Raw genomic sequence first — 230,686 nt, 5'->3', positions numbered from 1 at the left:
AGAATTATCTGGAAGCGCCCTAGAAGAACAGGAAAGACAAGCAACTTTTGCTTTTGAAGATTTTGAACAAGTGATCCAACTTGCAACAGATGTCGAACTAGAGTCTGCTTGGACTGATTTGTATTTATTCGAAGAGCGCTATTACCTAGTCGTTCACTTCTGGATGGAAAATCTCAACCAAGCGGATGTAGAGAATCAGATTGCTCGAATTTTGGAGTTTGCTGAAAAGAGCGATCGTACACCAGAAACATTGAATGAATATGGAAAATGTCTGATGGCGCGTAATGCTATCGAGCGAACGAAATTTTATTTTGTATAAATCAGCATTATAGTAAAAGACTGTGACAAAAATTGTGTCGCAGTCTTTTTTTCGTATAAATAGTGTTCAAAAGCTTGCATCTGCGGTAACAAGCCCAACCAAACGAAAAATATTGGGAACTATTTTTGTTTAGCTGTTCTTATTACTTGATGCAGAATAGCTTTTTCACGCCCTCTTTTTTCGTGTAAATAAATTCTTAGACGTAAATAAGTTCAGAGGGAGAAAAATGCTGCTTGCAATGAATGAATATAATAAGTGCTGTTTTGCTAAACATGCAGAAAAAGGAAAGAAATATTATTGTCGTGGCTGTCGAAAAAGAGTGATTTTGAAAAAGGGAAAGAAAAAATGTGCTCATTTTGCCCATCAAAAATCAGATAACTGTTCGGTCTTTAGTGAAAGAGAATCAAAAGAGCACTTACAGTTAAAGGAATGCTTCATGGATTGGCTGGGACAGTCAGTAGAACCAGTATTTTTGGAAGCCTATTTGCCGAGGTTGCGGCAAAGGCCGGATATTTTGTTGGCGAATCTAGCAATAGAAATCCAATGTTCTAGACTGTCTCACCAGAGATTTATTGAAAGAACCCAAAATTATTTGAATAACAGTTACCAAGTATGGTGGATACTTGGTAATTCTTTTCTTGGACAATCGCAATTCTCATTGATAGAAAAAAGTTGCTGCTACTATAATAGAAAAAGAGGAGTGCATTGCTGGAAAGCTGATCTCAAGAAACAAAAGCTTTATTTGTATCATCATATTACAGAGACTGTATCAGGGCATATTTCCTTTTGCAGTAGCTGCTGGACTTTTTCTAGTAGGGACCTTAAAGAAATATTCACTAGTAACGAAATTAAAATGAACCAAATGAAAAAAATAGAAAAAGTGAGTGAAGATGGGAAGAAATGGCTGACACGCCAACTTATTCACAAGCAAAAGAATACAGTATCCATACAAGAACAATGCTACTTGCGTCATAAACATCTTTTGCATCTATCATCGTGGATCTATCAAAAAAGTCGGTTTTTCTTTTATTTACAAGAACAGGTTTTTCTTTATCGAATGTTGTACGAAGAAGCCTTGGAAAACCAGAAAGTTCCTGATTTCAACTCATGGCTTTGCCAAATAAAAGAACATAAAAGGGAATGGCTTTTTCCTATGATTGATGAAGAGATGGTCTATCAGCAGTTTTTTAACGAATGCATACACTTGTCTTCTTTGAAAAAATAGTAAGTATAAAATAGGCTAGGAATCGGTTTTCTATGTAAAACAAGATTTAGTTATGCTAAAATTGATGGAAGCAGACACATGAATGAGTAGAAAAGTTAGATGCTGTGACATGTGGATGTTAGACTATGATCTATTTTGATAGATAGAGCTAAGGGAAGAAAAGGAGTGGATTTCATGGAAGTAAAGCAGTTGCCAAAACGAGAAGAATTGCCTGAAAATTTAACTTGGGACTTGACCAAGATCTTTTCAAGCGACCAAGAGTTTGATGAGAAATATTTGGAATTATCAGAAGAGTTAAAACAATCTGAAAAACACAAAGGAACACTTGATCAAGGCGCTTCTCAATTTTTAAATGCGATTGAATTCGTATTGAGGGTTTATCGCCAAACTGAAGTCATTTATGTATATGCGCACCTTAAAAACGATCAAGACACTGGAAATACAGATTACCAAGCGCTTTATGCAAGAGCAAGCAGTCTGTTTTCGAAAGTTAGTGAAGCCGTTTCCTGGTTTGAACCAGAAATATTGCAATTGTCAGATGACCAGATTTGGCAATATTTCAAAGAAGAACCAAAATTGGAAGTCTATCGCCATTATATCCAGCAAATAGTAGATAATCGAGCCCATGTCTTATCTGCTGAGCAGGAATCTCTTCTTGCTGGAGCAGGTGAAATCTTTGATGCTTCAAGTGATACATTTGCTGTTTTGAATAATGCAGATCTAGTTTTTCCAACGATTGAAGGAGAAAATAGTGAAATAGTCCAATTATCTCATGGCGTGTATGGTCAGTTGCTAGAAAGCACGGATCGAAGGGTACGCGAAGCAGCATTTAAGGGATTGTACAGTGTTTACGAACAATTTAGAAATACATTTGCTTCTACTTTAGGCACACATATAAAAGGACATAATTTTAAAGCGAAAGTCCGTAATTACAGCTCTGCCAGAGAAGCGTCTTTGAGCAATAATCATATTCCTGAAAGTGTATACGATACTTTGGTAGACGTGGTAAACAAGCATTTGCCTTTGTTACATCGATACATGGAATTACGGAAACGTTTATTAGAAGTGGAAAAACTGCACATGTATGATCTTTATACACCGGTCTTAGGGGAAGCTCCAATTACCTTTACGTACGAAGAAGCAAAAGAAAAAGCTTTAGAAGCACTGAAACCAATGGGTGAAGAATACATGGCCATCGTAGAAAAAGCATTCTCTGAACGTTGGATCGATGTTGTCGAAAATAAAGGGAAACGAAGCGGTGCTTATTCTTCGGGAAGCTATGACACAAATCCATATATTTTATTGAATTGGCATGATACGCTGGATCAGCTATTTACGCTTGTCCACGAAATGGGACATAGTGTTCATAGTTATTTCACTCGTTCGAACCAGCCTTATGTGTACGGCGACTACTCCATCTTTTTAGCAGAAATTGCTTCGACAACGAATGAAAATATCCTAACGGAGTATTTATTGGAAACAGAAAAAGACCCTCGTGTACGGGCTTATGTACTCAACCATTACTTGGATGGGTTTAAAGGAACAGTTTTCCGCCAGACACAATTCGCTGAATTCGAGCATTTCATGCATACGGAAGATGAAAAAGGTGTGCCATTGACTAGTGAATACCTAAGTGATAGTTATGGTAAATTGAATGCAAAATATTATGGTCCAGCAGTCGAAGAAGACCCAGAAATTAAATTCGAATGGTCACGGATACCGCATTTTTATTATAATTACTATGTTTTCCAATACTCGACTGGCTTTTCTGCTGCTTCAGCACTGGCGAAGAAAATACTAAACCAGGAACCAGAGGCACTAGAGAACTACTTGGCTTACCTAAAAGCAGGTAACAGCGATTATCCTGTGGAAGTAATGAAAAAAGCAGGAGTTGATATGACACAGGCTGCATATATCGAAGATGCAATGTCGATGTTTGAACAACGTCTAAATGAATTAGAAGAATTGATCGATCGTTTATAAGGCTTTCTATTTTTGATATTCTCGAATAGAAACGAAAAAAATACGTCGGCTCTCTTGTAAGGGAGTCGACGTATTTTTTTAATTAGAAAGCAAGTGTAAATGGCTAGTTCTTGAATGGAACTGAGAATCATTTGTATGTAAATGTTCACCATTAAAAACTTGATATGAGTTATCTGTTGTTTTACACAGCTCTGTGATTCTCCAAAGGCTACTTGTACCTTTTACTTCTACTAAAACACCAAAATCACGGTCGCAGGCATAATTGTAAACGACTGCAGAAGGGTGTTTTGTGATGCCCATTTCCCGAGCAATTTTTTGATCAGAAAAGAATACTTCTTTAACGAAGTCAGACTGCCGATCTTCTTTAAACATATTCAAATCGCCGCCGATTTCTTCAAATATGGATTCAGCAAGTTCTTGAGAATATGGTATGTCATTACAGCCGACTGCTTCTTGCAATTTGATCAAAAAACGGCGGCCTTTTTTCTTTCCTTGAAACTGCGCCGCTTTGCAGTCTAATGCTGCAGAATAAGTCATTGAGAATAAGTGATTACGTTCCTCAAGATTGTTCTGAGAAATTCCTTTTTGTTGCATGACATCCCCAATTGTCTGCAAATTGACCAAAGGAAGAAAGCGAAATTGCATCTTTTCTTTTGATGGTGTCCCGTACTCTTCTTCGATAAATTGTAATAACTGTTGTTCCATTTCGAAACAGTATTCCCCTAAAGGATTAACAAATAAATAGATTTCGATCATATGAATCTCCCCCAAAATAGATTCTATACAACTAGTGACTAGATTCTTTCACATCCTATAACTTAACAGAAAAAAGTAAAAAAATGAACTCAAGTGCCTTGTGAAAATGAAAGGTTTCTAATTTTTAGCTTCAAGCATACGTTGGATCTTGTTCTTAGCAGGACGATAAGGTAAAGAAAAACGTTTTAAAAAATTTATAAAAGCAATTTTTCCCACAGATGCATCCCCTACCTCTAGTTCCAGTTCAAAATCGTGTAGATTGTCTCCCCAGCTTTCATCAATAGCTAAAAGTCCTTCTTCAATAGGGAATTCAGCCCGTTTTGTTGTAAGCTTTCCGGTTTGGATTAATGAAGCAGGATCGATATTCAAATCAGAAAGTTTTTGAAAAACTGCGCCTGAACGAGGCAGACGTTTTTCGAAGATAAATGCTTCTGCTTCTTCTGTTATAAAGGTATCCGTTGTTTCGAGACGCCCTTTTTCAGCAGGGGTTTTTAATGTATATTCAGCTTGATGACCAACGAAACGGATCCGTAGGCCACAATTTTGTTTTTTCAGCTGTTCATCAACGGTATCGAAATAAATATTAGTCTGTACACGGAAATCTTTATCTGTTAATTGATAGTGAGCGATGAATATCTCGTACTCTTGCTTTGTCAGCATAGATTTATATTCGATTTCAAGCATTTGTGTCATTTGATCGACTCCTTTTTGTCTATTTTGCCTAATTTTCTTTTTTTGGTCAATGCATAAATCAAGAGTACGAAAAAACTTTGCATATATGGTAGAATAAACAATGAATGTTAATGAAGTAGAGGTATCAGCTATGGAACGAGATTGGGAAGCATTTTTAGCACCATATGAACAAACTGTATCAGAATTGAAAGTGAAACTGCGGGGGATCCGCAAACAGTTCCGTGAACAAAATCGACATGTCCCGATTGAATTTGTCACTGGGAGAGTCAAGCCAGTCGATAGTATTGTAACAAAATCACAATTACGGCATATTCCAATGGGACGTTTAGAAGAAGAAATGTCTGATATTGCCGGGTTAAGGATCATGTGTCAGTTTGTAGAAGATATCCATCAAGTTGTTGAGATCATCCGTAAAAGAAAAGACATGAAAGTTCTCCAAGAACGAGATTACATCACAAATAAAAAAGCAAGTGGCTACCGTTCTTATCATCTGGTGATCGAGTATCCTGTACAGCTGATCAGCGGTGAGAAGAAAATTTTGGCGGAAATCCAGATTCGGACTCTTGCGATGAATTTCTGGGCAACGATTGAGCATTCGCTGAATTATAAATATCAAGGCGTTTTTCCAGAAGAAATGAGTGAACGACTTCAGCGTGCGGCAGAAGCTGCCTATCAGTTGGATGAAGAGATGTCCAGTATCCGTGAAGAAATCCAAGAAGCACAGCGGTTATTCTCCCATGGAAGAGGAAAATCAGATGATGTCTACTATCGAACGCTTTTGAAGAAAGAAAGCGAAAGAGAGGAGGCAGGGGATGAAAGTAGCGATCGTTAATAATAAAGAAGCAAAGACTATAGAAGTGACAGAACGTTTGAACGCACTTTTAGAACAAGCAGGGATTCAACGAGATGATCATGATCCAGAATTGGTCATCTCAGTCGGCGGAGACGGCACATTATTGTCGGCGTTCCATCACTACAGTCATTGTCTGAATGATGTGCGTTTCTTGGGCGTGCATACAGGTCATTTAGGGTTTTACACGGATTGGCGGGATTACGAGCTGGAAGAACTAGTAGACAGCTTACGAACGAACCGGGAACAAAGTGTTAGTTATCCCTTGCTGGATGTTCGGATCAGTTATTTGGATGAAACACCGGACCAGCATTTTTTAGCACTGAATGAATCAACGATTAAACGGGCCAATCGTACGATGGTAGCCGATGTATACATCAAAAACGAGCTGTTTGAAAGTTTTAGAGGAGATGGATTGACGATTTCTACGCCTACTGGTTCGACAGCATATAATAAAAGTGTCGGCGGTGCTGTGATCCATCCTAGTATCAATGCCTTTCAGTTGGCAGAGATTGCTTCACTGAATAATCGAGTGTTTCGTACTTTGGGTTCTCCGATCGTGATTGCCCATGATGAATGGCTAGAAATAAAATTGGAAAATACAGAAGATTATCTTGTAACGGTTGATCAATTGAATGTCGCAAAAGCAAATATCCGCTCAATTTATTATCGAATAGCAGAAGAACGGATCCATTTTGCTTCTTATCGACATATGCATTTTTGGCATCGTGTGAAAGATGCCTTTATTAGTGAGGATTGATATGCAGTTTACATGGGATTATGAGAAAGATCATTCTCAGCAAGTAAAATATTTTTTAAAAGAAAAAGGGATCTCAAAGGGTCTGTTAGCGAAAATAAAATTTCAAGGCGGTCAAATCAAAGTTAATGATCAAGTAGAAAATGTCTTGTTTTCTCTAGCTAAGGATGATAAGGTAACCATTGTGATTCCTGCTGAAGGAGAACATGAAACCGTACTTTTGGATGAAACATCGATCGATATCGTGTATGAAGATGAACACGTTCTGGTAGTAAATAAACCAGCAGGCGTTTCGTCTATTCCTGCCCAATACCATCCAAATGGGACAATGGCTAATCGTGTAAAGGCTTATTATAAAAAAAAAGGTTACGAAAACCAAGTAATCCATGTGGTGACGCGACTAGATCGGGATACATCTGGCTTGATGCTTTTTGCAAAGCATGGATTTGCGCACGCAAAATTAGATATGCAACTTCGTGAAAAGAAGTTTGTGAAAAAATATCAGGCCTTAGTCAGTGGAAGGCTTTCAGATTTATCGGCACATGGACATATCGATTTGCCGATCGCCCGAGATTATTCTTCGCTATTGAAGCGAATGGTCTCTGATGAAGGACGTTCGGCACAGACTGAGTACTGGATAGAGAAGCGACTAACAGAAATCGCGTTAGTTGATATCCAGCTGCATACAGGAAGGACACATCAAATAAGAGTTCATTTTTCCGCAATTGGCTGTGCCCTGCTCGGTGATGATATGTATGGCGGGCGAATGGATCTGGGAATAAAAAGACAAGCCCTTCATTGTTATGATCTGCGTTTTTACCATCCATTTACAGAAGAGTTGCTGGAGTTCAAGCAGCCTTTAGCCGCAGACATGGAGGCAGTTGTGAGACGGTTTGAAGAATAAGGCGAGGTGAGATTGGTTTGGATGAAAATCAAGAATTAGAGGAAAGATTTGCCCAGTTGACTCAAGATTTAAGGGAAAATAATATTCAGGCATTCAGAAACAGTTTTTTAGAGATGCATATCTATGAGCAGGGGCAATTCTACCAATCTCTTACAGAAGAGAACAGGCAGCTGATCTATTCCTATCTGTCGCCTAAAGAATTAGCGGATATGTTCGATGTGATTGAAGAAGACAACGAACATATGAAAGAATACCTAGATGAAATGCGTCCTAGCTATGCAGCTGATATGCTTTCTGAGATGTATACAGATAATGCTGTTGACTTGCTTAATACGCTGGATAAAAAGCAAATTGCTAAATATTTAAGTTTGATGTCGGCAGACGATGCCAGTGAAATCAAGGAACTTCTCCATTACGAGGATGAAACAGCTGGCGCGATCATGACAACTGAATTTGTTTCGATCGTAGCCAATCAAACTGTTCGCTCTGCGATGTACGTGCTGAAGAACGAAGCAGATGTAGCTGAAACAATCTATTACATCTATGTCGTTAATCAAGAAGGTCAGCTAGTAGGGGTTATTTCTCTGCGCGACCTAATCGTGAATGATGACGACGCAATGATTTCTGATCTGATGAGCGAACGAGTGCTTTCAGTTCATGTAGGCGACGACCAAGAAGATGTGGCACAAACATTTAGGGATTATGACTTCTTAGCTCTTCCTGTTACCGATTATGATGATCATTTGTTAGGAATCGTCACAGTCGATGATATCATCGACGTTATTGATGATGAAGCTGCTAGCGATTATTCAGGACTTGCCGGGGTCAATGTGGAAGAAATTAATGAAAATCCAGTAAAGGCAGCGTCTCGACGTTTGCCTTGGCTGATCACTCTGTTGTTTTTAGGTATGTCGACCGCTTCTTTAATCAGTCACTATGAAGACTTGGTAAGTGAAGCGAGTATTTTAGCAGTCTTCATTTCGCTGATTACAGGAACTGCCGGTAATGCTGGAACCCAGTCGCTAGCTGTGGCTGTTCGTCGACTTGCGATTTCTGATGAGAAAGATCATGGATTTGTTCGACTTGTTTTGGCTGAAGTCTTGACCGGCGTTGTCACAGGAGCTGTTACGGGGATCACGATTTTTCTAATCGTAGGTTTTTGGAAACATAATTTTATCTTGGGGTTTGTCATAGGGATGGCTATGCTATTTGCAATCACAGTGGCGAATCTTGCAGGTAGTTTAATCCCGATGCTAATGGATCGTCTAGGATTTGATCCAGCAGTAGCAAGCGGCCCCTTTATCACGACTTTGAGCGATTTGACGAGTGTACTGATTTATTTCAATATTGCTTCTTTATTTATGGGCTATTTTATGTAAAAAAACAAAAACATTTGCAATAAGCATTATGCCTGTTGCAAATGTTTTTTTGTTTATAAGATTATAACTGAAGATCCACGATTTTGGTTCCGTGTACTTCGCTTACGTTCAATTCTTTAGCTACATGTGCTGCATTCTCTGCAGTGACACCACCACCAGGCAAAATGATTAAGCGGCCATCTGTATAGGCAATCAATTCTTTAAGCCGTGGGAAATTTTCTACAATAGTTTTGTCAGCAGGACCGCCATGAGTCAAGATACGGTCAACACCATGTTCTACCAGCCAATCGATTGCTTCGAATTGCCGATCTTCAGGAATACTGTCAAAAGCCATATGGAAGGTGATCTGCAACCCTTCTGCTGTTTCGATCAATAGTTCCAAGGCCTCTTCGTCTAGCCAGCCTGAAGGAGTAAGACAACCAAATACTACGCCATCCGTCCCTAATTTCTTTGCTTCAATCAAATCAGTATGCATGATTTTCAATTCGATATCGTTATAGACGAAGTCGCCCCCTCTAGGACGAATAATCGTCATTACGGGGATATCTTTTTCCCCAGCATAACTTAACGTTTCTTCGATCACACCAGTACTCGGGGTTGTGCCACCGACCGCTAAGTTGTCACACAATTCGATCCGATCGGCTCCTCTAGAAATTGCTAGAGGAATAGATGTGTAGTTTTCAGCGCAAAATTCTTTGATCATCTAATCTTCTCCTTTATCTTTCACTTTCTTCTAGGCATTGTATCATATTTTTAGCAGTTGCCAAAGTGAGCATCTAACGGTAAGATAAAACAGAAATGAGGGGGAACTATGTTAAAAAAAATTGACCGAGGACGCCAGTTTTTGGCAGAAAATCATCAGCTGTTCCGCTGTCCGGTTTGCCAAGAAGAAGTAAAAAAGTCTGATAATGGCTTGATATGCAAAAATAATCACCGTTTTGACCTTTCCAAAAAAGGAACACTTTATTTTTTATCCCATGCGGTTAAAACAGAATACGATCAAGGAATGTTCGTTCCAAGGCGTAGAATGATCCAATCTGGCATGTATCAGCCCGTTATTGAGACTATTGCGCAGCATTTACCTGAAGAAGTCTCGCTATTAGATGTTGGCTGCGGAGAAGGTAGCTTCTTGAATGAACTTTCAAAATTGAAAAAGATTCAAAATGCTGTTGGATTTGATATTTCAAAAGAAGGAGTCTACGCAGCTACAGAACAATCTGCCGAAGCATTTTGGTGTGTAGCTGATTTGACCAATTTGCCGTTTGCTGATCAAACATTCAACGCGGTTTTAAATATCTTTTCGCCTTCTCATTACCAAGAATTCCAACGTGTACTCTCAGAAGATGGAGAAGTGTTGAAGGTGGTGCCACAAGAAAATTATTTAAAGGAACTACGTCAGGCTTTTTATCCGAATCAACCTGAAAAACAGAGTTATTCCAATGAACGTGTAGTAGCCAAGTTTGCTGAAGCAATGAAATTAACTGAACGTCAGCGTGTAACCTATGAATTTGAGATACCAGAGGAAAATCAAAAAGATCTTTTGGCCATGTCACCTTTAGAGTGGCAGGTAGAAGAGCGAATCAAAGCAGACTTATATAAGAATCCTTTGAAGAAGATTACAATTGACATAGAATTATTAAAAGGAACTAAGAGAAAACGTTTTTCTAGCAGTTTTTAATGAGTAGAGGTTGCAAAAAAAAGTTGAGGGTGTTATATTAGCAACAAGTTGTTTTTTCATTGGTTTTTATCAGGTTCCTGTTCTGATAAAAGTTAGTGAGAAGAGCTTCACTAACGTAACGACTCGCAGTGACTGACACCGAGTTGATACGTTTTTTTTTATGCAAAAATCAAATTGTCAGAAAATAGAAACGAACATAAATATGAGAGGAATGATCCTGATGAATCATATCGTTTTATTTGAACCATTAATCCCTGCAAACACTGGAAATATTGCCCGTACGTGTGCAGCCACGAATACTCCGCTTCATTTAATCGAGCCACTAGGTTTTTCAACTGATGACAAACATCTAAAACGGGCAGGGTTGGATTATTGGAATGATGTAAATATTACTTACCACAGTAATTTAGAAGCTTTTTTAACATTTTTAGGTAATCGTAAACTACATTTGATCTCAAAATTTGCCCATAAAGTATATAGTGACGAAAATTTTGCTGATGGAGAAGAGCACTTCTTTTTATTTGGAAAAGAAACAACCGGTTTGCCAGAAACATTTATGCGTGAAAACGAAGAAAAGTGTTTACGCATCCCTATGAATGATGAGCATGTCCGCTCATTGAATTTATCGAATACAGCTGCAATGATAGTGTATGAAGCACTTCGCCAGCAAGGATTCCCTAATTTAGAATTGACGCATCACTATGAAAATGACAAGCTGGATTAGACAGTTTATTATAGAGTAAAATAAAAGAAAGACAGGAGTTTGCTGCGTATGGAACTATATTTTACCCGACATGGGAAGACACAATGGAATCAGGAAAGACGTTTTCAAGGGAGCAATGGCGATTCTCCGCTTTTGCCACAAAGTTACGAAGAAATCAAAGCATTTGGGAAAAAGGTAAAATATGTTCCTTTTAAAGCAATTTATTCCAGTACAGCAAAGCGAGCACGTGATACAGCAGAAGGTATCAACAAAGAGCTTGCTCGTCCGGTAGAGATTTTTTATACAGATAAGCTAAGAGAACTAGGGCTGGGTACTTTAGAAGGTCAGTCGATCGATGAAATGTACCAGAAATATCCGGATAATCTGCCGAATTTGCGTAATCATTTAGATCTGTATGATCCTTCTCCTTTTCACGGAGAAACGATTGAATCGGCAATCACACGTATCGAAACTGTTGTAGCAGATGCGGTTGCCCAACATAAAGATGGCCCACTTTTATTCGTAGGACATGGAGCTTCTTTAACTGCAGCCATTCAATGGATGACAGGAAAAGAGCTAAGTGAGTTGCGTGAAATGGGTGGATTGTTCAATAGTAGTTTGACGATTTTAGAGACTGAAGAGCCTTGCAGATTATTGCCATATGAACTGAAAGTATGGAACCAAACAGATTTTTTAGGAACTGAAACAGCACCAGAACCTTTACTATAGAAGAAGGAGGCGGCTTCCGATGCAGCCAGAAGAAATGCCTTATTTCGTTGGTACAGTTGCCGCGATTTTTTTTCAAAATCCTAGTAATTTTTACAAAGTGCTTTTGGTACACATCAGTGAAACCACAGCTGATTACCGTGAAAAAGAGATTGTAGTCACCGGAAGTTTCGGCGATATTCAAGAAAATGAGACTTATCGTTTTTATGGAGAATTAGTGGATCATCCTAAATACGGAAGGCAGCTTAAACTCGAAAGATATGAGCAAGAAAAGCCAACAACTGCAAATGGGATCGTAGCGTATCTTTCCAGCGAAAAATTCCCAGGAATCGGGAAGAAAACAGCAGAAAAAATTGTAGAATTGCTGGGAGAAGATGCTATCGAAAAAATCATTGCTGATCCTTCGGTATTAAAACAAATCTCCGGTTTGACGAAGCCAAAAAGAGAAATGCTTGCTGAGACGATTCGGCTAAACCACGGGATGGATCAAGTGATCATGGGACTGAATCGTTACGGGTTCGGTAGTCAGTTAGCTTTCAGTATCTACCAGGCCTATAAGAACGAGTCTTTGGATATCATCGAAGAAAATCCGTACCAGCTAGTCGAAGACATAGAAGGAATCGGGTTCAAACGTGCAGATAATCTAGCCGAACAAATCGGTATTGCAGCAGATTCACCGAGAAGAATTCGAGCAGCTATCTTGCATCAGATTTTTCAGCATGCAGTTCAAACAGGAGATACATACGTACCGGCGGAGACATTGCTTCAGCAAACGATCCGTATTTTAGAAACAAGTCGCCCAATTGAAATCCAGCCTGATCAGGTTGCTACTGTAATTATCCAACTTGTTGAAGAAGGAAAGATACAACAAGAAGAGACTAATCTTTACGAAAACAGTTTGTACTTTTCTGAATGGGGGATCGGTAATTCGATCCAGCGCCTTCTCAGTCGTAAAAAAGAAATCCATTATCCTGAAAAAGAAGTGCAGAAGAATATTCGGCGTATCGAAAAAATATTCGGCATACAGTATGGACCTTCGCAAGAACAAGCTATCGCTGAAGCAATCCGTTCCCCTCTATTTATTTTAACAGGAGGACCAGGTACGGGGAAAACTACTGTGATCAACGGAATCGTCAATCTTTTTGCAGAGTTGAACGGACTGGAATTGGATCCTTCAAAATATACCCAAGAAATTTTTCCTATTCTACTTGCAGCACCAACTGGCCGAGCAGCTAAACGAATGAACGAAACGACAGGTCTGCCTGCCAGTACGATCCATCGTCTTCTGGGGCTGAATGGACGGGAAAAAACACCTTCAGTCAGTACGAAAGAATTAGAAGGCGGACTTTTGATTGTTGATGAGATGTCTATGGTCGATACATGGCTGGCTAACACATTATTCAAAGCGATTCCGACGAATATGCAAGTTATCTTAGTAGGAGACAAAGATCAGCTTCCCTCTGTCGGTCCTGGTCAAGTACTCCATGATCTTTTGGAAATCGAACAAATTCCCAAAATGGAACTCAATCAGATTTATCGGCAAGGTGATGGTTCTAGTATTATTCCTCTTGCCCATGAGATCAAAGAAGGACGTCTGCCAAAAGATTTCACAAAGAATCAAAAAGATCGTTCCTATTTCCGAAGTGATGCTTATCAAATTGAACCCTTGATCTCTAAAATTGTGGAAAAAGCGAAAAATAAGGGATTCCGTGCACAAGATATCCAAGTATTAGCACCAATGTATCGGGGACCTGCAGGGATCGATGCGTTAAATAAAATGATGCAGGAGATATTCAATCCAGGGAAACCTGGAAAAAAGGAAGTACATTGGAACGACACCGTTTATCGGATAGGAGACAAAGTCCTCCAATTAGTCAATACTCCCGAATTGAATGTATTCAATGGAGATATGGGAGAAATCACGGGTATCATCTTGGCAAAAGATTCTGAAGATAAAGTGGATGAATTAGTTATCCAGTTTGATGCAAATGAGGTCACTTATAAAAGAAACGAATGGAATAAAATCACTCTTTCTTATTGTTGCTCAATCCATAAATCACAAGGCAGTGAATTCAAGATGGTTATTTTGCCCATGGTCCATCAATATCAGCGAATGCTTCAGCGTAATTTGCTCTACACGGCAGTGACCCGCAGTAAGGAACTGTTGATTTTGTTAGGGGAAGAGCAAGCCTATGTCACTTGTGTAGCGAATGAATCAGCAAGCCGGATGACTACGTTGAAATCAAGGATCATAGATAATGATAAAATGAATATCACTCTCCGGACCAAACTAGCAGCTTATGAAGATTCTTTGGTCGGAAATGATCCATTTGAAGATGGGAACTATACAAAAGAGCCACGGGTTGTAAAAGAAAAGCTACCTGTAGAAGATGACAGTGGGACGAATGAAACGAAAAACCAAGTAATGGAAACAGTGGAACCAGATCTGTTCTCTTCATCGGTTGTAGAGGAAAAGAAAGAAGAGGTAGAACCTGCTGTTTCTAAAGATTTCGTTCTTACAGCAGAAGTGATCGATAACCAGTTAGTAGATCCGATGATTGGTATGGAGAACAGTTCTCCCTACGATTTTATACCGGCAAAAAATGCTTGATTTTAAAGATGAGAAATAGCTAAAAATGATCGTTGGTTAGCGTTTTCTTTTGTTTTTTCAGTGTGATATGCTAAGCTGAAATCAAAAGGGGGGCGTTACTTTATGGCTAAAGAAACCGAAGATAAATTAGCGAAATTAGCAAAAGAATCTGGCAATGACTTTAAAAAGTTAGATGAGATGGAAAAAGAATTCAAATTGAATGAAAGTCCTGATGTAGAACGAGACGATCGTGAAGAATCAAAACTAGAAAAAACGTTAGACAAGGCGCCTATTTTTCCGCCTAACACGCCGAACAATCCAACGAATCCTGGCAGCCCTGCGAATCCTTGATTCTTTCAATCGTGAGGAAATGGTTTGCGGGACAATTGAATAGAAGATGTGAAAAAAACCTGAATGATGCGAAGGAGCATCATTCAGGTTTTTTTGTGTTAGATAAGACTTATTGCAAATGCTGATAAAAATAGATAGCCAATTGCGTGCGATCCCGTAAATCTAGCTTTTCTAGTAATTGGCTGATGTAATTGCGAACAGTGCCGTCACTCAAGTACAAGGCATCTGCAATTTCTTTATTGTTTTTCCCGGCAGCTACTTCTTTGATGATTGCAAGCTCACGTTCACTAAAAGAAGCATAAGCATGACTATCAATCGTCGGTTTATTCTTCATCATTTGAGTGAAAGTCTCGATGATTTCATTACCAAATACGGCCTGTCCATTATAAGCGGATTTGACAGAAGGAATAATCGCTTGCAAGTTCTGTTTGATTAAATACCCTTTGACGCCGATGGAAAATGCTTCGCGGATGTATTCTTCATCTTTGAATGTCGTCAAAAGCAAAAGGATGGCTTTGGGAAATTTAGCCAAAATTTCTTTGGCAGCATCGATGCCCGTTTGTTTAGGCATGCGGATGTCCGTCAGCAAAACATCGGGACGATGGGTTTCGTATAAGACTAGCGCATCCTTGGCACAATGACCAATGCCTAACACACGGATCTCTTTCGTGCTTTCTAAAATGGTTTGTAACGATTTCGTCACAAATGGATCATCATCAATAATGACTACTGTTATCATTGGTGTCCCTCCCTTGGTAAAATGATCGTTAACTGAAATTGCTGGTTTTCTTGGAAAATATGGACTTGTCCCTTTTGTTCTTGAACACGTTGACGCATCGTTTTCAAACCAATACCGGGAGCAGAATTTTTTTGTGGGCTGGTGCCATCATTCGTGATTTGCAAGCGATAAAAGGCCGGCAACGTTCGAAAATGTAAAACAACGGTTTTGGCATGACTATGTTTGATACTGTTGGTTAAGGCTTCTTTGATGACCATTAAGAAGCAGTTTTGCTGCGTTTCATTCAATCCTTCAAACAAGTTTCCTTCAATCGTAACAGAAGAAGGAAAATCAGCGATCAGAAACTCTAAGGAGTGTTGAAAAGAGATCGATGTCTCATGGAGGTCATGGACACTTTGACGAATCCGATCCATCCCAGTGTGAACGGTGGCACTTAAATTTTCTAATGGTTCTTTTAGTTTTGGTTCTTGATTGATCATTTCAAGCGCACCAATTTGTAAAATCGCACTTGACAGCAGATGACCGACATTGTCATGGATGTCTCGGGCAATTCGGTTCCGTTCTTCCACAATTTGCAAGGCTAATTGTGTTTCTTGTGACAGGGCCAATTCTTTATTTTGTTCCGATAACTCTTGTTGTTTTTCCCAATGAGTATCTTTGGAGACAATGTACTTTTTCTCAAGATCGGTCGTTCGTTGATCTTTTTTTCGTAAGTAAAAGGAAAAAAACAGCAAAATTACGACAAAGGCGACCTTGATGGGGGGATGATTACCAACCGTCGAAATCAACAAAAAACCTAACAAAAACAAGTAATCAAGGTGGCTTTCTTCAGGGGCGATCACTCGCATCGTCGCTGGCAGAAACAGGACAAGATCAGGTAAAAAGGCACATAAAAGAAATAGAATAACTTGGAAAATCCAATTTGGCTTTGTAGGCAGTAAATAACTGACACCAGTGAATAAAACGGCGATCAATAAATAGATAACTTGCATAGCAACGAATCCTTGACTTACCAGCAAAAGCAATGAGATAACCAGTAGAAAGCTAGTTTCGTTGAGTAGCCGAGATTTATGCATAGCAGACTCCTTCATTGTGACAAATGTCATGTGTGGTTTAGCCAATCGTCACTAGTTTCTTTTCTTGCACTTTATTATAGTCAGATCAACAAGAAATTTGGAAGGAGTTTTTCATGATGATTATCGAAATTGATAAATTAGTCAAACGCTATGGAGATTTTGTAGCATTGAATCATTTTGATCTGCAAGTACAAGAAGGAGAAGTCTTAGGTCTGTTAGGACCAAACGGCAGTGGGAAATCGACTGCCATCAACTGTATGCTTTCTTTGTTAAATTATGACAAAGGAACCATTAAATTGTTCGGGACAACAATGACTCCTGAAAATTATGCTGTCAAGGCAATGATTGGGGTCGTTCCTCAAGACGTTGCGGTCCTTGACGAACTAAGTGTGCAAGAAAATATCGATTATTTTTGCGGTTTATATGTTTCCGAAAAAGAGAAAAGGAAAGCCTTGATTGAAGAGGTGATTCAATTAGTGGGATTAGAAAAATATGTGTCGTTTCGTCCAGGAGAACTTAGTGGTGGCTTGAAACGTCGGTTGAACATCGCATGTGGGATTGCCCACAAGCCGCGGTTAATTTTTTTAGATGAGCCGACAGTAGCTGTAGACCCCCAAAGTCGGAATAAAATTTTAGAAAGTATCAAGGAGCTGAATCGACAAGGAGCAACCATTGTCTATACAACACATTACATGGAAGAAGTAGAAATTCTTTGCGACCAGATCGTGATCATGGATCAAGGACAGGTGATTGCTAAAGGAACCAAAGAATCTCTAAAAGATATGGTACGGACGGCGGATCGTTTGACGATCGACATCCCATTACTCCCAGAAAACGTGTTGTCAGCGATTCAGCGAACAATAGCTTCTGATGGAATCGCTTATAAAAAAGGTCAGCTCCAAGTAACAACTACTGAACTAAATACAGTATTGTTGCCGATTCTTACAATCTTACAAGAAGAAAAGATCAGTTACGGAAAAATAGCAACCAAAGAAGCGTCCTTGAATGATGTCTTTTTAGAGATTACTGGCAAGGATTTGAGAGACTAGAGGAGGGGAAATAATGTTTTGGCATTTTTATAAATATCGCACAAAAATACTGCTGCGAAATAAATCCATGTTGTTTTGGACATTGGCCTTTCCAATTCTTTTAGGATTGATGTTTATGGCGGCCTTTGGCGAGATTGATCAAGGTGGCAATCTCGAAACGATTAATACTGGAATTGTAATCAAAGCGGATCAAACAGCGCTTTCGGAAAATTTTACCACAGTCTTAGAACAAGTCGAAGTCAATGATAAACCATTATTTGAAGTACAGGAACTATCAGAAGTAGAAGCGAATGAAAAGCTAAACGCAGATGATTTGGCTGGTTTTTATCTCATTGATGGTTCATCTGTTTCGCTCCATGTGGGTCAAGCAGGAATGAGTCAGACGTTGATGAAAAACGTCATGGATCAATTTTTACAGCGTATTGGTATAATTTCGAGTAAAGTGGCAGAAGTGGAGAACGTTGATCTCGCGCCCATCATGACTGCTTTTGAACAAGAAGTATCTTTTCAAGAAGTTCATGCAGGTCGTAATATGAGTTTCAAAAGTTTTTATTTCTTCACTCTGATTGGAATGGCGATTCTCTACGGGACGATGTGGGGGGTCCGCAATGTACAGGATCAGCAAGCAAATCAATCGTCAAATGGTATTCGCTTGTCCTTGATTCCTAGAAAGCAATCGTTAGTTTCAATCGCTAATTTGGCAGCAAGCTTTACGATTGTTTTGACAGAGATTTATATTATGTTAGCTGTCTTTCGTTTTATCTATCAAGTAGACTTTGGTGAACGTTGGCAATGGTTGATGATTGTTACCGCTCTGGGGTCGTTGTGTGCGATTTTGTTAGGTACATTGGTTGGTAATTTGATACCAAAAATGAATCTGGTGCAAAAGGATAGCATCTTGATTTCAGTGACGATTGCGATGAGCTTTTTTGCTGGTATGATGGGGTCGGAACAAGTGAAGTATTGGATTGATCTTCATATTCCGATTGTTGGTCAATTAAATCTCGTCAACTTGATCAGCGAAAGTTTGTATAAACTTTATTTCTACACTGATTTGGCTAGTTTTTATACCAATCTTCTATGGTTGATCGGATTTATTTTCCTTTTTGCGTTAGGAAATGCTTGGATGGAAAGAGGGGTGCGTTATGATGCTTTATAAAACGATTTGGACATTGCTTAAAGCAAATAAATCGAATTTACTGATAGGTGTAATTATCACTGTTGTTGCCACATTCTTTTTTGCGCAAAATATTGATGTTGAAAATACCTCTCTGCAAGATGCGAAAATCGCCTTGATTAGTGAAGAAGAGTCGCCTGTAGTCGATGGCCTTCGTAAATATTTGAATGACAAGGAAACAGTCGTTACATTGGATGGAACCTCACAAAAAGAAATCGATGATGCTCTTTATTTTAATCGTGTAAACATTATCTTACATCTGCCTGCAGACTTTACCGAACAAGTCGAAGTAGGAAAGATGCCGACGATCAAGATACAGAGTCGCCCAGATGCCTTTTCTAAAACAGTTGTTACACAGCAAGTGAACACCTTTTTGCAAACACTGATTCTGTTTCAATAAGAAGATAAAACAATCGATGCAGCTATGGAACAGACACAAATGGCACTCTCGGTTACTGGAGAAGTTGAGCTAAGTGCGGGATATAGTCAGCGGATGAAAAAGCTGTTGACGGGCACAACCTTTAATTTCTTGTCTTATGGGTTGTTTCTATCCATTTTTAGCGGTTTCAGCGTCATCAATCTAGCGTTTAATCGCAAAGAGATCAGTAAACGAAACCAGAGTGCGCCCATTACCAAACGAAACTTGAATCGCAAAGTAACCTTTAGTTTGATTAGTTACTCGCTGCTGTTGTTCAGCGGCTTCTTACTTCTAATGGTTCTGTTAGTGATCCACACCTCGTGGGATATAACGGTATGGTATCATATTTTAAATACTTTCTTGTTTTTATTGCCGGTCATTAGCTTTTCGGCTTGTATCACTTCATTGGTAAAAAACTCAGAAACCAGCGGTGGGATCAAAGATATTTTTATCACAGGCAGTTGCTTTATCGGTGGGGTGTTTGTACCAGCAGAATACTTGCCAGAAATGGTTAGCAAAATAGCGGCATTCACACCAACATATTGGTTTGTTCAAAATAATAACTTGATCAGTGAAACACTCAGTTACAATCAAACATTTGCAGAATCTTTTTGGTTCAATGGTTGTGTCTTAGTTGCTTTTGCTGCGGTGTTTTCAATGATCCAATTTATTTTGGGTAAAGAAAGAAACTATCGATGGCAACCCAATTGGGCAAAGAATTAACTGCATAGTAAAAAAAGGACTGTGACAAAAGTCGTGTCACAGTCCTTTTTTCCGAATAAACGGTGTTCCAGATGTAGCTTCTGACAAAACCTCTTTTATTAACACCAAAACAACTGTTTAGTTGTGGTTATTGTGATATCAAAAGGTCGTTTTTCCATTTCTTCTCCATCTTCTTGACCATGTTGCGGTGTTGTTGAAACGATACGTAATCTGTTTGTTGTGTAGTGATGGAAATATTTCGATTTCAATTGTTTTTTCTGTATAAGTAAAAGAATGAGCCACAAGATTTTAAAGAAATTGATTCGTTCGACCACGACAAAATCAATGACTGGTTTAGACGCATCAGCAGTTGGAACAATCGCGATTCCTCCGCCAAAAAAAGGATGCTTCGTTGCTGTACATAAAAATGCGTTTGAAAAACTTAATTGTTTTCCTCCTGCATCTACCAGAATTGGAAATCCTTTTTGAGTGAATAAAGCACGGAGAATAGAGAATAAATACGAAAATGATCCTAAGTTGTATTTGTTCAATCGCTTTTTTGTGGAAGAATGATTTGTCGCATGGACGATAGCTGCATCTAATCCTATACCGAAATTATTAACAGCTATTCCTTTTTTTTTACTTATTTTTTCTTCATAAGCCATTATGTGGACTTTTTCTGGTGATTGAGCTGCTAAAATCAGCTGAAGTCCTTTTTTGGGATTTTTTGGAAGGCCTGCCCCTCGAGCAAAATCATTTCCAGAACCTGCTGGAATATAAGCAACTGGGAATTCTACTTCCATCTGATAGAAAGTATCAAGTACCTGATGTAAGGTGCCGTCACCTCCTACGATGATCAAAAGGGGGAAAGTATCGATTGTTTTCTGTTCTTCTTCTATCCAAGGAATCAATGTTTCTTTTGCCAAAGTTTCAGCAATCTCAGCATCGTGTCCTTTGTATTCACTATAATGAAGTGTATAGTCAATATGCTTATTTTTTAATACCGGTAAAATTCTTTCTGCTACTTTATAGCCATTTCCGCTGCCTGCCGATGGATTGATCAATATATGATAATGGAATTTCATAATTTCCTCCTGCTATTCAATAAAACAAGATATTTTAATACTCCTGTTTGCTCGTTAACCAATAATTAGCAAGCTTTTTCTATTTTTTGAATGAAAGAAACTTGTTTTTTCAAAAAAATCTGTTACAAAATTAATTCTTGGTTATTATAGCAGAAGTCTAGGAAAATGAAAAAGGTCCGAAGACCGAAAAACACAAAAAAGCCTAGCAAGCGCATGATCCATTACTTACGTAAGGAGAAGTTCCAAGGTTCGGCATGTCCACTTAGATCTTCAGCTGCTTGCTAGACCGTTCTCTAGTAAGAGGTTGCTCAAATTCCCACATCCTTTTTTATTTATTTAAGTTTCACAACAATTCTGTTCTTGCAGATCCTACTTCGTCTGCTTTACTGGGAATTCTTATGACCCCTTACACTTACTTTATACCATATCCCACGATTTTTAGCAAACGTTTACATTGTTTAAGCTTTTGCTTTTTTTTAAAACAGATAAGACGGATTGAAATAAATGAAAAGTCTGTTATAATTATTGTTTGTTTCACATAACCGCGGTTCATCAACCATCCCGCGTTAAAAAAACTAGGAGAAAAGAGGAGAGAAAATGCAAAAAACGAAAAGCAGACAACGGTTATCCGTAATCGTTGTAAATGGCATCATCATGGCTCTTTATCTAGCGTTAACTATTTTAGTTGCGCCTGTATCCTCAGGGCCGATCCAGTTTCGTATTTCAGAAAGTTTGAATCATTTAGTTGTCTTTAACCGTAAATTGCTTTGGGGAGTTTTAGGCGGGGTCATCGTCTATAATGCCTTCTTTGGTTTTGGTATCATGGATGTGGTTTTTGGTGGCGGCCAAACATTGCTTTCTTTAGGCCTGACAGCTTTATTGCAAAACAAAGTGAAAAATGTAAAGATGCGTTTAGTATTGAACACGATCTTCTTTACCATCAGCATGGGACTGATTGCTTATATGTTAGTTCCAACAGGTGGCCAAGCATTTTGGACAACCTATGGCACGCTTGCATTAAGTGAGTTTATCGTCATGGCTGTTTCAGCACCATTGATGTATTATTTAGATCGCGCGCTTGATTTTGAAAAGCGTGTCTAATTATAAAAAGCGAAAAAAGAAAGCAGATTAGCTGTTTTCTTTTTTCGCTTTTTGATTATGCTTCTTGGTTTTGCAAATTTTCAATTTCTACCACTTTATAATTCTTTTTCTCTAAGTGGTTGACGATCGTTTCACATACTTTCGCTTCAGTGTTAGCCGGTAGCGTGATCAATGTACGTCGAATGTATTCGTCTTTTTCGATATCAAGAGTAATACAGCTGGCAATGCTGCTGTGTTTTGAAATGATTTTTGCAATAGCAGCCAAATCTCCTTGCTTTCCTGTGGAAGCAATTGTCAGTACATAGCTTCCTTGTTCTACGCTCCAAGATTGAGAGAGCATATTAAGCAACGTACTATGTGTCAAAATACCATAAAAATGATTTTCACTGTCAAGGACAGCAATATAAGGAAGCTCTTTGATCGTAAAGAATACTTTGAAGAAAGAAGTATCCAGGTAAATGAACTTTGTAGCGTTTTTCAAAAGATGAGTGACAGGAAGCGTCATATCACCGCCATTTGCTTTATGACGATAGATATGCATTTTGTAAATGTTTCCACGGAAAATATTACCTGAAGAATCTAAGATCGGCACACAACGGTATCCGGAAGTTTCTAAAATTTTTAATGCTTCTTCTAATGTACTAGTCTCTGTAACGGTTGTCAGATCTTTTTTCTTATATACAAGTGTTTTTAATAGCATCGCTATACCTCCAATTGTCTCATTTTAGCTTAATTTCAAATTAATCATATCATAATTTTATCCAAAACAATAGATAGTTTATTTCACAAATTGACAAGTAAAAAGTTACGTGATACTGTTATGAAGTATAAGTCTGATTCTCAGCAAGGGGGCAGAAGTAAATGGCAAAGAAAAAAGCAGCACTCGCTTGTTCCGTTTGTGGGTCTCGCAACTACACAAAATCAGTCAGTGAAGGAAAAAGCGGCGAACGTTTGGAAATCAATAAGTTTTGTAAATATTGTAATCAATATACATTACATAAAGAAACGAAATAAACAGTAGCAAGGGAGGTTGTCTCATGAAATTTCTAAAAAGCGTAAAAGATGAAATCAAACAAGTAACTTGGCCAAGCAGAAAACAACTCCGTAAAGATACGTTAGTAGTCATCGAAACTTCTATTATTTTCGGATTGATGTTTTACGTAATGGATACAGCCATCCAAAGCTTATTTGGCTGGATCTTAAAATAACTCGCTAGCCACAACGTACTTTTAGTGCTATAATGAAGCGAAAGAAAAACTTCGGGTGTACTGAGGTTTTTTTATTTTACAATGAAATGAGGAGCCTTCAATGGAATCTTTTGAAAAAAACTGGTATGTCTTGCATACATATTCAGGATATGAAAACAAAGTAAAAGCAAATATCGAATCTCGTGCGCAAAGTATGAAAATGGCCGACTTTATTTTCCGTGTCGTTGTTCCTGAAGAAAAAGAAACTGAAGTCAAAAATGGGAAAGAAAAAGAAATCGTTCATAAAACATTCCCAGGATACGTACTTGTTGAAATGATCATGACAGACGCTTCATGGTATGTTGTCCGCAACACACCTGGTGTGACAGGATTCGTTGGTTCACACGGAGCCGGAAGCAAACCAGCACCATTACTTCCAGAAGAAGTCAATCATATCTTGCGTTCTATCGGTATGAGCCTGCGACAAAATGATCTAGAAGTAGAAGTTGGCGAAGTCGTGAAAATCATCGAAGGCGCATTTGCTGGATTAGAAGGACAAGTAACAGAAGTTGACGGAGAAAAAGAAAAATTGAAAGTCAACATCGATATGTTTGGACGTGAAACCAGTACAGAACTTGATTTCGATCAAGTAGATAAAATCGATTAATAAAGAGACTTGAAATGTCGATCATATGATTGGCCTTTCAAGTCTTTCTTTTTTCTATATGGAAAGGAAGAGGTGTATGACAGAACCAATCAAAAATTTATGCAAACGTGCAACTGCAGCAGCTTTAGTCCTTATCAGTTTGTTTGCGTTAAGTGGTTGCCAGACGACGAAGATAAATACTACTGAAGTTTCTGATAAAGAAAAAACGGCAGAATCCAGTAAAGTGATAGAAAAAACCACTATTCCAACACTTTTTTTCCACGGCTACAGCGGGACAGAAAATTCCTTTAAAGGGATGTTGCGGCGTTTGGAAAAAAATCAGCAAGCAGTAAAAGAATTGGTTTTAACAGTAGGAACAGATGGACAAATACAAGCAACAGGAGATTTGTCTGGAAAAGCAGACAATCCGATGGTCCAAGTATTGTTTGAAGATAATAAAAATAACGAGTGGAATCAAGCAGAATGGATCAAAACTTGTCTTTTGTATCTGAAAGAAAACTACGGCATAGATAAAGTCAACATAGTGGGGCATTCCATGGGAGGAGTTAGTGCACTACGCTATTTAGGAACGTATGGACAGGATACGTCATTGCCACAAGTTCAGACATTAACAGCAATTGGCGCGCCTTTTAATGATTTTGTCGATGATAGTGCGCAGTCTCTGACAGATGAGTTAGCAAAGGGGCCTGCTGTTGTTTCTAACCGCTATCAAGATTACCAGCAAATGATCGGTAATATTCCTATAACCACTCGATTTTTCTTGATTGCTGGTCAACTAGATGAAACAGACTTGAGTGATGGAACAGTACCGTTAAACAGTGCATTAGCGGTCTATGCGTTGTTGAAGCAACGCGGAAATGAAATAGAGGAAAAAGTAGTGACAGGTGAAAATGCCTCTCATAGTATGCTTCATGAAAACCAAGAAGTAGATCAGCTTGTAAGTCGATTTATTTGGAAAGAATAGCGATAAAAGTATCTGAGAGTAAATGTTTGCTTACTTTTTGTAAGTTTAGTATGATTTATATGTAATCAAGAAGATGAAAGAAGGATCTACTATGACTTATCATACAAGTAATGAAGAACATCCAATCGATATTGTAAACATTGCCTCACTAGAAGGTCGTGTAAAAGAGCGCATGGAAGCAGGAGCTTTTGGCTATATTCGCGGTGGTTCTGAAGATGAGTGGACGATGAAAGAAAATACGACTTCTTTTAATTCAAAGAAAATCATGCCACGGATATTACGCGGAATCGACTCAGCCGATTTGCATACATCTGTTTTCGGAATTGAATTAGATACACCGATTATCCAAGCGCCATCAGCGGCCCAAGGATTGGCACATGAAAAAGGGGAAGCTGATACAGCTAAAGGAGTAGCTGCTGCTGGATCAATCTTTTCCATCAGCACTTATGCAAATACGACAATCAAAGACGCAGCCGATGCAGCGCCAGGCGCACCGCAGTTTTTCCAATTATATATGAGTAAAGACGACAGATTCAATGAGTTCATTTTGAACAAAGCAGTAGAAGCAGGGGCTAAATCTATCATTTTAACGGCAGATTCAACGCTCGGTGGTTACCGTGAAGAAGACGTCATCAATCAATTCCAATTTCCATTACCAATGCCTAACTTAGCTGCTTATAGCGAACAAAGTGCAAGTGGTAATGGCGAAGGAAAAGGAATCGCAGAAATTTATGCAGCTGCAAAACAAGGCTTGACACCAGATGACATCAAAACAATCAAAGAAATCACCCATCTTCCAGTTATCGTAAAAGGAATACAATCGCCAGAAGATGCAGTAATCGCTATCTCTGCAGGGGCAGATGGTATCTGGGTATCCAATCATGGTGGACGTCAATTAGATGGAGGTCCTGCTTCCTTTGAAGTATTGCCAAAAATTGCCGAAGTAGTCAACAAACGTGTACCAGTGATTTTCGACTCTGGTGTCCGTCGAGGAGAGCATGTCTTCAAAGCTCTGGCAAGTGGTGCTGACTTAGTTGCGATTGGCCGACCAGTGATTTATGGGTTGAATCTAGGTGGGGCAGAAGGAGTAACATCTGTTTTTGAACACCTGAACAAAGAATTGTCGATCACGATGCAACTTGCAGGAACAAAAACGATCGATGAAGTAAAAAATACGAAATTGATGGATTAATAAAAAACGAAGAGAAGGACAACTAGTCCTCTCTTCGTTTTTTGTTATGAAGATAACTAACCTCTTAATACTCGAAATTAAGGAGCTTTATCACGCCCTCTTATTTAAAATCTCTTCCGCAAGTCGTTTAGCAGTTGGCGTAACAGCTAAGCCACCTTCTGCTGTTTCTTTGAAAATCGACGGCATTTGACGTCCGACTTGGTACATTGCAGCAACGACTTCATCCGGCGGAATGACACTTTCGATACCCGCTAATGCCATATCAGCAGAGATAAAAGCTTGAGAAGAGCCTAAAGCATTACGTTTGACACACGGGACTTCAACTAAGCCTGCAACGGGATCGCAAATCAGTCCCATCATATTTTTCAATGTAATGGCTACTGCTTGTGCTGCTTGATGAGGAGTCCCATTTTTTGCACAAACCAAAGCTGCTGCTGCCATTGCACTTGCAGAACCAACTTCTGCTTGACATCCCCCTTCTGCACCACTGATAGAAGCGTTGTTTGCGATGACTAACCCGAAAGCGCCAGCGGTAAATAAGAATTCCAATTGCTGTTCATGTGTCAAATCAAGCCGATCTCGGACAGCCATCAGCACACCAGGAACAACACCCGCGCTTCCGGCAGTCGGTGTAGCACAAATCAACCCCATTTTTGCATTGACTTCATTAACAGCTACAGCATTGCGTACAGCTTTTAAGATTGTTTCTCCACTTAAAAAGTCTGCCTCATTTAAATAATCATCTAATTTTTTTGCATCACCACCGGTAATTCCTGTGACGGAGGTAACACCTTCTTTTCCCTCGTTGATTGATTGTTCCATTACTGAGAGGTTTTTTTCCATGATCTCGATGATGTGACTACGGGAACGGCCACTCATTTCCATTTCAACTGCAATCATCAATTCTGCTACACTTGGATAAGCTTTTGCTTGATCTACTAATTCTTCAATCGATAAAAACATTTTTTTAGCTCCTTAATCGAAATAATTTACGCTGTCGATATTTGGCAGCTGTTTGAGTCTTTTTACCGTTTCTTCTACTTGAGGATCATCTACTTCAATTATCATAATGGCATTTTCACCTTTTGATTCCCGTGTCACTGTCATAGTGCCGATATTCGTATTGGTCTCAGAAAGTATACTAGTCACTTTAGCAATCATACCTGGAACATCTTGGTGGACAACGATCAAGGTAGGAGTACCCATGCTTAAAGAAATTTTGAATCCATTCAATTCAGAAATCTGGATATTGCCACCGCCGATCGAAATGCCAGTGACTGAAAGCTTTCGTGTTCCTTTTTTTAGAAGCATCTTTACAGAGTTTGGATGTTCGGCTTTTTCACTCTTAGGAACAAACAAGACTTCCATACCGGCTTCATATGCCAATTTCAAAGAATCAGCTAAACGTTCATCATCGGGTTCCATCCCTAACAGGCCGCCAACTAATGCAATATCTGTTCCGTGCCCCCGATAGGTTTTTGCAAATGATTCATATAGATAAATATCTACAGAATCAGGTTGTTCGCCAAATATACTACGTATGATTTTCCCGATTCTAGCAGCTCCGGCAGTGTGAGAGCTACTTGGACCAATCATCACAGGTCCAATAATATCAAAGACACTTCTATACCTTAAATCTTTCATTTTCTCCACCTCATTTTGTTATGTAGGAATCTTTGTACAAGGGTCTAAAAAACCGTGTTATTGTTTGCTTTCATCTGTTGAACCATGCTAGCGCAAGTGTAACATAAAAGAAGAAATGAGAACGAAAAATTGTTGTTTTTTTAGAATAAATTTAGCGTTTATTCAAGCAAAATGTAAAAATAGCAGAAAAAAATCTTGAAAAAACAAATAAATTTGCTATACTGTACCAGTGTGCATTGTTTTGCACATTATTTGTCTGGATTTTTTCAGATCAGATAAAACGTGGGAGGAGAAATATGCATCTCCAATTAACCACATCACGGACTTAAGGAGGTATGTCTCGTGGCAAAGAAAGTAGAAAAAATCGTTAAATTGCAAATTCCTGCAGGTAAAGCAACTCCAGCTCCACCAGTAGGTCCTGCACTAGGTCAAGCGGGTATCAATATCATGGGATTCACAAAAGAATTCAACGCTCGTACAGCTGATCAAGCAGGTTTGATCATTCCGGTTGTTATTTCTGTATACGAAGACCGTTCATTCACATTCGTTACAAAAACACCGCCAGCTGCTGTTCTATTGAAAAAAGCAGCTAAAATCGAAAAAGGTTCAGGCGAACCAAACAAAAATAAAGTTGCGAAAGTTTCTAGCGATCAAGTAAGAGAAATCGCTGAATTAAAAATGGAAGACCTAAACGCAGCTAACGTTGAAGCAGCAATGCGCATGGTTGAAGGAACTGCACGAAGCATGGGGATCACTGTAGAATAATCTATACACCCTAAGACAGCAGCTTCTCAGTTGGCTCTATATTGAAAGATATAGAACACGTGGGAGGTACAACCGTTATAACCACAATCAAGGAGGAACCAAAATGGCTAAAAAGAGCAAAAAAATGCAAGATGCATTAAAAAAAGTTGATTCAAGTAAAGTTTATCCTGTTGCCGAAGCAGTAGCTTTAGCAAAAGAAACAAACATTGCAAAATTTGATGCAACAGTTGAAGTTGCATACCGTTTGAACGTAGACCCTAAAAAAGCAGACCAACAAATCCGTGGTGCTGTTGTATTACCAAACGGAACTGGTAAAACACAAACTGTTTTAGTTTTTGCTAAAGGAGACAAAGCAAAAGAAGCTGAAGCAGCTGGTGCAGATTTCGTAGGTGACGACGACATGGTTCAAAAAATCCAAAACGGATGGTTTGACTTTGATGTAGTTGTTGCAACACCTGATATGATGGCTACTGTAGGTCGTCTAGGACGAGTATTAGGACCAAAAGGCTTAATGCCAAATCCTAAAACTGGTACAGTTACAATGGACGTAACAAAAGCAGTAAACGAAGTGAAAGCTGGTAAAGTAACTTACCGTGTGGACAAAGCTGGAAATATCCATGTACCAATCGGAAAAGTTTCATTTGACGATGAAAAATTAGTTGAAAACTTTGCAGCAATCCATGATGTATTGCTAAAAGCTAAACCATCAGCAGCTAAAGGTCAATACATGAAAAATGTAACGATCACAACAACATTTGGACCTGGTATCCATGTTGACCAAGCTTCTTTCTAATTAAATATTAGAATGTTGATTGATCCAACTGAAAAATAATTCTTGACTCAACTAGTTTAGCATGCTAAGCTAGTTGAGGTTAATAATTAACTTGTACCGAAGACAGTAGGTGGCATCAAGCCTTAATTTCCTACCGAGGACGTTTATTGAATATATTCAATAGTCCCTCTATGTCTGCGGTGGCATAGAGTTTTTTATTGTGAATCACTATGAACGAAGTGAAGAGATGATGAACAATACTGGTTGAGCAAAGTAACTATAAAAGTGACTTGCCTTTTCAGTGCAAAAAACTCTTCCATCAAAATTCAGGAGGTGAAACTCAAAAATGAGTGAAGCAATTATCGCAAAAAAAGCAGCAATCGTTGATGAAGTAAGCGAAAAATTTACAGCAGCTGCATCAGTAGTAGTCGTTGACTACCGCGGATTAACAGTTGATGAAGTAACACGTTTACGTAAACAACTTCGTGATGCTAACGTAGAAATGAAAGTTATCAAAAATTCTATTCTTTCACGTGCAGCTAAAAAAGCTGGCCTTGAAGGCATGGACGAAGTATTCACTGGACCTACAGCTGTTGCATTCAGTAACGAAGATGTAGTCGCACCAGCGAAAATCATGGACGAATTTGCTAAAGAAGCAAAAGCATTAGAAATCAAAGGCGGTATCATCGAAGGTAAAGTCTCTTCATTGGAAGAAATCACAGCATTGGCAAAATTGCCAAATCGCGAAGGACTTCTATCTATGTTGCTATCTGTACTACAAGCGCCAGTCCGCAACGTGGCTTACGCTGTCAAAGCAGTGGCAGACAAAGAAGATGGAGATGCAGCTTAATTGCCGCATAAAGCATTAAATAAAAAAGAACAATTAAACGGAGGAAATTATAATGGCATTGAACATTGAAAACATCGTTGCTGAGTTAAAAGAAGCAACTATCCTAGAACTTAACGACCTAGTTAAAGCTATTGAAGAAGAATTTGGCGTATCTGCTGCTGCTCCTGTAGCTGTAGCTGCTGCTGGTGGCGCTGCTGCTGCTGAAGAACAAACAGAATTCACTGTAGAATTAACTGCAGCTGGAGACCAAAAAGTTAAAGTTATCAAAGCAGTTCGTGAAGCAACTGGTTTAGGCTTGAAAGAAGCTAAAGCTGTAGTTGATGGCGCTCCTGCACCAGTTAAAGAAGGCGTATCTAAAGAAGAAGCTGAAGAATTGAAAGCTAAACTTGAAGAAGTTGGCGCATCTGTAACTGTTAAATAATTTTTACTATTTAGAAGCACTGAGATCCTATGTTGGATTTCGGTGCTTTTTTGTTTTTATGTTAAACTATTATTTAATCCTGAATAATTCATAGCTTTAATTCTTTGGCACATTTTATTGAAATATGTATCACTAATATCCCTATCAACTGATTTTGACTAAAAAGTTACTTCAAACATTCACTGTTCAAAAATATTGAGGAATAAATTTTGGGTGTAAGGCATTTTGAGCATACTTCTCCCTGGATAACTTCCCAGTAAAAAAATCGTTAGATTGTTGGATTAGATCCATTGACTGGCTCGCCTCAGGCGAGCAAAGACCCTGTAGAATTCATTCTGATACACATGATAACTAGATAATTTGAGATAGACTCGTCTACCCGTTTGGACTAATTTCCCAGCAACTTTCAGAAACTTCAATCGAATAGAATGAATGGTCATTCCCTTTTGGACTTCTTCAAAGCCAATCGTTCTTAAGAAGTTGACTAAGTTGTAAGCTATCAAGCTGAGCATCATTCGGACATGATTCTCCAAAAAGCGAGGACTGTCTGTTTTGTCAAAGTAAAAGCCAGCTTTCGCTTCTTTAATGAAGTTCTCCATTGTGCCACGTTTGGCATAGATAGAAAAGATGGTATCAGGAGAAACATTTTCTGATAGATTCGTCACGATAAATTCATGTCGAAAGAGTAGTTCGCCCGCTTCACGTGTTGAGCGTATACACACGCGACGACTTTGTGACCAGGATTGTGCTTGATAAGTGGTCGAGAAGTACTGAACTTCTCGTTCTTCCCACTTTTGATTATCGCCATAAAGTACTGATTTCTCAGCTATTTGACCTAGTCTACGATTATTCTTCAGTCGAATAACATAATGACTCTTTTTTGATTCACACGAATCATACACACCAGGTGTAGCGAACCCGCTGTCTCCACGAACCAAGATGTCAGTGTTTGGTAGAGAGTGATTATAGTGCTCTAATAAAGGTGTGAGAAACTCCTTTACGCCTTTTGATGTATATTGATTTCCTGAACGTAGTTCAGCTTTTAAGAAGTCACCAGTCAATCCGTCAAAAGCTACCAATGGATGGTAACCATAGGTTTGGTAGTGTGTATTATAATTCGTTTGTTCTTGGTGACCAAATGTATCTGAATGGGTCGAATCTAAATCAATGATTAATTCCGTATCATTACGGATGAGGCGTGCTTTATCGATAAGTTCTTGGTTCAAAGCTTGAAGTTCATGGATATTCTCCTCAGATAGTCGATCTAAAAATCGGGAAAGTGAAGATTGAGAAGCGAGTTCTTTCCTATCTAAAACAGCTTTAAACACAGGATCTTGTCTCAGGAGATTAGCTGCAGAATCAGCTGAGTAACCAGCAATTAATTGCATAATGAACTGCTCAAGTATGGATAAGTTGTCATGAGTAAAATACGCTCGTTCGTCTTCAATGTGAATGTGTTGCTTAGCCAGTTCAGAAAAACCAAAGATGTTCATCAGCTCTTTCACTAGGACGAGACCCGAATCACTCGATAATTGACCACCTGTATGAGAAATAGTGATATTTGAATTGAATTTTACTTGGTTTTTGTGTAAGCTAGTCATGAAAAGAACTCCTTTCTTTTGGTTGGTTTAGTCACTTTAACCATAGCAGAAAGGGGTTCTTTTTTCATCACTTAACGGGTGAAGATGAAAAAGTAATTGTAAGCTGCCGTGAGGCAGTTTCACATGGTTTTAATTAAAAGTATGAATTATTCAGGTTAATGAATATAGATTTTTTTCAGGAGGAAATATGAAAAAGAAAATAATCCGATTGATGTTGATCACGTTGGGAATCATTCTGATACTGGTAGTGGGCTATCGGTTGTATTTAGAATATCAGACAGACATCCAATTATTTTTAAATCCGAGAGCGAGTAAGGCAGAGCTACTCGCACATATTCGTTCGCATGGGACTTTTGCATCGATACTCTTGATCGTATTGACAGCGGTGATGTGTGCTGTTCCAGGTATTCCTACTTCAGTAGTTGGAGTCATCGCTGGTTTGAGCTTTGGTCCGTTTATTGGGGCAGGTATCAATGTTTTAGGGAATGCTTTGGGCAATATCTCCGCTGTGTTTTTGATGCACCGATTGAAATTTTTAGATAAGAAAACCGAAACGAATCATTGGGTGCAATCTATTCGGCAAATGAAACATCCAAAAATAGGCGTAATGTTAGGTTACATGATACCGGTGATCCCATCTTCTATGGTCAATTTTGCTGCAGATGCGATGAAATTGCCTCTACAGCAAATCATATTGTCGATCGTGATTGGAGTCATCCCTTCGTCTGTGTTGTATGCGTGTGGTGGAGAAGCTCTGTTTCATGGATATAATAAAACTGCAGTTATGTTGGTTGCAAGTGTTACTGTACTAGTAGGGTTAGTTGTCTTTATTTATAAAGATCGCAAGAAAAAACAAGGAAAACAAAAGCACAAATAATAAGTGTGGCGAATAGTTGTATTTTTCTATTTCCAATCTTTTCCATAAGTTGTAAACTAAGATAGGAAATGGGGGAAATCAATGAAGAGTAATGAAAAAACACCTTTAACAACTTCGCTTATTTTACTATTATCAATCACTTGTGGCGTTGTTGTTGCCAATATGTATTATATCCAGCCGATTGGAACGAAAGTAGCAGCAAGCTTATCTGTTAGCACAAGTGCAGTCGGGATATTGACGATGTTGACCCAATTAGGCTATGCGTTAGGGTTACTGTTTTTAGTTCCTTTAGGGGACGTGGTGGATCGTCCAAAATTGATCATTCGAATGGCAGCGTTATCTGCCGTCTCTCTGTTGGCCGCTTTTTTTGCGCCTTCGTTTACGTTATTTGCATGCGCTTCTTTCTTGATTGGGTTACTTTCAATCGTACCACAGATCATCATTCCTTATGGTGCGGTATTAGCGGGACCAAAAGCAAGAGGGAAGGTCATGGGTACATTGCTTAGCGGTTTACTCGTGGGGATTTTGCTTTCTCGCACGGTATCTGGCATTGTTGCAAGTCTTTTTTCTTGGCGGATGATCTATTTATTTGCTTTATGTGCAGTCGGAATTCTTACACTTCTGCTTTACTGGAAAATGCCGCGTTCTGTCCAGCAAAGTAGTACAGCTGTTTCATACCTTGATTCACTTAAAAGTTTGCCGCATTTAGTTGCTTCTCAACGTCTATTAAGAGAAGCGGCAGTCAGTGGATTTTTCATGTTTGGAACATTTTCTATCTTTTGGTCTACGTTGATTTTTTATATCAGCAGTCCCGCCTACAATTGGGGAACATTCGAAGCAGGGATATTAGCGATTTTTGGTTTGTCTGGAGCAGTTGCTGCACCTATCGTGGGACGACTGGCAGATTCTTATTCTGAAAGAAAAATCGTGTATATGGGACTTGTTATGCAAACAATAAGCTTTATTGCTTTATTGGTTGGCGGAAGCCATTTGGCCATTTTGCTTTTAGCTATTATTTTATTAGACGTCGGGAATCAATTTGGTCAAGTCGCCAATCAAACACGAGTACAAGGGCTAGGTGAAGCAGCAAGCAACCGAAATAATACTGTATTTATGTTTATGTACTTTATTGGAGGTGCGGCTGGTTCATTGCTAGGGACGACAATGTGGCAGCAGTATGGCTGGTTAGGTGTAACGGTTAGCGGGCTTGTTTTTCAAGGATGTGCGTTCTTCTTTCAAACAGTTGTTTTTAAAGGAAAGAGAAATCTCGAAAATAAAAAATAGACGAAAAGAGGTTGTGAAAAGCTGTTCTGCATCAAGTAATAAGAATAGCCAAATAAAAATAGCTCCTCATATTTTGCCGTTTTTTGAGCTAATACCGAAGGTCAGCTAATTGGCCACCATTTATTCAGAAGAAGGAGTTGTGACAAAACTTTTGTCACAGCTCCTTTTTTTCAACTATTCAATCAAACGTTTATTTTGGTTCAATCTCAATGACTCGTTGCACAAGATCTTGATAAAATTCTTGTTCATGAGAGACGATGATTACTGTTCCTGGAAATTTCTGTATCCCGTCTTGTAAGCTTTCTTTCGTTTCTTGATCGATATGGTTCGTCGGTTCATCGAGAATCAGTAAATTACCTTGGTTCATTGTCAACTGTGCAAGTTTTACCTTAGTTTGTTCCCCACCACTTAATGTAGTGAGAGGTTCACTTGCTAATTGATTAACTAACCCTGCTTTAGCTAGTTGGCGACGTAATTCTTTGATAGTCGCTTTTGGAAATTGACTGCTTAAATATTGTAGTGGTGTTTCTAATGGATTTTCCCAGTACAGATCTTGTGAAAAGTAATTGATTTTTGTGTTATCTGGGAAGTGGAAATCGCCACTTATTTTTTCAATCTCACCGATCAGTGTTTTTAATAAAGTAGATTTTCCAATCCCGTTGAAGCCTCGAATAGCAATATTTTCACCAAAGCGGATGGTCAAATTGATGGGTGCAAGTAGCGGTCGATCATATCCGATGACTAAATCAGTTGTTTCCACTGCTAATGTCGTGACAATAGGCGAGAATGGAAAATCAAAGACAGCTTTACTTGCTGAAGCTGGAGGCGTCAGCCGTTCGATTTTATCTAATTGTTTTTGTCGGCTTTTTGCCATCGTTGATCGGGAACCGGCTTTGTATTTTCGAATATAAGCTTCGGTCTTTTCGATTTGTTTTTGTTGAGCATGATATTGGCGCAAATAGCTTTCGCGATTTTGTTCCTTTTGTTTCAATGCTTGTTTTAGATGGCCAGTATACTTAGTAATCTTTCCAAACTCGATGTCTGCGATATGGGTGGTGATCTGATCAAGAAATTCTTGGTCATGGGAAATCACGATATACGCACCGTCAAAATCCTGAAGAAACTGCGTCAGCCATTGGATATGCTGATCATCTAAGTGATTGGTTGGTTCATCTAAGATCAGAACATCTGGGTTTTCTAAAAGTAGTTTTGCTAAAATCACCTTTGAACGTTGTCCACCACTTAGATTTTTCAACAGTGAATCTAAACCTAAGACATCGATCCCCAACCCGCTGCTCATCTCAGCAACTAAGGTGTCGATTTGATAAAACACTCCTTGGTCTAATTCCGTTTGGAGTTTCCCAGCTTTTTCCAGCAAGGAATCATCGAAGGTCTCGCTATATGTTTGGTAAAGAAAAGCAATTTTTTCTTCCTTTTCGTATTCTTTTGTGTACGCAGTTTTTAGAAATTCTTCGATTGTTAATGTTTCATCGACTTCCACATATTGATCGAGGTAACCTTTGTGAATATTTTTTTGCCAATGGATCTGTCCGTCATCTGGTAAGATCTCACCAGTGATGATTTTAATCAATGTACTTTTGCCGGCTCCGTTTTGTCCAATCAGCCCAAGATGTTCGCCAGCATTTAATTGCAGATCGACACCTTCATAGAGGATTTTGTCGCCAAATTGCTGGGTAATGTTGTTTAATGTCAGTATACTCATAATAACTCCTTTTTCATAAAAAAACTGCAGACATAAAGCGTCCACAGTGAATCACTTGCTTGATTTTCATGCAACATGGATTGTTTGATTGAACCATCTTATGAAACCTAACACGGATTCCTATTTATTGTCAAGAAAATGAAAAAAATTCAATTTGGTCTATACTAATTATTGTAAAAAGAAAAAAAGAATGCTATAATTGGGCTATACCAAAATACAAAGGAGCAATCACTATGGAAATCATTCGTGTAAAAAACGCTGAAGAAGGCGGAAAAAAAGCATTTGAAATCATCAAAGAAGGTATGTACAAAGGTGCAAAAGTATTAGGATTGGCAACAGGAAGCACACCAGTTACTTTATATAAAGAAATGACTTCAAGCGATTTGGATTTCAGTGAAATGACTTCTGTAAACTTAGATGAGTACGTTGGACTAGGCGGTTCAGATGAACAAAGCTACCGTCATTTCATGGATGTCCAATTATTTGATAAAAAACCATTCAAAGAAACGTTTGTACCAGATGGAAAAGCAGAAGATCTGGAAGCAGCATGCAAAAAGTATGATCAAATCATCGATGCACATCCAATCGATATCCAAATCTTAGGAATCGGGCAAAATGGACATATCGGTTTCAATGAACCTGGTGCTTCATTTGACGGAACGACTTCAGTAGTTGACTTAACAGAATCAACAATCAATGCAAACAAACGATTCTTCGATAAAGCAGAAGATGTACCAACAAAAGCTGTTTCAATGGGAATCGGTTCAATTATGAAAAGTAAAGAAATCGTCTTGATGGCATTTGGCGAAAGCAAAGCTGATGCAATCAAAGGGATGATTGAAGGACCTGTAACGAATCATTTACCAGCAAGTGTATTGCAAAACCACGACAATGTTGTTGTGATCATCGATGAAGAAGCAGCAAGTAAGTTGTAATTTTCAATAGTAGGCTAAAGAGGTTGTGAGATCAGCGTTTTGACCTGAGTATTAGAGAAGACAAAGGAAAAATAGCTCCCCATATTTTGCCGTTTGTTGAGCTAATACCGAGGGTCAGCTGATTGAACACCGTTTATTCATAAAAAGGACTATGACAAAAATTTTGTCATAGTCCTTTTTTCGTAAAAGGTAAAAATTGCACTTTTTTTGTCTGCTCCTTTCAGACATGATATATTGGACTGGAGGGTGTTTAGATGAATGATATGGTATTGACAATTCCAGAGATTATTTTACGTTTAGGGATCGCTATGCTATTTGGCGGAGCAATCGGTTTTGAACGACAATATAAAAATCGTCCAGCAGGTATGCGTACGCATATTTTAGTTTGTATGGGTGCATGTATCATTGCATTGATCCAAGTTGAGATCGCTAGTGGTGCATTAAGAGATGCTTTAGAGTATCCACAGCTTGCTGGAACGATTCGTTCAGATGAAGCAAGGCTGATTGCTCAAGTGGTGAGTGGTGTCGGTTTCTTAGGCGCGGGAACGATCATCGTCACGAAACAATCGGTGACGGGACTTACGACTGCCGCTTCTTTATGGGCAATTGCTGGATTAGGGATCGCCATCGGCATGGGTTACTATTCCATTGCGATCATCAGTTTTATCGGGATTGCTATTGCACTCACAGTAGTGAAACGCGTGATCCATGTACCTACGACTAAAAAGTTAGAAATCCAATTTATCCATAGAAAAGAAACCAAAGATTTTCTTACCGATTATTTTGAAGAGAAAAATATCGTAATCGAAGATGTGAATTTTGACGTAAAATTCGTTGATGACTACCGAGTGTACAAAAATATCTATACGATTGATCTTCCAAAAGGGCTCACTTATGCCGATGTGATCGAGGAGTTGTCCGTACACAAAAATATCACAAAGTTGCATTTAGTCAGTATTGCGCAATAAATGATCTGAGGTTGTAAAATAGATGTCCTACATCAAGTAATAAGCCCAGCCAAATAAAAATAGTTCCTTATATTTTTCGTTTGGCTGGGCTTATTACGAAGATGCAAGCTTTTGAACACCGTTTATTTGGAAAAAGGGACTGCAGTATAATTTTTGTCACTACTCCAAACCGTGTTTTTGTTTAAGTACTCGTCTACTCATTAAAATATGTTTATTTTTTTTTGTTTTTTTTAAGCAAATGAAAATCTCAGCGCGTAACTCTTTGTTAAATGATAGAATAGAAGTATCAAAGGACCTTGGAGGAGATGTATGCAATCACGTTTTAAACAATCAAAATTATTTTTCTGGACAGTGGAGCTAGTACTCACGATCATCGGCGTGTACTTTATTTTACAAATGCCGAATATTTTTAGTCCAATATTGAAAATGCTTTCGGCTATTTTTTTACCATTGCTTGTTGCTGGTTTTATCTATTATATGTTCGATCCAATCGTTGTTTTTCTCGAAAAGCATCGGATCCCGAGAGTGTTCGGTTTTTTATTGACGTTTTTGGTCGTAATCATTTTAGTTGTTTTAACTGTCATGAATGTAGTGCCTCAGTTAATGGAACAGACAATTCAATTGACCCAGAGCTTGCCAACGTATGCAGATGAAACAAGCAAATGGTTAAATGAATTGGCGCAGCGGGAAGAGTTTAAAAATTTCAATTTGGAAGAACAATTAGCATCAGCAAATTTATCTCTTAGTAATTTGTTCAATATCATATTAGTCAGTTTATCTGCAAGTGTCTCAAAAATCATTTCATTTATGATGCAATTTTTTATTTTGTTATTTACCGTTCCATTTATTTTGCTATTTATGTTCAAGGATGGGCACAAATTTATTGATGCGTTGTCTCACTTCTTTCCGAAAGCGATTCGTAAAGAGTTACGCCAAACGGTAAAAGAATTAAACGAAACATTATCTGCCTATATCAGCAGTACGATCTTAGATGCTTTGATTATTGGTGTAATGAGCTTTTTGGCAATGAGAATATTCGATCAGCCTTATAGCTTGTTGCTTGCGGTCATTTGCGGAATCACGAATATTATCCCGTATGTCGGCCCTTTTATTGGAGCGGTACCAGCAATCATTGTCGGTTTGTTTATCTCTCCATTTCAAGCTTTGTATATGGCGTTGTCGATTTTAGTGATCCAACAATTAGATGGAAATTTGATCAAGCCGTTGTTATTTGGGAAATCAATGAATATCCATCCTTTGACGATCATCTTGGTATTGATTGGAGCAGGAAGTGTCGCAGGAATATTAGGCATGCTGATTTGCATACCTGTCTATGCAGTGATTAAGACGATAATATTAAATATCCGGAAAATCTATTTATTGAGAAGAATGGAACATGTTTCGGAAAAGTTAGACAGTCCAAAAGTGCTGGAAGAAACAAGTGAATAAGCATAAAAAAGAGTTCAGTGTACATTTAAAATATCTGTACGCTAAACTCTTTTTATTTTTCGAAAAATTTTTGAATTAAAATAAATCCTTATTCCAATCCAATCAAATAATCGTCGTCTTTCATCGCTTCTACATGACCTAACAAATAGCCGTTTCCGACTTGTGAGAAGAAGTCATGGTTGCTTGTGCCTGTTGAAATCCCGTTCATTACGATTGGGTTGACATCATTGGCAGTATCTGGAAAGAGTGGATCCATCCCTAAGTTCATCAATGCTTTGTTGGCATTATAGCGTAGGAATGTCTTGACTTCTTCTGTCCAGCCGATTGGATCGTATAATTCTTCTGTATAACGTTCTTCGTTTTCGTAAAGCTCATAAAGAAGATTGTACATCCAGTCTTTTAACGTTTCTTGTTCTGCTTCAGGTAACTCGTTGAATCCTAATTGGAATTTGTAACCGATGTAGGTTCCATGTACAGATTCATCTCGGATGATTAGTTTGATGATCTCTGCTACGTTAGCCAATTTGTTGTTTCCTAAATAATAAAGAGGAGTATAAAAACCTGAATAGAACAAGAATGTTTCTAAAAAGACGCTGGCAATTTTCTTTTCTAGCGGTGTACCGTGTTTGTAGATTTCATTGATACGCTCAGCTTTTTTTTGCAGATAAGGATTCGTATTTGTCCAGTCAAAAATTTCTTCGATTTCTTTTTTCGTATTCAGTGTACTAAAAATAGAAGAATAACTTTTGGCATGAACGGATTCCATGAATTGAATATTGTTCAAAACGGCTTCTTCATGGGGAGTGCGGACATCTTTACGCAACTGATCCATGCCACTTTCAGATTGGACAGTATCTAGCAGTGTCAAACCGCCAAATACATGTCCTACTGTATCTTTTTCCAATTGAGACAATGTACGCCAATCATCTAGGTCATTTGAAAGTGGGATACGTGTATCTAGCCAAAATTGCTCTGTCAGCTTCTCCCAAGTGGATTTATCAATGATATCTTCAATTTCATTCCAGTTTATTGCTTCATAATATGTTTCTGACATGAGAATGCTCCTTTAATTAAAATATGAATAAGCGAATCTATCTATGATATTAGATCACGCAGCTTTCACATTGATTGCTTCCGATTTCTTCTGCATCATCAGTAAAGGTACGTACGTAATAAATGGATTTGATTCCTTTGTGGAAAGCGTAATGTCTTAAAATATTCAAATCACGTGTCGTTTGCTTCGTTGTTGTCTTCCATTCATAAATGCCTTCTGGGATTTCAGAACGCATGAATAAAGTCAAACTCATGCCTTGATCGACGTGTTGTTGTGCCGTTGCATAAACATCGATTACTTTACGCATGTCCATATCATAAGCAGAAGTGTAATACGGAATCGTCTCATTGGATAGATAAGGCGCTGGGTAATAAATTTTACCGATTTTCTTCTCTTGGCGTTCTTCGATCATGCGAGTGATAGGATGAATACTTGCACTCGTATCGTTGATATATGAAATTGAGCCATTTGGTGCTACTGCCAAGCGATTTTGATGATACAGTCCATCTTTCATTACTGCTTGTTTCAAAGCATTCCAATCTTCAGCAGTTGGGATAAAAATGCCTTCAAACAATGCTTTGACTTTTTCTGATTTTGGCTGGAATTCTCCAGTTACGTATTTTTCGAAATAAGTGCCGTCAGCATAAGCTGATTTTTCAAAATTATGGAAAACTTGTTTTCTTTCACGAGCGATATTGTTGCTTTCAACAAGTGTCCAATAATTCAACAGCATGAAGTAAATATTTGTAAAGTCTAATGAATCCTCTGAGCCATATTCCATTTGTTCTTTTGCAAGATAAGTGTGTAAGCCCATGGCACCTAATCCAATCGTATGATTCAGCTTATTTCCGTTTTGGATCGGTGGTACGACATCGATATCAGATGCATCTGTAATAAATGTCAATGCACGAGTCATCGTACGCACAGATTGACCAAAGTTAGGGCTTTGCATCAAATTCACGATATTTGTCGAGCCTAAGTTACATGAGATATCTGTTCCTAATACTTCATATTCCTGTTTGCCGTTAATCACAGAAGGCGTTTGAACTTGTAAAATCTCTGAACATAAATTACTCATGATGATCTTGCCATCGATTGGATTCTCGCGGTTCGCTGTATCAATATTGATTACGTAAGGATAGCCAGATTCTTGTTGTAATTTTGAGATTTCATTTTCAAGATCACGCGCTTTGATTTTTTGTTTGCGAATGTTTGGATTTGCAACTAGATGATCATACTCAGCTGTAATATTTACATAAGAGAATGGGACACCATATTCTTTTTCGACACTATATGGACTAAATAAATACATATCTTCGTTTTTACGTGTCAATTCATAAAATTTATCAGGTACGATCACGCCAAGAGAAAGAGTTTTTACGCGAATCTTTTCATCTGCATTTTCTTTTTTTGCTGAAAGGAAAGCAATAATGTCTGGATGGAAAACGTTCAAATAAACCACGCCAGCTCCTTGACGCTGACCTAATTGATTAGAATAGCTGAAACTATCTTCGAATAATTTCATGACTGGAACGACACCACTTGCAGCACCCTCATATCCTTTGATAGGAGCGCCGGCTTCACGAAGATTTGATAAAGTAATCCCTACGCCGCCACCAATACGGGACAATTGCAAAGCAGAGTTGATTGAGCGCCCGATAGAGTTCATATCGTCAGTGACTTGAGTCAAGAAACAAGACACCAATTCGCCCCGACGTTTACGTCCAGCATTCAAGAAAGAAGGTGTAGCTGGCTGATATCGTTGATGGATCATTTCGTCTGCAAGAGCAAGTGCTAATTCTTCATCCCCGTTCGCAAAGTAAAGCGCATTGAAGGCTACTCGATCTTCATAAGTTTCCAGATAAGCGGAACCGTCGTTGGTTTTCAACGCATATTGAGAATAAAATTTGTAAGCAGCCATAAAAGATTTGAAAGAAAAATGTTGCTCGTCCAAAAATTGATATAGCTTTTCAATAAATGATGGTGAATACAATTGAATGAATTCTGCTTCTATATATTCTTGATCGATCAAGTAATTGATTTTTTCCATAATAGATGGAAAAGTCATCGTATTTGGTTTGACATTTTCCTCAAAAAAGGCAACTAAAGCTTCTTTATCCTTATTCAAAGGGATTTGACCATTGACTGGCCGATTGATTTCATTATTCAGCTTGAAATAACTGACATCTTGTAAATTTTTAAGACTCATACGTACGCCCAACCTTCATTTCGTATTTGATGATGCTTGATTGCAAATCATTGCATTGTTTTTAAGCTTTAAAAAAGGATTTGGAAGTTTGCGACAAAAACTGGTGCTGTCTCAAGCCCTTCAAATCCATGTATCACGTTTTGATTCTTTTAGTCATGTTAGCTGGCAAGTTTACGCAACTGATCAGGACGGAATCCGATAACTGTTTCTGCATCAGAAGTAATGACAGGAACACTTTGGAATCCTTGTGCTTTCAACCAGTCTACTGCTTCAGGCTGTTCATCGATATTGACTTCTTCAAAAGCAATTTGATTTTCTGTTAAAAACCGTTTGACCATCTTACATTGCATACAATTATTTTTAGAAAAGATTTTTACGTTCATGGTGAGTGCCTCCTCTAACACATTCTTATTATCTATAATAGATAGTATAAAACTCTTAGTAAAAAAGTCAAACAACAAACACTACATATTGTGTTGTGGAAACTGTGGAATACTAAGTTTTGTGTTTTTGAAAAAAGAGCTGAAAACAAGTATCGTGTGGGAAAATAGCAAATTTAATAGAGAAAAAATTGTGGAAAACTATGAAGAAATATTTTTTTCTCATTTTTATCTATCAATACTAAAGATTCGCTCATAATATCACAAGTATAATTGACATTCTCAATTACCGAGAGTATTCTATGTGAGAATGATTCTCATTTATTTGCGTAACACGTAAGAAAATTAGAACATATAATGAATGATTTTAATACATGATTTATTTCACAAGAGAGGAATCAATATGCAGACCTTAGCGCAGGCAAAGCAGAATTTCGTTTATCAAGTCGAACGAATCGAAACAGAAGAAAAAACAAAACGCCATTTGCAAAATATCGGGATCGTTGCCGGAAGTAAAATCGTCGTCGTCAATTTATCAGGCAACAATGCCATTTTACTGGTAAAAAGTCATCGAGTGGCAGTAAGTCGGGAAATACTAGGTCAAATCTTTGTCAATAAAAAGACTGCTTCCTCTGAAAGCTGGACTTCTCTTGATCAATTAAAAGCAGGAGAGACTGGGATCGTCGTAGCAATCCACGGACAAGGCGCAGTGAAGCGACGGTTAATGGATATGGGATTGACGCGAAATGTAAAAATAGTTATCCGAAAACTAGCCCCTCTGGGAGATCCAATCGAACTGACAGTGCGAGGGTATGAACTGACGTTACGAAAGTCAGAGGCCGAACTAATCTTGATACAAAGGGAGGAAAAAGAATGAATATCGCGTTAGTCGGAAATCCAAACAGCGGGAAAACTAGCTTGTTCAATCTCTTGACTGGTTCGAATCAATATGTAGGGAATTGGCCGGGCGTAACAGTAGAAAAAAAAGAAGGATCGTTGAAAAAAAATCCGAACATTCATATTCAGGACCTACCCGGCATCTATTCTTTGTCTCCTTATACACCAGAAGAAGTGATTGCAAGAGATTATTTGGTTCAGGAACAGCCTGAACTGATCATCAACATTATTGATGCTACCAATTTAGAACGAAATCTTTATTTAACTACGCAGTTATTGGATTTAGACATTCCTATGATCATTGGTCTGAATATGATGGATGTCATCAAAAAAGAAGGAAAAAAAATCAATCTAGAAAAGCTTTCCTATGGTCTTGGTGTACCAGTTTTACCAATCAGCGTATTGAAAAAGCAAGGAATCGAAAAACTAATCGAAAAGATTCAGGAGTCTGCAAAAAAGCGGCCTTCTATTCCTGTTCCCTGTACATATGATCCACGTTTAGAAGCAGCTTTACATGAAATTGAAGATGTACTAGGAGAACAAAGCGGCAAGAAACGCTGGTATGCAATGAAATATTTTGAACGAGATCAGAAGGTAAGAGAGGATTACGAGATAGCAGTTTCTCAGCAAAAAGAGATCGAGCAACTGATCCAGTTAACAGAGAAACTATTGGACGACGATAGTGAGACGATTCTGGTCAATGAACGTTATGAATTTATTACCCAACTATGTACACTCTGTGTTGTGTCAAATGATTCTTTCCAATTATCGATGAGTGACAAAATCGATCAGATTGCAACGAATCGTTGGTTAGCCTTGCCGATCTTCGCATTTGTGATGTGGCTGATCTATTATCTGGCTATTCAAACAGTAGGAACAATGGGGACAGATTGGATCAATGACACATTGTTTGGTACATGGTTACCAGAACATGTTGGCAGATTGTTAGCTGAATGGCAAGTAGCGGGATGGATGCAGGAGCTGATCTTGAACGGCATCATCGCAGGCGTGGGAGCAGTGTTAGGATTTCTACCGCAATTGATTATATTGTTTTTATGCTTGAGCTTTCTGGAAGACTGCGGATATATGGCGAGGATCGCTTTTGTCATGGATCGACTTTTCAGGAAATTCGGTCTTTCAGGAAAATCCTTCATTCCTATGCTGATTGCTACAGGATGTGGAGTGCCAGGCGTCATGGCCAGTCGCACGATTGAAAACGAGCAAGATCGTCGTTTGACGATCATGGTCACAACCTTCATGCCTTGTTCTGCAAAGTTGCCGATTATTGCCTTAGTAGCAGGGGCCTTTTTTCCTCATCAATCTTGGGTAGCTCCTTCTGCCTATTTTCTTGGTATGACTGCAATTATTTTCTCTGGAATCAGCTTGAAAAAAACACGTTTGTTTGCTGGAGATACAGCTCCTTTTATCATGGAATTGCCCGCATATCATTTTCCTCAATGGTCAGCGGTCCTAAGACAAACCTATGACCGCAGCAAGTCTTTTGTTAAAAAAGCAGGAACGATTATCTTTGTTTCTAGTATCGTGATCTGGTTCAGCTCTTCTTATAATTTTTATGCTCAACCTGTTTCTGAAGACCAAAGTATCTTAGCCTTTTTCGGGCGAATCCTGGCAGTTGTTTTTCAGCCGCTTGGTTGGGGAAACTGGCAAGGAACAGTCGCAGCGATTACAGGATTGGTCGCTAAAGAAAATATTATTGGCACATTTGGTATTTTGTTTGGTCATGCGGAAGTATCCGAAAATGGCAGAGAAATCTGGCAAGTGCTACAACACACATATACTCCCGCAGCAGCTTATTCATTGTTAGCCTTCAATTTACTTTGTGCGCCTTGTTTTGCGGCAATTGGGGCTATCCATCGGGAAATGAATGCCAAGAAATGGACTTGGATCGCCATAGGCTATCAATGCGGTTTAGCTTATTTAGTTAGTTTTGTGATTTATCAGTTGGGACACTTATTGGAGGGTGGACAGGTAGCGTTAGGGACGTATCTTGCTATTTTACTGATGATAGGACTCGTTTATGTTTTGTTCCGTCAGCCAAAATCCAAGAACCAGTTTTATACTATATTGTCATTAGAAGGAGAGGAATAGGATGGCGACATTCTTATTAAGTGTGTTAATCTTTGGAAGTGCAGGCGCAATTGTCTATACTCGTTTAAAATCCGGTAAGAATTGTGATGACTGTCAAACAGCTTGCCCAGTAAAAAAGGAACAGATCAAGCGATGATCAGTCGTTGCAAGAGGCTATTCTCCCCTTTTTTGCTTATTTTGCTAGAGCATAGTAAGATGAGGGAAAGTAAAAAAAGAAAGAGGAAAGAAAATGTCTGGAAAGAAAAAAATCGTCCGCCCGCGCTACCAGCAGATTGCTGTTGATTTAGCCGAACGTATCGTTGAAAACCGATATAAAGTGGGTGAGAAGATCCATGCCCGCTCAACACTTGCCAGTACGTACAATGCTTCTCCTGAGACTACCCGCAAGGCTATCAATGTGCTGGTAGATCTTGGAATCATGGAAGTACGGCATGGAAGTGGGGCATTTGTTGCTTCGAAGGAAAAAGCAAAAGATTTCCTATTGCAATATCAAGATGTACAATCCATCCAAGATACAAAAGCAGAAATCATGGCAAGTGTGGAGAAGCAACAAGATGAGCTGAATCATTTTTCTCAATTATTGGATCAGCTGGTCAATCAAACGAAGCGAATACATAAGATGAATCCTTTACTTCCGTTTGAATTATCTTTATCAGAAAAAGCAATGCATCTGGACCGTTCAATTAGCGAGTTGAATATCTGGCAGGCGACTGGCGCCACAGTTATCGCAATTTCTCATAATGAAGAACTGCTTGTTTCACCTGGCCCCTATGCTAAATTTACGGCAGGGGACATCGTTCATTTTATTGGAAATGAATATACACTACAGCGTATGACAAACTTTTTTTACCCGGAGCATCAGCTTGCAGAATGATTGTGTGAAATATTAAAAAAATATTAACTTGGCTAAACCTTTTATTTACAAAGATTTAGCCAAGTTTTTTTTCAGTTTGGACAAGCAAATTTCTTTCATTTTTGACAAAGTGACTACATGATGTTAACATAGTGTGGTCACTTTTTTCAGAAAGAAAAATGAATTTACATAAAAAAGGAGAATTTGTTTGGTAAAAGTAGAAGTAAAACATTTAACAAAGATATTTGGTAAAAAGACACAAGCCGCTTTAGATATGATGAATGATCACCAGCCGAAAACGGAGATTTTAAAGAAAACCGGTGCAACGGTTGGTGTGTATGACGTGAATTTTGACGTAAAAGAAGGAGAAATCTTCGTGATCATGGGGCTTTCCGGGAGTGGGAAATCCACATTGATCCGTCTATTGAATCGTCTGATTGAGCCAACTTCGGGCAGTATCTATATTGATGGAGAAGATGTATCGAAGTTAAGCAAAGAAGAATTGCGAGAAGTCCGTCGTCATAAAATCAATATGGTTTTCCAAAACTTCGGTCTGTTTCCACATCGAACGATCTTGGAAAATACAGAATACGGGTTAGAAGTCCGTGGTGTACCTAAAGAAGAACGACAAGAAAAAGCAGAAAAAGCATTAGAAAATTCTAGTTTGCTTTCATTTAAAGACCAATATCCTAGTCAGTTATCTGGTGGGATGCAACAACGGGTTGGCCTAGCCAGAGCTTTAGCAAATGATCCTGAGATCTTGCTGATGGACGAAGCGTTCTCGGCTCTTGATCCGCTGATCCGGCGAGAAATGCAAGACGAATTACTGGACCTGCAAGCCAATGTTCAAAAAACGATTATTTTCATTACCCATGATTTGAATGAAGCTTTACGAATTGGGGACAGAATCGCCTTGATGAAAGACGGCGAAATCATGCAGATCGGAACAGGTGAAGAAATATTGACCAATCCAGCAAATGATTATGTACGTGAATTTGTGGAAGAAGTCGATCGTTCCAAAGTGCTTACGGCTCAAAACATCATGGTACCTGCATTGACGACGAATATCGAATCTGATGGACCAAACGTTGCATTGACAAGGATGCGTAATGAAGAAGTCAGCATGCTGATGGCTGTTGACAGAAAGAGACACCTGAAAGGGATCATCACTGCAGATCAAGCGTTAGAAGCTAGGAAGCAAAAACGTCCATTGATCGACTTCCTAGATGAAAATGTGACGGTGATTGGGAAAGACATGGTGGTAAGTGATATTTTCAATATTATTTATGACTCACCGACTCCACTTGCAGTTGTAGAGGATGGAAAATTAAAAGGTGTCGTCATCCGAGGTAGTGTGATTGAAGCATTAGCAGAAACAAGCGAGGTGAGTGAACATGAATAATCTATTGAACTATCAATTACCAGTGGCAAACTGGGTAGAAAATATCACAGAATGGTTTACGACAACTTTTTCTGGCCTATTTTCATTTTTACAAACGATTGGACAGGCAGTGATGTCGGGGATTACAAATTTACTGTTAGTGATTCCAGCTCCTTTGTTTATCTTGTTATTGACGGTAGCAGCTTTCTTTATTTCTAAGAAACGTCCAGGACTTACGTTGTTCACATTAATCGGTCTATGGTTTATTTATAACCAAGGTCTATGGAATGATTTGATGAATACTGTCACACTTGTTCTTTTATCTAGTGTGATCTCGATCATCATTGGGGTACCATTAGGGATCTTGATGGCAAAAAGCAGTAAAGCCCAAAGTATTATCAAACCGATCCTTGACTTTATGCAGACAATGCCAGGATTCGTTTATTTGATTCCAGCAGTTGCATTTTTCGGTATCGGGATGGTTCCAGGGGTATTTGCCTCAGTCATCTTTGCTCTGCCACCAACCGTTCGTTTTACGAATTTAGGGATTCGACAAGTTCCTAAAGAATTAGTAGAAGCTTCTGATTCATTCGGGAGCACAAGTCGTCAAAAACTATTCAAACTAGAATTGCCTTTAGCTAAAAGTACGATCATGGCAGGGATCAATCAAACAACAATGCTGTCACTTTCAATGGTCGTTATTGCCTCTATGATCGGTGCACCCGGCTTAGGACGCGGCGTATTATCAGCATTGCAAAGAGCACAAGTCGGGAATGGATTTGTCAACGGGGTTGCATTAGTTATCTTAGCAATCATCATTGACCGTTTTACACAGCATTTGAACCAGCCAAACAATAAAAAAGCTGCAGGAGCAACAACACAGAAAAGTAAAAAACGTCAAGGACTGATCATTGGTGCTGTAGTAGTAGTGATCTTAGGTGCGATTGGTATAGGGAGTTTTTCATCTGCCAAAGAAACAAAACGTATCAACTTATCTTATGTTGAATGGGATACAGAAGTTGCTTCAACAAATGTAGTCGGTGAAGTATTGAAACAAATGGGCTATGATGTAACGATGACGCCATTAGATAATTCAATCATGTGGAAATCTGTTTCAAATGGCGAGTCAGATGCCATGGTTTCAGCTTGGCTACCTAAAACTCATGGTTCACAATATGCACAATATAAAGATCAAGTCGAAGACCTAGGTGCCAATTTGACAGGAGCAAAAGTTGGTTTAGCAGTGCCAGCCTACATGGATGTAAATTCGATCGATGAGTTAACCGATCAGGCAGGTAAGAAAATCATAGGAATCGAGCCAGGAGCTGGTGTAGTTACGGCTGCTGAAAACACGATCCAAAAATATGACAACTTGAAAGACTGGAAAGTAGAGACATCTTCTTCAGGAGCAATGACCGTTGCACTAGGTCAAGCGATCAAAAAACACGAACCAATTGTAGTTACAGGATGGACACCTCATTGGATGTTTGCCAAATATGATCTGAAATACTTAGAAGATCCTGAAAACGGAATGGGAAGCGAAGAGCAGATCCATACGATGGTTCGAAAAGGATTGAAAGAAGACCAGCCAGAAGCTTACAAAGTATTAGACAATTTCCATTGGTCAGAAAAAGATATGGAAAAAGTTATGTTGGAAATCAACAATGGAAAAGATCCACAGCAAGCAGCAAAAGACTGGATCAAAGAGAACCAAGAATTAGTCGAAAGCTGGAAAAAATAAAAAGACAGACACGAAATAAATGGAGCTTCCAAAATTGGATCAAATATCCAAATTTGGAAGCTCCATGTTCGTCTCTATCTTTTTTGTCTATAAAAAAAGAGAATGCGTAGCTCATCTTCGAAACGTCCAAAGACGCCGACAAACTATTATGAATTTATGGGTGCGAGTCAAAGAGATCGATCGTAGGTATGAAAGACTAATGTGATTAAAGTTTATTATGTACGAAGTGCATTCTCAAAAAATATTAAAGAATATACATAGTCCTGAATAATTCATAGCTTTAATTCTTTGGCACATTTTATTGAAATATGTATCACTAATATCCCTATCAACTGATTTTGACTAAAAAGTTACTTCAAACATTCACTGTTCAAAAATATTGAGGAATAAATTTTGGGTGTAAGGCATTTTGAGCATACTTCTCCCTGGATAACTTCCCAGTAAAAAAATCGTTAGATTGTTGGATTAGATCCATTGACTGGCTCGCCTCAGGCGAGCAAAGACCCTGTAGAATTCATTCTGATACACATGATAACTAGATAATTTGAGATAGACTCGTCTACCCGTTTGGACTAATTTCCCAGCAACTTTCAGAAACTTCAATCGAATAGAATGAATGGTCATTCCCTTTTGGACTTCTTCAAAGCCAATCGTTCTTAAGAAGTTGACTAAGTTGTAAGCTATCAAGCTGAGCATCATTCGGACATGATTCTCCAAAAAGCGAGGACTGTCTGTTTTGTCAAAGTAAAAGCCAGCTTTCGCTTCTTTAATGAAGTTCTCCATTGTGCCACGTTTGGCATAGATAGAAAAGATGGTATCAGGAGAAACATTTTCTGATAGATTCGTCACGATAAATTCATGTCGAAAGAGTAGTTCGCCCGCTTCACGTGTTGAGCGTATACACACGCGACGACTTTGTGACCAGGATTGTGCTTGATAAGTGGTCGAGAAGTACTGAACTTCTCGTTCTTCCCACTTTTGATTATCGCCATAAAGTACTGATTTCTCAGCTATTTGACCTAGTCTACGATTATTCTTCAGTCGAATAACATAATGACTCTTTTTTGATTCACACGAATCATACACACCAGGTGTAGCGAACCCGCTGTCTCCACGAACCAAGATGTCAGTGTTTGGTAGAGAGTGATTATAGTGCTCTAATAAAGGTGTGAGAAACTCCTTTACGCCTTTTGATGTATATTGATTTCCTGAACGTAGTTCAGCTTTTAAGAAGTCACCAGTCAATCCGTCAAAAGCTACCAATGGATGGTAACCATAGGTTTGGTAGTGTGTATTATAATTCGTTTGTTCTTGGTGACCAAATGTATCTGAATGGGTCGAATCTAAATCAATGATTAATTCCGTATCATTACGGATGAGGCGTGCTTTATCGATAAGTTCTTGGTTCAAAGCTTGAAGTTCATGGATATTCTCCTCAGATAGTCGATCTAAAAATCGGGAAAGTGAAGATTGAGAAGCGAGTTCTTTCCTATCTAAAACAGCTTTAAACACAGGATCTTGTCTCAGGAGATTAGCTGCAGAATCAGCTGAGTAACCAGCAATTAATTGCATAATGAACTGCTCAAGTATGGATAAGTTGTCATGAGTAAAATACGCTCGTTCGTCTTCAATGTGAATGTGTTGCTTAGCCAGTTCAGAAAAACCAAAGATGTTCATCAGCTCTTTCACTAGGACGAGACCCGAATCACTCGATAATTGACCACCTGTATGAGAAATAGTGATATTTGAATTGAATTTTACTTGGTTTTTGTGTAAGCTAGTCATGAAAAGAACTCCTTTCTTTTGGTTGGTTTAGTCACTTTAACCATAGCAGAAAGGGGTTCTTTTTTCATCACTTAACGGGTGAAGATGAAAAAGTAATTGTAAGCTGCCGTGAGGCAGTTTCACATGGTTTTAATTAAAAGTATGAATTATTCAGGATAGTTTATATACTTAAAAGTGATTAAATTCTTATTCAGGAATTATTTTGCTACGTTTCAGATAAAGTCCATATAATTGTGTAAAAGATAAAAGGCCATGTAACAGCCCTTTTACGGTACAATGTTTTTAACCACAAAAACATACCCAGGAGGACGTTACATGACCCAAGTACATTTTACACTGAACAACGAAGAGGTTCAAAGTATTATTGAACATTCGGTAAAAGATGATGTTTCTAAAAATATTTTAACCACTGTTTTCAACCAATTGATGGAAAATCAACGAACAGAATATATTCAAGCCGATGACTATGAACGTTCAGAAAGTCGTCAGAGTCAAAGAAATGGCTATTATGAGCGAGACTTTACGACTCGTGTGGGTACACTCGAATTAAAAGTGCCTAGAACACGTGATGGTGAATTTTCACCGACGGTGTTTGAGCGTTATCAGCGAAATGAAAAGGCACTGCTCGCTTCAATGCTTGAGATGTATGTTTCGGGCGTTTCGACACGTAAAGTTTCAAAGATTGTTGAAGAGCTATGTGGAAAATCTGTATCGAAATCTTTTGTTTCTAGCCTGACTGAGCAGTTAGACCCGATGGTCAACGAATGGCAGAACCGTTCACTCTCAGGTACGAATTATCCTTATCTGATGACTGATGTTCTCTACATAAAAGTCCGTGAGGACCATCGAGTGCTTTCTAAAAGCTGCCATATTGCGATCGGGATAACAGAAGGTGGCGACCGTGAAATCATTGGCTTCATGATTCAAAATGAAGAAAGTGATGACACATGGTCCATCTTCTTTGAATACTTAAAAGAACGCGGCCTAAAGGGGACAGAACTCATCATTTCTGATGCCCATAAAGGCCTAGTGTCTGCGATTCGTAAGTCATTTACCAACGCAAGTTGGCAGAGATGCCAGGTCCATTTTTTAAGAAACATCTTCAGTTCCATTCCAAAAAAGAATTCAAAACCGTTTAGAGAAGCAGTAAAAGCGATCTTTAAGTTTACGGATATTGAACTCGCTCGAACAGCTAAGAATGCCTTAGTCGGTGAATATATCGACCAGCCTAAATATACAAAAGCCTGCGAAATATTGGATAATGGCTTCGAAGATGCCTTTCAATACACGGTTATCGGAAATAGTCATAATCGGCTAAAAAGCACCAACCTTCTTGAACGACTGAACCAGGAAGTCCGCAGAAGAGAAAAGATTATTCGGATTTTTCCCAACCGAACGTCTGCCAATCGATTAATTGGAGCTGTCCTTATGGACCTTCATGACGAATGGCTCAGTTCTACAAGAAAATATATTAAGTTTGATCAATGAGAGACCGGTAAAACATTGTATAGTATTTTACACAGGATTATGGACTTGACTACGTTTCAAGAAGGAATTGTTTTTTGAAATTTAATGAATGTTAGAATAATAGTCTAAAAACATTAATTTAGGGGTGATTAGATTATGAAACATTTAAAAATTTTGTCTATTAAAGAGACACAACTTATCTATGGGGGTACCACTCATAGTGGAAAATATTATGGAAATGGAGTGTATTGCACTAAAAATAAATGTACGGTCGATTGGGCCAAGGCAACTACTTGTATTGCAGGAATGTCTATAGGTGGTTTTTTAGGTGGAGCAATTCCAGGGAAGTGCTAAAATGAAAAAAAATGCTAAGCAAATTGTTCATGAATTATATAATGATATATCTATAAGTAAAGATCCTAAATATTCTGATATTCTTGAGGTTTTACAAAAGGTATATTTAAAATTAGAAAAACAAAAATATGAATTAGATCGGTTGCGTCAAGAATTATGTGTAAATGGAAAAGCCCATTCTGTTGATCAAGTTAAAACATTGATTCTAATGTATCATGTATTTCTTTAAAACCTTTATGAACTCGGCATAGAAACTTTTGATTATAGTTGTTGAATTGAGATACTAGAAATCTCTCCAGAGATTCTTCATTAGGAAATTGCTCTTTTCTTTTGGTATATTTCTTTAATTGTTTGTTAAAACCTTCAATCAAATTAGTTGAATAAATAGTTCTTCTGATTGACGGAGGGAAATTATAAAAGGTTAATATAGCAGGATTCATGAGCAATTTAACCACTCGTGGATACTGCTTTTTCCATTTATCTATCATAAACCTTATTTGATTATTTGCTTCTTCTTTTGAACTTGCTTGATAAACTAATTTGAAATCGCTACAGATTTCTTGTCGATCACTAACACGAACCTTATGAGCGATATTTCTAGATATATGGACACAACATTGTTGAAATTGAGCATTTGGATAAACACTATGAATACTATCGTTAATGCCACTTAAACCATCAGTTACGACTAATAAAACCTCTTTTAAACCACGGTCTTTTAGGTCTTGAAGAATCTCTTTCCAAACATAAGCAGATTCAGTTGGAGCAAGACTAAACCCAAGAACCTCTTTGGTTCCATCTAATCGAATGCCAATTACAATATAAACTGCTTCTTTTGAAACAGTTTGTCTTTTTAAAGGAATGTGAGTAGCATCCATAAAAATGACAGAGTATCTGGATTCTAAGGACCTTTCTTTAAAGGCAATAATATCTTCAGAAACTATTTTAGTCATATTTGAAATGGTTTGTGGCGTATAGTGATGCCCGTACATTTTTTCAATCAATTCAGAGATTTCAGACATAGTAATTCCTTTTTGAAATAGCTGAATAATAGTGGTTTCTAAAGAGTCATTGGTTCTTTTATAAGCAGGTAAAGTTTGTTGAGAAAACTTACCATTTCTATCTCTAGGAATCACCAAATTTAATTCTCCATACTCTGTTCTGAATGAACGTGAATAATTCCCATTACGGGAATTACCTGAATTGAACCCAGCACGATCATATTTTTCATAATCAAGAAAAGCTGTTAATTCAGCCTGCAATAATGAATTAACAGCTAATTCTAAATGACATCGAAATAATTCATCTAAATCACCTTTATTGATTAGTGTTTCCATAATTTCTGTAGTAAAATTGGGCATGAGAAAGTCCTCCTATAAAATTTCGGTTGTGGTAACTTTAATTTTACAGAATGGACTTTCTTTTTTTCTACCCTAAATATCTATTTACACAAAATATTTTACGCTATCATTAGATCCCAGTCCTTTAATAAATAGATTGGTGAATTATCTATATTTTACTGCTTATACTAATAAAATAAGATTCACTGAATATCAAGAGGAATTAATAAGAAATTTGAGTGAAATTGGAAGAACTGCTGGAATAAATGGTTTATATCGAGCAGATTATGGAGATAAATCTCAATTTTAATGATACTTATAATATTAAATATGTCTCAAAATTTTTTGATTAGAAAAATAGGTATATTGAATCAGTGACATAAAAGTATTTATAGTTTGTAGGGGGAATCGTAATGGAAGAAAAAAATAGACTAAATGCTAAACAATGTTCAGATCAAGAGCTTAAAAAAATTAAAGGAGGTGCTGGAACAAAACCTCAAGGAAAACCGGCATCAAATTTAGTGGAATGTGTTTTTTCATTAACCTATTTGGAAAGGTAAGTTAGAAATAAATGTGTCTTATTGCGATTCTAAACATAATTATTTGATACAAGCTAGTGATATATTGGCAAACAGATTATGGACATCGTTCAAGATTGATAACAGAGAAATGAGAAATATACCGGAACATTCTTGTATGAGGTTGCCTTAAAAAATAAGCTAAATTTTTTTAAGCATAACTATTGCATTTAGCAGATAGTTACTTTATGATTAACTTACAGGCGAATTAATTTCGCACTGCCGACACAAGGAATACGATAATAATTATTAAGCGTAATGTAAGTACGCCGTCCCTTGTGGGCCACCTCCAAAAGGTGGTTTTTTTATTTAATTTTAATCAGTATTGTATTTGTATTTTCGTTCTGAAATTAACTCTTCTAAATGCTTAAATATAGTTCTTTACCCGTGGTGCTAGTTAATTTTAATATCCTAAAGAATATCTCAAAGTTCCTTCAAAACGTCGTTGTGCTCGACTTAATAGAACACTGTAAGCCAGTAATATGCTTTCAAATCTACTCTCTAGCCCTTTAACAGAACGTGAGTTGAAATTTTGACAACCTAATTTTTCTAAGGAAGAAAAAACAGTCTCAACTGTTTTTCTTTGTTTTCCAAGTAAGCTGTGGTCTAGTTTTTCTGATTTATCCATGTTTTTACGTGGCGGAACGGATATAGTAATGCCCTTAAGGGCAAGCTTTTCATGGATTTTATGGCTAATATATCCTTTGTCCCCTAGGATATTGGGAAGATTCGCTTCTTCCGATAAAGTCTCTAACACTTTCACGTCATGGACACCTGGATTCGTGATTGAGTAAGTAATCGGAAAGCCAGTCTTAGTAACGATCATATGAATTTTAAGACCATAAAAATAAGATTTTTTTGTTGAGTTATAGCCAACTTTGGCTATTTGATTCAATAGTTTTGCTTGTCTATTTCTAACTGGTTTACATAATGGACTAGGAAAACTATCTATAATTCCGACTAGTTCACCTTTGGTGAGCTTCTTGATGAAAAAGTATCGAATAATCTTGATAGTGTAAGCTAAGTTTGAACTTAAGCGAGTGAATCGACTCCTACTAGGAAAGTCACCATTAGGAAATAAGACGGAACAAACCGCTCTATACGTGGCTCTTTGGCTAGTATAGCCATTAATTATGCCCCATATAACACAAGCAATAATCACTGTATCGCGTTGCTTCAGTTTATCAGTATTTCTTCGGTTTTTAATCTTATCTGGTACACAATTGTGGTATATGTTAGAAACAGTTCTCATAATTTCCTTGAATGTTATAAAAGTATCTGTATAATGTTCAGTATATTTTGATGAACGCATATGTAGTCCTCATTTCTTGGGAGTTTTGAGACTACTATATGCGTTTTTTTGTTGATTTACCAACATGTTTAGACATTTTCCTCTAGGAAAAAATTAACTAGCACCACGGGTAGTTCTTTATATTAAATCGTGTTAGCCTTGTGTTACCATTACATTCGTGTTATACTAAACAAGTAATCTAATTTGAAACGTAATCTGAGCGATATATTCACACTATAAAAACTCCTTTTACAAAGTAATATTAATTGCAACAAAACACGTATTATATACGTATCAGGAGGAAATATATATGAATAACGGTACAGTAAAATGGTTTAACTCAGACAAAGGTTTTGGATTTATCACTGGAGAAGATGGAAATGACGTATTTGCACATTTCTCAGCGATCCAGGGAGAAGGCTTCAAGTCTTTAGATGAAGGCCAAGCAGTTACTTATGATATTGAAGAAGGTCAACGTGGCCCTCAAGCAGTAAATATTGTAAAATAATGTTGAACTTTAAACACCTCATTTGAGGTGTTTTTTTATTTTAAGCTAGATACCGTAATTATTGCTAGCAATTTAGAGTAGTTCGTTACTAATTAAGGAGCAAATAAAATTATTATAATATAAAAAATTAAGCAAATAATAGACTAAAAAATAACTATGTGAGATAATAAACATAGAAAAAAGCTTCAGATACTCCCTCACCCTAGAGTCTTTCCCCAAAAAGATAAGTATCTGAAGCTTTTTTCTTTTTATGACTTGGAAATAATAGCATAAAATAATATATTTTACAAAGAATAAGTACAATCTAGTTTTTTGCTATTAAATGTGTAATAATTAATGTGCCATCACAACAAAGAATGAAAACCATTATTATCTAGTCTATGTCCATTCTTTTTGTTTGCAGTAGTTGTGATGGCTTCTCGTACCTTTAGCTCAATTGGTTAGAGCAGACGGCTCATAACCGTCCGGTCGTAGGTTGAGTCCTACAGGGTACATATAGTAATTAAGTTAGTTCTGTGTTAAAATTATTTAGAAGAGTATTTATGTAAATAAAAGCTTTCTTCAGCCACCTTCGGGTGGTTATTTTTTTATACACAATCTTATGTCTATTTCCTTCATAAGTTATGATGACATCTGTTCAGAGCTACTCGAAAGAATAGTTTTTTAGTATTGATTTTTTATAGGATGAGATTATAATAATAGTCGTAATAGCTGATGAATCAATTTCCCAATCTTTTTACGCATTTAAACAGCGAAGCGTCTTCGGACGCTTCTTTTTTGTACTACAATCAATATTTATATTTGGATTACCTCCAGATAGTTTCTTTGTATAAAAAAACGACTCATAATGAGTCGTTTAATAGATCAGAGTAATAAGTCATTGATTTCTTTAAATTCTTTATCAAGTTCTTTTTCATCATATTTTTCATATTTATCAGCTTCATGAAGAACTTTTTTAATTTCATGAATAGCCTTTCGTTCAACTAACCATTTTTTTAGGTTATGTTTTTTTTCTGGATTTTCAGATAACGTATCAAGTTCGTCTAACTCTTTATCCAGTTTATTGACAACAGAAACAATTTTGTTTACAACTTTTTCTTCTTTGTTTTCTAAATTTGACATTTATCTTCACGTCCTTTTTATTTGATAATTTAAGTATAGAACTTTGATATAGTTTATACAAATAAAAACGCTTCTTTGTGTATTCTGTGCTTTTCTTTTGGAATGAGGAAAACTTTGGAGTAATATGAACGTGGACAGAACAATATTTAGGAGGAATAAACTATGTGTACGTCTATTACTTATGTAACAAGTGATCATTATTTTGGAAGGAATTTTGATTATGAAATATCTTACAATGAAGTAGTCACTATTACTCCAAGAAATTATAAGTTGAATTTTCGAAAGGTAAATGATTTGGATACTCATTATGCAATGATTGGTATTGCCGCTGGTATAGCTGACTACCCTCTTTATTACGATGCGACAAATGAAAAAGGATTGAGTATGGCTGGACTAAATTTTTCTGGGTATGCTGATTATAAAGAAATACAAGAAGGGAAAGACAATGTATCTCCTTTTGAATTTATTCCTTGGATTTTAGGACAATGCTCAACAGTAGGAGAAGCTAAAAAATTGTTAAAAAATATCAATTTAGCAAATATAAATTATAGTGACGAACTTCCTTTATCCCCTTTACATTGGCTATTAGCTGATAAAGAAAAATCAATTGTCATTGAAAGTATGAAAGATGGACTTCATATATATGATAACCCTGTGGGCGTTCTTACCAATAATCCTTCATTTGACTATCAATTATTTAATTTAAACAATTATCGTGTCTTATCGAGTGAAACTCCTAAAAATAATTTTTCAAATCAAATAAGTTTGAATGCCTATAGCCGCGGTATGGGAGGGATAGGCTTGCCTGGAGATTTATCCTCAGTATCTCGTTTTGTTAAAGCGACTTTTACGAAGCTGAATTCTGTATCTGGAGATTCAGAGTCAGAAAGTATTAGTCAATTTTTCCATATCTTAGGTTCAGTAGAACAACAAAAAGGTTTGTGTGATGTTGGTGATGGAAAATATGAATATACAATTTATTCTTCTTGTTGCAATGTTGACAAAGGAATCTATTATTATCGAACATATGAAGACAGTCAAATTACTGCAATTGATATGAATAAAGAAGACTTAGATAGTCATAAGTTAATTAGTTATCCAATTATAGAAAAACAACAAATTAAATATATAAAGAGAGCGTAAAATAGTTTGTGTAAATTAGGGTATTGAAAAAGGAAGACCTTATTCGTATGATTAAAGCGACTAAACCAAATCAAACGGAGGTCTTCCCTATGAATCAGTTTAACAAAGAAATCGCTCAAGCACTACTAGAAAATACCAATTTAACAGAAGTTTTTCGCAATCAACTTGAAAGTACAATGAATTCTCTTTTAGAAAGCGAACTTACTGCTATTTTAGGATATGATCCTTATGTGCGCTTTAATAACGGAAACTATCGCAATGGCGATTACACCAGACGACTAGACACACAGTTTGGTCAAATCAATGTCCGTGTCCCTAGGGACAGAAAAGGAGAGTTTCATCAATCGTTGATTCCTCCATACACTCATCGTATTGATAGTTTAGAAACAACCATCATTCAGCTCTATGAAAAAGGCATTACCACTAGAGAAATTGCTGATTTAATTGAAAAAATGTATGGCTCACATTATAGTCCAACTACTATTTCTAACATCACCAAAATGGTGGACGAACAAGTGACTGCTTTTCATTCTCGTCCTATTTTTCATTCGCAATATGTTTGTCTATTTCTAGACGCGACGTATATTCCGTTAAGACGTGATGCTGTTCAAAAAGAAGCAGTACACATTGCCTTAGGAATTACTTCTTCTGGTGAGAAAGAAATTTTGGACTATCTTATTGCCCCACAGGAATCAGATATTGCATGGTCAGAGTTGCTAGGTAGTCTTGTTTCTCGGGGCTTAACTGACGTCCAACTCATTGTTGCCGATGGCATGACTGCTATTCAAAATACCTGCGAAAGAAATTACCCTCAGGCAAAATTTCAACGTTGCCTAGTGCACATTAATCGAAACATTATGGGAAAAGTTCGTATTTCTGATCGTCAAGAAGTAGCCAGTGATTTCAAAAAAATTCATCACGCCAGTACTACTCAAGAAGGTAAAGAAATGATTCAAACTTTTATTGACAAGTGGCAGAAACGTTATCCCAGGATGACCCATTCTCTTCAAGAGACCGAAAATCTCTTGACCTTCACTCAATTTCCTAAAGCAATTCGAGGTACTATCTATTCCACTAATATTATTGAATCGTTCAATAAACAGTTGAAAAGAAAAACCAAAGTTAAGGAACAATTTCCTAACGAAGAAGCCCTTGACCGTTTTCTTGTTACACAAATGGTCGCATACAATAATAAAAAAGCTGGTAGAGCACACAAAGGTTTCAAACAATGCCAAGACACATTGGATTCAATGTTTTAAGCGACTAATCAAACTGAATAAGGCTTAATTAATAAATTTACACAAACTTCTTGACACACCCTATATAAATTAGTTAATGTGTTGTGATTGATTATTTAATATAGATATAATACAAAAAGGCAAAGATATTTTCAAAACATTTTTTCTTGATGTGATATCCTTGTCTTTTTTGTAATGTTTTTAACTTATTGCTTTTGCAAAATTTATTTACCTGTTTTCTGGATCAACGATAGTGTATATTATGCTATCCTTGTTTGGATTTTAGGACGTTTAAAGAGGCACTTTTTTACATAACTTAATCCATAGACCTTTTAAGCATGCTGTGAGATAATAATAAAGAAGAGTTTAAAGCGCACCCCAAACCACTTCCCCATAAGTGTATTACGCTTTAAACTCTTTTATATTTGAATTCACTAAGAAGCATACCATATTTTTGAAAAAAAGTGAGAAAAAAGGCTTATAATTAGGATTTAGAGTAATTAATTAGATGTTTATTTTATAGGACTGATACTATAGATTACAAATAGTATCGTATTTCGCAATCTTAAAATTATCTTCTTACTATGAATAAGATAATAAAATTTGTATTTGTCCTTTTTAGGTAACTTATTTTAATCTATATATCTTTCTGGATCAACGAAAGTATACTTTATATAATCATAACGCCGATGATCGCTCCGTGCGTCTGGCACGTCAGTCACGATATCAAACAAAAAGTATACATCCTTCTTCATTCTCGTTTTCGTAGCAGGGATTTTAAAGTAGTTCTTATTAGAGTAATAGAGATTGATTAATAAGCTATCTTCGATTGCTAAAAAGACTACTTCAGTATCCCAGACTTTATAAAAATCTTTGATAAATCTATTCGAAGGATCGAATTTAAACCATAATTGTGTTTCTCCTTCCATCAGCATAAAAGTTCACCTCAAAAAGAGTATACGAACAAATGTTCTTTTTGTAAACCTTAAAATAGATTTTCCTGAATACGTATTGACGATTCCTAAATGGTAAAAAATATCCCCTCAATTTTGAGGGGAGTACATACCGTGATAACCAAAAGGTTTATTGATTAGTTCGAATGTTATTAAAAAACAAAATGCTAAAATGCATACCCGAATTTCATACCCGAAAAATAAAAAATGCCATCACGTACATTCTTTTCGAAACTACCGAAGTAGCCAAGAATGTACTGATGACGTGGGTTTGGCACCCAATGGGCCGTGAGGGGCTCGAACCCGCGACCCGCTGATTAAGAGTCAGCTGCTCTACCAACTGAGCTAACGGCCCGTACAAAAAGTACTTAATAATAGTAGCACTAAGAATTTTAAAATGCAAGACTACATTTAAAGAAAATCAGAAAAATCTTTACTTCCTTATAGGAAATCATTCATAGATTATTCACATTTGCTCGCTATTATATAAGCATACCAACAAACAAAGTTCTTGCAAGAGAACAAACCCTAACACTTTTTTCATTTTTTACTCCTTTCCCGCCGTCTCCCCGGCGGGTCTCCTGTTCTTAACGATAAAAGACAAGAAGGCTTAGCCTTCTTGTTTTTTGTTTTCATGGAATCCCGCTAATAAAATCACCTAGTTAAAGCAACTAGATTGAATGTTTATCATAAGTCTGATATCATGTTTATGAAATGAAAAAAGGAGCGGTTATGATGGAAAAAATGCGTCAGCAATTAATGGAGTGGGGGAAGGAACTAGAAACATTCCGTCTGCCTCACTGGGAAGAACTCCCTGACTTAGAACTTTATATGGACCAAGTCAGAACGTTAGTTGATCGTTATCTTTCACCTGTGATACAAGGAGAAAAGCATCCATTGCTTACCTCTTCTATGGTAAACAATTACGTTAAACTAGGTTTGATACCAGCACCAGTTAAAAAAAGATATAACAAAGAACACGTAGCATTTTTACTTGCAATCACTACGTTGAAACAAGTATTGACTATTCCTGAAATCAAAGAAGGGATATTGTTCCAAGGAAAAACAGTAGGAATTCGTGAAGCCTATAATCTATTTTGCGATGAACAAGAAGCAGCTGTGTGGATGGTCAGCCAATTAGCACAAGGTAAATCTCATCCGCAAAAATTCGACCAGGCAACCCCTGTAGAATATATTGCTGTAAGAGCGGCAACTTTATCGTTTGCAATGAAACTTCTTGCGGAAAAAACGATTGTTCTAGAAACCGAATATTTAAAAGAGGAGAAAACAAATGAAAAACAATAAAATCGCAATTTTAGTAGATTCAGGTACGGATGTGCCAGAAGAATTGATAAAAAAATACGAGATGTATATGATCCCATTGAAAATTATTTATAAAGATCAGGTATATACAGATAAAATTGACATTACCCCTGAAGAGATCTATCAACGTTTGCCAGAGGAAATCCCTGGTACATCTTTGCCGGATGGTGAGTCGATCACAGAAATCTTTGAGCAAATCAAAAAAGACGGTTATGAAAAGGTACTTGCGGTAACAATTTCCAGTGGATTGAGCGGGACATATAATGTGGCTCGTTTAATTGCACAACAGCAAGAAGAATTGGAAGCATATGTACTAGATACGAAAAATATTGGTATTGGTGCAGGTTTTTCTGCGATCCAAGCAGCAAAATGGCTGGAAGAAGGAGTAGAATGGGATCAACTGATCAGTAATCTGAATGAGTTAGTCGAAAGAACAAAAGTTTTCTTTAATGTTGCGACATTGGAATATCTTCAAAAAGGTGGACGGATCGGTTTAGTTGCTTCTATTGTAGGAACCGCTTTAAAGCTTAACCCAATCATCTCATGTAATGAAGAAGGGATTTATTACACAGTAGGAAAAGCTAGGGGACGTAAAAAAAGTTTGGATAAAACGGTTGCTTACGTCAAAGAAAAAATCGGTAATGCAAAGGTCTTCAACTTAGCTGTTGCCCATGGGGATGCGAAAGAAGAAGCAATTGAAATGGAAGCGAGACTTAAAAGAGAGTTCCCACAAGCAAACCAAATCTACTTTGGCCAGATTTCTCCGGCATTAGTAGTCCACACTGGTCCGGGATTATTGGGTGTCGGTGTACAAGTTTTAGAAGGATAAATCAAAAAAAGGAAACACTGAGGTGAAAATCAGTGTTTTCCTTTTTTATTGAAGTTAGAACAAAAAATAATAAAGTATTTTGCACTTTCATTTTAATTTTCTCTTTTGTTTTATAGGCAAAGATGAAACAAAAGCAGAAATACGGTATAATGAGAAGGTATGACAATAATATATAAGAGGTGGCTCTTTATGAAAAAAGTTTTAGTTGTCGATGATGAGAAGCCGATTTCGGATATCGTCAAATTCAATTTAGCCAAAGAAGGCTATGATGTTTATACTGCATATGATGGGGAAGAAGCCTTGGAAAAAGTTGCTGAGGTAGAACCTGATTTGATTTTACTTGATTTGATGCTACCTAAAATGGACGGCTTAGAAGTTGCTCGTGAGGTACGCAAAACTTATGATATGCCGATCATTATGGTAACAGCCAAAGATTCTGAAATTGATAAAGTCCTAGGCTTAGAGTTAGGCGCCGATGATTACGTGACCAAGCCATTTTCCAACCGAGAATTAGTTGCACGTGTCAAAGCAAATCTTCGTCGCGGTGCCACGGCTGCGAAGGAACCAGAAGAGGCAGCACCTGCGGAATTGACGATTGGTGATTTGACGATCCATCCAGAAGCTTACATGGTGACGAAACGAGGAGAAACAATCGAGTTAACACATCGTGAATTCGAACTACTCTTTTACTTGGCGAAGCACCTTGGACAAGTGATGACAAGAGAACATTTATTACAAACGGTTTGGGGTTATGATTATTTTGGAGATGTACGAACAGTGGATGTAACTGTACGTCGTTTGCGTGAAAAGATCGAAGATAATCCAAGCCATCCAAATTATTTAGTGACACGTCGTGGTGTCGGTTACTATTTGCGTAACCCAGAACAGGAGTAATTGGATGAAAAGAAAAGTCCGCTTTTTTCGATCAGTCAATTTTAAGATCGCTATTACCTTTATTCTGATTTTATTGATCTCGATCGAAATTATTGGTGCCTACTTTATACGTGGTTTAGAACGTTCCACGATCAATACATTTATTAAAGATATGAATCAAACGGTGGAATCATTAGCAACAACAATCAGCCCGGAATTGAATCGAAAAGATAATGCAGATGATGAAGAGGTAAATGCGAATATCAAAAGATTTATTGAAAACAGTGCGACTAGCGATATCATCGAAATACGGGTCGTTGACGAAAAAGGGATCATCCGAGGAACAACCGATGTCAATGAACAAAGCGCTGTGGGAAAGAAAAATGATTATGTTGATATCAATGATTTCACGACTAAACGTTATGTTGCTTTAGATAACGACGATAAACGGGTGAATATCAATGTTCAACCGATCCTGTCCCCGACCGGCGATGCCGTTATCGGGGCTCTTTACGTCAAAAGTAATATCGAACAAAAATATTCGGAAATCAATAACACAGCAGTCATTTTCTTTACTGCCTCACTAATTGCGGCATTTATTTCAATGATCGTATCTGTTTTAGTTGCTCGTTCGATTACACAGCCGATCGGTGAAATGAGAGAACAAGCCATTCGAATCGCTAGAGGAGACTACAGTCGGAAAGTCAAAGTGCATGGACAAGATGAACTTGGACAGCTGGCTGATACCTTCAATCAGTTAGCTGAACGTATTGAAGAAGCTCAAGATACAATGGAAGCTGAACGCAATCGTTTGGATAGCGTGCTATCCCATATGACAGACGGCGTCATTGCGACAGATCGCAGGGGTAAAGTCATTACGATCAATGATATGGCTGTTTCCTTGCTAGATATCAAAAACGAGGAAGCAATCGGACAATCGATTTTGACACTTTTAGATATCGAAGAAGAATATACGTTGCGGAAATTATTAGAAGATCCAAACGAAATGGTACTTGACCGTTCAACCAGTACATTGGAAAGTGATCAGATGATCTTGCGAGTAGACTTTTCTATGATCCGTCGCGAATCAGGTTTTATCAGCGGATTAGTAGCTGTCTTGCATGATGTGACAGAACAAGAAAAAACAGAACGGGAACGTCGTGAATTCGTCTCTAATGTTTCCCATGAACTTCGTACACCGTTGACAAGTATGCGTAGTTATATCGAAGCATTGAGCGAAGGTGCGTGGAAAGACGAGGAAGTAGCACCAAATTTTTTGAAGGTAACGCTAGATGAAACAGACCGAATGATTCGAATGATCAATGACCTCTTAAATCTGTCTCGCATGGATACAGGTAATACCCAGCTTCAATTAGAATATGTCAATTTCAACGAGTTAGTGAATTTTGTTCTTGACCGGTTTGATATGATGGTAGGAAATCAGGAAAAAAATTATAAGATCCGTCGTGAATTCACGCAAAGAGATCTTTGGGTCGAAGTAGATACAGATAAAATCATCCAAGTAGTCGATAATATCATGAATAACGCGATCAAGTATTCACCAGATGGGGGAACGATTACTTGTCGCTTATTAGAAACGCATAATAACGTGATTTTAAGTATCACCGATCAAGGATTGGGGATTCCTAAAAAAGATCTGAACCGAGTGTTCGAGCGGTTCTATCGAGTAGATAAAGCACGTGCAAGAGCACAAGGTGGGACAGGACTTGGATTAGCTATTTCTAGAGAAGTGATTAAGGCGCATCGAGGCGCTATTTGGGCAGAGAGCAAGGAAGGAAAAGGGTCGACTTTTTATATCTCGCTGCCATATGAACCTTATGAGGAGGAATGGTGGGAATGAGAATCTCTGAAAAAGTCGTTCGTATAGGACTCATTTTGATGGTTGCGTTAAGCATATACTTCTCTTATGCAATCTGGCTGAGCCCAGCAGGAAAAAGTTCAATCAACGTAGATGAGACAAACACTCAAATGATCGAGTCTCAAAGCAATCGAAAAACTTCCGAAGTCTTTCTTCCGCTTCATGTTACATGGCACCATTCGGGAACGATCCAAGAAACCAACAGTGAAAATCTCGTGTACCGATTGCAATTGATCATCGATAAAGCAAGATTTGGAAAGCTTTCTGAAGTAGTTTCAGGAGACAAATCACAGTTTGAACAGGTGAAAAATCTGAACTCTGGTTTTGAGTTGGCCTATAATGCGCCTTTTTTGCTAAGAGAATACAAGGAAGCATTTGATTTAGATTTAGATGTGTCGAACTTGGCAAAAGAAAGCGAAAATATGTATTTTACTAGAATACAATTCGATCAAGGAAATAAAAAAATCCGATTTTTGAATTATTCGAACCATCTCGTATATGAAGCGAATATTTCGTTGAATTGGACAGATATCAATAAAGAATTAACAGCAAAAGACACAAAATGGACAGAAATGACAACAGAACCATCGACGATCGACACGCAATATGCTACGAAACATTCGATCAAACTGAAAAAGTATAGTTATATCCTGTCACAGCAACCCTATACACTTTTTAGAAATGCTTTTTTCCAGAAACCAGATAGCGTGAAGAATAATGATGAAAGCAATGAATTGATTTTTTACGGTGGGAATGAAACAATGTCTATCCATTCGGAAACGCAAGTAGTTGATTTTCGTGGAGAGCTGCCAGAGAAAAAAGAAAATGCTAGTGTATTTTCTGAAAGTTTCCCCTATATTAGCAAATTAGGCAGTTCTTTAGGGAACCTCAGATATTTTGACCGCAGTGACAATACGATCGATTATCGGATATTCGTGGAAGGCTTCCCGGTTTTTGGGACAGACAGCAGAGGACAGATTGGTGTGGAAGTTGGCGGTGAAACGAATGGTTCTGTGCAAGTGAATATCCAAACCAGTTTGAATACGATTCAAGTGCCGATACCTTCAGACGAAGAAGTAGAACTTGCAAGTACGAATGAAATCATCCAGCAGTTAAAAGCTAAGGGAGCAGATAGTAACAAGATTGGTTCAGTGATCGTTGGATATACATGGCAAAATGTCAAAGAAACGAATCGTGTCGTTGATCTCTTACCTGAATGGTATGTGAAATATAAAGATAACTGGTATTCAGCTAACGACCTTCTGGAAAAATTACCTGGATTGGAGGCGAATTAATTGGATTTCAAAAAAATCGAATGGATATTTTTCGTCGCTTTTTTAGGGTTGAATGTGTTTTTATTCAGCAGTTATCATGACGCGGTATACCAAGAAAACAATGTCATTCGCTCTAATCAGACTGAATCAATCCAACAACGTCTGGCTAGCGACGATATCACTTACACGGGGAAGATTTCGTCTGAGAACAAGCAAGGCTATTATCTTAGCGCGGAGCAGACCAATCTTAGCACTTCATTAGCGAATTATCGCAAGGCTGGTAAAAGCGGCTTGCTGGCAAGTGGTGTGTTTTTAGACGGTGATGTTTTGACGAAATCTTTATCCAGTTCAGATGCTGAAAAGAACGTGATCGATCCAGATAAAATTAGTAGTTCCTTGGAAGATTTTTTATCTAACAAAGACAATATTTTATTCGGTAATGATTATGTGTACACGAAAAACTTTTCTCATTTAGAAGAAGAACCACTAGAAATCCAAGCAAGCCAAGAGTATGAAGGCATCCCATTCAATGATGATACAGCAAAAATCGTTCTTTCTTTAGAAAAAAACGATAATGATTATAGCATCACGAAATACATGCAGACGCATTTATCTGATATCGAGCAGCTGCGCGAAAAGACGGAACTGTATACGGAAGAGGAAGCAATCAATACATTGTACATCAATAACAAAATACCAAGAGGATCAAAAATTTTATGGCGTCAACTAGCTTATTCCTGTATTCTGAAAGTCCGGGAAAAAAATGTGTATGTTCCTGTTTGGCATGTAGCGATCGAAACAAGCGATAAAGTGGTCCAAATCGAGAGCGTCAACGCTTTCAGCAATACGATCGTGACAAACAATACTGTACCAAAAGTGGAAGATCAATAAAAAAGCGAGTATAATGAAAAAAGTTTACAAAGTAAGAAGGGAAGTAGGAGTCAAATGGCTGAAGAAAAACCAGCTTTTAAAATCAGTATCCTAGCAAGTGGAAGTTCGGGTAATTCACTTTATATCGAAAGTGAAAAAAAACGGCTTTTGGTCGATGCAGGACTTAGCGGTAAAAAAATCACTTCCTTGATGGCTCAAATTGATCGGACACCGGACCAATTAGATGGAATACTTGTGACGCATGAACATCGAGATCATATACATGGCGTGGGTGTCTTGGCTCGTAAGTATCATTTGGATGTTTTTGCCAATCAGCAGACTTGGGAAGCGATGGAACCACTGATTGGTAATGTACCAGTGGAACAAAAACATCTATTTGAGATGGGGAAAGTCAGAACATTCGGCGATATCGATATTGAGAGTTTCGGCGTCTCCCATGACGCAGCGGCTCCGCAATTTTATCGTTTCCATAAAGAAAATCGGTCATTCGTCATGTTGACGGACACCGGATATTGCAGTGATTATATGCGAGGTGTCATTGAAAATGCCGATGGTTATTTGATGGAAAGTAATCATGATCTTGAGATGTTACGCATGGGACCTTATCCGTGGAATTTAAAACAGCGTATTTTAGGAGATAGAGGACATCTTTCCAACGAAGATGGTGCACTTGTCATGACTGATGTGATCGGTAATCGGACCAAACGAATCTATCTTGGCCATCTTAGCAAGGAAAACAATATGAAAGAACTTGCTCATTTAACAATGGAAAATGTTTTGAAAGAAAAAGATTTTGGCGTTGGACATGATTTTGAAATCTATGATACAGATCCAGATGAAGCAACTGAGCTATTTTCGATTTAAACAGTTCAATCAATAAAAATATAAAAAGCAGAAGATAAAATCAATCAGGGTTGGTTTTATCTTCTATTTTTATTTTTTTAGCATATTAAAAAAATAACCGTATTATCGACTGACTACACTGATGTGCTGCTTTTCATGTTTCTCATCTAGTATCTCATCTACTAATGCAATCGCGTAATCTGCCATGCTGATCGTACTGTCGCCAGCAGCGTTTCTTTGTAAATAATCATCACTTAACAAATAAGTACCTGTACGTTTGCCATGTGGATCAAATAAAGAAGCTGGACTGATATAAGTCCAATGTAGATTTTTAGATTGTTTCAATTTTAACAATCCTTCGTACATATTGAAAGCTGTTGGATAGAAGGGTGCATTTTTAGGTACTTGGTCAATCATACGAGTCGTCTTTTCTGTATCTAAGAATAACGAAGAGGCACCCCCAACGACAATTAAGCGTGTATCGGTTCCTTCAAGCATCTCAATCAAATGGGACAAAGAAGTTTGATGCATTTCTTCTTTTCCTTTGGGAGCGTTGAAAGCATCAACGACAACATCAAAAGATGCAAGATCAGTAGTTGTCAACTCAAATAAATCCTTTTGTATAAACGGAACATCTGATGGCAATTTTTCTGGATGACGCACGATTGCCGTCACGTCTAAATCTCTGGACAATGCTTCGTCTAAAATAAATGAACCTGCATGACCAGTAGCTCCAATGAGTGCAATTTTCATAAAAAACCTCCTTTTTTATTCCTGTCCATTGTAAGCAGTTGCTGAATATTCGTCAAAGAATCCGATTTTTGAAAAGCTCAGTGCGCATTCCTTTCATGGTTCGTGATCATTGGGTATAGTTAAATTAAGAAAACTGATTGATAAAAATAGAAGTTGAAGGAGATAAGAAATGAAAGAGTGGTTAGATCGTGCCTTTTTACCAATGATAACATCTGTTGTGAATCTTAGACCCTTAACTGCTTTGCGTAATGGAATGACTTACACGATCCCAATAATTATTGTTGGCTCGCTGTTTTTCTTATTTGCTCATTTTCCTGTGGATTACATCGCTCAGTGGATAGACAAAACAGGATTTTCTATGTATTTTACACAAGTATACCAGGCTACATTTGATGTGATAGCCTTTTGGATCGTTTTTGCCATTGCATATGCTTATGCAAAAGAAGAAGATATCGATCGCTTACCAGTCGGCATAACAGCCTTATCTGCTTATCTACTGCTTATTCAGCCACTAAATTCTCAGATAGATACTGTCTGGACAGGTGCTGAAGGGATACTAGGAGCAGTTACAACTGGGCTCATCATCGGATGGGGCTATGCACGTTTAGTAAGACTTGCGAAAGGGTGGAAGCAAAGAGAGAAGATACCTGAAAATGTTTGGCAGTCTTTTACTTCATTGATTCCAATCATTGTTATAGTCACTTTTACGCTTATTGGTTCAGCGGTTTTTCAACAGTTGTTCAGAATGACTGTTGTTCAAGGAGTATGGACATATGTCCAGCTTCCCATTCAATCGTTCATAGACACGTTGTTTGGTGTGCTTTTATTAGGTTTTTTTGTTCCGTTTTTATGGTTATTTGGTCTTCATGGATCTGCGATGGTCAATGGGTTGGTTAGTCCCATCTTGCAAGCGAATTCATTAGCAAATGCAGAAATCTTAGCCTCAGGACAAGAGTTGACGGTGGCAAATGGCGGACATATCGTTACTCAGCAATTTCTCGATCAGTTCATGACGGTTACGGGTGCTGGTTTGACGTTAGGGGCTGTATTTTTTATGACGGTTTTTGCGAAATCGAAGAAATACAGAGAATTAGGAAATCTTGCTCTTTTACCAGCCTTTTTCAACATCAATGAATCAATTATTTTTTCCACACCGATCGTGATGAACCCGATGATGGCTGTTCCTTTTATTTTCGCACCGGTCGTTTCAGGATTGATTACCTATTCCGCTTTATATTTTGGATTCGTTCCTTTATTTACAGCAGTCCAAGTCCCTTGGACAACACCGCCGATCCTCTCGGGTTTTTTAGTAGGCGGAGTGCCTGCAGCGATTTTACAAGGTATCGTGTTGTCAATTAGTTTTTTCATTTATTTCCCATTTTTGAAAAAAATAGATTCTGCAAACTGCAAAAAGGAAAGACAGACAAAAAATGATGGAGCAGCAGAAAAGATGAACGACTAAAAAACAAAAATACTCCTGTCGCTTTAGATTGGGAAAATCACCAATCTAGGATGACAGGAGTATTTATAGTCATGTTTATACTAGCCCTTTTTGGACAGCTAATTGAACAAGAACAACTAATGTGTTCATTCCTACGTGTGTGATCATCGATGTCCAGATCCGACCAGTTGCTTTGTACTCTAGGCTGAAGAAGAAACCTAGGAAAAAGTAGATTAGCAGATGACCATCATTATGAGCAAACGCAAACAGCAAAGAGCTGATCACTGCTCCGACCCAAAAATTTGAATATCGACTGATGATCCCCAGTATACTGCGGCGGAATACGAACTCTTCCATGATGGGTCCAGCAACAGTTGTCGCCAAAATAAAAGCGGGTGCTTCCATGATCATCTGGATGACATTTTGTGTATTCTCGGAAGGGGTTGCTTCGCCAAACAATACAGATTCTAACATGACAGCGATGCTTTGCAGAATCAATGCGACAAAGATTCCAACTAATCCATAAATAACAATCTTTGGAGCAGAAGCTTTTTTTACCGCTGATTCGATCGCTAAGGGTTCACGTTGCTTAAAATAAAAAATAGCTAGGACAATGGCGCCTAGTATATACATGACTGCAGTTGCTGTGATCAATTCAGACGTAGATTTTACAAGTCCTATCGAAGCTAGGATCAAGGGTGAGATAAAAATTAAACCATAGCAAAAAATGCTGAGGAAGCTATATTTTTTTAAAGACATGTAATTCCTCCTTTTAAGGGATAACAAGCATGCAAGGCAAGCTTATATCGATTGATTTCAATTATATCATAATTTCAATAAGCAGCTGTCAGAATAAAATTTCTTTTCTTTGATTTAAAAGCTTGCAAAAAAGAGGGAGAATGAGTATTATTAAAAATGTAGGTTAGCACTCGAAGGTTAAGAGTGCTAACAGATTAAAAAAAGAGTTATCGGAGGGATTTATCGTGTTAAAACCATTAGGTGATCGCGTCATTATCGAAGTCGCAAAAGAAGAAGAAAAAACTGTCGGAGGAATCGTTTTAGCTTCTGCTGCTAAAGAGAAACCCCAAACTGGGACAGTTGTTGCAGTCGGTGAAGGCCGTTTGTTAGAAAACGGTGAAAAAGTTCCTGCCGCTGTAAAAGCAGGCGACCAAGTTATGTTCGAAAAATACGCCGGTACAGAAGTAAAATACGAAGGAAAAGAATATCTGATCGTCGCAGGAAAAGATATCATGGCGATTGTTGAGTAAATTTTGAAGATAAAAAATAATCAAAAATAATCAATGAGGTGAATCAATCATGGCAAAAGAATTGAAATTTGCAGAAGACGCACGCGCAGCTATGTTACGCGGGGTAGATAAATTAGCAGATACAGTGAAAGTAACATTAGGACCTAAAGGCCGAAATGTCGTACTAGAAAAATCTTACGGCTCTCCATTGATCACAAATGATGGTGTGACGATCGCAAAAGAAATCGAATTAGAAGATCATTTTGAAAACATGGGTGCAAAACTTGTATCAGAAGTAGCATCAAAAACAAATGATATTGCAGGAGACGGTACAACGACAGCAACTGTTCTGACACAAGCAATCGTTCGCGAAGGTTTAAAAAACGTAACTGCAGGTGCTAATCCTCTAGGCATTCGTCGCGGGATCGAATTGGCAACAAAAGCAGCAGTCGAAGAATTGCATAATATCTCAACTGTTGTTGATTCAAAAGAAGCCATTGCACAAGTAGCAGCTGTTTCTTCGGGTTCTGATAAAGTTGGACATTTGATTGCTGATGCAATGGAAAAAGTTGGAAACGACGGCGTCATCACAATCGAAGAATCAAAAGGGATCGAAACAGAACTAGATGTTGTAGAAGGTATGCAGTTTGATCGTGGTTACTTATCACAATATATGGTAACAGATAACGACAAAATGGAAGCTGTTCTAGAAAACCCATATATCTTGATCACAGACAAAAAAATCTCTAACATCCAAGATATTCTGCCATTGTTAGAACAAATCTTGCAACAATCACGTCCATTGTTAATTATTGCTGACGATGTAGATGGTGAAGCATTGCCAACTCTTGTATTGAACAAAATCCGTGGAACATTCAACGTAGTAGCTGTAAAAGCTCCTGGTTTCGGCGATCGTCGTAAAGCAATGCTTGAAGATATCGCTATTTTGACAGGTGGTACAGTAATTACTGACGATCTAGGTTTAGAATTGAAAGATGCAACAATCGAAAACTTAGGAAATGCTTCTAAAGTTGTTGTAGATAAAGACAATACAACGATCGTAGAAGGTTCTGGAGAAAAAGAAGCAATCGAAGCTCGTGTGCAATTGATCAAAAACCAAATTGCTGAAACAACTTCTGATTTTGACCGCGAAAAATTACAAGAACGCTTAGCTAAATTAGCAGGTGGTGTAGCTGTTGTTAAAGTTGGTGCAGCTACTGAAACAGAATTGAAAGAATTAAAATTACGCATTGAAGATGCATTGAATGCTACACGTGCCGCAGTAGAAGAAGGAATGGTCTCAGGTGGTGGTACAGCTCTAGTGAACGTTATCAGCAAAGTTTCTGCTGTAGAAGCAGAAGGAGACGTGGCAACAGGTATCAAGATCGTTGTTCGTGCTTTAGAAGAACCAATTCGTCAAATCGCTGAAAACGCTGGTTATGAAGGATCAGTGATTGTTGATAAATTGAAGAACGTGGAACTAGGCACTGGTTTCAATGCTGCTACTGGAGAATGGGTAAACATGGTTGAAGCAGGTATCGTAGACCCAACTAAAGTAACACGTTCTGCCTTGCAAAATGCCGCTTCCGTTTCTGCCTTGTTATTAACGACAGAAGCAGTCGTTGCAGATAAACCAGAACCAGCAGCGCCAGCAGCTCCTGCAATGGATCCATCAATGATGGGCGGTATGATGTAAGAAAAAGCAACTTGCTTATCTACAACTGATCATTAGTGAAAGACAGATAAAAAGAGGCTGGAACAGAAGCGTTTAACTCCAAGAAATAAGAAGAAATTCACGAAAATTGCTTTTCAAATTTTTGTGAATTTCAGCTTATTTCCGAAGGAGTTGCTTCTGCTTCCGCCGTTTATACGTGTTTAGAGCGTGAGATAAAAGTGTTTTTTACTTTTGTCCCACGCTCTTTTTTGTGTGTAATTATAATGTAAATAGTTATTTTTAATAGTTATAATATTTTATAGTTATTTATTTTATCTATTAAAGAGAGTGTAAAATATTTTGTGTAAATGAAAAAATCCATACAAAAAAGGAAGTCGCTTCTGTAGAATAAAGTTAACGACAACCAATTCACAGAAAAGAGGACTTCCCTATGAATGATTTTACTACAGAAATTGTGCAAACTCTAGTCACTAAAGGCGATTTAAATGAATTATTCCGTTCGCACTTAGAAAAAGCGATAAACACACTCCTACGGACTGAATTAACGGCTTTTTTAGATTACGAAAAATATGATCGCACTGGTTTTAATTCAGGTAATTCGAGAAACGGTTCTTACTTTCGATCAATCAAAACCGAATATGGTGAATTAACATTGGAAATACCTAGAGATCGTAATGGTGAGTTTAAACAACAAACTTTACCAGCCTACAAAAGAACAAACGATACATTGGAAACCACTATTATCCATTTATTCGAAAAAGGTGTTACGATGTCTGAAATTGCTGATTTGATCGAAAAAATGTACGGTCATCACTATACTCCACAAACCATGTCCAACATGACTAAAGTTCTGACTGAAGAAGTAAATGCCTTTAAATCCAGAGCCTTAAATGATAAGTATGTCGCTATTTTTATGGACGCTACTTACATTCCACTAAAACGTCAAACCGTATCCAAAGAAGCGATTTATATTGCCATTGGTATACGAGAAGACGGCACTAAAGAAGTACTGAGTTATGCGATTGCTCCAACTGAATCAACATACGTTTGGAATGAGCTGCTACAGGATATTAACTCCAGAGGAGTTCAAGAAGTCTTGCTTTTTATTACGGACGGCTTAAAAGGCATGAAAGATACTATCCATCAAATTTATCCTAAAGCAAAATATCAGCATTGTTGTATCCATGTATCTCGTAATATCGCTCATAAAGTACGTGTCAAAGACCGAAAAGAAATCTGTGATGACTTTAAGGCTGTTTATCAAGCTAACTCAAAAGAAGAAGCGAATACCTTCTTATCCGGCATGATTGAGAAATGGAAGAAAAACTATCCTAAAGTGACGCAGTCACTCATAGAAAACCAAGACTTATTAACTTTTTATGATTTTCCACCTAGCATTCGTAGAACCATTTACTCAACCAATCTAATCGAGTCTTTCAATAAGCAAATTAAAAGATACAGCCGTAGAAAAGAGCAGTTTCAAAATGAAGAATCACTAGAACGCTTTCTAGTCAGCATTTTTGATACATACAATCAAAAATTTCTAAACAGAAGCCATAAAGGTTTTCAACAGGTAACCGATACATTAGTTTCAATGTTTACTGAGTAACTAATTATTTTGCAGGAGGACAATTTATTTACACAAAATTATTGACGCTCCCCTATTAAAACTAAATATCCATTCACTAATAATAAAGATATATTTACAGTATCATTATAATGTATTCAATTTAAAATAAGAGACTTTGGTAATAATGAAAGAGGAATAAAACTTTTCTTTGGCAAAACAAACTCCTTGCTATGAGACGCGTTTCATACACTATACTCAAAGTATCAAAAGGAGGGCTTGCAATGAATACTTATGTAGAGATAACAGATGGCACAACGAACAATTATTTTTATGCGTTTGTCGAGTTCAAGGGATCCGTATTAACGTTGTACAGTTTTCAAGGGTTGAATAGGAATATAGTAAAAGAAATACCAATGAATGAAATCGAAACTTTGACAAAAGATATATATTGGGGCGGGCAGCGGATCAGTTTTTCGCATGAAGGAAAAATGTATCAGTTTTTTGAATGCGGTCCAGCTGTGGTAGACTATTTACAAGAAAATCTTTTTGTATAGGTGGCGAAGCAGCAGTGGCAAACATTCGAGATATCGCAAAGCTCACAGGTTATTCAGTTTCTACTATTTCACGTGTAATCAATGGACATCCATATGTAGATGAGGAAAAAAGGAAAGAAATACTTGCGGTCATGAAAGAAGTCGATTATATCCCTAATGCAAATGCCAGACAGTTAAGTTATGGAAAAACGAAAAGCATTGGAGTGATTCTGCCTTATACCAATCATCCGTATTTTGATCAGTTGATCAGTGGGATCATTGAAGCAGCGTTTGATTATGATTACAAAGTGACACTTTTACCGACGGGCTATCAGAAAGAAAAAGAGCGAAGGTATCTTGAAGAATTTGCAGCTAAAGCTTTCGATGGATTGATCATTACGTCTCGTGCCAATACACTAGATGATTTATTGGCATATCAAAAATATGGACCTCTAGTTTTTTGTGAAGAAATCAAGGGAAAACAGGCAAGTTGTGTCTTTATTGATCGAGAACAATCAATTACAGAAGGCCTTACTTATTTGAAGCAGCAAGGTATAAAGCAATTGGGCATCACGTTGGGGCGAAGTGGCAGGCTAAGTTATAACTCAAAAATCACTTTGCAGCTATGTCATCAACTTTTTCCATCTTTTGATGAATCACTTGTTTTTTGGGATTGTATAGATGCAGAGAAAGGAAAACAAGCAGGCTTCTTTTTTAAAGAGCTTGGAGTTGATGGTGTCTTTACAAATTCGGATATGGTTGCAGCAGGCATCTTGCAAAGCTATCTGCAAGATAAGACACCAGTGGTGATTGGACGCGATAATTTGCTGATCAGCGAGCTTCTTGGTTTCCCAACCATCGACCACCATCTGGAAGCTTGCGGAGAAATGGCATTTCAATTGTTTCTTACAGAAAAAAAGGATAAAGTGAAAATACCTTATACGTTTATTCAACGATGAATATATTTAAAGTAGGATGAAAAAACTTGTGAAAGAATGGAGCAGACACCAAAAGTTAGCATAAAAATCTAACTTGGGTGTCTGCTGTTTTGTTATTAGGTCATTTTACGTGTACTTTTTTGTTGGATCATGTAAAAGATTACGCCTTTTTTTGGATAATTTCATTTAAAGCTTTTGCTGCACCATGACCACTTCGCTCGTCATAATATGCAGTGAACCGTTCATCGGCTTCGTACATCATTCCTAGTCCTTTATGCGCTTTTGGCTGATATTCAGGCCAGCTGTAAGATAACCACTTCTTATGAGCTTGGAAGATACGGTCTGCTAAGCTTTCATCTTCTGGTTCTTTTAAGTAAAGAGTGAGATCAAATAACATCTGCTTTTCAACAGTTTGCATTTCTTCATACGTTTCTTTATCCATATTCATCCATTTTTCATTGGATGCTGTAACCTTTTTTTTTCCGTATTTTTGTCGAATCTCTTGTCCATAGGATTCTTCATTTTCTTTCAACTTTTGTTGTTTAAACCCTTCAAATTTTTCTTTGTCACTCATTTTTCTTCCTCCTTCGTACATATCAAGTGTCTGTTGGACAGTTGTCAAGAGGGTATCGATTTGTGCCCGTTTTTCCAGCAACATTTGCTGATGCTTGATTAAAGCTTTCTGGTGGTCAAAAGATGGATTGTCTAAGACCTCTTGGATATCATCCAACTTGAATGCCATTGTTCGATAAAATAAGATGTGTTGCAGACGATCGACTTCTTTTTTGCCATAAATCCGATAACCTGAAGAATTGATCCTAGCTGGTTTTAGCAGTCCAATCTCATCATAAAAGCGCAAGGTTCTCGGACTGACTCCTGATATCTCTGACATTTTCTTTATTGTGTACTCCATTATTTTTCCTCCTGACAAATGTAAGCATAATCCTTTACGTAACGAGAAGGTCAAGAAAAAATTGTATTTTTTTCTCATGAAATTATGTTATACTATTAAGTGATAAAAGGTAAATCCTTTTGTCTTTAAAGGTTCAATTGTAACCGATTCCTTAATGCTAGGAAAGATGGTAACATAACTTAGATTGGATCTAAATCGACTATATAGAAAAGAGGAATGAGATGAAGCTAATCGAAACACCTGTGAATAGTAATTTAAATATTAAGACATTTTATCCTAAAGTAGTGGAATTCTTTTTTGGGAATACGGCTATTAATTATTACAAATTATTTTCGTTAGATCGAACACAACTGCTATTGGTAGACACATATGATAAAAAGCAAGTCGTGATGATCAATACGAAGAAAAAAATCACAAGGCAAGAAATCGACTATGCGATTCATCACGTTTTAAAAATGACACGAGAAGATGTCAAAGTCCATGTAGGAGTGAAACAGGAGCTAGAACGTGCCGGAATACAATTCAAACGTCCAAATAAAGATATTGTAGTGATAGAACAAAAAAATACGAAGATTTCTATTTAATAACGACTAATAATCATCTTTATGGTAACCTGCTCCATATCTAACGTATACAATAAAAAACAAGGCGAGACTGATTGATGTCTCGCCATTTTTGTTTCCATTCTATTGACAGCTGCTTTCTTACTTTTGTTTTTTTAAAAAAACGTGTGATATTTTTTCCGCGAGTTTTTTCAACGCAAGGTATATCTTGTCATAATTCGCCTTTCCAAAAAAATTCAATACATAATAAGTTATATCCGTTTCTTTGGGGATAAGAAGCAAAAAAGGAAAGATGTATTATTTGCTTCAAAAACTTTTGCCATTGATTATATTGTAGAGACATTTGGTTATATTCGTTCAATCATCGGTATCTTAACGGCTACGATTGTAGTAGGAAAAGCTACTTATTTTATCAAGTAAGAAAAATAGAAAACGCTAATTTCTTCGTGTCTCGGATACATTGAATAAAATAAGTATTCTTTCTCGTTTAGGTTAAATACCAATAAGAAAGGATAGTTTTAGCAGATGGAGTTCATTTTTAGCAAGAAATATCCGTAAAACATGTGCTTTTTCAGAAAAAATGGAAGATTTCTTTTCCTATTAATTTTTTTTGTTATAATGGGTAGGAAATGAAAACTTGCCAAGAGGAGTAATACAAGATGAATAATACTTACCCAGACGACAGTTTGACGCTGCATACGGATCTATATCAAATCAATATGATGCAGACATACTGGGAATTAGGTCGAGCTGATTTACATGCTGTTTTTGAATGTTACTTTCGAGAAATGCCTTTTAACCACGGATACGCGGTTTTTGCAGGATTGGAACGGTTAGTCAATTATTTAGAGAATCTGACGTTCAATGATTCCGATATTGCTTACTTGCGTGGTTTAGAAGTCTATCCTGAAGGTTTTTTGGAGTATTTACAAAATTTTGAATTTAAAGCAACAGTTCGTTCTGCTCGTGAAGGAGAACTAGTTTTTGCAAATGAACCATTGATCCAAGTGGAAGGGCCTTTAGCGCACTGCCAATTAGTAGAAACAGCACTGTTGAATATGGTCAATTTCCAAACGTTGATCGCGACAAAAGCAGCTCGTATCAAATCTGTCATCGGAGAAGATCCACTATTGGAATTTGGAACTAGACGGGCACAAGAACTGGATGCAGCAGTCTGGGGAACTAGAGCGGCATATATCGGCGGAGCAGATGCAACAAGCAATGTACGTGCTGGGAAGATATTTGGGATACCAGCTAGCGGGACCCATGCTCATTCGTTAGTCCAATCTTATGGAAATGATTATGAAGCATTTATGGCCTACGCTAAAACCCATAAAGACTGCGTGTTCTTAGTCGACACTTATGATACGTTGAAATCAGGTGTGCCAAGTGCGATTCGCGTGGCGAAAGAATTAGGTGACAAAATCAACTTCCAAGGCGTACGCATCGACAGTGGAGATATGGCCTATATATCTAAGCGTGTTCGGGAACAATTAGATGCAGCCGGATTTACGGAAGCAAAAATCTATGCTTCGAATGACTTGGATGAAGCAACGATTTTGAATTTAAAGATGCAAAAAGCTAAAATTGATGTATGGGGTGTTGGGACAAAATTGATCACAGCCTATGATCAGCCAGCCCTTGGTGCAGTATTCAAGCTAGTATCGATCGAAGATGATGAAGGAAACATGATGGATACGATCAAGTTATCAAGCAATGCAGAAAAAGTAACTACTCCAGGGAAAAAACAAGTGTGGCGCATCACTCGAAATTTTGATGGGAAATCTGAAGGAGACTACGTTACATTATGGGATGAAGACCCTCGAGAAGAAGAAGCTATCTTCATGTTCCATCCAGTGCATACGTTTATCAATAAAACTGTTCGAGACTTTACAGCTCGCCCAGTTTTACAAGATATCTTTATCGAAGGAAAAAGAGTTTACGAATTACCTGCACTAAACGAAATCAAAGAATATACAAAAGAAAATCTAGATTCACTATGGGAAGAGTATAAACGAGACTTGAATCCGCAAAAATACCCAGTCGATCTGTCTACTGAATGCTGGAACCATAAAATGGCTATCATGGAACGAATGAAAAAAAGCGTAGCAGAACTTCATACAGAAGCATAGGAGGAGAATAAATGAGCCTGCAGACAGAAATTATCAATGAATTAGGTGTCAAACCAACAATTGATCCAAAAGAAGAAATACGCAAAAGTATTGACTTTATGAAAGCATATTTGAAAAAATATCCGTTTCTTAAAACTTTTGTACTAGGTATCAGCGGCGGCCAAGATTCTACTTTAGCAGGCCGTTTGGCGCAACTAACGATGGAAGAAATGCGTGAAGAAACAAAAGATGAAAACTATCAATTTATCGCTGTTCGTCTTCCTTATGGTGAACAAGCAGATGAAGAAGATGCAAAAGCTGCTCTTGACTTTATCCAGCCCGATGTTAGTCTGCGAGTAAATATCAAACCAGCTGTTGATGCACAAGTACAAGTATTAAGCGAAGCAGGTGTGGAAATCAGCGATTTTAACAAAGGAAATATCAAAGCACGTCAACGTATGATTACGCAATATGCCGTAGCTGGAGAAAGAGCAGGAGCCGTATTAGGGACAGATCATGCTGCAGAAAACATTACTGGATTCTTCACGAAATTTGGTGATGGCGGAGCCGACATTTTGCCATTATTCCGTTTGGACAAACGACAAGGGAAACAATTGCTTCAAGCATTGAATGCACCGGAAAAATTATACACAAAAATTCCGACTGCAGATCTTGAAGATGGGAAACCAATGATTGCAGATGAAGTCGCACTAGGTGTCACATATAATGAAATTGATGATTATCTAGAAGGAAAAGAAGTTCCCGCTCAAGCACAAGAAAAAATCGAAGCATGGTGGAACAAGACACAACATAAACGACATTTGCCAATTTCCGTTTTGGATGATTTCTGGAAATAACAATAAAGCAAAAACAGCCGTCCCTTCATAGGGATTGGCTGTTTTTGTTTTATAAAATAGAAAAGAAAAATATCAGCTGTAGTAAACTTTTAATTTGATATCCTGATCGTAATTACCGAATCCTTTACCAAATAAAGTACAGCCCCCCACATGTTTGGCATCGTCTTTCACTTCGATTCGCAAATGCCAAGTGTCTTGCTCTTTAGGGATGTCGTTGATCGTGATGTTTGACAAGGGTTCTCCATTCATATTCGTCAAGTGTTTGGTAATTCGGATCGTCTTCAGCAAGCCGTATTGATTAAGATTATCTGGATACCAATCAGGCGTATATTTACCGCGGATATCAGCAAAATCTCCAGGGCTCGTCCATGTTCCTAGCTCCACACCATTTAGGCTGAAAGTGATATCTGAAGGCCAATTGTCATTTGAAAAAGGAAATTCAGAAGAAATTTCCACAGAAACTTCCAACATCTCCAATGTATCCTCTGTATTTAAAAAATTAGGTGCCTGATACTCGACAAATCCGCTGGTAAACCAGAGAATGCGGGCATCCATCCTTCGAGGATCCATAAAATAGCGTGGTTCATCCACTTTCCCGATAAAATCATGGATCGTAGCTAAACCGCATGTTGGTTCAATTGCATAATTTGTATAGTGACCAATAGGTATCGATGTTTCTTTCGTATCAAAAGCATTGAATATTTTTTCTGGAAAACTGATATCGATTTTATCGACACGAAGGCTCGAAATTTTTTGTTGTCCTACTTTTTCTGTTTTGATGATGTTTGCTTCCTCTAGCTTTTTCACGTGCATCGTTGTGATAGCACTGCTTATCCCAAGTTCTTTTGCCAAATCTTTGACATTCATCTTCTTTTTGGAAAGTAGCTGGATGATCCTGATCCTTGTTTTACTAGCTAATGCTTCATATACCGGTAAGGATTCTTCGTTTATTTGTAGTTGCATATATATCACCTCTTAAAAGGTTTTTCTTATATATTAACATATTTGTTAATAAAAGTTATATTAAATTATTTGTTTTAATCATTATTAATATTTTGGTTAATTAAAATCGATAAAAAATAATTAAGTTTAACATTTATATTATTGATAACGCTTTCAACAAGGTGTATTATTCATGTATAAATTAAAGGAGGTCAGTTATGGAAGCCACAATGTTGATTAGTAGTGTCAAGCGTGTAGGCAAAGTTGATCCGCGGTTGTACAGTTCATTTATTGAACATATGGGACGAGCAGTATATGAAGGGATTTATCAGCCAGATCATCCATCAGCTAATAAAAGTGGATTTCGCCAAGACGTCATTCACTTGGTAAAAGAATTGAACATTCCCATGATTAGATATCCTGGTGGAAATTTTGTGTCAGGATTTCGTTGGGAAGACAGTATTGGGCCCATAGCAAATAGACCTAGAAGGTTGGATTTAGCTTGGCGGACAATTGAAACGAATGAAGTTGGGATTCATGAATTTTATAACTGGTGTCAGCATGTGGGGGCCGAAATCAATATGGCTGTCAATCTGGGTACTCGTGGAGTAGATGCAGCTCGTAATTTAGTCGAATATTGTAATTTTCCTAAAGGAACTTATTGGAGTGATTTAAGGCGTTCGAATGGTCAAGAGAGCCCTTTTGGAATTAAGACATGGTGTTTAGGGAATGAAATGGACGGTCCTTGGCAGATTGGACATAAAACAGCGGAAGAATATGGACGGTTAGCAGAGGAAACGGCTAAGGCGATGAAACTCGTAGATGATTCAATTGAGGTGGTTTTATGCGGAAGTTCGAATCGGCAAATGCCTACATTTGGTGATTGGGAGTTAACAGTTCTTGATCAAGCGTACGATCAAATAGATTATTTGTCTCTTCATCAATATTATGGCAACCAAAAAAATGATCTTTCTCATTATCTTGCACGTTCCTTAGACATGGATCGGTTCATTTCTGAAGTGACAGCGATGTGCGATACAGTCAAGGCGAAGAAACATAGTAAGAAGCAGATCAACCTGTCCTTTGATGAATGGAATATTTGGTATCATTCAGCGGAACAAGATGAGCAAGCAGAGCCTTGGCAGATTGCTCCTCCTTTACTAGAAGATAACTATAATTTTGAAGATGCATTACTATTAGGCTGTCTATTAATCACTTTATTGAAACATGCAGATAGAGTAAAGATTGCTTGTCTTGCTCAATTGGTAAACGTTATTGCACCAATCAGGACAGAAACAAACGGAGAAGCTTGGAGACAGACGAACTATTATCCATTTATGCAAGCTGCTGTGTATGGACAAGGAGAGGTGTTAAGCCCACAAATTCGTTCAGCAAACTATGCGACGGAAGATTTTGAAGAAGTGCCGTATTTAGAAAGTATAGCCGTAATAAATGACAAAGAACTTGTCATATTTGCAGTTAACCGTGGAGAAGAAGAAATGAATCTAACTGTTCACTTGTCTGAATTATCAGTAGAGGGAGTGATTGATTTTTCTGAAATGAGTGGATTTGATACAAAAGCAACTAATCTTCCTAAAAGTGAACAAGTAAAACCAAGTCATTCAACAAATGTAAAAGCTGAAGATGGGAAAATCAATTGTTTATTGAAACCGCTATCTTGGAATGTGGTCAGATGTCGTTTATCAGATGAAGGAGGAACAAAAAATGAAAGGTAAAAAATGGTTAATTGGCTCTTTGTTGGTAGCTGCAACAGGTATTTTAGGAGCTTGCGGTGGCGGAAGTTCAGCAGAATCTGATTTTGATGAAGAAGTGACTTTGACTTTTTGGAATGGGTTTACTGCATCTGATGGTGAAATATTGCAAGAAATCGTTAATGAATTTAATAAAACAAATGATAAAAACATCAAAATTGAAATGGATATCATGACTTGGGCCAATTTGAATGAAAAACTTCCTACAGCGATTTCTTCTAAAAAAGCACCTGACTTTATTGCATTAAATTATCCAGATTTTGCACAGTATGTAGAAAACGGAGCGGTACAACCATTAGACGATTTCTGGGAATATGATGGAGTAGATAAATCTGATTTTAAAGAAACGGCTATTGAATTAGGTGAAGTAGAAGGTAAACAGTATTTTGTCCCCATGCAGGTACAAGGAATGTATATGTATTGGAATAATGATTTGTTTAAACAAGCTGGATTAGATACTGAACAACCACCTACTACTTGGGAAGAATTGACAGAAATGGCACCAAAATTAACTGATAGTAGTAAAAATGTATCAGGTTTTGTCTTCAATAAGGATGGAACTGCACCGTTATATAACTGGATGTTAGCAAATGGCGGTAAATTAGTGAACGATGATTATACTAAGTCTGAATTTGCGTCTCCTGAGAACCTTAAAACGTTAAAAGCGATCCAAAAAATGATCCATGTAGACAAGACTGGCCCAGAATCGATTTCTGGCGCCGAAATGGACAATTTAATGAATGCTGGTCAACTAGCCATTGAAATCAATGGGCCATGGTTAAATAACGGATTGAAAGCAAACGAGATTGATTATAATGTGACTACCTTACCACAAGGGAGTGATTCAGACAAAAAAACAGCTATTTTAGATGGCGTAGGATATGCCATTCCGGCAAGTACAGATAATAATAAAAAAGAAGCTGTCTATGAGTTTTTGAAATATTGGAATACAACTGAAATTGGTAAAAAATGGAGTATCGAAAATGGTTTTCCTGCCTACTTGGATTCAGTAGCAAAAGATGAAGAAGTAAAAAATGATCCTATTGTATCTGAATTATCGAAACAAATGGACTATGCAGAGCCATATTTACCAGGTTTTACCCAAATCTCTGCGATCAATAACGATATCATCAATCCACTGATTGAAAAATTATTAGCAGGAGAAGATCCTGAGACACTCATGAACGATGCAGATGATGCCATCAATCAATTACTGCAAAAATAGTACAGAACTTTATACAGGATAGACTGTTGGCAAGATACAGATATCTGAATGATCGACCTAGTATTTGCAGATAGGTGTTATTGCAAAAATCACAGCGATTGTTCGGATATCTTATTCAGATTCGTTTAAACCAAGATTGTATATTTTATCAAAATGAAAGATGAGGTGGACTATATGAACGGATTCACCAAATATTGGAATCGTCCTGATCGTGCTGCGTATTTGTTTTTAACTCCATCTTTTTTAGTTTTATTATTATTTACTGTCATACCGCTTTTAGGAACATTTGCTATTAGTTTTACAGATTTGAATATTTTCTTTACATCAAGAAATTTTGTAAGTTTTGAAAATTTCACACGTATATTTAGTGATGAACGAGCAGTTAATTCGTTGATTCATTCTTTATATTTCACCGTACTCGAAACGCCAACACAAATTATCGTTGGTTTATTAGCAGCAGTAGCATTATCTAAAAATACCAGATTCAATCGTTTTTGTCGTTCGACATTTTACATTCCAGTTATTTGTTCATTGACGTCAATTGCGATTATTTTTTCTATGTTGCTTGATCCGAATGTAGGGGCGATTCCTTACTTGTTTTCACAAGTCGGCTTGCCGATCCCTCAATTTTTTCGCGATCCAACCCTTGCTATGCCGACGGTAGCCATCATGACTGTTTGGAAGAATTTTGGTGTTACTATGACGATTCTCTTGACTGCTATTCAGGGAATCTCTCCCTCTTTGTATGAATCTGCTCAAATGGATGGTGCAACAAATCGACAGCAGTTTTTTAACATTACGCTACCTCAGATCGTTCCCTCCTTAGGTTTTTGTATTTTAACGAATCTGATTGGTTCGATGCAAGTGTTTGACCAAGTATATGTTGCAACCGCTGGTGGCCCACAATTTAAGACAGAAACAGCTGTTCAATATATTTACAGTCGAGGATTTACAGCACCTTATGAACTGGGCTATGCATCAGCACTGTCTTCGGTTTTGTTTATCATTGTTGCAACTATAGCTATCTCCACTAATGTGTACATGTCACGGAAAGAAAAACAAATGAAATAGGAGGGAAACCTGTATGGCACCAGAAAGCTCGATTACAGTTACTGTGAATAGTCGAAAAGCAGTTAGTGGTAAAAAAATCATTCGAACGATTAGTATGCTAGTTATATTGTTGGTTATTGCGTTTCCTTTTTTGTGGCTGATTATTTCTTCTTTTAAACACGAAAAAGACATTATCTCATTTCCGCCTAGAATATTTGCAGATAGCTATACCCTAGATAACTATATTAAGGTTTGGACAACGATCCCTTTATTAGATTACATCAAAAATACAGTGATTTTTGCTGGAGGGACAGTGATCACTTCTGTATTCTTTGATTCTCTTGCGGGGTATGCATTTGCTCGTATGCGTTTCAAAGGAAAATCAGTTTTGTTCTATTTCGTTTTGCTGACAATGATGATCCCATTCCAAGTCTTCATGATTCCTCTATTTATTGAAGTCAATTTGCTTGGCATGCTTGATACTTATGCAGGTTTGATCATTCCTCGTATGACAACTGCATTTGGTATCTTCATGATGCGTTCCTTTTTTATTACTTTACCAGATTCTTTGGAAGAGGCAGCACGCATTGATGGATTAAGTGAGTTTAATATTTTTTTGAAAATCATGTTGCCATTGAGCAAACCTACTCTTTTATCATTAGGGATTTTCACGCTGATGAATAGTTGGAATGACTTGCTTTATCCATTGATATTGACAAGTAGTTCAAAAATGAGAACTTTACCAGCAGGGTTAGCTTTATTTACGGGGCAGAACATTTCTTTTTATGGACCTGTAATGGCTGGAACGGTTATTTCAATGCTGCCATTACTAGTGGTTTATATTTTTGCACAGAAATATTTTGTTCAAGGAACAGCTATGTCTGGAATGAAAGAGTGAGGAAGATGAAAATAGTTGAGACTAAATTTTATGGACAGTTGATTGTGGTTTCTGATTACATCTTATTAGGTATTCTCTGGGTAATCGTGTGTTTGCCTGTTATTACTATCGTGCCTGCTACATGTGCTGTTTTTTATGTAATGGCGCAATGGAAAGGTGAGGGATCAGGAAATATCATTTATTTTTTCTTTCAAGGAATAAAGCAACATTTTGGTAAGAACTTGTTCCTTAGTCTGTTAACGATCATTATTTATTTTCTTGTTAATCAATTATTAGAAGAACAGACAATCGTACTTTCAATTAGTGGATATGTAGTTTCACTTATTTATTCCATGTTTCTTTTATCCTGGATATATGTGATTTCTGAAAACAAAGATATCACATTTTTACAAATTTTTGAACAAAGTGCATGGAAAGTATTTTTTGATTTTTTGAGAAATATTCTTTGTTGCGTATTGTTATTAGGATTTGTACTGCTCATATTTCTTTTCCCTCCTTTTATTTTTATCTTTGCTGGTGGCGTATGGAAACTTGTATCTATTATCTTGACTATAGGAAATGAAAGGTAGGGAAAGCTGTTGGACGAAGAAGTGAAAGTAAAAATCAGAGAGGATTTTACGGTAGGAGAGATCAGTTCTCGGCTGTTTGGCTCATTTGTTGAGCATATGGGAAGTGTCGTCTATACAGGGATTTATGAACCGGGCCATGAAACAGCTGATGGTGACGGGTTTAGACAAGATGTCCTCTCTTATGTAAAGGAATTAGAATTAGGTGTCATTCGCTATCCTGGAGGAAACTTTACATCTGGTTATGATTGGGTGGATACTGTAGGTAGGAAAGAACAACGACCAAAAAAAATTGATTTAGCATGGCGAGGTATAGAACCAAATTCTTTTGGACTCCACGAATTTTTTAAATGGATCAGTCATGTACAAGCGAAACCGATATTCACGGTGAATTTAGGAACAAAAGGAATTGATGAAGCAAAAAATTTAGTAGAATATTGTAATTTTCCAAAAGGAACCTTCTGGAGTGATTTAAGAATAAAAAATGGGCAAAAAAAGCCTTTTGGCGTTAAATTATGGTGTTTAGGGAATGAGCTAGACGGGCCATGGCAAGTGGGGGCTAAGAGTGCTTATGAATATGGTAGGTTAGCAAATGAAGCCTCAAAAGTCATGAAGTTAGTGGATGATTCAATTGAAACAATCTTAGTTGGAAGCTCTACGCCACGTTTACCATCGTACCCTGAATGGGATCGTATCGCATTAGAAGAAGCTTATGAGAATGTAGATTATTTAGCTTTGCATAACTATATTGATAAGTATGATGAAGAAGACTTGACTAAACCTCCTAAAAATGAGCGTGATGATACAGCGACATACCTTGCAAAAGCTTATCGATTCGATCGTCAAATTGAAGAAATCGTTGCTACTTGTGATTATGTAAAAGGATATTTGAGAAGTGAGAAAACAATGTATCTAGCGTTTGATGAATGGAATGTACATGCCCAACCGGAAAAAAGACATAGGGATTTTGAAGTCGGTAGTCCCATCGATTGGTGTTACTTTACTATGGAAGATACATTATTATTTGGTTCATTAGGGCTGGCTATTTTACGACACGCAGATCGCGTAAAGATTAGTTGTCAATCATTGTTAGTAAACACAATACCTTTAATACTGACAGATGCTAAAGGACAAGCATGGAGGAATCCAACTTATTATGTGATGCAACACTTATCGAAATATGCTAAAGGTCAAGTATTGGAACAACAAATCATTTGCCCTGTTTATGATTGTGAAAAGATAAAAAATGTTCCTTATGTGGACAGTGTGATCGTAGATAACGGCAATCAGCTGACTATTTTCTTGATCAATCGCACAAATGAACAACAAAAGATAACGATTGAACATGATTTCAATTTGCTAGATCAAGGAGAGCACTACACATTAACCAGTAGCGATCTGTTGGACAAAAATACACGTGAAGAACCAGAAAAAATAAAACCTGAAATAAACTATTTTTCAATAGAAAAACATGACGAATTAAATGTAGGGATAGAAAAATACTCTTGGAATGTAATTAGAATAAAGAAAATGTGAGGAAATTTGTTATGATGAAGACACTTTATAATAATCCTATCGTTCGGCAACGGGCAGATCCTTGGGTATATAAACATACAGATGGTTATTATTATTTTACAGGATCGGTTCCAGGCTACCAAGTGATTGAATTAAGAAGGGCAAAGTCACTGAATGAATTAGAACATGCTGAAAGCCTGATTGTATGGCAGGCTCATGAAGAAGGACCGATGAGTGAATTGATCTGGGCACCTGAAGTCCATTATATCAATGGAAAATGGTATATTTACTTTGCTGCAAGCAATCATAAAACTATACGTGATGAATCTCATCATCACCGCATGTTCGTACTTGAAAATCAGCATATAGATCCAATGAATACAGATTGGATAGAAAAGGGACAAATAAAAACGAAAAGGGAAACTTTCAGTTTAGACGGAACAACTTTCTCTTCTCAAGGAAAGCTATATTATGTGTGGGCCCAACAAGATCCTGAAATTACTGGGAATTCTAATCTTTATCTATCCGAAATGGATAATCCTTGGACGTTAAAGGGGAAGCAGATCCTCCTTTCTATACCTGAGTATGAATGGGAAAAACGGGGTTTTTCAGTAAATGAAGGTCCAGCAGTCCTTACTCGCAATGGGAAAATATTCATTACGTATTCTGGTAGTGCAACAGATGAAAACTATGCCATGGGCCTGCTGTGGGCTGATGAGCACAAGAATCTTTTATTAAAAGAATCATGGCATAAATTATCGGAGCCAGTATTCGTTTCTTCTGAAAAAAATAAGCAATTTGGTCCTGGTCACAACTCGTTTACGGTTTCAGAAGATGGGTGCTTTGATATTTTGATCTATCATGCTCGACCAGAGAAGAACCAAAAAGGGGATCCGTTAGACAATCCCAATCGGCACGCGAACGCGCAATGCTTTACGTGGAATGAGCAAGGATTTCCAGAATTTGGTGAACCTGTTCCGTATGCCTTATGAGCACAAGAAACCTTGATTTTTGCTTGAATAAACCTTGCAGACTCGTTATGATATATGTACGTACAAATAAAAAGGGGCAAGGCAAATGGCAAAATATCAAGATATTGCAGAAGAGATAAAACAAAAGATCCTTCGTGAGGAATACGAAGTAAATACAACCATTCCCTCAGAATTCAAGCTGCAAGAAATATATGACGTCAGCAGACATACGATTCGGCAAGCAATCGCTGTGTTGGTAAATGAGGGCTATCTGCGTAAAGAAAAAGGGTCGGGCACATATGTAGATGACAGCTATAAGATAGAAAAAACACCATTGAACAGAACAAAAACGATCGGTGTCATCACCACATATCTCTCTGATTATATTTTTCCGTCGATTATCCGAGGAATCGAAAATGAATTACGAGAGTCTGGGTATTCATTGCTTTTAGCCAGTACGAATAACGATCACGAATTGGAAAAAGAGTGTTTGAAGAAAATGATTGCTTATGGGGTAGATGGTTTGATCGTTGAGCCTACGAAAAGTAATCAGTATAACCCAAACTTAGCACTTTATGTTGCTTTGAGAGAACAAGGCATTCCGATGGTGATGATCAATGCTGCTTATGAAGAGTTAAATGCCTCTTATATTTGTTTAGATGATGTGAAAGTCGGTTTTATGGCAGCAGAATATTTGATAAAAAAAGGACATCAGCGTCTGTTGTTCATCACAAAAATCGACGATCTTCAAGGAAAATACAGGATGAAAGGTTTTATCAGCGCGTGTGAACAGTATAATGTGCGTTTTTTGACGGAAGATATCATTACTTTCACCACGGAAACACGAGAAACAATCGCTGAAAAAACAGTACAACGGTTGAAAGAAGAACAAGCTTTAGATGGCATCATTTGCTATAACGACCAAATAGCTAGTTTATTGCTAGATAAGCTGACAGAAAATGGCTATCAAATTCCAGATGATCTATCCATCGTAGGAACAGACGATTCTTCTTTAAGCCATTTAGGAAATAAAAAATTGACAACATTGACACATCCAAAAGAAAAGTTGGGACAAGATGCCGCACGGTGGATCGTCACAACGATTGAAAAAGGACAGGCACAGCCGAATATTCTTTATGAACCTGTACTAGTTGAACGGGAAACAGTGAAAGAAAACGAAAAATAAGAGACGGGTTTTTACCGCCTCTTATTGCTCCTACGGTTACTCGTCGCAATGTTTGTGAGAGCTTTTGTCATCGCTCAAGGCTGAACGTTTCTTTCACCACCTCTCCACTAAACGGTGTTCTCCTACCAACTGGTCACAAGTCACAATATTCATCAAACATGAGAAGCTGTTTTTTGAAATTGTTCCTTGTGACTGGAGCTGAACGGCAGGCTCACAACCTCTTCCTTAAACGGTGTTCAAAAGCTTGCATCTGCGGTAATAAGCCTAACCAAACGAAAAATAGGAGGTTTGGATGTTCTTATTACTTGATGCAGGACAGCTTTTTCACAACCTCTGATTCACGGTGTTCCAGAAGTAGCTTCTTCGAAAATAAGCTGAAATTCCACAAAAATTTAAGAAGCAATTTTCGTAAATTCCTTCTTATTTCTTGAAGCTGACCACTTCTGTCACAACCTCTTTAAGAATGATGGATAGAAATACGGTTAGGATAAGTTTTTTTAGATGCACTTTGTTCGATTTCCTCTAAAGATTTCCCACGAGTTTCTGGTACGATCTCTTGAATAAATAAAACCCCTAAAAAGCAGATGATCCCAAAAATACCGAAAACGATTTCTTGAGACATAGAAGCAGTCATCACAGGAAAAAGCAAGCCGACTAGGAAAGAACCAATCCAATTAAAAGAAGAGGCCAGGCCAGATGCTCGCCCGCGGACAGCTAGTGGGAATATTTCGCCTACGATTACCCATGTCAGTGGAGCCCATGTGCAAGAATAAAATGCGACATAAATACATAAAAACAAGAGAATCAACAACGAATTTGTATGAGCATCCAGTACAGTTCCTAAAACAGCTGGTAGGATGAAAGAAAGTCCCATCACGCTACCGCCTATTTTCAATAAAGTTCGCCGATTGAACTTGTCTGCAATAACCAAAAAGAGCAAAGAACCAGCAACTAAAATGATTCCTTGGATGATCGGCCACATCAATGCATCGCTCGCTGCATGCCCAGTCGCTTTTTCTACGATCAGCGGAATATAGTAAAAAATAGCATTAGCTCCTTGAAATTGCTGGAATACTGCTACACCAATACCGGCAATGACTAAGGAACGATATTTTTCTAAAAACAAAGTATGCCAAGAAGTTCCGGTTGTCTTTTCTTGTTTGACATTCAGCTGGATTTGTTCGAATTCCTGTTCAGCTTCTTTTGGTGTCCGAATATAGTTCAATACTCTTTTTGCCTCTTCCAAGCGGCCAGATTGCATAAGAAAACGCGGTGACTCTGGTAGAGCTAAAACACCGAAAAATAAAATCAGCGCGGGGACAGCAGCGAGTCCTAACATCACGCGCCAAGCCATCGTTTCAGGCAACCCTTTTAGCAAATAATCTGCAACATAGGAAAGGAGCATGCCAGAAGCAATCATCACTTGATTGATCCCTGACAATCTTCCCCTTAGTCTAGCAGGAGCCATTTCAGACATATAAGCAGGAACTAGGGCAGATGCAGCGCCAACAGCTAAACCTAGAAGAATCCTTGCTGCAATCAGAAAATAAGAACCATTGTGAGGGGCAGATGCAGAAAGGACAGAACCAGCCATAAAAATAAGTGCAGAAAGAAGAATCATTTTTCGTCGTCCAAGCTTATCAGAAAGAAGACCAGATAAAGAGCCGCCAAGGATCGCACCTAACATGACCGAAGACGTGATCCATCCTATCAAAGAAGCTTTACCTGCCAAACCCCAATCATGCTGTAAAAAAGGTAAGGCGCCGGTCATAACACCAATATCATATCCAAATAGAATGCTGCCAAATGCGCCAAAAAAATAAATAAACGATGAGGAAACTTTTTTTTCTTTTTTCATAAGTATTCTCTCCTTCTAGAATTTCGAGAAGGCGGTTGATCAGATTTTGTAAGCAATTTCATTTTATAACTTATGTACGTACAAAACAAGTGTTTTTTATTGTATTCTTATAAATAACCGCTTGACATGTACGTACAAAAGTATACAATAATCATTGTAAGCGCTGCTAAAAAGACGGTTTGATCAGGTTTGACGAGAAGGAGGGAGTTAAATCATTATGAAGGAAGTAAATGCGCAAAGTATGTTAGATGTCATAGATGGTCGTACATCTTTAGGGATTGAGTTTGGATCAACTAGGATCAAAGCTGTATTGATTGATTCATCTTTTACTCCTATTGCCGCTGGTAGTTATGAGTGGGAAAACAAACTAGAAAATGGTATCTGGACCTATTCATTAGAAGATATTTGGAAAGGACTGCGCGTCAGTTACCGAAAAATGGCAGCAGAAGTATTCGAAATCTATGGCGAGAATCTTACGACAATCGGGTCGATTGGGTTCAGTGCAATGATGCACGGTTATCTAGCATTTGATAGCAAGGAACAGTTACTAGTACCATTTCGTACTTGGCGAAATACAATCACTGAAGAAGCAGAACGAATATTAACGGAAAAATTTCAATACAATATTCCGCAGAGATGGAGTATCGCTCATTTGTATCAATCTATTTTGAATAAAGAAGAACATGTGAAAGAAATTAATTTTTTGACAACGCTTGCAGGCTATGTCCATTGGCAGCTTACTGGTGAGAAAGTACTAGGCGTAGGAGATGCATCAGGCATGTTTCCTATCGATCCTTCAACGAAAACCTACCATCAAGAAATGAAAAATATTTTTGGTCAGTTAGTCGAAAAAGCGCACGTAGCGATTGACTTGGATCACATTTTGCCTAAAGTTCTAGTAGCAGGAGAAGAAGCTGGCAAGTTAAGCGAATCAGGGGCTTATCTGATCGACCCTACGGGAAATTTGAGACCAGGAATCCCGGTTTGTCCGCCAGAAGGGGATGCAGGAACCGGTATGGTCGCTACGAACAGTGTAGCCAAACGGACAGGGAACATTTCGGCTGGTACTTCCGCCTTCGCTATGATCGTATTAGAAAAAGAACTAGAAAATGTCCATCCGGAAATCGACATGGTCACTACACCTTCAGGAGAACTAGTAGGCATGGTTCATACGAATAACTGCTCTTCGGATATCAATGCTTGGGTCAGTATTTTTGAAGAATTTACCAATTCTTTGGGTATGGAGATAAGCAGAGATAAATTATTCACGGTATTGTTCAACAAAGCGCTAGAAGGCGATACGGATTGCGGGGGATTACTTTCTTATGGTTATTTTTCTGGAGAAAACATTACAGGAGTAAATGAAGGAAGGCCATTATTTGTACGTACACCAGGTAGCCGTTTTGATTTAGCGAATTTCATGCGGATCCATTTAGCCAGTGCTTTTGGTGCAATGAGAATCGGAATGGATATATTGAAATCTGAGAATGTCCAAATTGATCGTTTAGTGGGGCATGGGGGGATTTTTAAAACACCAGAAGTTGGACAGCGGATTCTAGCATCTGCTATGGAGGCACCAGTTACAGTGATGGACACAGCCGGAGAAGGTGGAGCGTGGGGAATCGCGTTATTAGCAGCCTATATGATGGATCGACATGGGAAGTCTTTAGAAAACTTCTTGGCAGAAGACGTGTTTGGACAAGACCAAGGAATCACCATCACACCTTCAGCAGAAGAAATAGCAGGCTATCAGATATTTATGAGACGTTACCGTGAGGGGATCGACATTGAAAAAACAGCGATTCATCAATTGCAAGAAAAAGGAGTGATAGAAAATGCTGGAACAACTGAAAGAAGAAGTGTATCAAGCAAATCTTGACTTGCCTAAACATGGACTCGTCAAATATACATGGGGAAATGTGAGCGCTTTTGATCCTGAAACACGATATTTCGTTATCAAACCTAGTGGAGTCAGTTATGAAGAGATGACAGCAGACGACATGGTCGTTGTGGACTTGGACAATCATATCATTGAAGGTAAACTCAATCCCTCTTCGGATACGCCTACTCATGCTGTTTTATATCGTTCATTTCCTCAAATCGGAGGAATCGTCCATACTCACTCGACATGGGCGACGATCTGGGCACAAGCAGGATTGGATGTTCCTGCGATGGGGACGACGCATGCAGATACTTTTTATGGATCGGTACCTTGTGCTCGATTTTTGACACAACAGGAAATCGACAGCGGGTACGAATATGAAACAGGAAAAGTTATCATAGAAACATTCAAAGAACGCAAAATTGATCCCTTAGCAATTCCAGGGGTACTTTTACACGGACACGGTCCATTTACTTGGGGGAAAGATGCGCAAAGTGCGGTAATGAACGCAGTCGTACTAGATGAAGTATGCAAGATGAATTTATTTACCAGACAGCTCAATTCATTTTCAGAAGAGCTGCCTCAACGGATTTTAGATAAACATTATTTACGAAAACACGGAAAAAATGCGTATTACGGACAAAACAAATAAAAGGAGTGGCTAATTATGTTGAATATTGGAGAAAAAGAATTTTGGTTTGTTGTAGGATCACAGCATTTATATGGGGAAGAAGCACTGCGAGAAGTAAAGAAACATGCACAAGAAATGGTCGATGAACTGAATGAAAATGGCCAATTGCCTTATCCAATCCGCCTTCAAGAATTAGCAGTTACTGCTGATACGATCACAAAAATCATGAAAGAGGTCAATTATCGAGAAGAAGTAGCAGGTGTGATCACTTGGATGCATACTTTCTCACCAGCAAAAATGTGGATCCGCGGGACAAAGCTTCTACAAAAACCATTGCTTCATTTAGCTACTCAGTATAACGAAAGCATTCCTTGGAAAACAATCGATATGGATTTCATGAATTTAAATCAATCCGCTCATGGCGACCGCGAATATGGGTTCATCAATGCTCGATTAAATAAACAAAATAAAATCGTTGTTGGCTACTGGAAACGACCTGAGATCCAAAAAGAGATTGCTGATTGGATGGATGTTGCAGTAGCCTATAATGAAAGTTTTGGAATAAAAGTGGCTCGTTTTGGTGACAACATGAGAAACGTGGGTGTCACAGAAGGAGACAAAGTGGAAGCACAGATTCAATTTGGTTGGACTGTTGATTATTTTGGTATCGGAGATCTTGTACAAGTAATCGATCGCGTATCAGACGAAGAAGTCAATCAATTATTTGAAGAATACAAGGAATTGTATACCTTCGACTATGGTGATTATGAAGAAAAGACATGGGAGGAACATGTAAAAGTACAAGCTCAGCAGGAAATCGGTATTCGCCGTTTCTTAGAAGAAGGAGGCTATAACGCTTTTACGACTAATTTTGAAGACCTGTATGGAATGAAACAACTACCTGGACTAGCTGTACAACGTTTGATGGCAGAAGGATACGGTTTTGCCGGGGAAGGCGACTGGAAAACTGCAGCGATTGATCGGTTGCTGAAAATCATGGCTCGAGGGAAAGATACAGGATTCATGGAAGATTATACTTACGAGCTAGCTAGTGGCCAAGAAGCAATCTTGGAATCCCATATGATGGAAGTAGATCCGACGCTTGCTGCGACGAAACCAAGAATCGTTGTTTCTCCTTTATCAATGGGAGATAGAGAAGATCCGGCGCGTCTTGTATTTGATGGGAAAGCAGGAGAAGGGGTAGTCGTATCGATGGCAGATTTCGGTACGCATTATAAACTGCTGATCAATGAAGTAGAAGCCTTTGAACCAACGACTGAAGCACCTAATTTACCTGTTGCACGTGTGTTATGGAAAACTAAACCGAATTTCCATGAAGGTGTTCATTCATGGATTCAGGCAGGTGGCGGTCATCATACCGTTGTCTCGCTAAATCTAACAACAGATCAAATTGAAACGTGGGCAAAATTAGTTGAGTTGGAAACAGTGGTTATTAGATAAAAAGAGGTTGTGAAAAAGCCGCTTAGTTTTAAGAAATAAGAAGAGATTGACGAAATTTGCTTTTCAACTTTTTTGAAATTTAGTCTTATTATCAATGTCAGCTAACGGAACACCATTTATCAAGATATCTCACCCTCAATATTTTGCTCTCGAAAATAAGGCTTATGGCAGTAACTTGTCATAGCCTTATTTTTATCACTAAGCCTACTCTGCTCTAACTGCTCTTTTTGCTTCTAGGAAGTCAAATGGTAAACAGTTGTCTAATTGCAGAAATTTCGAGATACTTGTTAGTAAGGAGGGGGTTTTATGTATCACGTTCATTTGATTGATGCTATTCCAGAACAAGAGATAGAAAAGTTACAAGGGGAATATTTCAAAATAATAGATGATTTGCCAGCCGAAGGAATAGTTATTCGTAGTACGAAAGTGAAAGATGAATGGCTTACACCAGATTTGCTAGCAATTTCAAGAGCTGGTGTTGGGGTGAACACGATCAACGTTGAAAAAGCTTCTGAAAACGGGACGATCGTCATGAATACACCAGGTGTAAATGCTAATGCAGTAAAAGAGCTTGTTTTGTGCTGTTTGCTCTTATCTTCCCGTCCGATAATCGAAGCAAGTCGTATGGTACAAACACTAACAGGTCCTAATATTTTAGAACAGGCAGAAAACAAAAGAAGTGCTTATGTGGGACGAGAATTGCAAGGTAAAACCATCGGTCTTCTTGGTCTTGGAGCGATAGGCACAAAAGTAGCGCTAAGTTGCTATAGCTTAGGGATGGATGTCTTGGGTTATTCTATCCGCGATGCCCAGTTGGATTATGTTCGGCAAGCAGATTTAGAAACAGTTCTTTCTACCTCGGATTACATCGTAGTCATGCTGCCGTTGACAGAAGATACAAAAGGATTGATCGATCAGGCGAATATAGAAAAAATGAAAAAAGATGCTGTACTTATCAATGTAGGAAGAAGTGAAATTGTTGATAAATATGCTGTTATGCAAGCATTGGAAAAACAACATCTGGCTAAATACGTGACTGATTTTCCAGAAGAAGAGTTCTTAGAAAATGACCGTATACTTATGTTGCCTCATCTAGGGGGATCGACTCAGGAAGCTTTGGCAGACAGCGGACGTTTGGCAGTTGAAGCCTTAAAAGATTATCTTTTGTTCGGTACGGTTAGAGAAGCGGTCAATTATCCATCCGCACGAATGTTTTTCCAAGCGCCGTTTCGATTCACTATATTTTATCAAAAGAAAACCAATATATTAGCAGAGATATTTTCTCTGCTGAATGAGAACGAGCTAGCGATCGCAGATATATCGCGTAACCATAAGAATGAGCATGTCTACATATTGATTGACATAGACAGTACTGATTTTGAACAGCTCAATCAAGTGAAACAACAGCTAGAAAAAATTTCTGGAGTACGAAAGGTCCGCTTATTAAAGAAACCAGAAAGGCCATAAAGAAAGAGAATATTTGGATTTCATTAATTCTTCTTTCCGTTCTTTACTTTCGAATTTCGTACAACTAAAATAAGAGAAGCAACATTCTTTTATTGATAGAAATGAAGGAGCAAGCATTTGAAAAGATATATAAGCAGACTTTCGACCAAACAGAAAAAGATTTTAAAAGGAACAGCAGCAATCATCAGTATCTTTTTTCTTGTTGTTTTTAGTAATTTATTTTTGCAGTGGTGTCAAAATGATCTATCCGTAGACCTTGCGTTGAAATTTGCTTTTTCTTGGCATACGGAAAAATTCTTCTTAGCCTGTCTCGTCTTGCTGATCATTCTTATTTTTCTGATTGCACTAGCAGGATCTGTCCCTTTAGGTTCCCTTACGTATGTCGTAGCCATCGGTGTATTAGGTTTTGCAAATTATATGAAAATGAGTTATCGGCAAGAACCGATTTATCCAGACGATTTGAAGATGATCACTGAAATCGGATTGCTGAAAGATATGACCGGCACTATGCTGTTTATAGTGATCTTAGCTGCCGCAGGAACCGTGCTAGGATTGTTTTGCTGGTACATGTTTCGAAGCCTGAAAAAAGGAAGGCGATTCCAATTGATCCGATTAACGACACTGCTTGTGGCAATTGGACTGCTAGGGTATATCAGTAATTTCAACAATCCCGATAATTTGTTGCGAAAAGCATATAATAAAACGGCGCTATGGATACCTTACAGCCAGAAAATGAACTACTATAACACTGGTTTTATCGGTGGGTTTTTGTACAATCTGAAGGTAGAACCAATGGATGAACCTGAAGGATATTCGAAAGAAAAGATCAAAGAAATCACTGAAAAATACCAGAAGCTAGCCGATGAAAAAAATAAAACTGTAGAGGAAGAGTCGCCGAACATCGTGTTCGTGATGAGTGAAAGTTTCTCAGATCCTAGTCGATTAAACGGCGTAGAAGTATCTGGTGAGCCATTGGCAGATTATTATGAAGTAGCTGATCAAACATATAGTGGCAATATGCTTTCTCAAAACTATGGCGGTGGAACAGCAAATATCGAATTTGAAGCATTGACTGGTTTTTCTATGGCGTTATTTAATGCGCAACTCACCACCCCTTACACGATGCTTGTACCAAAAATGGATCAGCTTCCTTCTATCGTTTCAGCGTTAAACGCACAATCATACCAGACGACAGCGATCCATCCATACAATACTTCGATGTATAAAAGAGAGGATGTTTATCAGACATTAGGATTTGACCAGTTCATCAGCGAGCGTACGATGACCTATACGGATACGATAGAGAATAATCCATATATTTCTGATGAGTCAGCTTACAAAGAAGTAATGACACTTCTCAAGGAAGAAAAAACACCTCAGTTCATTCATTTAGTCACGATGCAGACACATATGCCTTACAATGGAAAGTATGATAGACTGGGCTATTCTGCAGAAATTTCAGATGGAAGTGGGACACTTGACTTAGAGAATTATCTGCAAGATATTTCCTATAGCAGCACGGCACTGAAGCAGTTCACGGAAGAATTGAAGAATCTTTCTAGAAGGACTTTAGTTGTTTTTTGGGGGGATCATCTGCCAGGGATCTATTCAGATACCATCCAAGCCAAAAATGATAAACAAACATTGCATGAAACACAATTCTTGATGTTTGACAGCAAAGGGAAATTAGAAAAGCAAACGACTCAAGATGCAATCACCAGTCCGTTTTATTTTGCAGCGAATCTAATGGAACAGACGAATCAGACAACAAATGGCTTTTATCAGCTGCTTTTATCATTAGAACAGGAACTTCCGGCGTTTGAACGAGAACTGTACTATCAAAACGGACAGTGGTATAAAGAAGCGCAATTCAATCGCTCGCAACAAGAGATTTACGACGAATATCAATTGATCCAATATGACATTGTCGCAGGGAAACAATATAGTTTAGCAGATGGTTTCTTTGAGCACGAATAAGAATGGCGAGCTGTATAGAAACCATTAAATTTTTTCAAGTACTTGTCATTTGAGGATAAAAACAAGTAGAATAAATAATAACAACAATGGAGAAAGTAGGAAAACGAACATGTTACCGAATATTGGCTATTATGTGCAGTCCATCGATCAAATCGTCAAGGAAACAGAAGCAATCGGAGAAGGAATGCATCCGAAATATGAAGTGATCAGAAACGCAATCGATGAAGGAAAAACAAGTGACCTGGACAAATCGACTCTTGAAGAGATCATCCTGTTATTTGAAGAAGGAACAAAAAAATATCGGGCAATGCTCAAGAAAGTCAGTACATTGCGCCCACCAGCAAAAGCAATGGGCATTCATAAAAATTTTGAAAAAGCTTATCTTTCATATGTAGCAGGCTGTGAAGAAATGATCCAAAGTATCGATCTTGAATCAGGGGTAGATGAAGATCTATTCAATACATCTGAAGCAAAACAAGACCAAGCGACAGACCAATTGACAGCTGCCATCCAAAAAATGACTAATTTGTTGTTGAAAAAATAAAAGAAATCTTTGATAACAATAAAAACTAGAGTTATCTAATATAAATGTAATATTACCTTTATGATAGAGTGATCAAAATCCTTTATGATAATGATATACCTATAACCAACAACAACCTTGTACTTACTCAAAATCGAGTAAATACTCCTTTTCCGTCGAGTCTAACCATCTCGGCGGTTTTTTATTTGTAGAAAAGAACATCAGGATAGACGGAAAAGTCTTGTCCTGATGTTCTTTTCAGATAGTATGGAAAGCTGATTAGTTTTCTACATTCTGTACATATTGTTCAAAGTAGTTCTGTAAATCGGCTTTGAGTTTCTGATATTCCTCTTCGCTATACTCTTTATCTTCGATTTTCCCATCAAAGAAAGGAATATTTAGTTCTTCCCGTAGTCTGTCTAATACGTCTTGCTGATTCATTTCATTCTCCTTTTCTTACTAACGATCAAAATAAACACAGACACATTCTGGTGCATAGACATCTTTTTTCAGTAATTCCAGTAATCCTGTTTCAGGATGACGGCGATATAATGTCAGATTATCGGTATTCTGATTGGCACACACGACAAAATTATTGCTTGGATCTAGTGCGAAATCGCGGGGAAAATCCCCTTCTGTTGAGATGATTTGCTTGTTTTGAATGTGGGAACCATCTTCAAAAACTGCGAATACAGCAATCGAGTTATGTCCTCGGTTAGAAGCATAAAGGAACTTGCCATCATTTGAAATGCGGATAGCTGCCCCTCCATTTTCACCGTCGAATTCTTCTGGCAAGGTCGATATTTTCTGTAATTCTTCAAAAGCACCTGTTTCTTTATTATAAGAAAGCACGCGGACTGTGCTGTCTAATTCACCAAATAAATAAGCGAATTGTCCATTTGGATGAAAGACAAGATGGCGAGGGCCTGTTCCTGGCTCTGCAGTGAAGGTAGTTACAAGATTCAATTTGCCGTTTTCGGACACATCATAAGTATACACACGATCTGTACCAAGATCACATACGACTAATCGTTGGTCAGGAGTCAGATCCGTATAGTGGACATGCGCATGATCTTGGTTTTTATGAGGACCTGTCGCTTCTTGATGGAATATTGAATCTGCTGCTTTCAGTTCGCCATCTCCTAATATATGGTAGACATTTACTTCACCTTTATGATAGTTCGCCCCGTATAGTAATTGACGTGCTTCATCAACCGCTACATAACACAAAGGAGCGCCAGACTCTGTTACCGCATTCAAAAAATGAAAATCCTTATCGTACGCACCGGCACCACCTAATCCATCCACACTAGTAACTGTGTAAAGATTGCCAGCTTTACTTTTTGCTACATAGGTAGGGCTATTTTCTTCAACAGCTAATGAAAGGTTGGCTAATTCTTCTTTTTCTGTATCAAGGTCGATCGTATAGATTCCTTTACTTTCGCGACGCGTATAGGTTCCTAAAATTATCTTTTCGATCATATGAGCTGATTCCTCCTAATTGTAATGAAATAGTTTTCGTTTTTATTCTATCACATAATTATTCCACACGGCTAAAGAATGAGAATGTGTTATACTGTTTTTGAAAGCAATTAAAGGAGAGAGTGCAATGATTCAGGCAAAGATTACAGAAATTGGGACAGAAGCAATAAACAAGGAAGAACCCATGCTGATTTTGTTCGATAAAACAGCAACAGCTGCCTTACGAAAATATTCGGTGATTCAAGAAGTATCAAAAGACGAACCTTTTTCTTTGAAAGCAGGCGGAACAATTGCTTTTGATGATCAGGTATATACGATCGATTATGTCGGTCCGATGGCCAATGGGAATTTAGAGACAGTAGCTCACGTATCATTGATTTTTGATGCTTGTCCAGAAGAAGGACAAATTGCAAATGGAATCTATCTTCATCCGCATAGACTGCCTGCTATTGGTTTGGGAAGCCAAATTTTTTATAACTAACAGGAGGAATTATGGAAGGAAAAAATAAGAAGAACAGACCGGTGTCGTGGTTTTGGCGCTGGTTTTTAAATAATCAAGTAGTCACAGCCTTACTTGTTGTATTGTTAATATTGCTGATCGTCTTTTTATTTACAAAAGTTTCATATTTGTTTGCACCAATCTGGCAATTTTTAGCAATCGTAGGTCTGCCTATCATTTTAGCAGGAATCTTGTATTACTTGATGAATCCGGTAGTTGATTACTTTGAAAAGCGAAAAGTACCAAGGCTTTACAGTATCATTGGGCTGTTTGTTTTGGTTGTTGCACTAATCGCATGGGGGAGCGTAGTGATCATCCCTAAGATTCAGGAACAAACAGTAAGCTTCATCAGTAACTTCCCTCAATATGTAGATACGATTGATAATAAATTAACCGAGATTTTGCGGGACCCGCTGTTCAACCAATTTCGCGAACAGTTGGAAACAGCAGGTGATAAGTTCATGAATTCGGCAGGCGATATGATCCAAGATATATCTAAGAGTACAGTTCAGAGTCTTGGAAGTTTTGTCGGCGCGGTAGCGACTATTTTAGTGGCTCTGCTGACGATGCCGTTTATCTTATTTTATCTATTGAAAGACGGTAAACAATTAGCACCTTATTTTGTCAAATTTTTACCGACACGCATGCAAAAACCGACGTTGAATGTGCTGAGTGAAATGAATAGTCAAGTTTCTTCTTATATAAGAGGACAACTAACTGTGGCTTTTGCTGTGGCAATCATGTTTATGATCGGTTTTGCGGTCATTGGTTTAGAGTATGCTGTCACGTTGGGGATTATTGCGGGTTTTTTGAACCTGATCCCTTACTTAGGATCATTTTTAGCGATGATTCCGGCTATCTTTTTAGCCATTGTAGCAGGTCCATTCATGATCATCAAAGTACTGATCGTTTTTGCAGTAGAGCAGACAATAGAAGGACGCTTGATCTCTCCATTAGTACTAGGGAATCAGTTAGCAATCCATCCAGTAACGATTTTATTAGTTCTGCTGACTTCTGGGAAATTGTTCGGAATCATCGGTGTGATCTTGGGGATTCCTGTTTATGCAGCAGCTAAAGTAGTGATTACTCATGTTTTTGAATGGTACACAACAATCTCTTCTCTTTATGAAGAAAATCCGTTGAAAAAGCAGAAAGAATAACAAAAAGAGACAGATGGGAAAATATCCAAGGCACAATGCTGCTTTGAAGATTTTTTCCTCTGTCTCTTTTGTATGCATTTATCTCAATTTTTAAAATGATTTACCTAAAGCAGCAGCTTTATCTAATGCATTTTGCATCAACTCATCTGCACGGTCAGGGTCATAATCGATTCCTTCGATGAATAGCTGATCTACTTGATCGATGCCTACAAAGTTTAAAATACCTTTTACATATTGAGAGGCAAAGTCTTGTCCGTTGTATACACCGCCATTAGATTGGATGTGCAGTGCTTTTTTACCTGTCACTAATCCTTCTGGCCCGTTTTCTGTATAGCGGAACGTTTTTCCAGCTACATTGACGGTATCGAACCAAGCTTTTAATTTTGTTGGGATATTTAGATTCCATAAGGCGTTTGCGATAACGATTTTATCAGCAGCAAGGAACTGATCAGTCAATTCATTGAAACGAGCAATTTTTTGTTGTTGACTTTCTGATAAGGAAGTGAATTCTGCACCAGCACGTAATGCTTCCCAACCTGATAATAATTCTTCATCGATTTCCGGAATATCATCGCGATAAAGTTCCAAAACAGTCACTTCATCATCTGGATGATTTTCTTTATAACTTGTTAAAAAAGACGTCAATGCCTTAACTGTGCGCGATTCTTCTGCAGTTAGGGGATGACCTTTGACTACTAAAACAGATGCCATATGCTTACCTTCTCCTTTTATTGCTATGATTGTTATAACTATGACTAACAAAATCAGTTTACTCGAAAAAGAAAAGGCTATCAAGTCATATTGATAAGGTTGAAGAATAAATAACTAAAAAAAGACAGGATATAAAAGAGGTTGTGACACGATTTTTGTCACAGCCTCTTTTGAATCTAGCAAGCAATGTTCAAGCAACGCTTGACTGAAGAGCTTCCATCCCGCCAATGATATAAACAGCACGAAATCCGCTAGCAGTAAGTTGATCGGCTAATGCTTCTGATCGTCTGCCTGTGTAGCTTAGAATATAATAAAGTTTTTTTGGATCTAGATTTTTTAATTGTCTTGGCAAGATAGCAGCGGGGATAGAAAGCGAGTGGCTTAAGTGGTTTTTTGTGTAATCTAAGGTATTTCTTGTATCTAAAACGATGCTGTCAGCATCGAGCGGCAATTTATTGAAGTCTTGGACACTAATTGATTGGGCCATTTATCTCATCCTTTGTTTAGTATGTGGCTATTTTAATGGGCAACTCTCATTAATTCAAATGGAAGGATTCCTCTTATCACTTTTTTAATGTATCGGATAATAATGAAAAAAACTATGCAAATGTCTTGCAAAACAGGTGGGAGGTGTTATAATGACACAGCGTCATATGACAATGTGTCATCTTGAAAGAAAGGAGGATCCATATGCCGACACAGACATTTTTCCATTTGCCTAAAGAAAAACAAAAAAGACTAATCGAGGCTGCGAGAATCGAGTTTTCTAGAGTACCTTTGAAAGAAGCCTCGATTGCTAATATCGTCAAATTAGCGGATATCCCTAGAGGCAGTTTCTATCAGTATTTTGAAGATAAAGAGGATCTTTATTTTTATTACTTTGAGACAATGAGACGTGACAGCTCTAAAGATATGTTACAACTAATGAAAGAATCCGATGGTGATCTATTCAAAGGATTCGAATCCTATTTTTCTAAAATGATTTATGAGATTTTGGAAGGCGAGAATGCTTCTTTTTATCGTAACTTGTTTATGAACATGGATTACCGTGCCTCAAGAAAAGTCGCTCCTCATACGAGTCGCCAAAAAACGCCTCACGATCCACATAAAGAACACAAACAAGATGCAAAAGAGTTGCTTGAATTGATTGATCGGACGAAGCTGAAAGTAAAAAATGATCATGAATTGGAATTACTGATCCAATTAGTGATGAATACTGTATTTACAACAATTGCGCATTCGTATCGCTTATTTTCAACATCTGAAGATTACTCAGTAGAGCAAGCAATCAGTGAATTCAATTTGAAACTTTCTTGGCTGAAAAACGGAGTATATAAATAGAAAGAAGGGAACTAGATGCTAAAAATCGTAAAACGGATCTCCTTGACTTCAGCAATTGCAGCTGCAGTTTTCATGGTGATCCAAGTACTGGCAGATTTATATTTGCCGACACTTACCTCCAATATTATTGATAAAGGGGTAGCGCAAGGAGATGTCGATTATATTTGGCATACAGGTTTTGTGATGATCGGCTTTTCTTTGATCAGTATCTTAGCTGCTATCGCAAATACATTTTTTGCTACTCGTGAATCACAGAAACTGGGTAAGCAATTGCGTACGGATGTCTATAAAAAATCAGAGAGTCTGACAAAAGATGCGTTTGATAAATATGGAACGGCCTCTTTGATCACAAGAACGACCAATGATGTGACTCAAATCCAAATGGTCACACAAATGTTTTTACGTATGATGATCAATGCACCAATCACGTTGATTGGCGCAAGCATACTTGCTTATCAAAAAGATCATCAGTTGACAAAAATCTTCTTAGTCGTCATTCCAGTAATGATTATTTTGATTGGCGGAATCATGTATTTTGCTGTTCCATTATTCAAAAGCATGCAAAAGAAAACTGACCGTTTAAACCTGGTATTTCGAGAAGGATTGACAGGGGTCAGAGTGATTCGAGCATTCGATAAGACACGCTTTGAAGAAAATCGTTTTGATTTAGCGAATAAAGATTATACAAATACGGCAATCAAAGTTAATACGATCGTCGCATTGATGATGCCGATGATGACATTGATCATGAGCGGTACAAACGTAGCAATCACTTGGTTTGGTGGACACTACATAGCAGATATGACTTTGGAAGTCGGTAATCTGATTGCATTTATGACTTATGCGATGCAGATCTTGATCAGCTTTATGATGCTTTCCGCTATTTTTATCATGGTGCCTCGTGCACAAGCTTCAGCTGACCGTATTAATGAAGTGTTGGATGAAAAAATCGGTATCCATGACCCTGAAAATCCTAAAACAGTTTCTTTTGCTGGAAAAAACGCAACATTGGCCTTCAATCATGTCAATTATCGATATCATGGAGCAGAAAAACTTGCATTGGAAGATATTGATTTCCAAGCCAAGTCGGGCGAGATCGTCGCAATCATAGGGGGGACTGGTTCAGGTAAAACGACCTTAGTCAATTTGATCCCTCGATTATATGACATCGAATCTGGTTCGATCCAAATAAATGGAACGGACATTAGTGACATGACTCAATATAATTTGCGAGAATTAATGGGCTTTGTTCCTCAAAAAGCAGTTCTGTTCTCTGGAACGATCCGAGACAATATGCAGTATGGTAAGCCGGACGCAACAGATGAAATGATTTGGAAAGCATTAGAAATCGCACAAGCTAAAGATTTTGTTTCAGAGATGGAAGATGGCTTAGATAGCCATGTGGAACAAGGAGGAGGAAACTTCTCTGGTGGACAAAGACAGCGTCTGGCAATTGCACGGGCATTAGTCAAAACAGCAGATATCTATGTGTTTGATGATTCCTTCTCAGCGTTGGATTTCAAAACGGATGCCAATCTTCGCCAAGCATTGAAAACGAATATGAAAGAAAGTATCACCGTTTTAGTTGCTCAACGAGTAAGTACAGTAATGGATGCAGATATGATCCTTGTGCTAGATGAAGGAAAACTGGTTGGCAAAGGAACACATGAAGAACTATTAGCAACAAACGAAACTTATCAAGAAATCGTTCATTCACAACTAAGAGAGGAGGACTTAGCATGAGTAAAACAAACACACGTCCCTCTCATGGACCAGCAGGCGGTCCAGGACATGGTGGACCTGGCAGAAATCTCGGTGTAAAAGGTGAAAAGCCTAAAAATTTCTGGGGAACGGTACGCCGATTGTTTGGCTATATGTCTAAACGTATGGTTGCGATCATCGCTGTATTTGTACTAGCAATAGCAGCCGTGATCTTCCAAATCCAAACACCAAAGGTCTTGGGGAAAGCAACCACAGAAATATTCAAAGGTGTAATGGCTGGCGCTCAACAGATGCAACAAGGCCAACAAGTAACAAAATTTCCGATAGACTTTGATAAAATCGCGCAGATCATTGCGACAGTAATCGTGATGTATTTGATTTCTGCTGTATTCAACTTTTTACAGCAATTTATTATGACACGTGTTTCCCAACGAACAGTTTATGAATTACGTCATGATTTGGAAGCCAAAATGAATCGTGTACCGATTTCTTATTATGATACACATACAAATGGGGATATCATGTCTCGAGCAATCAATGATATGGATAACATCGCAAGCACGCTGCAGCAAAATTTGACTCAATTTGTAACTAGTGCAGTCACATTGATTGGGGTCATCGTGATGATGCTTTCAATCAGCTGGCAATTGATGTTAGTCGCGTTATTGATGATCCCTTTAAGCTTGATCATCGTGATGATCGTAGCGCCGAAATCACAAGTGTTTTTCGCAGATCAGCAAAAAAGTTTAGGTTTATTGAATAACCAAGTAGAAGAAACATATGGTGGTCATACCATTGTTAAAACATTCAATCATACTGAAAAAGACCAGGAAGTATTTGAAAAAGAAAATCAGAATCTGTATGCCGCTGGTTGGAAAGCTCAATTTATTTCGGCAATCATCATGCCGTTGATGAATTTCGTTAAAAATCTAGGCTATGTGTTCGTCGCTGTACTAGGCGGAGTAAAAGTTGCAAATGGGAACATGACATTAGGGGATGTTCAAGCGTTCTTGCAATATACAACACAGTTCTCTCAACCAATCACTCAACTTGCAAGTTTGATGAACACTATCCAATCAACAGTTGCTTCAGCCGAACGGGTATTTGAAGTGTTGGATGAAGAAGAGATGTCCAATGAAAAATCTGGCCTTCCAGAAGAAAAAGATACACCATACAAAGTTCGTTTTGAAAATGTTCAATTCGGCTACACACCAGATAACTTGCTAATGACTGATTTTAACTTGGATGTCAAACCTGGTGAGATGGTCGCTATTGTAGGTCCGACTGGTGCAGGGAAGACGACACTGATCAACCTTCTTGAACGGTTCTACGATGTTTCTGGAGGTAGTATTCGTTACGATGGTGTAGATACCCGTGATCTTTCACGTGATGAATTGCGCGCACAGTTTTCAATGGTACTGCAAGATACTTGGCTGTTTACAGGAAGTATCTATGACAATATCAAATATGGGAACGACGATGCAACAGACGAACAAATCATTGAGGCTGCTAAAGCTGCTCACGTAGACGATTTTGTTCGTAAATTGCCAGAAGGATATAACACTGTATTAAACGAGGATGCAAGCAATATTTCGCAAGGGCAGCGTCAGCTAATCACAATTGCGCGGGCATTCTTAGCAAATCCGGATGTCCTGATCCTTGATGAAGCAACATCTAGTGTAGATACACGAACAGAAATACTGATTCAAAAAGCGATGAACCGCCTATTGGAAAACCGGACAAGTTTCGTTGTTGCTCACCGCTTGTCTACAATACGCGATGCAGACAACATTATTGTGATGAATCATGGTTCGATCGTAGAAACAGGAAACCACGATACATTGATGGAAAAAGACGGATTCTATGCAGATCTTTATAACAGTCAGTTTTCTGAAGAAGAAGCTTCATAGAATAGTACAAATTTATTATTTTTTTTAGGGGCTGTGACAAAAGTCGTGTCACAGTCCCTTTTTCCGAATAAACGGTGTTCAATCAGCTGTCCTTCGGTATTAGCTCAAAAAACGGCAAAATATGAGGAGCTATTTTTGTTTGGCTGTTCTTATTACTTGATGCAGAACAGCTTTTTCACAACCTCTTTTTATAAGAGTTTTTACTCATTAATTTACAAAAAACAAGCAAAATGCGAATTTTCTCACATTTTTTTTAACAAAATCAAAGTTATTGCTTGAAAGAAGAAGAATCCATCGTTAAAATAAAGCTTGACGTAGAGGGGAGCAAGAAATATGAAAGATTTTCAATTGGGGGCTGCCACCTATTTAAAAAGTGTAGCCATTCGGGTGAAAGACCGAGATAAAATGATTGATTTTTACAAGAACGTTGTTGGCTTTGATTTGAAAAGCGAAGAAAACGAATTAGCCATTTTAGGAACAGAAGAAGCTGGAAGTGAAATGTTGCTGCTGGAAGAAAGTCCTAGAGCGAATGATCACATGGGGGAGATCAAAAAGCTGAACCGTTTTTCATTGATTATCCCTAGCACAGAAGAAATGGCAGATATCCTTTGTCGTATCCGTAAAATGAATTATCCAATCAAAGAAGCTTTAGAAGATCATGGACGTATGGGGATTTTGCTCGTAGACCCAGAAGAGAATGAATTGGAAATTTACCATGAAGAGAATAAGAACGACCAAAGAGAAATTCCGGAAACAATGGATCAAGAAGCATTATTAAGAAAATCTGAAGAAAAATTCAGTAAACTATCAACAGGTTCTTATTTTGAAAAAATCCATTTAAATGTTACTAACTTAACAAAAGAACGTCAATTTCTTAATCATGTACTTGGTTTGAAGGTACATAATGAAGAAGAGGGCATCCATGTATTGAATGAAGGAGATTTCCATGTTGGTTTGACAGAAGCTAGCGGAGGCGCAATTGATTTGCCTACAGATGAAGTGATTGGACTTGATTTTCTGAAATTCATGATCGATACTGAAAGCATGGAAGGACTGATTGCTCACTTGCAGCAACTATCAGTTGATTTCTTCTTAGACAAAAAGCACACAGTACTCACAATCTATGATGCTATAGGAATCGAATGGTGGTTCGTCAGTGAGCCAAAAGAAAAGAATAAAACTGACATTCGATGCGACGCTTAACTTTTTCTTTCTTAACGATTGTCGCATGTCTCGTCATTTTATGAACGGTCATACTATCGCTTATTCTAGAGATAGAAAGAGAAAATAGTATACCGGAGGAAACTGCGCGGTTTTTCGCGCAGTTTTTTTGTGTAAAAAAGGTTGATTCCTCATAGATTAAGCTTTAAGCTTGGACTGTAAGAATCTGATAGAAAAGCAGGAGAAAAAGATGTATCCACACACGAAACAGCTTATTTTGAAAAAGATGGAAGAAGGATTTTATCCAGGTGTAGCAGTTGCCTTCATAAAAGAAAATCAAGTAGAAACATTTACAGCCGGCTTTGCCCAAGTCGTTCCTGAAAAGCAGCTGATGACAGAAGATCTGTTGTTTGATGCAGCCTCACTGACGAAAGTCGTTGCAACCACTTCATTAGTTTTGCGTCTATTAGAAGATGGAAAGATAGAACTCGATCAACCGCTTCATAAATATCTTCCTGAATTTGAAAATCAGACAATCACTTTGCGTCATTTACTGACACATACTTCTGATATCAAAACATGGATACCAAACAGAGATAAGCTATCTCAGGAAGAATTGATCGCCGCTTATTTGAAGCTAGAACCAGGTGAGCAACTAGGAAAAGAAGTAAAATATACAGATGCCGGAACGATTCTTCTTGGATTGATGCTGGAAAAAATTTACCAAGAAACTGCAGTGGAAATCTTTCAAGAACAAGTATTGGAACCATTAGGAATGATGAACAGCTTATTTCTTCCTTTTCCTTCCAAAAAAATCGTTCCCACAGAACAACTGCCTTCGGGTGAAGTTTTGCGTGGACAAACGCATGATCCAAAAGCGAGGGTTTTGGCTGAACATGCAGGTAACGCGGGTCTCTTTATTGATTTGAAAGACAGCATTACTTTTGTCCAAATGTATTTGAACAAGGGAAAAATCCGTAATGGTCGGTTTTTAGAAGAAGAAACGATTGATTCTTTACTGCAAGATCAAACACCGAAAAAAAATGGCTATCGTTCTCTAGGGTGGGATTTAAAAAAAGATGTAGAAGACGGTCATGCGATTCTTTTTCATACTGGTTATACAGGTACGTTTTTCTTGATTGATATAAAAACACAAGAAGCGTTGATATTTTTGTCAAATCGCGTACATCCTGTCGATCATCGTGCGGAGTATCTCATATGTCGAGATGAAATTGTTGAAAACTTTTTGAAAGAGAAAGCGGTATTACCGAAATAATGCTATAATAGCTATGAAAAATGAGAGGAGTTTGAATTATGCAGGAACCTATGTTTTTAAAACCAGTTTTTCAAGAAAAAATTTGGGGAGGAAGCCGTTTACGTTCAGTCTTCGGTTTTGATATCCCTAACGATAAAATCGGAGAAGATTGGGCGATCAGTGCGCATCCTCATGGTGTCAGTGTAGTAGAAAATGGCGAATTCAAAGGGAAAAGATTAGATGAACTATGGTCAGAACACAAGGAATTGTTTGGCCATCCTTCAGAACCAGTGTTTCCATTATTGATCAAGATCTTAGACGCAGAAGATGATCTATCTGTACAAGTACATCCAGATGATGCCTATGGGATGAAACATGAAGGTGAATTAGGAAAAACTGAATGCTGGTATATCATCGATGCTGAACCTGGTGCAGAAATCATCTATGGTCATCATGCGAAGACAAGAGAAGAACTAGCTGAGATGATCAAAGATGGGCGCTGGGATGACCTTTTGAAGAAAGTACCAGTTAAAAAAGGTGATTTCTTTTATGTACCAAGCGGAACGATCCATGCTATTGGTAAAGGAATCATGATTTTAGAAACACAGCAAAGTTCTGACACGACTTACCGCGTGTATGACTACGACAGAAAAGATGCGCAAGGACAAACAAGAGAGCTGCATATCCAACAATCGATCGATGTAACAACTGTCCCTGCGAAAACACCAGAATTACAAATCAAAGAAGTCCGAAAAGGGAATTCATCGATCGTCACTTATTTAGAAACTGAGTTTTTCAATGTATATGAGTGGGATATTAAAGGAATCACATCTTTCAAAAAACAAGCCCCTTATACATTGATGACGGTAATCGAAGGAGCAGGAGACCTTGTCGTTGACGGAAAAACATATCCATTAGAAAAAGGAACAAGCTGTATTATTCCAAATGGCGTTTCTGAGTGGGCGGTCCAAGGTGAACTAGCAATCATTGCGTCTGAACCAGGCAAATAGTTCCCAGATAGCTGAAAGCAGCAGACGGTTTTTCGTTTGCTGCTTTTTCTACATAAAATCCGTCCATCAATAAATAGAAGTATGGTGAAAAAGATGGAATACAAATGGAAAGAAAACAACAGCAGTCGCGTGTCTATGAAACAACTGAGAAAAGCTGGACATCACTTAAATGAAATGATCATGCCAAATCTAAGTCTGTTTATCGCTTGGGGAATCTTGTCATTAGCAACAAAAGGTGTGTCTGGCGATTTGCACACCACATTAGAAGAGGTATGCCATTGGATGATCCAGCTGCTTTTACCCATCTTGATCAGTTATTCAGGCGGGAAATCGGTAGGGGGACAAAAAGGGGCAGTCGCCGGTGCAATTGCTTCTTTAGGGTTGATCGCTCGTTCCAATGCTCCACAAATCGTAGGAGCGATGATTATCGGGCCGCTTGCCGGCATCGTATATGAACAATTTGTTTCTAGATTCCATGTGAAATTCAAGGCTGGATATGAAATGCTTGTCAGCAACCTACTAGTAGGACTGACTGGTAGCGTTATTTGTATAATTGGAATCGTTTTTATTGAACCAGTTTTAAATAGTGTTCACTTGTTGCTCGCCTCCGTTGTGTCTTGGCTAGTCACAATGAATCTGTTACCACTTGTCAGTCTGATCTTAGAACCTCTAAAAGTACTATTTTTCAATAATGCAATCAATCATGGTGTATTGACACCTTTAGGAATCGAATTCTCACAAACAGTCGGGTACTCTTCCTTATTTTTGATGGAGGCAAATCCTGGACCTGGTTTAGGGATCTTACTTTCTATCCTTTGTTTTGCAGAAAAACAGGAAAAAGTAAATGCGAGTGGAGCATTGATGATCCATGCGATTGGCGGGATTCACGAAATCTATTTTCCATTTGTCTTGCTGCGACCGTATCTATTTTTAGCTGTAATGGCTGGTGGGGCAAGCGGCACGTTGATATTTCAATGGTTAGATACGGGATTAGCTGCACCTGTATCGCCTGGGTCACTACTCGTGATTTTTGCCAATGCGCCTTATCCACAACTAGCTGGGGTAAGTATAGGGATAGCAATCAGTACATTTGTGACCTTCATTTGTGCAGCGATACTATTGAAATTACCAAATAAAGAAAAAGAGAACAAAACGGTCAAAGAAAGGGGAGAAATCTTGGAACCATCTATCATTCATTCCGTCATTTTTGCTTGCGACTCAGGTATGGGATCAAGTGCTATGGGAGCCGCCCTGCTGAAAAAGAAATTAGCAGCAGAAAAAATCGATCTTTCTGTCGGATACAGCTCTATCTATGAATTGAATAACCAAGTAAATCAGCTGGTTATCGTGCAACATGAACTAGCGGGTCTTGCAAGAGAAAAAGTACCTCAAAGTCAAATCTATGTACTGGATCACTTTTTGGAAACAGATATCTTGCTGTCACGAATAAAAGAAGCGATCCAATTTCCAAAGCGGGAAGAAAAAAAAGAGATAGCAGATATCACAGAACAAAAAACGTCGCCTGCTAATATTGTATTTTTGTATAAAAACAACAGACGCGGCTCACAAACTATGGGCATGACGATTTTAAGTCAATTAGCAAAAAAAGCGAAAAAACAGTTTGTTATCTCAAAAGAATCAATAGAAAAAATCAAAATCCAAGAAGAAACGATTTATATCGCACAAAGAGAACTAGCTGTAACTGAACAGCTAGAAGAAAAGATCCCTCGGCTAGTTCTAGTTGAACATTGGGTAGCTACGAATGAATACGAAAAACTCGTGAAGGGAGAAATATAAGATGTATTTATCGCCCAGAGAAAAACAATTATTAGCAGAATTTCTCAGTAGCCCGTCACCTGTATCTATCCAAAAAATGATGAATTTATTGAAGGTCAGTAAACGGACTATTTACCGCGAATTAGATAATCTTGAAGTCTCATTGAAATCGGTAAATGCTTCTTTGAAAAAAGCAGCTAGAGGCTCATTTGTCATTGAGGCATCAGAAGAAGTATTAGAGCAATTAAAAGAAAATACAGATGGGAAAAGTAATGACTTATCCACTGCTAAACGACAACACGCGATTTTAGCCGAGTTGTTACTGACGACAGAGCCGTTGAGTCTTGCTCATTTCATGGAATCATATCGCATCAGTAATACCACTTTTTATGCAGATATCAAACAGTTGGAAGAAAGTATTCGCCAACTGCCTTTGGAAATCATTCGGAACCAGGGATACGAGATCGAAGGACCGGAAAAATACCGCCGGCTTCTGACAGCGAATGTATTAGAATTAGAAATCAATGAATATGAACTTTTTCATAGTATTTCTTTCGATGCATCACTGAATTATTTTTTTCGATTCGTTGATCCGCAACATCTATCTCTTGCACGCAAAGTAATCAGGGAAGAATTGATCCAAAAAAAGACCAATCTAAGTGATAGAAAGCTTGAACATTTGGTTTTGATGCTGACATTGACGATGGAGCGTGTGACGAAAAATCATTTACTGACAAATGAGACATATAATAGTCTGGCAAACAAAGAATTACTACAGACAGCTAAACGATTGTTTTCACGGATCGCTTCTGAGACAAAACAACTTTATCCAGTAAATGAGATCGTCTTTTTTGCAGGATTATTAAATGACTTCACGAACTCATTTGATCAGAATTTCTTTGAAGAGACGTTCGATACACAGCTTGCTTATTTAGTAAAACAACTGATTCAAGAAGTAAGTGAAGAGACGAATGTCCATTTTTATGAAGATGAAACTTTGTACAAAATGCTGTTGACTCATTTATCTGGTGTGTTTTCAAGAGCCGTTTTACAAGAAGAGACACTGACCAATCCGATTTTAGAAAAAATCATGGTTCAATACGAGGAAGTTGCGAATGCAATCCGTAAAGCAGTAGAGCGGATTTTTCAAGAAAAAAAATTATCCGAAGAAGAGATCGCTTATATGGTCCTTCATTTTGCGAATTCATTGGAACGAAGTACGAAAGAAAGCAATATCAGTATTGCAGGTTTTTCGCCAAGTGGATTAGCTTCTACTAGCATGTTGGAACTACGATTGAAAAGGTATTTTCCCTTCATCCAACAAATTCATTTCTATCGGATTGCTGATTTGAAAAAAATTGATTTACAAGAAGAATATGATGTTGTTATTTCTACATCTATTCTACCAGGATATAATGGAACATATATTTTAGTCTCCCCGCTACTGCTGGAAGAGGAAGTCAAGCAGCTAAAAGAAGCTTTTTCGCATATTGAGAAGAAAAAAAGGCAAAAAAATACGTATAACAGCAATAACGAGTGGATGCTAGAAGATACTTATGAGGAAACGATGCATTTCATGGAGCAAATCAATCAATTACTTGATCGTTTCTTTATTCAAGAACTAGATAACCCTGATACGGTCTCCGAAACGATTCGCAGCTTATTTCCTTATTTTCCTGAAGGACTAGTAACGGATGAAGAGGTGGTTCATCGCCGGCTGCTTAAGCGATATGAACAAGCACCTATCGGTATTCCTCATACAAATATGGGGTTATTCCATACATCCAGCTCATTGATTTCTAAACCGATCTTTTGTATTTTCAATTTGAAACATCCGTTGACCATTGAAGGGATGGATAGACAGCCAGTCGATTTGTCCCGTATGTTAGTTATGCTGGCGCCTTCGCCAATCCAAGAAAAAGACGGGATTCTTTTAGGAAAGATCAGTGGAGCAATCATCATGAATGACTTGAACACCGAGATCTTCCGCTCAGGAAATAAAGAAATCGTTTATCAGTTGCTAGCGAAAATCCTGATTGAAGAAATAAAGAAATGAAGGTGAAAAGATGATCCAGCTACCAGCAGAAAAAATATTGCTCGATCAATCCTATCAAAATTGGAAAGAAGCGTTGACCGAGATCGGCCAGTGGATGACCCAACAAGGGGGAATCAAACCGGCATATATCCAATCAATGATCGAAAGACAAGAAAAAGCGAGTGTCTATATCGGGAATTTCGTAGCCTTGCCACATGGGACTGACAAAGATGAAGAAGTAGTAGAAGAAGGAATCTATTTAGTCCAAGTGCCTGATGGTGTGGACTTTGGAACAAAAGAGGAACCAAAAATCGCGACACTCTTATTTGTAGTGGCTTTAAAAAAAGAACATCAGTTAGCGGTGCTCCAAGATTTAGCCTTTTTCTGTTCAGACATCGACCAAGTAATGGCGCTCAGTGATGCGGAAACCATTGAAGAAGTCCAAATGATTTTTGAACATGGACATATATAACCAATGTTCACAGTAAAAAAAGCTGCCTTGCATCAAGTAATAACTTCAACCAAGATAAAAATAAGAGGAGCTATTTTTGTTGGGAGGTTCTTATTACTGCGGATGCAAGCTTTTGAAAACTATTTATTCTAGAAAAACGTTTATTTGAAATAGGGGACGGTGACAAGGTTTTTGTCACCGCCCCTATTATTTTTGTGTTTTAATAGCTCTTTTTTATATAGATAGTGCCCATACCTATGAATAATAAAACGATACTCCATATACCAAGTGTCAAGATACCATTCATGAAAGTAACCTGTTCTGAAGCTAGTGGCGAGAAAATATCTCCTCCTATGATCACATTTTGAAAATCAACATAAGAAGTTGGCAAGTAATGACTGATTGATTCTATCCATCCAATCGAAGAAAACAAGCGATACTCTGCTAAGAAAAGACAAAGAAGTGTACCTAAAAGATTGACTAGAGAATGTTCAAATAAAGCAGATAGAAGAAAACTGATTGTACTTAAAAAGAGCACCCACAACAACAGGAACAGAAAGCTCTGGAAAAGATACGCATACATCGGAAGGATTCGTATCTCCTGACCAATGATCGTTCCTACAGGATAACGGAAGTCTCCCAAACCATTTTTGATTATTACTAGTATAGAGACGATCAAAAATGGCATCACGAGACTTAGCATAGCTGCACCATAATAAACGGTAAAACGGATGCTATGTTTCTTTACCATACTATCCGGTAATAGATTGACTAGAGAGATTACCTGCTTTCTTTTTTCATAAGAGATGATGGAAGAAAGAAACAAGGCGGTTATACATAAAATCAAAAAACTAGAAATCATTCCTGAAAAAATATTTTCGTAGTAATTCGCTAAAGGGAGATGCGCTGGCAAGTCAAAAATAGAATATCTTTGGATCTGATGTTCTTTCATATAACGGAGCAACTCGACACGTTTTTGTTGTTCAATGATTGGAATTCCTTGTCTTTGACCAGAAATCAGTCGATCCAGTATATCTTTTTCATAATGATAAGTTGCTTCGACCATTTGCTGGACATTCCCTGTGTTTTTTGCATGTAAGATTGCTTCGATCAGTTTGTTGCTTTTCTCTAAACTTTCCACAAATTCTTTCTCATTCTCATCTTCTTTCAACGTTTCAATCAAACGTTGCATCTCTTCATAGTTATGATTCAGTTCATCGAATTCTGTATAAGCAAGTTTATGATCAAAAAAAAGTGGGAATGCAAAGAGCACGACCAACAATAGAGGAAATAAAAAGTTTACTTTGTTTTTTAGTAAGAGATTGCGTTCAAATGTAAGTAAAGACATAGTTACACCTCATATAATTTACGATAAATAGCTAAAATCTCTTCCATATTTGAGGATTCTGTGACGATTTCTCCATTTTTTAGAAAACATGCTTTAGAACAAATCGATTGGATATTCGCGATAGCGTGGGAAGAAAGAAGAATCGTCTTCCCCTCTTTCTGCCATTGTCTGATGAGGCTATTCAAGATATCAATACTTCCTGGGTCTAATCCGTTCAACGGTTCATCGAATAACATGACAGATGAATCACTGATCAAGTAAGCAGCAAGCAAGACATGTTGTTTCATTCCTAGAGACATTTTTCCAATCGACAAAGTAAGGTACTCAGTCATCTTCAATCGTTGGAAAACAGTTTGGCATTCTACTTTGCTCTGCCAATAGTATTTGATCAAAGTCAAATAATCAACAGCCGATAGATAGTCGGATAACTGATTCGTTGATTCTAGAAAAAAGAAAGACCGGCGATAATCTGTATAAGCAGTAGGAGAGATGTTGTGAAGGGACAATTGATCATAAGTTGTTGGTAGCAGTTGGGCAATACCATTCAGCAAAGTTGTTTTGCCAAATCCGTTCGGGGCAATCAAAGCAGCTACTTCTCCTGATTCTAATAAAAGATTCAATTGTCGAATCACACGTTTTTTACCACGTTTCATGTTCATGTTTTTGATCAGTAATGTCATAGATAGGCCTCCAATATAAAATTTAATAACATAATAGAATGAAAAACATCTAAATTAAATGCTAACAAAAGTTATTGTTTGCATATTATAAAAAAATTAAAATAACAGTTTTATTTAAAATTGAAGTTTTCTGATACCGAAATCTTTTTATTTTGCTGACATACTCAAACCTTTGGCACAAAGTTTCGTGCCAAAGTACGACTATTTCTCTTTTTAGTAAGCGGATACAATTAGAGTATCAAAAGGAGAGAGGGAGAGACAAAATGGAACGGACGATTCCCAAAAACAACATTTCGCTAAAAGCGAGGGTACAAAAATTAGGCAGTACTTTATCAAGCATGGTCATGCCAAATATTGGAGCACTGATTGCCTGGGGTGTATTAACGGCTCTATTTATCCCAGATGGTTATTTACCAAATGAGGCTTTCGCTACCATGGTAAGCCCAATGCTAACTTATCTGATTCCTTTATTGATCGGTTATACTGGCGGAAAAGTAATTGCTGGTGACCGCGGATCAGTTGTTGGGGCAATTGCAACGATGGGTGTGATTGTCGGAACAGATATTCCAATGATGCTAGGCGCGATGATCATGGGACCTCTTGGTGGATATGCCATCAAGAAATTTGATCAGCTATTCCAAAAACGGATCAAATCCGGTTTTGAAATGCTAGTCAATAATTTTTCAGCAGGTCTTATCGGTTTTGGATTAGCGTTATTAGGTTTTTCTGCGATTGGTCCAGTTGTCGATGCATTGACTCAAGCAATGGCAAAAGGTGTAGAGATCATTTTATCTGCCCATTTGATTCCATTGACAAGTATTTTTATTGAACCAGCAAAAATCTTATTTTTGAATAATGCAATCAATCATGGGATTTTGACACCATTGGGAACTGAACAAGTAGCAGAGGCTGGAAAATCTATTCTATTCTTGCTTGAAGCAAATCCTGGTCCAGGACTTGGCGTATTACTTGCTTTTACTTTGTTTGGCAAAGGAGCAGCAAAATCTTCAGCACCAGGAGCCATGATCATTCACTTTTTAGGCGGGATCCATGAAATCTATTTTCCTTACGTTATGATGAAACCGTTATTATTCTTATCAGTTATAGGCGGAGGAATGTCAGGAAGTTTCATTTTCCAATTGATGGATGCTGGACTAAGAGCGCCAGCTTCTCCAGGGTCGATCATTGCGATTCTAGCGATGACACCGTTCAATTCTTACCTTCCTGTTATTTTGGGCGTGATTGTTGCCGCAGCTGTTTCGTTTGGTATTTCTGCAGTAATTTTGAAAGCGGATGCGAAAGATACAAATGAAGACTTCGAAAAATCTGTTCAAGAGACAAAGGCAGCTAAGCAAGCTTCCAAAGGTGCCCAAGGTATTCCTCAAGGAGCTACATTCTCTGGCGTACAAAAAATCATTTTTGCTTGTGATGCAGGGATGGGATCAAGTGCGATGGGCGCTTCGATCTTGAGAAAAAAAGTACAGGAAGCAGACTTGCCTCAAACGGTGACCAATCAAGCAATCAGCCAACTGACAGATGACTCGAATACATTGATCGTTACTCAGGTCGAACTACAAGAAAGAGCAAAACAAAAAGCACCGAGCGCGCGTTTTGTCTCAGTAGAAAACTTTTTGAATTCACCTCGATATGATGAAATCATTCAAGAATTAAGCAGCAAGCAGGAACCATCAGTTTCTGAAATTGAGAATGAGCCAGAAGAAGAGTTTCTTTCAGCAAACATCAAACAAATCAAAGAGATTCTACTTGTCCACGATGATCGTTCCGGATCAGCAACAATGGGGATGACCGTGCTCAAAGATATATTAGACAAGAACCATTTAACTATCCCGTTAAGAAAAGTCAATATCCAAGATTTAAAAGATGAACCTGATTCACTGATCGTAGCCAAAGAAAGTTTAGCGGAAAAAGTACAGATGGCTGCGCCTCAATCCATTCATTTATCAGTCAACAGCATGGTCAATCCGCAAAAATACGAATCGATTGCACAATATTTGAAACAGACAGCTTAAGGGAGGAAAACAGCATGCAAAGTTTGCCATTCGACATGATCGAGCTCAATCGATCTTTTAAAACCAAAGAAGAAGCGATCCGCTATTGCGGTCAGATGCTTGTAGAAGCAGGGTGTGTTGATGAGGAATATATCGATGCCATGGTAGATAGAGACAAAATGTTATCTGTTTATATGGGGAATTTTATCGCGATTCCTCATGGAACAGATGAAGCAAAAAAATATGTGAAAAAATCCGGCATCTGTGTCGTTCAAGTACCAGATGGTGTAGATTTTGGTACCGAAGAAGAAGAAAAGATTGCGACTGTTTTGTTCGGTATTGCAGGAGTCGGAGATGAGCATTTGCAACTTGTACAGCAAATCGCACTTTATTGCAGTGATATGGACAATGTTGTCCAGCTAGCAGACGCGCTCAGCAAAGAAGAAGTAACGGAAAATCTAGCAATTGCTTAAGGAGAGAGAAAAATGAGAGCAGTACATTTTGGTGCAGGAAATATCGGTCGAGGATTTATTGGAGAGGTTTTGGCAGCTAATGGATTTGAGATTACTTTCGTAGATGTGAATCACACGATCATTGATGCTTTAAATGAAAGAAAAGAATACGAAATCGAATTAGCAGATGAATCAAAAGAAAAAATCACTGTAAAAAATGTCATAGGTATCAACAATCAAACAAATCCAGAAAAAGTAATCCAAGAAATCGCTGAAGCAGATTTAGTTACTACCGCCATTGGCCCGAATATCTTACCTTTTATTGCTGAGTTGATTGCAAAAGGTATCCAAGAAAGAGAAAAAGAAGGAATCACAACATCTTTAGATATCATTGCCTGTGAAAATATGATTGGCGGTTCAGCATTTCTAGAAAAAGAAGTGTATAAATATCTTCCGGAAACATCATTTACTGACAAATATATCGGCTTTCCAAATGCAGCAGTCGATCGAATCGTCCCATTACAACACCATGAAGATCCTTTATTCGTCCAAGTGGAACCTTTCAAAGAATGGGTCATTGACGATAGCCAAAGAAAAAATAAAAAAATCCAATTAAAAGGGGTTTTATATGTAGATGATCTAGAACCATATATCGAACGCAAACTATTTAGTGTCAATACTGGTCATGCGACTGTCGCTTATACAGGTGCCTTGTTAGGTTACCAGACCATTGATGAAGCAATGCAAGATGCGTTAGTTGTGGCACAATTAAAATCAGTTTTGCAGGAAACAGGAAGTTTGCTGATTGCCAAATGGGGGTTTGATGCAGAGCAGCATCATGCGTATATTGAAAAAATCATCCATCGCTTCCAAAACAAAAATATCTCTGATGCGATCACACGTGTCGCTCGGACACCATTACGTAAGTTAGGTTATCAAGAAAGATTTACACGTCCAGTGAGAGAACTACAAGAACATAACTTGACTTGCCCACATTTGACGGCAACAATGGGGATTATTTTTAATTACTATGATCCTGAAGATGAACAAAGCCGTCAATTGCATGAAATGAAGATCCATGAAAACTTGGAACAATTGATTCAAGAAGTCACAGGAATCAATGATCCGAAAACAATCGGGAATATCAAGCAAAACGTGAACCGTTATGCCAAGCAAGTCGCTTAAAATAGGATACGAAAAAGGGGAATGTGACGAAATTTTTGTCACATTCCCCTTTTTCGAATAACTAGGCTGTTTGTCCTTCAAGATAGGGCAGATCCAATTCTTTACCGTAACGTTGTTCTAAAGCTAGGCGGATCAAACGAGCTGCCAGGTTCTCATTTCTTGCAAGGATAGGTCCATGGAAATAAGAACCGAAGACATTTCGGTAAATGACACCTTCAGATTGGTCTTCACCATTATTTCCTTGACCTTGTACCACTTTCCCCAAAGGTCGTTCACCTTCACCTAAGAAAGTCCGACCATTGTGGTTTTCAAATCCATAATAAGTTTCATTGAATTCTTCGTTATGGATAACGATATCACCGATAAACCGGTTATTTTCCTGACTTAACGTGTAGTGATCCAGTGCACTGATTCCTTGGATCTTTTCTCCATTAGCTCCCATGTAGTAGTGACCTAGCAATTGGTAGCCACCACAAATGGCTAACATGACGCCATCATTTTCGATATAGTTGATCAAAGAATCTTTCTTTTTCTGGATGTCTTTTGAAATGATTAATTGCTCAAAGTCTTGACCACCGCCAAAGAAAACCAAGTCATATTTATCAGCATCAAAAGGTTCATGTATACTAACGATCTCCGTATGGCAAGAAACCCCCATTTTTTCTGCTATATATTTCAACATCAAAAGGTTTCCGTTATCACCATATGTGTTCATCAAATTTCCATAAAGGTGGGCGATATTGAGTTCATAATTAGCCACGGTTCATTCCTCCTTTGATAAATCCTTGAGCAGCTAGTTCTTTACGAAGCTGCAATACAGCAGTGTAAGTAGCTAAAATATAGACATGCTCAGTTGGCAATTCTTTGATTTTTTCGATTACTTCTGGTAATTCTTTTGTTTCTGTCAATTTATTTTCTGGAATCCCGGCAACTTTTAGACGTAAAGTCATATCTGTATGACGGTCTCCTCCAGAAATAACAGCTGGGATATCCATATCGGCAAAGTTTTCAAAATTACCATCCCAAATCCAGCTGACATCGATTCCGTCTGCGTAATTGGCATTTAATAAAGCCACTAAAGAAAATGGATAAGGAGCTAGACCAATCATATCGATTACTTGATTGATACCTACAGGATTTTTGACAAGTACTAATGTACATTTTTTCCCATTGATATTGATGACTTCTTGTCGGCCGAATACTTTCTCGTCATATCCTAAACCTTGTTTGATTTTATCAGGATCGACATTGAAGTACTCTGCCACTGCAGTAGCTGCTAAAGCATTGTAGACATTATACATACCGCCAACTTCGATTCCGTATTCATGACCATCGATCACGAAATCTGCTGACACATTGTCCATCCGTACCATATCAGTTAATCGATAATCCAATTCAGGACGTTTGAAGTCACAATTTGGACAGTAATATTTCCCTAAGTTTGCATAAGTGATCATTTTATAATGCAAGATGTGATGACAATTTGGACATAAGACACCGTCTGTATTGTAATGAGCCATTTGTTCACGATCTTCTTCATGGTCAAAGCCATAATATTTTCTAGGATTGACTGTTTCGATAGAATTGAAGATTGGTGAATCACCGTTACTGATAATCGTTGCATTTGGTGACTTTGCGGCACCGTCTACAATCATTTTATAGGTCGTATAGATTTCTCCATACCGATCCATTTGATCACGGAAAATATTTGTAAATAAGAACAGTTCTGGTTTCATATATTCTGTGACTTTGCTCAAACTTGCTTCATCTATTTCTAGGACAGCAAACTTTTTCTGTCCTTTTTTTGGTTTTGCCTGCAAGAAAGTCGATACAATTCCCTGTACCATATTCGCACCAGTAGGGTTGGTTAGAACTTCATCGAATTGCTGGCGCAAAATATTGACTGTTAAAGCGGTAGTCAAAGTTTTACCGTTTGTTCCGGTGACAACGACGACTTGGTAGTCTTTTGCCAAACTATCTAGTATATGTGGATCGACTTTCAGCGCTAGTTTACCTGGTAAACTTGATCCGCCTTTAAAAAAAGTTTTTAATGCCCATTGCGACGTTTTTCCAACTGCAATCGCAAAATGACTGCGTATTCCCATTATGTAACCTCCAAAAACGATTTGCTGACGAATAAATTCAACTAATCATACCATATGTTGAAAAAAAGGTTAAATTGCTTTTCTTATTCTTAAGAAAAGGTTACGGCTGAAAGTGCATGAAATCGGACAAAATCGCATGATTTAACAAAAAAATAGCTTGAAACAAAATGATTGTTTCAAGCTGCTGTGATTTTATTATTCCCTCTTACCTATATTCCCATTTTAACCGATAATAATTTTCTCGCTTGGATATTCATAGCCTAGATCTCGTGTTTCTTTTGGTACGAATAACATCAATGTATATAGCATTCCGATCCGCCCAATAAACATCAGTGCAGCAATCGTGATTTTGCCCACAACAGACAAGTCTCCGGTAATCCCTAAAGATAAACCAGTTGTTCCAAACGCAGAAGTTACTTCGATGATGATCGAGATCAGCGTTTGTTCTTCTGTAGCAGATAAAAAAACGATACAAAAGAAACACATACCAAGAGAAAGCATAAAGACAACGACTGATTTTCGCACATCATCTTGATCGATTCTCCGTCCAAAAATATTGATGTTATCTTCACTTTTGAGGAAGGAATATAGATACAAACCGATGATTGCTACAGTAGTTGTTCGAATCCCGCCGCCTACAGAACTAGGACTGCATCCGATAAACATCAGTAAAGAAAAAATGATCAGTGTTGTGATTTGAAAATCACCCAAATCGTGAATCTGCAGACCAGCATTACGAGTCGTAATCGAATAAAACATCGAATTGATCCATTTGACACTCATATTGGAATCTTGGAATAAATGGTCCTTTTCCAATAGATAAATCAAGACAGTTCCCGAAACAAACAAGATAACAAAAGCTAACACAGCTAATTTGGTAAACAAGGAAAAACGAAACGGAAGCTTCGCATTGGAACGTTTGTATAATAGCCATTCCCGGCACTCCATCAATACAGGAAAACCAATTCCTCCGACAAAAATCAAAAACATGATCAGGATCAAGAAAAAATAGTCATGTGCAAAGGGCTTGATGGAATCCCCAGTGACGTCAAACCCAGAGTTCGTGACAGCCGATATCGCCTGATAAAAACCGTAAAAAACGGCATCACGCCAACGATCAAAATAGCCTCTGTAATAAAAATAAATAGAAAAGAATGTCCCAAAAAGTAATTGAAACCAGATTAAAATAGAAAAAGTGATCCGAATCAGTCGGACGATACCAGACAAACGCGGTTGATTCATATCCGTCATGATCAGCTGTCGTTGTTTCAGTGTGATCCGTCGTTTAGAAAAAATGACAAAAGCAGTAGAAATCATCATGATCCCCAAACCACCAACTTGAAATAATATTTCCAGCAGTATAATACCGTTATCATTGAACACAGAATTGATATCAAAAGTCGATAGTCCAGTCACACTCACTGTACTGATTGCCATGAACAGCATGTCCACAAAAGAAACATGGCTATCTGGTTCGCGAAAAATCGGCATATAAAATAGAACGAGTGATAAGACCGTCATCAATATATAATAAAAAACGATGATTTGGATCGATGAGAAATGATTGGCAGCAAACTTCTGTCCTCGCCGCTGCAGCCTTCGAAAGAATAAATCAACATGCACAGTACTATCCTCCTGACAATAGTCGTTTCTACCAGTATACAAGGGGAATTAGGAATACTCAAAGAAATTATTAAACAGATAACAATACAGCTTTCGATTAAAATAGAAATGGCTTATAATAAGGCAAATCCTAGAAAAAAGAAGGAGGAGGAATAACAAATTGATTAATGCTCAACAAATCGTAGAAAAAATGAAAAATCAAAAAATAAATTATGATACAGTTCTGAAAAAAATGATCATGCAATGGGAGAAAGAAGAAGTAAAGCCTAAGATATTAATACATACATGCTGTGCTCCTTGCAGTACGCACACATTGGAATTCATGTCTCAATATGCAGAGATCACGTTATTTTTTTCAAATTCGAACATTCATCCTAAAAGTGAGTATTTGCGAAGATTACATGAACAAAAACGATTTGTAGACCAATTTAATGAGAAAACTGACCATCATGTAGCGCTAATCGTTGATGAATACCGTCCAAATGAATTCACCAAAATGGTTTTAACAAACCATCTTGAAAACGAAAAAGAAGGTGGTGCTCGCTGCAGTGCATGTTTCAATATGCGATTAGATCTTGTTGCGCAAAAAGCGCAAGAACTAGGATACGATTACTTTGGAAGTGCCCTGACCATCTCGCCAAAGAAAAATGCAGCTTTGATCAATCAGATCGGAATGGATATCCAAAAGATTTACGGGACACAATACTTGCCAAGTGATTTCAAGAAAAACAAAGGCTATGAACGCTCTTTGCAAATGTGCAAAGAGTATGATATTTATCGCCAATGTTATTGTGGTTGCGTGTTCGCTGCCAAGCAGCAAGGATGCGATCTGAAAGAAATCAATCGGGAAGCAAAAGCTTACTTAAAAACATCAACCGTAGTTTTTGAGGAAAATTAAAGAAATCTTTCGGAAAAACGTAAGAAAAAAATAAAGAATTTATGGTAGAAATAAGGTAGACTGTATAATTTGTCCGTAGTAAAGTAAGGAAACAAGAATAAATTTCAATGAAGGAAGAGATAAGATGCGAAAAGTAGCACCTATTTTGAAGCCAATCGCTGTATTAACAATCTCGACGATTGTCGCGACTACTACAGGTATTGTGAATAGTTCCAGCTACCGTGCACCAAGTTCAAGTTCTAGTACTGTAGAAGAAACAACACCAACTACTTCAGTCTCGACATCTGAACCAACAACAACGGAAAGTTTGAATGAAACCACTACGACAAGTACATGGGACGATACAACAACTAGTTCGTCGTATGATGAGACATATACAACTGACAGCTCAAGCGAAACAAGTAATACGGTACCAGATGGCACTCCATCGGATTCAACCAATCCAAGTACAAGTCCGGATACAAGTGCTAGCTCCGAAACGATACCAAGCAGTACGACTGTAGATGATAACACGCAAAATGATGATGCAGCACGTACAGCACAGCAAAACCAAGATTCAGGAAATACCCAAACGTATAACCAGCAAGCAGGTGATTCTCAATGACATTTTTACTAGACCTTATCAACGGGGTGCATAAATTCCTTGGCTATTTAGACATCAGTCCTAAATATCTTAACCGTGGATATACGATTTTAAGTGTGATTCCCACGCTTTATTTATTGAGAATTGTTTATGGACTTTGGCAAAACCAAAACTATCTTCAATTTTTCTTATATGGACTTGCATTTCTAGTGCTTGTTTATTTTACTGTTTTAAATGTATTTTATTACTTTTTAGATAAAAACACGAAAGCCGATGTCACTCAGCTTTTTGTGAAGTATTTACCTGATGAAGCGTTCAACATCCAGACAGAAGAATCGATAGATAATGGAAATTCGATCGATAAAGTGAATACACAAGAGGTCATGGTTTCTTATGACGAAGATTATCAATTGAAATTAGCCGAGAATATGCGGTATTTGATTGGAAATGGTGAAATCAAAACAAATGAACTCGGTCGCATGGATGGATTTCTGGTCGATAGAAATACATTGTATCCTTATTACTATGTCAAGAAAACAGGAGAGAAAGAGTATGTTCTAAATATTGGACGAAGCTACTCGGACATGGAAAAAGTAGGGACCATTCGACTTGACTCAACAGAAGACACATTGGAACCTGTCGGATTGTTCATCGTCGGCGGTGATTTTGTCAAAGACGGGTTACGCTATCATGAGCCTTATCGTCTGAAATTGATTGCAAAAAAGGCACAGTCGCAGGAAGAACCAGTGGTTTATAGTCGTAGCCAAAGAAGAAGACATTCATAATGTGATGAAACGCCGTGTATCAGTGGTTGCGATAAAAACGTTTATTCGGAATAAGGGGGATGTGACACGTCTTTTGTCACGTTCCTTTTTTATATAACGAGAAAGATAAGACGAACACATCACTTATTCTTTCCTTTCATTTATAAACATTGTAGAATAAAGAAAGTACAACGAAGTATTGTGAAAAAACGTAATAAATAACGAGGAAAATACAAGTAGGAGGTAAGCTGTGAAAGAATTTTTGAAAAATTGGGGGATTTTGATCCTTGTATTAGCGGCTATTTTATTAGCTAGAGTGTACGTGTTTACACCAGTTACTGTAAACGGGCATTCGATGGACCCTACATTAAGTGATGGACAACGATTGATTTCATCTAAGATCTCAAACTATGAACGAATGGATATTATTACTACAAAGGAACCGGGGGATGAAGAACGGATGATTGTTAAACGGATCATCGGTATGCCTGGAGATACAGTCAAGATGGAAAATGACCAGTTGACCATTAATGGCAAAAAGTATGATGAACCTTATCTGGATGAGTTCAAAAAAGAATTTTCAGAAGATAAGTTACAAGGAGAATATGCTTATAGCTCAGGATTCCAAGCACAAGCAGAAAGTTCATCCACCTTTACGAGTGACTTTGAATATACTGTGCCGAAAGGAAAGTATCTTGTTCTAGGCGATAACCGCTTGATTTCAAAAGACAGCCGAATGTTTGGGTTAGTCGACAAAGATATGATCCAAGGAAAAGTTGTTTTCCGTTATTGGCCTCTTTCAGAAATCAAAATCATGTGATGAAAAAATAAAAAGAAGCTGTGACATGTTTTTTGTCACAGCTTCTTTTTCCGAAAATTCCTTCTTATTTCTTGGAGTTGCTCACTTTTTTTGCAATCTCATTTTAAGCTTTTTGGCTGATGGATAAGAAAAGCGAAGCGTTTTTGTTCATAAATAGCTTTTCCCCACGATGGAAGGTATGACTAGTAGCAGAGACAAAGCCCGTTTTTTCCAATCGATTATTCAATTCTTCTTGGCTAAAGCCATTATGGACTTTCGGATGACTAATTTGTTCATTCTTGTCAAAGTCTACGATGATCAATTGACCGCCAGGAGCTAAAATTTCATAAAGTTTTGTAAGAATATTCTCCGTATCAGGAATGTGTAAAAGTACAAGTGATAGAAGGATGAGATTAGCTTGGACAGCAGGAAATTCGACAGAAGCATCAGCGTGGATCGTTCGGACATTTTTCAGATCTGCTGCTTGGATCTTTTCTTCTGCCATTTTCAGCATAGTTTCTGAAGCATCGGCAATGATCAGTTCTTTGAATCTTTCCGCAAGCGGTAAACTAACAAGCCCAGTTCCGCCTCCGTAATCCAGCAGGACTTTTTGGTGGCTGTCGCGCGGTAGATAAGTAGTTAGTTCTTCGCGAATAATCTTGGCTAATGCTTGACGGTCAGGGGAATCATAATGGTTAGCGATGGAATCAAAAATATTTTTTGTCATCAAATAGCTCCTTACGTAAAACTTTGAAATTTTAACTTATTATAGCACGTGAAAAGAAAGAAAGCATGCTATACTCAATTCAAAAAGGGAGAATCTAGAAAGAATATGCCGATATCGTTTGTAAAAGATAGAGAGGAAAAAGGAAAGTGTGTCCGAGAAATATTACTAGACTTGCCTGAGTGGTTTGGGCTTCCTGAATCAACGGAAAAATATATCGAGGAATCAAGTAAACTACCTTTATGGTGTGAAAAAAGAAAAGAAGAATATTTAGGCTTTATCACTCTTTCACAGACAAGTGAAGATACTGCCGAAATCTATTGTATGGGAATAAAAAAAGACTATCATCACCAAGGATTAGGAACAAAACTTTTTAAAGAAGCAGAAGGTTACGCAGCAAAACATTACAAATATTTGCAAGTGAAGACTGTAGACGAGGGGCACTACTCTATATATGATCAAACTATTTGTTTCTACGAATCATTAGGATTTTCAAGGTTGGAAGTTTTTCCAAATTTATGGGATGAATGGAACCCATGTTTAGTTCTTGTCAAAAAATTGGAACAAAAGTGAGCAATAGATTTAATACTAATCTGTGCTTGATGAAAATTCTCACTGTAAAAAATGCTGAAAATCAAGTATAATACCATAGGAACAAACTGGAAGGTGAAAAAGAGCATGGCACAACTATTTTTTAAGTATGGCGCAATGAATAGCGGCAAGACGATCGAGATCCTAAAAGTCGCACATAATTATGAAGAACAAAATAAGCCAGTTGTCTTAATGACAAGCGGTATTGATACAAGAGATGGTTTAGGCGTTGTTTCAAGCCGAATCGGACTGAAACGTAATGCGATGCCGATATTTGAAGAAACAGACGTATTTGACGTAATTCAGAAAATGGAAAGCAAACCCTATTGTGTGCTGATCGATGAAGCGCAATTCTTAAAAAAGAAACATGTCATTGCTTTTACGAGAATTGTGGACGAATTGGATATTCCGGTTATGGCATTTGGTTTGAAAAATGATTTTCGAAACGAGTTATTTGAAGGATCAAAATATTTATTGCTTTATGCAGACAAAATCGAAGAAATGAAAACAATCTGTTGGTTCTGCCACAAAAAAGCAATCATGAATTTACATTATATTGATGGAAACCCTGTTTATGAAGGCGATCAAGTGCAAATCGGCGGAAATGAAGCTTATTACCCCGTTTGTCGAAAACATTACTTTCACCCATCAATGATTACAGAAGGAGAATAAGCATGTACGATCAATTACAAGCAATTGAAGACCGTTATGAAGAGCTTGGAGAACTTTTAAGTGACCCAGAAGTGATTTCTGATACAAAGCGTTTTATGCAGCTTTCAAAAGAAGAAGCAAACACGCGCGAAACAGTCGAAGTTTATCGTCGTTATAAAGAAGTAGTACAAGGAATCACCGATACAGAAGAACTGCTTGGTGAAAAACTGGATGATGAAATGGCTGAACTAGCAAAAGAAGAATTATCTGAATTAAAAAAAGAAAAAGAAGTCTTAGAAGAAAAAATCAAGATCTTGCTTTTACCAAAAGATCCAAATGACGATAAAAATATCATCATGGAAATCCGTGGAGCAGCAGGCGGAGACGAAGCAGCATTATTCGCTGGCGATCTTTTCAATATGTACCAAAAGTATGCTGAAGCACAAGGCTGGAAAACAGAAGTGATGGAAGCTAACGTTACCGGAATCGGTGGATATAAAGAAGTGATCATGATGATCACCGGAGACAACGTATATTCGAAATTAAAATATGAAAGTGGTGCGCACCGCGTCCAGCGTGTTCCTTCAACTGAATCGCAAGGGCGTATCCATACTTCCACCGCAACAGTTGTCGTGATGCCAGAAGCTGAAGAAGTAGAGATCGATATTGAAGACAAAGATATCCGTACAGATATCTATCATGCTTCAGGTGCTGGCGGACAGCACGTCAATAAAACAGCATCTGCTGTACGTTTGACTCACTTACCAACAGGGATCGTTGTTGCTATGCAAGATGAACGTTCTCAAATCAAGAACCGTGAAAAAGCAATGAAAATCTTGCGTGCTCGTGTGTACGATAAGATCCAGCAAGAAGCACAAAGCGAGTATGATGCCAATCGAAAATCAGCAGTCGGAACTGGGGATCGTTCAGAACGGATCCGGACGTATAATTTCCCGCAAAATCGTGTGACTGATCATCGTATCGGATTAACTATCCAAAAATTAGATCAGATTTTAGCAGGGAAATTAGATGAGATCGTTGATGCATTGATCATGTATGATCAAACATCAAAACTGGAAGCTATGCAAAATGGGTAAAATGACCTATCGAGAAGTCCTGTCACGGGCTTCTTCTTTTTTAGAGGATCATGGGAAAGAAGCATATAGTATCCAATTTTTATTTTTGGAACGAAAACAATGGAAAAAACTTGATTGGCTCCTTCATATGAACGAAGAGATTTCAGAAGAAGAACAGCGGTTGATCGAAACCGATCTGCGACTTCTGCTTGCAGATCATCCACCTCAGTATTTGCTAGGATATGCAGATTTTTATGATCATCGGTTAAAGGTAACTGAAGCAACACTGATCCCTCGACCAGAAACAGAGGAGTTAGTCGAATGGTGTTTAGACGAGACGCCTGATGTACCGTTAGAAGTGATAGATATTGGGACAGGGACTGGAGCAATTGCTATTAGTTTGAAAGCAGCAAGAAGAAATTGGCATGTATCTGCTGTGGATCTTTCAGAAGAAGCATTAGAAGTAGCGAAAGAAAATGCTCAGAAAGAAGGAACGAAAATCAGTTTTTATCATGGAGATACATTAGGACCAGTAATGGATCAGCAATTTGATGTGATTATTTCTAATCCGCCGTACATCAGTCGGAATGAATGGGAACTGATGGATGAAAGTGTCCGGTCATTCGAACCTAAAATGGCCCTTTTTGCTGAGAACGATGGATTAGCTATTTATGAAAAAATAGCAGTTGAAGCACCAAGCGTACTAAAATCAAATGGAAAGATTTTTTTAGAAATCGGATTTCGCCAAGGTGAAGCAGTAAAAAAAATATTTCAGCAAGCATTTCCAGATAAAAAAGTGGCGATAAAAAAGGATCTTTTTGGCAATGAACGAATGATACAAGTTTATGGTTGAAGTTGTGGATGAAAAATTTTTTATTTGTTTTTTTATTATAAAAAAACACTTATTTGACAAGGATGTAAACGACTTTTTGGTTTATCAACAAGTTTATCCACTATTGACAAATAGATTATCCACAAACAGTGGAAAATTTGAGGATAAACTCAGACAAAATAAGAATGTATGAAAAAGGGGTTGTGGATAAACTGTGGAAACGAAACGATATGATGAAACAGAATTGCAAGAGGCAGCCGAAGCACTGAAAGAAGGAGAACTTGTTGCTTTTCCTACCGAAACAGTATACGGATTGGGCGCCAACGCTCTTTTACCAAACGCTGTCAAGAAAGTGTTTTCTGTAAAAGGGAGACCGCAAGATAATCCATTAATCGTCCATGTCGCCTCTTTTGAACAAGTAAAAGAGTATGTGGACAACTTTCATCCGGCAGCAGAGAAGATTGTGAAGAACTTCTGGCCTGGACCATTAACTTTGATATTTAAGATCAAAAAAGACACTTTGCCCTCAGTTGTGACGGGAGGATTATCCACAGCTGCATTTCGTATGCCGGATAACAAAAAAACACTAGAAGTAATCGAACTTTCCGGTGTTCCGCTTGTCGGTCCAAGTGCAAATACGTCGGGAAAACCAAGTCCAACGACTGCAGATCATGTATATCATGATCTACAAGGAAAAATTACCGGGATTATTGATGATGGAGCTACGCGAATTGGTGTAGAATCCACTGTTCTTGATTTAAGTGATCCAACAGCCATGCCTATGATTTTACGACCAGGTGCAGTAACGAAAGAACAAATCGAAGCAGTCATCGAATCTCCTGTTGCTATTGATCAGCATCTTGTAAAAGAAAATGAAACACCAAAAGCGCCTGGGATGAAATACAAACACTACTCACCCGATACACGTGTTCTGATGGTCAGAGATGGCGATTGGTCAACTGCAGTTCAATGGGCAAAAAATAAGAAGATCCGTGCAGGTGTCATAGCAAGCCCCGAAATTGCGGATCAAGTGCGGACAGATACTGCAGCTGTTTATATGTATAACGACAACTCAGTAGAAGCGGCGGCTAAAGGATTGTTTGCAGGTCTAAGAGGATTAGATGAACCAACACTTGGATTAGATTTGATTTTTGTACAAGTATATCCAGAAACTGGATTGGGGAATGCTTATATGAATCGCTTGAAAAAAGCAGCAGGACAAAATTATTTTGAAAAATGATCAATTGGTTATTGTCGCATTCTTTTAGTATGATACAATGCTATCAAGTAAATCTTCTATCAGTGAACGAAAAACTAAGCGTAACTAATCGTAATAGAAGAGATACGAATATTTGGCAATTTGTTTTTGAGGGGAAAAATAAAATTGTAGGAAAATAAAAAGGAGCTGTTGTTTGTGGTAGATTACAAAACGTTTGACCCTGATCTTTGGGCTGCGATCGCCAAAGAAGAAGAAAGACAAGAACATAATTTGGAGCTGATTGCCTCTGAAAACTTTGTCTCCGAAGCAGTGATGGCTGCACAAGGAAGTATCTTGACAAATAAATACGCAGAAGGTTATCCAGGGCATCGCTATTATGGTGGGTGTGAATTTGTCGATATCGTTGAAAATTTAGCGATTGACCGTGCAAAAGAATTATTCGGAGCGAAATTTGCGAACGTCCAGCCTCACTCCGGCTCTCAAGCCAACACGGCTGCTTATCTCGCTTTGGTAGAACCAGGGGACACGATCTTAGGAATGGATCTTTCCGCAGGCGGACATCTAACACATGGATCACCAGTCAACTTCAGTGGCAAAACCTATCACTTTGTTGTTTACGGTGTTGATCCGACAACAGAAGTTATTGATTATAATGTGGTACGTATTTTAGCTAGAAAACATCAACCAAAATTGATCGTAGCAGGTGCCAGTGCTTACGGACGAACGATCGACTTTGCGAAATTCAGAGAAATCGCAGATGAAGTAGGCGCAAAACTGATGGTAGATATGGCACATATCGCAGGATTAGTAGCAGCAGGACTTCATCCTAATCCAGTTCCTTATGCAGATATCACAACGACTACCACTCATAAAACACTGCGCGGACCTCGAGGCGGCATGATTTTGACAAACGATGAAGCATTAGCAAAAAAAATAAATAGTGCGGTATTTCCTGGTATTCAAGGCGGCCCTCTAGAGCATGTGATTGCGGGTAAAGCAGTAGCATTCAAAGAAGCATTAGATCCTGCATTTAAAGAATATAGTGAACAAATCATCGCCAATGCAAAAGCAATGGTCAAAGTTTTCAATCAAGCAATTGGAACCAGAGTCATTTCAGGGGCGACAGATAATCATCTGATGTTGATCGATGTTCGCGAGTTAGGTATAAATGGAAAAGAAGCAGAGAGCATTTTGGACAGTGTGAATATCACTGTAAATAAAAACTCGATTCCTTTTGAAACACTAAGTCCATTCAAAACAAGCGGTATTCGAATCGGCACGCCAGCAATCACTACTCGCGGGTTCAAAGAAGAAGATGCTGTAAAAGTGGCTGAACTAGTTGTCAAAGCATTACAAGCAAAAGATGATAACGTTCAACTAGACGAAGTCAAAACAGGTGTACGCGAATTAACTGAAAAATTTCCGTTGCATAAAAAATAAAAATTTAAATTCCATTAGTAAACAGAAAAGTTCAATGTTGGGCTTTTCTGTTTTTTTCTGTTTATTTTTTGGGAAAACGGATTCTTTGACAATATCGGTGATGCTCTCTAGTATATGAGGTGTAATTTTAGTCTTCACACTAAATCTCAGGGAGGAAAAGTCATGACTGATCGTATCTCGTTAGAAAAGGAAGCAATAGCATTCAGTGATGCAAATGCGCCTCATCCGCGTATCTATGAACTAGCACCGGAAGAAGGAAGAGCTTTACTAGAAGAAGTACAAGAATCACCTGTGAACAAATATTCCGTCGATATTGAAGACTTGATGGTGGATACTGGCGAATGGGGAAAACTCAATATTCGTCTCGTACGACCAGAAGGGAATATGGATAAATTACCAGTTATTTTTTATATTCATGGAGCAGGCTGGGTTTTTGGCAGTGCTCAAACCCATGATAAATTGATCAGAGAACTTGCGGTTCGTACGAATTCCGTCGTTGTCTTTCCAGAATATAGTCGATCACCAGAAGCAAAATATCCAACAGCAATTGAACAAAATTATGCTGTGTTGCAACAGCTGAATAAATTAGCCAAGTCAAAAAATCTGGATCTCGAGAATCTAATCGTTGCAGGAGATTCAGTAGGTGGTAACATGGCTACAGTCATGACGATCTTAACAAAAGAACGAAAGGGCCTCCCAATATCCAAGCAATTGCTGTATTATCCAGTCACAAACGCTGATTTTGATACAGATTCCTATCATGAATTCGGGGAAAACTATTTTTTGACAAGAGAAGGAATGATGTGGTTTTGGGATCAATACACGACGAATGAGGAAGAGCGTGCTGAAATCACAGCTTCGCCTTTGAGAGCAGACCTGAATGAACTAAATGATCTTCCTCCAGCAATGATTTTAACGGGAGAAGCGGATGTATTAAGAGATGAAGGTGAGGCTTATGCGCGCAAACTTCGTGATGCAGGGGTTCCTGTTACACAAGTACGCTTCCAAGGAATCATCCATGATTTTGTCATGGTAAATGCTATGGATCAGACAAAGGCAACGCGTGCAGCAATGGCATTATCTACTTCTTGGATCAAGAAAAAAGAATAAGCTTTGCTTGTCCACAGGAAAACTTCTTTTCAAAAACGGATTTTCTTAGGAAAAATGGCGAGTTTGACTAGTCAATCACTTGATTTTGTTTTACAATTAAAAAGAAACGACAGAACAAAGGAGAGCTTAAAAAATGGGCAAATTTCAAGTGATCGATCATCCATTGATTCAACACAAACTAACTATTATTCGGGACAAAAACTGCGGAACAAAGGTTTTTCGTGAAGTAGTCGATGAAATCGCTATGTTGATGGCATATGAAGTATCACGGGATATGCCATTGGAAGACATCGTGATCGAAACACCGATCACTGAAACAACACAAAAAACGTTGTCTGGTAAAAAAGTAGCGATTATTCCAATCTTGCGCGCAGGTATTGGAATGGTTGACGGTATCTTGGAATTGATTCCAGCTGCTAAAGTGGGACATATCGGTCTTTATCGAGATGAAGAAACATTGGAACCACATGAATATTTCGTCAAACTTCCAGAAGACATTGATGCACGTCAGTTGTTTGTAGTAGATCCAATGTTGGCAACAGGCGGATCAGCAATCATGGCAATCGATGCATTGAAAGAACGTGGCGCGTCGAACATTAAATTTGTTTGTTTGGTAGCAGCACCTGAGGGAGTAAAAGCTTTGCAAGAAGCGCATCCTGATATTGACATCTATACAGCTTCTCTAGATGAAAAATTGAATGAACATGGTTATATCGTTCCTGGACTAGGGGATGCGGGTGACCGTTTGTTTGGTACAAAATAAGTAAATACGAAAAAGGGTGTGATACAACTTTTGTCACATCCTTTTTTGGTCATTTTTAACGTTTGATGCAGAACAGCTTTTTCACAGCTTTCGTTTGCATATAAAAAAAACCATCCCAAAAATGCAGAGATGGTCAAATTCAAATCTTTTTTAGTTCTTTGTAGTTAACGATTACTACACCCTTACTTTGCGTCATCAAGTTCGCATTTTCTGCAGTTTCATCAATCTCAACAACAGCGGAATTTTTCAATTGCTTTGAAATCGTTCCAGTTTGCGACTTGCCGTGAATTGTGAACATTACGTGAGTATTGATCTTGAATTTTTCACCAATTTCCGATGGTACGATAGTTGTATCAAATTTTCCAAAAGTTGCCATTTTCATAAAACCTGCCTTTCACATCAATTATACCACGTTTTATGAAAAATATCATGAAATTAAACTAATTTTCCATCGGACTCTTTACAATCAGCCAAATAGAGTATATAATTTCTTTTGGATAAGGCCAGCTTAGCTCAGTTGGTAGAGCAACGCACTCGTAACGCGTAGGTCGTAGGTTCGATCCCTATAGCTGGCATTAAAAGAGAAGACAGATGTATCAAGGATTTTTAATCCATTGATACATCTGTCTTTTTGTTTAAAGGAAATAAAGTATGCTTTCTTAGCAATAGAGCATGTATTATTTCTATAAAAATTTAGGAGAATAAAACGACTAGCAATATAGCTGTGAAATCAAATATCACATGAACTGCCCAACTTGTAATGATCGAGTTGCTTTTAATGGCAGCTTGGTTGAATAACAATCTTGCCACCCCTTGTATCAAAAGGATGTGTGCTACAGTGTGTAAAATATTTCCATTATCATAAGTACTGTAATGGATAAATCCAAAGATGATTGCTGACAAGAAACTAGCGACAGGAATGCTGAACTTACTAGAAAAAATAGCGAGAAAATACACTGAGAACAATTCTTCTCCAAGTATCATGATAGGCAAAATAATAAATAATAACGGGCTGAAAGCCTCATTTATTGGATTGCCTGTTAAACCCCATTTCAAAATTTGTTGCAAAAATACCGAGACTGCGGCACTGATTACTACATTGATAAAAAAATATTTGGCTATATTTTTGACAGGAGCGACAGGTTTCGAGAACATATTTTTCGTATCTTTTTTACCAAAAACAAGTATAAATGCTATAAATCCAGTGATAGTTAAAGAAAAAATGCTAATGATGGATGGCGCAAATAGCAACCCTAACAAACCGAGTACAACGACAATAGTGCCCAATATCCCTTTTTTTAGTTCTATTTTTTTTCCTAAAATGTTATTCATGATAATAACTCCTACTATTCAGTTTTTGAAGATAGAGTCAGTATACATGAAGAGTTAAAATAGGCAATGTTTTTTTATGAATATTTGTATTGCTAAAAATTTATTTTATATATTCATTTTGATTATACTACTTTTATTTGTAAAAATTTTCTAGCAAAACAGTCAAGTCCATAATCCTGTGTAAAATACTATACAATGTTTTACCGGTCTCTCATTGATCAAACTTAATATATTTTCTTGTAGAACTGAGCCATTCGTCATGAAGGTCCATAAGGACAGCTCCAATTAATCGATTGGCAGACGTTCGGTTGGGAAAAATCCGAATAATCTTTTCTCTTCTGCGGACTTCCTGGTTCAGTCGTTCAAGAAGGTTGGTGCTTTTTAGCCGATTATGACTATTTCCGATAACCGTGTATTGAAAGGCATCTTCGAAGCCATTATCCAATATTTCGCAGGCTTTTGTATATTTAGGCTGGTCGATATATTCACCGACTAAGGCATTCTTAGCTGTTCGAGCGAGTTCAATATCCGTAAACTTAAAGATCGCTTTTACTGCTTCTCTAAACGGTTTTGAATTCTTTTTTGGAATGGAACTGAAGATGTTTCTTAAAAAATGGACCTGGCATCTCTGCCAACTTGCGTTGGTAAATGACTTACGAATCGCAGACACTAGGCCTTTATGGGCATCAGAAATGATGAGTTCTGTCCCCTTTAGGCCGCGTTCTTTTAAGTATTCAAAGAAGATGGACCATGTGTCATCACTTTCTTCATTTTGAATCATGAAGCCAATGATTTCACGGTCGCCACCTTCTGTTATCCTGATCGCAATATGGCAGCTTTTAGAAAGCACTCGATGGTCCTCACGGACTTTTATGTAGAGAACATCAGTCATCAGATAAGGATAATTCGTACCTGAGAGTGAACGGTTCTGCCATTCGTTGACCATCGGGTCTAACTGCTCAGTCAGGCTAGAAACAAAAGATTTCGATACAGATTTTCCACATAGCTCTTCAACAATCTTTGAAACTTTACGTGTCGAAACGCCCGAAACATACATCTCAAGCATTGAAGCGAGCAGTGCCTTTTCATTTCGCTGATAACGCTCAAACACCGTCGGTGAAAATTCACCATCACGTGTTCTAGGCACTTTTAATTCGAGTGTACCCACACGAGTCGTAAAGTCTCGCTCATAATAGCCATTTCTTTGACTCTGACGACTTTCTGAACGTTCATAGTCATCGGCTTGAATATATTCTGTTCGTTGATTTTCCATCAATTGGTTGAAAACAGTGGTTAAAATATTTTTAGAAACATCATCTTTTACCGAATGTTCAATAATACTTTGAACCTCTTCGTTGTTCAGTGTAAAATGTACTTGGGTCATGTAACGTCCTCCTGGGTATGTTTTTGTGGTTAAAAACATTGTACCGTAAAAGGGCTGTTACATGGCCTTTTATCTTTTACACAATTATATGGACTTTATCGAAAAAATGAAAAAGTGTAGAAATATTATTTTATCAATGTTATTTATTATTACTAATATAACATCACTGATTCCTGTTCATGTCTATGCGGATGCAGGCAGAGATATCAGCAGTAATGTCACTTCGTTGACCGTGGACCCAACGAATATTACAGATGGAGGAAACATAAAAGTAAAATTCTCGTTTGACGAAAAAAAACAAAATATCCAACCAGGTGATTATCTTTGGATCAATTGGCCAAGTGAAGGAAATATTCGCGGTGAAGGATTCCAAAAAGAAATCCCATTAATGATTGAAAATAAAAATGTTGGAACTTTAACGGTCAGAAAAGATTCTGCGCAGGTTGTGTTTAATGAAAATATTAAAAACCTAGACTCAGTAGAAGGTTGGGGGCAATTTGAGATACAGGCCAGAAACGTAACCGATACCGGTGAAGAAAATACGGGACCATTCACCGTGACGAGCGGTGATAAAACAGCTACTGTAAATGTGACAAAGCCAGCTTCTGGTTCTTCTTCTAGCGTTTTTTATTATAAAACAGGAGACATGCTACCTGAAGATACTAAGCACATTCGATGGTTTTTGAATATTAACAATAACGGCACTTATGTTGAACAACCAGTTAAAATCAGTGATGAAATCCAAAGTGGACAAAGATTAGATCCAAGTACGTTTGAAATTAATCAAATACACTTAGGTGAACAGAAGGTTTATAGAGGAGAAGAGGGAATCCAACAATTTTTACAAGATTTCCCCGGCGCTACATTTAATTTTTCAGTAACTGATAATTACATTGAAATAACTATACCAAAAAACTTTGTGAATCTTAGGAAAATAATGGTGAGTTATAAGACGATCATAGAAAACCCAGAACAAATAAATTTTGAGAATCATTCGGAAGCTTGGTTTAAAGAATTTAATAAACCTGCTGTTGATGGAGAAAGTTTCAATCATACAGTTAAAAATATTTCAGCTTCTGGTGGAGTCAACGGTACAGTTAGAGGCGAATTGAAGATTTTCAAATATATCAATGACACAGAGATTGGTATCCCAAATGTGACTTTCGAATTAAGACGAGCAGATGAACAGCCTATTCAAGGACAGTCTAGTATCCTGTTGACTTCGAATGAACAGGGAGAAGCTAGTATCAAAGGCCTGCAAGTAGGAGACTATGTTGTAAAAGAAAAAGAAGCACCCAATTGGATTGATTTTGATCCACTAAGTTCAAATGAACTCAAATTCTCCATAAACGAAAATGATACAGAGGGAGTCAGTTTACCTATTTATAACAAGAAAAAGGTTACGAACATCACAGCAACTAAAATTTGGAACGGTGGAACCACTCCAAGACCGAGTATTTATTTTAAATTATTCAGAGCAAGTACAAACAATTGGGAACCAGTTCCTGATGCAGAAACAAAACGATTAGACAATGGAATAACTTCAGTGACTTGGGAAGATATCCAACAGTATGATGATAGGGGAAACGAATATACGTTTAAAGTGCAAGAAGTAGATCAAAACGGAAATGATTATGTCCCTTCAGGTTATCAAAAAATTGAAAACGGGCTAGTCGTTACAAATGAGAATAAAGAAGTCATTTCAGTCTCAGGACAAAAAACATGGGAAGACAATGAGAACCAAGACGGCAAACGACCGACGACGATCATAGTAAATCTATTAGCCGACGGTCAACCGATCCAACACAAAGAAGTAAGTGAAAAAGATGATTGGCGCTATCGTTTCACGAATCTGCCAAAATACAGAGACGGGCAAGAAATCATCTATACTGTAACGGAAGACAACGTGCCCGAATACAGTACGACAATTGAAGGGTATAACATCAAAAACAGTTATACACCGGGTAAAACTAGTCTAAGCGCTACTAAAGTATGGGATGATGGAAATAACCAAGATGGGCTACGACCTCAAAGTATCCAAGTCCAGCTGTATGCTAATAACCAAAAAGTAGGCGAAGCAGTAGAACTGAGCGAGGAGAATCACTGGACGACCACGTGGAACGAATTGGCAGAAAAGGCGAAAGGTCAAGCTATCACTTATCGAGTGGAAGAGTTGACCAAAGTAGCTGGCTATACCAGTGAAGTTAAACAAACAAAGGATGGAAACATCGTTATTACCAATACCCATGTACCAGAAACCAAAGAGGTTTCAGGACAAAAAACATGGGAAGACAATGAGAACCAAGACGGCAAACGACCGACGACGATCACAGTAAATCTATTAGCCGACGGTCAACCGATCCAACACAAAGAAGTAAGTGAAAAAGATGATTGGCGCTATCGTTTCACGAATCTGCCAAAATACAGAGACGGGCAAGAAATCATCTATACTGTAACGGAAGACAACGTGCCCGAATACAGTACGACAATTGAAGGGTATAACATTAAAAACAGTTATACACCGGAAAAAACAAATATATCTATACCAGGTAGCCATATAACACCGTGGAAAAATTTTCCAGAGAAGACAGAGAGAGAGAAAATTAGAAATCTATTCTCTCAAAAATTGCAAATATTTGCTCATACAGGAGAATCCAGCGAACAAAGAAGCAATTATATTAGTAAGAGAGCTGTACCTAAACAGATAACAAATAAATCAAAAAGCATTCTTCCTAAAACAAGTAGTAAAAAATCTAGTTTTGCTGTAATCATTGGTTTATTGATAGTAACTATCTGTGCTGGGATATTCTTACAAAAATATAAAAAAGTTTAGTTAGAATATAATATTTTTTGTTAAATATGACTGAAATCAAAAGAATAAAATTCCGATTTATAATCGAAAAAAGAAGCATTTTTATATATGCTTCTTTTTTCGTAGAATCAATAAATATGGATTTGGCTAACTATGGAAGAATACTCGTATTAGTTTTCAGCGTTCATACTAGTTGTTACATTGTTTGATTGGCCAAAAGAATTTCTGATATATTTTGTGCTAAATAAAGAAAAAGACGCTTGAATTGGGAAATAAGAAAACTACTCTATCATTACAAATTTTCATAAACTGGCAGATGTTCTAAGTAAACAAGTATCTTTTCAAAGTCGGAAAAATCCATAATCAACGTAGTGGTATTGATATTTGGATGAAAGCCTACGGTATCTTGACGATCAATAGCAGCATCGATCACGACTTGGATTTTTTTCTCTTTGTCGTGCATCAATGCTAATGGAGTCACTGTACCTGCTGGAACGCCTAGGAGGTCAGGAAGCTGTTCTTCAGAAACAAAAGATAAGCGCTTTTCTTTTAATTGTTCAGCTAGTTGTTTTAAATCGGCGTGCTTTTCATCAGGCAAGATGACAAGATAGATTTGTTTTCCTTTTCTTGATTTCAATAATAGATTTTTTACTTGCGGACCAGGTAGGGAAAAAGGGACATTTTTGACTGACGTAATCGCAGGATGATCGACTTTTTGAAAAGAGATACCCAGTTTTTTTAGTAGTTCATAAGCTTCTTGTTCGGTTGCACGACTCATCGCGCATCACCCTCCTTTTTTTATTAGTGTATCATAAAAAAGAGTTGACAAATGAAAAATAATCATGTAAATTACACGTAAAGTTAAAACAAATGACATCGAAAAGAAGAGTAGCCGTTAGGTGTTTTTAGAGAGTCTCTGGTTGGTGGAAAGAGGCAGCAGTTAACCGTGAAACACATCTTGGAGTCGATTTTCTGAAGCGTATAGTAGGAAAATCCGGGGAGCCCGTTACAGCTGCGGTCGTTGCTAGATGACCAGATAAGGCTGGCTTTTCCGTGAGGAGCCGGTAAAAAAAGGTGGAACCACGTGATTAACGTCCTTTGATCTTCGGATCAAAGGACTTTTTGTTTTCATCTGAACGGCAACGACTGTGTGAGGTTTTTTCTGCAAGGAAAAAATAAACAGAGGTGGAACCACGTATAATACGTCCTCTTGGCATTTGCCAAGAGGATTTTTTTATTTTAAAGGAGGAAAAGAAGATGGAGTATTTGATTGAAGTTATGCCGCAATTATTAGTAGGAGCACTCACAACATTGAAATTATTTTTATTTACCTTGATTGGCTCATTACCATTAGGGATTGTTTTAGCATTAGGATTGTCTTTGCATTTTAAGCCGCTACGCTACTTGCTTCAAACATATGTATGGGTTATGCGGGGAACACCGCTGTTGTTGCAACTGATTTTTATTTTTTATGGGTTGCCGACGATTGGGATCGTTTTTGATCGTTTCGAAGCAGCACTCATTGCCTTTATCTTAAACTATGCAGCTTATTTTGCAGAGATCTTTCGTGGAGGGATACAATCGATTCCTCAAGGTCAATATGAAGCAGCGCAAGTTTTGCAATTAAGTCCCTTTCAAACGGTGACGAAAATCGTCATCCCACAAGTGACAAAGATTGTTTTACCTTCTGTAGGGAATGAAGTTATCAACTTGGTCAAAGATTCTTCCTTGATCTATATATTAGGTTTAGGTGACGTAATGCGTGCTGGGAAAATCGCGATGGAACGCGACGCGACTTTACTGCCTTTGCTAGGCGTGGCAATCATCTATCTTACATTGACTGGTATTCTAACAATCGTAATGAAACAAGTTGAAGGAAAATTAAATTATTACCGCTAACTGATAGGAGGAAGAAATATGATTGAATTGAAGAAAGTGAACAAAGCATTTGGTGAAAAAAAAATAATCAAAGATTTGAATCTAATCATTCCAGATGGGAAAACATTAGCTATCGTAGGTCCTTCCGGTGGCGGTAAAACCACGCTTTTACGTATCTTGGCTGGCTTAGAAAGTTCTGACAGCGGAGAATTTTATTTAGATGGTGTACCGTTCAACCCATTCGAGCTTAAAATGAAAGAACAAGTTGTAGGAGTCGTATTCCAAGACTTCCAGCTATTTCCACATCTGAATATTTTTGAAAACATTACCTTAGCACCAAAAATGGTATTGAAACAGACAAAAGAAGAATACACCAAAAAAGCAGAAGAATTAGCGGCTTCATTAGGGATTAGTGATTTATTGAATAACTATCCTTATCAGCTTTCTGGCGGACAAAAACAGCGGGTAGCGATTGCCAGAGCATTGGCTATGAATCCACGGGTATTGGCTTATGATGAACCAACAAGTGCTTTAGATCCTGAATTACGCCAGCAAGTCGAGCGTTTGATCCTATCATTGAAAGAAGATGGGGTAACCCAAATTATTGTCACCCATGATTTAGTATTTGCAGAAAATGTCGGTGATCAATTACTAAAAGTTTCCCCAATTCATTAAGAAAGGAGAAGATAGAGATGAAAAAAAACAGTTTTCTATTCGCTTTGATCGCAGGTCTTCTTCTTTTTGCAGGCTGTTCGAACAAAAAAACTTCAGCAGATAATTGGGCGACTATCAACGAAGAGAAAAAAATCGTTATAGGTTTAGACGATACATTTGTTCCTATGGGATTTAGAGATAAAGACGGGAAGCTCACAGGATTTGATATTGATTTAGCCAAAGCAGTCTTTGAACAATATGGGATTACGGTAGACTTTCAGCCCATTGACTGGTCAATGAAGGAATTTGAACTGAACAATGGAACGATCGATTTGATATGGAACGGCTATTCCAAAACGCCGGCAAGAGAAAAGAAAGTGCAATTTACAAAACCTTATATGGAAAACGATCAAGTGCTGATCACACCTAAAGAATCAGGAATCACAAACTTTGGACAAATGAATAATAAGAGATTAGGTGCACAAAATGGGTCATCTGGTTATGATGTATTTACGAAACAACCAGAAGTATTAAAAGAGATAGTCAAAAACCAAGATGCTGTTTTGTATGATAGTTTTAATGAAGCATTGATCGATCTGAAAAGCAGACGGGTCGATGGTCTGCTGATGGATAAAGTATACGCAGACTATTATTTGAAACAAAGAAACGAACTAGAAGACTTCAACATAACAAAAGGTTCTTATGAAAGTGAGGATTTTGCAGTTGGTGCACGCAAGTCAGATAGTACATTAGTGAAAAAAATCAATGAAGCCCTAGATCAACTAGAGAAAACAGGTGAATTCCAAAAAATATCCGATAAATGGTTTGGCGAAGATGTTACGCCGAGAAATTAACAAATAGGGGACTGTGACAAAAGACGTGTCACAGTCCCTTTTTCCGAATAAACAGTGTTCTCCTGCCAACTCCTTGTGACACGGAGCTGAATGGCAGGCTCACAACCTCTTGGTAAACGGTGTTCAAAAGCCAGTTTCTCGGTATTAAGCCAAATTTATGCAAAAATGTAGAAAGCCATTTTCACAAAATTTTTCTTACTACTCGAAACTAAGCGACTTTTTCACAACCTCTTTCTTAAACGGTGTTCAATCAGCTGACTCTCGGTATTAGCTCAAAAAACGGCAAAATATGAGGAACTATTTTGCCGTTTGTTTCTCTAATACTCAGGTCAAAGTGCTGATTTCACAACCTCTTGGTAAACGGTGTTCAAAAGCTTGCATCTGCGGTAATAAATCCAGCCAAGTAAAAACATAAGAAGCTGTTTTTACTTGGCTGTTCTTATTACTTGATGCAGGGCAGCTTTTTCACAACCTCTTATACACGGTGTTCCAGAAGTAGCTTCTTCGAAAAATAAGCCGAAATTTTACAAAACTTTGAGAAGCAATTTTCGTACATTACTTCTTGTTTCTTGAAGCTGACCACTTCTGTCACAACCTCCTTTACATAATTTTATTTTGTTGTGGAAGGGGTTTCGTGTTATTCTAAAAGAGGAACGATTGAAGGTTATAGGAAAGGAAGAGATGAATGGAACACAAAGAACTTACCTCATTTCCAAAAGATTTTCTGTGGGGCTCTGCTTCTGCAGCGTATCAAGTAGAAGGAGCTTGGCAAGAAGATGGGAAAGGAGAATCAGTCTGGGATCGATTTGTTCGGATACCTGGAAAGACATTTAAAGGAACGAACGGTGATTTGGCAGTAGACCACTATCATCGTTATAAAGAAGATATTGCTTTAATGAAAGAACAAGGTCTGAAAGCTTACCGTTTCTCTGTAGCTTGGACACGGATTTTTCCTAATGGACGAGGAGAAGTCAATCAAGCTGGGCTCGCTTTTTATGAGAGATTGATCGACGAATTGATTGAAAACGATATCGAACCTATGTTGACTTTATATCATTGGGATCTTCCACAAGCATTGCAAGATGAATATAATGGTTGGGAATCACGTCAGATCATTGAAGATTTCACTCATTATGCAGAAACATTATTTGAGGCATTCCGCGGGAAAGTCCATTACTGGATTAGTTTGAATGAACAAAATATCTTCACTTCATTAGGTTATTTGTTAGCAGCACATCCGCCAGGTGTGACAGACCCGAAACGAATGTATGAAGTTAACCATATTGCTAATTTAGCAAATGCATCTGTCATCAATAAATTTCACGAGTTAGAAATGCCTGGGAAAATCGGACCAAGCTTTGCGTATACGCCAAATTATCCAATTGACAGTAATCCTGAAAATGTTCTGGCTGCTGAAAATGCAGAAGACCTAATGGCCAATTATTGGATGGATGTCTATATGTGGGGAAAATATCCGATTGCTGCCATGAGGTTCTTAGAAGAAAAAGGATGGGCACCAACGATTGAAGCTGGCGATGCAGAATTGCTAGAATCTGCTAAACCAGATTTTCTTGGGATCAATTACTATCAAACGACGACGAATGCATTCAATCCATTAAACGGAGTTGGTGCAGGAAAAATGAATACGACAGGAAAAAAAGGTTCATCAGAAGAAACTGGAGTTCCTGGAATGTATAAAAAAGTTGAGAATCCATTTGTCGAACGAACAAATTGGGACTGGGAGATTGACCCAGAAGGATTAAGGATCGGACTGCGTCGTATCACAAGCCGTTACCGCATGCCGGTACTGATTACGGAAAATGGCTTAGGAGAGTATGACAAGTTGACAGAAGATAAACAAATCCATGACGACTATCGAATCAATTACTTACAAAGCCACGTCAAAGCCATCAAAGAAGCAATTTCGGATGGAGCAGAAGTCCTAGGCTATTGCACCTGGTCTTATACAGATTTGCTTAGCTGGCTGAACGGTTATCAAAAGCGATATGGATTTGTATATGTTGATCAAGATGAAACACAAGAAGGATCTTTGGAACGATACAAGAAAGACAGTTATTACTGGTATCAAAAACTGATTGAACAAAATGGAGAGAACCTTTAGTTCACATACTTAAAACAAGAAGGTACGGCTGGATATGGCCGTGCCTTTTTTTGATAAAATCGTTTAGAAATTAAGAAAAACTGTAAAACAAGCTGAAAAATGAAAGAAAGCGTCAGTTCTTTCAAACAAAACTTTAGTTCCCTTGCTTTTTTTTGTATAATGAAACTTGATGAAATGAGGGATAATAAATGGCACAAAAGAAACGGCCTACTAAAAAAAGGAAAAAGACGAAAAAAACGAAAAAGCAAAAACAGCAGCAGGAACAAATGCTGACGATTGGTGTTGGGTTTACCTTGATTTTATTTGCTGTCTTCGGCTTTTTAAAATTAGGTTTTTTAGGAATATTGATTGCAAACGGCTTTCGGATCATTGCAGGAAATACTTACCAAATCCTCTGTCTTTTATTAGCCGTCTTAGGATTTTGGATTGTCATTAAGAATACAGAGTTTTCAATTGGTAAAAACCGACGCTGGTTTGGCGGCATACTCTTTTATTTCGGTATCTTATTATTGTTACATGCCCATTTATTTGGCAAACTCCATACTGGGGAACCAAATATCATGGGGACGACATGGGATTTGTTAGCCAGTGATATAAAACAAAGTCAAGTAGACAATAACGTTGGTGGTGGGATGATTGGAGCAATCCTTTATCATTTTACTTACTTCTTGATTGCACAGCCTGGAAGTTATTTAGCAGCAGTGCTATTACTGGCAGGAGGAGCATTCCTGTTCAGTAATCTGGAAGGCTATCAGCTGTTAAATAGTATCCAATCAATTGGAGAACGAGTACAGGGATTATTGGAAGGTGATCCTGCCAAGCAAGCTCGAAAGCAAGCGGCAAAGGAAGAGAGAATGAAACAGCGCGCAGAAGCGAAAGAAGCAAGGCGCTTAGCTGCAAAAGAAGCTGCAGAAAAAGAAGCTGCAGAATATGAGAAGAAAAAAGCGGTGAGCCAGCAAAGGGAAAATACTGCTGATGAATGGCAGGAACCAGAAAATACAGAGCCGGAGCAGCTAAGTTTTGTTCCAATCGACAGTTTTCAAGAAAATATCCATCCTGCGAATCTAGAGAAACCAGTACCAGATACACCAAAACAGACCAATACAGCAGAAGGTTTTTCAGATGAGTTGCCAGAGGATGACGGTACCTCATTAGAATTTGAGATTGAAGCAGAACAGGAAAACCAAGACTATGAATTACCGACAGTTGATTTGCTTGATTCTATACCAACTGTGGATCAAAGTGATGAGTATAAAAAAATTGAAAAAAATATCGGCGTATTAGAACAAACTTTCCAAAGTTTCGGTGTCGATGCCAAGGTCGTCAAAGCCAGCTTAGGACCATCCGTCACAAAATTCGAAGTCCAGCCGGCTGTAGGGGTAAAAGTAAGTAAAATTGTGAACTTAACAGATGATATCTCGCTTGCTTTAGCGGCGAAAGATGTCCGGATGGAAGCACCGATTCCAGGTAAATCACTGATTGGTATTGAAGTACCAAATGGAAAGATCAGTATGGTTTCCTTTAGAGAAATCATCGAAGCACAACCAAACCACCCAGATAAATTACTAGAAGTACCTTTAGGACGTGATGTTTCTGGACGGGTACAAACGGCTGATCTTTCGAAGATGCCTCACTTACTCGTGGCTGGTTCGACTGGTAGTGGGAAGTCAGTAGCAATTAATGGGATCATCACAAGTATATTAATGCGTGCTAAGCCCCATGAAGTAAAACTGATGATGATCGATCCGAAAATGGTTGAATTGAATATGTACAACGGCATACCTCATCTGTTGACGCCGGTCGTGACGAACCCTAGAAAAGCAGCGCAAGCCTTACAAAAAGTAGTACAAGAAATGGAAGAACGATATGAAAAATTCGCGGCAACCGGAGTAAGAAATATTTCTGGTTACAATGAATTTGTTCAACAGAAAAACTTGGAAAACGGAACGAAACATCCAACCTTACCATTCATCGTAGTGATCGTAGATGAATTAGCTGATTTGATGATGGTAGCCAGCAATGAAGTTGAAGATGCGATTATTCGTTTAGCGCAAATGGCTCGGGCAGCGGGGATTCATATGATCCTAGCTACTCAACGTCCAAGTGTGGATGTTATCACAGGAATCATCAAAGCAAATGTACCTTCCAGAATGGCATTTGCGGTATCAAGCGGTACAGATTCTCGGACGATCATTGATTCTAATGGGGCAGAAAAGCTCTTAGGGCGAGGAGATATGCTATTCTTGCCAATGGGTGAGAATAAACCGATCCGTGTGCAAGGAGCATTCATTTCTGACCACGAAGTAGAACGGGTCGTTCAATTTGTTACAGATCAGCAAGAAGCTCATTATGAAGAGAAAATGATGCCGACAGATGAAGTTGAAACGACAGGTGCTCCAGAACAGCCACAAGATGAGCTGTTTGAAGAAGCAAAAGCACTTGTCGTTGAAATGCAAACGGCAAGTATTTCCCTTCTCCAAAGAAGATTTCGGATCGGTTACAACCGAGCAGCACGTTTAGTAGATGAACTGGAAGCTCATGGAGTTGTTGGCCCGTCAGAAGGAAGCAAGCCTCGGAAAGTATTCATTGAGCAGGAAGAAACATCAGAACCGTTGCCGGACGATAATGACATGTAAAACTTGTGTGATGAAGGGTTGAAAAACGAATAACCAATAAAAAGACAAGGCATGATGATACCAAAAGAAAAAATGGTTTTTTTCCATCTTTTCTAATACGGTATGATGTCTTGTCTTTTTAGTTTTTGTGAGATTAAAGTTCTATTCGATTTATTTGTGAAGTATTGCATTAAGGAAATGAATCATGTATAGTATGTAGCGAAACTTTGAGAAAAAGAGGGAAAATACTTTGGAAAAACAGTCCATTTATGGCTTGACGAATGAAGAATTAATCAATTGGTTTATAGAAAACGGCGAGAAAAAATTCCGAGCTGCCCAAGTTTGGGAATGGTTGTATCAAAAACGTGTAAGTAATTTCACAGAAATGACGAATCTATCGAAACAATTGATCGAAAAATTATCGGAGCATTTTATCATCAATCCTCTAAAACAGATGGTCGTCCAAGAAGCTTCGGATGGTACAGTAAAATATTTGTTTGAACTCCCTGATAAAAACATGATTGAGACTGTACTGATGAGACAAGAATATGGCTTGTCAGTTTGTGTGACGACACAAGTAGGATGTAATATCGGCTGTACATTTTGTGCAAGCGGGCTGCTCAAAAAGAACCGTGATCTGACTGCTGGAGAAATTGTTGCGCAGATCATGATGGTCCAACATTATTTTGATGAGCGCAATCTTGGCGAACGCGTTTCACATGTCGTTGTAATGGGGATCGGTGAGCCATTTGATAATTACGACAATGTAATGGACTTTTTGCATATCATCAATGATGCCAAAGGATTGGCAATTGGTGCTCGGCACATTACAGTTTCCACTAGTGGATTAGCACACAAAATCAAGGAATTCGCTAATAACGGCTTGCAAGTCAATCTGGCTATTTCCTTGCACGCGCCGAATAATGAGGTGCGAACATCGATCATGCGGATCAACCGAAGTTTCCCAATTGAGAAATTGATGGAAGCTGTGGATGAGTATTTAGAGAAAACAAACCGTCGAATCACGTTTGAATATATCATGTTGAATCAAGTAAATGATAGACCAGAGCATGCGCAACAATTAGCAGATCTATTAAAAGATAAGAAAAAATTAGCATATGTCAACTTGATTCCATATAATCCAGTCAGTGAACATGATCAATATTCTCGCAGTCCAAAAGCTGATGTATTGAGATTTTATGATGTATTGAAGAAAAACGGCGTAAACTGTGTGATACGTAAAGAACATGGTACAGATATTGATGCAGCTTGCGGACAATTGCGAAGCAAGCAAATGAAAAAAACAGTTGCCAAATAATCGTAGCCTACTCGTTTTTTCAATTACCATAAAAGGAGCAGTTTTCTTAATTAAGGAACTGTTCAACTTAAATAAGAGAAAAGATTCTATAGCGAAAGCTATAAAGCTTTTTTTGACAAGAAAAACCCTCATCAAGCAAAGAAATGTCCTCAATTTGATGACAGCCTGCTTGATGGGGGGTTTAGCAATTATTTAACTGATTTTCTTATATCCTTGCTGGCTTTCTTGTGTAGCATGATAAGTTTCTACGTCAAGAATGGCCTGTTTAAATTTTTCTCGGATGATTTCATAAGGCACATGTTTAATATCATTTGTTGCCATGGCTTTATCTAAGATTGCTTCTAAATCGGTCGTGACATTGAGATTCATGTCGGTTAACGATACTGGAAGTTGGTTCTTTTTCATAAACACATAGATTTTATCAAACAAATCGAACTGCTGATCCATCATCAATAAGGTCAGTACACCATAACTGACAGATGCTCCGTGAAGGTATCCCTCCATTTTTTCTAGAACAGTCGTACCGTAATAGAATGAGTGTGCCATAGCAGAATTATAGTTATTGTTAACTAAAACAGAAACCAATCCGGTAGTAACAATGATATCCGAAACGACTTGTTCAATTGCATATGAGGGACGATCGTCGGCACTATCTTTCAATGCTTGCGTACCATAAGTCAAGAGACGATCAATGCACATTTTTCCGATTTGGATTCCTAATCTATCCGTGTAGCCTAGATCATCGCCACGAGCAGAAAAAGTAGATTCGACTTCTTTGGATAAAGCATCGCCAATACCTGCCCATAAGTATTTATCAGGTGCTTCGGCAATAATTGCTGTATCAATGAAGGTGTGTACAGGTGGTTTTGAAGGAAAGAAGAGTCCGTCCATTACGCCTTCTTCGTTATAGATGACACATACCGCAGTGACGGGCGAACAGTTCGAACCAATAGTGGGAAAGGTGAAGACTGGTTTAGCTAGTTTTTCACCAATGACTTTTACAGTATCGCAAGCACGGCCACCACCGACTGCAAACAGGACGTCTGCTTTTTGGACATTTTCATGCTGGATCAACTGTTCAATATTTCCATAAGTTGAATTACCCCCGTACCAGAGACTGGCGACAACCTCTATTTCCTGTGTCAAAGCTGCTTTTATTTTGTTTTCTGCCTTTGAAAGTGCAGTCTTCCCTCCAATCAGCACTACTTTTGTCCCATATTCTTTGACGATTCCATTTGCTTTTTCATACGCATCTGTTCCAATGGTATAATTTGGTAAGAAAACACTTTGACTCATATTCATTTCCTTCTTTCTTCGTTGAAACGGGTTAAAATTTTAAAGAGTGATCGATCTGACTGCAGCTATAGATGGAGTAGAGGTGAACCTAAGACAGGATAAGTGATGAATAAGGTGGCATGAACACCTTGAAATCATCAATAAGTATCCTAAAAACGAACAAGTACAAAAACATTGAAAACGACAATAATGAATTTTTGTTCCTCTTAGTATTTCTACCGATTCCCTTTGCTTTTTTGTAATTATCTAAAAATTCTAAAAATTAAGATTATTATATGAAAACAGGTTTTATTTGTCAATTCATAATTGGTTTTTTTTTAAAGCAAAAGATAATCTATATCATGATGAACAAACAGAGTTTTTTCCTCCAATTGATGGCTTTCCTGATCTTTCCTATTTTGAATAAAGTGTTTCTGTATAATTTTTTTATTTTATAAGTAAGATAAATAATGAAAGAATAGAGATACTGATTGGTAGCTAAAGATTTTTGAGCGAGAACATTTCGTTTTTTCAAAAGGACTGTTAGAATAAGCAAGAACAAGGGGGAAGACGTATGATAATCAGTGAATTTGACCGTAATAATCCAGTATTGAAAGATCAGCTTTCTGATTTACTGAGACTGACTTGGCCGGAAGAATATGGAGACAGCTCGGCAGAAGAAGTAGAAGAAATGATGAATCCAGAACGAATCGCGGTAGCAGCGGTAGACCAAGATGAGTTAGTAGGATTTATTGGTGCAATCCCTCAATACGGTATCACAGGTTGGGAATTGCATCCATTAGTTGTAGAAAGCTCCCGACGAAAGAACCAAATAGGTACTCGATTAGTCAATTACTTAGAAAAAGAAGTAGCTTCCAGAGGAGGAATCACGATTTATTTAGGTACGGATGATTTAGACCATGGAACAACGTTAAGTCAAACGGACCTGTATGAGCATACATTTGATAAAGTGGCTTCCATCCAGAACCTTCGTGAACATCCGTATGAATTCTATGAAAAATTAGGTTATAAAATCGTAGGTGTCTTACCAAATGCAAATGGCTGGGACAAACCGGATATTTGGATGGCAAAAACGATTATTCCTTGACCAGATTCTCAATAATAAAAAGAGGTTGTGACAGAAGTGATCAGCTTCAAGAAATAAGAAGGAATTTACGAAAATTACTTCTTGAATTTTTGTGAAATTCCAACTTATTTCCGAAGAAGCTACTTTTGGAACACCGTGTACCAGAGGTTGTGAAAAAGCTGTCCTGCATCAAGTAATAAGAACAGCCAAACAAAAATAGATCCTCATATTTTTCGTTTGGTTGGGCTTATTACCGCAGATGCAAGCTTTTGAACACCGTTTATTCAGATAAGGGACTGTGACAAGACTTTTGTCACAGTTTCTTTTTATTTATTCTTTTTTATCTTTGTATGGCAATAATAGACAATATAACGAAAATTATTTAATGGCTTTTGGAAGACCATGGAAAACCTTGTACAAAGCTATTTTTTCTGAAAAATTCCTTGAAACCTCACGAAAAAATCATTATTTTATGAAAAAGACAAAAAAAAGTGTTGATTTTTTAATAATTATTCATTAAACTCTTAAACAACTTCAGAAAATATTAATTATTCTGAAAATTCCAATAAAGGGGTACGTAAAATGAAAAAGAAATTTACATTTGGTTTGGTTGCGGTATGCGGCCTTGTACTTGCTGGATGTTATGGCGGCAGTTCAGCCACAAGCAACAGTAGTTCAGCAAAAAGCGGTTCAGCAGATGGAGGAGGCGTATTTAACTTAGTCGTGCCTCAAGAAATGCCTACAGCTGACTTATCAGTTGCAACAGATACAATCAGTTTTACAGCATTGAATAACGTTTATGAAGGAATTTACCGTCTTGATGAAGACAGCAAACCACATCCGGCAGGAGCTAGCGAGTTGGCAGAAGTCAGTGAAGACGGATTAACTTACAAAATCAAATTACGAGAAGACGCAAAATGGTCAAATGGTGATCCTGTTACAGCAGCGGATTACGTTTATGGCTGGCAACGAACAGTAGACCCAGCTACAGCTTCTGAATATGCTTACCTGTATGCGCCAGTTGAAAATGCAGAAGACATCACAGCTGGAAAGAAAGATAAATCAGAACTAGGGATCAAAGCAGTTGGTGACTATGAATTAGAAATCAAATTGACGAAACAAACACCATATTTCCAATATCTGCTTGCTTTCCCATCATTTTTCCCACAAAAACAATCCGTAGTGGAAGAAAATGGGGATGCCTATGCATCTGCAAGTGATAAAGCTGTTTATAATGGACCATTCACATTAGAAGATTTTGATGGACCAGGAACAGATACAGAATGGACTTATAAGAAAAATGATCATTACTGGGACAAAGATACAGTAAAACTTTCTGAAATCAAAGTCAGTGTAGTAAAAGAATCTTCTACTGCATTGAACTTATTCAAAGATGGCCAAGCAGATGACGTGATCTTGTCTGGTGAGTTAGCACAGCAAAACGCAAACGATCCAGCTTATACTTCTGTTAAAGAAGCGCGGACAAGCTATATCGAATTCAATCAACGTGAAAAGAATTCACCATTCAACAATGTGAACCTAAGAAAAGCTATTTCTTATTCTATCGATCGTGAAGCTTTAGTAAAACAAGTACTAGGTGACGGATCAGTTGTCTCTACAGGATTGATCCCATCAGATATGGTAAAAAGTCCAACAACGAACGAAGACTTTGCAAAAGAAGCTGGAAAATTAGTTTCTTATGACAAAGATAAAGCAAAAGAATATTGGGAAAAAGCGAAAAAAGAATTGGGCGTTGATTCTTTAGAATTTGATTTGATGGCTTCTGATGATGATTCATCGAAAAAAGTAATCGAATATGTTCAAAACTCAATCCAAGAAAACTTGGATGGCGTAACAGTCAAACCAACACCTGTTCCATTCTCTGTACGTCTTGACCGCTCAACTTCGGGTGATTTTGACGCAGTACTAGGCGGATGGGCTGCTGACTATGCAGACCCAAGCAGCTTTACTGATTTGTTTGTCACAGGTAATTCATACAACCGTGGTCGCTGGAGCAATGCAGAATATGACGAAGCAGTTAAAGCAGCTTCATCAACAGACGCTGGCGATGAACAAGCCCGTTGGGATGATTTCCAAAAAGCAATCAAGATCATCTCTGATGATATGGGTGTCGTTCCGGTGTACCAAAAAGCAGAAGGTCACCTAGTGAATGAAAAAATCAAAGGTATCGTTCACCATGCGGCAGGCGCTTCATGGGATTACAAATGGACATACGTTGAAGAATAATCGTTAATACCGTGAGCATGAGAAAAAACGAGGCTGCGGCAAATGTCGCAACCTCGTTCTCATATTCACTTATCCTAACAAAGAAAAAAGCATGAAAATAGCAGAAAGAGCAATTAGTATTCCGGCAATGATCAGCCAAAAGCTGTACATACCGTAGCTGGCAGACGAGAGCGAGGAAAATTCTGGTTTTTTCTTTCGGTTCCTTGTTCGTGCAAGATGGACCGATCGCTGAAAATGATCGAAGAAACCCGAAGAAAAGACCCATAAAAAACCGCCGATAATCAGAAACGGCAATGACCATAAGAATAGATCATTAGATAATTGAATGAGTGTAAAGGAATGGTTGATGAGATTTTTTATTAAAATAACCAGAATCAGTAGAAAAGCTACTGCGTAGGGGATAGATTTTTTTTTCATTTGATTGCTCCTTTATTTTTGGTTCATTATCTAATAATGTAGCGAAACATCTGTCAGAAGTCAAAAGCTAGGGGGAAACATTAGTGAATAGTTATATCAAATATGTATTAAAACGTGTCTTTTTCATGATCATCACGCTTTGGTTAATTGCAACAATCACCTTTTTCTTGATGCAATTGCTGCCGGGCACGCCATATACGAATCAGGAACGTTTGAGTCCTGAAACAATCGAGATGCTAAATAAACAAGTCGGTTTGGATAAACCAGTTATCGTACAATATGGGATTTATCTTTCTAATTTGCTTCAAGGAGATTTTGGAATTTCCTTCCAATTTAAAAACCAGCCAGTCGCACATTTGTTAGCTGGAAGAATCGGACCATCCTTGCAATTAGGGTTACAGGCAATTATCTTTGGAACAGTCCTAGGAACGATTTTAGGAACGATCTCTGCCATGAAGCAAAATACATGGGCAGATACATCTTCTACACTCGTAGCGATATTAGGTCGTTCCATTCCAAACTTTGTATTTGCTGTTTTATTACAATATATCTTTGCAATCAAATTACAAGTTTTGCCAATCGCAAAATGGGATGGCTTTGTGTACACAATCTTACCAACAATTGCGTTGGCCATGTCGCCGCTTGCTGACTCTGCTCGGTTTATCCGTACGGAAATGGTGGAAGTACTGCATAGTGATTATGTGGAATTAGCAAAAGCAAAAGGATTGAGCCGTTGGGAAATCGCCTTTAAACATGGTCTTCGAAATAGTTTGATTCCATTGATGACTTTATTAGGACCGTTAGCTGTAGCATTGATGACCGGATCACTGGTGGTAGAAAATATCTTTGCTATTCCTGGTATCGGGGAACAATTCGTTAAGTCAATCACAACAAATGATTATCCTACGATCATGGCTGTAACGATCCTTTACTCATTTATGCTGATTTTTGTTATTTTGATCGTGGATCTGTTGTACGGTCTAGTTGATCCAAGAATTCGTGTTTCAGAAGGGAGCCGAGGATAAATGGAAATGATACCAAAGCGTTATGAAACAGTCGCAGATATCCCTACGGATGAGTTTCTTCCATTACAAAAAAATACCGAAGAAGAACGTGAACAGATTACTGCACCTTCTTTGAATTTTATCCAAGATTCATGGCGCCGTTTAAAGAAAAACAAAGCTGCCGTTATTTCAATGGTTTTACTATTGGTCATCATTTTGATCTCTGTGATCACAATCTTTGTTTCTCCTCATGATCCAACTGCCCAAAACGTGGCTTATATCAATTTGCCTCCTCGTATTCCGGGAATCAATATCGATGGATTGAATGGAAAAGCAATGGTCGGTGGTGAACTTGTTGATAAATATGCTCAAGCAAACGTCCCTTCAAACGTAAATTTCTTTTTAGGAACAGATGGTTTGGGACGTGATGTATTAAGCCGCTTATTTATGGGAACGAGAATCTCGTTGCTGATCGCATTTATTGCTGCATTACTAGATGTAACGATTGGTGTAGCTTACGGGTTGGTTTCTGGTTTGTTAGGCGGACGTGTCGATAACGTGATGCAACGTTTTTTGGAAATCTTGTCAGGAATTCCAAACCTCGTTGTCATGATTTTGATGTTGGTCGTTTTTGAACCAGGAATTTTTTCAATCGTGGCTGCTATGGCCATCACAAACTGGATACCAATGGCACGTATCGTTCGTGCACAAACAATGAAATTAAAAGATCAAGAATATGTTTTAGCTGGATTGACATTAGGTGAATCAAGAATGAAAATTGCATTCAAACATATTTTGCCGAATATCTCTAGTGTCATTATTATTCAAATGATGTTTAGTATTCCATCTGCTATTTTCTTCGAAGCCTTTTTAAGCTTTATCGGTTTAGGTCTTACGCCTCCGTCAGCTTCATTAGGAACGATGTTGAGCGAAGGGTACAAGACATTCCTGTATCTGCCTTATCTATTATGGATTCCGGCAGTAACTTTATCGGTTATCATGATTGGCTTTAACTTACTTGCTGATGGATTGCGTGATGCCTTTGATCCTAAAATGAAAGAGTGAAGACGATGACGAAAATTTTAGAAGTGAAAGACTTAGAAATCTCTTTTGATACGTATGCTGGAAAGGTACGAGCGATTCGCGGTGTCAATTTTCATTTGAATAAAGGAGAAACATTAGCGATCGTTGGGGAATCTGGAAGTGGAAAATCAGTGACGACCAGAAGCATCATGCGCTTGCTGTCAAGCAACGCCAATATAGATGCTGGTCAAATCCTCTTTAAAGGTAACGATATCGTTGGAAAATCAGAAAGAGAGATGCAAAAAATCCGTGGTAAAGAAATAGCGATGATTTTCCAAGATCCAATGACCTCTTTAGATCCGACGATGCCCATTGGGAAGCAAGTCGCTGAGTCCCTTAGAAAGCATAATAAAGTTTCAAAAAAAGAGGGACAAAAAGCTGCATTAGAATTGCTTAAATTAGTTGGAATACCCGAAGCTGAGAAACGTATCAACAGTTATCCGCATCAGTTCTCAGGAGGTCAGCGTCAACGGATCGTGATCGCGATTGCACTGGTATGTTATCCAGAAATCCTGATTGCTGATGAACCCACAACAGCACTTGATGTGACTATCCAAGCACAAATTTTGGAACTGCTGAAAGAAATTCAGACAAAAATCGATACATCAATCATCTTTATCACTCATGACCTTGGTGTAGTAGCGAACGTTGCTGACCGTGTAGCTGTTATGTATGGGGGAAGAATCGTTGAAGTTGGAACATCCGAAGAGATTTTCTACAACCCGCAACATCCCTATACTTGGGGACTGCTTGGGTCAATGCCGACATTAGACAGTGCGAACGACCGATTGTATGCCATTCCTGGTTCTCCACCGGATTTATTGAACCCGCCAAAAGGAGACGCATTCTACCCAAGAAATGAATTCGCGATGAAAATCGATGCAGAACAAGAACCACCATTTTTTGAACTATCAAAAACACACAAGGCAGCAACTTGGCTACTTGCTCCGCAGGCACCCAAAGTGACACCGCCAGAAGAAATCCAACGTCGCTGGGCTATCTTTAAAGAGAAACAAAAACATACTTACGGTCAAGGAGGAATTGCTGATGCCAAATAAACTACTTGAAGTTAAAGGATTGAAACAGTATTTCAATGTAGGAAAAAAGAATGAAGTACATGCTGTAAATGACATCAGCTTTCACATCTATGAAGGAGAAACATTCGGTTTAGTTGGAGAATCTGGAAGCGGAAAATCCACTACTGGCCGTACGATCATTCGCTTGAATGAACCTACTGATGGTGAGATATTATTCGACGGTCAAGATATAACGAAGATCAAAGATAAAAAAGGTTTGACGAAATTCCGGCATGATGTTCAGATGATTTTCCAAGATCCATATGCTTCGTTGAATCCTCGGATGAAAGTCAGAGATATTATCGCCGAAGGAATTGATGTTAATGGACTAGCTAAATCATCTGAAGAGCGTGCAAAAAAAGTCGATGATCTATTGAGAACTGTTGGATTGAATCCAAGCCACGGTACTCGTTATCCTCATGAATTTTCAGGTGGGCAACGCCAGCGTATTGGTATTGCACGAGCATTGGCAGTAAAACCGCGTTTTATCATTTGTGATGAACCAATTTCTGCACTAGATGTGTCGATCCAAGCCCAAGTGGTCAATTTGTTGCAAGATCTCCAAAAAGAACATCAATTGACCTATCTATTTATTGCACATGATTTGTCGATGGTTAAACATATTAGTGACCGAATCGGTGTAATGCATAACGGCTTGTTATTAGAGATGGGAACAAGTGATGAAATCTATAATCACGGTGTCCATCCTTATACAGAAAGTTTGTTATCTGCTATTCCTCTACCAGATCCAGACCATGAGAGAAAACGCAGAAGAATCAAATATCAACCTGAACCAGATGACGGACAAGTACGTCAACTTCGTGAAATCGCACCAGAACATTTTGTCTATGCAACTGAGCAGGAAGTCCCATATTACGCAAAAAAACTAAAACGACAAAAGGAATCTCTTCTGGTTGCTAACTAGGAGGGACATAGATGCTAAAAGCTTTTAAATTCCGTATGTATCCGACAGAAGAACAAAAACAGCAATTGATTCGTACTTTTGGATGTGCTCGATTTACCTATAACCATTTGCTGAAAAAGCGGCAGAAAAGTTGGCAACAAACAGGAGTAGCCAATTTTTCGCTTACACCCGCTACATTAAAAAAAGAATACCCATTCTTAAAAGAAGTAGACAGTCTTGCTTTAGCAAATGCACAGCTTAATTTGGATCGGGCTTTTCGCAATTATTTCAAGGGACGTGCCAGCTTCCCAAAGCTTAAAACGAAAAAAAGTATGTGGCAATCTTATACGACCAACAACCAAACCCGTACGATCTATCTGGAAAATGGCTACTTAAAGTTACCAAAACAAAAAGAACTAATCAAAATAAATCAGCATCGGCCAGTTGAAGGATCGATTCGCTCCGCTACGATTTCTGCTCGATATAATGAAGAATTTTATGTCGCACTACTTTGTGATGTTTCGTCAGTAAAAAAAGAATCTTTAGCTAAATGGATCGGGATCGCCTATCATCCGAAGACATTGATCCAAACATCTCGTCCTCTAGAAGTAACTTTACCAAAATTTCACCAGACAGAAGAAAAGCTGCAACATGCACAGCGGAAATTGAATGTGAAAGTCCGCTCCGCTCACCATAGAAAGATCAGGTTAGATCAGGCAAGCAATTATCAGAAACAAAAGAGAAAAGTAATGGATCTTTATCTGAAACAAAAGAACCAGCGAGAAGATTATCTTGAACAATTATCTGGGAAATTGGTCAAACAATATGACTACTTATTTGTAGAATCTTTTCCAAAAGAAGAAGCACATGCTGATTTTTCTATTCATGACTGGCATAAATTAATAACAAAATTGCGTTATAAGTCCCAATGGTATAATAAAAAATTTCTTTTGATCAATACCGACGGAGCAGAAGAAAGCAATTCCGTAAGAAAGAGTCAAGTAGTAGAAGAAATGGGCAGACATTCGGTTATCAAGGGATAAAAAATGAATGAAACTGATAGGAGCGTTAGGGTTCGCCTTGTTAATAAAAAGTCTTAATGACTTTTGTTTCTAGGAATTTTTCTTTTGAAGAAAAGCTCACTAATTATGACAAACCAATAAAACAATAGCAGAAAAAGTTCGTACGAGCTTTTTCTGCTATTGTTAATTTTTTATTCAGAAAGTTTACGAATACATCAAAATTCTGAAACAAAAAACGTAACTCGCAAAGAGTTGTTTTTGCGTTTTTTCTTGAATGATTAGGTCTGAATCTTTTGTTCACAACCTTATTCATGGTGCCCCGGCTTGAGCTGATAGATTTTTGAAGGACGGCCGATTCCTACAGGACGTTCACCGATCTCATCGAAATATTGGAGCATAGCTTTCTTAAAATTGGAATGATCGATCGTTTTATAATCGATCCCTAAGAATTTAGCAAATACTTTTCGAGCTTCCGTAATCGTGAAATCTTTACCTAAAACTTGTAGAACTTGCGGCTCGTGTTCCATTTTATTGACTACACGGTTGAATGCTTTCAAGATGATTTGACTATGGTCAAAAGCCAAAGTATCTTTGCCAGAAGACTCTCCAGTGACTAAATCAAGCGAGATAGCCACTTCTCCGCTAGATAAATGGATCTTGTTACTATGACGTTCTAGTGTGAACCAGCGTACTTCCTTGGCATCATCTCCGGCGATTAGCGGTTCTTCTCCAATAAAGGCTAAGTAGCTGACTGTGACGACCCAGCCTCGCGGATCTCGATTAGGCGTACTGAATGTATGCAGTTGCTCAATATTTTCTTTTGAAATAACCACACCAGTTTCTTCCTTTGTTTCTCTTAAGACGCTTTCTCCAGTTGACTCATCCTTTTGGACAAAGCCACCAGGCAATGCCCATGAATTTCGATAAGGATGCCCTTTTCTTTGGATCAACAAAACTTTCAGCTGATCTTCTTCTTTGTTATAGCACATCAGTACGATATCGACAGTCAAAGAGGGCTTGTCATATTCTGGACGTTCCTGTTTTTGATACCAGTTAAGAAATTCTTCTTCACTAGCTTCATGTTCATAATATAATTTTTCTTCTTCTTTAGAAGCAAAACGGTTCATCTGACCACCTCCATTGACAGTAAAAGTACTTTTTACCTTATTGTAGCAGACTCTGAAAAAAAACCAAGGATTTACTTGGAAAATCTAGGTTATCATTTAAATATGAAAAATAAATGGAAGTATGAGATTGAATAAAAAGAAAAGCAGATAAAACGGCAATACTTTATACCGCTCTTCACGAATGGCAAAGAAGCCACAAATAACGATATATACGTCAATGATAAAACGCAAAATCCAAGCTGCTGTCATAAAACTGTTCAAATGCCCATGGAGGTTAAAATAACCATACATACGAATATAAAAATAGCTGAATATTAAATGTGCTAATGAAAGAAAAGCAATACTAAGTGTAAAAAAAAGATGTTTCTTCTGCATGATTGTTCCAGTCCCTTACTAAGATAGATAGTCTTTATTATACCATGTGTGAGAGGAGAAATAAAAAGCCGTTTTTTACTAGATATGAAACAAAACAAAAACCTGCATTTATTCAACCTATTCATCCTTTTAAAGGATAGATTGAACGTAGATAGAAGTCGTTTATCCAGTCTTTTTCATTTTGAAAAAAAGCTAACAGCATGCTTTTTTTATGGTATACTAGCAAGGAAACGAATTCGCATCATGCGATAAAGGAGGAAGAGCCCCGTGGCAGAAAAGGAAACTTTTTATATCACTACGCCAATCTATTATCCAAGCGGCAAACTTCATATCGGCAACTCGTATACTACGATTGCATGTGACGCAATTGCTCGTTATAAACGGTTGATGGGCTTTGATGTGTTTTATCTTACTGGAGTGGATGAACATGGTCAAAAAATCGAAACCAAAGCAGAAGAACTAGGTGTAAAACCGCAAGAATATGTAGATAAAATGGCGGCTGATGTCAAGAAATTATGGAAAACGCTTGATATCAGTTATGATAAATTCATTCGAACGACAGATGATTACCATAAAGCAGCTGTTCAAAAAATATTTGATCGTTTATTAGAACAGGGAGATATTTACTTAGGTGAATATGAAGGCTGGTACTCTGTTTCTGACGAAGAATTCTTTACAGAAACACAACTTGCAGAAGTGTACAAAGATGACGAAGGTAATGTGATCGGTGGTAAAGCGCCAAGTGGACACGAAGTAGAATTGGTAAAAGAAGAATCATACTTCTTCCGCATGAGCAAATACGCAGACCGTCTGTTGGAATACTATGAAGAACATCCCGAATTCATCCAGCCAGAATCTCGTAAAAACGAAATGATCAACAACTTTATCAAACCAGGATTAGAAGATCTTGCAGTTTCAAGAACAACCTTTACTTGGGGGGTACCAGTCAAGAGTGATCCGAAACATGTGGTGTATGTATGGATCGATGCATTATCCAATTATATTACTGCACTAGGATATGGCTCCGAAGATGAAAGTCTATTCGAAAAATACTGGCCTGCAGATGTTCAGATGGTCGGTAAAGAAATCGTTCGCTTCCATACGATCTATTGGCCAATCATGTTGATGGCTCTTGATTTGCCTCTACCTAAAAAAGTATTTGGGCATGGCTGGCTATTGATGAAAGACGGAAAAATGTCTAAATCAAAAGGAAATGTCGTTTATCCTGAAATGCTTGTGGAACGTTATGGTTTAGATGCACTTCGTTATTATTTGCTTCGTGCTGTACCGTTTGGGTCAGATGGTGTCTTTACGCCAGAAGATTTTGTTTCCCGTGTCAATTATGATCTGGCAAATGATCTAGGGAACTTATTGAATCGAACGATTGCTATGATCAACAAATATTGTGATGGACTCGTTCCTGACTATGCCTCACTTGTCACTCCATTTGACAGTGAACTGTCTACGACGGCTGCTAACGTTGTCGGACGTTACCATGATGCAATGGAAAAAATGGAATTCAATACAGCGTTGGCTGAAATCTGGGTGCTGATTTCTCGTGCAAATAAATACATTGATGAAACAGAACCATGGGTATTAGCAAAAGACGAAGAAAAGAAAGCTGAATTGAATAGTGTCATGATCCATTTAGCTGAATCTTTGCGTATCGCAGCGATATTACTTCAGCCAATCATGACAGAAACGCCAGAGAAGATCTTCAATCAACTAGGATTGGACTCTGAAACAATGAATCTTGAAGGATTACACTTTGGCGAATTTCCTTCAGGAACAAAAGTAGTTGCAAAAGGTACACCAATCTTCCCACGTTTAGATATGGAAGAAGAAGTTGCTTTTATTCAAGAAAAAATGTCTGAAGGTACTCAAACAAACGAAGATACAGTCAAATGGGATCCAGAAGAAACAGAACTTGTTTCAACGAAAGAAAAACAAATCAAATTTGATGTATTTGAAAAAGTAGAACTAAAAGTAGCAGAAGTCATCAACTGTCAAAAAGTAGAAGGGGCAGATAAGTTGCTGCAATTCCGACTAGATGCTGGAGACAGCCAAGACCGTCAAATCTTGTCAGGAATCGCTGAATTTTATCCTGATCCAAGCGAATTGATCGGGAAAAAAGTCGTCATTGTAGCAAATCTGAAACCACGAAAGATGCGTGGACAAATCAGTCAAGGAATGATCCTTTCTGCAGAAGCACCAGATGGCTCTTTACAAGTGATCGAAGCACCAAAATCCATGCCAAATGGCTCAGAAATCGCATAGAAATTCAAAGGGGGTATGACACTAGTTGTGTCATACCCCCTTTTTCCGAAATTTGAGAAGCAATTTTCGTAAATTCCTTCTTATTACTCGAAGCCAATCATATAATACAGAAACAGAGAACTATCCAAAATAAATCCTAGAAAAAGAAGTACGAGCTTCGCTGATTTTTGTTAATTTAGAATAATACTAATAGGCCTGAATAATTCATAGCTTTAATTCTTTGGCACATTTTATTGAAATATGTATCACTAATATCCCTATCAACTGATTTTGACTAAAAAGTTACTTCAAACATTCACTGTTCAAAAATATTGAGGAATAAATTTTGGGTGTAAGGCATTTTGAGCATACTTCTCCCTGGATAACTTCCCAGTAAAAAAATCGTTAGATTGTTGGATTAGATCCATTGACTGGCTCGCCTCAGGCGAGCAAAGACCCTGTAGAATTCATTCTGATACACATGATAACTAGATAATTTGAGATAGACTCGTCTACCCGTTTGGACTAATTTCCCAGCAACTTTCAGAAACTTCAATCGAATAGAATGAATGGTCATTCCCTTTTGGACTTCTTCAAAGCCAATCGTTCTTAAGAAGTTGACTAAGTTGTAAGCTATCAAGCTGAGCATCATTCGGACATGATTCTCCAAAAAGCGAGGACTGTCTGTTTTGTCAAAGTAAAAGCCAGCTTTCGCTTCTTTAATGAAGTTCTCCATTGTGCCACGTTTGGCATAGATAGAAAAGATGGTATCAGGAGAAACATTTTCTGATAGATTCGTCACGATAAATTCATGTCGAAAGAGTAGTTCGCCCGCTTCACGTGTTGAGCGTATACACACGCGACGACTTTGTGACCAGGATTGTGCTTGATAAGTGATCGAGAAGTACTGAACTTCTCGTTCTTCCCACTTTTGATTATCGCCATAAAGTACTGATTTCTCAGCTATTTGACCTAGTCTACGATTATTCTTCAGTCGAATAACATAATGACTCTTTTTTGATTCACACGAATCATACACACCAGGTGTAGCGAACCCGCTGTCTCCACGAACCAAGATGTCAGTGTTTGGTAGAGAGTGATTATAGTGCTCTAATAAAGGTGTGAGAAACTCCTTTACGCCTTTTGATGTATATTGATTTCCTGAACGTAGTTCAGCTTTTAAGAAGTCACCAGTCAATCCGTCAAAAGCTACCAATGGATGGTAACCATAGGTTTGGTAGTGTGTATTATAATTCGTTTGTTCTTGGTGACCAAATGTATCTGAATGGGTCGAATCTAAATCAATGATTAATTCCGTATCATTACGGATGAGGCGTGCTTTATCGATAAGTTCTTGGTTCAAAGCTTGAAGTTCATGGATATTCTCCTCAGATAGTCGATCTAAAAATCGGGAAAGTGAAGATTGAGAAGCGAGTTCTTTCCTATCTAAAACAGCTTTAAACACAGGATCTTGTCTCAGGAGATTAGCTGCAGAATCAGCTGAGTAACCAGCAATTAATTGCATAATGAACTGCTCAAGTATGGATAAGTTGTCATGAGTAAAATACGCTCGTTCGTCTTCAATGTGAATGTGTTGCTTAGCCAGTTCAGAAAAACCAAAGATGTTCATCAGCTCTTTCACTAGGACGAGACCCGAATCACTCGATAATTGACCACCTGTATGAGAAATAGTGATATTTGAATTGAATTTTACTTGGTTTTTGTGTAAGCTAGTCATGAAAAGAACTCCTTTCTTTTGGTTGGTTTAGTCACTTTAACCATAGCAGAAAGGGGTTCTTTTTTCATCACTTAACGGGTGAAGATGAAAAAGTAATTGTAAGCTGCCGTGAGGCAGTTTCACATGGTTTTAATTAAAAGTATGAATTATTCAGGAATAGGATAGGAATCGTAAAAACAGAAAAAAAGCATAATGATAAAGGGTCGGGCAGATTTTAATTGATTCATCTGGTACTCTTTTTTATTATCCTTACATTCATAAAGTTTGAATGCAATGACTTTGTTACATCTATATTTATATCTAACAGTAGCGTTGATGTGTTAATTCTAAGTTCTATCACTTTATGTTCAATTAGTTTGTGTTCTTATATGTGTGATTGAAAATATAGATAAAAAAACAATCATCGGCTTTGACTTCGATGATTGTTTTCTTTATTTTGTAAAAATCCTATCACTTGATTTTATGGTAACCTTTTATTTTTGTCTTCAAACGGCTTGGTAAGAGAGCAGTAAGCAGTGCAAATGGGATCGAAAAGACATACCAGAAAATCGTACGTCCGATACCATAATGTTGATAGAGCTTTGTCAACATCACGTGTAACAAGATCAAGCCTAAAAGCAAGGAGCCAGCTATAAACCAATGATTATCCCAATGCATGACTTCACTAAGTGCCATCACTCCAAAAGGATAGAAATAAAAATAGATCCCGACTAAGGTCATCCGCCAGTTCTTTGTAAATGTTCCGATATTCAATAAAAAGAAAATCGCTGAAAGCAAAATACCGATAGGCGGAAAAAGCCCAACCAAAAAGGAATACAACATCCCCCACAAGATCATCACAGGACCTTTGATCAATGCAACGATTGCGATGAACAAAGTCAGCAATATTAGTTTTTGTGATAACGTTGCAACAGTCATTAATCCAAATAAAATTAATGTGAACCAATGCCAACGGGACTGCTGTTGTTCTTTACGGGAAAAATCGACCCGGTTGGATAAATAATCTGCTAATTTCGGATAAGAACGCTTAAAATCCATAAACTGTTCCTCCTTCGTGGAAAAGGTAGGTTTAGTATACGAAAAATAAAAAAGAAATACATCCGTCTTAAGAGGGAGTTTTTCACTGAAAGTGGAGAAAAAAGAATGGTAAATTAAAATATTCTCAGTTATACTGAAAATTATACCAAATTTCAAAGAAGAAAGAGGATGGGAATGAAAGGCAAACTAAAACGAGAAATCAATCTGTTTGGCGCATTAGCTACCGTTATGGGAACCGTGATCGGTGCAGGCGTCTTCTTCAAAACTGCTGCTGTTACTGCTAGTACTCAGTCTACAAGTTTGACATTGCTAGCTTGGCTTTTGGGTGGTTTCTTAACGATCTGTGCTGGATTGACAGTGGCTGAATTAGCTACAGCAATCCCGGAAACTGGTGGAGCTGTAAAATATATTGAAGCTGCGTATGGAAAATTGCCCAGCTTTTTATTAGGATGGGCGCAAAGCTTGATTTACTTTCCTGCTAATATTGCTGCATTATCGATTATCTTTGCGACACAATTGACGAACTTATTACAATTATCTACCGATTATCTTTTGTTGATTGCAGTGATCACCGCTGTTTCTGTGACAGGGTTGAATTTGTTAGGGACAAAAGTCGGTGCTTCTGTACAATCAGTGACGTTGATTGTTAAATTAATACCAATTGCTGTGATTGTCATATGGGGATTATTGACCCCAGGACAAGGAACTGTCCAGTTATTTCCAATCGAAGCTGGAAAAGATGTTACTTTTGTCGAAGGATTGAGCAGTGCGTTGTTAGCAACGTTATTTGCTTATGACGGCTGGTTAGGTGTCGGTGCAATGGCAGGGGAAATGAAACGGCCGGAAAAAGATTTGCCTAAAGCAATTATTCTTGGTTTGAGTTTTGTAACAGTCGTTTATCTATTGATCAATTTTGTTTTTTTGAAAACTTTGCCGATTGATCATCTTGCCGGTAATTTGAATGCAGCTTCTGAAGCATCAGACGTCATTTTTGGGGGAATCGGTGGAAAGCTGGTCACTATTGGGATCTTGATCTCGGTATACGGTGCATTGAACGGTTATACACTAACTGGGATCCGTGTGCCTTATGCGATGGCTTTAGAAGACGAGCTACCTTTCAGTAAACAGCTGACAAAGCTTTCAAAGAAGTTTACGGTTCCTTATGTTCCTGCGATTTTCCAGTTAGCAGTAGCTTGTATTATGATGAGCCTTGGTTCTTTCGACTTTTTAACAGATATGTTGATTTTTGTGATGTGGCTATTCAGTTTACTGATTTTTATCGGTGTCTTTATTTTAAGAAAAAAAGCGCCGGAATTGCCACGTCCATATAAAGTACCACTTTATCCAATCGTTCCGATTATTGCGATTCTCGGCGCTATTTTCATTTTAGGTATGACGATGATGACGCAAACGAAATTAGCATTGATCGGTATAGGTGTTACCTTGATAGGTATCCCAGTCTATTATCAAAAAAAGAAAAAACGCTCAGAAGAGTAAAATATTTCAACAACAGACAGAAAAAGTACGAACTAGGTCCTCTAGATCTTCGTGCTTTTTCTATTTCAATAAAACAAGTTCTTCTATTTTGATTTTTGCTACTTCTGCAAGTAGTGCTTATGTGCTAAAGTAAGAATGAAAAGGAGAGATAAACATGATATTTGATTCTCATACCCATTTAAATGCTGAACAGTTCAATGAAGATATTCCAGAAACGATTCAGCGAGCACAAGAAATGGGGGTAACGAAAATGGCGGTCGTGGGCTTCGATACGCCAACGATTGAAAAGTCTTTGCAATTAAGCCATGACTATCCAAATATATACAGTATTATCGGCTGGCATCCGACAGAGGCTGGCAGTTATACGAAAGAAATCGAAAATAAATTACAAGAACAATTGACTTTACCAAAGGTTGTAGCATTAGGGGAAATTGGCTTGGATTATCATTGGATGGAAGACCCGAAAGAAGTCCAAGATAAAGTATTTCGCAGACAGATTGCTATCGCAAAAGAAATGAACCTACCAATCAGTATTCATACTAGAGAAGCACTTGAAGACACGTATCAAATCCTAAAAGAAGAAGATGTTCGAGATATCGGTGGAATCATGCATAGTTTCAGTGGTGATTATGAATGGGCAAAACGATTTCTTGACTTAGGGATGCATATTTCATTTAGCGGTGTCGTCACTTTCAAAAAAGCATTAGACGTCCAAGAGGCTGCAGCAAATGTACCAATCGAACGATTACTTGTGGAAACAGATGCCCCTTATCTGGCACCAGTTCCTTTTAGAGGAAAGCGGAATGAACCAGGCTATACTCGTTATACAGTAGAAAAGATTGCTGAACTTCGGAATCTTCCGACAGAAGAAGTGGCTGCCCAAACATGGACAAATACGCACCGATTATTTGGTCTAAGCGAACATGGATAAGATGAAGATCCAAGAGATTATAGTCGTTGAAGGAAAAGACGATACAAGAAGGCTGCGGGAAGTAGTTGATGCAGATACGATAGAAACAATAGGGTCTGCAATCAATGAAGAGATTCTGATGCAAATTGAACATGCCCAAGAGACTCGTGGAGTGATCGTTTTTACCGATCCTGATTTTTCGGGAGAAAAAATAAGAAAAATCATTATGGAAGCTGTTCCTCAGGCAAAACATGCTTTTTTGCCGCGCACACAAGCTAAACCAAAGAAAAAGGGAAGCCTTGGTGTCGAGCATGCAAGTGATGCTGCTATTTTAGAAGCATTGAAAAAGGTCGTGACGCCAGACATTTCCCAAACGGCTGTTTCTGAAATCACTAGACAAGACCTTTTAGACTATGGTTTAATAGCTGGGGCACAAGCAAAAGAAAAACGAGAAAAACTAGGTGACGAGTTGCGCATCGGTTACACGAACGGCAAACAATTGGAAAAACGTTTGAAGATGTTTCGTATTACGCCGAAAGAACTCGCCCAAGCAATGAAAATAGTGGAGGAACAACATGAGTGAATATCGTGAAATTGCGACACCCTCTAGAACAAAAGAGATTTTATTGAAACATGGTTTTTCATTTAAAAAAAGTTTAGGACAAAATTTTCTGACTGAACCAAATATTTTAAGGAAAATCGTAGAAACTGCGCAAATAGATGAACATACGAACGTGATCGAAGTTGGACCAGGAATCGGTGCATTGACGGAACAATTAGCCAAGCATGCAAAACAAGTCGTAGCATTTGAGATCGATGATCGTTTGATCCCTGTATTGGCTGATACGATGCAACCCTATGACAATGTGACTATTGTACATCAAGATATTTTAAAGACCGATTTGTCAACAGCTGTTAGAGAAACATTTCATGAGGAGCTTCCGTTAAAAGTCGTAGCGAATTTACCTTACTATATTACGACACCGATCATGATGCATTTTCTTGAATCAGATTTGGTTGTGGATGAACTAGTCGTCATGATGCAAAAAGAAGTAGCTGATCGTATCTCTGCTGAACCAGGAACGAAAGCTTATGGTTCATTATCGATTGCTGTTCAATATTATATGGAAGCCAGTTTAGCATTCATCGTACCAAAAACAGTATTTGTCCCTCAGCCAAATGTAGATTCAGCGATTTTGAAACTGACAAGAAGAGATATACCGGCAGTCGAAGTGACAGACGAAAAAGCATTTTTCCGATTGACAAAAGCGGCATTTCAGCAAAGAAGAAAAACGCTTTGGAATAACTTGCAGCATTCGTATGGCAAAGATGACCAGACAAAAGCATGGTTAGCAAAAAGCTTGGAAACAGCTGGAATCGATCCAAAACGTCGTGGGGAGACTTTGTCATTACAAGAATTCGCCGCATTAAGCAATGCGATGTCAGAAAATATGCAGTAAAAAAAGAGGTTGTGACAGAAGTTGTGAAAAAGCTGTCCTGCATCAAGTAATAAGAACAGCCAAACAAAAATAGTTCCTCATGTTTTTCGTTTGTTTGGGCTTATTACCGCAGATGCAAGCTTTTGAACACCGTTTAAGAAAGAGGTTGTGGGCCTGCCGTTTAACCCTAAGTCACAAGGAACAATTTCAAAAAACAGCTTCTCATGTTTTTGAGTTAGTTGGTCTTATTACTTGATACAAGCTTTTGACCACTATTATGCCGAACAAGGAGATGTGACACAAATTTTGTCACATCTCCTATTTTTGTTTCTTAATCAAAAAATTCTTATACTTGATACTCACACTCATTTTGTATGGATTTAGAAAAGAATATGTGTCTTGACAGTTATTAGTAAGTGAGTTATACTAAGTCGACATTTATGTGTCAAGACATATTAGGAGAGAGAAAAAATGAGAAAAAATTCAGTTCGAAAACTAACGATTTCTGCTTTATTGATTGGGATGGGGGTCATTATCCCAATGGTCATGCCTAAAATCATGATTCCACCAGCTTCCTTTACTTTGGCGTCTCATGTGCCATTATTTATTGCGATGTTTTTTACACCAGGAGTTGCAGTGGCTGTTGCGCTAGGTACGACATTTGGTTTCTTTTTAACAACGCCGGTTATCATCGCATTGCGAGCATTGTCACATCTTGTGTTTGCGTTGATTGGGGCTTGGTACTTGCAAAAGCATCCGAGTATCGTTTTAAAAAATGGACAGTTTACTTTTGCTAATTGGCGTTTCCAAGGGTTCAATTTTGTGATCGGTGTGATTCATTCTTTAGCAGAAATGCTAGTAGTCAGCATCTTTTACTTTATTGGTAATATGCCTGAAACATATTATTCTCAAGGATATTTTTATACAGTATTCATCTTGATGGGGATTGGTGGGCTCATCCACAGTTTAGTTGATTATAATATTGCTTATTTTATAGCAGGAACACTCAGCAAATATTTTGATATCCCCGTATTTACGGCAGCAAAAAAAGAAAATCGGAAAGATTCGATTCAAGGGTACGCGAAGAAAACGACATATTAGACATGATCTCTCAAAAAAAAACTCTCATCTAGTAATGGATAATAAATCCTCTAAGATGAGAGTTTTTTGTCCTAAAAAGAGCTGCACCAACATCTTCTGGCACAGCTCTAACAGGGGGCAATTTATGGAAGTTTGATGACTTGTTCTGTTTCTTTATCAAAGAAGTGGCCCTTGCTGATGTTGAAGGCAAGGTCGACTATTTCGCCTGGTTTATGGAAATCTCTTGCATCTACTTTTGAGATGAACTCAGTAGAACCAGTTTTTGTGTAAAGCATCGTTTCAGCTCCAAGTAATTCGGAAACGGCAACTTCTGATTTGACTACGGCTTCAGGTGAAGCTTCAAGGGCTACTTGTTCACTGTGGATGTCTTCTGGACGAATACCGAAGATAACTTCTTTTCCTTCATAACCTTTTTCAACTAATACTTTGTTTTTCCCTTCAGGAATACGAAGCTTAAGCCCATGTCCATCTGTGATAACACCATTTTTCAATGTCACATTAAAGAAATTCATGGCAGGAGATCCAATAAAGCCGGCAACGAACATATTGACGGGTGTATCATAAACTTCTTTCGGTGTACCGATTTGTTGGATAAATCCGTCTTTCATGATAACGATTCGGTCAGCCATAGTCATTGCTTCTGTCTGATCGTGAGTAACATAGATGGTCGTTGTTTCAAGACGCTGGTGAAGTTTGGCAATCTCAGCACGCATGGCTACACGTAATTTAGCATCTAAATTTGATAATGGCTCATCCATTAAGAAGACTTTTGCATCCCGAACGATTGCCCGTCCCAATGCCACACGTTGGCGTTGTCCACCAGATAAAGCAGCTGGTTTTCGTTTCAAGTATTCTGTCAGACCTAAGATCTCTGCTGCATTGTCCACACGTTTTTTGATGTCTGCTTTATCATATTTACGTAATTTCAAGCCAAAAGCCATATTATCAAAAACAGTCATATGAGGATACAATGCGTAGTTTTGGAAAACCATGGCAATATCACGGTCTTTAGGTGCCACGTCATTCATGATTTTTCCGCCGATATTTAGTTCTCCTTCAGAGATATCTTCCAGTCCCGCGATCATTCGCAAAGTAGTTGACTTTCCACAACCGGAAGGACCAACAAAAACGATAAATTCACGGTCTTTGATTGATAGATTAAAATCAGTTACAGAATAATTTTCTGCATTGTCATATTTTTTATATACGTTTTTCAGAGCCATTTCTACCATAATACGTTCCACACTTTCTTTTTTAGTTTTATTAACTATTTAAAGTATAAATGAAAGCGTTAACTAACTTCAATGTCATGTTGAACAAGAATTTTTTCTTTTTTTTGTCAATGTGCTAGTTTTAAGCTTTAATAAATATCCATAAGAAATAAAAACTGATACACTGGAGTAAATAAGTATGTTAACAATATCAAAAGGAGTGTCTCTTATGAAAATCGCTTTGATCGCTCATGACCGAAAAAAACCTATGATGGTGAAATTAGCAACAGCGTATAAAACAATATTGGAAAAACATGAACTTTTTGCTACCGGGACGACTGGACAGAGGATCACGGAAGCAACCGGCTTGCCGATCCATCGGTTTAAATCCGGACCGTTAGGCGGGGATCAGCAAATTGGAGCCATGATTTCGGAGGATCAGTTAGATTTGGTGATTTTTCTTCGAGACCCGCTGGCTGCACAGCCCCATGAACCAGATGTAACAGCACTTATCCGTTTATCTGATGTCTATGAGATTCCGTTAGCTACGAATATCGGAACAGCTGAGGTGCTACTAAGAGGACTGGAAGCCGGCTTCCTAGATTTTCGAAGAATCGTCCATGAAATAGACAAGCGTCCACTTTCATTTTGATGGATAAGCGTATGGAAAAATAACGTTTAATGTTCGCCTATATGTAGCTATAAAAGCTAAACAAACTGATAATATGCGATATAATACGAACGTATTGGATAATATAAACAATAATATTAGTTTTTCGTATTTGCAGTAAATGTGAAAATATGCTATAGTTTCTGTGGGAAAAGATCCCAAAAATAATACAGAGTAGAAAATAAAGCGTTAAGTGCTAAGAGGATGGGATGTTGCCTCTTGGACGAAGGACGTAATGTTCGCGGTTTTATTTTCGCATTCGCTGCATGATACGATGTAGCAGCTCTTAAAGGAGATGCTAAAAATGAAGAAACACCGGTTAGACGCACGTATGATTGCTATTATGGGCTTATTGATTGCATTGATGGTCACTTTGTCCCGACTGGTAGCAATCGAGACCCCATTTATTAAAATCAGTGTCACATTTATTCCACAAGTGATCATGGGCATTCTTTTTGGTCCTTTTTGGTCAGGGATAGGCGCAGTTTTAGCTGATTTAGTAGGAATGGCCCTCTTCTCGAAATCTGCATTCTTTATTGGATTTACATTGAATGCATTTATTGAAGGAGCAATCTACGGATTCTTTTTCTATCGAAAAGAGATCACTTGGAAAAATGCCATTCTGGCTACGCTTAGTGTTACGCTGATCATCAACTTATTTTTGACACCATTATGGCTTGCGTTGATGTACCATGTGCCATTGTTCAGCTGGGTCGTTTGGGCGCCCCGCCTGTTAAAAACAGTAATATGGTTACCGATTCAATCAATTGCCATTTATTACGTAGGACGTAGTATTCCTTACAAAAAAATTTTAAGAAGTTTAGCGATCCACGCTAAATAAAAAACAAGCAGTCTTCCCATCCCAGAAGACTGCTTGTTTTTATTGTGCTGTGAATTGTGCTTGATAGAGCCGTCGGTAATAACCATCTTTTTGAAGCAGCTCATCATGGGTGCCCATTTCGACAATAGCTCCCTGATCCATCACTAATATCTGGTCCGCATTTTTGATTGTGGACAGGCGATGGGCAATCACAAAACTGGTTTTTCCTTCCATCATTGCTAAGAAGGCTTGTTGGATTTTTTTCTCTGTCAATGTATCGACTGAGCTGGTAGCTTCATCTAAGATCAACATAGGGGGATTACTGATCATCGTTCGAGCAATCGTCAACAGTTGGCGTTGTCCATCTGATATCTTTAACCCTTGACCGCCAATCTTAGTATCTAATTTTTCCGGCAAACGTTCTACAAATTCATACATATAAGAGGCTTTTAGGGCATCATTGATTTCTGCGTCACTTGCTTCCGGATTCCCAAAACGAAGATTTTCTCGCAATGTACTGTCAAATAGCCAAGTATCTTGTAACACCATTCCAAAACTTTTACGTAATGTATCACGTTGGATAGAGCGGATGTCATGGTCATCGACTGTAATTGTTCCTTTTGTTGTGTCATAAAAACGCATCAGCAAATTAACAAGTGTGGATTTTCCGGCCCCTGTTTTTCCTACTATAGCAATGGTTTGACCTGGATAAGCAGTAAAATTGAAATCTTCGATCAAACGCTGCTTGGGGTCATAAGAAAAAGAAACATGATCAAAAGAGACTTTTCCTTTGATATTTTTGGGTTCCAAGGCATAGGCATCTGGCAAATCAGGCTTTTCTTCTGGCTGATCGATCAAATCAAATGCTCGTTCTAGACCAGAAAAAGCGGTTTGCAGTTGTGTCGTGATTCCAGAAAGTTCGATAAATGGTTTAGAAAACTGACTTGAGTAGATCGTAAAGCTGGAAATCACACCAACAGTGATTGACGAACCACTCTTCAATGCCAATAGGCCGCCAACTAAACCAATCGATAAATAAGCAAGGTGATCTACAAAACGAGAAGACGGGTTTGTCAAGGAAGAAGAAAATTGTGCCCGTTGTCCTTTTTCATATAGATCAGCATTTAGCAGTTCAAATTGTTGTTGACTAGCTTCTTCTTGCTGAAAAGCTTTCACGATTTTCTGGTTACCGATTCGTTCGGTCACAAAGCCCGAGATATCCCCAATAATCCTTTGCTGTCTATCGAAATTTGTTTGTGAAGCACGAGCAACGATCCAACTCACAAGGAAAATAATTGGTGTAGAACAAAGAACGACCAATGTCAGAAGTGGACTTAGACGCATCATAAAAATAAACGAAAGAATGATGATTGCCACTCCAGAAAATAATTGATTGAAGGCCGCAGAAATTGCAATGGAAATATTGTCCATATCATTTGTAAATCGACTGACGATATTTCCGTGGGAGTTTTGATCATAATAACGAAGTGGCAATCGATTCAGATGAGCAAATGCATCTTTTCTTAATTTTGCAACGGATAAGTAAGCTAACCGATTGCTTAACACTTGGATGAGCCATTGACTGACTACGTTGATTAAAACGATACCACCGAATAGAATAAGTAAATGGAACAGTCGATTGAAGCGGACCTGTCCTTCTCCAATCATTTGATCGATACTTTGACCAATTTGTAACGTCATCACAACTGTTGCAATCCCATTGATGATTCCTAGTATCACAGCTAGCCAAATGTCTTTTGCATAGGCAGTAAGGTAAGGAATGAATCGGCGGAGCGTCTGCAAGGATAATTTTTTTACTTTCATAACTATTCTTCCTCCTGTGATGCGACGATTTCCTGATATTCTGCTGATTGAGCAAGTAATTCTTCATGGGTACCCTGAGCAGCAATCTTACCTTGATCCATCACTAAGATATGATGTGCTTCTTGAATAGAGCGGACACGTTGGGAGATAATAATCACTGTACTGCCAAGATAAGTCTGTAGCGCCTTACGCAAATCCAAGTCTGTTTGATAATCCAACGCACTTAAAGAGTCATCTAAAATCAGTAATGCTGGCTTGGCAATCAAAGCTCTTGCAATCGTCAGTCGCTGTTTTTGTCCGCCAGAGAAATTTTTCCCATTTTCCATGACTTTTGTATCTAAACCATTTGGAAGCTGACGGACAAATTCTTCTGCCTGAGCGATTTTCAGAGCTTCCCAACATTCTTTTTCTGTGGCGTCTTTCTTACCCCATTGAAGGTTTTCACGAATAGTCCCGGTAAATAGTACAGAAGTTTGGGGAACAAGAGCAATTTGCTGACGGAGATGATCCAGCTGCCAAGAACGAACATCCATTCCGTCCATTATAACTGTACCGGAACTGACATCATAGAAACGTGGAATCAATTGTGTCAAAGTCGTTTTCCCGCTTCCGGTTGGACCAATGATTCCAAGGACTGTATTTCGCTTCAGCTGAAATGTAATATTTTGGAGAGAAAGACCAGAATCAGGAGTATAACGGAAGTCAACATGGTCAAAAGCGATAATTGCTTCAGAAGAAAAATCGGGAGTAGTACTGACCTCAGCTTCAAGAATCGAATTTTCTGTGTCTAGCACCTCTTTCACCCGATTTCCTGAAGCTTCGGCACGTGTGAAGATCACGACGAGGTTTGAAACAACGATCAGTGCCAAAAGCATTTGATTCATATAATTGATCAAAGCAAGAACTTGTCCTTGTTGCAAGCTACCAATATTTACTTTGATCCCGCCAACTGTCAGCAAACAGATGATCCCGACATTCATGATCAAGGTTGTAGCAGGTGATAATAGGGCAGAGATATTGGAAACACGTAAATAATTGTTCGCTAGATCATTTGTGCTTTTATCGAACTTCTCTGTTTCTTTTTTTGTCTGCGCAAATGCGCGGATGACACGAACACCGCTAAGATTCTGACTAACGTGTTCATTGAGCTGATCTAGTTTTTCTTGCACTTTTTGGTAGAGAGGAACGGTTTTTTTGATGATAAAAAATAAAATGATTGAGAAAATAGGCAATAATGCTAAGAAAAACAGACCTACTTCCCAGTCGATCACAAAAGCCATGACCACTGACCCGATACTTAAAAACGGTGCTCTGATCAATAAACGAATGACCATTGCTAAAGCTAGCTGAAGCTGATTGATGTCGTTTGTCATTCGGGTGATCAAGGTATCTGTTCCAAAATGATTCAACTCGTTGTGAGAGAAAGTATTGATTTTTTTGATTAGCTGATTACGTAACTCTGTACCAAATCCTTGTGAAGCTACTGAAGCATAGTATTGGCAAATGATAGCACAAATCAGACCAATCACAGACATAGCGACCATCCATAAGCCCATTTCAATGATTTTTCCTCGGTCATTCATTTTTAGTCCATTATCGATCAAGGAAGCCATCATTAAAGGCAGGACAAGTTCGAAGACAGCTTCAAGAAATTTGAAGAACGGGCCCAAAATGATTTGCTTACGATAGTCTTTTGCATAACGTAATAACTGAATCATATGATTCCTCCTATTATTTATTTGTCCACAATTGAAAAAACAAGTACTACCACATTGTAGCTTAGGAAATTTAGAATGAAAAGAGAACAAGCCTTTTCATAAATGAAAGTTTTATTATGAAGAAGCTTTAGAAATTGAATAGACTATTTTTTTTAAAAAAAAGAAAATGAGAAAACATGCCAGTCTCTTCATTCATAGGAATGTCTATTTTAGTCAAGTCCATAATCCTGTGTAAAATACTATACAATGTTTTACCGGTCTCTCATTGATCAAACTTAATATATTTTCTTGTAGAACTGAGCCATTCGTCATGAAGGTCCATAAGGACAGCTCCAATTAATCGATTGGCAGACGTTCGGTTGGGAAAAATCCGAATAATCTTTTCTCTTCTGCGGACTTCCTGGTTCAGTCGTTCAAGAAGGTTGGTGCTTTTTAGCCGATTATGACTATTTCCGATAACCGTGTATTGAAAGGCATCTTCGAAGCCATTATCCAATATTTCGCAGGCTTTTGTATATTTAGGCTGGTCGATATATTCACCGACTAAGGCATTCTTAGCTGTTCGAGCGAGTTCAATATCCGTAAACTTAAAGATCGCTTTTACTGCTTCTCTAAACGGTTTTGAATTCTTTTTTGGAATGGAACTGAAGATGTTTCTTAAAAAATGGACCTGGCATCTCTGCCAACTTGCGTTGGTAAATGACTTACGAATCGCAGACACTAGGCCTTTATGGGCATCAGAAATGATGAGTTCTGTCCCCTTTAGGCCGCGTTCTTTTAAGTATTCAAAGAAGATGGACCATGTGTCATCACTTTCTTCATTTTGAATCATGAAGCCAATGATTTCACGGTCGCCACCTTCTGTTATCCCGATCGCAATATGGCAGCTTTTAGAAAGCACTCGATGGTCCTCACGGACTTTTATGTAGAGAACATCAGTCATCAGATAAGGATAATTCGTACCTGAGAGTGAACGGTTCTGCCATTCGTTGACCATCGGGTCTAACTGCTCAGTCAGGCTAGAAACAAAAGATTTCGATACAGATTTTCCACATAGCTCTTCAACAATCTTTGAAACTTTACGTGTCGAAACGCCCGAAACATACATCTCAAGCATTGAAGCGAGCAGTGCCTTTTCATTTCGCTGATAACGCTCAAACACCGTCGGTGAAAATTCACCATCACGTGTTCTAGGCACTTTTAATTCGAGTGTACCCACACGAGTCGTAAAGTCTCGCTCATAATAGCCATTTCTTTGACTCTGACGACTTTCTGAACGTTCATAGTCATCGGCTTGAATATATTCTGTTCGTTGATTTTCCATCAATTGGTTGAAAACAGTGGTTAAAATATTTTTAGAAACATCATCTTTTACCGAATGTTCAATAATACTTTGAACCTCTTCGTTGTTCAGTGTAAAATGTACTTGGGTCATGTAACGTCCTCCTGGGTATGTTTTTGTGGTTAAAAACATTGTACCGTAAAAGGGCTGTTACATGGCCTTTTATCTTTTACACAATTATATGGACTTTATCTCTATTTATTTTACTTAATTTTTCTATAAATATTATTTGTCAAATTAAGCGAGACAAAACTTTCCATTTACGTAACTCAAAAAAACTTCTAATGGTGTTTGGTAATTTAGTGATTTTCTAGGGATATGGTTTCTTTTGGACGCAACGGATGAGATGAATCCTTGATTGACTTGGTTGAAGTCCATTTCTTTTGGTAGTCCATCTTTTCGGAGGAGTCCGTTTGAATGTTCATTTAATCCCCGTTGGGAAGGCGTTCCTGGGTCTGCGAAATAAATATCAATATCATTCGTATTACTAATACTTTTCCAATTAGAGAATTCTTTTCCACAATCAAAGGTAATTGATTTGAAAAGATTTTTGGGTACGGATTGAAGCCATTCATTAATCGAATTTTCAATATCAACTGCCTTACGGCCTTCTGGTTTCAAGGCGATAATGGCTTTTGAAAGTCGCTCAACGAGCGTGATGACGGCACTTTTATGGTGGATGCCGACAATCGTATCACCCTCTAAATGTCCAAATTCTTCTTCGAAAACGACATAATCTTTTTTACGCTCAGAAATATTTCTTTTGAATGCCTGTTTTCCACGTTTTTCCTTATAACCATTTGGTTTTCGTTTTCCTTGCATCGGTAAATGTAAAACATTGAATTCTCCCGTCTTAAACCGGTGATAGAGGGTACTTACTGAACAAGAGAAGGTTCGCTCTGCACGGCCAATAATGACGTCTGGGGTCCAACCTTCAGTTGATCTTTTTGCAATGTATTCTTTTTCCTCAGCAGGAAAAATGATTTCGGTTCTCCCACAACGTCGCTTATTTTCTTTGTATTGTTCAAAGTATTCAAGTGCTGTTCCACCACATTTGAGAAAGTTATAGACATTGTAAATTGTTTGGCGTCCACGTTTAAGCTGTTTCGCAACGATAGCAACCGGAGTTTCTTGATGAAAATATGCTTCTATCATTACAAGCTCGTTTGGTGTAAGATGGGTATAAGTCATTTATGTTCACTCTCCTTGTATGCTTTAGCGGGTATTACAATTGGAGTGTAACATAAATGGCTTTTTTATTTGTCTCGCTTAATTATACAAACGGCGAAATGAATTCTGCATAAAAAATATATCAAATAAATGTTTATAGATGAAACTCTATTTACTTCTTTTTTAATTTGTTCTTGCAATCTTTTTTGCTACGTAATTTTTGTAAAAAAGTGGGTTGAGAGAAATCTAATTGATTTTCAAAGAAGGAGTATGAAAATGAGAAAAATATTTATTCGTTTATTGTGGGTACTATCTTAGAGGAATAAATAATAGTGGAGAAAACTATGGTTTGGCGCAGATTCTATCAGGTTTGATGGAACGAAGACAACCTCCCGACATCAAGTCAAAAGCTACTTGAGATTTTGATCTGAAAATAAAAAAAGAAAACAAGGTAGGAACATCAATGTTTCTACCTTGTTTTCGTAATCAATGGGAAAAAACTAAGAGTGGTGTACGTAATCAATAAAAAGGATGGTGACAACAGTACCTCTTTACTCTCTGAAAGCATCATAACTCGTTTTTCCTCATTATGCCAATAAATTGTTGTTATACCACATATAAGGATTTGTAATAGCTAAAAACAGACAGGAAAGTTGAAATCTGTGAATCTTATTTTGTATGGAAGGATTTATAGAACGCAAAAATCAAGATAAAGATGAATAAAAATCCTGTTTCGGCTATATATTGCGTATCTACGCCAATAAAACGAGTTTGTTCTGTCATAGCCATATAAAGCAAAGGCAAAAATACAACTACAGCGAGATAAGATCCGATGATTTCTCGAAAAGTTTTCCAGGAAGTATGTTTCCTGTTTTTATATTTATCCGATTTCATTGAATAGTCATAGCCTCCTTATTCTTTCATATGTTGAAATTCCAGTATAAAAACTGGAAGGAACTGTACGTTTTTTAGAATAAAAATTATAAGGGATAAGTAGGCTGCTGTCTATAATAAGATATATTTTTCAATTCTTTATTAAAGATTTTATTGACAAAATGAATCCGTTTTCTATGATGGAGGAGGGGTGAATAAGTTGTTGAAGAAGGAAATTTTATGTTACTTAGAGAACCAGACAGCCTTTTTCGATTTAGAACATATGAACGAGGTCTTTACAGCACAAAGGTTAGCTGATCATTTTGGGGTAAAAAGAAACACAGTCAGTCATTATTTGAACCAGTTAAATGATGAGCAACTACTAGTCAAAATCAATTCTCGACCAGTGATTTATTTCCACAAAGAAGCTTTTGAAAAACAATTTTTTAAGTTACGCACGAATTTTTATTTTTCTATCGATGATCTCAAAGAGGAACAGCCTTTTTTCGCGCAACCAAAAGACTTATTCTCTTTTATGATCGGATACGACGCCAGTTTGAAAGAAAGTATCGAACAAATCAAAACAGCTCTTTACTATCCAGATGGCGGATTACCACTTTTGATTACAGGCGAAAGTGGCACAGGTAAAAGTTATTTAGTTAATTTGGTCTATCAGTATTGTCTGCTTCATGATCTGCTAGAAGATTCTGCACCATTCATCACTTTTAACTGTGCACAATATGCAGATAATCCTGAACTTTTGACTAGCAATTTGTTTGGACATGTTAAGGGAGCGTACACTGGTGCAGAAGAAAATAAAAAAGGGGCTTTTGAAGCAGCAGATGGTGGGATCTTGTTTTTAGACGAGGTACATCGCTTAACACCAGAAGGTCAGGAAAAACTGTTCACCTATCTTGATCAAGGTGTGATTTATCGTATGGGAGAACCTAATTTGTCACGCCGGATCAAAACACGTCTCTTTTTTGCTACGACTGAAGAGATTACTAGTCATTTCTTAACAACTTTCATTCGAAGAATACCTATCCGAATCGAACTACCTGCACTTAATCAGCGTAGTCGTAATGAACGGCTAGAACTGATTTACTCTTTTTTTCTCGAAGAACAAAGAAAAATGGGGAGCCCTTTGTCAGTCAGTGGACCAGCTTTGTCACTTTTAACAAGTCAGAAATTATCCGGAAACATAGGAGAGCTGAAAAATATCGTCAAAGTTTCAGCAGCAAAAGCATATGCTGAACAGCGTGAACAGCCTGAAATCCATGTCACGATCCATCATTTGCAAAAAGAACTACTTGCGCAGCCTATTACTAAAAATACAGCACAGCAAGGAATCTATATTACGCAAGACCAGACCTTAGAGCAATTAATGGAGAAGCAACAGCCCGAACAGCAGCGAATCGTTAAAAGTTTTGAGCAAATCCTAATTGATTTCAAGAAAAATAACTGTCTGCTATATTCTTGCGAAGGAAAATTAAAGCAAGAAGTGATTCAATTATTTGATTTTTTGCTGTTTGAGACCAGTAGACAAGAAAAACACGAGCTGCTGGTTTATTGGACACAATCTATCCGAGAGACCTTTCGACAAATGGAAACTGCCTATCAAATCAAATTCGATGGAAACAGTGTCTATGCCTTGAGTTACTATCTCTATCAGCGAAGCACTATCAAATGGTTACCGGAAGAACATGATATTATCCAACTAATCAAAGAATTAGAACAACAAGTTTCTCAGTCTTATCCATCTAGTTATCACTATGTCCAACGAATTCTGGAATTAAGTAAGATCAAATTAGATATTGAAGACACAAGTATGGATCGGATTTTACTGACGATCTATCTAAAAAAAGCGAAATGGTCAAAAGAAAAACGACTGCCAAAAGCGATGATTGCTGCTCACGGTTATGCAACTGCTAGCAGTATGGCAAATGTAGTAAATCGTTTATTACAAGAGGATCTATTTGAATCATTTGATATGCCACTAGATGTCACACCACAGCAGATTGCTTCAGAAATCCTTGATTATTGCGAAAACAGCGATGTTTCAAATGGATTGATCATATTAGTAGACATGGGATCTCTGAAAGAAATCCATCAGTTTTTTAAAAAACAGTTATCCGTACCGCTTTTGATTTTGAATAATGTGACGACACCTTTAGCAATCACAGTAGGGGAATGCCTGCAAAAAAATGTATCATTAGAAGAGATAGCAGAAGAGACTGTTCGACAGATCCAGCCAGAATGGCGACTGCTCTATCCAGAGGAAAACAAACCCAAAGCACTCATTACTACTTGCTTCACTGGAATCGGTACGGCGGTCCACTTAAGTGAACTGCTAGAAAAAAGCTTACCTACGGCTTGTCAGTTGAAAATCATCCCATATGAATATCAGCAATTAAAAGATAAGAAAAACAGTGACCCATTATTTTCCATATACGAAGTCGTAGGAATGATTGGCACCACAGATCCTGATATCACCAATATCGACTATCTTTCATTAGAAGACCTCATCTCGGGGGAAAAGATGTCTGTACTAGCTGAATGGTTGGACACTACTATGAATGCTTCAGAGAAGGAAATATTCAATCAGCGCATCATTCGTAATTTTTCATTGGAAAAAGTACTGGATTCCGTGACTATTCTAGATACAGAGAAGGTGATGGGAGAAATCGATCATTTTATGAGAGAATTAGAGGTGCAGTTGAATCGAAGCATCAGCAATCCCAAAAAATTAGCGTTGTATGTCCATGTGAGCTGTCTCATTGAACGATTGATCCGACAAATGCCAATCGAAACCTATCAAGGATTAGAGAAATGGAAGCAGTGTCAAAAAGAAGGGTTATCTGCTATTAAATCTGCGTTTAGTGTCATTGAAGAGCATTATAGTGTCATGATCCCCAATTCTGAGATTGCCTATATCTATGATATTTTGAGTGAAGATACAGAGTTTCTCTCGATAGAAGAAGAATTTTGAACATAAGCAAGTTGTTGCCACTAATTTTGGCATGCAACTTGCTTTTTTAGTATGTGTAAGTGAAAAGAGGAGATGAAAAAGTGGATAGAGAAATTATCTTAGCTTCCCATGGAAAATTTGCTTCAGGGATATTAGATTCATTAGAGCTGATCTATGGGAAAAATCATTCTATTACTGTATTGGATTGCTATACTGATGAGAATTTTGATTTAGCGGAAACAGTAAGGCAGCTTTTTATGAGGTACAAAGATAAAGAAATCATTGTTCTGACGGATCTTTTTGGCGGAAGTGTCAACAACGAATTCTTACAATATATCAATCGGGATCATGTCTATCTCGTTGCCGGATTGAATTTGCCACTATTGATTGAGCTAGTATCTCGGTTGGACGCTGAAGTAGAGACAACTGTTTTGATCCAGCAGGTGCTAACTGATTCAAAAAAAATGATCCAGTTTTGTAACGAGCGGCTCAATCAGAAAATAGAAGAAGACGAATTTTAGGAGGAAGAAAAATGATTGTATTGACAAGAGTCGACCATCGGTTATTACACGGACAAGTAGCTTTTTCATGGACACAAACAATAGGCGCAGACTGTATTTTGATTGCTAATGATGATGTACCTACGAATGAGATACGAAAGACAACGATCAAATTAGCCAAGCCACAAGGAGTCAAACTAGTGATCAAATCAATTGATGACTCGATTGCCGCGTTGAAAAGCGGGGTGACAGATAAATATAAGTTATTCATCGTAGTGGAATCGATCGAGGATGCATATAAGCTGGCAGAAGCGTATCCAGAAATCAAAACCATCAACTTAGGAGGGATCAAGGCAAAACCTGGTACTCGCAGCATCGGAAAAGCGGTAAATATTTTACCAGAAGAGGAGGAACGCTTGAAACGATTAATTGACAAACAAATAGAAGTAGAAATCCGTCAAGTACCAGCAGATAAAAAAGTGGATGTAAGAGAAGTTTTGTAAGAAAGGAAGAACCTCAATGATTGTACAAGCAGTCTTATTAGGAATTGTTGCATTTGTCGCACAATCAGAATATGCACTAGGGACATCGTTGCTTTCTCGTCCGATTGTGACGGGGCTGTTTACAGGAATCGTGTTAGGTGATGTAAAAACTGGGATCATTATGGGCGCAACTTTAGAGTTAGCATTTATCGGATCGTTCTCAGTAGGTGCTTCGATTCCACCTGATGTTGTGACCGGTGGGATTTTAGGGACGGCTTTTGCTATTACAGCTGGAGCCGGTACAGAAACCGCGCTTTTACTAGGTTTGCCGATTGCTACGTTGACATTGATATTGAAAAATATTTACTTAGGGCTTTTGATTCCAATTATGAACCATAAAGCAGACAATTATGCAGAAGAAGGAAATTATAAAGGAGTCGAGCATATGCACTTGCTTGCCGGTATCGGTCTTTCCTTGATGCTTGGTGTTGTGGTAATGGTTTCTTATATGGTGGGAAGCAATACGATCGGAAATCTATTAAATATGATTCCTGACTTCGTTCAAAAGGGGTTGTCAGTAGCTACAGGGTTGATTCCAGCTCTTGGTTTTGCGATGCTTGCTCGTTTGCTGATCAACAAACAAGTTGCACCATATTTTTTCTTAGGTTTTGCTATAGCTTCTTACTTAGAGATTCCTGTGACCGGAGTAGCTATTTTTGGTGCGATTTTAGCAGTTGTGGTAGTCAATATTATGAATGTCCGTCAACTACCACTTCAAACAACTGCAGGGGAGGTAGAAGAAGATGAAGAATTCTGAGATCAAAAACAGCAAAATAACGAAAAAAGAGCTAAATCACGTATTTTGGCGTTCTTTTCAAATGGAGTTTTCTTGGAATTATGAACGTCAGATGAATATGGCTTATGTTTATGCAATGATTCCGATTTTGAAAAAGTTATATCAGTCGAAAGAAGAAATGGCAGCAGCTTTGAAACGGCATCTAGAGTTTTTTAACACGACCCCACATATCGTTACACTGATTTTAGGAATCACGGCTGCAATGGAGGAAGAAAATAAGGATGATCCTGAATTTGATGTGACTGCGATCGATAGTATCAAAACATCTTTGATGGGACCTCTTGCAGGGTTAGGAGATTCTTTCTTTTGGGGAACTTTGCGATTGATTGCCACAGGTGTGGGTACCTCTTTAGCCATGCAAGGAAATATTTTAGGCCCTATCTTGTTCATTTTGATTTTCAATATTCCGCACATTCTGTTTCGCTATCTAGCAACAGGTTGGGGATATCGCTTAGGAACGGGTTTTTTGAAAAAGATCCAGGCAAACGGTATGATGGAAAGTTTGACATTAGGCGCGTCTATTATTGGACTGATGGTCGTTGGAGCAATGACTGCCACGATGATCACCATCAATATTCCTTTAAAAATCGGTTCAGGAGAAAATGCTGTGACTGTTCAAAGTATTTTTGATGATATCGTTCCAAATATCTTATGTCTTGGAGCATTTGGCATAGTGTTTTATCTATTGAAGAAAGAAGTGAAACCATTAACGATCTTGATCGGACTAGCTTTCTTTGGAATTTTTGGTTCGTGGATAGGGATTTTTTAAAAAAGGAGCAGAGAAAATGTTTACGATGCAAGATTATATCTATGAAGAAAAGGAAGTACTAAGTACGATCTTGAAAAAGAATGATTTTTCGACAAGAGAACATATGAAAAAAACAGTGAATTTACTGATCTTAGCAACGGGTTCATCTTATAACGCTTGTTTAGCAGCGAAGCCAGCATTGGAATCTTATGGTGATCTTACTGTCGATATTCAAGAACCTTTTTATTTTTTCCATTATGGAAAACTTTCTCCTTCAATCGATACTGTGATTGCTGTGTCACAAAGCGGGAAAAGTGCTTCTACTGTTGAAGCAGTAAAAATGATACAAAAACAAGGGTTACCTGTTGTTGCTATCACAAATGACGTGCAAAGTCCACTTGCTTTAGAAGCTGCACCAATTATTGATTTAGGTGCCGGGGTAGAATCAGTAGGCTTCGTTACAAAAGGCTATTCTGCGACTGTTTTACAGTTACTACTCTTAGGGATACGAATTGGAATAAGTAAAAATAAAATCAGCAAAAAAATAGAACAAGACTACATGCAACAGTTGCGCAAAATAATCAACCATTTACCAGCGATTATTCAAAAAACGGAAGAATTTTTTGATGGATATCAAAGTTTATTTCGTTTAGCACAGCGTTTCGTCACCATTGGATATGGTCCAAACTGGGGAACAGCTAAAGAAGCAGAGACGAAATTGACTGAAACAATCCGCGTTCCGTCACAAGGATTTGAGTTAGAAGCTTATATGCACGGCCCATACCTGGAGGCAGATGCTTCGCATTTGCTATTCTTTATTGAAGGGGAAAGTGTAAATAAGGAACGTTCGCAAAAGTTGCAAAGATATATGAGTCGGTACGTTGGAGAGACTCTCACCATTACCACAAAAAAAGCAAGAAACGAGAAAACACTTGGATTAGCAATAGAATGTGATGAATATCTGTCTGTATTAGCGCTTGTCGTTCCGTTTCAACTATTCGCTTATAAAACCGCAGTAGCTAAAGGTATTGACTTGAACAAAAAGATTTTTGAAGACTTTGATACAGTCTTGAAAAGTAAATTATAAGAGGTGGAAATCATGCTGAAATTCAATGAAGAAGAACAAATCAAAGCAATAAAAGGCGCACTAGCTTTACGTCCGCAAGTAGAAGAAATCATCGATAAACTTTATGCGGAAAAATTTGACGCTGTCTATTATCTAGGAATCGGTGGAACGTATGCTTCCTCGATGCAAGCTGTCACTTATATGAATGGGAAAAGCAACTTGCCTGTCTTTGTACAGCATGCTGCAGAATATTACACTACTGGAAACAAAAGATTAACAAAAGATTCTATCGTTATTTTGTCCTCTGTTACCGGTACAACTCAAGAAGTAGTGAAAGCAGTAGAACAAATCAAGAAAGTAGGAGCGACACTGATTGGATTTATCGATAAAGCGAACAGTAAGTTGTCTCAGCTATGCGATTTTGTGGTCACTTATCCAGCTCCTGGAACAGAACAAATCAAATTTTTTATGGCAGCAGATCGATTGATGTATTTGAATGGAGAATTCGAAGCTTATTCAGAATACTATGAACAGCTCGAACGTTATTTACCAACAGGGTTAGTGGAAGCAGAGAAAAAAGCAGATGCATTTGGCTTATCATTTGCAGAAAAACATCGACGTGATAGTATGCATTATTTTATTGGAGCAGGGAATCAATGGGGAGCTGTTTATTCATATGCCATGTGTTACTGGGAAGAACAAAGCTGGCTTCCATCGAAATCTATCCATGCTGCCGAGTTTCTTCACGGGACGTTAGAGATCGTAGAAGAAACAACCCCAGTCACATTATTTTTAGGCGAAGATGAACAGAGAGTGTTATCTGAACGTGTGGCTAAACTTTTGCCAAAAATTTGCAGCAATTATACATTGATAGACACAAAAGACTATCCAGTAGAAGGTATCAGTGAAAAATATCGCGGACGTGTTTTGTCTTTCTTATTGATGCATGTAGTGACACAACGCATCGATGCTCATGTGGAGCAGTTGAACTGCCATCCATTAGAGATACGCCGCTACTATCGTCAGTTTGATTATTAGGATAGACTGGATAAAAAGAATATAAAAAATAAAGAGAGCAGCGATAACTGCTCCCTTTATTTTTTTAAAATATTGGCATCAATTACGTTATAAAACACATTTTTTGCATTATCTACAGTTCAACTTATAATCTGTTTAATGGGACATGTGGGTGCCAACCATTTTTTGTTATGCAATAGTACTATTTAGTTGTTGCATGGATCCGTAGTAAAAGTCCAAGTACAACGAGTTGCGCCAGTTTACATAGCGTTTTGTATCCAGAATGTTGACTAAAACAAAAGTTCCTATGTCAACCGTCAACAGAGACAATCTGTCCGTTGCAGGACCTGACAGATTTAGAAATGTTCAATCTGTCTCTTATGTATTTTAAATCAATACTCACTAGGAGAAGTTTCCTAACCTCCTAATAGTAATGCTGGTAGTAACATTGTCAAAACTGCTTCCTCTTAGGAACAAGCAAAGCATAACGAGTGTAAAAATAAAATGTAGACTATTGTAACATATCATTGATTATTTCAAGTAAAAACGATAAAAGAAGTAAACAAACACTTAAAAACAATGGAAATTAGTCCCAACTTTAAGAAATGTATACTATAATGGAAATTATCAATTATTTATTTGGAGGAATATCCATGAAACAAAAAATCGCAGTTCTTGGTCCTGGATCTTGGGGCACTGCTTTAGCACAAACATTGGCAGAAAACGGGCATGATGTCCGTATTTGGGGAAATGTACCTGAACAGATTGATGAAATCAATAAGTATCATACAAATCAGCATTTTTTACCTGATTTGACGATCCCAGAATCGATTATCGGATATAAAGAATTGGCAGAAGCAGTGGATAACGCAGATGCTATTTTATTTGTTGTTCCAACAAAAGCGATTCGTTCAGTCGCACAGGAACTTATTGGTAAAATGAATACTAAGCCAATCATTATACATGCAAGTAAAGGTCTAGAACAAGATACGCATAAACGAATCTCAGAAGTTTTGGCTGAAGAAATTCCAGAAGAAAAAAGACAGGCAATTGTTGTATTATCTGGTCCTAGCCATGCTGAGGAAGTGGCAGTACATGATATCACAACAATTACAGCTGCAAGTATTGATCAAAAAGCAGCAGCCTATGTACAAAAACTGTTCATGAATGATTATTTCAGGATTTATACAAATAATGATGTGATTGGCGTAGAAACTGGTGCAGCACTGAAAAATATCATTGCAATTGGTGCCGGCGCTATCCATGGATTAGGATTCGGAGATGATGCAAAAGCAGCAATCATGACTCGAGGATTGGCAGAAATCAGCCGTCTTGGTGTCGCGATGGGTGCCAATCCTCTGACATTTATCGGTTTGAGTGGTGTGGGGGACTTGATCGTTACTTGTACAAGTGTTCATTCTCGCAATTGGCGTGCCGGTAACTTGTTAGGACAGGGACATAAGCTGGAAGAAGTTCTAGAAAACATGGGAATGGTCGTTGAGGGTGTGGCAACGACAAAAGCAGCAGTAGAGCTAGCTCAACAGCTAGGTGTTGAGATGCCAATTACTCAAACAATCTATAATGTTTTGTATAATGGAGAAGATATCAAAAAAGCAGCAAAAGAAATCATGTTACGTGACGGAAAAATGGAGAATGAATTTTCTCTTCGTTAAATAGATGATCAATAGTTAATCGTCGTTTAGGAGGAACAGCAAGTGAAGGTCAAAAAAGCAGTCATTCCTGCCGCTGGGCTAGGAACACGTTTTTTGCCGGCAACAAAAGCCATGGCAAAAGAAATGCTTCCAATCGTGGATAAACCAACGATCCAGTTTATTGTGGAAGAAGCATTGGATTCGGGAATCGAAGACATCTTGATCGTAACGGGAAAAGAAAAAAGACCCATTGAAGATCACTTTGATGCAAATATCGAATTGGAAAACAATTTGCGGGAAAAGGAAAAAACAGAATTACTCGCTTTAGTTGAAGAAACGACTCAAGTCAATCTTCACTTCATCCGTCAATCTCATCCAAGAGGACTGGGGGATGCCGTGCTTCAAGCAAAAGCATTTATAGGAAATGAACCGTTTGTCGTCATGCTGGGGGATGATTTGATGAAAGATGATATCCCATTGACTCAACAATTGATGATGGATTATGAAGAAACACAAGCTTCCGCTGTTGCCGTCATGCGTGTACCAGAAAATGAAACATCTAAATACGGAATTATTGATCCTAAAACAGATAGCGAAAAGGGTCGTTGCAGAGTAAAAGGGTTTGTAGAAAAACCTGAAATGGGAAAAGCACCAAGTAATTTAGCCATTATCGGACGTTATCTACTGACTCCTAAAATATTTGAGATATTAGAAACTCAAGAACCAGGAGCAGGAAACGAGATACAGCTAACGGATGCACTTCAGACTCTTAACCAGACAGAGGCGGTCTATGCGAGAGAGTTTAAAGGAAAAAGATACGACGTAGGCGATAAGTTAGGATATATGAAGACAAATATTGAATATGGACTTCAACATTCGGAAATTGGGACTTCATTAAGTGCATATATTATCCAGTTGAGTAAAAAGCTAAGAACAGAAAGTTAACTGGAAATAAGTGGCCTGCTGAGAATGAAAGGCTATTTGTTATTAAAGCGGCAGCTTGTGCGTCATTTGCACAACTGTCGTTTTAGTTTTTTGACTCTAAATCAGTTGAGTCGTGGAAAACGAAAGATAGAAAAAGACTTTCGTGAATAGATTCAGAAAATATTCTGCTAATGGTTTAATTTTTTTTTAAGTTGTATAAAAGAAAATGATTACATAAGAGAAATGAAAGCCAAGCCAGAAGATTCATAGTAGAATAAAAAGGCGAATTTTTTAATTATAAAAAAAGGTGTGTGTTCACTATGGGAAAATTAGTCGCTGTTGCACAGTCGCTGCTTGATATACTCAAGTGGCTGATGGAAGGAAGCAATTGGATATTTGTGTTGCCACTATTGCTTATTAGTCTATTTATCATGTTTCGCATGGTCAGAAAAAAAGAAACGTTTCTGATTTTTATCTGGTATGCAGCATCCGTTGCGGTTGCTACCTTGATGGTTGAATTGGCGTTAGGTAGTTGGGAAGCTTGCGTATTTGCTTTATTTTTTGCTGTACTGTATCTAATCATTTATATCCCATATATGAAAAGAAAGTCTCGGATAGGCAGAAAAGGTAGACATACAACTACTTTTTCTAGTACAGATTCTCTCGAACAAAGTAGAAGAACGAGAAGAAGACGGTAATATTTAGTAGGTATACGCAAAAAAAGATAAAATAATGGATAAACTATTGAGATGAGAGATTTATTTAATTGGTGGAAAAAAGCTTTTTTCACTTATATAAAAGAATCTTTTTTAAAGGAATGCTTGTTGTATCGGGATAAGCCATTCCTTTTTTTATGTTATTTATATATATATAAATCATACCAATGTTTTTTTGTATTTTCGTGCTTGCACTTGGATAAGAGATTACTTACAATAAATTCAGATAGAAACAGCTGAATAAAAAAAGGCTCCCTGACCCTTAGTTGGCGCTAAGAATCAGGGAATGACCAGTCACACACATACACCCTGACCGATCATTTTGCCATAGTCAATGCAGTGCATCGACCTAATTTATTGTACCTAATCTAGGGTGAAAATTCTACCCCTATGTAGATATTTTCCATGGTCTGCACGTTGTTTTATTTGCTATGTCAAGGTATTGGGCGTATTCGTTCAATGCCTTTTTTGTGTTTGAAACAGCAAAGACCACATGTGTTACTGTCTAACTACTGTTTTTTTATGTACTTCCTTAGATTAGGCAGCTGTTTCTATTCATGTCAAGTATAGCTAGGCGGGAGAGATAAATGAGTTTATGTTATTTTGACTATTATCACCAATTGGAAGAGAAATTAAGGATAGAAGAGCCTCTGATGCTTCAAGCTGGCACTTGGATCGCGAAACAAATTAATCAAGGTGGTAGATTGCAGATATATGCTAGCCGCACACTAAGTGGTGTAGCATTTGAATTTTGGGATCAAACCCCGGATCTTGTACCAAGTATATTGATTGAAAATCCAGCCGGAGGTGTCTATGAAACGCTAGAAGGTGCAGGACAGGCAATTATTGATCAGCTTTCTGTCAAATCAGAAGACATTTTTCTTCTTCTTTCGAATGAAGGAAGAAATCCGGCAATCATCGAACTAGCTCAGTGGATCAAAGAAAATGGTCATCCATTAATCATTGTTACTGGATTTGATTTGTCACGAAGTATCAAATCGCAACATAGCAGTGGTTTGCGATTATTTGAATTTGCTGATTTGGTTTTGGACAACCACGCCAATTTACATGATGCAGTCTTGACTTTGCCAAATCTAGATCCAGCGATCTGCGGAACAGCCTCTCTTGCAACGATCTTTTTGCTGCAGCAAGTTTTGTATTTTACAGCAAAACAGCTAGTCCAGGACACAAGTGGAAAATAGTTATCCACATGTTGACAAAGTTCCTTAAAAAAATAATGTTCCACATAAAAATGGAGCGTTTGAAAAAAAGAAAACGATTATTAATGAGGATTAACAACGACTACTTTTTTTGTTTTAGTTATTTTAAGATGGATCATCTTTGATTTTAAGCTTGTTTTGTTTAAAGTTTGTTATTTTTATAAGTTGTTTCACAGTTATGAGAAATGAGTTATAAAAATATGTAGTGTCAGAAAAATAAAAAGTAGTGGAAAAAGAGACAAGAAAGAATCCATATGGATTCTTTCTTGTCTCTTAATACACGTTGATGAAAGAGTCTTCCCCAAAACTCTTTACAAAGTAATTATAGTACATTTGTTATCATTATTGCAATGAAGTTTACCTGATATAACAAAATTGTCCAACAGGATACCTTTTTCTAATAGAAAGAAAATACACAAAAATTGAAGGATAAATAATGGATATTTATAAGTGTTTATTATTTTTTTTGCAATGAAATTCGATAAAGTCCATATAATTGTGTAAAAGATAAAAGGCCATGTAACAGCCCTTTTACGGTACAATGTTTTTAACCACAAAAACATACCCAGGAGGACGTTACATGACCCAAGTACATTTTACACTGAACAACGAAGAGGTTCAAAGTATTATTGAACATTCGGTAAAAGATGATGTTTCTAAAAATATTTTAACCACTGTTTTCAACCAATTGATGGAAAATCAACGAACAGAATATATTCAAGCCGATGACTATGAACGTTCAGAAAGTCGTCAGAGTCAAAGAAATGGCTATTATGAGCGAGACTTTACGACTCGTGTGGGTACACTCGAATTAAAAGTGCCTAGAACACGTGATGGTGAATTTTCACCGACGGTGTTTGAGCGTTATCAGCGAAATGAAAAGGCACTGCTCGCTTCAATGCTTGAGATGTATGTTTCGGGCGTTTCGACACGTAAAGTTTCAAAGATTGTTGAAGAGCTATGTGGAAAATCTGTATCGAAATCTTTTGTTTCTAGCCTGACTGAGCAGTTAGACCCGATGGTCAACGAATGGCAGAACCGTTCACTCTCAGGTACGAATTATCCTTATCTGATGACTGATGTTCTCTACATAAAAGTCCGTGAGGACCATCGAGTGCTTTCTAAAAGCTGCCATATTGCGATCGGGATAACAGAAGGTGGCGACCGTGAAATCATTGGCTTCATGATTCAAAATGAAGAAAGTGATGACACATGGTCCATCTTCTTTGAATACTTAAAAGAACGCGGCCTAAAGGGGACAGAACTCATCATTTCTGATGCCCATAAAGGCCTAGTGTCTGCGATTCGTAAGTCATTTACCAACGCAAGTTGGCAGAGATGCCAGGTCCATTTTTTAAGAAACATCTTCAGTTCCATTCCAAAAAAGAATTCAAAACCGTTTAGAGAAGCAGTAAAAGCGATCTTTAAGTTTACGGATATTGAACTCGCTCGAACAGCTAAGAATGCCTTAGTCGGTGAATATATCGACCAGCCTAAATATACAAAAGCCTGCGAAATATTGGATAATGGCTTCGAAGATGCCTTTCAATACACGGTTATCGGAAATAGTCATAATCGGCTAAAAAGCACCAACCTTCTTGAACGACTGAACCAGGAAGTCCGCAGAAGAGAAAAGATTATTCGGATTTTTCCCAACCGAACGTCTGCCAATCGATTAATTGGAGCTGTCCTTATGGACCTTCATGACGAATGGCTCAGTTCTACAAGAAAATATATTAAGTTTGATCAATGAGAGACCGGTAAAACATTGTATAGTATTTTACACAGGATTATGGACTTGACTTGAAATTCAATTTTTTAATGATTGTAAAATGAAAAAAACAGGACGAGATTTTCTCTAATCTAAAAATAAAAAAAGAATTTTAAGGAAAAACAGAGAACCTGAATAATTCATACTTTTAATTAAAACCATGTGAAACTGCCTCACGGCAGCTTACAATTACTTTTTCATCTTCACCCGTTAAGTGATGAAAAAAGAACTCCTTTCTGCTATGGTTAAAGTGACTAAACCAACCAAAAGAAAGGAGTTCTTTTCATGACTAGCTTACACAAAAACCAAGTAAAATTCAATTCAAATATCACTATTTCTCATACAGGTGGTCAATTATCGAGTGATTCGGGTCTCGTCCTAGTGAAAGAGCTGATGAACATCTTTGGTTTTTCTGAACTGGCTAAGCAACACATTCACATTGAAGACGAACGAGCGTATTTTACTCATGACAACTTATCCATACTTGAGCAGTTCATTATGCAATTAATTGCTGGTTACTCAGCTGATTCTGCAGCTAATCTCCTGAGACAAGATCCTGTGTTTAAAGCTGTTTTAGATAGGAAAGAACTCGCTTCTCAATCTTCACTTTCCCGATTTTTAGATCGACTATCTGAGGAGAATATCCATGAACTTCAAGCTTTGAACCAAGAACTTATCGATAAAGCACGCCTCATCCGTAATGATACGGAATTAATCATTGATTTAGATTCGACCCATTCAGATACATTTGGTCACCAAGAACAAACGAATTATAATACACACTACCAAACCTATGGTTACCATCCATTGGTAGCTTTTGACGGATTGACTGGTGACTTCTTAAAAGCTGAACTACGTTCAGGAAATCAATATACATCAAAAGGCGTAAAGGAGTTTCTCACACCTTTATTAGAGCACTATAATCACTCTCTACCAAACACTGACATCTTGGTTCGTGGAGACAGCGGGTTCGCTACACCTGGTGTGTATGATTCGTGTGAATCAAAAAAGAGTCATTATGTTATTCGACTGAAGAATAATCGTAGACTAGGTCAAATAGCTGAGAAATCAGTACTTTATGGCGATAATCAAAAGTGGGAAGAACGAGAAGTTCAGTACTTCTCGATCACTTATCAAGCACAATCCTGGTCACAAAGTCGTCGCGTGTGTATACGCTCAACACGTGAAGCGGGCGAACTACTCTTTCGACATGAATTTATCGTGACGAATCTATCAGAAAATGTTTCTCCTGATACCATCTTTTCTATCTATGCCAAACGTGGCACAATGGAGAACTTCATTAAAGAAGCGAAAGCTGGCTTTTACTTTGACAAAACAGACAGTCCTCGCTTTTTGGAGAATCATGTCCGAATGATGCTCAGCTTGATAGCTTACAACTTAGTCAACTTCTTAAGAACGATTGGCTTTGAAGAAGTCCAAAAGGGAATGACCATTCATTCTATTCGATTGAAGTTTCTGAAAGTTGCTGGGAAATTAGTCCAAACGGGTAGACGAGTCTATCTCAAATTATCTAGTTATCATGTGTATCAGAATGAATTCTACAGGGTCTTTGCTCGCCTGAGGCGAGCCAGTCAATGGATCTAATCCAACAATCTAACGATTTTTTTACTGGGAAGTTATCCAGGGAGAAGTATGCTCAAAATGCCTTACACCCAAAATTTATTCCTCAATATTTTTGAACAGTGAATGTTTGAAGTAACTTTTTAGTCAAAATCAGTTGATAGGGATATTAGTGATACATATTTCAATAAAATGTGCCAAAGAATTAAAGCTATGAATTATTCAGGGAGAAATAAAATACTTAATATAAATGGAAAGAGAAAAAAATAATCATACATAGGAGAAAAAAAGCAAAATAGAAAAAAGTGATTTTCTAATAAATTATTCATGTGGAAATGTCATTTTTACTGTATAATTCATTTGATTATCCATTTTTTATTCATCAAAATTACTGAAAAAAGAAAGGAAGAAATAAATTTGAAGAAAACAAATTCTTCAGGAAAACCGAAACGCGACTTCACTAAATTATCGACACCCCATACGTATGTCATTATTTTTGGTGTAGTCATCTTTGCATGGATACTGACTTTTGTCGTTCCAGCAGGAAAGTTCAGCACGCAAGATATTGAATACAAAGATGCAAATGGCGAAACAAGTACTCGTACTGTTTTACGTCAAGATTCCTTCCGTTATGCTTACGATCTGGATAAGTCGTATGTGTTTGATCAATTAGAAGAACTGCAAGATCATCCAGCAGAACGTGAAAAACTGGATGTTCCGGAAAAAGGATTGGAAAAAGTCATTGCTGACGGAGAAAAAAATCTTACGCAGGAAAAACTAGATGAAATCTCCTTGACAGATGATGTGCTTTACGATCAGTACGGCGAAAATATCTATGATACTTCTAAAAAATTGCATAAAACAGCCAAAATATGGGGAACAGATGATTTTGGCGGCTTTGGTTTCTTAAATTTTGTTTTTGAAGGACTAGTATCTGGAGATAAGTATGGATCTGCTGTAGGGATCGCTGCATTGATCCTTGTTGTTGGAGGTGCTTTTGGTATTATTATGCGTACCGGAGCGATCGACGCAGGTATCTATGCGTTTATCAGTAAAACTAAGGGACTGGAGCGTTTAGCTTTACCGCTATTATTCTTTGCTTTTTCATTCGGTGGCGCTACATTCGGGATGGCAGAAGAGGTAATTCCATTCTCAATGGTGATGGTTCCATTTGTCATTGCGTTAGGATATGACTCGATCGTAGCAGTAACCGTGACTTATGTCGCATCTCAAGTCGGAAATGCGACCTCTTGGATGAGCCCGTTTAGCGTAGCGGTGGCTCAAGGGATTGCTGGAATCCCCGTGTTGTCTGGTGCGACATTCCGATTGATTATGTGGGTAGTTGTTACTGCATTAGCCGCTGGTTATATGATGATATATGCAGAAAAAATCCGTAAAAAACCAGAAAGTTCGTTGACTTACAAATCAGATGATTATTTCCGTTCTCATATCAAAAAGACATCTGATGAAAATAAAAAATTCATGCTTGGGCATAAACTGATATTATTAGAGATGTTAGTTGTCCTTGTCTGGATCGTTTGGGGCGTGACTCAAAAAGGCTATTACATTCCAGAAATCGCTTCTCAATTCTTTGTGATGGGATTAGTTGCTGGAATCATTGCTGTTCTTTTCAAATTAGATGGAATGAAAGTCAATGACATCGCTTCTTCTTTCCAATCTGGTGCAGCTGATTTAGCTGGTACAGCAATCGTAGTAGGTATGGCCAAAGGGATTCTTCTTGTCTTGGGAGGATCTGATGCATCTGTTCCTTCAGCTTTGAATACGATTTTGCATGGGATCGGGACGGCGTTGACCGGTGTTCCAGCTGTCATTGGTGCTTGGGCGATGTACATCTTCCAAAGTTTGTTCAACTTGGTTGTTACATCAAATTCAGGACAAGCAGCTTTGACTATGCCAATCATGGCTCCACTGGCAGATTTAGTAGGTGTATCCAGACAAGTAGCAGTTCTTGCTTATCAGCTTGGTTCAGGTTTTATGGACGCTTTTACACCCGTATCAGCCAGCTTGATTGGTGTGCTAGGTGTTGCACGGATCGAATGGGCAAAATGGGCAAGATTCCAAATCAAGATGCAAGGATTCCTGTTTGTTTTAGGAACTATTTTCATCATGATTGCCATTGCAATAGGTCTGCAGTAGTACTGGAGACCTGTAAATAAAAAAGTAATCCAAACAGTAGATAAGGACTCCAAGAACCGTCATTTTACGGTAAAATCAAAGGAGTAAAGATTCTATAGTTTGGATTATTTTTTAAGATCCTATCATCAGTTATACTTAAAGAAAGAGGAAAAATGTATGAAAATCATTCGACAAATTGAAGTGTTTGCACCAGATTACTTAGGAAAAATGGATGTACTGATTGCCGGTGGGAAGATTTTGGCTGTAGAAGAACAGCTAGAAGGCGGCTACGAAGGAGTGGAAGTAGAAGAACTTTCAGGTGAGGGAAAAGTACTAACCCCGGGTTTCATTGACTGTCATTTCCATATTTTAGGTGGAGGAGGAGAAGGCGGTTATCAAAATCGAACGCCAGAAGTCACATTGAGCCAATTGACTACAGCTGGTGTAACGACAGTTGTCGGTTGTTTGGGAACAGACGGAGAAGGTAGAGATATGACTGCGTTGATCAGCAAAGCGAAAGGTCTGGAAGCAGAAGGAATCTCCACTTATGTATACGAAGGTTCGTACCGATTGCCGGTAAAAACAGTAACAGATTCTATCATCAAAGACTTTTTGACAATTGATAAAATTATCGGAATCGGAGAAATCGCAGTATCCGATCACCGTTCTTCTCAGCCAAGTTTTGAAGAGTTCGCTCGTGCAGTAGCAGATGCTCGTGTAGGAGGCATGTTATCCGGAAAAGCTGGGATCATCAATGTCCACTTAGGCGGAGGAAAAAGAAAGCTAGAGCTATTGACACGAATCGTAGAAGAAACAGAAATTCCGATCACACAATTTTTGCCTACTCATGCAAATCGCACACCAGAATTATTTGAAGCTTGCGTGGCATTTGCCAAACGTGGTGGCACGATTGACTTCACTGCTAGCGAAGATCCTGATTTTTGGGAGAAGACAGATGGTGAAGTTCGCTTCAGCAAAGCACTGAAACGATTGATCGAGGAAGATGTTTCTTTAGATAATTTCACGATGACCTCAGATGGACAAGGAAGCTTGCCTTATTTTGATGAAAACAATCATTTCCTAGGGTTAGGAGTAGGAAGTGCCAAGGCATTGCTAGTAGGGATCAAAGAAGCTGTGCAAAAAGAAAGTATCCCTTTGGAAATCGCCTTACGAGCTATAACCAGTAATCCAGCACGTATATTGAAATTGGATAAAAAAGGAAAAATCGAAATTGGTGCTGATGCAGATTTGTGTATCTTGGATAAAGAAACGCTTGATATTGATACAGTTATCGCTAAAGGAGAAATAATGGTCCAAGAAAAAGAAGTCAAAGTATGGGGGACTTTCGAAAAAAGTTTTTAATCAACAGCTCTAACTATCTTTTTTAGAAAACGAGCGTTCTGTTTGTCTGTATCTGTTGTTGATGTTACCCTGAAGGTAGATCAATAAACAAACTAAGAGGAGGAAGCACAATGGCAGATTTAAAAGGACGTTCTAAAGATATGAAAGATAAAGTAGTCGGTGAAGGAAAAGAAGCATACGGCAAAGCAACAGACGACAAGAGCAAAGAAACAGAAGGGAAAGCACAATCACTAGGTGCTGACATCAAAGAAAAAGCTCGAAATTTAGGCGACGAAGTCAAAGACAAGTTTTCTCGAAAAGACGAAAAAAAATAAAAACCACTTATTACTAATTGAATCAAGCAAATAGAAATCCGAAGCATATCTGTCTCGCAGATATGCTTCGGATTTTTTATTTGATCATTATCCTGTTTTTTAAACTTCGATTTTTTGAAATTTTTTATTTTTTAGTTCAAAGACTTCATCACAGCTTTTTGCTACTTCAATCTCATGAGTCACGATGATAATACAGCGATTTTGTTCATGGGCGATTTCTTGGAAAAGTTTGACGATATCTTGTGAAGTTGTTTCATCTAGATTTCCAGTAGGCTCATCCGCTACGATTAGTTGATGTTCGCAGCAGATAGCACGAACGATAGCGACTCGCTGCTGCTGACCTCCCGAAAGTTTGGTCACCTGTTTTTTTGCTAATATTTCATCAATTCCTACACGAGCCAGTCGATCTAAAGCAACTTGTCGATAATTCTCTTGCTTGGTCTTAGTGATTTCCATTGCTGCTATGACGTTGTCTAGAGCCGATAAATAAGGAAGCAAGTTGTAAGCTTGGAAAATAATCGAGACATCATTTTTACGATAACTTCTTAACCCGATTTTGTTCAGTGAACGATCTTGATAGTATACCTTTCCTTCTTTTGGTGTATCTAGTCCAGAAATAAGCGAAAGAAAAGTCGTTTTTCCAGAACCACTTGCTCCTAAAATAGCGTACATTTTTCCAGCTTCGAAATTCAGTTCTACATCTTTGTAAAGCGCATCTTGCGGATCTTGATACCAAAATCCCAATTGTTCTGTCCGTAACATCAAATTCCTCCTTTAGTTTAATAGGATTTTTCTTGGGTTTAATCTTAATATCCCTATAGAAGCTAAAAAGACAGAAAACAGACTGATTCCAAATGCTACTCCGGCTAATAGTCCCAATTGTGCAGGTTTGACATTGATTTCCAATTCGCTGACTTGATCAGAAACAGCAAATGGATTATTCGTGGTTCCTTGTTGACCACCGCGTTGACCGCCTTGTTCTTGTCTGTTACCTGGCATTTGTCCACCGCCAGGAGCTTGCTGGTTTTGTGTCGTGGTTTCTGTCTGTTGGTCAAGTAGCTGCTGTCCCACGGCATTCGCGACGACGTTTCCGCTAATCGAAGCAACTCCTAATGCAAGAATCATACAAATAGCCACTTCGGTAAACAATTGGAGAATGATTTTACTTCTGGATTCTCCTAAAGATAGCAAGACGCCTAACTCATGCCGACGCTCCCGAATGGTAATCATAATGATCAGAGTAAGTATGATAATACCGGCTACAGCCACTAGTAAAACAACATTTTTAGAAAAACTTGCCACGTTGTTTAAAGGTTCCAACATTGACTGATACATGGAATCATTTGATTGTAAGCTAAATGTATCTGTGTCGATCAGCTTCTCAGCTTCTTTGAGAAACTCATCCATTTTATCTGGATCAGATAGAGTGTAAATAGCAGAATCTATCGTGTTATCGTCAGATGTCCCATTTAGTTCATTTGCAAAAGTGTAAGAAGTGTAAAGTGTATTCGACGGATTCATGAAGTTGAATTTCATACCCATACTGCTGCTTGTTTCGCTGGATTCATAAATTCCTTTGATCGTCATTTCATAAGTGGTATCTTCATCTTCAGTACTCGTGATTGTGAAAGTATCTCCGACTGCCAGGTCATTTGTTTCTGCTAGAGTAGAATCAATGACTACATTGTTTGTGCCTTTGTCGCTGTCATCTATTCCTTCACCATCCGTGATTTTTGCTGTTCCATCAGAAAAATTACTATTTTGTGCAGTTGCTGACACACCACTGATTTGAAAGTCTGCTTGAGTCATTTGCGGATTCCCGCCCATTCCTCCGGCAGGTTCACCGCCTGCATCGGTAGTTTCTGAACTGTCTTCACTTGAATCAGAACTAGTGATGGCAGTTATTCCATCTTTTGCCATAGCTGAGGCGGAACTTTCAAAGGAATAACTCTTTACATTATCTAATTCAGCTATTTTTTCCGCGTCCGTTAAGGAAACTGGTGTAAGAGAAAAACTGCCTGGATCTGGACGTTCTTCAGTGGTAGAACCGCTTGAAGAAGTTTGTTCCTGTTTTTTAAATGAAGCTTCTCGATTGGCACTTAAAGTCACTGTTGCTCCAACTTCTTTTTGTGCTTGATTCGCTGCTTCTTCTGCAGCGCTTCGAATCGTAAGGCCAGCTAGCACAAAAATAAGAATGGCTGTGAACACGGCAAACAATAACAATGAACGTCCCCATTTTACTTTTGTACTTTTCCATGCACGTTTCATAAAATTCATATTTTGCATCCCTCCTAGTAGATGCATTTGATAATAGATAACCTATCTTAAAGCTAGCTTAAATCTTATGCTGTTTGCACACCATCAACATGAGGTTCTGTATATATCAAAAGTCACTATAGTTATTGCAAAAAATGTGGTAAAATGAAAAAAGTATGTTTCAAACCGACGAAGAAGAAATGAAAGAGGAATAGCAAAAGAAATCCTAGATGCTACAGAGGAATTTTTACGTGCATAGTTGTTCTAACAATTGCTGATACTAGCGATTTAGTTTATTTGTTGTATAATAATGGGGAACAGCTGAATACTTATATAAGTATTCTGGCTATAGCGTTTCGCAAAAGATCCATTTTGTTAAAGAAGTATATCCAAAATAAAATGCCCATCCAACTGTCAGAACGCGGATGTGATGGTAATTTTCCTGCTGATTCTCCATAAGTTGAGAAATAGTAATTTTGCATATGCTTCATTGGAATGGCTCATATATTTAGATAAAGAAGAAAATCGACATCTTTAAACTTGGATGTCATAAGAAGAGGTGAAGTTTGTGAGTACCATTAAAATTATCCCATTAGGCGGCGTTCGTGAAAATGGAAAAAACATGTATGTCGCAGAAGTGGGCGAGGATATTTTTATTTTAGATTGTGGGCTAAAATATCCTGAAAATGAGTTGTTGGGGATCGACGTCGTAATCCCTGATTTTACGTATTTAGAAGAAAACATTGATCGTGTAGCTGGTGTCTTTTTAACACATGGGCACGCAGATGCGATCGGGGCGCTTCCTTACTTGTTGTCGAAAATTTCTGTACCAGTATTTGGAACGGAGTTGACGATCGAGTTAGCAAAATTGAATGTCAGTCGTAACGAAGCAGCCAAAGGATTTAAGGATTTCCATGTGGTAGACGAGCATACAGAAATCGACTTCGGTGAAACAGTAGTGAGCTTTTTCCGTACCACTCACACGATACCAGATTCAGTGGGGATCAATCTGAAAACAAAAGAAGGTAGTATCGTTTATACGGGAGATTTTAAATTTGACCAAACGGCTATCCCAATGTATCAAACAGATTATGCACGATTGGCGGAAATCGGCAAAGAAGGAGTCTTAGCCTTACTAAGTGAATCGGCAAATGCAGAAAATCCTCAACCTGTAGCTTCTGAAGCTCAGATAGCAGATGAAGTATTTGATACGATCAAATATTGGGAAGGGCGTATCATCGTCGCTTGTGTAGCAAGTAATTTGCAACGAGTGCAACAAGTATTGGATGCAGCAGAAAAAGCACAACGAAAAGTTGTCTTGACTGGTCAAGATTTCGAACGAATTATTCGCACAGCGATGCGTTTAGAAAAACTTCAATTACCAAGTGAAGATCTGCTTGTTACGTTGAAAGACATGAAAAACTATAATCCAGAAGAACTGATCATTTTAGAAACTGGCCGAATGGGTGAACCCATCAAGTCTCTGCAAAAAATGGCAAACGGTACACACCGTAATGTCAAGATTGAAGAAGGGGATTTGGTTTATATCACTACTACGCCAAGCATCGCGATGGAAACCATCGTGGCGAAAACGGAAGATATCATTTATCGAGCTGGTGGAACAGTGAAGTTGATCTCTGAGAATATGCGCGTTTCTGGCCATGCCAATCCTAATGACTTGCAATTAATGATCAATTTGATGAAACCAACATATTTTGTGCCAGTTCAAGGAGAGTATCGTGAATTAGCTGCTCATGCAGATTTGGCTCATGCAGTAGGGATGCCATACAAAAATATCTATATTACTGGACGCGGAGACGTGCTGGAATATAAGAACAAGCGTATGAGTGTTGCAGGAACTACAAGTGCAGAAAATGTAATGATTGATGGATTAGGCATAGGTGATATCGGAAACATTGTTTTACGTGATCGAAAAATCTTGTCAGAAGACGGGATTTTCGTAGCGGTTGTCACTATCAGTCGGCGAGAAAAGAAAATCATTTCAAAACCTCAAATTACTTCACGGGGATTCGTTTACGTAAAAGCTAGCCGTGATCTGATGAAAGAAAGCAGCAATATGATTGAAACAATCGTTGAGAAACATTTAGAAAGCAATGATTTTGAGTGGAGCAAATTAAAGCAAGACATCCGAGATCAATTAGGCCGTTACTTATTTGAACAAACAAAACGCCGCCCAGTGATCTTGCCAGTCATTATGGAAGCTACTCAACGTCGAAATAAAAAATAAACAAAAAGAGTAAGATGAACCTCTCTATAGAGTGCTCGTCTTGCTCTTTTTTTGCGAAAAACAAATAATTTTTGAATACAGCATCCCTCGTTTTATAATAAACGATAGAATAAAGGGAGTGGATCAATGATGAGTCAAACAAAAGTCGAACGTTATTTAGAAGAACAAAAGATCAGCTATTAACCACTTGATTTTAGTCATGTGGTAGAAGAATCTTTCACAGAAGAACTACAAAAAAGAGGGATTGATCCAGCTTTGATATGTAAAACTCTCGTAGTGAAAGGAAACAAAACTGGGGTGATCATCGCATTGATTCCTTTGAACGATCACTTAGATTACAAAAAAACGAGACAAGTGACGAAAGATCGTAAAGTTGGTTTTCCTGGAATGGATTTTGTATTAATGCATACAGGATATCCCCACGGAGCAAACACCCCTATTGGAATAAAACTCGCACATCCTGATTATTGTTTTTTAGCAGACAGTTCTTTAAAAGAAAAAGAAGAAGTAATTGTGTCAAGCGGTGAAATCGGGAGAAGCCTTCGGATAAAAGTAGCCGATTTAGAAAAGATCGTCCATCCTATTTATGCTGATTTAATTAGTTAAGGGACGAGAAGAAAAGCTAAGCAGAGCAGAGACCTCAAACTTGAGATTATATCTGCTTGGTACTTGGTGCATCCTGTATTATCTGTTACAATTGCTTTGTACATACTGTACTATCAATCCAATGAAAATATATTTAGCAGCTATATTTTTTCATTGATGTGCAAGTGATGAAATCGTTTTTAATAAAAAAGATACAGAGAAAACGCGAGGTGTAAAATATGAAAATTACGTATCATGGACATTCCTGTTTAACAATTGAAATGGAAAATGGCCAACGCGTGATGATTGACCCGTTTATTACAGGAAATCCATTGACAGACTTAACTGCAGAAGAAGTAAAGACAGATTGGTTGCTGATTACTCATGGTCATAGTGACCACATAGGAGATATGATTCCTATTGCAAAAGAAAATCAAGCCACAATTATCAGTATTGTTGAGATTGCTGATTATGCGAACAGCAGAGGAGTAGATTCATTCGGTATGAATATCGGTGGAAAACATGCGTTTCCATTCGGCGTGGTAAAATTCGTACATGCACAGCATAGCTCAAGCTATGAAATAGACGGTATCGTTCAGTATATGGGCGAGCCTAGCGGAATTATTATTCAAGCAGAAGGAAAAACGATTTATCATGCAGGGGATACTGCTTATTTCAGTGATCTAGGATTGCTTGCAGAAGAATTCGATATTGATGTCGCTTTCTTGCCGATTGGCGATAACTATACGATGGGGCCAGAAGATGCAGCAAAGGCTGCGCAAACAATTCGTGCCAAGAAAGTAGTTCCAATCCATTACAATACTTTCCCTGTCATTGAACAAGATCCCGAATCTTTTGTAGAGTTACTGGAAGATAGTGAAGGAAAAATAATGAGCGTCTCGGAAACGCTGGAAGTGTAGGCAGAAAATGGCGACAAAACATGATTTGATTTTAGAATATATTGAAAGTTTACCTGTTGGCAATCGAATTTCTGTAAGAAGCATCGCAAAAGAATTGAATGTCAGTGAAGGAACAGCGTACCGTGCAATCAAAGATGCAGAAAATGTCGGACTAGTTTCAACAATTCAACGAGTAGGGACCATCCGTATCGAACGCAAATTAAAAAAACATATTGAACGTTTGACATTTGGCGAGGTCGTCAGGATCATTGAAGGGGACGTTTTAGGCGGGGCGGCAGGATTAGACAAGGTCTTGAATAAATTCGTCATCGGCGCGATGACTAAACATGCCATGGAACGCTATATTACGCCAGGATCACTAATGATCGTCGGCAACCGGGCGGAAGTCCAAAAATTAGCATTGGAAGATGGCGCCGCAGTATTGATCACAGGAGGATTCAATACGACTGCTGAGATTGCAAAGCTAGCTGATGATCTTGAAATGCCGATCTTACGCACCTCTTATGATACATTTACAGTCGCAACCATGATCAACCGAGCGTTAAGCGACCAATTGATCAAAAAAGATATCATGCTTGTCAGTGATATCTATATGCCAGCTGAAAAGACTCATTATTTGCAGCAGACAGATACGATTTCTGATTATCAGCGTTTGTCAGAAGAAACGCAGCATTCGCGTTTTCCAGTCGTCAACCGCCATCATCGTTTGATGGGGATTGTTACGGCAAAAGATGTTTTAGGGAAATCGCCAAACCAGATCATCGATCGGGTGATGACGAAAGAACCAATCAGTGTAAAGAAAACAATGAGTATTGCCTCTGTTAGCCATCAAATGATCTGGGATGGGCTAGAAGTCATGCCGGTCGTTTCCGATGACTTGACATTGGAAGGCTTGATTACCCGGCAAGATGTAATGAAAGCGATGCAGCTTGTCCAGCGACAACCGCAGATTGCAGATACGATTTCGGATCAGATATCTGGAAATATCCATACGATTGATACTGACCGTGAAGGAAATCGTTTGGAAAACCCTAAGTTCAAATTCGTAGTAGCACCACAAATGGTCAATGGCGTTGGAACCATTTCTTTTGGCGTACTTAGCGAAATCATTTCTGATGTCGCACAAAAAACAATGGTGATGAACCAAAAACGAAATATCTTGATTGAACAAGTGAACCTACATTATTTGCGGCTGATCCAATTGGAAAGCGAATTAGACATTCGTCCACGTGTATTGGAAATCGGCAGACGTTCCGCTAAACTGGATATCGAAGTGTTTATTGAAAACACCATCGTTTCCAAAGCAATCGTTGTTTGTCAAGTAATGGAACGTTCTTAGAAAGCAGGAGTGAAATGACAGTACAGCAAGAAATAGTAGATACAATAAAAAAATACGATAAAATCATTATCCACAGGCATTTGCGCCCTGATCCTGATGCATTAGGATCACAAGTAGGATTAGCCGAACTATTACGGGAAAGTTTCCCAGAAAAAGAAATACGTCAAGTAGGTGAAACGATTGAAGGGCTTCGCTTTTTAGCAGAAATGCAAGAAGTTGAAGATGTCTTCTACCAAGGAGCGCTAGTCATCGTGACTGATACAGCTAATTCACCCAGAATCAGTGATCAAAGATATCAGTTGGCAGAAAAACTGATCAAAATCGACCATCATCCCAATGATGACCCTTATGGAGATCTTGTGTGGGTAAATACAAAAGCAAGTAGCTGTAGTGAGATGATTGCAGAATTTGCTTTGATGTTTCCTGAATCTTTAAAGATGAACGTTAAGGCTGCACGGTTACTTTATGCAGGAATCGTCGGAGATACAGGGCGCTTTTTGTATCCCTCCACGACGTCCCGTACATTAGAGATTGCTTCGATATTGAGAAATTATCCATTTGATGCAAGTGCTTTGAACAGAGAGATTGAACAAATGCCGATGAAAGTCGCTAAACTTTCCGGTTATCTTTATCAAAATATCCAGGTGGATGAAAATGGTGCAGGAAGAATAATCCTTCCGCAAGAAATTCTTGATAAATATGGAATCGATGATTCAGAGACAGCTTCGATCGTTTCACTTCCTGGAGTGATTGACGAAGTGCTGGCTTGGGGGATTTTTGTTCAGCAGCCTTCAGGGTATTACCGCGTACGTTTACGTTCTAAGGGGCCGATCATCAATGAATTGGCTAAACGCCATCATGGAGGAGGCCATCCATTAGCAAGTGGTGCGAATGCAAAAGATTTAGCAGAAGTAGAGGAAATCTATAAAGAGATCCAAGATATATGCCAATCGTATAAGAGCAGAAAAACAGAATGATACTTCGTTCGAAAACGTGCCTTTTGTAGTAAAAATCACAAATGTATCTTTTCAAGATCTTCTTTTTCCGTTACAATAGTGCTCACTAAAGATTTTAAAGGAGAAAGAAGATGACATTACCAAATTGCCCAGAATGTGGCTCAGAGTACACATATGAAGATCGAGGCTTGTTGATTTGCCCAGAATGCGGGAACGAATGGAACAAAGAAGAACAAGAAACTGTCATAGAAGACGGATTAGTGGTATTAGATGCAAATGGAAACCGTCTGTTAGAGGGCGATAGCGTGACAGTGATTAAAGACTTGAAAGTAAAAGGTGCGTCAGGTGCCATTAAACAAGGAACAAAAGTCAAGAACATCCGTTTAGTAGAAGGCGATCATAATATCGATTGCAAGGTAGAAGGATTTGGACCGATGAAACTGAAATCGGAATTTGTGAAAAAGAATTAAAGAATATTCAAGGTCTTTTCACATTCTTTTCCTACTACTAATGATAAAATAAAGTAAACGAAAAGGAGTGAAACGAAAATGTATGGTTATGGAATGTATGGTTTTTTAGATCCGACATTTCTTTTGGTCATTCTTGGATTAGTTATTTCCGGAATTGCGTCAGCGTACGTCAATAGTACTTTCCGAAAATACGATCAAGTGAGAAGCAAAAACAATGTGACTGGTACACAAGCAGCACAATATATATTACAAAGTCAACAGATAAATAATGTCGGTGTTCAACAAATTGCCGGAGATCTCACAGATAACTACAATTCAGGTAATAAGATGTTGAGTTTGTCTCAAGCAACTGCACAGTCTACTTCAGTTGCTGCGATAGGTGTAGCAGCTCATGAATGCGGACATGCGGTACAAGATGCTTCGGGTTATGTCCCATTGAAGATTCGTGCAGCACTTGTTCCAGCAGCTAACTTTGGTTCGATGATTTCGTTCCCCTTGATTATGGTAGGTGTATTGCTTAGCTGGAACTCTACGTTAATCAATATCGGGATTTTCGCTTTTTCTTTAGCATTACTTTTCCAATTGGTGACATTACCAGTCGAATTTAACGCGTCTCGGCGAGCAATCCAAATTTTGAGTGAAGGCGGACTACTGACGGAAGAAGAAGTACCGATGGCAAGACACGTATTATTTGCAGCAGCACTGACTTATGTTGCAGCAGCGCTTTCGACATTCCTGCAGCTGTTGCGCTTGATCTTATTGTTCGGCGGCAACCGAAGAGATTAAAATAAAGAAGTTGTGAAATCAGCGCTTTGATCTGAGCTAATACCGAGAGTTAGCTGATTGAATACCATTTATTTGGAATAAGAGGATGTGACAAGAATTTTGTCACATCCTCTTTGTTTTGTTCTCATAACCTTTTTTCATATACAGTTCATGAACCGCTTTTATTAACTCGCCAAATAACACTGTATTGTGCGTTGTATCCAGATAGAAAGTCTCCGTTTCATCTGAAATTTTCTCATGCTGATCTGTAATGATCAAATCAGCATGTTCTGAATATGCGGTAATTTTAACAGCATCTTTGCGAAATAACTGCTGCAAATGGCTTTGAAGATGATAATTTCCTGTAAACTGTTTGGTTATCTGCAAATGGATGAGTAACTGCTCTTTCGTTTCTGTTTGTAGTAAGTGTTGGATCAATTGACTAAGGTATTGACTGATTTGGTTTCTTTCCCCATTTTTTGAAAAAATTGTATCGATTTTTTCTCTTAATTTCTTTTCCTGTATAAAAGAACTAGAATGATTGGACGTGGCTTCTGGAAAGCAAAGTGTAGAAAAACTACTGCTGGATTCACCCAACAGTTCGAAAAAAACAACTGCCAACACAAGAAAATAAAAATAAATTGGTATTTTATTTTCTAAATGGTTGAGAGGAAACTGTTGAGTTAAGTAAGTCATCAATTGACCGACTTGTCGACAAATAAGGTTTTTGCTTGTGGAAAATAAAAAACCAATCTCCTGTTTTTGTCGAAAAGAGATTTGATTTGGAAAAAAACAATAGAAAAAATAATTAAAGTAGGCTCTCTCTGTTTCTGTCTCTTCACAAGGGCGACTCACTGAAAAAGAAGTAAAGTATTCTGAATAATCATGTGTATGCTGCAATAAGTCCATCAATTCAGTGATTTCAGAAGAAGTTTTTGGAAAATATGCCTGTTGTTTGTTTCGTAATATGAATAAAGTTAACAGCAATTAGATATTTTTTTCTTGTTTTGAAATTTTTTCTATTTGCTCATCTGTACTGTTCATTTTTAGTGCATTTAATTCAAGTGAGGAAAATGGCCAATCGTTACCTCCAAATGTATCTGAAAGAAAAAAGTAAAGATAGAGACGGATAGATAACTCATTTCCTTCAAGAGTACAGCAATTTTTTACAGATAGGATCCGTAAATGGAATTTTTTTAAGGAATGATTGAGCTGTTTTGTCAGTTTTTCGAGATAGGAGGGCGATATATAAAGTTGTTCAAGTAAATATTTTTTTGGTACAGCAGTTTGTGGATAATTGATTAGTAACATCAAATAGTTAAAACGATTGGATTCTTTTAGGTAGCATAATTTTAACTTAGAAAAAACAGCTAACTTTTTAGTTTGATCGGTTTCTTTGGTTTGGATCTCTCCTTTATGATTAGAATAAATAAATTCATCAATCAATAAAAATTGTTTGAGTGATACATTTATTTTTCGGATCAGTTCTTTGATTGTCCGTTTTGGAATATGTAAGTCATTGGATAATTCTTGTAAAGAACAATTATTTTTTTGAATGACCATTTGTAGAACAAGTAACTCTTTTTTTCTTGCTTCAATTAGCATAAATACCTCCTTTTTATTCTGTTTTTGTATATAGTTAGACAAAAACTGTGAGTGGAAAGTCATTTCAGTCTGTGTTATTCTCACAGAGTGTCGCCTTCTTTTTTATATAACGTTATTTAATTTTTTTGTTACCTTGTTTATTCTATTGTTTATTTCCTAGGGTATTTTGTCAAGATATTCTTGTTTTTAAGGCGGAAAAATTGGTTTTTAATGGATATAACTAAATATGTTTTGATAATTATCAATAATATTTTTAGAATTATTTATGTTATTTATTTATGGGTAGATGAAAAGAGACGGAGGTAAGAATGATGGGGAGAGTAACAAATTATAGTAAAGAATATTTGCTGTTCAAAAGTATGGTATACGTGGAAGAATATGGAATGAAGTCAATTACTGCAAGAGAGTTAGCAGAGTTCTGCGGTTGTTCTACATACCCGATTTATACACATTTCAAATCAATCAGCGGGTTAAAAGAGAAGATATTAGAAGAAATCACTGTTTATTTTGAAAACTACTTAGCTGAATGCAGTTCCGATGATGTTTTAAGCATTGTCTACTTATTGAAAGATTTTTTTTCTATCCATGAAAGTATTCGTGAAATCATTGCAAAATCTGATTTAGACATGGATTCGCTATTTAAGCGGCCATTTTTCTCATATGTCAAAGGTCACACGAAGATCAAAGAAGAAAAGTCGCTTGAATTGGTATGGCTTAATGCATTGGGAAGTTTGCGCTCAGATGATTCTTCTCAAGATTTTCTTGAAATGATGAACGCTGTTTGGGATAAAAACGAGGTGACGGATGAATACTTGGAAAATATCTTAAAGGAACAGTCACCTTAGGCAGCAACATGAAAAAGTAGATCAGCCACCTTTATTTTTCGTAAAAAAGATTGTAAAATGTCTAACGAAACATTGGAATGAAGGAGGAAGCGACAACGTTACCACAGCAATTTATCAAAAAATATCGTCTTCTTTTAGGCGAAGAAGCATCCGATTTTTTTTCTGCGCTTGAACAAGGAAGCGTGAAAAAAGGATTTCGGTGGAATCCACTAAAACCGGCAGGATTGGACATGGTCCAAACTTACCATAGCGAAGAATTACAACCCGCTCCCTACAGCAATGAGGGATTTCTTGGCACTGTCAATGGAAAGTCTTTCCTCCATCAAGCTGGGTATGAATATAGCCAAGAACCAAGTGCAATGATCGTTGGAACAGCTGCTGCAGCAAAACCCGGTGAAAAAGTTTTGGATTTGTGTGCGGCTCCCGGTGGTAAATCAACCCAATTAGCTGCTCAAATGAAGGGGAAAGGGTTATTAGTGACGAATGAGATCTTTCCGAAACGTGCGAAGATTTTATCAGAAAATATAGAACGATGGGGAGTTTCGAACGCAATAGTGACAAATCATGCACCCGCAGAACTTGTCCCTCATTTTTCGGGCTTTTTTGATCGGATCGTGGTTGATGCTCCTTGTTCAGGAGAAGGAATGTTCCGAAAAGATCCAAATGCAATAAAAGAGTGGACAGAAGAATCTCCGCTATACTGTCAAAAACGTCAGCAAGAGATTTTGTCTTCAGCAATAAAAATGCTAAAAAATAAAGGACAACTGATTTATTCGACTTGTACGTTTGCACCAGAAGAAAATGAAGAGATCATTAGCTGGCTTGTAGAAAATTATCCAGTAACGATTGAGGAGATTCCTTTGACTCAATCCGTTAGTTCAGGACGTTCTGAATGGGGAAGCGTAGCTGGTTTGGAAAAAACAATACGTATATGGCCTCATAAAGATCAGGGTGAAGGACATTTTGTTGCAAAGCTGACTTTTCATGGACAAAATCAGATGCATAAAGAAAAGAAGACACGAAAAAAAAGTAAAGTGCAAATGACAAAAGAGCAGGAAAAACTCTGGACGGAGTTTTCAAATGATTTTCATTATGAAGCTACTGGAAGACTTTTAGTGTTCAACGACCATCTTTGGGAAGTTCCTGAGTTAGCCCCTTCTCTCGATGGTTTAAAAGTCGTACGTACAGGTTTGCATTTAGGAGATTTCAAAAAGAATCGATTTGAACCTAGCTATGCATTAGCGCTTGCTACAAAAAAGATAGAGAATATACCTTGCTTGCCGATCACTCAAAAGGAATGGCAATCTTACACAGCAGGAGAAACATTTCAACGTGATGGGAATCAAGGATGGGTTTTGCTAGTATTAGATAAGATACCTGTCGGATTTGGGAAACAAGTAAAAGGAACAGTAAAGAACTTTTTCCCTAAAGGATTGAGATTTCACTGAGTGGATTAGTTCGTTTATTTTTTTGTCTATGCTATGATGGAGATAGATAAAAAGGAGCTGATACTTATGAAAACATCAACAAAAGTAACAATCGGATTAAGCGTAGCAGCCGCTGCCAGTGTAGCGACAGCAGTCGTTGTATCGGGAAAAGTAATGGAAAAGATCCATCATATGACTACTCGGACGAAAGTAAAAAAATTCGTCTATGACAAATTTGATGGAAATGAAAAATTACTAGAAATCGTAGATGGTCTTTCAGATAGTGACTTGGATTCTTTGATGGGAATGTTAGCAAAAATCAAATCAGGAAAAAAGAAAATCTCTGTTTATGGTGATTCAATCAAAGATTCAACCGAAGATGTAAAAGACCGGCTAATGCATTTTGTTGAAAAAATGATGTAAGAGAAACTAGCTTTTGAACACTATTCATTCGAAATAAGGGGTTGTGACAAAATTATTGTCACAACCCCTTTAATCTATCTTTAATTATGTTCATGAATCAATAAAAGATAGCAAAACAGTAAATCGTTGGCTTTTTTTAGATTGAAACCAGACTGTTCTTGAAATTTTTCGATTCGATATTTTAGAGTATTACGATGAAGAAACAGTGTTTTTGCAGCAGAGCTGACATTGCCTAATTCATTCCATAATTCTTGAATGATCACTTCCATTTCATTTTGTTTGATCAGTTCTATGTAACTTTTGATCAACTTACTATCTTTTACAGTATCTTTTGTATAGTAATGTAAAGCCACATCTTGCATAGAAAAAGTACGGCTGTGAGTATAAAGATTGTTTTGCTCTGTTAAAAAAATTTTTCTTTCTTCAGCAAACAAAGGGACGAGGTCGGTGCCAGGTGAATGGAAAGAACCAACGAATACAGACGTTGTCGTATCAAAATCAGCATCTAAAGATAGAAAAATACCGTTGATTTCAGTAGCATCAAGATAATCACGGTTTATTTGTTCGACTAAGAGCGCATCTGTGTCTGTATAAAAAAAGAAATCAGCAGAATAGCGAAATAATTCCAAAATAGTATCTTGCCATTCTTTTTTTAAGAATTCTCCTTTTGATTCGACGTGAAGCTGGATCAAACGAAAGCTTTTTTCTTGAACACAAGAAGCATCTTTAAAAAGATAGTGATACCATGGGTGTTTTTTTTGATCGTTGATTACAGGGAATAACGCTTTCAAAAGGCTGGTTTCTTGTTGAGATAATGAATCTTGTTTGATCCAGATAAAAGCATCATCAATTGCAAAAGAAAGGATATCCGCTTCTGATGCTGGAGAGTTTTTTTTCTGTGCTTGTGGGTAAAGAGCAAGTAATTTATCCATTTTCATCTTGTTCACCTCTTGTATTTATTTTACCATAGAAAAAAAAGTTAGTTACAGCCTTTTTATCATATGCTAAAGTAAAACAAGAAAAAACAAAGGCAGGGAAGGGTAATTGGTAAATACAAATCTTGATGCAGTAGAAAAAGAAAAATGGATGCGCCTTGCATTGGCAGAAGCAAAGAAGGCAGAAATGCTTCATGAAGTTCCGATTGGAGCAGTGGTTGTATTGGATGGAAAAGTGATTGGAAGAGGGTATAACCTTAGAGAAACCACGCAAGATGCTACTACACATGCAGAAATGCTTGCAATCAAGGAAGCCTGTGAAAAAGTGGGAAGCTGGCGCTTGGAAGATGCCGCACTTTTTGTTACCTTAGAGCCTTGTCCTATGTGCAGCGGCGCGATGATTTTGTCTCGTGTAGCAGAAGTTTATTTCGGTGCGTATGATCCAAAAGGCGGAACAGCCGGTACCTTGATGAATCTTTTGGAGGACGAGCGGTTTAACCACCAAGCATATGTAGAAGGTGGCATTTTAGAAGACGAATGTGGGATGATTTTGACTGACTTTTTCCGAAAGCTCCGCCAGCGAAAAAAGAAATTAAAAAAAGACTGGTCAACGAATGAAAAATAAGGTATACTATTCTTTGCCGAAAGGCTAGGACAATGGTGGGCTTGTGAAGCGTGTCAGGTCTGGAAGGAAGCAGCACTAAGCAGGTTCCGCCATGTGTCTGATTATAATGAAACGACAACAGACTTTCGGGTCTGTTTTTTTTATTTTTATAGTACTGTAAAAATGAATGTTCCTGATTTTTTAGCCAGACTGATTTATCGAATATTGTACTTATACAATTTGCTTCAAGGCAGGAAAAACTCTGAAATAGAGCTTGTTTCAATGGAAGAAAAAGCTGCCTATGGTATGATAAAGATAAAGAGAGGCGAGAGGGTACATGGAAAAAATAGTGATTTTACATACGAATGATCTGCATTCTCATTTAGAAAATTGGCCAAGGATCAGAAGGTTTTTGGATCAACGTAAACGAGAAAACGAAAAGAAAGAAAAAACGACAACGATTGCAGTAGATCTAGGTGATTTTGTGGATCGTTGGCATCCATTGTCAGAAGCAACGAATGGACAGGAAAATATCTTGCTGATGAATGAAGTTGGTTATGATGCAGCGACGATAGGAAACAATGAAGGCGTAGGAAATTCCAAAGAAGAGCTGAATCATTTATACGATCATGCTGAGTTTGATATCATCCTGGATAACTTATTCGATAAAAATACGCTCCAGCCACCGGCATGGACGAAACCATATAAAATTATTACAACGAAACACCAGACGAAAATCGGACTAATTGCATTTACTGCTCCATTTCCGCTTACTTATAATCCGAATGGCTGGGACATACGCAATCCTTATGATATTTTGCCAGAATTAGTCGAAGATTTACGTTCACAAGTGGATGTTTTAGTTTTGATGAGTCATCTCGGGATTCAGGATGATTTCCAAATTGCAAAAGAAATACCAGCAATTGATGTTATTTTAGGATCGCACACCCATCATTTATTCAGAGAAGGTCACGTAATCAATGATGTCCAAATAGCAGCCGCTGGAAAGTACGGGCAGTATGTCGGTGAAGTCCATTTAACCATCGATGAAGAGAAAAAAATCCTTAAGCATTCAGCCAAAGCCATCCCTACCGAAACAATGACAGCTTTTACAGAAGATGAACAAGAAATAAATAGTTATCTAGAACGTGGGCATGAATTATTAAAAGAAAAAGAAGTAGCAGATTTGCCATTTTCTCTGAGTCTAGATATCTTCAATGAGCATTCGTTTATCCAAGTCGCCCTTGAGGCGGTGAAAGAACGAGGAAAGACGGAAGCAGCAATATTAAACAGTGGTCTGTTTTTAACTGAAATTCCAAAAGGGCGGGTCAATCAGGATCAGCTTCACACTGCGTTGCCGCATCCGATGCACTTGTTAAATGTCACATTGGGTGGAAATGATCTGATTCGCTTAGTTTTAGAAATAGAAAAAAATCGTAACTTTTTACGTAACTATCCTATGAAGGGAATGGGATTTCGCGGTAAGATTTTTGGGCAGATGGTCTATAATGGAATCACATATGATTCTATTAACCATCAAGTCTTTTGGAAGAACAAGCCAATCGATCTGAATAAAAATTATACTTTTACTACCGTAGATCATTTGATGTTTGTTCCATTTTTTCCAACGATTGAGATTGCTGGAAAAAATGAATTTTTGTTCCCTGAATTTATCCGAAGTGTGGTAGGAGATTACTTGAAAGCTCACTACCCAATCAAATAAAAACAAGGTATAATAAAAAAGATAGGTGGTGAACGCATGTCTGCAAAACAAAATGAACAGCAGAACGTTGAGCATAAAACAGAAATTGCTAAGAAAAAATCATCAGCTGAACAGGAAACAACAGTCACCGAAGAACTGACAGCTGCTTTGGAAGAAATCGTTGAGGAGCCTAAAGCAGAAAAAGTCAAAGGCGAGCTAGTGACACTGTTAGATGACAGTAATTTTTTGATAGGTGAAAGACATTATCGGCTTGTGTCCGATTATCGTGAAGGATTTAATGCAGAAAAGCTTGGAGAACGTTACAGTGATGTACTAGCTCGATATGATTATATCGTAGGAGATTGGGGTTATGAACAACTACGCCTAAAAGGATTTTTCCAAGCGGATAATCGACGGGCGCATCCAGATCAGCGAATCGATTCCTTGGAAGACTATCTTTACGAATATTGCAATTTTGGTTGTGCGTATTTTGTCATCGAGAGAATCGGCGGTAAAAAAGAAAAGACAACTCAGCGCCGAAAAAAGAAAAAAAACCATAATCGTGCGTATATCGATGAGAAAAAAGGACCAGTCGCATCTAATCGCAAAAAACCGGTTATTAAAAATCGAAAAACAGAGTCAGCAAAAACCTCTGAAAAAGTAAAAAAACAAGAACAACCTAAACAAGTAGAAAAAACAAAAACAGCATTTACGATAAGAAAAAGGGAAGAGTAGTGGATGAATGGACTATAAAGGATATTTAATTGATTTAGACGGAACGATTTATCGTGGGACACAACCCATACCGGCCGGTAAACGATTTGTGGAAGAATTGCAAAAAAGAAAATTACCTTTCTTGTTTGTTACCAATAACACGACTAAGTCACCAGAAACAGTAGCTAATCGTCTAGCAGATGAGTTTGACATTCATGTAGCTCCAGAGACAGTCTACACAGCTACTTTGGCAACAATTGATTTTATGAAAGCAGATGGAAAAGGGAAAAAAGTCTATGTTATCGGAGAAGCAGGATTGATTGACTTGATTTTAGCTGCCGGATTTACATGGGAAGAAGAGGCTCCTGACTATGTAGTGGTAGGCTTAGATAATTATCTGACCTATGAAAAAGTAGTTAAAGCAACACTTGCTATTCAAAAAGGTGCTACTTTTATTGGAACGAACCCAGATAAGAATATACCTACTGAACGCGGCCTTCTTCCTGGAGCAGGGTCAGTCATCTCTTTTGTAGAGACAGCAACCCAAACGCCGCCGATCTACATCGGAAAACCAGAAGCCATCATTATGGATAAAGCCGTTGAAGTATTAGGGCTGCAAAAAGAAGAAGTAATCATGGTTGGAGATAACTATGAAACAGATATCCAAGCTGGGATACGCAATAATATAGATACTTTGCTCGTTTTATCAGGTTTTACAAAAGAAGAAGATGTACCTGGGTTGCCTATCCCAGCTACCTATGTGAAACAATCACTGGATGAATGGAGCTTCTAATATGAAAAATTCGAGATGGCAGTGGATGGAATATGCTGGATTGTTCAGCCTATTTCTGACACTGATCAGTCTGGCAGTTGGTGTGACGATCAACTTTCGACCACTATACGTATTTGATATCGGACATTTGCAAATTTTGGATTATACTTCTTTAGATCAAGAGACATTACTGAAAAATTTTGATCACCTAATGAATTATCTCAATAATCCCTTCAAAACCATCCTCAGCTTGCCAGATTTCCCAGTTTCTGCTAGCGGAGCCCATCACTTTTATGAAGTGAAAATTTTGTTTTTAGTGGATTATGCTGTGTTTTTCATCACTTTGATCCCGAGTATTTTGTTTATCAAATATTTGCAAAAGAATGATCGGCTTTGGCGGTTGATTCGTCCGTTTCAAATCGGCATGTTACTGCCAGTTGTTTTCGGTTTTTTCATGATGATAGGATTTGATCGCTTTTTTATCCTTTTTCATGAAACGTTTTTCAACAACGATGACTGGTTATTCGATCCCGTTACTGATCCAATCATCAATGTACTTCCAGAAGAATTTTTCATGCATAGCTTTATCTTATTTTTTGTATTATTAGAATTATTTTTTGCTGTTTTTCTTTTCTTAGGAAAAAATAGCTTGAAACAAACAAAAAAGAAAGAACTCGTCTAAATAGACGTTTTCTTTCTTTTTTTGTTGAATTATTGAGTAAGGCGACTTCTTTTTTCTGGTTCTTTGTGTGCTAATCGACTGGCAGCAGCAGCGGCGATCGCTCCGACGATATCATCTAAGAAGGTATGGACATGAACGCCATCGTGGCTGTTTAGTTCTTTTAAAATACCAGGTTTCACCTTGTCGATATAACCATAATTCGTAAAGCCGATCGTACCGTAAACATTCACGATTGACAAGGCTAGGATCTCATCGATACCGTAAAGGCCTTCGTCATCTTCGATAATATGTTGCAACGGACTCATCAATTTTTTCTTTTCTGCTAATATATCTAATTGGATTCCAGTGATAATGGCGTTATGTACTTCACGCTTTGTTAGCACGCTGTTGACACTTTCAGTACAATCCGCCAAAGTCAAATCAGAAATATAGTCTTTTTGTAAAAACATGACAAGTTGTGCGATATCTTCTACAGTTACGCCACGTTCCTTCAATAGTTCTCTTGCCTTTTCTTCTAAAGTCTCAGTTTTGACGACCATATTATTGCTCCCCCTTTATCTTTTCTTTCTCTATTTCATGTTAACGGAACATGAAAAAAATGCAAGAAACTGCTTTCGGGTTTAACTTGAAATGCAAAGAGATATAAAAAATCAACTAGGACGAAGATTTTTATCGTATAAGCTTGTGCTGTGACCAGGCTGAGTTCGTTCCTTTGGATTAATATAGTGTAAAGCGTTGTTCACTGCAGTAGGTGCTTCACCGAGCCCAGTAGCAATCAGTTTCACTTTTCCTTCATAGGTACAGATGTCACCAGCTGCATAAACGCCTGGAATAGAAGTAGACATATCTGATTTTACAGTAATGGCATTTCTGGTACTATCAAGTCCCCAAGAAGAAAGATGTTCTAAATTAGAAGAGAATCCATAATTGACGATCAGAGAATCAATCATCAAATCAATCGTCTCGTCACTTTTCACTTTTTTTAACCGGATATCTGTCAGTTCCCCATTATTGCCTGATAATCCATCGATGAGATAGGGAGTAAGCAAGTTGACAGATGAAGATTTCAAGCGTGATACACTATGTTCGTGCGCACGAAATTCCGGGCGACGATGAATCAAGTAAACTTCGCTTGCAATAGGCTCTAACATCAACGCCCAATCGATAGCAGAATCACCACCTCCAGCAATAGCGACTTTTTTTCCAGCATACTTCATCAAATCATTCACGAAATAATCCAATCCGTGGTTTTCAAATGATTCAGCATTATCTAAATTCAATTTTCTTGGCTGGAATGAACCATTTCCTAAAGCTAAAATGACTGCTTTGGAATAATGGATGCCTTTATTTGTAGTAATCTCGATAACTTCGTCTTCACGAGTAAGCGAGAGAACTTCTTCTTTTAAATGGAATGTATGGTTAAAAGTAGTTAATTGTTTTTCTAATTGATCGATTAATTCACTTGCTTTTATTGCTGGATACCCAGGAATATCGTAAATATATTTTTCGGGATACAAAGTTGCTAATTGACCACCAAGTTGAGGTAGACTGTCAATGATTTTTGTTTTAGCTTGGCGCATTCCTGCGTAAAAAGCGGCAAACATCCCTACAGGACCTGCACCGATGATTGTAATGTCATAGATTTCCATAAAAATTCCTCCCTTTTCACACTATAGCAGAATTTAATTGAGAATGCTTCTCAAAAATGTTTGAATTCGAAATCGAAACGGTAAGTTATAGAATGTATCTAGTGATGAAAAATAAAAGAAAACAAATCTAGTATTTTTACGAGAGGTTAGGTATTATGTTATTATTATTATGAAGTATGCAAATATTAGGAGGAAACAATATGGCATTCCCACAACTAGATTTAAAAAGTGAAAAAGGACCAAAAGCTGTTATCAAAACAAACCGTGGTGACATTACTGTTCAATTATTCCCTGAACTAGCACCGAAGACGGTTCAAAATTTCATTGAACTTTCCAAAAAAGGTTATTATGATGGCGTGATTTTTCACCGCGTTATTCCTGATTTCATGATCCAAGGCGGCGATCCAACTGGAACAGGAATGGGTGGCGAAAGTATTTATGGCGAAAGTTTTGAAGATGAATTCAGTCGTGAACTGTTCAACCTTCGCGGAGCTTTATCTATGGCAAATTCAGGTCCAAACACAAACGGAAGCCAATTCTTTATTGTAAATAACACAAATGTGCCAGCTAATATGCTTGGACAACTAGAAGGTGCTGGATTCCCATCAGAAATCATTGAAGCGTATAAAGGTGGCGGAACTCCTTGGCTAGATTTCCGACATACAGTCTTTGGACATGTACTAGAAGGGATGGACACAGTAGATGAAATCGCAAATGTACAACGTGGTCCACAAGACCGACCTGTACATGATGTAGTGATTGAAACAATTGAAATTTCAGAATAGTTTGGTATGGTACGGAGTAATTATGAAAAAGGACGAAACCTAGTAAGGTCTCGTCCTTTTATTTTGAATAAATGATTTAATCGATTGTCTCTAAAGCATACTTGATTCGATTAAGTCCTTCCAGTAAAGTTTCTTCTGGACAAGCAATATTCAAGCGCATATGCCCATGACCGGAAGGACCAAACGTGATGCCAGGATTTAATACGACTTTTCCTTTCCGAACAAGAGTGTTCTCCAATTCTTGGTCGTCTGAAATATAGGCGGTAAAATCTAACCACATTAAGTAAGTTCCTTCAGGGTTCATTATTCTCACTTTCGGAAGATACTGTTCAAAAAACTGATTAACTGTTTGAACATTTTTTTCTAGATAAGGAATCAGTTGGCTTAACCATTCTCCACCCGTCTCATAAGCCGCTTGGGTTCCAATCAGTCCAAAAGTGTTGATTTCGTGCTGTTGGTTCATCACTAAATGTTTTTCAAAATCAGCTTTCATCTCTGGATTTTTGATAAATACCATTGAATTTTTGATTGCAGCTAGATTGAAAGTCTTGGTTGCGGAAGTAAAAGCAACTAGTAGATCATCTAAATTAGGATCAATCGTTAGCATGGAAGTAAATGTATGATCGAATAAAGTTAAATCTTGATGGATCTCGTCACTAAACAGAATCACTTGATGTTTTAAACACAATTCGCTTAACTGTTTCAATTCTTCTTTGCTCCAAACACGCCCTCCAGGATTGTGAGGATTGCATAAAATCATTGCTTTTACATTGTTTTCTTCGATTTTTTTCTCCATGTCAGACAAGTCCATGATGAAATGATTATTTTTTTCTAGCAAAGAGCTTCGAACGATGTGACGTTGATTTGTTTCTATAATAGAGGAAAATGGAGGATAAACTGGGTCATGAATCAAAATAGAATCGCCTGGTTTTGTAAAAGTTTGTACTGCTGCAGCTAAACTAGTTAACACACCACTTGTAAAAACGATATTTTCTTTCGTCAACTCCACAGCATGGTGTTGGCGTTCCCAATGAATGATAGCCTGATATAGTTTATCAGACAGAGTGGCATAACCAAAGATTCCATGTTTGATGTATTCACTAAACGCTTTAGCTACCCCACCGGGAGACAAGAAGTCCATATCTGCTACCCACAAAGGAAGTAAGTCATCCATTTGATATGTCTCAGCAATTGCGTCCCATTTTACACTTTCTGTATCTTTTCTTGAAATCTGTTTATCAAATTCGATCATCTTAAGACCTCCAGTCATTTTCGTCGCTTCTTTTTTTGAGCTATTTACAGTATAATGATAAATGCGAAGAGAGGGAAGTAGATGACTTATAAAATTGGACAAATAATTGAAGGAAAAGTGACAGGGATACAGCCTTATGGCGCATTCGTTTCTCTTGATAACGAGACGCAAGGACTTATTCATGTTTCAGAAGTACAATCCGGTTATACGAAAAATATCCATTCATTGTTAAAAGTCGGACAGCCAGTAACAGTTCAGATTATCGACATTGATGAATATTCCAAAAAAATCAGTTTATCTTTAAGAACGTTAGAAAAAACAAATCCAGCTGTTCCATATCGCAGAAAAAGGTATTTCACGAATAAAAATCGTAAGATCGGATTTACCACTATTGCGGAGCAGTTACCTATTTGGATAGAAGAAGCATTATCTGAACTAGAACGGAAAGAAAATAAGAAATAAAAAGTGTATTTTTTCTGAAAATGTGCTAGAATTTTTATGTAAGCCATAGAACAAGTTGATCGAGGTGGAAATTTTGGCAAGCAAAAGAGTTGCTGGTACAATTATGTTGCATTTGGAGGATGGTACTAAAAAATTTTTGGTCCATTCAATTGATGACAAGTTGGAATTTGCGTTAGCGGAACTTTCTGAAGGAAAGACTGGTTTAGCGAATATACTTAATTTCTTAAAAGAAATAGTTCATATCGATGTTAGCAAGATTAGTTTGATGGAATTGACAAATACACATATTAAAGAGGAAAATGTTCCGTTGTTTGTCTTTGAAACTGAACAAAAGAATCAAAGAGAAGAATTAGGCGAAGGATATATTTGGGAAGAACCAGGTCAAATGCGCTCTGTTCTTGGAACTTACGAAGTAGAGGGAGTGCCTTTCTTCTAAAATACAGATTAAGCGAACAAAGAAGTTTGAATTTTTTTCAAACTTCTTTTTTTATTGTTTGGTCCAAAAAATACAATGAAATGTTCTGCTAAAGATAGTTTTTTAGTGCATTTTATTTTCAAAATATGTTGAAAACGGTTGTATAACGAATAATAATAATTGATCGAAAAATCATTTCACAAAGTAATGCTTAATTTATAGTTGACCAAGGAAGAAATACATGATAAATTTAACAGCGTTGATTCTGAAGTGGATGTTATATCACATTTCTAAAAAATTTAAAAAATAGTTATTGACATGTTACTAACGACATGATAAGATAACTGAGTCGTTAAAAAAGAACCACTTGCGAAGCTTGATTCTATCGAAAAAAACTTCAAAAAAGTTCTTGACAAATAACAAACGATAAGTTATGATAAATGAGTTGCTGAAAGATTTCGAAAAACGAAATCGAAAAAAACTTTTAAAAAAGAGTTGACAATCGCTTGTCTCTCTGATATGATATAAAAGTTGCTACGGTAGCCAAAAACGAATCGGGAAACACTCCCGATGAAGTAGACCTTTGAAAACTGAACAAAGTAAGACAAACCAAATGTGTAGGGCGTCTTGATTCAATTCAAGACAACAAACATTTTTAACAAGCAAGCAATATGCTAGCAAACAAATTGAGCTTAACAATCGCAAGATTGTTCGAACTTTTTATGAGAGTTTGATCCTGGCTCAGGACGAACGCTGGCGGCGTGCCTAATACATGCAAGTCGAACGCTTCTTTTTCCACCGGAGCTTGCTCCACCGGAAAAAGAAGAGTGGCGAACGGGTGAGTAACACGTGGGTAACCTGCCCATCAGAAGGGGATAACACTTGGAAACAGGTGCTAATACCGTATAACAATCGAAACCGCATGGTTTTGATTTGAAAGGCGCTTTCGGGTGTCGCTGATGGATGGACCCGCGGTGCATTAGCTAGTTGGTGAGGTAACGGCTCACCAAGGCCACGATGCATAGCCGACCTGAGAGGGTGATCGGCCACATTGGGACTGAGACACGGCCCAAACTCCTACGGGAGGCAGCAGTAGGGAATCTTCGGCAATGGACGAAAGTCTGACCGAGCAACGCCGCGTGAGTGAAGAAGGTTTTCGGATCGTAAAACTCTGTTGTTAGAGAAGAACAAGGATGAGAGTAACTGTTCATCCCTTGACGGTATCTAACCAGAAAGCCACGGCTAACTACGTGCCAGCAGCCGCGGTAATACGTAGGTGGCAAGCGTTGTCCGGATTTATTGGGCGTAAAGCGAGCGCAGGCGGTTTCTTAAGTCTGATGTGAAAGCCCCCGGCTCAACCGGGGAGGGTCATTGGAAACTGGGAGACTTGAGTGCAGAAGAGGAGAGTGGAATTCCATGTGTAGCGGTGAAATGCGTAGATATATGGAGGAACACCAGTGGCGAAGGCGGCTCTCTGGTCTGTAACTGACGCTGAGGCTCGAAAGCGTGGGGAGCAAACAGGATTAGATACCCTGGTAGTCCACGCCGTAAACGATGAGTGCTAAGTGTTGGAGGGTTTCCGCCCTTCAGTGCTGCAGCTAACG

212 protein-coding genes, 3 tRNA genes, 1 rRNA gene, 1 other RNA gene, 6 pseudogenes, 2 riboswitches and 2 other annotated features (2 of these 227 only partly in view) are annotated in these 230,686 nt (G+C 38.0%); of the genes and pseudogenes, 163 read left to right on the top strand and 60 right to left on the bottom strand.

Annotated features, from left to right (window positions below):
• The 3 genes from IGJ87_RS10425 to pepF form a co-directional block, all read left to right on the top strand.
• On the top strand, positions 1 to 319 hold the 3' end of the coding sequence (locus IGJ87_RS10425) for an adaptor protein MecA (protein ID WP_002299370.1). Its footprint begins 335 nt before the window's first position; only the last 319 of its 654 coding nucleotides appear in the window; its start codon lies beyond the left edge, outside the window; the stop codon is at positions 317 to 319.
• A gap of 226 nt (positions 320 to 545) precedes the next feature.
• Entirely contained in the window at positions 546 to 1,544 is a 999-nt protein-coding gene (locus tag IGJ87_RS10420) for a competence protein CoiA (RefSeq protein ID WP_002288958.1), read from the top strand.
• A gap of 174 nt (positions 1,545 to 1,718) precedes the next feature.
• The gene (gene pepF / locus IGJ87_RS10415) at positions 1,719 to 3,527 is read left to right on the top strand and encodes an oligoendopeptidase F (protein ID WP_002301293.1); all 1,809 of its coding nucleotides are present in this window, start codon (positions 1,719 to 1,721) and stop codon (positions 3,525 to 3,527) included.
• A gap of 78 nt (positions 3,528 to 3,605) precedes the next feature.
• Here pepF and IGJ87_RS10410 read toward each other — a convergent pair whose 3' ends face one another.
• Positions 3,606 to 4,283, bottom strand: a complete 678-nt coding sequence (locus IGJ87_RS10410) for a ClpXP adapter SpxH family protein (protein ID WP_002289850.1) — start codon at positions 4,281 to 4,283, stop codon at positions 3,606 to 3,608.
• A 117-nt stretch (positions 4,284 to 4,400) separates the two neighbouring features.
• Positions 4,401 to 4,976 (bottom strand): CYTH domain-containing protein, encoded by a 576-nt coding sequence (locus tag IGJ87_RS10405; protein WP_002289849.1) that lies wholly within the window; start codon positions 4,974 to 4,976, stop codon positions 4,401 to 4,403.
• 130 nt (positions 4,977 to 5,106) lie between these two features.
• Here IGJ87_RS10405 and IGJ87_RS10400 point away from each other — a divergent pair, with 130 nt between their 5' ends.
• The 4 genes from IGJ87_RS10400 to mgtE are packed head-to-tail and all read left to right on the top strand — an operon-like array spanning position 5,107 to position 8,866.
• Positions 5,107 to 5,808 carry a GTP pyrophosphokinase gene (locus IGJ87_RS10400; protein WP_353978540.1) on the top strand — a complete coding sequence of 234 codons (702 nt, stop codon included), beginning with the start codon at positions 5,107 to 5,109 and terminating at the stop codon, positions 5,806 to 5,808.
• Positions 5,789 to 6,586 carry an NAD kinase gene (locus IGJ87_RS10395; RefSeq protein ID WP_353978541.1) on the top strand — a complete coding sequence of 266 codons (798 nt, stop codon included), beginning with the start codon at positions 5,789 to 5,791 and terminating at the stop codon, positions 6,584 to 6,586. Before IGJ87_RS10400 ends, IGJ87_RS10395 begins: the two co-directional genes overlap by 20 nt.
• 1 nt (position 6,587) lies before the next feature.
• Positions 6,588 to 7,487: an RluA family pseudouridine synthase gene (locus IGJ87_RS10390; protein WP_002301297.1), complete on the top strand. Its 900-nt coding sequence runs from the start codon at positions 6,588 to 6,590 to the stop codon at positions 7,485 to 7,487.
• Between the two features lie 17 nt (positions 7,488 to 7,504).
• Positions 7,505 to 8,866 (top strand): magnesium transporter, encoded by a 1,362-nt coding sequence (gene mgtE, locus IGJ87_RS10385; RefSeq protein ID WP_002294561.1) that lies wholly within the window; start codon positions 7,505 to 7,507, stop codon positions 8,864 to 8,866.
• A gap of 61 nt (positions 8,867 to 8,927) precedes the next feature.
• Here the strand turns inward: mgtE and IGJ87_RS10380 are convergent, their stop codons facing one another.
• Positions 8,928 to 9,569, bottom strand: coding sequence for a copper homeostasis protein CutC (locus IGJ87_RS10380; RefSeq protein WP_002299366.1), 642 nt, complete (start codon positions 9,567 to 9,569; stop codon positions 8,928 to 8,930).
• 108 nt (positions 9,570 to 9,677) lie between these two features.
• Here IGJ87_RS10380 and IGJ87_RS10375 point away from each other — a divergent pair, with 108 nt between their 5' ends.
• The 5 genes from IGJ87_RS10375 (at position 9,678) to IGJ87_RS10355 (ending at position 14,914) form a co-directional block, all read left to right on the top strand.
• The gene (locus tag IGJ87_RS10375) at positions 9,678 to 10,544 is read left to right on the top strand and encodes a methyltransferase domain-containing protein (RefSeq protein WP_002294559.1); all 867 of its coding nucleotides are present in this window, start codon (positions 9,678 to 9,680) and stop codon (positions 10,542 to 10,544) included.
• A gap of 220 nt (positions 10,545 to 10,764) precedes the next feature.
• Positions 10,765 to 11,268 carry a tRNA (uridine(34)/cytosine(34)/5-carboxymethylaminomethyluridine(34)-2'-O)-methyltransferase TrmL gene (gene trmL, locus IGJ87_RS10370; RefSeq protein WP_002289592.1) on the top strand — a complete coding sequence of 168 codons (504 nt, stop codon included), beginning with the start codon at positions 10,765 to 10,767 and terminating at the stop codon, positions 11,266 to 11,268.
• A 48-nt stretch (positions 11,269 to 11,316) separates the two neighbouring features.
• A complete protein-coding gene (locus IGJ87_RS10365; RefSeq protein ID WP_002294557.1) occupies positions 11,317 to 11,976 on the top strand; it encodes a histidine phosphatase family protein in 660 nt (219 codons plus the stop codon).
• Positions 11,977 to 11,995: 19 nt separating this feature from the next.
• The gene (recD2, locus tag IGJ87_RS10360) at positions 11,996 to 14,584 is read left to right on the top strand and encodes an SF1B family DNA helicase RecD2 (RefSeq protein ID WP_002301298.1); all 2,589 of its coding nucleotides are present in this window, start codon (positions 11,996 to 11,998) and stop codon (positions 14,582 to 14,584) included.
• A 102-nt stretch (positions 14,585 to 14,686) separates the two neighbouring features.
• Positions 14,687 to 14,914 (top strand): hypothetical protein, encoded by a 228-nt coding sequence (locus IGJ87_RS10355; protein ID WP_002289596.1) that lies wholly within the window; start codon positions 14,687 to 14,689, stop codon positions 14,912 to 14,914.
• A gap of 109 nt (positions 14,915 to 15,023) precedes the next feature.
• Here the strand turns inward: IGJ87_RS10355 and IGJ87_RS10350 are convergent, their stop codons facing one another.
• A complete protein-coding gene (locus IGJ87_RS10350) occupies positions 15,024 to 15,653 on the bottom strand; it encodes a response regulator transcription factor (protein WP_002289597.1) in 630 nt (209 codons plus the stop codon).
• Positions 15,650 to 16,759: a sensor histidine kinase gene (locus IGJ87_RS10345; protein WP_371857035.1), complete on the bottom strand. Its 1,110-nt coding sequence runs from the start codon at positions 16,757 to 16,759 to the stop codon at positions 15,650 to 15,652. Before IGJ87_RS10345 ends, IGJ87_RS10350 begins: the two co-directional genes overlap by 4 nt.
• Before the next feature lie 86 nt (positions 16,760 to 16,845).
• Here IGJ87_RS10345 and IGJ87_RS10340 point away from each other — a divergent pair, with 86 nt between their 5' ends.
• The 3 genes and pseudogenes from IGJ87_RS10340 to IGJ87_RS10330 all read left to right on the top strand — a co-directional run bounded on the left by IGJ87_RS10340 (position 16,846) and on the right by IGJ87_RS10330 (position 20,096).
• Positions 16,846 to 17,778 carry an ABC transporter ATP-binding protein gene (locus tag IGJ87_RS10340; RefSeq protein WP_002338642.1) on the top strand — a complete coding sequence of 311 codons (933 nt, stop codon included), beginning with the start codon at positions 16,846 to 16,848 and terminating at the stop codon, positions 17,776 to 17,778.
• Positions 17,779 to 17,791: 13 nt separating this feature from the next.
• Positions 17,792 to 18,937: an ABC transporter permease gene (locus IGJ87_RS10335; protein WP_002301301.1), complete on the top strand. Its 1,146-nt coding sequence runs from the start codon at positions 17,792 to 17,794 to the stop codon at positions 18,935 to 18,937.
• Positions 18,924 to 20,096 (top strand): annotated as a pseudogene (locus tag IGJ87_RS10330) (ABC transporter permease). The gene IGJ87_RS10335 and the pseudogene IGJ87_RS10330 overlap by 14 nt, the downstream one beginning before the upstream one ends.
• Before the next feature lie 98 nt (positions 20,097 to 20,194).
• Here IGJ87_RS10330 and IGJ87_RS10325 read toward each other — a convergent pair.
• Entirely contained in the window at positions 20,195 to 21,160 is a 966-nt protein-coding gene (locus IGJ87_RS10325) for a diacylglycerol/lipid kinase family protein (RefSeq protein WP_113787873.1), read from the bottom strand.
• 538 nt (positions 21,161 to 21,698) lie between these two features.
• A riboswitch (PreQ1 riboswitch) is annotated at positions 21,699 to 21,745 on the top strand.
• A 12-nt stretch (positions 21,746 to 21,757) separates the two neighbouring features.
• On the opposite strand from IGJ87_RS10325, the gene IGJ87_RS10320 reads away from it, so the two are divergent.
• Positions 21,758 to 22,261 (top strand): QueT transporter family protein, encoded by a 504-nt coding sequence (locus tag IGJ87_RS10320; RefSeq protein WP_002294548.1) that lies wholly within the window; start codon positions 21,758 to 21,760, stop codon positions 22,259 to 22,261.
• 55 nt (positions 22,262 to 22,316) lie between these two features.
• Here IGJ87_RS10320 and cbpA read toward each other — a convergent pair whose 3' ends face one another.
• Positions 22,317 to 22,961, bottom strand: a complete 645-nt coding sequence (gene cbpA, locus IGJ87_RS10315) for a cyclic di-AMP binding protein CbpA (RefSeq protein WP_002294577.1) — start codon at positions 22,959 to 22,961, stop codon at positions 22,317 to 22,319.
• Between the two features lie 161 nt (positions 22,962 to 23,122).
• On the opposite strand from cbpA, the gene rpmG reads away from it, so the two are divergent.
• The 5 genes from rpmG to IGJ87_RS10290 all read left to right on the top strand — a co-directional run bounded on the left by rpmG (position 23,123) and on the right by IGJ87_RS10290 (position 26,271).
• Positions 23,123 to 23,275, top strand: a complete 153-nt coding sequence (gene rpmG, locus IGJ87_RS10310; RefSeq protein WP_002294578.1) for a 50S ribosomal protein L33 — start codon at positions 23,123 to 23,125, stop codon at positions 23,273 to 23,275.
• A 23-nt stretch (positions 23,276 to 23,298) separates the two neighbouring features.
• Positions 23,299 to 23,469 carry a preprotein translocase subunit SecE gene (gene secE, locus IGJ87_RS10305; RefSeq protein WP_002294579.1) on the top strand — a complete coding sequence of 57 codons (171 nt, stop codon included), beginning with the start codon at positions 23,299 to 23,301 and terminating at the stop codon, positions 23,467 to 23,469.
• Positions 23,470 to 23,569: 100 nt separating this feature from the next.
• Positions 23,570 to 24,115 carry a transcription termination/antitermination protein NusG gene (gene nusG, locus IGJ87_RS10300; RefSeq protein WP_002294580.1) on the top strand — a complete coding sequence of 182 codons (546 nt, stop codon included), beginning with the start codon at positions 23,570 to 23,572 and terminating at the stop codon, positions 24,113 to 24,115.
• Between the two features lie 76 nt (positions 24,116 to 24,191).
• The gene (locus tag IGJ87_RS10295) at positions 24,192 to 25,079 is read left to right on the top strand and encodes an alpha/beta fold hydrolase (protein WP_002294581.1); all 888 of its coding nucleotides are present in this window, start codon (positions 24,192 to 24,194) and stop codon (positions 25,077 to 25,079) included.
• Between the two features lie 91 nt (positions 25,080 to 25,170).
• On the top strand, positions 25,171 to 26,271 hold the full coding sequence (locus tag IGJ87_RS10290) for a lactate oxidase (RefSeq protein ID WP_002301343.1): 1,101 nt from the start codon (positions 25,171 to 25,173) through the stop codon (positions 26,269 to 26,271).
• A 90-nt stretch (positions 26,272 to 26,361) separates the two neighbouring features.
• Here IGJ87_RS10290 and sdaAA read toward each other — a convergent pair whose 3' ends face one another.
• Complete coding sequence (gene sdaAA / locus IGJ87_RS10285; RefSeq protein WP_002294584.1) at positions 26,362 to 27,234, bottom strand: L-serine ammonia-lyase, iron-sulfur-dependent, subunit alpha; 873 nt, start codon at positions 27,232 to 27,234, stop codon at positions 26,362 to 26,364.
• A gap of 12 nt (positions 27,235 to 27,246) precedes the next feature.
• The gene (sdaAB, locus tag IGJ87_RS10280) at positions 27,247 to 27,915 is read right to left on the bottom strand and encodes an L-serine ammonia-lyase, iron-sulfur-dependent subunit beta (protein WP_002294585.1); all 669 of its coding nucleotides are present in this window, start codon (positions 27,913 to 27,915) and stop codon (positions 27,247 to 27,249) included.
• 342 nt (positions 27,916 to 28,257) lie between these two features.
• On the opposite strand from sdaAB, the gene rplK reads away from it, so the two are divergent.
• The 4 genes from rplK (at position 28,258) to rplL (ending at position 30,723) form a co-directional block, all read left to right on the top strand.
• Positions 28,258 to 28,680, top strand: coding sequence for a 50S ribosomal protein L11 (rplK, locus tag IGJ87_RS10275; protein ID WP_002291638.1), 423 nt, complete (start codon positions 28,258 to 28,260; stop codon positions 28,678 to 28,680).
• A 103-nt stretch (positions 28,681 to 28,783) separates the two neighbouring features.
• Positions 28,784 to 29,473 (top strand): 50S ribosomal protein L1, encoded by a 690-nt coding sequence (gene rplA / locus IGJ87_RS10270; RefSeq protein WP_002294587.1) that lies wholly within the window; start codon positions 28,784 to 28,786, stop codon positions 29,471 to 29,473.
• A gap of 78 nt (positions 29,474 to 29,551) precedes the next feature.
• Positions 29,552 to 29,679 (top strand) — a sequence feature (ribosomal protein L10 leader region).
• Between the two features lie 119 nt (positions 29,680 to 29,798).
• Positions 29,799 to 30,302: a 50S ribosomal protein L10 gene (gene rplJ / locus IGJ87_RS10265; RefSeq protein WP_002291634.1), complete on the top strand. Its 504-nt coding sequence runs from the start codon at positions 29,799 to 29,801 to the stop codon at positions 30,300 to 30,302.
• 52 nt (positions 30,303 to 30,354) lie between these two features.
• The gene (rplL, locus tag IGJ87_RS10260) at positions 30,355 to 30,723 is read left to right on the top strand and encodes a 50S ribosomal protein L7/L12 (protein WP_002294588.1); all 369 of its coding nucleotides are present in this window, start codon (positions 30,355 to 30,357) and stop codon (positions 30,721 to 30,723) included.
• Between the two features lie 281 nt (positions 30,724 to 31,004).
• Here the strand turns inward: rplL and IGJ87_RS10255 are convergent, their stop codons facing one another.
• Positions 31,005 to 32,324: an IS1380-like element IS1678 family transposase gene (locus tag IGJ87_RS10255; RefSeq protein ID WP_000202380.1), complete on the bottom strand. Its 1,320-nt coding sequence runs from the start codon at positions 32,322 to 32,324 to the stop codon at positions 31,005 to 31,007.
• 187 nt (positions 32,325 to 32,511) lie between these two features.
• Here IGJ87_RS10255 and IGJ87_RS10250 point away from each other — a divergent pair, with 187 nt between their 5' ends.
• Entirely contained in the window at positions 32,512 to 33,201 is a 690-nt protein-coding gene (locus IGJ87_RS10250) for a TVP38/TMEM64 family protein (protein WP_002301342.1), read from the top strand.
• 81 nt (positions 33,202 to 33,282) lie between these two features.
• Complete coding sequence (locus IGJ87_RS10245; RefSeq protein WP_002301341.1) at positions 33,283 to 34,485, top strand: MFS transporter; 1,203 nt, start codon at positions 33,283 to 33,285, stop codon at positions 34,483 to 34,485.
• 190 nt (positions 34,486 to 34,675) lie between these two features.
• Here the strand turns inward: IGJ87_RS10245 and IGJ87_RS10240 are convergent, their stop codons facing one another.
• On the bottom strand, positions 34,676 to 36,208 hold the full coding sequence (locus tag IGJ87_RS10240) for an ABC-F family ATP-binding cassette domain-containing protein (RefSeq protein ID WP_002300319.1): 1,533 nt from the start codon (positions 36,206 to 36,208) through the stop codon (positions 34,676 to 34,678).
• Positions 36,209 to 36,441: 233 nt separating this feature from the next.
• On the opposite strand from IGJ87_RS10240, the gene nagB reads away from it, so the two are divergent.
• The 3 genes from nagB to IGJ87_RS10225 all read left to right on the top strand — a co-directional run bounded on the left by nagB (position 36,442) and on the right by IGJ87_RS10225 (position 39,560).
• Positions 36,442 to 37,143: a glucosamine-6-phosphate deaminase gene (gene nagB / locus IGJ87_RS10235; protein ID WP_430609348.1), complete on the top strand. Its 702-nt coding sequence runs from the start codon at positions 36,442 to 36,444 to the stop codon at positions 37,141 to 37,143.
• Between the two features lie 254 nt (positions 37,144 to 37,397).
• Complete coding sequence (locus IGJ87_RS10230) at positions 37,398 to 38,111, top strand: MgtC/SapB family protein (RefSeq protein WP_002287788.1); 714 nt, start codon at positions 37,398 to 37,400, stop codon at positions 38,109 to 38,111.
• A gap of 309 nt (positions 38,112 to 38,420) precedes the next feature.
• Positions 38,421 to 39,560 carry an AI-2E family transporter gene (locus IGJ87_RS10225; protein ID WP_002298514.1) on the top strand — a complete coding sequence of 380 codons (1,140 nt, stop codon included), beginning with the start codon at positions 38,421 to 38,423 and terminating at the stop codon, positions 39,558 to 39,560.
• An 88-nt stretch (positions 39,561 to 39,648) separates the two neighbouring features.
• Here IGJ87_RS10225 and nrdF read toward each other — a convergent pair whose 3' ends face one another.
• From nrdF to nrdH, 3 genes are all read right to left on the bottom strand, one after another.
• Positions 39,649 to 40,614 carry a class 1b ribonucleoside-diphosphate reductase subunit beta gene (gene nrdF / locus IGJ87_RS10220; RefSeq protein WP_002287792.1) on the bottom strand — a complete coding sequence of 322 codons (966 nt, stop codon included), beginning with the start codon at positions 40,612 to 40,614 and terminating at the stop codon, positions 39,649 to 39,651.
• A 49-nt stretch (positions 40,615 to 40,663) separates the two neighbouring features.
• Positions 40,664 to 42,823, bottom strand: a complete 2,160-nt coding sequence (gene nrdE / locus IGJ87_RS10215; protein WP_002287793.1) for a class 1b ribonucleoside-diphosphate reductase subunit alpha — start codon at positions 42,821 to 42,823, stop codon at positions 40,664 to 40,666.
• A gap of 158 nt (positions 42,824 to 42,981) precedes the next feature.
• Positions 42,982 to 43,206 (bottom strand): glutaredoxin-like protein NrdH, encoded by a 225-nt coding sequence (gene nrdH, locus IGJ87_RS10210; RefSeq protein WP_002287795.1) that lies wholly within the window; start codon positions 43,204 to 43,206, stop codon positions 42,982 to 42,984.
• A 400-nt stretch (positions 43,207 to 43,606) separates the two neighbouring features.
• Here nrdH and IGJ87_RS10205 point away from each other — a divergent pair, with 400 nt between their 5' ends.
• The 6 genes from IGJ87_RS10205 to IGJ87_RS10180 all read left to right on the top strand — a co-directional run bounded on the left by IGJ87_RS10205 (position 43,607) and on the right by IGJ87_RS10180 (position 50,184).
• A complete protein-coding gene (locus IGJ87_RS10205) occupies positions 43,607 to 44,080 on the top strand; it encodes a FeoA family protein (protein ID WP_002287797.1) in 474 nt (157 codons plus the stop codon).
• Positions 44,077 to 46,209 (top strand): ferrous iron transport protein B, encoded by a 2,133-nt coding sequence (gene feoB / locus IGJ87_RS10200; protein WP_002287799.1) that lies wholly within the window; start codon positions 44,077 to 44,079, stop codon positions 46,207 to 46,209. The genes IGJ87_RS10205 and feoB overlap by 4 nt, the downstream gene beginning before the upstream one ends.
• A gap of 1 nt (position 46,210) precedes the next feature.
• Positions 46,211 to 46,345 (top strand): hypothetical protein, encoded by a 135-nt coding sequence (locus IGJ87_RS10195; RefSeq protein ID WP_002290587.1) that lies wholly within the window; start codon positions 46,211 to 46,213, stop codon positions 46,343 to 46,345.
• Between the two features lie 93 nt (positions 46,346 to 46,438).
• A complete protein-coding gene (locus IGJ87_RS10190) occupies positions 46,439 to 47,083 on the top strand; it encodes a GntR family transcriptional regulator (protein ID WP_002287801.1) in 645 nt (214 codons plus the stop codon).
• Positions 47,084 to 47,270: 187 nt separating this feature from the next.
• Positions 47,271 to 48,464 (top strand): quaternary amine ABC transporter ATP-binding protein, encoded by a 1,194-nt coding sequence (locus IGJ87_RS10185; RefSeq protein ID WP_002287805.1) that lies wholly within the window; start codon positions 47,271 to 47,273, stop codon positions 48,462 to 48,464.
• The gene (locus tag IGJ87_RS10180) at positions 48,457 to 50,184 is read left to right on the top strand and encodes an ABC transporter permease/substrate binding protein (RefSeq protein ID WP_002287807.1); all 1,728 of its coding nucleotides are present in this window, start codon (positions 48,457 to 48,459) and stop codon (positions 50,182 to 50,184) included. The genes IGJ87_RS10185 and IGJ87_RS10180 overlap by 8 nt, the downstream gene beginning before the upstream one ends.
• Before the next feature lie 465 nt (positions 50,185 to 50,649).
• Here the strand turns inward: IGJ87_RS10180 and IGJ87_RS10175 are convergent, their stop codons facing one another.
• Complete coding sequence (locus IGJ87_RS10175; protein ID WP_000202380.1) at positions 50,650 to 51,969, bottom strand: IS1380-like element IS1678 family transposase; 1,320 nt, start codon at positions 51,967 to 51,969, stop codon at positions 50,650 to 50,652.
• A 315-nt stretch (positions 51,970 to 52,284) separates the two neighbouring features.
• On the opposite strand from IGJ87_RS10175, the gene IGJ87_RS10170 reads away from it, so the two are divergent.
• The 3 genes and pseudogenes from IGJ87_RS10170 to IGJ87_RS10160 form a co-directional block, all read left to right on the top strand.
• Positions 52,285 to 53,457, top strand: a complete 1,173-nt coding sequence (locus IGJ87_RS10170; RefSeq protein ID WP_002323245.1) for an IS256-like element IS1542 family transposase — start codon at positions 52,285 to 52,287, stop codon at positions 53,455 to 53,457.
• 135 nt (positions 53,458 to 53,592) lie between these two features.
• Entirely contained in the window at positions 53,593 to 53,790 is a 198-nt protein-coding gene (locus IGJ87_RS10165) for a class II bacteriocin (protein WP_002304799.1), read from the top strand.
• Between the two features lies 1 nt (position 53,791).
• Positions 53,792 to 53,929, top strand: a pseudogene (locus IGJ87_RS10160) (bacteriocin immunity protein); the annotation flags it as partial.
• Positions 53,930 to 53,981: 52 nt separating this feature from the next.
• Here the strand turns inward: IGJ87_RS10160 and IGJ87_RS10155 are convergent.
• The gene (locus IGJ87_RS10155) at positions 53,982 to 55,151 is read right to left on the bottom strand and encodes an IS256 family transposase (RefSeq protein WP_002300314.1); all 1,170 of its coding nucleotides are present in this window, start codon (positions 55,149 to 55,151) and stop codon (positions 53,982 to 53,984) included.
• 109 nt (positions 55,152 to 55,260) lie between these two features.
• Here IGJ87_RS10155 and IGJ87_RS10150 point away from each other — a divergent pair.
• The 3 genes and pseudogenes from IGJ87_RS10150 to IGJ87_RS10140 form a co-directional block, all read left to right on the top strand.
• Positions 55,261 to 55,440 (top strand): annotated as a pseudogene (locus tag IGJ87_RS10150) (bacteriocin immunity protein); the annotation flags it as partial.
• A gap of 103 nt (positions 55,441 to 55,543) precedes the next feature.
• Positions 55,544 to 55,690 carry an EntF family bacteriocin induction factor gene (locus IGJ87_RS10145; protein WP_113787874.1) on the top strand — a complete coding sequence of 49 codons (147 nt, stop codon included), beginning with the start codon at positions 55,544 to 55,546 and terminating at the stop codon, positions 55,688 to 55,690.
• Between the two features lie 13 nt (positions 55,691 to 55,703).
• The gene (locus tag IGJ87_RS10140; protein ID WP_224452841.1) at positions 55,704 to 55,841 is read left to right on the top strand and encodes a hypothetical protein; all 138 of its coding nucleotides are present in this window, start codon (positions 55,704 to 55,706) and stop codon (positions 55,839 to 55,841) included.
• A gap of 270 nt (positions 55,842 to 56,111) precedes the next feature.
• On the opposite strand, the gene IGJ87_RS10135 is transcribed toward IGJ87_RS10140, so the two are convergent.
• On the bottom strand, positions 56,112 to 57,020 hold the full coding sequence (locus IGJ87_RS10135; RefSeq protein WP_002326704.1) for an IS982-like element ISEfm1 family transposase: 909 nt from the start codon (positions 57,018 to 57,020) through the stop codon (positions 56,112 to 56,114).
• A 289-nt stretch (positions 57,021 to 57,309) separates the two neighbouring features.
• On the opposite strand from IGJ87_RS10135, the gene IGJ87_RS10130 reads away from it, so the two are divergent.
• Together IGJ87_RS10130 and IGJ87_RS10125 are read left to right on the top strand one after the other, a co-directional pair.
• Positions 57,310 to 57,507: a cold-shock protein gene (locus IGJ87_RS10130; RefSeq protein WP_002293041.1), complete on the top strand. Its 198-nt coding sequence runs from the start codon at positions 57,310 to 57,312 to the stop codon at positions 57,505 to 57,507.
• 421 nt (positions 57,508 to 57,928) lie between these two features.
• A tRNA-Ile gene (locus IGJ87_RS10125) sits at positions 57,929 to 58,001 on the top strand.
• Between the two features lie 370 nt (positions 58,002 to 58,371).
• Here the strand turns inward: IGJ87_RS10125 and IGJ87_RS10120 are convergent.
• The gene (locus IGJ87_RS10120) at positions 58,372 to 58,629 is read right to left on the bottom strand and encodes a hypothetical protein (protein ID WP_002295273.1); all 258 of its coding nucleotides are present in this window, start codon (positions 58,627 to 58,629) and stop codon (positions 58,372 to 58,374) included.
• 162 nt (positions 58,630 to 58,791) lie between these two features.
• Here IGJ87_RS10120 and bsh point away from each other — a divergent pair, with 162 nt between their 5' ends.
• Together bsh and IGJ87_RS10110 are read left to right on the top strand one after the other, a co-directional pair.
• Positions 58,792 to 59,772 carry a choloylglycine hydrolase gene (gene bsh / locus IGJ87_RS10115; protein ID WP_430609336.1) on the top strand — a complete coding sequence of 327 codons (981 nt, stop codon included), beginning with the start codon at positions 58,792 to 58,794 and terminating at the stop codon, positions 59,770 to 59,772.
• A gap of 89 nt (positions 59,773 to 59,861) precedes the next feature.
• Positions 59,862 to 61,031 (top strand): IS256 family transposase, encoded by a 1,170-nt coding sequence (locus IGJ87_RS10110; RefSeq protein WP_010726344.1) that lies wholly within the window; start codon positions 59,862 to 59,864, stop codon positions 61,029 to 61,031.
• Between the two features lie 611 nt (positions 61,032 to 61,642).
• On the opposite strand, the gene IGJ87_RS10105 is transcribed toward IGJ87_RS10110, so the two are convergent.
• Together IGJ87_RS10105 and IGJ87_RS10100 are read right to left on the bottom strand one after the other, a co-directional pair.
• The gene (locus IGJ87_RS10105) at positions 61,643 to 61,945 is read right to left on the bottom strand and encodes a DUF5960 family protein (RefSeq protein WP_002299784.1); all 303 of its coding nucleotides are present in this window, start codon (positions 61,943 to 61,945) and stop codon (positions 61,643 to 61,645) included.
• A gap of 300 nt (positions 61,946 to 62,245) precedes the next feature.
• Positions 62,246 to 62,318, bottom strand: a tRNA-Lys gene (locus IGJ87_RS10100).
• A gap of 380 nt (positions 62,319 to 62,698) precedes the next feature.
• On the opposite strand from IGJ87_RS10100, the gene IGJ87_RS10095 reads away from it, so the two are divergent.
• From IGJ87_RS10095 to IGJ87_RS10065, 7 genes are all read left to right on the top strand, one after another.
• On the top strand, positions 62,699 to 63,268 hold the full coding sequence (locus IGJ87_RS10095; RefSeq protein WP_002322652.1) for a DUF1836 domain-containing protein: 570 nt from the start codon (positions 62,699 to 62,701) through the stop codon (positions 63,266 to 63,268).
• Positions 63,255 to 64,115: a DegV family protein gene (locus tag IGJ87_RS10090; RefSeq protein WP_353978573.1), complete on the top strand. Its 861-nt coding sequence runs from the start codon at positions 63,255 to 63,257 to the stop codon at positions 64,113 to 64,115. The genes IGJ87_RS10095 and IGJ87_RS10090 overlap by 14 nt, the downstream gene beginning before the upstream one ends.
• 189 nt (positions 64,116 to 64,304) lie before the next feature.
• Positions 64,305 to 65,009, top strand: a complete 705-nt coding sequence (gene yycF / locus IGJ87_RS10085) for a response regulator YycF (protein ID WP_002288850.1) — start codon at positions 64,305 to 64,307, stop codon at positions 65,007 to 65,009.
• Positions 65,010 to 65,013: 4 nt separating this feature from the next.
• Positions 65,014 to 66,849, top strand: coding sequence for a cell wall metabolism sensor histidine kinase WalK (gene walK / locus IGJ87_RS10080; RefSeq protein WP_002294131.1), 1,836 nt, complete (start codon positions 65,014 to 65,016; stop codon positions 66,847 to 66,849).
• Complete coding sequence (locus IGJ87_RS10075) at positions 66,846 to 68,162, top strand: YycH family regulatory protein (RefSeq protein ID WP_002318504.1); 1,317 nt, start codon at positions 66,846 to 66,848, stop codon at positions 68,160 to 68,162. The genes walK and IGJ87_RS10075 overlap by 4 nt, the downstream gene beginning before the upstream one ends.
• Positions 68,163 to 69,032, top strand: coding sequence for a two-component system regulatory protein YycI (locus IGJ87_RS10070; RefSeq protein WP_002288853.1), 870 nt, complete (start codon positions 68,163 to 68,165; stop codon positions 69,030 to 69,032). It abuts the gene before it with no gap.
• A 54-nt stretch (positions 69,033 to 69,086) separates the two neighbouring features.
• Positions 69,087 to 69,896 carry an MBL fold metallo-hydrolase gene (locus tag IGJ87_RS10065; RefSeq protein WP_002288854.1) on the top strand — a complete coding sequence of 270 codons (810 nt, stop codon included), beginning with the start codon at positions 69,087 to 69,089 and terminating at the stop codon, positions 69,894 to 69,896.
• A 102-nt stretch (positions 69,897 to 69,998) separates the two neighbouring features.
• Here IGJ87_RS10065 and IGJ87_RS10060 read toward each other — a convergent pair whose 3' ends face one another.
• On the bottom strand, positions 69,999 to 70,628 hold the full coding sequence (locus IGJ87_RS10060; RefSeq protein ID WP_002288856.1) for an NAD(P)-dependent oxidoreductase: 630 nt from the start codon (positions 70,626 to 70,628) through the stop codon (positions 69,999 to 70,001).
• A 169-nt stretch (positions 70,629 to 70,797) separates the two neighbouring features.
• Between IGJ87_RS10060 and IGJ87_RS10055 the strand changes: the two genes are divergently transcribed.
• A complete protein-coding gene (locus IGJ87_RS10055; RefSeq protein ID WP_002338654.1) occupies positions 70,798 to 72,090 on the top strand; it encodes a PTS sugar transporter subunit IIC in 1,293 nt (430 codons plus the stop codon).
• A gap of 75 nt (positions 72,091 to 72,165) precedes the next feature.
• On the opposite strand, the gene IGJ87_RS10050 is transcribed toward IGJ87_RS10055, so the two are convergent.
• Positions 72,166 to 72,828, bottom strand: a complete 663-nt coding sequence (locus tag IGJ87_RS10050) for a CPBP family intramembrane glutamic endopeptidase (protein WP_113787875.1) — start codon at positions 72,826 to 72,828, stop codon at positions 72,166 to 72,168.
• A gap of 224 nt (positions 72,829 to 73,052) precedes the next feature.
• Here IGJ87_RS10050 and groES point away from each other — a divergent pair, with 224 nt between their 5' ends.
• The 5 genes from groES to IGJ87_RS10025 all read left to right on the top strand — a co-directional run bounded on the left by groES (position 73,053) and on the right by IGJ87_RS10025 (position 78,053).
• Positions 73,053 to 73,337 carry a co-chaperone GroES gene (gene groES / locus IGJ87_RS10045; RefSeq protein WP_002288862.1) on the top strand — a complete coding sequence of 95 codons (285 nt, stop codon included), beginning with the start codon at positions 73,053 to 73,055 and terminating at the stop codon, positions 73,335 to 73,337.
• 49 nt (positions 73,338 to 73,386) lie between these two features.
• Positions 73,387 to 75,012, top strand: coding sequence for a chaperonin GroEL (gene groL / locus IGJ87_RS10040; RefSeq protein WP_002290607.1), 1,626 nt, complete (start codon positions 73,387 to 73,389; stop codon positions 75,010 to 75,012).
• Positions 75,013 to 75,421: 409 nt separating this feature from the next.
• The gene (locus tag IGJ87_RS10035) at positions 75,422 to 76,600 is read left to right on the top strand and encodes an IS256-like element ISEf1 family transposase (protein WP_000997695.1); all 1,179 of its coding nucleotides are present in this window, start codon (positions 75,422 to 75,424) and stop codon (positions 76,598 to 76,600) included.
• 242 nt (positions 76,601 to 76,842) lie between these two features.
• The gene (locus tag IGJ87_RS10030; RefSeq protein WP_002297679.1) at positions 76,843 to 77,115 is read left to right on the top strand and encodes a hypothetical protein; all 273 of its coding nucleotides are present in this window, start codon (positions 76,843 to 76,845) and stop codon (positions 77,113 to 77,115) included.
• Between the two features lie 14 nt (positions 77,116 to 77,129).
• Positions 77,130 to 78,053: a LacI family DNA-binding transcriptional regulator gene (locus IGJ87_RS10025; RefSeq protein ID WP_002294125.1), complete on the top strand. Its 924-nt coding sequence runs from the start codon at positions 77,130 to 77,132 to the stop codon at positions 78,051 to 78,053.
• Between the two features lie 139 nt (positions 78,054 to 78,192).
• Here the strand turns inward: IGJ87_RS10025 and IGJ87_RS10020 are convergent, their stop codons facing one another.
• Entirely contained in the window at positions 78,193 to 78,945 is a 753-nt protein-coding gene (locus IGJ87_RS10020) for a MerR family transcriptional regulator (RefSeq protein WP_002294124.1), read from the bottom strand.
• A gap of 221 nt (positions 78,946 to 79,166) precedes the next feature.
• Here IGJ87_RS10020 and IGJ87_RS10015 point away from each other — a divergent pair, with 221 nt between their 5' ends.
• The 3 genes from IGJ87_RS10015 (at position 79,167) to nadE (ending at position 82,476) form a co-directional block, all read left to right on the top strand.
• The gene (locus IGJ87_RS10015) at positions 79,167 to 79,529 is read left to right on the top strand and encodes a DUF1827 family protein (protein ID WP_002297684.1); all 363 of its coding nucleotides are present in this window, start codon (positions 79,167 to 79,169) and stop codon (positions 79,527 to 79,529) included.
• A gap of 638 nt (positions 79,530 to 80,167) precedes the next feature.
• Positions 80,168 to 81,640 (top strand): nicotinate phosphoribosyltransferase, encoded by a 1,473-nt coding sequence (locus IGJ87_RS10010; protein ID WP_002297685.1) that lies wholly within the window; start codon positions 80,168 to 80,170, stop codon positions 81,638 to 81,640.
• 11 nt (positions 81,641 to 81,651) lie between these two features.
• Positions 81,652 to 82,476 (top strand): ammonia-dependent NAD(+) synthetase, encoded by an 825-nt coding sequence (nadE, locus tag IGJ87_RS10005; protein WP_002307174.1) that lies wholly within the window; start codon positions 81,652 to 81,654, stop codon positions 82,474 to 82,476.
• Between the two features lie 72 nt (positions 82,477 to 82,548).
• Here the strand turns inward: nadE and IGJ87_RS10000 are convergent, their stop codons facing one another.
• Positions 82,549 to 83,439: an ArsR/SmtB family transcription factor gene (locus IGJ87_RS10000; protein ID WP_002297687.1), complete on the bottom strand. Its 891-nt coding sequence runs from the start codon at positions 83,437 to 83,439 to the stop codon at positions 82,549 to 82,551.
• A gap of 197 nt (positions 83,440 to 83,636) precedes the next feature.
• Between IGJ87_RS10000 and IGJ87_RS09995 the strand changes: the two genes are divergently transcribed.
• From IGJ87_RS09995 to IGJ87_RS09960, 8 genes are all read left to right on the top strand, one after another.
• The gene (locus IGJ87_RS09995; protein WP_002338657.1) at positions 83,637 to 85,154 is read left to right on the top strand and encodes an alpha-N-arabinofuranosidase; all 1,518 of its coding nucleotides are present in this window, start codon (positions 83,637 to 83,639) and stop codon (positions 85,152 to 85,154) included.
• Positions 85,126 to 86,415: an ABC transporter substrate-binding protein gene (locus IGJ87_RS09990; RefSeq protein WP_025479597.1), complete on the top strand. Its 1,290-nt coding sequence runs from the start codon at positions 85,126 to 85,128 to the stop codon at positions 86,413 to 86,415. Before IGJ87_RS09995 ends, IGJ87_RS09990 begins: the two co-directional genes overlap by 29 nt.
• 174 nt (positions 86,416 to 86,589) lie before the next feature.
• Positions 86,590 to 87,486 carry a carbohydrate ABC transporter permease gene (locus IGJ87_RS09985; RefSeq protein WP_002287294.1) on the top strand — a complete coding sequence of 299 codons (897 nt, stop codon included), beginning with the start codon at positions 86,590 to 86,592 and terminating at the stop codon, positions 87,484 to 87,486.
• Positions 87,487 to 87,499: 13 nt separating this feature from the next.
• Positions 87,500 to 88,363, top strand: a complete 864-nt coding sequence (locus IGJ87_RS09980; protein WP_002287292.1) for a carbohydrate ABC transporter permease — start codon at positions 87,500 to 87,502, stop codon at positions 88,361 to 88,363.
• A gap of 5 nt (positions 88,364 to 88,368) precedes the next feature.
• Positions 88,369 to 88,932, top strand: coding sequence for a YesL family protein (locus tag IGJ87_RS09975; protein ID WP_002297690.1), 564 nt, complete (start codon positions 88,369 to 88,371; stop codon positions 88,930 to 88,932).
• A gap of 21 nt (positions 88,933 to 88,953) precedes the next feature.
• The gene (locus tag IGJ87_RS09970; RefSeq protein ID WP_002338659.1) at positions 88,954 to 90,465 is read left to right on the top strand and encodes an alpha-N-arabinofuranosidase; all 1,512 of its coding nucleotides are present in this window, start codon (positions 88,954 to 88,956) and stop codon (positions 90,463 to 90,465) included.
• Between the two features lie 11 nt (positions 90,466 to 90,476).
• On the top strand, positions 90,477 to 91,436 hold the full coding sequence (locus tag IGJ87_RS09965; RefSeq protein WP_002297693.1) for a glycoside hydrolase family 43 protein: 960 nt from the start codon (positions 90,477 to 90,479) through the stop codon (positions 91,434 to 91,436).
• Positions 91,437 to 91,521: 85 nt separating this feature from the next.
• Entirely contained in the window at positions 91,522 to 92,601 is a 1,080-nt protein-coding gene (locus IGJ87_RS09960) for a GntR family transcriptional regulator (RefSeq protein WP_002297695.1), read from the top strand.
• 457 nt (positions 92,602 to 93,058) lie between these two features.
• Here the strand turns inward: IGJ87_RS09960 and IGJ87_RS09955 are convergent, their stop codons facing one another.
• A complete protein-coding gene (locus IGJ87_RS09955; protein WP_430609320.1) occupies positions 93,059 to 94,459 on the bottom strand; it encodes a sugar porter family MFS transporter in 1,401 nt (466 codons plus the stop codon).
• Positions 94,460 to 94,676: 217 nt separating this feature from the next.
• On the opposite strand from IGJ87_RS09955, the gene IGJ87_RS09950 reads away from it, so the two are divergent.
• The 4 genes from IGJ87_RS09950 to IGJ87_RS09935 all read left to right on the top strand — a co-directional run bounded on the left by IGJ87_RS09950 (position 94,677) and on the right by IGJ87_RS09935 (position 99,900).
• Complete coding sequence (locus IGJ87_RS09950) at positions 94,677 to 96,338, top strand: xylulokinase (protein ID WP_002338660.1); 1,662 nt, start codon at positions 94,677 to 94,679, stop codon at positions 96,336 to 96,338.
• Positions 96,295 to 96,993, top strand: coding sequence for an L-ribulose-5-phosphate 4-epimerase (locus IGJ87_RS09945; protein ID WP_002287284.1), 699 nt, complete (start codon positions 96,295 to 96,297; stop codon positions 96,991 to 96,993). The genes IGJ87_RS09950 and IGJ87_RS09945 overlap by 44 nt, the downstream gene beginning before the upstream one ends.
• Positions 96,994 to 97,008: 15 nt before the next feature.
• On the top strand, positions 97,009 to 98,433 hold the full coding sequence (gene araA, locus IGJ87_RS09940) for an L-arabinose isomerase (protein WP_002297697.1): 1,425 nt from the start codon (positions 97,009 to 97,011) through the stop codon (positions 98,431 to 98,433).
• Positions 98,434 to 98,739: 306 nt separating this feature from the next.
• Positions 98,740 to 99,900 carry an NAD(P)-dependent oxidoreductase gene (locus IGJ87_RS09935; RefSeq protein ID WP_002297699.1) on the top strand — a complete coding sequence of 387 codons (1,161 nt, stop codon included), beginning with the start codon at positions 98,740 to 98,742 and terminating at the stop codon, positions 99,898 to 99,900.
• On the opposite strand, the gene IGJ87_RS09930 is transcribed toward IGJ87_RS09935, so the two are convergent.
• Positions 99,877 to 100,017 (bottom strand): hypothetical protein, encoded by a 141-nt coding sequence (locus tag IGJ87_RS09930; protein ID WP_002321042.1) that lies wholly within the window; start codon positions 100,015 to 100,017, stop codon positions 99,877 to 99,879. The two genes, IGJ87_RS09935 and IGJ87_RS09930, sit on opposite strands and share 24 nt — an antisense overlap.
• On the opposite strand from IGJ87_RS09930, the gene IGJ87_RS09925 reads away from it, so the two are divergent.
• The gene (locus IGJ87_RS09925; RefSeq protein WP_002338663.1) at positions 100,018 to 101,877 is read left to right on the top strand and encodes an LTA synthase family protein; all 1,860 of its coding nucleotides are present in this window, start codon (positions 100,018 to 100,020) and stop codon (positions 101,875 to 101,877) included.
• A gap of 109 nt (positions 101,878 to 101,986) precedes the next feature.
• The gene (locus IGJ87_RS09920; RefSeq protein WP_002297703.1) at positions 101,987 to 102,421 is read left to right on the top strand and encodes a hypothetical protein; all 435 of its coding nucleotides are present in this window, start codon (positions 101,987 to 101,989) and stop codon (positions 102,419 to 102,421) included.
• A gap of 258 nt (positions 102,422 to 102,679) precedes the next feature.
• Here IGJ87_RS09920 and IGJ87_RS09915 read toward each other — a convergent pair whose 3' ends face one another.
• The gene (locus IGJ87_RS09915; protein ID WP_002287277.1) at positions 102,680 to 102,841 is read right to left on the bottom strand and encodes a hypothetical protein; all 162 of its coding nucleotides are present in this window, start codon (positions 102,839 to 102,841) and stop codon (positions 102,680 to 102,682) included.
• An 18-nt stretch (positions 102,842 to 102,859) separates the two neighbouring features.
• Complete coding sequence (locus tag IGJ87_RS09910; RefSeq protein ID WP_002307191.1) at positions 102,860 to 103,882, bottom strand: lactonase family protein; 1,023 nt, start codon at positions 103,880 to 103,882, stop codon at positions 102,860 to 102,862.
• A 127-nt stretch (positions 103,883 to 104,009) separates the two neighbouring features.
• Between IGJ87_RS09910 and IGJ87_RS09905 the strand changes: the two genes are divergently transcribed.
• Positions 104,010 to 104,363, top strand: a complete 354-nt coding sequence (locus IGJ87_RS09905) for a PTS glucitol/sorbitol transporter subunit IIA (protein WP_002294113.1) — start codon at positions 104,010 to 104,012, stop codon at positions 104,361 to 104,363.
• 11 nt (positions 104,364 to 104,374) lie between these two features.
• Complete coding sequence (locus IGJ87_RS09900) at positions 104,375 to 105,541, top strand: AI-2E family transporter (RefSeq protein WP_002287273.1); 1,167 nt, start codon at positions 104,375 to 104,377, stop codon at positions 105,539 to 105,541.
• A 90-nt stretch (positions 105,542 to 105,631) separates the two neighbouring features.
• Here IGJ87_RS09900 and IGJ87_RS09895 read toward each other — a convergent pair whose 3' ends face one another.
• Both IGJ87_RS09895 and IGJ87_RS09890 read right to left on the bottom strand, forming a co-directional pair.
• Positions 105,632 to 106,252, bottom strand: a complete 621-nt coding sequence (locus IGJ87_RS09895) for an NAD(P)H-dependent oxidoreductase (RefSeq protein ID WP_002287272.1) — start codon at positions 106,250 to 106,252, stop codon at positions 105,632 to 105,634.
• A gap of 190 nt (positions 106,253 to 106,442) precedes the next feature.
• A complete protein-coding gene (locus tag IGJ87_RS09890; RefSeq protein ID WP_002297707.1) occupies positions 106,443 to 106,739 on the bottom strand; it encodes a rhodanese-like domain-containing protein in 297 nt (98 codons plus the stop codon).
• A 203-nt stretch (positions 106,740 to 106,942) separates the two neighbouring features.
• On the opposite strand from IGJ87_RS09890, the gene IGJ87_RS09885 reads away from it, so the two are divergent.
• From IGJ87_RS09885 to IGJ87_RS09845, 9 genes are all read left to right on the top strand, one after another.
• Entirely contained in the window at positions 106,943 to 107,593 is a 651-nt protein-coding gene (locus tag IGJ87_RS09885) for a TetR/AcrR family transcriptional regulator (RefSeq protein ID WP_002287269.1), read from the top strand.
• A 15-nt stretch (positions 107,594 to 107,608) separates the two neighbouring features.
• On the top strand, positions 107,609 to 109,336 hold the full coding sequence (locus IGJ87_RS09880; protein WP_002287267.1) for an ABC transporter ATP-binding protein: 1,728 nt from the start codon (positions 107,609 to 107,611) through the stop codon (positions 109,334 to 109,336).
• Complete coding sequence (locus IGJ87_RS09875; RefSeq protein WP_089030482.1) at positions 109,333 to 111,225, top strand: ABC transporter ATP-binding protein; 1,893 nt, start codon at positions 109,333 to 109,335, stop codon at positions 111,223 to 111,225. Before IGJ87_RS09880 ends, IGJ87_RS09875 begins: the two co-directional genes overlap by 4 nt.
• A 333-nt stretch (positions 111,226 to 111,558) precedes the next feature.
• Positions 111,559 to 112,428 (top strand): VOC family protein, encoded by an 870-nt coding sequence (locus tag IGJ87_RS09870; RefSeq protein ID WP_089030481.1) that lies wholly within the window; start codon positions 111,559 to 111,561, stop codon positions 112,426 to 112,428.
• A gap of 208 nt (positions 112,429 to 112,636) precedes the next feature.
• Positions 112,637 to 113,662: a serine hydrolase domain-containing protein gene (locus tag IGJ87_RS09865; RefSeq protein WP_002338665.1), complete on the top strand. Its 1,026-nt coding sequence runs from the start codon at positions 112,637 to 112,639 to the stop codon at positions 113,660 to 113,662.
• Positions 113,663 to 113,700: 38 nt separating this feature from the next.
• Positions 113,701 to 114,651 carry a mannose-6-phosphate isomerase, class I gene (manA, locus tag IGJ87_RS09860; protein ID WP_002287262.1) on the top strand — a complete coding sequence of 317 codons (951 nt, stop codon included), beginning with the start codon at positions 113,701 to 113,703 and terminating at the stop codon, positions 114,649 to 114,651.
• A gap of 93 nt (positions 114,652 to 114,744) precedes the next feature.
• On the top strand, positions 114,745 to 116,448 hold the full coding sequence (locus tag IGJ87_RS09855) for a PTS transporter subunit EIIC (RefSeq protein ID WP_010718039.1): 1,704 nt from the start codon (positions 114,745 to 114,747) through the stop codon (positions 116,446 to 116,448).
• 1 nt (position 116,449) lies between these two features.
• Complete coding sequence (locus IGJ87_RS09850) at positions 116,450 to 118,483, top strand: BglG family transcription antiterminator (RefSeq protein WP_113787878.1); 2,034 nt, start codon at positions 116,450 to 116,452, stop codon at positions 118,481 to 118,483.
• A gap of 10 nt (positions 118,484 to 118,493) precedes the next feature.
• Positions 118,494 to 118,934, top strand: a complete 441-nt coding sequence (locus tag IGJ87_RS09845) for a PTS sugar transporter subunit IIA (RefSeq protein WP_002287254.1) — start codon at positions 118,494 to 118,496, stop codon at positions 118,932 to 118,934.
• A gap of 199 nt (positions 118,935 to 119,133) precedes the next feature.
• Here the strand turns inward: IGJ87_RS09845 and IGJ87_RS09840 are convergent, their stop codons facing one another.
• Both IGJ87_RS09840 and IGJ87_RS09835 read right to left on the bottom strand, forming a co-directional pair.
• Positions 119,134 to 120,261 (bottom strand): hypothetical protein, encoded by a 1,128-nt coding sequence (locus tag IGJ87_RS09840; protein ID WP_010718040.1) that lies wholly within the window; start codon positions 120,259 to 120,261, stop codon positions 119,134 to 119,136.
• Positions 120,262 to 120,263: 2 nt separating this feature from the next.
• The gene (locus IGJ87_RS09835; RefSeq protein WP_002338669.1) at positions 120,264 to 120,941 is read right to left on the bottom strand and encodes an ABC transporter ATP-binding protein; all 678 of its coding nucleotides are present in this window, start codon (positions 120,939 to 120,941) and stop codon (positions 120,264 to 120,266) included.
• A gap of 263 nt (positions 120,942 to 121,204) precedes the next feature.
• On the opposite strand from IGJ87_RS09835, the gene IGJ87_RS09830 reads away from it, so the two are divergent.
• From IGJ87_RS09830 to IGJ87_RS09820, 3 genes are read left to right on the top strand one after another with little or no spacing between them, the layout of a single operon-like run.
• Entirely contained in the window at positions 121,205 to 122,971 is a 1,767-nt protein-coding gene (locus IGJ87_RS09830) for a PTS mannitol-specific transporter subunit IIBC (RefSeq protein WP_002338670.1), read from the top strand.
• 14 nt (positions 122,972 to 122,985) lie between these two features.
• The gene (locus IGJ87_RS09825; RefSeq protein ID WP_002287247.1) at positions 122,986 to 123,423 is read left to right on the top strand and encodes a PTS sugar transporter subunit IIA; all 438 of its coding nucleotides are present in this window, start codon (positions 122,986 to 122,988) and stop codon (positions 123,421 to 123,423) included.
• Between the two features lie 12 nt (positions 123,424 to 123,435).
• Positions 123,436 to 124,587: a mannitol-1-phosphate 5-dehydrogenase gene (locus IGJ87_RS09820; RefSeq protein WP_002338671.1), complete on the top strand. Its 1,152-nt coding sequence runs from the start codon at positions 123,436 to 123,438 to the stop codon at positions 124,585 to 124,587.
• 61 nt (positions 124,588 to 124,648) lie between these two features.
• On the opposite strand, the gene IGJ87_RS09815 is transcribed toward IGJ87_RS09820, so the two are convergent.
• The 3 genes from IGJ87_RS09815 to IGJ87_RS09805 form a co-directional block, all read right to left on the bottom strand.
• A complete protein-coding gene (locus IGJ87_RS09815) occupies positions 124,649 to 125,347 on the bottom strand; it encodes a type 1 glutamine amidotransferase (RefSeq protein WP_002287245.1) in 699 nt (232 codons plus the stop codon).
• Complete coding sequence (locus IGJ87_RS09810) at positions 125,340 to 126,692, bottom strand: Mur ligase family protein (RefSeq protein ID WP_002287244.1); 1,353 nt, start codon at positions 126,690 to 126,692, stop codon at positions 125,340 to 125,342. Before IGJ87_RS09810 ends, IGJ87_RS09815 begins: the two co-directional genes overlap by 8 nt.
• Before the next feature lie 222 nt (positions 126,693 to 126,914).
• Positions 126,915 to 128,315 carry a TrkH family potassium uptake protein gene (locus IGJ87_RS09805; protein WP_002338672.1) on the bottom strand — a complete coding sequence of 467 codons (1,401 nt, stop codon included), beginning with the start codon at positions 128,313 to 128,315 and terminating at the stop codon, positions 126,915 to 126,917.
• A gap of 160 nt (positions 128,316 to 128,475) precedes the next feature.
• Between IGJ87_RS09805 and IGJ87_RS09800 the strand changes: the two genes are divergently transcribed.
• The 4 genes from IGJ87_RS09800 (at position 128,476) to lepB (ending at position 131,380) form a co-directional block, all read left to right on the top strand.
• Positions 128,476 to 129,213: an epoxyqueuosine reductase QueH gene (locus IGJ87_RS09800; protein WP_002287242.1), complete on the top strand. Its 738-nt coding sequence runs from the start codon at positions 128,476 to 128,478 to the stop codon at positions 129,211 to 129,213.
• Between the two features lie 124 nt (positions 129,214 to 129,337).
• The gene (locus tag IGJ87_RS09795; protein ID WP_002294107.1) at positions 129,338 to 129,817 is read left to right on the top strand and encodes a hypothetical protein; all 480 of its coding nucleotides are present in this window, start codon (positions 129,338 to 129,340) and stop codon (positions 129,815 to 129,817) included.
• Positions 129,814 to 130,581 carry a DUF6681 family protein gene (locus IGJ87_RS09790; RefSeq protein ID WP_002302142.1) on the top strand — a complete coding sequence of 256 codons (768 nt, stop codon included), beginning with the start codon at positions 129,814 to 129,816 and terminating at the stop codon, positions 130,579 to 130,581. Before IGJ87_RS09795 ends, IGJ87_RS09790 begins: the two co-directional genes overlap by 4 nt.
• A 229-nt stretch (positions 130,582 to 130,810) precedes the next feature.
• A complete protein-coding gene (gene lepB / locus IGJ87_RS09785) occupies positions 130,811 to 131,380 on the top strand; it encodes a signal peptidase I (RefSeq protein ID WP_002294105.1) in 570 nt (189 codons plus the stop codon).
• A gap of 103 nt (positions 131,381 to 131,483) precedes the next feature.
• Here the strand turns inward: lepB and IGJ87_RS09780 are convergent, their stop codons facing one another.
• Positions 131,484 to 132,086 carry a class I SAM-dependent methyltransferase gene (locus IGJ87_RS09780; RefSeq protein ID WP_002289673.1) on the bottom strand — a complete coding sequence of 201 codons (603 nt, stop codon included), beginning with the start codon at positions 132,084 to 132,086 and terminating at the stop codon, positions 131,484 to 131,486.
• 105 nt (positions 132,087 to 132,191) lie between these two features.
• Here IGJ87_RS09780 and IGJ87_RS09775 point away from each other — a divergent pair, with 105 nt between their 5' ends.
• The 9 genes from IGJ87_RS09775 to upp all read left to right on the top strand — a co-directional run bounded on the left by IGJ87_RS09775 (position 132,192) and on the right by upp (position 139,765).
• Positions 132,192 to 132,656 (top strand): GNAT family N-acetyltransferase, encoded by a 465-nt coding sequence (locus tag IGJ87_RS09775; protein WP_002307216.1) that lies wholly within the window; start codon positions 132,192 to 132,194, stop codon positions 132,654 to 132,656.
• A gap of 105 nt (positions 132,657 to 132,761) precedes the next feature.
• Positions 132,762 to 133,346: a thymidine kinase gene (locus IGJ87_RS09770; RefSeq protein WP_002289675.1), complete on the top strand. Its 585-nt coding sequence runs from the start codon at positions 132,762 to 132,764 to the stop codon at positions 133,344 to 133,346.
• A 2-nt stretch (positions 133,347 to 133,348) separates the two neighbouring features.
• The gene (prfA, locus tag IGJ87_RS09765; protein ID WP_002289676.1) at positions 133,349 to 134,422 is read left to right on the top strand and encodes a peptide chain release factor 1; all 1,074 of its coding nucleotides are present in this window, start codon (positions 133,349 to 133,351) and stop codon (positions 134,420 to 134,422) included.
• Positions 134,415 to 135,254, top strand: coding sequence for a peptide chain release factor N(5)-glutamine methyltransferase (gene prmC / locus IGJ87_RS09760; RefSeq protein ID WP_002325410.1), 840 nt, complete (start codon positions 134,415 to 134,417; stop codon positions 135,252 to 135,254). Before prfA ends, prmC begins: the two co-directional genes overlap by 8 nt.
• On the top strand, positions 135,247 to 135,426 hold the full coding sequence (locus IGJ87_RS09755; protein WP_089030479.1) for a hypothetical protein: 180 nt from the start codon (positions 135,247 to 135,249) through the stop codon (positions 135,424 to 135,426). The genes prmC and IGJ87_RS09755 overlap by 8 nt, the downstream gene beginning before the upstream one ends.
• A 21-nt stretch (positions 135,427 to 135,447) precedes the next feature.
• Entirely contained in the window at positions 135,448 to 136,473 is a 1,026-nt protein-coding gene (locus tag IGJ87_RS09750; protein WP_002318664.1) for an L-threonylcarbamoyladenylate synthase, read from the top strand.
• 174 nt (positions 136,474 to 136,647) lie between these two features.
• Positions 136,648 to 137,892 carry a serine hydroxymethyltransferase gene (glyA, locus tag IGJ87_RS09745; protein ID WP_113787880.1) on the top strand — a complete coding sequence of 415 codons (1,245 nt, stop codon included), beginning with the start codon at positions 136,648 to 136,650 and terminating at the stop codon, positions 137,890 to 137,892.
• Positions 137,893 to 138,054: 162 nt separating this feature from the next.
• Complete coding sequence (locus tag IGJ87_RS09740; RefSeq protein ID WP_002338674.1) at positions 138,055 to 139,002, top strand: alpha/beta hydrolase; 948 nt, start codon at positions 138,055 to 138,057, stop codon at positions 139,000 to 139,002.
• 133 nt (positions 139,003 to 139,135) lie between these two features.
• The gene (gene upp, locus IGJ87_RS09735; RefSeq protein WP_002294095.1) at positions 139,136 to 139,765 is read left to right on the top strand and encodes a uracil phosphoribosyltransferase; all 630 of its coding nucleotides are present in this window, start codon (positions 139,136 to 139,138) and stop codon (positions 139,763 to 139,765) included.
• Between the two features lie 139 nt (positions 139,766 to 139,904).
• Here upp and IGJ87_RS09730 read toward each other — a convergent pair whose 3' ends face one another.
• A complete protein-coding gene (locus IGJ87_RS09730) occupies positions 139,905 to 140,147 on the bottom strand; it encodes a hypothetical protein (RefSeq protein ID WP_002294094.1) in 243 nt (80 codons plus the stop codon).
• A 120-nt stretch (positions 140,148 to 140,267) separates the two neighbouring features.
• Here IGJ87_RS09730 and IGJ87_RS09725 point away from each other — a divergent pair.
• A tRNA-Thr gene (locus tag IGJ87_RS09725) sits at positions 140,268 to 140,340 on the top strand.
• A gap of 118 nt (positions 140,341 to 140,458) precedes the next feature.
• On the opposite strand, the gene IGJ87_RS09720 is transcribed toward IGJ87_RS09725, so the two are convergent.
• Complete coding sequence (locus IGJ87_RS09720) at positions 140,459 to 141,097, bottom strand: CPBP family glutamic-type intramembrane protease (RefSeq protein WP_002326001.1); 639 nt, start codon at positions 141,095 to 141,097, stop codon at positions 140,459 to 140,461.
• A 211-nt stretch (positions 141,098 to 141,308) separates the two neighbouring features.
• Positions 141,309 to 142,481, bottom strand: a complete 1,173-nt coding sequence (locus IGJ87_RS09715; RefSeq protein WP_430609293.1) for an IS256-like element IS1542 family transposase — start codon at positions 142,479 to 142,481, stop codon at positions 141,309 to 141,311.
• A 106-nt stretch (positions 142,482 to 142,587) separates the two neighbouring features.
• Between IGJ87_RS09715 and IGJ87_RS09710 the strand changes: the two genes are divergently transcribed.
• Positions 142,588 to 145,314 carry a Cna B-type domain-containing protein gene (locus IGJ87_RS09710; protein ID WP_081156717.1) on the top strand — a complete coding sequence of 909 codons (2,727 nt, stop codon included), beginning with the start codon at positions 142,588 to 142,590 and terminating at the stop codon, positions 145,312 to 145,314.
• A gap of 271 nt (positions 145,315 to 145,585) precedes the next feature.
• On the opposite strand, the gene IGJ87_RS09705 is transcribed toward IGJ87_RS09710, so the two are convergent.
• Positions 145,586 to 146,071 (bottom strand): prolyl-tRNA synthetase associated domain-containing protein, encoded by a 486-nt coding sequence (locus tag IGJ87_RS09705; RefSeq protein ID WP_002289239.1) that lies wholly within the window; start codon positions 146,069 to 146,071, stop codon positions 145,586 to 145,588.
• Between the two features lie 89 nt (positions 146,072 to 146,160).
• Positions 146,161 to 146,395, top strand: a binding site (T-box leader).
• A 155-nt stretch (positions 146,396 to 146,550) separates the two neighbouring features.
• Here IGJ87_RS09705 and IGJ87_RS09700 point away from each other — a divergent pair.
• The 7 genes from IGJ87_RS09700 (at position 146,551) to IGJ87_RS09670 (ending at position 154,930) form a co-directional block, all read left to right on the top strand.
• Positions 146,551 to 147,192 (top strand): amino acid ABC transporter permease, encoded by a 642-nt coding sequence (locus IGJ87_RS09700; RefSeq protein ID WP_002289240.1) that lies wholly within the window; start codon positions 146,551 to 146,553, stop codon positions 147,190 to 147,192.
• 18 nt (positions 147,193 to 147,210) lie between these two features.
• Entirely contained in the window at positions 147,211 to 147,846 is a 636-nt protein-coding gene (locus tag IGJ87_RS09695; RefSeq protein ID WP_002299692.1) for an amino acid ABC transporter ATP-binding protein, read from the top strand.
• Positions 147,847 to 147,863: 17 nt separating this feature from the next.
• Complete coding sequence (locus tag IGJ87_RS09690; protein ID WP_002318672.1) at positions 147,864 to 148,679, top strand: amino acid ABC transporter substrate-binding protein; 816 nt, start codon at positions 147,864 to 147,866, stop codon at positions 148,677 to 148,679.
• A 685-nt stretch (positions 148,680 to 149,364) separates the two neighbouring features.
• On the top strand, positions 149,365 to 150,801 hold the full coding sequence (locus IGJ87_RS09685; RefSeq protein ID WP_002338676.1) for a glycoside hydrolase family 1 protein: 1,437 nt from the start codon (positions 149,365 to 149,367) through the stop codon (positions 150,799 to 150,801).
• Positions 150,802 to 150,989: 188 nt separating this feature from the next.
• Positions 150,990 to 153,437, top strand: coding sequence for a DNA translocase FtsK (locus tag IGJ87_RS09680; RefSeq protein WP_089030478.1), 2,448 nt, complete (start codon positions 150,990 to 150,992; stop codon positions 153,435 to 153,437).
• A 229-nt stretch (positions 153,438 to 153,666) separates the two neighbouring features.
• On the top strand, positions 153,667 to 154,734 hold the full coding sequence (rlmN, locus tag IGJ87_RS09675) for a 23S rRNA (adenine(2503)-C(2))-methyltransferase RlmN (protein ID WP_002293986.1): 1,068 nt from the start codon (positions 153,667 to 153,669) through the stop codon (positions 154,732 to 154,734).
• A complete protein-coding gene (locus tag IGJ87_RS09670) occupies positions 154,724 to 154,930 on the top strand; it encodes a hypothetical protein (RefSeq protein ID WP_089030476.1) in 207 nt (68 codons plus the stop codon). The genes rlmN and IGJ87_RS09670 overlap by 11 nt, the downstream gene beginning before the upstream one ends.
• On the opposite strand, the gene IGJ87_RS09665 is transcribed toward IGJ87_RS09670, so the two are convergent.
• Positions 154,927 to 156,030 (bottom strand): iron-containing alcohol dehydrogenase family protein, encoded by a 1,104-nt coding sequence (locus tag IGJ87_RS09665; protein WP_430609287.1) that lies wholly within the window; start codon positions 156,028 to 156,030, stop codon positions 154,927 to 154,929. The genes IGJ87_RS09670 and IGJ87_RS09665 overlap by 4 nt on opposite strands.
• Before the next feature lie 553 nt (positions 156,031 to 156,583).
• Between IGJ87_RS09665 and aac(6') the strand changes: the two genes are divergently transcribed.
• Complete coding sequence (gene aac(6') / locus IGJ87_RS09660) at positions 156,584 to 157,117, top strand: aminoglycoside N-acetyltransferase AAC(6')-Ii (protein ID WP_089030475.1); 534 nt, start codon at positions 156,584 to 156,586, stop codon at positions 157,115 to 157,117.
• 308 nt (positions 157,118 to 157,425) lie between these two features.
• On the opposite strand, the pseudogene IGJ87_RS09655 reads toward aac(6'), so the two are convergent.
• A pseudogene (locus IGJ87_RS09655) lies at positions 157,426 to 157,500 on the bottom strand (ribonuclease P); the annotation flags it as partial.
• 178 nt (positions 157,501 to 157,678) lie between these two features.
• Here IGJ87_RS09655 and IGJ87_RS09650 point away from each other — a divergent pair.
• Positions 157,679 to 159,343: a peptide ABC transporter substrate-binding protein gene (locus IGJ87_RS09650; RefSeq protein WP_002338679.1), complete on the top strand. Its 1,665-nt coding sequence runs from the start codon at positions 157,679 to 157,681 to the stop codon at positions 159,341 to 159,343.
• A 69-nt stretch (positions 159,344 to 159,412) separates the two neighbouring features.
• Here IGJ87_RS09650 and IGJ87_RS09645 read toward each other — a convergent pair whose 3' ends face one another.
• Positions 159,413 to 159,760, bottom strand: a complete 348-nt coding sequence (locus IGJ87_RS09645; RefSeq protein ID WP_002293992.1) for a DUF3899 domain-containing protein — start codon at positions 159,758 to 159,760, stop codon at positions 159,413 to 159,415.
• 83 nt (positions 159,761 to 159,843) lie between these two features.
• Here IGJ87_RS09645 and opp3b point away from each other — a divergent pair, with 83 nt between their 5' ends.
• The 5 genes from opp3b to IGJ87_RS09620 are packed head-to-tail and all read left to right on the top strand — an operon-like array spanning position 159,844 to position 164,870.
• Complete coding sequence (gene opp3b / locus IGJ87_RS09640; protein WP_002293573.1) at positions 159,844 to 160,785, top strand: oligopeptide ABC transporter permease; 942 nt, start codon at positions 159,844 to 159,846, stop codon at positions 160,783 to 160,785.
• Positions 160,786 to 161,829, top strand: a complete 1,044-nt coding sequence (locus tag IGJ87_RS09635) for an ABC transporter permease (protein WP_002338680.1) — start codon at positions 160,786 to 160,788, stop codon at positions 161,827 to 161,829.
• A 5-nt stretch (positions 161,830 to 161,834) separates the two neighbouring features.
• Entirely contained in the window at positions 161,835 to 162,905 is a 1,071-nt protein-coding gene (locus IGJ87_RS09630) for an ABC transporter ATP-binding protein (protein WP_002289332.1), read from the top strand.
• Positions 162,895 to 163,848: an ABC transporter ATP-binding protein gene (locus IGJ87_RS09625; RefSeq protein ID WP_002289330.1), complete on the top strand. Its 954-nt coding sequence runs from the start codon at positions 162,895 to 162,897 to the stop codon at positions 163,846 to 163,848. The genes IGJ87_RS09630 and IGJ87_RS09625 overlap by 11 nt, the downstream gene beginning before the upstream one ends.
• Positions 163,849 to 163,859: 11 nt before the next feature.
• Positions 163,860 to 164,870 carry an RNA-guided endonuclease TnpB family protein gene (locus IGJ87_RS09620; RefSeq protein WP_002319647.1) on the top strand — a complete coding sequence of 337 codons (1,011 nt, stop codon included), beginning with the start codon at positions 163,860 to 163,862 and terminating at the stop codon, positions 164,868 to 164,870.
• Between the two features lie 284 nt (positions 164,871 to 165,154).
• On the opposite strand, the gene IGJ87_RS09615 is transcribed toward IGJ87_RS09620, so the two are convergent.
• Complete coding sequence (locus IGJ87_RS09615) at positions 165,155 to 165,976, bottom strand: NUDIX domain-containing protein (RefSeq protein WP_002293995.1); 822 nt, start codon at positions 165,974 to 165,976, stop codon at positions 165,155 to 165,157.
• Positions 165,977 to 166,072: 96 nt separating this feature from the next.
• Positions 166,073 to 166,351, bottom strand: a complete 279-nt coding sequence (locus IGJ87_RS09610) for a hypothetical protein (RefSeq protein WP_002289337.1) — start codon at positions 166,349 to 166,351, stop codon at positions 166,073 to 166,075.
• A gap of 267 nt (positions 166,352 to 166,618) precedes the next feature.
• On the opposite strand from IGJ87_RS09610, the gene metG reads away from it, so the two are divergent.
• Positions 166,619 to 168,628, top strand: coding sequence for a methionine--tRNA ligase (metG, locus tag IGJ87_RS09605; protein WP_002289325.1), 2,010 nt, complete (start codon positions 166,619 to 166,621; stop codon positions 168,626 to 168,628).
• 397 nt (positions 168,629 to 169,025) lie between these two features.
• On the opposite strand, the gene IGJ87_RS09600 is transcribed toward metG, so the two are convergent.
• Positions 169,026 to 170,345: an IS1380-like element IS1678 family transposase gene (locus tag IGJ87_RS09600; protein WP_113848360.1), complete on the bottom strand. Its 1,320-nt coding sequence runs from the start codon at positions 170,343 to 170,345 to the stop codon at positions 169,026 to 169,028.
• Between the two features lie 450 nt (positions 170,346 to 170,795).
• On the bottom strand, positions 170,796 to 171,383 hold the full coding sequence (locus IGJ87_RS09595) for a hypothetical protein (protein ID WP_002325419.1): 588 nt from the start codon (positions 171,381 to 171,383) through the stop codon (positions 170,796 to 170,798).
• A 174-nt stretch (positions 171,384 to 171,557) separates the two neighbouring features.
• Here IGJ87_RS09595 and IGJ87_RS09590 point away from each other — a divergent pair, with 174 nt between their 5' ends.
• From IGJ87_RS09590 to IGJ87_RS09570, 5 genes are all read left to right on the top strand, one after another.
• On the top strand, positions 171,558 to 172,880 hold the full coding sequence (locus IGJ87_RS09590; protein ID WP_002319648.1) for an APC family permease: 1,323 nt from the start codon (positions 171,558 to 171,560) through the stop codon (positions 172,878 to 172,880).
• A 154-nt stretch (positions 172,881 to 173,034) separates the two neighbouring features.
• Positions 173,035 to 173,811, top strand: a complete 777-nt coding sequence (locus IGJ87_RS09585; protein ID WP_002324188.1) for a TatD family hydrolase — start codon at positions 173,035 to 173,037, stop codon at positions 173,809 to 173,811.
• A complete protein-coding gene (gene rnmV, locus IGJ87_RS09580) occupies positions 173,804 to 174,373 on the top strand; it encodes a ribonuclease M5 (RefSeq protein ID WP_002305490.1) in 570 nt (189 codons plus the stop codon). Before IGJ87_RS09585 ends, rnmV begins: the two co-directional genes overlap by 8 nt.
• A complete protein-coding gene (gene rsmA, locus IGJ87_RS09575) occupies positions 174,366 to 175,250 on the top strand; it encodes a 16S rRNA (adenine(1518)-N(6)/adenine(1519)-N(6))-dimethyltransferase RsmA (protein ID WP_002294004.1) in 885 nt (294 codons plus the stop codon). Before rnmV ends, rsmA begins: the two co-directional genes overlap by 8 nt.
• Positions 175,251 to 175,700: 450 nt before the next feature.
• Positions 175,701 to 176,330, top strand: a complete 630-nt coding sequence (locus IGJ87_RS09570) for a hypothetical protein (protein ID WP_317756736.1) — start codon at positions 175,701 to 175,703, stop codon at positions 176,328 to 176,330.
• A 122-nt stretch (positions 176,331 to 176,452) separates the two neighbouring features.
• Here IGJ87_RS09570 and IGJ87_RS09565 read toward each other — a convergent pair whose 3' ends face one another.
• A complete protein-coding gene (locus IGJ87_RS09565) occupies positions 176,453 to 177,562 on the bottom strand; it encodes an ABC transporter ATP-binding protein (RefSeq protein WP_002338684.1) in 1,110 nt (369 codons plus the stop codon).
• A gap of 208 nt (positions 177,563 to 177,770) precedes the next feature.
• On the opposite strand from IGJ87_RS09565, the gene mgsA reads away from it, so the two are divergent.
• Together mgsA and IGJ87_RS09555 are read left to right on the top strand one after the other, a co-directional pair.
• Positions 177,771 to 178,193, top strand: a complete 423-nt coding sequence (gene mgsA / locus IGJ87_RS09560; RefSeq protein WP_002291069.1) for a methylglyoxal synthase — start codon at positions 177,771 to 177,773, stop codon at positions 178,191 to 178,193.
• Positions 178,194 to 178,379: 186 nt separating this feature from the next.
• Positions 178,380 to 178,478, top strand: a riboswitch (THF riboswitch).
• A 37-nt stretch (positions 178,479 to 178,515) separates the two neighbouring features.
• Entirely contained in the window at positions 178,516 to 179,052 is a 537-nt protein-coding gene (locus tag IGJ87_RS09555) for a folate family ECF transporter S component (RefSeq protein WP_002289509.1), read from the top strand.
• Between the two features lie 39 nt (positions 179,053 to 179,091).
• Here the strand turns inward: IGJ87_RS09555 and IGJ87_RS09550 are convergent, their stop codons facing one another.
• From IGJ87_RS09550 to IGJ87_RS09530, 5 genes are all read right to left on the bottom strand, one after another.
• Positions 179,092 to 180,855: an ABC transporter ATP-binding protein gene (locus IGJ87_RS09550; protein ID WP_002289511.1), complete on the bottom strand. Its 1,764-nt coding sequence runs from the start codon at positions 180,853 to 180,855 to the stop codon at positions 179,092 to 179,094.
• A 2-nt stretch (positions 180,856 to 180,857) separates the two neighbouring features.
• A complete protein-coding gene (locus IGJ87_RS09545; protein WP_002294013.1) occupies positions 180,858 to 182,573 on the bottom strand; it encodes an ABC transporter ATP-binding protein in 1,716 nt (571 codons plus the stop codon).
• Between the two features lie 262 nt (positions 182,574 to 182,835).
• A complete protein-coding gene (locus tag IGJ87_RS09540; protein ID WP_002323245.1) occupies positions 182,836 to 184,008 on the bottom strand; it encodes an IS256-like element IS1542 family transposase in 1,173 nt (390 codons plus the stop codon).
• 144 nt (positions 184,009 to 184,152) lie between these two features.
• Positions 184,153 to 185,106, bottom strand: a complete 954-nt coding sequence (locus tag IGJ87_RS09535; protein ID WP_113787883.1) for an IS30 family transposase — start codon at positions 185,104 to 185,106, stop codon at positions 184,153 to 184,155.
• Positions 185,107 to 185,754: 648 nt separating this feature from the next.
• Complete coding sequence (locus IGJ87_RS09530; protein WP_002294014.1) at positions 185,755 to 185,979, bottom strand: hypothetical protein; 225 nt, start codon at positions 185,977 to 185,979, stop codon at positions 185,755 to 185,757.
• Between the two features lie 190 nt (positions 185,980 to 186,169).
• On the opposite strand from IGJ87_RS09530, the gene IGJ87_RS09525 reads away from it, so the two are divergent.
• The 16 genes from IGJ87_RS09525 (at position 186,170) to IGJ87_RS09450 (ending at position 205,271) form a co-directional block, all read left to right on the top strand.
• A complete protein-coding gene (locus IGJ87_RS09525) occupies positions 186,170 to 188,947 on the top strand; it encodes a sigma 54-interacting transcriptional regulator (protein WP_002287111.1) in 2,778 nt (925 codons plus the stop codon).
• Between the two features lie 80 nt (positions 188,948 to 189,027).
• A complete protein-coding gene (locus IGJ87_RS09520; RefSeq protein ID WP_002294017.1) occupies positions 189,028 to 189,447 on the top strand; it encodes a PTS sugar transporter subunit IIA in 420 nt (139 codons plus the stop codon).
• Between the two features lie 11 nt (positions 189,448 to 189,458).
• Entirely contained in the window at positions 189,459 to 189,929 is a 471-nt protein-coding gene (locus IGJ87_RS09515) for a PTS sugar transporter subunit IIB (protein WP_002287114.1), read from the top strand.
• Between the two features lie 16 nt (positions 189,930 to 189,945).
• Positions 189,946 to 190,725 carry a PTS mannose/fructose/sorbose/N-acetylgalactosamine transporter subunit IIC gene (locus IGJ87_RS09510; RefSeq protein ID WP_002287115.1) on the top strand — a complete coding sequence of 260 codons (780 nt, stop codon included), beginning with the start codon at positions 189,946 to 189,948 and terminating at the stop codon, positions 190,723 to 190,725.
• Complete coding sequence (locus tag IGJ87_RS09505; RefSeq protein ID WP_002287116.1) at positions 190,712 to 191,533, top strand: PTS system mannose/fructose/sorbose family transporter subunit IID; 822 nt, start codon at positions 190,712 to 190,714, stop codon at positions 191,531 to 191,533. Before IGJ87_RS09510 ends, IGJ87_RS09505 begins: the two co-directional genes overlap by 14 nt.
• Positions 191,534 to 191,549: 16 nt before the next feature.
• On the top strand, positions 191,550 to 192,599 hold the full coding sequence (locus IGJ87_RS09500) for an SIS domain-containing protein (protein WP_317756728.1): 1,050 nt from the start codon (positions 191,550 to 191,552) through the stop codon (positions 192,597 to 192,599).
• A 12-nt stretch (positions 192,600 to 192,611) separates the two neighbouring features.
• Positions 192,612 to 193,616: an SIS domain-containing protein gene (locus tag IGJ87_RS09495; RefSeq protein WP_002287119.1), complete on the top strand. Its 1,005-nt coding sequence runs from the start codon at positions 192,612 to 192,614 to the stop codon at positions 193,614 to 193,616.
• Positions 193,617 to 194,248: 632 nt separating this feature from the next.
• Positions 194,249 to 195,268: an NAD(P)H-dependent glycerol-3-phosphate dehydrogenase gene (locus IGJ87_RS09490; RefSeq protein WP_002287121.1), complete on the top strand. Its 1,020-nt coding sequence runs from the start codon at positions 194,249 to 194,251 to the stop codon at positions 195,266 to 195,268.
• Positions 195,269 to 195,310: 42 nt separating this feature from the next.
• Positions 195,311 to 196,192, top strand: a complete 882-nt coding sequence (gene galU, locus IGJ87_RS09485) for a UTP--glucose-1-phosphate uridylyltransferase GalU (protein WP_002287122.1) — start codon at positions 195,311 to 195,313, stop codon at positions 196,190 to 196,192.
• A gap of 299 nt (positions 196,193 to 196,491) precedes the next feature.
• Positions 196,492 to 196,869, top strand: coding sequence for a hypothetical protein (locus tag IGJ87_RS09480; RefSeq protein ID WP_002298948.1), 378 nt, complete (start codon positions 196,492 to 196,494; stop codon positions 196,867 to 196,869).
• Between the two features lie 605 nt (positions 196,870 to 197,474).
• On the top strand, positions 197,475 to 198,089 hold the full coding sequence (locus IGJ87_RS09475) for an SIS domain-containing protein (protein ID WP_002287124.1): 615 nt from the start codon (positions 197,475 to 197,477) through the stop codon (positions 198,087 to 198,089).
• A gap of 598 nt (positions 198,090 to 198,687) precedes the next feature.
• Positions 198,688 to 199,860, top strand: coding sequence for an IS256-like element IS1542 family transposase (locus IGJ87_RS09470; protein ID WP_002323245.1), 1,173 nt, complete (start codon positions 198,688 to 198,690; stop codon positions 199,858 to 199,860).
• Positions 199,861 to 200,163: 303 nt separating this feature from the next.
• Positions 200,164 to 201,483, top strand: a complete 1,320-nt coding sequence (locus IGJ87_RS09465; protein WP_113848360.1) for an IS1380-like element IS1678 family transposase — start codon at positions 200,164 to 200,166, stop codon at positions 201,481 to 201,483.
• 393 nt (positions 201,484 to 201,876) lie between these two features.
• On the top strand, positions 201,877 to 203,616 hold the full coding sequence (gene yfcC, locus IGJ87_RS09460; RefSeq protein ID WP_002338686.1) for a putative basic amino acid antiporter YfcC: 1,740 nt from the start codon (positions 201,877 to 201,879) through the stop codon (positions 203,614 to 203,616).
• Between the two features lie 156 nt (positions 203,617 to 203,772).
• On the top strand, positions 203,773 to 204,957 hold the full coding sequence (gene iadA, locus IGJ87_RS09455) for a beta-aspartyl-peptidase (RefSeq protein ID WP_002287126.1): 1,185 nt from the start codon (positions 203,773 to 203,775) through the stop codon (positions 204,955 to 204,957).
• A gap of 110 nt (positions 204,958 to 205,067) precedes the next feature.
• A complete protein-coding gene (locus tag IGJ87_RS09450; RefSeq protein ID WP_002287127.1) occupies positions 205,068 to 205,271 on the top strand; it encodes a CsbD family protein in 204 nt (67 codons plus the stop codon).
• A gap of 99 nt (positions 205,272 to 205,370) precedes the next feature.
• On the opposite strand, the gene IGJ87_RS09445 is transcribed toward IGJ87_RS09450, so the two are convergent.
• Together IGJ87_RS09445 and IGJ87_RS09440 are read right to left on the bottom strand one after the other, a co-directional pair.
• Positions 205,371 to 206,033 (bottom strand): ABC transporter ATP-binding protein, encoded by a 663-nt coding sequence (locus tag IGJ87_RS09445; RefSeq protein WP_002298949.1) that lies wholly within the window; start codon positions 206,031 to 206,033, stop codon positions 205,371 to 205,373.
• A gap of 12 nt (positions 206,034 to 206,045) precedes the next feature.
• Positions 206,046 to 207,548 (bottom strand): ABC transporter permease, encoded by a 1,503-nt coding sequence (locus IGJ87_RS09440; RefSeq protein WP_002338688.1) that lies wholly within the window; start codon positions 207,546 to 207,548, stop codon positions 206,046 to 206,048.
• 547 nt (positions 207,549 to 208,095) lie between these two features.
• Between IGJ87_RS09440 and IGJ87_RS09435 the strand changes: the two genes are divergently transcribed.
• The 7 genes and pseudogenes from IGJ87_RS09435 (at position 208,096) to IGJ87_RS09405 (ending at position 214,831) form a co-directional block, all read left to right on the top strand.
• The gene (locus IGJ87_RS09435) at positions 208,096 to 209,775 is read left to right on the top strand and encodes a ribonuclease J (protein ID WP_002300631.1); all 1,680 of its coding nucleotides are present in this window, start codon (positions 208,096 to 208,098) and stop codon (positions 209,773 to 209,775) included.
• 126 nt (positions 209,776 to 209,901) lie between these two features.
• Positions 209,902 to 210,381 (top strand): annotated as a pseudogene (locus IGJ87_RS09430) (YbaK/EbsC family protein).
• Between the two features lie 218 nt (positions 210,382 to 210,599).
• Positions 210,600 to 211,280, top strand: coding sequence for a metal-dependent hydrolase (locus IGJ87_RS09425; protein WP_430609260.1), 681 nt, complete (start codon positions 210,600 to 210,602; stop codon positions 211,278 to 211,280).
• 7 nt (positions 211,281 to 211,287) lie between these two features.
• A complete protein-coding gene (locus IGJ87_RS09420) occupies positions 211,288 to 212,619 on the top strand; it encodes a DRTGG domain-containing protein (RefSeq protein ID WP_002287134.1) in 1,332 nt (443 codons plus the stop codon).
• 14 nt (positions 212,620 to 212,633) lie between these two features.
• Positions 212,634 to 213,596: a DHH family phosphoesterase gene (locus IGJ87_RS09415; RefSeq protein WP_002287135.1), complete on the top strand. Its 963-nt coding sequence runs from the start codon at positions 212,634 to 212,636 to the stop codon at positions 213,594 to 213,596.
• Positions 213,597 to 213,706: 110 nt separating this feature from the next.
• On the top strand, positions 213,707 to 214,045 hold the full coding sequence (locus IGJ87_RS09410; RefSeq protein ID WP_002287137.1) for a zinc ribbon domain-containing protein YjdM: 339 nt from the start codon (positions 213,707 to 213,709) through the stop codon (positions 214,043 to 214,045).
• A gap of 78 nt (positions 214,046 to 214,123) precedes the next feature.
• The gene (locus tag IGJ87_RS09405; RefSeq protein ID WP_002287139.1) at positions 214,124 to 214,831 is read left to right on the top strand and encodes a zinc metallopeptidase; all 708 of its coding nucleotides are present in this window, start codon (positions 214,124 to 214,126) and stop codon (positions 214,829 to 214,831) included.
• Positions 214,832 to 214,933: 102 nt separating this feature from the next.
• Here the strand turns inward: IGJ87_RS09405 and IGJ87_RS09400 are convergent.
• Positions 214,934 to 216,415 (bottom strand): annotated as a pseudogene (locus IGJ87_RS09400) (helix-turn-helix domain-containing protein).
• A gap of 308 nt (positions 216,416 to 216,723) precedes the next feature.
• On the opposite strand from IGJ87_RS09400, the gene IGJ87_RS09395 reads away from it, so the two are divergent.
• From IGJ87_RS09395 to IGJ87_RS09385, 3 genes are all read left to right on the top strand, one after another.
• The gene (locus IGJ87_RS09395; RefSeq protein WP_002287143.1) at positions 216,724 to 217,260 is read left to right on the top strand and encodes a TetR/AcrR family transcriptional regulator; all 537 of its coding nucleotides are present in this window, start codon (positions 216,724 to 216,726) and stop codon (positions 217,258 to 217,260) included.
• Between the two features lie 77 nt (positions 217,261 to 217,337).
• Entirely contained in the window at positions 217,338 to 218,708 is a 1,371-nt protein-coding gene (locus IGJ87_RS09390) for an RsmF rRNA methyltransferase first C-terminal domain-containing protein (protein WP_002287145.1), read from the top strand.
• A gap of 66 nt (positions 218,709 to 218,774) precedes the next feature.
• The gene (locus IGJ87_RS09385) at positions 218,775 to 219,110 is read left to right on the top strand and encodes a hypothetical protein (RefSeq protein ID WP_002287147.1); all 336 of its coding nucleotides are present in this window, start codon (positions 218,775 to 218,777) and stop codon (positions 219,108 to 219,110) included.
• Between the two features lie 80 nt (positions 219,111 to 219,190).
• Here IGJ87_RS09385 and IGJ87_RS09380 read toward each other — a convergent pair whose 3' ends face one another.
• A complete protein-coding gene (locus IGJ87_RS09380) occupies positions 219,191 to 220,048 on the bottom strand; it encodes a helix-turn-helix domain-containing protein (protein ID WP_002300638.1) in 858 nt (285 codons plus the stop codon).
• A 106-nt stretch (positions 220,049 to 220,154) separates the two neighbouring features.
• Between IGJ87_RS09380 and tadA the strand changes: the two genes are divergently transcribed.
• The 6 genes from tadA (at position 220,155) to IGJ87_RS09350 (ending at position 224,519) form a co-directional block, all read left to right on the top strand.
• Entirely contained in the window at positions 220,155 to 220,670 is a 516-nt protein-coding gene (gene tadA / locus IGJ87_RS09375; RefSeq protein ID WP_002287154.1) for a tRNA adenosine(34) deaminase TadA, read from the top strand.
• 21 nt (positions 220,671 to 220,691) lie between these two features.
• Positions 220,692 to 220,778, top strand: an RNA gene (ffs, locus tag IGJ87_RS09370) — signal recognition particle sRNA small type.
• A 208-nt stretch (positions 220,779 to 220,986) separates the two neighbouring features.
• Positions 220,987 to 222,372 carry a bifunctional metallophosphatase/5'-nucleotidase gene (locus IGJ87_RS09365; protein WP_002307275.1) on the top strand — a complete coding sequence of 462 codons (1,386 nt, stop codon included), beginning with the start codon at positions 220,987 to 220,989 and terminating at the stop codon, positions 222,370 to 222,372.
• A gap of 36 nt (positions 222,373 to 222,408) precedes the next feature.
• The gene (locus IGJ87_RS09360) at positions 222,409 to 223,086 is read left to right on the top strand and encodes a YutD family protein (protein WP_002287156.1); all 678 of its coding nucleotides are present in this window, start codon (positions 222,409 to 222,411) and stop codon (positions 223,084 to 223,086) included.
• Positions 223,087 to 223,093: 7 nt separating this feature from the next.
• The gene (locus IGJ87_RS09355) at positions 223,094 to 223,858 is read left to right on the top strand and encodes a TIGR01457 family HAD-type hydrolase (RefSeq protein ID WP_002287159.1); all 765 of its coding nucleotides are present in this window, start codon (positions 223,094 to 223,096) and stop codon (positions 223,856 to 223,858) included.
• Position 223,859: 1 nt separating this feature from the next.
• Positions 223,860 to 224,519 carry a TIGR01906 family membrane protein gene (locus tag IGJ87_RS09350; protein ID WP_002287161.1) on the top strand — a complete coding sequence of 220 codons (660 nt, stop codon included), beginning with the start codon at positions 223,860 to 223,862 and terminating at the stop codon, positions 224,517 to 224,519.
• 29 nt (positions 224,520 to 224,548) lie between these two features.
• On the opposite strand, the gene IGJ87_RS09345 is transcribed toward IGJ87_RS09350, so the two are convergent.
• On the bottom strand, positions 224,549 to 225,058 hold the full coding sequence (locus IGJ87_RS09345; protein ID WP_002287163.1) for a phosphatidylglycerophosphatase A family protein: 510 nt from the start codon (positions 225,056 to 225,058) through the stop codon (positions 224,549 to 224,551).
• Between the two features lie 111 nt (positions 225,059 to 225,169).
• Positions 225,170 to 226,168 carry an NAD(P)/FAD-dependent oxidoreductase gene (locus IGJ87_RS09340; RefSeq protein WP_002296073.1) on the bottom strand — a complete coding sequence of 333 codons (999 nt, stop codon included), beginning with the start codon at positions 226,166 to 226,168 and terminating at the stop codon, positions 225,170 to 225,172.
• A 200-nt stretch (positions 226,169 to 226,368) separates the two neighbouring features.
• Between IGJ87_RS09340 and IGJ87_RS09335 the strand changes: the two genes are divergently transcribed.
• On the top strand, positions 226,369 to 226,953 hold the full coding sequence (locus tag IGJ87_RS09335) for a peptidylprolyl isomerase (protein WP_002287167.1): 585 nt from the start codon (positions 226,369 to 226,371) through the stop codon (positions 226,951 to 226,953).
• 76 nt (positions 226,954 to 227,029) lie between these two features.
• Here the strand turns inward: IGJ87_RS09335 and IGJ87_RS09330 are convergent, their stop codons facing one another.
• Positions 227,030 to 228,205, bottom strand: a complete 1,176-nt coding sequence (locus IGJ87_RS09330; RefSeq protein WP_002296072.1) for a MalY/PatB family protein — start codon at positions 228,203 to 228,205, stop codon at positions 227,030 to 227,032.
• Positions 228,206 to 228,286: 81 nt separating this feature from the next.
• Between IGJ87_RS09330 and IGJ87_RS09325 the strand changes: the two genes are divergently transcribed.
• The 3 genes from IGJ87_RS09325 to IGJ87_RS09315 form a co-directional block, all read left to right on the top strand.
• Positions 228,287 to 228,667 (top strand): CvfD/Ygs/GSP13 family RNA-binding post-transcriptional regulator, encoded by a 381-nt coding sequence (locus IGJ87_RS09325; protein WP_002287231.1) that lies wholly within the window; start codon positions 228,287 to 228,289, stop codon positions 228,665 to 228,667.
• A gap of 73 nt (positions 228,668 to 228,740) precedes the next feature.
• A complete protein-coding gene (locus tag IGJ87_RS09320) occupies positions 228,741 to 229,103 on the top strand; it encodes a hypothetical protein (protein ID WP_002287172.1) in 363 nt (120 codons plus the stop codon).
• A 697-nt stretch (positions 229,104 to 229,800) separates the two neighbouring features.
• Positions 229,801 to 230,686 (top strand): 16S ribosomal RNA (locus IGJ87_RS09315); it runs 674 nt beyond the window's last position.

This window comes from Enterococcus sp. DIV1411a (genome assembly GCF_050531945.1).
Taxonomy (GTDB): Bacteria; Bacillota; Bacilli; order Lactobacillales; family Enterococcaceae; genus Enterococcus_B; species Enterococcus_B faecium.
Note: the sequence above shows the minus strand (reverse complement) of the source record. Positions and strands in the feature narration are given on the sequence as shown.

Excerpts from the sequence above, each read along its gene's own strand:
- IGJ87_RS10420 (WP_002288958.1), top strand. The coding sequence starts at position 546 with ATGCTGCTTGCAATGAATGAATATAATAAGTGCTGTTTTGCTAAACAT.
- pepF (WP_002301293.1), top strand. The coding sequence starts at position 1,719 with ATGGAAGTAAAGCAGTTGCCAAAACGAGAAGAATTGCCTGAAAATTTA.
- IGJ87_RS10410 (WP_002289850.1), bottom strand. The coding sequence starts at position 4,283 with ATGATCGAAATCTATTTATTTGTTAATCCTTTAGGGGAATACTGTTTC.
- IGJ87_RS10405 (WP_002289849.1), bottom strand. The coding sequence starts at position 4,976 with ATGACACAAATGCTTGAAATCGAATATAAATCTATGCTGACAAAGCAA.
- IGJ87_RS10400 (WP_353978540.1), top strand. The coding sequence starts at position 5,107 with ATGGAACGAGATTGGGAAGCATTTTTAGCACCATATGAACAAACTGTA.
- IGJ87_RS10395 (WP_353978541.1), top strand. The coding sequence starts at position 5,789 with ATGAAAGTAGCGATCGTTAATAATAAAGAAGCAAAGACTATAGAAGTG.
- IGJ87_RS10390 (WP_002301297.1), top strand. The coding sequence starts at position 6,588 with ATGCAGTTTACATGGGATTATGAGAAAGATCATTCTCAGCAAGTAAAA.
- IGJ87_RS10380 (WP_002299366.1), bottom strand. The coding sequence starts at position 9,569 with ATGATCAAAGAATTTTGCGCTGAAAACTACACATCTATTCCTCTAGCA.
- IGJ87_RS10375 (WP_002294559.1), top strand. The coding sequence starts at position 9,678 with ATGTTAAAAAAAATTGACCGAGGACGCCAGTTTTTGGCAGAAAATCAT.
- trmL (WP_002289592.1), top strand. The coding sequence starts at position 10,765 with ATGAATCATATCGTTTTATTTGAACCATTAATCCCTGCAAACACTGGA.
- IGJ87_RS10365 (WP_002294557.1), top strand. The coding sequence starts at position 11,317 with ATGGAACTATATTTTACCCGACATGGGAAGACACAATGGAATCAGGAA.
- recD2 (WP_002301298.1), top strand. The coding sequence starts at position 11,996 with ATGCAGCCAGAAGAAATGCCTTATTTCGTTGGTACAGTTGCCGCGATT.
- IGJ87_RS10355 (WP_002289596.1), top strand. The coding sequence starts at position 14,687 with ATGGCTAAAGAAACCGAAGATAAATTAGCGAAATTAGCAAAAGAATCT.
- IGJ87_RS10350 (WP_002289597.1), bottom strand. The coding sequence starts at position 15,653 with ATGATAACAGTAGTCATTATTGATGATGATCCATTTGTGACGAAATCG.
- IGJ87_RS10345 (WP_371857035.1), bottom strand. The coding sequence starts at position 16,759 with ATGACATTTGTCACAATGAAGGAGTCTGCTATGCATAAATCTCGGCTA.
- IGJ87_RS10340 (WP_002338642.1), top strand. The coding sequence starts at position 16,846 with ATGATTATCGAAATTGATAAATTAGTCAAACGCTATGGAGATTTTGTA.
- IGJ87_RS10335 (WP_002301301.1), top strand. The coding sequence starts at position 17,792 with ATGTTTTGGCATTTTTATAAATATCGCACAAAAATACTGCTGCGAAAT.
- IGJ87_RS10325 (WP_113787873.1), bottom strand. The coding sequence starts at position 21,160 with ATGAAATTCCATTATCATATATTGATCAATCCATCGGCAGGCAGCGGA.
- IGJ87_RS10320 (WP_002294548.1), top strand. The coding sequence starts at position 21,758 with ATGCAAAAAACGAAAAGCAGACAACGGTTATCCGTAATCGTTGTAAAT.
- cbpA (WP_002294577.1), bottom strand. The coding sequence starts at position 22,961 with ATGCTATTAAAAACACTTGTATATAAGAAAAAAGATCTGACAACCGTT.
- rpmG (WP_002294578.1), top strand. The coding sequence starts at position 23,123 with ATGGCAAAGAAAAAAGCAGCACTCGCTTGTTCCGTTTGTGGGTCTCGC.
- secE (WP_002294579.1), top strand. The coding sequence starts at position 23,299 with ATGAAATTTCTAAAAAGCGTAAAAGATGAAATCAAACAAGTAACTTGG.
- nusG (WP_002294580.1), top strand. The coding sequence starts at position 23,570 with ATGGAATCTTTTGAAAAAAACTGGTATGTCTTGCATACATATTCAGGA.
- IGJ87_RS10295 (WP_002294581.1), top strand. The coding sequence starts at position 24,192 with ATGACAGAACCAATCAAAAATTTATGCAAACGTGCAACTGCAGCAGCT.
- IGJ87_RS10290 (WP_002301343.1), top strand. The coding sequence starts at position 25,171 with ATGACTTATCATACAAGTAATGAAGAACATCCAATCGATATTGTAAAC.
- sdaAA (WP_002294584.1), bottom strand. The coding sequence starts at position 27,234 with ATGTTTTTATCGATTGAAGAATTAGTAGATCAAGCAAAAGCTTATCCA.
- sdaAB (WP_002294585.1), bottom strand. The coding sequence starts at position 27,915 with ATGAAAGATTTAAGGTATAGAAGTGTCTTTGATATTATTGGACCTGTG.
- rplA (WP_002294587.1), top strand. The coding sequence starts at position 28,784 with ATGGCTAAAAAGAGCAAAAAAATGCAAGATGCATTAAAAAAAGTTGAT.
- rplJ (WP_002291634.1), top strand. The coding sequence starts at position 29,799 with ATGAGTGAAGCAATTATCGCAAAAAAAGCAGCAATCGTTGATGAAGTA.
- rplL (WP_002294588.1), top strand. The coding sequence starts at position 30,355 with ATGGCATTGAACATTGAAAACATCGTTGCTGAGTTAAAAGAAGCAACT.
- IGJ87_RS10255 (WP_000202380.1), bottom strand. The coding sequence starts at position 32,324 with ATGACTAGCTTACACAAAAACCAAGTAAAATTCAATTCAAATATCACT.
- IGJ87_RS10250 (WP_002301342.1), top strand. The coding sequence starts at position 32,512 with ATGAAAAAGAAAATAATCCGATTGATGTTGATCACGTTGGGAATCATT.
- IGJ87_RS10245 (WP_002301341.1), top strand. The coding sequence starts at position 33,283 with ATGAAGAGTAATGAAAAAACACCTTTAACAACTTCGCTTATTTTACTA.
- IGJ87_RS10240 (WP_002300319.1), bottom strand. The coding sequence starts at position 36,208 with ATGAGTATACTGACATTAAACAACATTACCCAGCAATTTGGCGACAAA.
- nagB (WP_430609348.1), top strand. The coding sequence starts at position 36,442 with ATGGAAATCATTCGTGTAAAAAACGCTGAAGAAGGCGGAAAAAAAGCA.
- IGJ87_RS10230 (WP_002287788.1), top strand. The coding sequence starts at position 37,398 with ATGAATGATATGGTATTGACAATTCCAGAGATTATTTTACGTTTAGGG.
- IGJ87_RS10225 (WP_002298514.1), top strand. The coding sequence starts at position 38,421 with ATGCAATCACGTTTTAAACAATCAAAATTATTTTTCTGGACAGTGGAG.
- nrdF (WP_002287792.1), bottom strand. The coding sequence starts at position 40,614 with ATGTCAGAAACATATTATGAAGCAATAAACTGGAATGAAATTGAAGAT.
- nrdE (WP_002287793.1), bottom strand. The coding sequence starts at position 42,823 with ATGAGTCTTAAAAATTTACAAGATGTCAGTTATTTCAAGCTGAATAAT.
- nrdH (WP_002287795.1), bottom strand. The coding sequence starts at position 43,206 with ATGAACGTAAAAATCTTTTCTAAAAATAATTGTATGCAATGTAAGATG.
- IGJ87_RS10205 (WP_002287797.1), top strand. The coding sequence starts at position 43,607 with ATGCAGACCTTAGCGCAGGCAAAGCAGAATTTCGTTTATCAAGTCGAA.
- feoB (WP_002287799.1), top strand. The coding sequence starts at position 44,077 with ATGAATATCGCGTTAGTCGGAAATCCAAACAGCGGGAAAACTAGCTTG.
- IGJ87_RS10195 (WP_002290587.1), top strand. The coding sequence starts at position 46,211 with ATGGCGACATTCTTATTAAGTGTGTTAATCTTTGGAAGTGCAGGCGCA.
- IGJ87_RS10190 (WP_002287801.1), top strand. The coding sequence starts at position 46,439 with ATGTCTGGAAAGAAAAAAATCGTCCGCCCGCGCTACCAGCAGATTGCT.
- IGJ87_RS10180 (WP_002287807.1), top strand. The coding sequence starts at position 48,457 with ATGAATAATCTATTGAACTATCAATTACCAGTGGCAAACTGGGTAGAA.
- IGJ87_RS10175 (WP_000202380.1), bottom strand. The coding sequence starts at position 51,969 with ATGACTAGCTTACACAAAAACCAAGTAAAATTCAATTCAAATATCACT.
- IGJ87_RS10170 (WP_002323245.1), top strand. The coding sequence starts at position 52,285 with ATGACCCAAGTACATTTTACACTGAACAACGAAGAGGTTCAAAGTATT.
- IGJ87_RS10165 (WP_002304799.1), top strand. The coding sequence starts at position 53,593 with ATGAAACATTTAAAAATTTTGTCTATTAAAGAGACACAACTTATCTAT.
- IGJ87_RS10155 (WP_002300314.1), bottom strand. The coding sequence starts at position 55,151 with ATGCCCAATTTTACTACAGAAATTATGGAAACACTAATCAATAAAGGT.
- IGJ87_RS10145 (WP_113787874.1), top strand. The coding sequence starts at position 55,544 with ATGGAAGAAAAAAATAGACTAAATGCTAAACAATGTTCAGATCAAGAG.
- IGJ87_RS10135 (WP_002326704.1), bottom strand. The coding sequence starts at position 57,020 with ATGCGTTCATCAAAATATACTGAACATTATACAGATACTTTTATAACA.
- IGJ87_RS10130 (WP_002293041.1), top strand. The coding sequence starts at position 57,310 with ATGAATAACGGTACAGTAAAATGGTTTAACTCAGACAAAGGTTTTGGA.
- IGJ87_RS10120 (WP_002295273.1), bottom strand. The coding sequence starts at position 58,629 with ATGTCAAATTTAGAAAACAAAGAAGAAAAAGTTGTAAACAAAATTGTT.
- bsh (WP_430609336.1), top strand. The coding sequence starts at position 58,792 with ATGTGTACGTCTATTACTTATGTAACAAGTGATCATTATTTTGGAAGG.
- IGJ87_RS10110 (WP_010726344.1), top strand. The coding sequence starts at position 59,862 with ATGAATCAGTTTAACAAAGAAATCGCTCAAGCACTACTAGAAAATACC.
- IGJ87_RS10105 (WP_002299784.1), bottom strand. The coding sequence starts at position 61,945 with ATGCTGATGGAAGGAGAAACACAATTATGGTTTAAATTCGATCCTTCG.
- IGJ87_RS10095 (WP_002322652.1), top strand. The coding sequence starts at position 62,699 with ATGGAAAAAATGCGTCAGCAATTAATGGAGTGGGGGAAGGAACTAGAA.
- IGJ87_RS10090 (WP_353978573.1), top strand. The coding sequence starts at position 63,255 with ATGAAAAACAATAAAATCGCAATTTTAGTAGATTCAGGTACGGATGTG.
- yycF (WP_002288850.1), top strand. The coding sequence starts at position 64,305 with ATGAAAAAAGTTTTAGTTGTCGATGATGAGAAGCCGATTTCGGATATC.
- walK (WP_002294131.1), top strand. The coding sequence starts at position 65,014 with ATGAAAAGAAAAGTCCGCTTTTTTCGATCAGTCAATTTTAAGATCGCT.
- IGJ87_RS10075 (WP_002318504.1), top strand. The coding sequence starts at position 66,846 with ATGAGAATCTCTGAAAAAGTCGTTCGTATAGGACTCATTTTGATGGTT.
- IGJ87_RS10065 (WP_002288854.1), top strand. The coding sequence starts at position 69,087 with ATGGCTGAAGAAAAACCAGCTTTTAAAATCAGTATCCTAGCAAGTGGA.
- IGJ87_RS10060 (WP_002288856.1), bottom strand. The coding sequence starts at position 70,628 with ATGAAAATTGCACTCATTGGAGCTACTGGTCATGCAGGTTCATTTATT.
- IGJ87_RS10055 (WP_002338654.1), top strand. The coding sequence starts at position 70,798 with ATGAAAGAGTGGTTAGATCGTGCCTTTTTACCAATGATAACATCTGTT.
- IGJ87_RS10050 (WP_113787875.1), bottom strand. The coding sequence starts at position 72,828 with ATGTCTTTAAAAAAATATAGCTTCCTCAGCATTTTTTGCTATGGTTTA.
- groL (WP_002290607.1), top strand. The coding sequence starts at position 73,387 with ATGGCAAAAGAATTGAAATTTGCAGAAGACGCACGCGCAGCTATGTTA.
- IGJ87_RS10035 (WP_000997695.1), top strand. The coding sequence starts at position 75,422 with ATGAATGATTTTACTACAGAAATTGTGCAAACTCTAGTCACTAAAGGC.
- IGJ87_RS10030 (WP_002297679.1), top strand. The coding sequence starts at position 76,843 with ATGAATACTTATGTAGAGATAACAGATGGCACAACGAACAATTATTTT.
- IGJ87_RS10020 (WP_002294124.1), bottom strand. The coding sequence starts at position 78,945 with ATGGAGTACACAATAAAGAAAATGTCAGAGATATCAGGAGTCAGTCCG.
- IGJ87_RS10015 (WP_002297684.1), top strand. The coding sequence starts at position 79,167 with ATGAAGCTAATCGAAACACCTGTGAATAGTAATTTAAATATTAAGACA.
- IGJ87_RS10010 (WP_002297685.1), top strand. The coding sequence starts at position 80,168 with ATGAATAATACTTACCCAGACGACAGTTTGACGCTGCATACGGATCTA.
- nadE (WP_002307174.1), top strand. The coding sequence starts at position 81,652 with ATGAGCCTGCAGACAGAAATTATCAATGAATTAGGTGTCAAACCAACA.
- IGJ87_RS10000 (WP_002297687.1), bottom strand. The coding sequence starts at position 83,439 with ATGCAACTACAAATAAACGAAGAATCCTTACCGGTATATGAAGCATTA.
- IGJ87_RS09995 (WP_002338657.1), top strand. The coding sequence starts at position 83,637 with ATGGAAGCCACAATGTTGATTAGTAGTGTCAAGCGTGTAGGCAAAGTT.
- IGJ87_RS09990 (WP_025479597.1), top strand. The coding sequence starts at position 85,126 with ATGAAGGAGGAACAAAAAATGAAAGGTAAAAAATGGTTAATTGGCTCT.
- IGJ87_RS09985 (WP_002287294.1), top strand. The coding sequence starts at position 86,590 with ATGAACGGATTCACCAAATATTGGAATCGTCCTGATCGTGCTGCGTAT.
- IGJ87_RS09980 (WP_002287292.1), top strand. The coding sequence starts at position 87,500 with ATGGCACCAGAAAGCTCGATTACAGTTACTGTGAATAGTCGAAAAGCA.
- IGJ87_RS09975 (WP_002297690.1), top strand. The coding sequence starts at position 88,369 with ATGAAAATAGTTGAGACTAAATTTTATGGACAGTTGATTGTGGTTTCT.
- IGJ87_RS09965 (WP_002297693.1), top strand. The coding sequence starts at position 90,477 with ATGATGAAGACACTTTATAATAATCCTATCGTTCGGCAACGGGCAGAT.
- IGJ87_RS09960 (WP_002297695.1), top strand. The coding sequence starts at position 91,522 with ATGGCAAAATATCAAGATATTGCAGAAGAGATAAAACAAAAGATCCTT.
- IGJ87_RS09955 (WP_430609320.1), bottom strand. The coding sequence starts at position 94,459 with ATGAAAAAAGAAAAAAAAGTTTCCTCATCGTTTATTTATTTTTTTGGC.
- IGJ87_RS09950 (WP_002338660.1), top strand. The coding sequence starts at position 94,677 with ATGAAGGAAGTAAATGCGCAAAGTATGTTAGATGTCATAGATGGTCGT.
- IGJ87_RS09945 (WP_002287284.1), top strand. The coding sequence starts at position 96,295 with ATGCTGGAACAACTGAAAGAAGAAGTGTATCAAGCAAATCTTGACTTG.
- araA (WP_002297697.1), top strand. The coding sequence starts at position 97,009 with ATGTTGAATATTGGAGAAAAAGAATTTTGGTTTGTTGTAGGATCACAG.
- IGJ87_RS09935 (WP_002297699.1), top strand. The coding sequence starts at position 98,740 with ATGTATCACGTTCATTTGATTGATGCTATTCCAGAACAAGAGATAGAA.
- IGJ87_RS09930 (WP_002321042.1), bottom strand. The coding sequence starts at position 100,017 with ATGCTTGCTCCTTCATTTCTATCAATAAAAGAATGTTGCTTCTCTTAT.
- IGJ87_RS09920 (WP_002297703.1), top strand. The coding sequence starts at position 101,987 with ATGTTACCGAATATTGGCTATTATGTGCAGTCCATCGATCAAATCGTC.
- IGJ87_RS09915 (WP_002287277.1), bottom strand. The coding sequence starts at position 102,841 with ATGAATCAGCAAGACGTATTAGACAGACTACGGGAAGAACTAAATATT.
- IGJ87_RS09910 (WP_002307191.1), bottom strand. The coding sequence starts at position 103,882 with ATGATCGAAAAGATAATTTTAGGAACCTATACGCGTCGCGAAAGTAAA.
- IGJ87_RS09905 (WP_002294113.1), top strand. The coding sequence starts at position 104,010 with ATGATTCAGGCAAAGATTACAGAAATTGGGACAGAAGCAATAAACAAG.
- IGJ87_RS09900 (WP_002287273.1), top strand. The coding sequence starts at position 104,375 with ATGGAAGGAAAAAATAAGAAGAACAGACCGGTGTCGTGGTTTTGGCGC.
- IGJ87_RS09895 (WP_002287272.1), bottom strand. The coding sequence starts at position 106,252 with ATGGCATCTGTTTTAGTAGTCAAAGGTCATCCCCTAACTGCAGAAGAA.
- IGJ87_RS09890 (WP_002297707.1), bottom strand. The coding sequence starts at position 106,739 with ATGGCCCAATCAATTAGTGTCCAAGACTTCAATAAATTGCCGCTCGAT.
- IGJ87_RS09885 (WP_002287269.1), top strand. The coding sequence starts at position 106,943 with ATGCCGACACAGACATTTTTCCATTTGCCTAAAGAAAAACAAAAAAGA.
- IGJ87_RS09880 (WP_002287267.1), top strand. The coding sequence starts at position 107,609 with ATGCTAAAAATCGTAAAACGGATCTCCTTGACTTCAGCAATTGCAGCT.
- IGJ87_RS09875 (WP_089030482.1), top strand. The coding sequence starts at position 109,333 with ATGAGTAAAACAAACACACGTCCCTCTCATGGACCAGCAGGCGGTCCA.
- IGJ87_RS09870 (WP_089030481.1), top strand. The coding sequence starts at position 111,559 with ATGAAAGATTTTCAATTGGGGGCTGCCACCTATTTAAAAAGTGTAGCC.
- IGJ87_RS09865 (WP_002338665.1), top strand. The coding sequence starts at position 112,637 with ATGTATCCACACACGAAACAGCTTATTTTGAAAAAGATGGAAGAAGGA.
- manA (WP_002287262.1), top strand. The coding sequence starts at position 113,701 with ATGCAGGAACCTATGTTTTTAAAACCAGTTTTTCAAGAAAAAATTTGG.
- IGJ87_RS09855 (WP_010718039.1), top strand. The coding sequence starts at position 114,745 with ATGGAATACAAATGGAAAGAAAACAACAGCAGTCGCGTGTCTATGAAA.
- IGJ87_RS09850 (WP_113787878.1), top strand. The coding sequence starts at position 116,450 with ATGTATTTATCGCCCAGAGAAAAACAATTATTAGCAGAATTTCTCAGT.
- IGJ87_RS09845 (WP_002287254.1), top strand. The coding sequence starts at position 118,494 with ATGATCCAGCTACCAGCAGAAAAAATATTGCTCGATCAATCCTATCAA.
- IGJ87_RS09840 (WP_010718040.1), bottom strand. The coding sequence starts at position 120,261 with ATGTCTTTACTTACATTTGAACGCAATCTCTTACTAAAAAACAAAGTA.
- IGJ87_RS09835 (WP_002338669.1), bottom strand. The coding sequence starts at position 120,941 with ATGACATTACTGATCAAAAACATGAACATGAAACGTGGTAAAAAACGT.
- IGJ87_RS09830 (WP_002338670.1), top strand. The coding sequence starts at position 121,205 with ATGGAACGGACGATTCCCAAAAACAACATTTCGCTAAAAGCGAGGGTA.
- IGJ87_RS09825 (WP_002287247.1), top strand. The coding sequence starts at position 122,986 with ATGCAAAGTTTGCCATTCGACATGATCGAGCTCAATCGATCTTTTAAA.
- IGJ87_RS09820 (WP_002338671.1), top strand. The coding sequence starts at position 123,436 with ATGAGAGCAGTACATTTTGGTGCAGGAAATATCGGTCGAGGATTTATT.
- IGJ87_RS09810 (WP_002287244.1), bottom strand. The coding sequence starts at position 126,692 with ATGGGAATACGCAGTCATTTTGCGATTGCAGTTGGAAAAACGTCGCAA.
- IGJ87_RS09795 (WP_002294107.1), top strand. The coding sequence starts at position 129,338 with ATGCGAAAAGTAGCACCTATTTTGAAGCCAATCGCTGTATTAACAATC.
- IGJ87_RS09790 (WP_002302142.1), top strand. The coding sequence starts at position 129,814 with ATGACATTTTTACTAGACCTTATCAACGGGGTGCATAAATTCCTTGGC.
- IGJ87_RS09780 (WP_002289673.1), bottom strand. The coding sequence starts at position 132,086 with ATGACAAAAAATATTTTTGATTCCATCGCTAACCATTATGATTCCCCT.
- IGJ87_RS09775 (WP_002307216.1), top strand. The coding sequence starts at position 132,192 with ATGCCGATATCGTTTGTAAAAGATAGAGAGGAAAAAGGAAAGTGTGTC.
- IGJ87_RS09770 (WP_002289675.1), top strand. The coding sequence starts at position 132,762 with ATGGCACAACTATTTTTTAAGTATGGCGCAATGAATAGCGGCAAGACG.
- prfA (WP_002289676.1), top strand. The coding sequence starts at position 133,349 with ATGTACGATCAATTACAAGCAATTGAAGACCGTTATGAAGAGCTTGGA.
- prmC (WP_002325410.1), top strand. The coding sequence starts at position 134,415 with ATGGGTAAAATGACCTATCGAGAAGTCCTGTCACGGGCTTCTTCTTTT.
- IGJ87_RS09755 (WP_089030479.1), top strand. The coding sequence starts at position 135,247 with ATGGTTGAAGTTGTGGATGAAAAATTTTTTATTTGTTTTTTTATTATA.
- IGJ87_RS09740 (WP_002338674.1), top strand. The coding sequence starts at position 138,055 with ATGACTGATCGTATCTCGTTAGAAAAGGAAGCAATAGCATTCAGTGAT.
- upp (WP_002294095.1), top strand. The coding sequence starts at position 139,136 with ATGGGCAAATTTCAAGTGATCGATCATCCATTGATTCAACACAAACTA.
- IGJ87_RS09730 (WP_002294094.1), bottom strand. The coding sequence starts at position 140,147 with ATGAAAATGGCAACTTTTGGAAAATTTGATACAACTATCGTACCATCG.
- IGJ87_RS09720 (WP_002326001.1), bottom strand. The coding sequence starts at position 141,097 with ATGAATAACATTTTAGGAAAAAAAATAGAACTAAAAAAAGGGATATTG.
- IGJ87_RS09715 (WP_430609293.1), bottom strand. The coding sequence starts at position 142,481 with ATGACCCAAGTACATTTTACACTGAACAACGAAGAGGTTCAAAGTATT.
- IGJ87_RS09710 (WP_081156717.1), top strand. The coding sequence starts at position 142,588 with ATGAAAAAGTGTAGAAATATTATTTTATCAATGTTATTTATTATTACT.
- IGJ87_RS09705 (WP_002289239.1), bottom strand. The coding sequence starts at position 146,071 with ATGAGTCGTGCAACCGAACAAGAAGCTTATGAACTACTAAAAAAACTG.
- IGJ87_RS09700 (WP_002289240.1), top strand. The coding sequence starts at position 146,551 with ATGGAGTATTTGATTGAAGTTATGCCGCAATTATTAGTAGGAGCACTC.
- IGJ87_RS09695 (WP_002299692.1), top strand. The coding sequence starts at position 147,211 with ATGATTGAATTGAAGAAAGTGAACAAAGCATTTGGTGAAAAAAAAATA.
- IGJ87_RS09690 (WP_002318672.1), top strand. The coding sequence starts at position 147,864 with ATGAAAAAAAACAGTTTTCTATTCGCTTTGATCGCAGGTCTTCTTCTT.
- IGJ87_RS09685 (WP_002338676.1), top strand. The coding sequence starts at position 149,365 with ATGGAACACAAAGAACTTACCTCATTTCCAAAAGATTTTCTGTGGGGC.
- IGJ87_RS09680 (WP_089030478.1), top strand. The coding sequence starts at position 150,990 with ATGGCACAAAAGAAACGGCCTACTAAAAAAAGGAAAAAGACGAAAAAA.
- IGJ87_RS09665 (WP_430609287.1), bottom strand. The coding sequence starts at position 156,030 with ATGAGTCAAAGTGTTTTCTTACCAAATTATACCATTGGAACAGATGCG.
- IGJ87_RS09650 (WP_002338679.1), top strand. The coding sequence starts at position 157,679 with ATGAAAAAGAAATTTACATTTGGTTTGGTTGCGGTATGCGGCCTTGTA.
- IGJ87_RS09645 (WP_002293992.1), bottom strand. The coding sequence starts at position 159,760 with ATGAAAAAAAAATCTATCCCCTACGCAGTAGCTTTTCTACTGATTCTG.
- IGJ87_RS09635 (WP_002338680.1), top strand. The coding sequence starts at position 160,786 with ATGGAAATGATACCAAAGCGTTATGAAACAGTCGCAGATATCCCTACG.
- IGJ87_RS09630 (WP_002289332.1), top strand. The coding sequence starts at position 161,835 with ATGACGAAAATTTTAGAAGTGAAAGACTTAGAAATCTCTTTTGATACG.
- IGJ87_RS09625 (WP_002289330.1), top strand. The coding sequence starts at position 162,895 with ATGCCAAATAAACTACTTGAAGTTAAAGGATTGAAACAGTATTTCAAT.
- IGJ87_RS09620 (WP_002319647.1), top strand. The coding sequence starts at position 163,860 with ATGCTAAAAGCTTTTAAATTCCGTATGTATCCGACAGAAGAACAAAAA.
- IGJ87_RS09615 (WP_002293995.1), bottom strand. The coding sequence starts at position 165,976 with ATGAACCGTTTTGCTTCTAAAGAAGAAGAAAAATTATATTATGAACAT.
- IGJ87_RS09610 (WP_002289337.1), bottom strand. The coding sequence starts at position 166,351 with ATGCAGAAGAAACATCTTTTTTTTACACTTAGTATTGCTTTTCTTTCA.
- IGJ87_RS09600 (WP_113848360.1), bottom strand. The coding sequence starts at position 170,345 with ATGACTAGCTTACACAAAAACCAAGTAAAATTCAATTCAAATATCACT.
- IGJ87_RS09595 (WP_002325419.1), bottom strand. The coding sequence starts at position 171,383 with ATGGATTTTAAGCGTTCTTATCCGAAATTAGCAGATTATTTATCCAAC.
- IGJ87_RS09590 (WP_002319648.1), top strand. The coding sequence starts at position 171,558 with ATGAAAGGCAAACTAAAACGAGAAATCAATCTGTTTGGCGCATTAGCT.
- IGJ87_RS09585 (WP_002324188.1), top strand. The coding sequence starts at position 173,035 with ATGATATTTGATTCTCATACCCATTTAAATGCTGAACAGTTCAATGAA.
- rnmV (WP_002305490.1), top strand. The coding sequence starts at position 173,804 with ATGGATAAGATGAAGATCCAAGAGATTATAGTCGTTGAAGGAAAAGAC.
- rsmA (WP_002294004.1), top strand. The coding sequence starts at position 174,366 with ATGAGTGAATATCGTGAAATTGCGACACCCTCTAGAACAAAAGAGATT.
- IGJ87_RS09570 (WP_317756736.1), top strand. The coding sequence starts at position 175,701 with ATGAGAAAAAATTCAGTTCGAAAACTAACGATTTCTGCTTTATTGATT.
- IGJ87_RS09565 (WP_002338684.1), bottom strand. The coding sequence starts at position 177,562 with ATGGTAGAAATGGCTCTGAAAAACGTATATAAAAAATATGACAATGCA.
- mgsA (WP_002291069.1), top strand. The coding sequence starts at position 177,771 with ATGAAAATCGCTTTGATCGCTCATGACCGAAAAAAACCTATGATGGTG.
- IGJ87_RS09555 (WP_002289509.1), top strand. The coding sequence starts at position 178,516 with ATGAAGAAACACCGGTTAGACGCACGTATGATTGCTATTATGGGCTTA.
- IGJ87_RS09550 (WP_002289511.1), bottom strand. The coding sequence starts at position 180,855 with ATGAAAGTAAAAAAATTATCCTTGCAGACGCTCCGCCGATTCATTCCT.
- IGJ87_RS09545 (WP_002294013.1), bottom strand. The coding sequence starts at position 182,573 with ATGATTCAGTTATTACGTTATGCAAAAGACTATCGTAAGCAAATCATT.
- IGJ87_RS09540 (WP_002323245.1), bottom strand. The coding sequence starts at position 184,008 with ATGACCCAAGTACATTTTACACTGAACAACGAAGAGGTTCAAAGTATT.
- IGJ87_RS09535 (WP_113787883.1), bottom strand. The coding sequence starts at position 185,106 with ATGACTTATACCCATCTTACACCAAACGAGCTTGTAATGATAGAAGCA.
- IGJ87_RS09530 (WP_002294014.1), bottom strand. The coding sequence starts at position 185,979 with ATGAAATCGGATAAATATAAAAACAGGAAACATACTTCCTGGAAAACT.
- IGJ87_RS09515 (WP_002287114.1), top strand. The coding sequence starts at position 189,459 with ATGATTGTATTGACAAGAGTCGACCATCGGTTATTACACGGACAAGTA.
- IGJ87_RS09510 (WP_002287115.1), top strand. The coding sequence starts at position 189,946 with ATGATTGTACAAGCAGTCTTATTAGGAATTGTTGCATTTGTCGCACAA.
- IGJ87_RS09505 (WP_002287116.1), top strand. The coding sequence starts at position 190,712 with ATGAAGAATTCTGAGATCAAAAACAGCAAAATAACGAAAAAAGAGCTA.
- IGJ87_RS09500 (WP_317756728.1), top strand. The coding sequence starts at position 191,550 with ATGTTTACGATGCAAGATTATATCTATGAAGAAAAGGAAGTACTAAGT.
- IGJ87_RS09495 (WP_002287119.1), top strand. The coding sequence starts at position 192,612 with ATGCTGAAATTCAATGAAGAAGAACAAATCAAAGCAATAAAAGGCGCA.
- IGJ87_RS09490 (WP_002287121.1), top strand. The coding sequence starts at position 194,249 with ATGAAACAAAAAATCGCAGTTCTTGGTCCTGGATCTTGGGGCACTGCT.
- IGJ87_RS09480 (WP_002298948.1), top strand. The coding sequence starts at position 196,492 with ATGGGAAAATTAGTCGCTGTTGCACAGTCGCTGCTTGATATACTCAAG.
- IGJ87_RS09475 (WP_002287124.1), top strand. The coding sequence starts at position 197,475 with ATGAGTTTATGTTATTTTGACTATTATCACCAATTGGAAGAGAAATTA.
- IGJ87_RS09470 (WP_002323245.1), top strand. The coding sequence starts at position 198,688 with ATGACCCAAGTACATTTTACACTGAACAACGAAGAGGTTCAAAGTATT.
- IGJ87_RS09465 (WP_113848360.1), top strand. The coding sequence starts at position 200,164 with ATGACTAGCTTACACAAAAACCAAGTAAAATTCAATTCAAATATCACT.
- iadA (WP_002287126.1), top strand. The coding sequence starts at position 203,773 with ATGAAAATCATTCGACAAATTGAAGTGTTTGCACCAGATTACTTAGGA.
- IGJ87_RS09450 (WP_002287127.1), top strand. The coding sequence starts at position 205,068 with ATGGCAGATTTAAAAGGACGTTCTAAAGATATGAAAGATAAAGTAGTC.
- IGJ87_RS09445 (WP_002298949.1), bottom strand. The coding sequence starts at position 206,033 with ATGTTACGGACAGAACAATTGGGATTTTGGTATCAAGATCCGCAAGAT.
- IGJ87_RS09440 (WP_002338688.1), bottom strand. The coding sequence starts at position 207,548 with ATGAATTTTATGAAACGTGCATGGAAAAGTACAAAAGTAAAATGGGGA.
- IGJ87_RS09425 (WP_430609260.1), top strand. The coding sequence starts at position 210,600 with ATGAAAATTACGTATCATGGACATTCCTGTTTAACAATTGAAATGGAA.
- IGJ87_RS09420 (WP_002287134.1), top strand. The coding sequence starts at position 211,288 with ATGGCGACAAAACATGATTTGATTTTAGAATATATTGAAAGTTTACCT.
- IGJ87_RS09415 (WP_002287135.1), top strand. The coding sequence starts at position 212,634 with ATGACAGTACAGCAAGAAATAGTAGATACAATAAAAAAATACGATAAA.
- IGJ87_RS09410 (WP_002287137.1), top strand. The coding sequence starts at position 213,707 with ATGACATTACCAAATTGCCCAGAATGTGGCTCAGAGTACACATATGAA.
- IGJ87_RS09405 (WP_002287139.1), top strand. The coding sequence starts at position 214,124 with ATGTATGGTTATGGAATGTATGGTTTTTTAGATCCGACATTTCTTTTG.
- IGJ87_RS09395 (WP_002287143.1), top strand. The coding sequence starts at position 216,724 with ATGATGGGGAGAGTAACAAATTATAGTAAAGAATATTTGCTGTTCAAA.
- IGJ87_RS09390 (WP_002287145.1), top strand. The coding sequence starts at position 217,338 with ATGAAGGAGGAAGCGACAACGTTACCACAGCAATTTATCAAAAAATAT.
- IGJ87_RS09385 (WP_002287147.1), top strand. The coding sequence starts at position 218,775 with ATGAAAACATCAACAAAAGTAACAATCGGATTAAGCGTAGCAGCCGCT.
- IGJ87_RS09380 (WP_002300638.1), bottom strand. The coding sequence starts at position 220,048 with ATGAAAATGGATAAATTACTTGCTCTTTACCCACAAGCACAGAAAAAA.
- IGJ87_RS09365 (WP_002307275.1), top strand. The coding sequence starts at position 220,987 with ATGGAAAAAATAGTGATTTTACATACGAATGATCTGCATTCTCATTTA.
- IGJ87_RS09360 (WP_002287156.1), top strand. The coding sequence starts at position 222,409 with ATGTCTGCAAAACAAAATGAACAGCAGAACGTTGAGCATAAAACAGAA.
- IGJ87_RS09355 (WP_002287159.1), top strand. The coding sequence starts at position 223,094 with ATGGACTATAAAGGATATTTAATTGATTTAGACGGAACGATTTATCGT.
- IGJ87_RS09350 (WP_002287161.1), top strand. The coding sequence starts at position 223,860 with ATGAAAAATTCGAGATGGCAGTGGATGGAATATGCTGGATTGTTCAGC.
- IGJ87_RS09345 (WP_002287163.1), bottom strand. The coding sequence starts at position 225,058 with ATGGTCGTCAAAACTGAGACTTTAGAAGAAAAGGCAAGAGAACTATTG.
- IGJ87_RS09340 (WP_002296073.1), bottom strand. The coding sequence starts at position 226,168 with ATGGAAATCTATGACATTACAATCATCGGTGCAGGTCCTGTAGGGATG.
- IGJ87_RS09335 (WP_002287167.1), top strand. The coding sequence starts at position 226,369 with ATGGCATTCCCACAACTAGATTTAAAAAGTGAAAAAGGACCAAAAGCT.
- IGJ87_RS09330 (WP_002296072.1), bottom strand. The coding sequence starts at position 228,205 with ATGATCGAATTTGATAAACAGATTTCAAGAAAAGATACAGAAAGTGTA.
- IGJ87_RS09325 (WP_002287231.1), top strand. The coding sequence starts at position 228,287 with ATGACTTATAAAATTGGACAAATAATTGAAGGAAAAGTGACAGGGATA.